This window comes from Subsaximicrobium wynnwilliamsii, assembly GCF_007997225.1.
Classification (GTDB): domain Bacteria; phylum Bacteroidota; class Bacteroidia; order Flavobacteriales; family Flavobacteriaceae; genus Psychroserpens; species Psychroserpens wynnwilliamsii.
Genome location: NZ_VORM01000003.1, coordinates 115,343 through 343,454 on the forward strand (window position 1 = coordinate 115,343; position 228,112 = coordinate 343,454).

The 228,112-nt window shown below is 39.8% G+C and carries 191 protein-coding genes, 2 tRNA genes and 1 other RNA gene (1 of these 194 only partly in view); 96 read left to right on the forward strand and 98 right to left on the reverse strand.

What is annotated here, in order from left to right; translation table 11 throughout:
* Positions 1 to 368, reverse strand: partial view of a porin family protein gene (locus tag ESY88_RS03405; protein ID WP_147084614.1) — the 5' portion only. It extends 265 nt beyond the left edge of the window; the window shows 368 of its 633 coding nt (coding positions 1-368); it begins with the start codon at positions 366 to 368; its stop codon lies off the left edge, out of view.
* Positions 369 to 622: 254 nt separating this feature from the next.
* On the reverse strand, positions 623 to 1,141 hold the full coding sequence (locus tag ESY88_RS03410; RefSeq protein ID WP_189702508.1) for an outer membrane beta-barrel protein: 519 nt from the start codon (positions 1,139 to 1,141) through the stop codon (positions 623 to 625).
* Positions 1,142 to 2,162: 1,021 nt separating this feature from the next.
* Here ESY88_RS03410 and xerA point away from each other — a divergent pair.
* Both xerA and ESY88_RS03420 read left to right on the forward strand, forming a co-directional pair.
* Positions 2,163 to 3,071, forward strand: coding sequence for a site-specific tyrosine recombinase/integron integrase (gene xerA / locus ESY88_RS03415; protein ID WP_147084616.1), 909 nt, complete (start codon positions 2,163 to 2,165; stop codon positions 3,069 to 3,071).
* A 98-nt stretch (positions 3,072 to 3,169) separates the two neighbouring features.
* Positions 3,170 to 4,315 (forward strand): sensor histidine kinase, encoded by a 1,146-nt coding sequence (locus ESY88_RS03420; protein ID WP_147084617.1) that lies wholly within the window; start codon positions 3,170 to 3,172, stop codon positions 4,313 to 4,315.
* 32 nt (positions 4,316 to 4,347) lie between these two features.
* Here the strand turns inward: ESY88_RS03420 and rny are convergent, their stop codons facing one another.
* The 4 genes from rny to ESY88_RS03440 all read right to left on the reverse strand — a co-directional run bounded on the left by rny (position 4,348) and on the right by ESY88_RS03440 (position 6,852).
* Positions 4,348 to 5,925, reverse strand: coding sequence for a ribonuclease Y (gene rny / locus ESY88_RS03425; RefSeq protein ID WP_147084618.1), 1,578 nt, complete (start codon positions 5,923 to 5,925; stop codon positions 4,348 to 4,350).
* A 139-nt stretch (positions 5,926 to 6,064) separates the two neighbouring features.
* Positions 6,065 to 6,194: non-coding RNA, 6S RNA (gene ssrS / locus ESY88_RS03430), on the reverse strand.
* 54 nt (positions 6,195 to 6,248) lie between these two features.
* The gene (locus ESY88_RS03435; RefSeq protein WP_147084619.1) at positions 6,249 to 6,542 is read right to left on the reverse strand and encodes a cell division protein ZapA; all 294 of its coding nucleotides are present in this window, start codon (positions 6,540 to 6,542) and stop codon (positions 6,249 to 6,251) included.
* Between the two features lie 19 nt (positions 6,543 to 6,561).
* The gene (locus ESY88_RS03440) at positions 6,562 to 6,852 is read right to left on the reverse strand and encodes a hypothetical protein (protein ID WP_147084620.1); all 291 of its coding nucleotides are present in this window, start codon (positions 6,850 to 6,852) and stop codon (positions 6,562 to 6,564) included.
* Positions 6,853 to 7,032: 180 nt separating this feature from the next.
* Between ESY88_RS03440 and ESY88_RS03445 the strand changes: the two genes are divergently transcribed.
* Positions 7,033 to 8,718, forward strand: coding sequence for a M23 family metallopeptidase (locus ESY88_RS03445; RefSeq protein WP_147084621.1), 1,686 nt, complete (start codon positions 7,033 to 7,035; stop codon positions 8,716 to 8,718).
* Between the two features lie 53 nt (positions 8,719 to 8,771).
* A complete protein-coding gene (locus tag ESY88_RS03450; protein WP_147084793.1) occupies positions 8,772 to 11,207 on the forward strand; it encodes a TonB-dependent receptor in 2,436 nt (811 codons plus the stop codon).
* A 483-nt stretch (positions 11,208 to 11,690) separates the two neighbouring features.
* On the opposite strand, the gene ESY88_RS03455 is transcribed toward ESY88_RS03450, so the two are convergent.
* Positions 11,691 to 12,845 carry a cysteine desulfurase family protein gene (locus ESY88_RS03455; protein ID WP_147084622.1) on the reverse strand — a complete coding sequence of 385 codons (1,155 nt, stop codon included), beginning with the start codon at positions 12,843 to 12,845 and terminating at the stop codon, positions 11,691 to 11,693.
* Positions 12,846 to 12,982: 137 nt separating this feature from the next.
* Between ESY88_RS03455 and ESY88_RS03460 the strand changes: the two genes are divergently transcribed.
* On the forward strand, positions 12,983 to 13,909 hold the full coding sequence (locus ESY88_RS03460; protein ID WP_147084623.1) for a hypothetical protein: 927 nt from the start codon (positions 12,983 to 12,985) through the stop codon (positions 13,907 to 13,909).
* A 21-nt stretch (positions 13,910 to 13,930) separates the two neighbouring features.
* On the opposite strand, the gene ESY88_RS03465 is transcribed toward ESY88_RS03460, so the two are convergent.
* Positions 13,931 to 14,476, reverse strand: a complete 546-nt coding sequence (locus tag ESY88_RS03465; protein WP_147084624.1) for a DNA mismatch repair protein MutS — start codon at positions 14,474 to 14,476, stop codon at positions 13,931 to 13,933.
* Positions 14,477 to 14,478: 2 nt separating this feature from the next.
* Positions 14,479 to 14,673 carry a hypothetical protein gene (locus ESY88_RS03470; protein WP_147084625.1) on the reverse strand — a complete coding sequence of 65 codons (195 nt, stop codon included), beginning with the start codon at positions 14,671 to 14,673 and terminating at the stop codon, positions 14,479 to 14,481.
* Positions 14,674 to 14,783: 110 nt separating this feature from the next.
* Here ESY88_RS03470 and ESY88_RS03475 point away from each other — a divergent pair, with 110 nt between their 5' ends.
* Genes ESY88_RS03475 through ESY88_RS03485 form a run of 3 tightly spaced genes read left to right on the forward strand, consistent with a single transcriptional unit; the run spans position 14,784 to position 17,241 of the window.
* Entirely contained in the window at positions 14,784 to 16,562 is a 1,779-nt protein-coding gene (locus tag ESY88_RS03475; RefSeq protein ID WP_147084626.1) for a T9SS type A sorting domain-containing protein, read from the forward strand.
* A gap of 51 nt (positions 16,563 to 16,613) precedes the next feature.
* Positions 16,614 to 16,892, forward strand: a complete 279-nt coding sequence (locus ESY88_RS03480) for a DUF2752 domain-containing protein (RefSeq protein WP_147084627.1) — start codon at positions 16,614 to 16,616, stop codon at positions 16,890 to 16,892.
* Between the two features lie 13 nt (positions 16,893 to 16,905).
* Positions 16,906 to 17,241: a CCC motif membrane protein gene (locus ESY88_RS03485; RefSeq protein ID WP_147084628.1), complete on the forward strand. Its 336-nt coding sequence runs from the start codon at positions 16,906 to 16,908 to the stop codon at positions 17,239 to 17,241.
* A gap of 73 nt (positions 17,242 to 17,314) precedes the next feature.
* On the opposite strand, the gene rocD is transcribed toward ESY88_RS03485, so the two are convergent.
* On the reverse strand, positions 17,315 to 18,595 hold the full coding sequence (rocD, locus tag ESY88_RS03490) for an ornithine--oxo-acid transaminase (protein ID WP_147084629.1): 1,281 nt from the start codon (positions 18,593 to 18,595) through the stop codon (positions 17,315 to 17,317).
* A 301-nt stretch (positions 18,596 to 18,896) separates the two neighbouring features.
* On the opposite strand from rocD, the gene rlmD reads away from it, so the two are divergent.
* The 3 genes from rlmD to ESY88_RS03505 are packed head-to-tail and all read left to right on the forward strand — an operon-like array spanning position 18,897 to position 21,600.
* Entirely contained in the window at positions 18,897 to 20,309 is a 1,413-nt protein-coding gene (gene rlmD, locus ESY88_RS03495; protein WP_147084630.1) for a 23S rRNA (uracil(1939)-C(5))-methyltransferase RlmD, read from the forward strand.
* An 18-nt stretch (positions 20,310 to 20,327) separates the two neighbouring features.
* On the forward strand, positions 20,328 to 20,882 hold the full coding sequence (locus ESY88_RS03500) for a DUF6452 family protein (protein ID WP_147084631.1): 555 nt from the start codon (positions 20,328 to 20,330) through the stop codon (positions 20,880 to 20,882).
* Positions 20,854 to 21,600 (forward strand): DUF6048 family protein, encoded by a 747-nt coding sequence (locus ESY88_RS03505; RefSeq protein ID WP_223270705.1) that lies wholly within the window; start codon positions 20,854 to 20,856, stop codon positions 21,598 to 21,600. Before ESY88_RS03500 ends, ESY88_RS03505 begins: the two co-directional genes overlap by 29 nt.
* Position 21,601: 1 nt before the next feature.
* Here ESY88_RS03505 and ESY88_RS03510 read toward each other — a convergent pair whose 3' ends face one another.
* Complete coding sequence (locus tag ESY88_RS03510; protein WP_223270706.1) at positions 21,602 to 22,342, reverse strand: class I SAM-dependent methyltransferase; 741 nt, start codon at positions 22,340 to 22,342, stop codon at positions 21,602 to 21,604.
* A gap of 323 nt (positions 22,343 to 22,665) precedes the next feature.
* Entirely contained in the window at positions 22,666 to 23,058 is a 393-nt protein-coding gene (ytxJ, locus tag ESY88_RS03515) for a bacillithiol system redox-active protein YtxJ (protein ID WP_147084633.1), read from the reverse strand.
* A gap of 502 nt (positions 23,059 to 23,560) precedes the next feature.
* On the opposite strand from ytxJ, the gene clpB reads away from it, so the two are divergent.
* The 4 genes from clpB to ESY88_RS03535 all read left to right on the forward strand — a co-directional run bounded on the left by clpB (position 23,561) and on the right by ESY88_RS03535 (position 28,454).
* Positions 23,561 to 26,170: an ATP-dependent chaperone ClpB gene (clpB, locus tag ESY88_RS03520; protein WP_147084634.1), complete on the forward strand. Its 2,610-nt coding sequence runs from the start codon at positions 23,561 to 23,563 to the stop codon at positions 26,168 to 26,170.
* A gap of 216 nt (positions 26,171 to 26,386) precedes the next feature.
* A complete protein-coding gene (locus tag ESY88_RS03525; RefSeq protein ID WP_147084635.1) occupies positions 26,387 to 26,821 on the forward strand; it encodes a hypothetical protein in 435 nt (144 codons plus the stop codon).
* Between the two features lie 293 nt (positions 26,822 to 27,114).
* A complete protein-coding gene (gene deoC, locus ESY88_RS03530) occupies positions 27,115 to 27,777 on the forward strand; it encodes a deoxyribose-phosphate aldolase (RefSeq protein ID WP_147084636.1) in 663 nt (220 codons plus the stop codon).
* Between the two features lie 170 nt (positions 27,778 to 27,947).
* Positions 27,948 to 28,454, forward strand: a complete 507-nt coding sequence (locus tag ESY88_RS03535) for a SixA phosphatase family protein (protein ID WP_147084637.1) — start codon at positions 27,948 to 27,950, stop codon at positions 28,452 to 28,454.
* On the opposite strand, the gene ESY88_RS03540 is transcribed toward ESY88_RS03535, so the two are convergent.
* Positions 28,441 to 29,226 (reverse strand): DUF6503 family protein, encoded by a 786-nt coding sequence (locus ESY88_RS03540; protein WP_223270707.1) that lies wholly within the window; start codon positions 29,224 to 29,226, stop codon positions 28,441 to 28,443. The two genes, ESY88_RS03535 and ESY88_RS03540, sit on opposite strands and share 14 nt — an antisense overlap.
* Before the next feature lie 105 nt (positions 29,227 to 29,331).
* On the opposite strand from ESY88_RS03540, the gene smpB reads away from it, so the two are divergent.
* Both smpB and ESY88_RS03550 read left to right on the forward strand, forming a co-directional pair.
* Entirely contained in the window at positions 29,332 to 29,790 is a 459-nt protein-coding gene (gene smpB / locus ESY88_RS03545; RefSeq protein ID WP_147084638.1) for an SsrA-binding protein SmpB, read from the forward strand.
* A 414-nt stretch (positions 29,791 to 30,204) separates the two neighbouring features.
* Positions 30,205 to 32,667, forward strand: a complete 2,463-nt coding sequence (locus tag ESY88_RS03550; RefSeq protein WP_147084639.1) for a DUF5686 and carboxypeptidase regulatory-like domain-containing protein — start codon at positions 30,205 to 30,207, stop codon at positions 32,665 to 32,667.
* Positions 32,668 to 32,927: 260 nt separating this feature from the next.
* On the opposite strand, the gene ESY88_RS21650 is transcribed toward ESY88_RS03550, so the two are convergent.
* The 4 genes from ESY88_RS21650 to ESY88_RS03565 form a co-directional block, all read right to left on the reverse strand.
* Positions 32,928 to 33,056: a hypothetical protein gene (locus ESY88_RS21650; RefSeq protein WP_262713025.1), complete on the reverse strand. Its 129-nt coding sequence runs from the start codon at positions 33,054 to 33,056 to the stop codon at positions 32,928 to 32,930.
* A 182-nt stretch (positions 33,057 to 33,238) separates the two neighbouring features.
* Positions 33,239 to 33,880: a protein-L-isoaspartate(D-aspartate) O-methyltransferase gene (locus tag ESY88_RS03555; protein WP_147084640.1), complete on the reverse strand. Its 642-nt coding sequence runs from the start codon at positions 33,878 to 33,880 to the stop codon at positions 33,239 to 33,241.
* Between the two features lie 113 nt (positions 33,881 to 33,993).
* Positions 33,994 to 34,665, reverse strand: a complete 672-nt coding sequence (locus ESY88_RS03560) for a hypothetical protein (protein ID WP_147084641.1) — start codon at positions 34,663 to 34,665, stop codon at positions 33,994 to 33,996.
* Between the two features lie 9 nt (positions 34,666 to 34,674).
* Positions 34,675 to 35,913 carry a hypothetical protein gene (locus ESY88_RS03565; protein WP_147084642.1) on the reverse strand — a complete coding sequence of 413 codons (1,239 nt, stop codon included), beginning with the start codon at positions 35,911 to 35,913 and terminating at the stop codon, positions 34,675 to 34,677.
* Positions 35,914 to 36,143: 230 nt separating this feature from the next.
* Between ESY88_RS03565 and ESY88_RS03570 the strand changes: the two genes are divergently transcribed.
* The 9 genes from ESY88_RS03570 to ESY88_RS03610 all read left to right on the forward strand — a co-directional run bounded on the left by ESY88_RS03570 (position 36,144) and on the right by ESY88_RS03610 (position 45,452).
* Positions 36,144 to 37,103 carry a Gfo/Idh/MocA family protein gene (locus ESY88_RS03570; protein ID WP_147084643.1) on the forward strand — a complete coding sequence of 320 codons (960 nt, stop codon included), beginning with the start codon at positions 36,144 to 36,146 and terminating at the stop codon, positions 37,101 to 37,103.
* Positions 37,104 to 37,191: 88 nt separating this feature from the next.
* A complete protein-coding gene (locus ESY88_RS03575) occupies positions 37,192 to 38,082 on the forward strand; it encodes a 3-hydroxybutyryl-CoA dehydrogenase (RefSeq protein ID WP_147084644.1) in 891 nt (296 codons plus the stop codon).
* Between the two features lie 469 nt (positions 38,083 to 38,551).
* Complete coding sequence (locus ESY88_RS03580) at positions 38,552 to 39,790, forward strand: DUF1015 domain-containing protein (protein WP_147084645.1); 1,239 nt, start codon at positions 38,552 to 38,554, stop codon at positions 39,788 to 39,790.
* Between the two features lie 13 nt (positions 39,791 to 39,803).
* Positions 39,804 to 40,217: a hypothetical protein gene (locus ESY88_RS03585; RefSeq protein WP_147084646.1), complete on the forward strand. Its 414-nt coding sequence runs from the start codon at positions 39,804 to 39,806 to the stop codon at positions 40,215 to 40,217.
* A gap of 162 nt (positions 40,218 to 40,379) precedes the next feature.
* Positions 40,380 to 41,042 (forward strand): YggS family pyridoxal phosphate-dependent enzyme, encoded by a 663-nt coding sequence (locus ESY88_RS03590; protein WP_147084647.1) that lies wholly within the window; start codon positions 40,380 to 40,382, stop codon positions 41,040 to 41,042.
* Positions 41,043 to 41,412: 370 nt separating this feature from the next.
* A complete protein-coding gene (locus ESY88_RS03595; protein ID WP_147084648.1) occupies positions 41,413 to 42,786 on the forward strand; it encodes an exonuclease domain-containing protein in 1,374 nt (457 codons plus the stop codon).
* Between the two features lie 73 nt (positions 42,787 to 42,859).
* Positions 42,860 to 43,741 carry an ion transporter gene (locus ESY88_RS03600; RefSeq protein WP_147084649.1) on the forward strand — a complete coding sequence of 294 codons (882 nt, stop codon included), beginning with the start codon at positions 42,860 to 42,862 and terminating at the stop codon, positions 43,739 to 43,741.
* Positions 43,734 to 44,639: a tRNA (adenosine(37)-N6)-dimethylallyltransferase MiaA gene (gene miaA / locus ESY88_RS03605; protein ID WP_147084650.1), complete on the forward strand. Its 906-nt coding sequence runs from the start codon at positions 43,734 to 43,736 to the stop codon at positions 44,637 to 44,639. Before ESY88_RS03600 ends, miaA begins: the two co-directional genes overlap by 8 nt.
* 621 nt (positions 44,640 to 45,260) lie before the next feature.
* Positions 45,261 to 45,452: a cold-shock protein gene (locus ESY88_RS03610; protein WP_147084651.1), complete on the forward strand. Its 192-nt coding sequence runs from the start codon at positions 45,261 to 45,263 to the stop codon at positions 45,450 to 45,452.
* Between the two features lie 580 nt (positions 45,453 to 46,032).
* Here ESY88_RS03610 and yajC read toward each other — a convergent pair.
* The 4 genes from yajC to ESY88_RS03630 all read right to left on the reverse strand — a co-directional run bounded on the left by yajC (position 46,033) and on the right by ESY88_RS03630 (position 49,118).
* Positions 46,033 to 46,320 (reverse strand): preprotein translocase subunit YajC, encoded by a 288-nt coding sequence (gene yajC / locus ESY88_RS03615; protein WP_147084652.1) that lies wholly within the window; start codon positions 46,318 to 46,320, stop codon positions 46,033 to 46,035.
* Between the two features lie 4 nt (positions 46,321 to 46,324).
* A complete protein-coding gene (locus ESY88_RS03620; protein WP_147084653.1) occupies positions 46,325 to 46,822 on the reverse strand; it encodes a DUF1573 domain-containing protein in 498 nt (165 codons plus the stop codon).
* 123 nt (positions 46,823 to 46,945) lie between these two features.
* A complete protein-coding gene (gene nusB / locus ESY88_RS03625; protein ID WP_223270708.1) occupies positions 46,946 to 47,890 on the reverse strand; it encodes a transcription antitermination factor NusB in 945 nt (314 codons plus the stop codon).
* A 124-nt stretch (positions 47,891 to 48,014) separates the two neighbouring features.
* A complete protein-coding gene (locus tag ESY88_RS03630; RefSeq protein ID WP_147084654.1) occupies positions 48,015 to 49,118 on the reverse strand; it encodes a Glu/Leu/Phe/Val family dehydrogenase in 1,104 nt (367 codons plus the stop codon).
* Between the two features lie 129 nt (positions 49,119 to 49,247).
* On the opposite strand from ESY88_RS03630, the gene ESY88_RS03635 reads away from it, so the two are divergent.
* On the forward strand, positions 49,248 to 51,005 hold the full coding sequence (locus ESY88_RS03635) for an ABC transporter ATP-binding protein (RefSeq protein ID WP_147084655.1): 1,758 nt from the start codon (positions 49,248 to 49,250) through the stop codon (positions 51,003 to 51,005).
* Positions 51,006 to 51,073: 68 nt separating this feature from the next.
* On the forward strand, positions 51,074 to 51,475 hold the full coding sequence (locus ESY88_RS03640; RefSeq protein ID WP_147084656.1) for a PUR family DNA/RNA-binding protein: 402 nt from the start codon (positions 51,074 to 51,076) through the stop codon (positions 51,473 to 51,475).
* Positions 51,476 to 51,544: 69 nt separating this feature from the next.
* On the opposite strand, the gene ESY88_RS03645 is transcribed toward ESY88_RS03640, so the two are convergent.
* The 15 genes from ESY88_RS03645 to ESY88_RS03715 all read right to left on the reverse strand — a co-directional run bounded on the left by ESY88_RS03645 (position 51,545) and on the right by ESY88_RS03715 (position 71,824).
* Positions 51,545 to 52,273 carry a response regulator transcription factor gene (locus ESY88_RS03645; protein ID WP_147084657.1) on the reverse strand — a complete coding sequence of 243 codons (729 nt, stop codon included), beginning with the start codon at positions 52,271 to 52,273 and terminating at the stop codon, positions 51,545 to 51,547.
* 3 nt (positions 52,274 to 52,276) lie between these two features.
* On the reverse strand, positions 52,277 to 53,815 hold the full coding sequence (locus tag ESY88_RS03650) for a sensor histidine kinase (protein WP_147084658.1): 1,539 nt from the start codon (positions 53,813 to 53,815) through the stop codon (positions 52,277 to 52,279).
* Between the two features lie 107 nt (positions 53,816 to 53,922).
* A complete protein-coding gene (coaE, locus tag ESY88_RS03655; RefSeq protein WP_147084659.1) occupies positions 53,923 to 54,513 on the reverse strand; it encodes a dephospho-CoA kinase in 591 nt (196 codons plus the stop codon).
* Positions 54,510 to 55,478 carry a CdaR family protein gene (locus ESY88_RS03660; protein WP_147084660.1) on the reverse strand — a complete coding sequence of 323 codons (969 nt, stop codon included), beginning with the start codon at positions 55,476 to 55,478 and terminating at the stop codon, positions 54,510 to 54,512. The genes coaE and ESY88_RS03660 overlap by 4 nt, the downstream gene beginning before the upstream one ends.
* Positions 55,468 to 56,481 (reverse strand): glycosyltransferase, encoded by a 1,014-nt coding sequence (locus ESY88_RS03665; RefSeq protein ID WP_147084661.1) that lies wholly within the window; start codon positions 56,479 to 56,481, stop codon positions 55,468 to 55,470. The genes ESY88_RS03660 and ESY88_RS03665 overlap by 11 nt, the downstream gene beginning before the upstream one ends.
* 407 nt (positions 56,482 to 56,888) lie before the next feature.
* Positions 56,889 to 60,065 carry a T9SS type B sorting domain-containing protein gene (locus ESY88_RS03670; protein ID WP_147084662.1) on the reverse strand — a complete coding sequence of 1,059 codons (3,177 nt, stop codon included), beginning with the start codon at positions 60,063 to 60,065 and terminating at the stop codon, positions 56,889 to 56,891.
* 792 nt (positions 60,066 to 60,857) lie between these two features.
* Positions 60,858 to 63,836: a T9SS type A sorting domain-containing protein gene (locus ESY88_RS03675; protein ID WP_147084663.1), complete on the reverse strand. Its 2,979-nt coding sequence runs from the start codon at positions 63,834 to 63,836 to the stop codon at positions 60,858 to 60,860.
* Between the two features lie 318 nt (positions 63,837 to 64,154).
* On the reverse strand, positions 64,155 to 64,985 hold the full coding sequence (locus ESY88_RS03680) for an enoyl-ACP reductase FabI (protein WP_147084664.1): 831 nt from the start codon (positions 64,983 to 64,985) through the stop codon (positions 64,155 to 64,157).
* A gap of 313 nt (positions 64,986 to 65,298) precedes the next feature.
* Positions 65,299 to 66,951 carry a DNA repair protein RecN gene (gene recN / locus ESY88_RS03685; protein ID WP_147084665.1) on the reverse strand — a complete coding sequence of 551 codons (1,653 nt, stop codon included), beginning with the start codon at positions 66,949 to 66,951 and terminating at the stop codon, positions 65,299 to 65,301.
* 86 nt (positions 66,952 to 67,037) lie between these two features.
* Positions 67,038 to 67,925 carry a type IX secretion system protein PorD gene (gene porD / locus ESY88_RS03690; RefSeq protein ID WP_147084666.1) on the reverse strand — a complete coding sequence of 296 codons (888 nt, stop codon included), beginning with the start codon at positions 67,923 to 67,925 and terminating at the stop codon, positions 67,038 to 67,040.
* A complete protein-coding gene (gene coaBC, locus ESY88_RS03695; protein WP_147084667.1) occupies positions 67,918 to 69,129 on the reverse strand; it encodes a bifunctional phosphopantothenoylcysteine decarboxylase/phosphopantothenate--cysteine ligase CoaBC in 1,212 nt (403 codons plus the stop codon). The genes porD and coaBC overlap by 8 nt, the downstream gene beginning before the upstream one ends.
* Before the next feature lie 7 nt (positions 69,130 to 69,136).
* Positions 69,137 to 69,466, reverse strand: a complete 330-nt coding sequence (locus ESY88_RS03700; protein WP_147084797.1) for a DNA-directed RNA polymerase subunit omega — start codon at positions 69,464 to 69,466, stop codon at positions 69,137 to 69,139.
* A gap of 22 nt (positions 69,467 to 69,488) precedes the next feature.
* Positions 69,489 to 70,304: an outer membrane protein assembly factor BamD gene (locus tag ESY88_RS03705; RefSeq protein WP_147084668.1), complete on the reverse strand. Its 816-nt coding sequence runs from the start codon at positions 70,302 to 70,304 to the stop codon at positions 69,489 to 69,491.
* A gap of 108 nt (positions 70,305 to 70,412) precedes the next feature.
* A complete protein-coding gene (gene dapA, locus ESY88_RS03710) occupies positions 70,413 to 71,306 on the reverse strand; it encodes a 4-hydroxy-tetrahydrodipicolinate synthase (protein ID WP_147084669.1) in 894 nt (297 codons plus the stop codon).
* Positions 71,306 to 71,824 carry a DUF6913 domain-containing protein gene (locus tag ESY88_RS03715; RefSeq protein ID WP_147084670.1) on the reverse strand — a complete coding sequence of 173 codons (519 nt, stop codon included), beginning with the start codon at positions 71,822 to 71,824 and terminating at the stop codon, positions 71,306 to 71,308. Before ESY88_RS03715 ends, dapA begins: the two co-directional genes overlap by 1 nt.
* A 69-nt stretch (positions 71,825 to 71,893) precedes the next feature.
* On the opposite strand from ESY88_RS03715, the gene ESY88_RS03720 reads away from it, so the two are divergent.
* The gene (locus ESY88_RS03720) at positions 71,894 to 72,649 is read left to right on the forward strand and encodes a 5'-nucleotidase C-terminal domain-containing protein (protein WP_147084671.1); all 756 of its coding nucleotides are present in this window, start codon (positions 71,894 to 71,896) and stop codon (positions 72,647 to 72,649) included.
* A gap of 43 nt (positions 72,650 to 72,692) precedes the next feature.
* Positions 72,693 to 73,604 (forward strand): bifunctional metallophosphatase/5'-nucleotidase, encoded by a 912-nt coding sequence (locus ESY88_RS03725; RefSeq protein WP_147084672.1) that lies wholly within the window; start codon positions 72,693 to 72,695, stop codon positions 73,602 to 73,604.
* Between the two features lie 123 nt (positions 73,605 to 73,727).
* Here ESY88_RS03725 and ESY88_RS03730 read toward each other — a convergent pair whose 3' ends face one another.
* The 4 genes from ESY88_RS03730 to ESY88_RS03745 all read right to left on the reverse strand — a co-directional run bounded on the left by ESY88_RS03730 (position 73,728) and on the right by ESY88_RS03745 (position 78,455).
* Positions 73,728 to 74,468 (reverse strand): hypothetical protein, encoded by a 741-nt coding sequence (locus ESY88_RS03730; protein WP_147084673.1) that lies wholly within the window; start codon positions 74,466 to 74,468, stop codon positions 73,728 to 73,730.
* Positions 74,469 to 74,553: 85 nt separating this feature from the next.
* Entirely contained in the window at positions 74,554 to 76,551 is a 1,998-nt protein-coding gene (gene ligA / locus ESY88_RS03735; protein ID WP_147084674.1) for an NAD-dependent DNA ligase LigA, read from the reverse strand.
* A 26-nt stretch (positions 76,552 to 76,577) separates the two neighbouring features.
* Positions 76,578 to 77,477 (reverse strand): peptide chain release factor N(5)-glutamine methyltransferase, encoded by a 900-nt coding sequence (gene prmC, locus ESY88_RS03740; RefSeq protein WP_147084675.1) that lies wholly within the window; start codon positions 77,475 to 77,477, stop codon positions 76,578 to 76,580.
* A gap of 486 nt (positions 77,478 to 77,963) precedes the next feature.
* Entirely contained in the window at positions 77,964 to 78,455 is a 492-nt protein-coding gene (locus ESY88_RS03745; RefSeq protein WP_147084676.1) for a GNAT family N-acetyltransferase, read from the reverse strand.
* A gap of 23 nt (positions 78,456 to 78,478) precedes the next feature.
* Here ESY88_RS03745 and ribD point away from each other — a divergent pair, with 23 nt between their 5' ends.
* From ribD to ESY88_RS03765, 4 genes are read left to right on the forward strand one after another with little or no spacing between them, the layout of a single operon-like run.
* On the forward strand, positions 78,479 to 79,531 hold the full coding sequence (gene ribD, locus ESY88_RS03750) for a bifunctional diaminohydroxyphosphoribosylaminopyrimidine deaminase/5-amino-6-(5-phosphoribosylamino)uracil reductase RibD (protein WP_147084677.1): 1,053 nt from the start codon (positions 78,479 to 78,481) through the stop codon (positions 79,529 to 79,531).
* Positions 79,518 to 80,135, forward strand: a complete 618-nt coding sequence (locus tag ESY88_RS03755; RefSeq protein WP_147084678.1) for an HAD family hydrolase — start codon at positions 79,518 to 79,520, stop codon at positions 80,133 to 80,135. The genes ribD and ESY88_RS03755 overlap by 14 nt, the downstream gene beginning before the upstream one ends.
* Complete coding sequence (locus ESY88_RS03760; RefSeq protein ID WP_147084679.1) at positions 80,135 to 81,037, forward strand: EamA family transporter; 903 nt, start codon at positions 80,135 to 80,137, stop codon at positions 81,035 to 81,037. The genes ESY88_RS03755 and ESY88_RS03760 overlap by 1 nt, the downstream gene beginning before the upstream one ends.
* Positions 81,038 to 81,658: an IMPACT family protein gene (locus tag ESY88_RS03765; RefSeq protein ID WP_147084680.1), complete on the forward strand. Its 621-nt coding sequence runs from the start codon at positions 81,038 to 81,040 to the stop codon at positions 81,656 to 81,658. It abuts the gene before it with no gap.
* On the opposite strand, the gene ESY88_RS03770 is transcribed toward ESY88_RS03765, so the two are convergent.
* On the reverse strand, positions 81,655 to 82,065 hold the full coding sequence (locus tag ESY88_RS03770) for an acyl-CoA thioesterase (protein WP_147084681.1): 411 nt from the start codon (positions 82,063 to 82,065) through the stop codon (positions 81,655 to 81,657). The genes ESY88_RS03765 and ESY88_RS03770 overlap by 4 nt on opposite strands.
* A gap of 192 nt (positions 82,066 to 82,257) precedes the next feature.
* On the opposite strand from ESY88_RS03770, the gene dnaA reads away from it, so the two are divergent.
* From dnaA to ESY88_RS03795, 5 genes are all read left to right on the forward strand, one after another.
* Positions 82,258 to 83,685, forward strand: a complete 1,428-nt coding sequence (dnaA, locus tag ESY88_RS03775; RefSeq protein WP_147084682.1) for a chromosomal replication initiator protein DnaA — start codon at positions 82,258 to 82,260, stop codon at positions 83,683 to 83,685.
* An 11-nt stretch (positions 83,686 to 83,696) separates the two neighbouring features.
* Entirely contained in the window at positions 83,697 to 84,155 is a 459-nt protein-coding gene (locus ESY88_RS03780; RefSeq protein ID WP_223270709.1) for a low molecular weight protein-tyrosine-phosphatase, read from the forward strand.
* A gap of 78 nt (positions 84,156 to 84,233) precedes the next feature.
* The gene (locus ESY88_RS03785; protein ID WP_147084683.1) at positions 84,234 to 85,625 is read left to right on the forward strand and encodes a PQQ-dependent sugar dehydrogenase; all 1,392 of its coding nucleotides are present in this window, start codon (positions 84,234 to 84,236) and stop codon (positions 85,623 to 85,625) included.
* Positions 85,626 to 85,631: 6 nt separating this feature from the next.
* A complete protein-coding gene (locus ESY88_RS03790; RefSeq protein WP_189702510.1) occupies positions 85,632 to 86,351 on the forward strand; it encodes an SAM-dependent methyltransferase in 720 nt (239 codons plus the stop codon).
* Positions 86,352 to 86,355: 4 nt separating this feature from the next.
* Positions 86,356 to 88,551 carry a hypothetical protein gene (locus ESY88_RS03795; protein WP_147084684.1) on the forward strand — a complete coding sequence of 732 codons (2,196 nt, stop codon included), beginning with the start codon at positions 86,356 to 86,358 and terminating at the stop codon, positions 88,549 to 88,551.
* Between the two features lies 1 nt (position 88,552).
* Here the strand turns inward: ESY88_RS03795 and ESY88_RS03800 are convergent, their stop codons facing one another.
* Positions 88,553 to 89,512 (reverse strand): phosphoribosylaminoimidazolesuccinocarboxamide synthase, encoded by a 960-nt coding sequence (locus tag ESY88_RS03800; protein WP_147084685.1) that lies wholly within the window; start codon positions 89,510 to 89,512, stop codon positions 88,553 to 88,555.
* A gap of 393 nt (positions 89,513 to 89,905) precedes the next feature.
* Complete coding sequence (locus tag ESY88_RS03805; protein ID WP_147084686.1) at positions 89,906 to 90,859, reverse strand: PhoH family protein; 954 nt, start codon at positions 90,857 to 90,859, stop codon at positions 89,906 to 89,908.
* A 211-nt stretch (positions 90,860 to 91,070) separates the two neighbouring features.
* Between ESY88_RS03805 and ESY88_RS03810 the strand changes: the two genes are divergently transcribed.
* The 7 genes from ESY88_RS03810 (at position 91,071) to ESY88_RS03840 (ending at position 97,753) form a co-directional block, all read left to right on the forward strand.
* Positions 91,071 to 91,928: an SAM hydrolase/SAM-dependent halogenase family protein gene (locus tag ESY88_RS03810; RefSeq protein WP_147084687.1), complete on the forward strand. Its 858-nt coding sequence runs from the start codon at positions 91,071 to 91,073 to the stop codon at positions 91,926 to 91,928.
* A 212-nt stretch (positions 91,929 to 92,140) separates the two neighbouring features.
* A complete protein-coding gene (locus ESY88_RS03815) occupies positions 92,141 to 92,437 on the forward strand; it encodes a putative quinol monooxygenase (protein ID WP_147084688.1) in 297 nt (98 codons plus the stop codon).
* A 207-nt stretch (positions 92,438 to 92,644) separates the two neighbouring features.
* Positions 92,645 to 93,373 carry a gliding motility-associated ABC transporter permease subunit GldF gene (gene gldF, locus ESY88_RS03820; RefSeq protein ID WP_147084689.1) on the forward strand — a complete coding sequence of 243 codons (729 nt, stop codon included), beginning with the start codon at positions 92,645 to 92,647 and terminating at the stop codon, positions 93,371 to 93,373.
* A complete protein-coding gene (locus ESY88_RS03825) occupies positions 93,370 to 93,858 on the forward strand; it encodes a hypothetical protein (RefSeq protein WP_147084690.1) in 489 nt (162 codons plus the stop codon). Before gldF ends, ESY88_RS03825 begins: the two co-directional genes overlap by 4 nt.
* Positions 93,848 to 95,524 (forward strand): gliding motility-associated ABC transporter substrate-binding protein GldG, encoded by a 1,677-nt coding sequence (gene gldG / locus ESY88_RS03830; RefSeq protein WP_147084691.1) that lies wholly within the window; start codon positions 93,848 to 93,850, stop codon positions 95,522 to 95,524. Before ESY88_RS03825 ends, gldG begins: the two co-directional genes overlap by 11 nt.
* Before the next feature lie 138 nt (positions 95,525 to 95,662).
* Positions 95,663 to 96,781, forward strand: a complete 1,119-nt coding sequence (gene dnaN / locus ESY88_RS03835; RefSeq protein ID WP_147084692.1) for a DNA polymerase III subunit beta — start codon at positions 95,663 to 95,665, stop codon at positions 96,779 to 96,781.
* Between the two features lie 552 nt (positions 96,782 to 97,333).
* A complete protein-coding gene (locus ESY88_RS03840; RefSeq protein WP_147084693.1) occupies positions 97,334 to 97,753 on the forward strand; it encodes a DUF2141 domain-containing protein in 420 nt (139 codons plus the stop codon).
* Between the two features lie 99 nt (positions 97,754 to 97,852).
* On the opposite strand, the gene ESY88_RS03845 is transcribed toward ESY88_RS03840, so the two are convergent.
* Positions 97,853 to 98,332, reverse strand: a complete 480-nt coding sequence (locus ESY88_RS03845) for a Dps family protein (protein WP_147084694.1) — start codon at positions 98,330 to 98,332, stop codon at positions 97,853 to 97,855.
* 105 nt (positions 98,333 to 98,437) lie between these two features.
* On the opposite strand from ESY88_RS03845, the gene ESY88_RS03850 reads away from it, so the two are divergent.
* Positions 98,438 to 99,376, forward strand: coding sequence for a LysR substrate-binding domain-containing protein (locus ESY88_RS03850; protein ID WP_147084695.1), 939 nt, complete (start codon positions 98,438 to 98,440; stop codon positions 99,374 to 99,376).
* Positions 99,377 to 99,457: 81 nt separating this feature from the next.
* On the opposite strand, the gene ESY88_RS03855 is transcribed toward ESY88_RS03850, so the two are convergent.
* From ESY88_RS03855 to ESY88_RS03865, 3 genes are all read right to left on the reverse strand, one after another.
* The gene (locus ESY88_RS03855) at positions 99,458 to 99,655 is read right to left on the reverse strand and encodes a hypothetical protein (protein ID WP_147084696.1); all 198 of its coding nucleotides are present in this window, start codon (positions 99,653 to 99,655) and stop codon (positions 99,458 to 99,460) included.
* A gap of 131 nt (positions 99,656 to 99,786) precedes the next feature.
* A complete protein-coding gene (locus tag ESY88_RS03860) occupies positions 99,787 to 100,584 on the reverse strand; it encodes a TIGR00266 family protein (protein WP_147084697.1) in 798 nt (265 codons plus the stop codon).
* Between the two features lie 250 nt (positions 100,585 to 100,834).
* Complete coding sequence (locus tag ESY88_RS03865) at positions 100,835 to 101,290, reverse strand: DUF4442 domain-containing protein (RefSeq protein ID WP_147084698.1); 456 nt, start codon at positions 101,288 to 101,290, stop codon at positions 100,835 to 100,837.
* Between the two features lie 143 nt (positions 101,291 to 101,433).
* Here ESY88_RS03865 and ESY88_RS03870 point away from each other — a divergent pair, with 143 nt between their 5' ends.
* The 4 genes from ESY88_RS03870 (at position 101,434) to ESY88_RS03885 (ending at position 105,292) form a co-directional block, all read left to right on the forward strand.
* Complete coding sequence (locus tag ESY88_RS03870) at positions 101,434 to 101,880, forward strand: DUF4870 domain-containing protein (protein ID WP_147084699.1); 447 nt, start codon at positions 101,434 to 101,436, stop codon at positions 101,878 to 101,880.
* Positions 101,881 to 101,982: 102 nt separating this feature from the next.
* Positions 101,983 to 102,315 (forward strand): PadR family transcriptional regulator, encoded by a 333-nt coding sequence (locus ESY88_RS03875; RefSeq protein WP_147084700.1) that lies wholly within the window; start codon positions 101,983 to 101,985, stop codon positions 102,313 to 102,315.
* 11 nt (positions 102,316 to 102,326) lie between these two features.
* Positions 102,327 to 104,174: a PspC domain-containing protein gene (locus tag ESY88_RS03880; protein ID WP_147084701.1), complete on the forward strand. Its 1,848-nt coding sequence runs from the start codon at positions 102,327 to 102,329 to the stop codon at positions 104,172 to 104,174.
* A 284-nt stretch (positions 104,175 to 104,458) separates the two neighbouring features.
* On the forward strand, positions 104,459 to 105,292 hold the full coding sequence (locus ESY88_RS03885) for a GIN domain-containing protein (RefSeq protein WP_147084702.1): 834 nt from the start codon (positions 104,459 to 104,461) through the stop codon (positions 105,290 to 105,292).
* A gap of 135 nt (positions 105,293 to 105,427) precedes the next feature.
* Here ESY88_RS03885 and trxB read toward each other — a convergent pair whose 3' ends face one another.
* Positions 105,428 to 106,405, reverse strand: coding sequence for a thioredoxin-disulfide reductase (trxB, locus tag ESY88_RS03890; protein ID WP_147084703.1), 978 nt, complete (start codon positions 106,403 to 106,405; stop codon positions 105,428 to 105,430).
* A 29-nt stretch (positions 106,406 to 106,434) separates the two neighbouring features.
* A complete protein-coding gene (locus tag ESY88_RS21655; protein ID WP_262713200.1) occupies positions 106,435 to 106,566 on the reverse strand; it encodes a hypothetical protein in 132 nt (43 codons plus the stop codon).
* Positions 106,567 to 106,671: 105 nt separating this feature from the next.
* Between ESY88_RS21655 and ESY88_RS03895 the strand changes: the two genes are divergently transcribed.
* Positions 106,672 to 107,082 carry an arsenate reductase family protein gene (locus tag ESY88_RS03895; RefSeq protein WP_147084704.1) on the forward strand — a complete coding sequence of 137 codons (411 nt, stop codon included), beginning with the start codon at positions 106,672 to 106,674 and terminating at the stop codon, positions 107,080 to 107,082.
* Between the two features lie 215 nt (positions 107,083 to 107,297).
* Here the strand turns inward: ESY88_RS03895 and ESY88_RS20850 are convergent, their stop codons facing one another.
* From ESY88_RS20850 to ESY88_RS03910, 4 genes are all read right to left on the reverse strand, one after another.
* Positions 107,298 to 107,438 carry a hypothetical protein gene (locus ESY88_RS20850; protein WP_189702511.1) on the reverse strand — a complete coding sequence of 47 codons (141 nt, stop codon included), beginning with the start codon at positions 107,436 to 107,438 and terminating at the stop codon, positions 107,298 to 107,300.
* Positions 107,439 to 107,480: 42 nt separating this feature from the next.
* Positions 107,481 to 107,639, reverse strand: coding sequence for a DUF1328 family protein (locus tag ESY88_RS03900; RefSeq protein ID WP_147084705.1), 159 nt, complete (start codon positions 107,637 to 107,639; stop codon positions 107,481 to 107,483).
* 121 nt (positions 107,640 to 107,760) lie between these two features.
* Entirely contained in the window at positions 107,761 to 108,468 is a 708-nt protein-coding gene (locus ESY88_RS03905) for an SOS response-associated peptidase family protein (protein WP_147084706.1), read from the reverse strand.
* A gap of 145 nt (positions 108,469 to 108,613) precedes the next feature.
* Positions 108,614 to 109,072 carry a ferritin-like domain-containing protein gene (locus ESY88_RS03910; protein ID WP_147084707.1) on the reverse strand — a complete coding sequence of 153 codons (459 nt, stop codon included), beginning with the start codon at positions 109,070 to 109,072 and terminating at the stop codon, positions 108,614 to 108,616.
* Between the two features lie 1,137 nt (positions 109,073 to 110,209).
* On the opposite strand from ESY88_RS03910, the gene ESY88_RS03915 reads away from it, so the two are divergent.
* From ESY88_RS03915 to ESY88_RS03925, 3 genes are read left to right on the forward strand one after another with little or no spacing between them, the layout of a single operon-like run.
* The gene (locus ESY88_RS03915) at positions 110,210 to 110,800 is read left to right on the forward strand and encodes a DUF2652 domain-containing protein (RefSeq protein ID WP_147084708.1); all 591 of its coding nucleotides are present in this window, start codon (positions 110,210 to 110,212) and stop codon (positions 110,798 to 110,800) included.
* Positions 110,801 to 110,810: 10 nt separating this feature from the next.
* Entirely contained in the window at positions 110,811 to 111,851 is a 1,041-nt protein-coding gene (locus tag ESY88_RS03920; RefSeq protein WP_147084709.1) for a helix-turn-helix domain-containing protein, read from the forward strand.
* Positions 111,852 to 111,891: 40 nt separating this feature from the next.
* On the forward strand, positions 111,892 to 112,935 hold the full coding sequence (locus ESY88_RS03925; protein ID WP_147084710.1) for a helix-turn-helix domain-containing protein: 1,044 nt from the start codon (positions 111,892 to 111,894) through the stop codon (positions 112,933 to 112,935).
* 69 nt (positions 112,936 to 113,004) lie between these two features.
* Here ESY88_RS03925 and ESY88_RS03930 read toward each other — a convergent pair whose 3' ends face one another.
* From ESY88_RS03930 to ESY88_RS03940, 3 genes are read right to left on the reverse strand one after another with little or no spacing between them, the layout of a single operon-like run.
* Positions 113,005 to 113,223 carry a hypothetical protein gene (locus ESY88_RS03930; protein WP_317128656.1) on the reverse strand — a complete coding sequence of 73 codons (219 nt, stop codon included), beginning with the start codon at positions 113,221 to 113,223 and terminating at the stop codon, positions 113,005 to 113,007.
* Positions 113,213 to 113,572 carry a phage holin family protein gene (locus ESY88_RS03935; protein ID WP_147084711.1) on the reverse strand — a complete coding sequence of 120 codons (360 nt, stop codon included), beginning with the start codon at positions 113,570 to 113,572 and terminating at the stop codon, positions 113,213 to 113,215. The genes ESY88_RS03930 and ESY88_RS03935 overlap by 11 nt, the downstream gene beginning before the upstream one ends.
* Positions 113,573 to 113,575: 3 nt before the next feature.
* Entirely contained in the window at positions 113,576 to 113,926 is a 351-nt protein-coding gene (locus tag ESY88_RS03940; RefSeq protein ID WP_147084801.1) for a YtxH domain-containing protein, read from the reverse strand.
* A 208-nt stretch (positions 113,927 to 114,134) separates the two neighbouring features.
* Here ESY88_RS03940 and ESY88_RS03945 point away from each other — a divergent pair, with 208 nt between their 5' ends.
* The 4 genes from ESY88_RS03945 to ESY88_RS03955 all read left to right on the forward strand — a co-directional run bounded on the left by ESY88_RS03945 (position 114,135) and on the right by ESY88_RS03955 (position 117,458).
* Entirely contained in the window at positions 114,135 to 115,499 is a 1,365-nt protein-coding gene (locus tag ESY88_RS03945; RefSeq protein ID WP_147084712.1) for an NAD-dependent succinate-semialdehyde dehydrogenase, read from the forward strand.
* Between the two features lie 10 nt (positions 115,500 to 115,509).
* The gene (locus tag ESY88_RS20855; RefSeq protein ID WP_189702512.1) at positions 115,510 to 115,662 is read left to right on the forward strand and encodes a hypothetical protein; all 153 of its coding nucleotides are present in this window, start codon (positions 115,510 to 115,512) and stop codon (positions 115,660 to 115,662) included.
* 91 nt (positions 115,663 to 115,753) lie between these two features.
* Entirely contained in the window at positions 115,754 to 116,227 is a 474-nt protein-coding gene (locus ESY88_RS03950; protein WP_147084713.1) for a hypothetical protein, read from the forward strand.
* A gap of 556 nt (positions 116,228 to 116,783) precedes the next feature.
* On the forward strand, positions 116,784 to 117,458 hold the full coding sequence (locus ESY88_RS03955) for a fibronectin type III domain-containing protein (protein WP_147084714.1): 675 nt from the start codon (positions 116,784 to 116,786) through the stop codon (positions 117,456 to 117,458).
* 683 nt (positions 117,459 to 118,141) lie between these two features.
* Here ESY88_RS03955 and ESY88_RS03960 read toward each other — a convergent pair.
* The 5 genes from ESY88_RS03960 to ESY88_RS03980 form a co-directional block, all read right to left on the reverse strand.
* Entirely contained in the window at positions 118,142 to 118,978 is an 837-nt protein-coding gene (locus tag ESY88_RS03960) for an endonuclease/exonuclease/phosphatase family protein (protein ID WP_223270710.1), read from the reverse strand.
* A gap of 81 nt (positions 118,979 to 119,059) precedes the next feature.
* The gene (locus ESY88_RS03965; protein ID WP_147084716.1) at positions 119,060 to 119,794 is read right to left on the reverse strand and encodes a glycerophosphodiester phosphodiesterase; all 735 of its coding nucleotides are present in this window, start codon (positions 119,792 to 119,794) and stop codon (positions 119,060 to 119,062) included.
* A 459-nt stretch (positions 119,795 to 120,253) separates the two neighbouring features.
* Positions 120,254 to 120,982 carry an MIP/aquaporin family protein gene (locus ESY88_RS03970; protein ID WP_147084717.1) on the reverse strand — a complete coding sequence of 243 codons (729 nt, stop codon included), beginning with the start codon at positions 120,980 to 120,982 and terminating at the stop codon, positions 120,254 to 120,256.
* Positions 120,983 to 121,013: 31 nt separating this feature from the next.
* Positions 121,014 to 122,507, reverse strand: coding sequence for a glycerol kinase GlpK (gene glpK, locus ESY88_RS03975; protein WP_147084718.1), 1,494 nt, complete (start codon positions 122,505 to 122,507; stop codon positions 121,014 to 121,016).
* 79 nt (positions 122,508 to 122,586) lie between these two features.
* Complete coding sequence (locus ESY88_RS03980; RefSeq protein WP_147084802.1) at positions 122,587 to 124,164, reverse strand: glycerol-3-phosphate dehydrogenase/oxidase; 1,578 nt, start codon at positions 124,162 to 124,164, stop codon at positions 122,587 to 122,589.
* Positions 124,165 to 124,297: 133 nt separating this feature from the next.
* Here ESY88_RS03980 and ESY88_RS03985 point away from each other — a divergent pair, with 133 nt between their 5' ends.
* Positions 124,298 to 125,053 (forward strand): DeoR/GlpR family DNA-binding transcription regulator, encoded by a 756-nt coding sequence (locus tag ESY88_RS03985; RefSeq protein ID WP_147084719.1) that lies wholly within the window; start codon positions 124,298 to 124,300, stop codon positions 125,051 to 125,053.
* Positions 125,054 to 125,245: 192 nt separating this feature from the next.
* Here the strand turns inward: ESY88_RS03985 and ESY88_RS03990 are convergent, their stop codons facing one another.
* The 3 genes from ESY88_RS03990 to ESY88_RS04000 form a co-directional block, all read right to left on the reverse strand.
* The gene (locus tag ESY88_RS03990) at positions 125,246 to 125,677 is read right to left on the reverse strand and encodes an FKBP-type peptidyl-prolyl cis-trans isomerase (protein ID WP_147084720.1); all 432 of its coding nucleotides are present in this window, start codon (positions 125,675 to 125,677) and stop codon (positions 125,246 to 125,248) included.
* Positions 125,678 to 125,876: 199 nt separating this feature from the next.
* Positions 125,877 to 126,743 carry a hypothetical protein gene (locus tag ESY88_RS03995; RefSeq protein WP_147084721.1) on the reverse strand — a complete coding sequence of 289 codons (867 nt, stop codon included), beginning with the start codon at positions 126,741 to 126,743 and terminating at the stop codon, positions 125,877 to 125,879.
* Positions 126,744 to 126,859: 116 nt separating this feature from the next.
* Entirely contained in the window at positions 126,860 to 127,774 is a 915-nt protein-coding gene (locus ESY88_RS04000; RefSeq protein ID WP_147084722.1) for a hypothetical protein, read from the reverse strand.
* A gap of 302 nt (positions 127,775 to 128,076) precedes the next feature.
* On the opposite strand from ESY88_RS04000, the gene ESY88_RS04005 reads away from it, so the two are divergent.
* Both ESY88_RS04005 and ESY88_RS04010 read left to right on the forward strand, forming a co-directional pair.
* The gene (locus tag ESY88_RS04005; protein WP_147084723.1) at positions 128,077 to 129,690 is read left to right on the forward strand and encodes a T9SS type A sorting domain-containing protein; all 1,614 of its coding nucleotides are present in this window, start codon (positions 128,077 to 128,079) and stop codon (positions 129,688 to 129,690) included.
* A 433-nt stretch (positions 129,691 to 130,123) separates the two neighbouring features.
* Positions 130,124 to 130,639 carry a DUF3124 domain-containing protein gene (locus ESY88_RS04010; protein ID WP_147084724.1) on the forward strand — a complete coding sequence of 172 codons (516 nt, stop codon included), beginning with the start codon at positions 130,124 to 130,126 and terminating at the stop codon, positions 130,637 to 130,639.
* A gap of 594 nt (positions 130,640 to 131,233) precedes the next feature.
* Here the strand turns inward: ESY88_RS04010 and ESY88_RS04015 are convergent.
* The 13 genes from ESY88_RS04015 to ESY88_RS04075 form a co-directional block, all read right to left on the reverse strand.
* Positions 131,234 to 132,658, reverse strand: a complete 1,425-nt coding sequence (locus ESY88_RS04015) for a hypothetical protein (protein WP_147084725.1) — start codon at positions 132,656 to 132,658, stop codon at positions 131,234 to 131,236.
* A gap of 689 nt (positions 132,659 to 133,347) precedes the next feature.
* Positions 133,348 to 133,746 carry a response regulator gene (locus ESY88_RS04020; protein WP_147084726.1) on the reverse strand — a complete coding sequence of 133 codons (399 nt, stop codon included), beginning with the start codon at positions 133,744 to 133,746 and terminating at the stop codon, positions 133,348 to 133,350.
* Between the two features lie 12 nt (positions 133,747 to 133,758).
* Positions 133,759 to 138,666: a PAS domain S-box protein gene (locus ESY88_RS04025; RefSeq protein ID WP_189702513.1), complete on the reverse strand. Its 4,908-nt coding sequence runs from the start codon at positions 138,664 to 138,666 to the stop codon at positions 133,759 to 133,761.
* A gap of 19 nt (positions 138,667 to 138,685) precedes the next feature.
* Positions 138,686 to 139,126, reverse strand: a complete 441-nt coding sequence (locus ESY88_RS04030) for a response regulator (protein WP_147084728.1) — start codon at positions 139,124 to 139,126, stop codon at positions 138,686 to 138,688.
* Entirely contained in the window at positions 139,120 to 140,232 is a 1,113-nt protein-coding gene (locus tag ESY88_RS04035) for a sensor histidine kinase (RefSeq protein WP_147084729.1), read from the reverse strand. The genes ESY88_RS04030 and ESY88_RS04035 overlap by 7 nt, the downstream gene beginning before the upstream one ends.
* 742 nt (positions 140,233 to 140,974) lie before the next feature.
* Positions 140,975 to 141,361, reverse strand: a complete 387-nt coding sequence (locus ESY88_RS04040; protein ID WP_147084730.1) for a response regulator — start codon at positions 141,359 to 141,361, stop codon at positions 140,975 to 140,977.
* 21 nt (positions 141,362 to 141,382) lie between these two features.
* A complete protein-coding gene (locus tag ESY88_RS04045) occupies positions 141,383 to 145,996 on the reverse strand; it encodes a chemotaxis protein CheB (protein WP_147084731.1) in 4,614 nt (1,537 codons plus the stop codon).
* Positions 145,997 to 146,011: 15 nt separating this feature from the next.
* On the reverse strand, positions 146,012 to 147,010 hold the full coding sequence (locus ESY88_RS04050; RefSeq protein WP_147084732.1) for a chemotaxis protein CheB: 999 nt from the start codon (positions 147,008 to 147,010) through the stop codon (positions 146,012 to 146,014).
* A 1,070-nt stretch (positions 147,011 to 148,080) separates the two neighbouring features.
* Complete coding sequence (locus ESY88_RS04055) at positions 148,081 to 148,482, reverse strand: response regulator (protein WP_147084733.1); 402 nt, start codon at positions 148,480 to 148,482, stop codon at positions 148,081 to 148,083.
* Positions 148,483 to 148,569: 87 nt separating this feature from the next.
* A complete protein-coding gene (locus ESY88_RS04060) occupies positions 148,570 to 152,175 on the reverse strand; it encodes a BamA/TamA family outer membrane protein (RefSeq protein ID WP_189702514.1) in 3,606 nt (1,201 codons plus the stop codon).
* A 561-nt stretch (positions 152,176 to 152,736) separates the two neighbouring features.
* A tRNA-Pro gene (locus ESY88_RS04065) sits at positions 152,737 to 152,814 on the reverse strand.
* Positions 152,815 to 152,833: 19 nt separating this feature from the next.
* Positions 152,834 to 152,918: transfer RNA gene (locus ESY88_RS04070), tRNA-Ser, on the reverse strand.
* Between the two features lie 95 nt (positions 152,919 to 153,013).
* A complete protein-coding gene (locus ESY88_RS04075) occupies positions 153,014 to 155,059 on the reverse strand; it encodes an HD family phosphohydrolase (protein ID WP_147084734.1) in 2,046 nt (681 codons plus the stop codon).
* Positions 155,060 to 155,224: 165 nt separating this feature from the next.
* Here ESY88_RS04075 and ESY88_RS04080 point away from each other — a divergent pair, with 165 nt between their 5' ends.
* Both ESY88_RS04080 and ESY88_RS04085 read left to right on the forward strand, forming a co-directional pair.
* On the forward strand, positions 155,225 to 156,403 hold the full coding sequence (locus ESY88_RS04080) for an acetyl-CoA C-acyltransferase (RefSeq protein WP_147084735.1): 1,179 nt from the start codon (positions 155,225 to 155,227) through the stop codon (positions 156,401 to 156,403).
* Between the two features lie 6 nt (positions 156,404 to 156,409).
* Complete coding sequence (locus ESY88_RS04085; RefSeq protein ID WP_147084736.1) at positions 156,410 to 157,159, forward strand: C40 family peptidase; 750 nt, start codon at positions 156,410 to 156,412, stop codon at positions 157,157 to 157,159.
* A gap of 277 nt (positions 157,160 to 157,436) precedes the next feature.
* Here the strand turns inward: ESY88_RS04085 and ESY88_RS04090 are convergent, their stop codons facing one another.
* Positions 157,437 to 158,714 (reverse strand): tetratricopeptide repeat protein, encoded by a 1,278-nt coding sequence (locus ESY88_RS04090; RefSeq protein ID WP_147084737.1) that lies wholly within the window; start codon positions 158,712 to 158,714, stop codon positions 157,437 to 157,439.
* 37 nt (positions 158,715 to 158,751) lie between these two features.
* Complete coding sequence (gene gyrA / locus ESY88_RS04095) at positions 158,752 to 161,316, reverse strand: DNA gyrase subunit A (RefSeq protein WP_147084738.1); 2,565 nt, start codon at positions 161,314 to 161,316, stop codon at positions 158,752 to 158,754.
* Between the two features lie 254 nt (positions 161,317 to 161,570).
* Here gyrA and ESY88_RS04100 point away from each other — a divergent pair, with 254 nt between their 5' ends.
* Positions 161,571 to 164,126, forward strand: a complete 2,556-nt coding sequence (locus ESY88_RS04100; protein ID WP_147084739.1) for an ATP-dependent Clp protease ATP-binding subunit — start codon at positions 161,571 to 161,573, stop codon at positions 164,124 to 164,126.
* Between the two features lie 78 nt (positions 164,127 to 164,204).
* A complete protein-coding gene (locus ESY88_RS04105) occupies positions 164,205 to 164,576 on the forward strand; it encodes a hypothetical protein (RefSeq protein ID WP_147084740.1) in 372 nt (123 codons plus the stop codon).
* A 776-nt stretch (positions 164,577 to 165,352) separates the two neighbouring features.
* Here ESY88_RS04105 and ESY88_RS04110 read toward each other — a convergent pair.
* Entirely contained in the window at positions 165,353 to 170,023 is a 4,671-nt protein-coding gene (locus tag ESY88_RS04110; protein ID WP_147084741.1) for an HYR-like domain-containing protein, read from the reverse strand.
* Between the two features lie 378 nt (positions 170,024 to 170,401).
* The gene (gene hutH / locus ESY88_RS04115) at positions 170,402 to 171,913 is read right to left on the reverse strand and encodes a histidine ammonia-lyase (protein ID WP_147084742.1); all 1,512 of its coding nucleotides are present in this window, start codon (positions 171,911 to 171,913) and stop codon (positions 170,402 to 170,404) included.
* A 123-nt stretch (positions 171,914 to 172,036) separates the two neighbouring features.
* On the opposite strand from hutH, the gene ESY88_RS04120 reads away from it, so the two are divergent.
* Positions 172,037 to 173,416 carry a TlpA family protein disulfide reductase gene (locus ESY88_RS04120; protein WP_147084743.1) on the forward strand — a complete coding sequence of 460 codons (1,380 nt, stop codon included), beginning with the start codon at positions 172,037 to 172,039 and terminating at the stop codon, positions 173,414 to 173,416.
* Positions 173,417 to 173,559: 143 nt separating this feature from the next.
* Here the strand turns inward: ESY88_RS04120 and ESY88_RS04125 are convergent, their stop codons facing one another.
* Positions 173,560 to 175,131, reverse strand: coding sequence for an NAD(P)H-hydrate dehydratase (locus ESY88_RS04125; protein ID WP_147084744.1), 1,572 nt, complete (start codon positions 175,129 to 175,131; stop codon positions 173,560 to 173,562).
* 305 nt (positions 175,132 to 175,436) lie between these two features.
* Between ESY88_RS04125 and thrA the strand changes: the two genes are divergently transcribed.
* The 4 genes from thrA (at position 175,437) to thrC (ending at position 180,901) form a co-directional block, all read left to right on the forward strand.
* Positions 175,437 to 177,881 (forward strand): bifunctional aspartate kinase/homoserine dehydrogenase I, encoded by a 2,445-nt coding sequence (gene thrA, locus ESY88_RS04130; protein ID WP_147084803.1) that lies wholly within the window; start codon positions 175,437 to 175,439, stop codon positions 177,879 to 177,881.
* A 155-nt stretch (positions 177,882 to 178,036) separates the two neighbouring features.
* A complete protein-coding gene (locus ESY88_RS04135) occupies positions 178,037 to 178,966 on the forward strand; it encodes a homoserine kinase (protein ID WP_189702515.1) in 930 nt (309 codons plus the stop codon).
* Positions 178,959 to 179,537: a four helix bundle protein gene (locus tag ESY88_RS21315; RefSeq protein ID WP_223270711.1), complete on the forward strand. Its 579-nt coding sequence runs from the start codon at positions 178,959 to 178,961 to the stop codon at positions 179,535 to 179,537. The genes ESY88_RS04135 and ESY88_RS21315 overlap by 8 nt, the downstream gene beginning before the upstream one ends.
* A gap of 56 nt (positions 179,538 to 179,593) precedes the next feature.
* On the forward strand, positions 179,594 to 180,901 hold the full coding sequence (gene thrC, locus ESY88_RS04145) for a threonine synthase (RefSeq protein ID WP_147084745.1): 1,308 nt from the start codon (positions 179,594 to 179,596) through the stop codon (positions 180,899 to 180,901).
* Between the two features lie 1,498 nt (positions 180,902 to 182,399).
* On the opposite strand, the gene ESY88_RS04150 is transcribed toward thrC, so the two are convergent.
* Positions 182,400 to 183,041: an SDR family oxidoreductase gene (locus ESY88_RS04150; RefSeq protein WP_147084746.1), complete on the reverse strand. Its 642-nt coding sequence runs from the start codon at positions 183,039 to 183,041 to the stop codon at positions 182,400 to 182,402.
* A 255-nt stretch (positions 183,042 to 183,296) separates the two neighbouring features.
* Here ESY88_RS04150 and ESY88_RS04155 point away from each other — a divergent pair, with 255 nt between their 5' ends.
* From ESY88_RS04155 to ESY88_RS04180, 6 genes are all read left to right on the forward strand, one after another.
* Positions 183,297 to 183,638 (forward strand): DUF6249 domain-containing protein, encoded by a 342-nt coding sequence (locus tag ESY88_RS04155; RefSeq protein ID WP_147084747.1) that lies wholly within the window; start codon positions 183,297 to 183,299, stop codon positions 183,636 to 183,638.
* 250 nt (positions 183,639 to 183,888) lie between these two features.
* Positions 183,889 to 185,688, forward strand: coding sequence for a DUF885 domain-containing protein (locus tag ESY88_RS04160; protein ID WP_147084806.1), 1,800 nt, complete (start codon positions 183,889 to 183,891; stop codon positions 185,686 to 185,688).
* 349 nt (positions 185,689 to 186,037) lie between these two features.
* The gene (locus ESY88_RS04165) at positions 186,038 to 187,021 is read left to right on the forward strand and encodes a peptidase associated/transthyretin-like domain-containing protein (RefSeq protein ID WP_147084748.1); all 984 of its coding nucleotides are present in this window, start codon (positions 186,038 to 186,040) and stop codon (positions 187,019 to 187,021) included.
* Complete coding sequence (locus tag ESY88_RS04170) at positions 187,014 to 187,367, forward strand: DoxX family protein (protein ID WP_147084749.1); 354 nt, start codon at positions 187,014 to 187,016, stop codon at positions 187,365 to 187,367. Before ESY88_RS04165 ends, ESY88_RS04170 begins: the two co-directional genes overlap by 8 nt.
* A 319-nt stretch (positions 187,368 to 187,686) precedes the next feature.
* Positions 187,687 to 188,553: a pepsin/retropepsin-like aspartic protease family protein gene (locus tag ESY88_RS04175; protein WP_147084750.1), complete on the forward strand. Its 867-nt coding sequence runs from the start codon at positions 187,687 to 187,689 to the stop codon at positions 188,551 to 188,553.
* A 348-nt stretch (positions 188,554 to 188,901) separates the two neighbouring features.
* On the forward strand, positions 188,902 to 189,534 hold the full coding sequence (locus ESY88_RS04180; protein ID WP_147084751.1) for a transglutaminase-like domain-containing protein: 633 nt from the start codon (positions 188,902 to 188,904) through the stop codon (positions 189,532 to 189,534).
* A gap of 352 nt (positions 189,535 to 189,886) precedes the next feature.
* On the opposite strand, the gene ESY88_RS04185 is transcribed toward ESY88_RS04180, so the two are convergent.
* From ESY88_RS04185 to ESY88_RS04240, 12 genes are all read right to left on the reverse strand, one after another.
* Positions 189,887 to 191,710: an AMP-dependent synthetase/ligase gene (locus ESY88_RS04185; protein WP_147084752.1), complete on the reverse strand. Its 1,824-nt coding sequence runs from the start codon at positions 191,708 to 191,710 to the stop codon at positions 189,887 to 189,889.
* Between the two features lie 100 nt (positions 191,711 to 191,810).
* Positions 191,811 to 192,275: a MaoC family dehydratase gene (locus ESY88_RS04190; protein ID WP_147084753.1), complete on the reverse strand. Its 465-nt coding sequence runs from the start codon at positions 192,273 to 192,275 to the stop codon at positions 191,811 to 191,813.
* Between the two features lie 12 nt (positions 192,276 to 192,287).
* Positions 192,288 to 193,025 (reverse strand): SDR family NAD(P)-dependent oxidoreductase, encoded by a 738-nt coding sequence (locus tag ESY88_RS04195; protein WP_147084754.1) that lies wholly within the window; start codon positions 193,023 to 193,025, stop codon positions 192,288 to 192,290.
* Positions 193,026 to 193,057: 32 nt separating this feature from the next.
* On the reverse strand, positions 193,058 to 194,035 hold the full coding sequence (locus ESY88_RS04200) for an NADPH:quinone oxidoreductase family protein (RefSeq protein WP_147084755.1): 978 nt from the start codon (positions 194,033 to 194,035) through the stop codon (positions 193,058 to 193,060).
* Positions 194,036 to 194,266: 231 nt separating this feature from the next.
* Positions 194,267 to 195,271 (reverse strand): NADP-dependent oxidoreductase, encoded by a 1,005-nt coding sequence (locus ESY88_RS04205; RefSeq protein ID WP_147084756.1) that lies wholly within the window; start codon positions 195,269 to 195,271, stop codon positions 194,267 to 194,269.
* Between the two features lie 27 nt (positions 195,272 to 195,298).
* Entirely contained in the window at positions 195,299 to 196,054 is a 756-nt protein-coding gene (locus tag ESY88_RS04210) for an SDR family NAD(P)-dependent oxidoreductase (RefSeq protein ID WP_147084757.1), read from the reverse strand.
* Between the two features lie 19 nt (positions 196,055 to 196,073).
* Positions 196,074 to 196,472: a hypothetical protein gene (locus ESY88_RS04215; RefSeq protein WP_147084758.1), complete on the reverse strand. Its 399-nt coding sequence runs from the start codon at positions 196,470 to 196,472 to the stop codon at positions 196,074 to 196,076.
* 2 nt (positions 196,473 to 196,474) lie between these two features.
* Positions 196,475 to 197,554 (reverse strand): phosphotransferase family protein, encoded by a 1,080-nt coding sequence (locus tag ESY88_RS04220; RefSeq protein WP_147084759.1) that lies wholly within the window; start codon positions 197,552 to 197,554, stop codon positions 196,475 to 196,477.
* Positions 197,547 to 198,773, reverse strand: a complete 1,227-nt coding sequence (locus ESY88_RS04225) for an acyl-CoA dehydrogenase family protein (protein WP_147084760.1) — start codon at positions 198,771 to 198,773, stop codon at positions 197,547 to 197,549. The genes ESY88_RS04220 and ESY88_RS04225 overlap by 8 nt, the downstream gene beginning before the upstream one ends.
* Positions 198,774 to 199,017: 244 nt before the next feature.
* Positions 199,018 to 199,794: a glucose 1-dehydrogenase gene (locus ESY88_RS04230; RefSeq protein WP_147084761.1), complete on the reverse strand. Its 777-nt coding sequence runs from the start codon at positions 199,792 to 199,794 to the stop codon at positions 199,018 to 199,020.
* A gap of 168 nt (positions 199,795 to 199,962) precedes the next feature.
* Complete coding sequence (locus ESY88_RS04235; RefSeq protein ID WP_147084762.1) at positions 199,963 to 201,774, reverse strand: acyl-CoA dehydrogenase; 1,812 nt, start codon at positions 201,772 to 201,774, stop codon at positions 199,963 to 199,965.
* Between the two features lie 261 nt (positions 201,775 to 202,035).
* Complete coding sequence (locus tag ESY88_RS04240) at positions 202,036 to 202,548, reverse strand: Crp/Fnr family transcriptional regulator (protein WP_147084763.1); 513 nt, start codon at positions 202,546 to 202,548, stop codon at positions 202,036 to 202,038.
* Between the two features lie 754 nt (positions 202,549 to 203,302).
* Between ESY88_RS04240 and ESY88_RS04245 the strand changes: the two genes are divergently transcribed.
* The 4 genes from ESY88_RS04245 to ESY88_RS04260 are packed head-to-tail and all read left to right on the forward strand — an operon-like array spanning position 203,303 to position 208,728.
* A complete protein-coding gene (locus tag ESY88_RS04245; RefSeq protein WP_147084764.1) occupies positions 203,303 to 204,616 on the forward strand; it encodes an aspartate aminotransferase family protein in 1,314 nt (437 codons plus the stop codon).
* Positions 204,617 to 204,619: 3 nt separating this feature from the next.
* The gene (locus ESY88_RS04250) at positions 204,620 to 205,555 is read left to right on the forward strand and encodes a carbon-nitrogen hydrolase family protein (RefSeq protein ID WP_147084765.1); all 936 of its coding nucleotides are present in this window, start codon (positions 204,620 to 204,622) and stop codon (positions 205,553 to 205,555) included.
* A gap of 11 nt (positions 205,556 to 205,566) precedes the next feature.
* Positions 205,567 to 205,974, forward strand: coding sequence for a VOC family protein (locus tag ESY88_RS04255; RefSeq protein ID WP_147084766.1), 408 nt, complete (start codon positions 205,567 to 205,569; stop codon positions 205,972 to 205,974).
* A gap of 6 nt (positions 205,975 to 205,980) precedes the next feature.
* Complete coding sequence (locus tag ESY88_RS04260; RefSeq protein WP_147084767.1) at positions 205,981 to 208,728, forward strand: aminotransferase class I/II-fold pyridoxal phosphate-dependent enzyme; 2,748 nt, start codon at positions 205,981 to 205,983, stop codon at positions 208,726 to 208,728.
* Here ESY88_RS04260 and ESY88_RS21320 read toward each other — a convergent pair.
* Positions 208,717 to 209,034, reverse strand: a complete 318-nt coding sequence (locus ESY88_RS21320; protein WP_223270715.1) for a hypothetical protein — start codon at positions 209,032 to 209,034, stop codon at positions 208,717 to 208,719. The genes ESY88_RS04260 and ESY88_RS21320 overlap by 12 nt on opposite strands.
* Here ESY88_RS21320 and ESY88_RS04265 point away from each other — a divergent pair.
* The 11 genes from ESY88_RS04265 to ESY88_RS04310 all read left to right on the forward strand — a co-directional run bounded on the left by ESY88_RS04265 (position 209,033) and on the right by ESY88_RS04310 (position 222,597).
* Complete coding sequence (locus ESY88_RS04265; RefSeq protein WP_262713033.1) at positions 209,033 to 210,457, forward strand: biotin carboxylase; 1,425 nt, start codon at positions 209,033 to 209,035, stop codon at positions 210,455 to 210,457. The genes ESY88_RS21320 and ESY88_RS04265 overlap by 2 nt on opposite strands.
* Positions 210,458 to 210,868: 411 nt before the next feature.
* Positions 210,869 to 212,128 carry a C45 family autoproteolytic acyltransferase/hydolase gene (locus ESY88_RS04270; RefSeq protein WP_147084769.1) on the forward strand — a complete coding sequence of 420 codons (1,260 nt, stop codon included), beginning with the start codon at positions 210,869 to 210,871 and terminating at the stop codon, positions 212,126 to 212,128.
* 68 nt (positions 212,129 to 212,196) lie between these two features.
* Complete coding sequence (locus tag ESY88_RS04275; RefSeq protein WP_147084770.1) at positions 212,197 to 213,555, forward strand: NAD-dependent succinate-semialdehyde dehydrogenase; 1,359 nt, start codon at positions 212,197 to 212,199, stop codon at positions 213,553 to 213,555.
* 307 nt (positions 213,556 to 213,862) lie between these two features.
* Positions 213,863 to 214,033: a hypothetical protein gene (locus ESY88_RS20860; protein WP_189702516.1), complete on the forward strand. Its 171-nt coding sequence runs from the start codon at positions 213,863 to 213,865 to the stop codon at positions 214,031 to 214,033.
* A 523-nt stretch (positions 214,034 to 214,556) separates the two neighbouring features.
* A complete protein-coding gene (locus tag ESY88_RS04280) occupies positions 214,557 to 215,555 on the forward strand; it encodes a DNA cytosine methyltransferase (RefSeq protein WP_147084771.1) in 999 nt (332 codons plus the stop codon).
* Entirely contained in the window at positions 215,548 to 216,609 is a 1,062-nt protein-coding gene (locus tag ESY88_RS04285) for a DNA adenine methylase (protein ID WP_147084772.1), read from the forward strand. Before ESY88_RS04280 ends, ESY88_RS04285 begins: the two co-directional genes overlap by 8 nt.
* On the forward strand, positions 216,554 to 217,048 hold the full coding sequence (locus tag ESY88_RS04290) for a hypothetical protein (RefSeq protein ID WP_147084773.1): 495 nt from the start codon (positions 216,554 to 216,556) through the stop codon (positions 217,046 to 217,048). The genes ESY88_RS04285 and ESY88_RS04290 overlap by 56 nt, the downstream gene beginning before the upstream one ends.
* A gap of 444 nt (positions 217,049 to 217,492) precedes the next feature.
* Positions 217,493 to 218,938, forward strand: coding sequence for a RimK family protein (locus tag ESY88_RS04295; protein ID WP_147084774.1), 1,446 nt, complete (start codon positions 217,493 to 217,495; stop codon positions 218,936 to 218,938).
* Positions 218,938 to 220,164, forward strand: a complete 1,227-nt coding sequence (locus ESY88_RS04300; RefSeq protein ID WP_147084775.1) for a carboxylate-amine ligase — start codon at positions 218,938 to 218,940, stop codon at positions 220,162 to 220,164. The genes ESY88_RS04295 and ESY88_RS04300 overlap by 1 nt, the downstream gene beginning before the upstream one ends.
* Positions 220,161 to 220,859 carry an N-formylglutamate amidohydrolase gene (locus ESY88_RS04305; RefSeq protein ID WP_147084776.1) on the forward strand — a complete coding sequence of 233 codons (699 nt, stop codon included), beginning with the start codon at positions 220,161 to 220,163 and terminating at the stop codon, positions 220,857 to 220,859. Before ESY88_RS04300 ends, ESY88_RS04305 begins: the two co-directional genes overlap by 4 nt.
* 100 nt (positions 220,860 to 220,959) lie before the next feature.
* Positions 220,960 to 222,597 (forward strand): right-handed parallel beta-helix repeat-containing protein, encoded by a 1,638-nt coding sequence (locus ESY88_RS04310; RefSeq protein WP_147084777.1) that lies wholly within the window; start codon positions 220,960 to 220,962, stop codon positions 222,595 to 222,597.
* Positions 222,598 to 222,708: 111 nt separating this feature from the next.
* Here ESY88_RS04310 and ESY88_RS04315 read toward each other — a convergent pair whose 3' ends face one another.
* On the reverse strand, positions 222,709 to 223,404 hold the full coding sequence (locus ESY88_RS04315; RefSeq protein WP_147084778.1) for a cell division ATP-binding protein FtsE: 696 nt from the start codon (positions 223,402 to 223,404) through the stop codon (positions 222,709 to 222,711).
* A 451-nt stretch (positions 223,405 to 223,855) separates the two neighbouring features.
* Positions 223,856 to 224,686, reverse strand: coding sequence for an alpha/beta fold hydrolase (locus ESY88_RS04320; RefSeq protein ID WP_147084779.1), 831 nt, complete (start codon positions 224,684 to 224,686; stop codon positions 223,856 to 223,858).
* A 101-nt stretch (positions 224,687 to 224,787) separates the two neighbouring features.
* Here ESY88_RS04320 and ESY88_RS04325 point away from each other — a divergent pair, with 101 nt between their 5' ends.
* The 4 genes from ESY88_RS04325 to ESY88_RS04340 all read left to right on the forward strand — a co-directional run bounded on the left by ESY88_RS04325 (position 224,788) and on the right by ESY88_RS04340 (position 227,900).
* Positions 224,788 to 225,264 carry a hypothetical protein gene (locus ESY88_RS04325; RefSeq protein ID WP_147084780.1) on the forward strand — a complete coding sequence of 159 codons (477 nt, stop codon included), beginning with the start codon at positions 224,788 to 224,790 and terminating at the stop codon, positions 225,262 to 225,264.
* Between the two features lie 34 nt (positions 225,265 to 225,298).
* The gene (locus ESY88_RS04330) at positions 225,299 to 226,381 is read left to right on the forward strand and encodes an AhpC/TSA family protein (protein ID WP_147084781.1); all 1,083 of its coding nucleotides are present in this window, start codon (positions 225,299 to 225,301) and stop codon (positions 226,379 to 226,381) included.
* Between the two features lie 323 nt (positions 226,382 to 226,704).
* The gene (locus ESY88_RS04335) at positions 226,705 to 227,382 is read left to right on the forward strand and encodes an SIR2 family NAD-dependent protein deacylase (protein WP_147084782.1); all 678 of its coding nucleotides are present in this window, start codon (positions 226,705 to 226,707) and stop codon (positions 227,380 to 227,382) included.
* A 272-nt stretch (positions 227,383 to 227,654) separates the two neighbouring features.
* Positions 227,655 to 227,900, forward strand: coding sequence for a hypothetical protein (locus ESY88_RS04340; RefSeq protein WP_147084783.1), 246 nt, complete (start codon positions 227,655 to 227,657; stop codon positions 227,898 to 227,900).
* Positions 227,901 to 228,112: the final 212 nt, after the last annotated feature.

Genomic DNA, 228,112 nt, shown 5'->3' on the forward strand with positions numbered 1-228,112 from the left:
CCTATTTGCGGCCCAGCTTCAATAGCGAACTGTTCTGCAACATAGAATTTAGCCATTAAAGGTAGGTTGATATACTCTAATTTTAAGGTTTGCTCAACATCAATTGCCACCCCAATGGTATAGTCGGTCCCGTTTACTTTGAAGCCTTGGGAAGAATACACCAACTCAGGCTGAAAAGAGAACTGCTGGGAGATCACAATCTCTGCAACAGCCCCAATATGAAAGCTAGTTCTGCCATCAACATCTTTGAGGTCTCCACCAAGAGACGCAAAATTCACACCAGCCTTCGCCCCGAATTTTATTTCTTGTGCATTACTAATAGCCAATCCGAACACTAGCATCGAAGTTAATAACATTAATTTTTTCATATTAAAAGTTTATGAGTTTGGATAAGCTAACAACGTGATTTATTCTTTAATACTCTAATTTAATATTCATCAATTGACAAATACCTTAGAATCTTGAACCCTATAAATGATACGCAGCACTTTATGAAACCTTCAGTTGAGACTTAATATTAGCGACGTTTACAGATAGATAGTGATTTATTAAAAGTCGCTATGTTTTAAAATAGAAAGGAACGCTAAAAAAGCGTCCCTTCATAAATATGCTAAACTAGCTCTTACAAACCAAATTCAATACCGAGAGAAACAATATCAAATGAACCACCATCCAGACTAACACCTCTATATGCAGCAACGATGTCTAAAGATTGGGTTATACCATATTGAACTTTTGGTGCATAATAAAAGCCACCATCACTGCCACTTGGCGAGACAGCTATGGCATAGCCCAAATCGAGGCCAATGGTGAAATCTTCAGATGCGTTAAAACGTCCGGCGGCTCCAATTGGAATATAACCGAAATCTTCAGTCTCAATATCAAAGGATCCGAAATCACCTAGATCCAAATTGAGATCCTCATCTTTACCAAAAGAGTGAGAGTAGCCAACAGTCACACCCGCATCAAATTGCTCTGACACTTCCCAAAGATAATTGACGTCAACAATTACGCTGAACGAATATAAATCGCTAAAATCTCCAATAGGAAGCCCGGCGCTAATACCCGCATTAAAATTTTGTGCATTGACGTTCGCCAATCCAAAAACTGCTACAACAGCAACTAAGATTAATTTTTTCATAATAAAGAGTTTTAAAATGTTCATTACAAAAGAAGCCATTTTTTTCGAGAGTAGGAAATTTTAGGATAAAGTTATTAACATTTTTTTGAACATTTATATCATAACAAGTTTAATATCATACCTCTAAATTTTAGAGTTATCAACAATTAACATATCGGCATCGCTGGTTAAACTGATTTTATTCTCAATCAAATCACGGTACTATCAGCGCTTTTGAAGTTTGGTCCTTGCTGTGAATTCATTTGCGCCTGCACCTATTCAATACCTCGTTATGACTAGAACTAGTGCCTGCGGAGTTGAGCCTATTAAGATCTGGTATTTTATACAATCGCTCAATCAGCAGTTTCTCTTTTTCCATACAGAATTCAATTTTTTTTGCAGAATTAAGATAGATCGTGTCACTACTTCACAAGTCCTCATCTGGGAATAAACTTTTTAAACCGCCCGGTAAATAACTGGTAAGCATACATATAAACACGTGCTGATTTGAAATAGGTAAAGCTGAAAGGTGTTTATACAGAAGCCTGATGCTTTCTAAATAGTGCCATATTCAGCATAGGAAACCTGGGTTTTGCGAGGGCGTTGAGTACCTTACAATTTAGGAATGGTTTAAATCTTACCTGCCATATGGAATAATAAGAAACCTTTGACTTTTTTTGAATGCTCATAAAATAATTTACTTAAGAAGTTCTTGAAGCATCACCGGGACGTATTACATCAATAAGCTCGGGGCAAGCCCACAAGGTATAAATTGAAGGCTGTTCTTTGTATTACGAGACACGCCTAGCGGAATAAATCCCTCTGCAGGGATTCAATATCGAATCATTTAGACGCGTGCAGATTTTCTCCATATTCTCAAAGTAAGTCACTTTCTTTAAGCAGCCTTTTTCGGATTCAAACCCTAAGAATCGAGCGGTTTTTACTAAAACCGACATTTAAAAGCTAAATTTGACGAGATAAGTTGAAACATCTGATCCAATCGATGGCAATCTGCTTTTCTATTTCCAATAAAAACTAAAGCATGCTCTGGTCCCAAGCCCTCAATGATTATAAATACTATCTCAAAATAGAGCGAGGCCTCTCAAGCAACTCCATAAAGAATTATGAATACGACGTTCTAAAACTCATCAAATTTCTGGATGAAAATCAAATTTCAATCTCACCAACCGAAATTGATTACCAAAAAATTCAGCAATTTATTTACGAAGCGTCCAAAAAGCTTAATGCACGTTCCCAAGCCAGACTCATCTCTGGTTTGCGCAGTTTTTTTAGTTACTTGGTGTTTGAAGACTACCGTGACACCAATCCATTAGATCATATTGAGTCCCCAGAAATCGGCAGAAAACTTCCAGACACCTTGAGTATTGGCGATATTGACCGACTAATCGCAGCTATAGATCTCGCTAAAACTTATAACAATGTGGCCATTGGCGAACGCAACCGCACAATTTTGGAGACCTTATATAGCTGCGGACTTCGAGTGAGCGAGTTGATAGCATTGAAAATTTCAGATCTGTTTTTTGACGAAGGCTTCATCAAAGTTACCGGCAAGGGCGATAAAGAGCGGTTTGTTCCCATAAACCCAAATACGCAAAAGTACATAGCCATTTGGACACAGCTAAGACGCCATATGAATGTGGACCCAAGATTTAATGACACCCTTTTTCTAAATAATCGTGGAAAACAGCTTACCCGAGCGATGATTTTTACAATCATCAAGGATTTGGCCAAAGCCATAAATCTCAATAAAACCATCTCACCGCACACTTTTCGCCACTCCTTTGCAACACATCTTTTAGAGAATGGTGCCGATTTAAGAGCCATTCAAATGATGTTAGGTCACGAAAGCATTACCACTACAGAAATTTATGTGCATGTAGATAGATCCCATTTAAAAAAGACCTTAATGCAGTTTCATCCTAGGAAATAGTTCATTTTATCGAATATATTTGCTTTTTATCGATTTTTGTTTATATTTGTAAAATTAGACCCCTAAATCTACTAATCTATTACCTAATTTATATGTTTATGAATCAGGCCGAAATTGAGGAATCTGATAAGGAATATTCAGACTTATTGCATAATAAACTCATTTACAAATACGCCCTGGAGAATTCCAGTATTGGTGTTTGGGACTTCGATATTTCCAAAAACCACATTCACCATAGCAAAGAATCAAAGTCCATTTATGGATATAGCATATCAGAATTTGATTACTCGCAATCTGATTGGAGACTGCGCATTCATCCCGATGACTTAGAAGAGCTTTCAAAATTAGTCGATGCCCATCTCAAAGGCGAAACGACAGAATATTCCAGTGAACACCGTATTAGATGTAAAGATGGCTCTTACAAGTGGATCCTGGACCGCGGAAAAATAATAGCTTTTGACATCAATGGCAACCCCACGCGCTTTATTGGCACCACCCTGGACATTACCAAGAAGAAGGCCGAAGAGGAAGAGAGTGTCCAAAACTTAATGATCATTTCAAACCAGAATAAAAAACTCAACAACTTTGCACACATCGTTACCCATAATTTAAAGGAATATGCTGGCAATTTTGAAAGTTTATTGACTTTTTATGATGAAGCTCAAACCAACGCAGAAAAATCAGACCTGGTTGAGCACCTTAAAACCGTATCAAAGTCACTTTCAAATACCATTAAAAATCTCAATGAGATTGTACAGAGACAATCCAAAACCAACATCGATTGTGAACTTTTGAACGTGAATGCGTATATTGATAAAATCTCCAAGTTGTTGGACTTAGAGATTGCGAGTAAAAATGCCACAATCAACAACAATGTAAGTGATCAACTGTTCTTGTATAGCAATCCTGCCTATTTGGAAAGCATCATTTTCAATTTAGCGTCGAACGCTCTAAAATATGCACATCCAGATCGAGCACCCATTATTGATATTGATTCTAAAATATCTCAAAGTGAAGTGTTGATTACCATTAAAGACAATGGCCTGGGAATTGATCTCGAAAAACATGGTGAGTCTTTGTTTGGTTTATACCAAACGTTTCATGGCAATGAAAACTCTGAAGGTATTGGTCTTTACATTACCAAAAACCAGATTGAGACCTTAGGAGGTATGATTGATGTGGAAAGCCAAGTTGGCATTGGCACCACATTTAAGATTTCCATAAAAGAAAAAAAACAGCGCTAGGCTGTTTTTTTTATGTCAAATTTACTTTCCAACTATTTCGCAATATTCACAGCTCTGGTTTCTCTAATTACCGTCACTTTTACTTGCCCTGGATAGGTCATATCCGTTTGGATTTTTTGTGAAATCTCAAATGAAAGATTAGACGCATCTTCGTCTGACACCTTATCACTCTCCACCATAACACGCAATTCACGACCAGCCTGGATGGCATAAGCCTTGTTGACCCCATTAAACCCAAAGGCGACTTCTTCCAAATCTTTAAGACGCTGAATATAACTATCCAATACCTGACGTCTTGCGCCTGGACGTGCTCCAGAAATGGCATCACACACTTGTACTATTGGTGCCAATAAGGTGGTCATTTCAATTTCATCGTGGTGTGCACCTATGGCATTGCAAACCTCTGGTTTCTCGCCGTGTTTTTCTGCCCATTGCATCCCAAGAATGGCATGGGGTGTTTCCATATCTGCTTCAGATGATGGTACTTTACCAATATCATGCAGCAAACCAGCTCGTTTGGCTAATTTTGGGTTCAATCCCAATTCCGCAGCCATTACGCCACAGAGTTTCGCCACCTCGCGGGAGTGTTGCAATAAGTTTTGACCGTATGAAGAGCGGTATTTCATGCGCCCCACCAACTTGATCAACTCTGGATGCAAACCATGAATGCCCAAGTCTATAACTGTACGCTTTCCATTTTCTATGATCTCCTGCTCAATTTGTTTCTCGGTTTTTTGAACAATTTCCTCAATACGTGCTGGATGGATTCGCCCATCGGTCACCAATTTATGAAGTGACAAACGTGCCACTTCCCGTCTCACAGAATCAAAGCAGGACAAAATAATGGCCTCTGGCGTATCGTCAACAATGATCTCCACACCCGTGGCAGCTTCAATCGCTCTAATATTACGACCTTCACGACCAATGATGCGACCTTTAACGTCATCAGACTCAATATTGAACACAGAAACACAATTGTCAATAGCTTCCTCTGTGCCTATGCGCTGTATGGTATTTATGATTATTTTTTTGGCATCTTGCTCGGCAGTCAATTTCGCTTCTTCCATGGCGTTTTGCACATAAGCCATGGCATCGCTCTTAGCTTCGCCTTTTAAGGACTCTATGAGTTGCGATTTCGCATCTTCCGCAGAAAGACTGGAGATAACTTCCAACTGTTTGATTTGGCTTTTTTGAGCCTTATCCAATTCGTCGTTCTTTTTATCTAAGTATTCTAATTTGAAATCGTAATCCTTGATTTTATCCTCTAAGCTTTGGTTGGACTTTTTATATTTTGCCAATTCGCTTGAGACTTGGCTTTCTTTGTCTTTCGTTCGCTTTTCTGCATCGGCCATTTTTTTATCTCTGCCCAGGATCACTTTTTCATGTTCAGACTTAAGCTCTATAAATTTCTCTTTGGCTTGAAGAATCTTTTCTTTCTTGATGGATTCACCTTCACTGTTGGCATCCTTCAGAATCGATTTCGCATCAGCTTCGGCGTTTTTAATGAGTTTCGAGGCATTGCTTTTTTCTAAAGTCTTAGCTGTAATAAACCCGAGTATGACGCCTATAATGACGCCTCCTACGATAAATAAAATTATATTGGTATCCATGAGTGTTTAGTTAGTTAATTTTCAAAATATGTAGCACTTGACTTTAAGCAATCAAAGCACTGTTAAAAAATTTCAGGCAGGACCATAAAACCTAATGTATTGGCCAAAAAAAAGCCTACATCAGTTTAGAATTTTGCATAAACCCCTTAAAAACAAGTTTAGGGCTAACAAGCTGATCAAAAATCTGCTCGAGATACTGAAGCAAGTTCAGCACTAGCAGCTCGATTTTACAACTTAAACTCACCCTTCTTAAAGAATTAACGTTGAGTTTATCAAATATAAATAACTAATGTAGGCAGTAACCTATTGTATTTTAAAGAACGTTAAGCACTTATATGTGCTTGCAAGAGTTGATTCAATGCTTCCAGCTTTGTTTCAACTTCATGGCTAACATCGGCTGTATCTATTGTTTTCTGCTCCACTTGAGAGGCAAACTGCAAGGCGCACATCGCCAATACATCTTGTTTATCTCTAACGGAATAATTTTGTTCAAATTGCCCTATCATGGTCTCAATTTTCTTTGCTGCACTGCGCAACCCTTCTTCCTGGCCCGGTGCAATGGTCAAGGGATATACCCTGTTTGCTATGGATAGCTTTATTTTAAGCTGTTCTGCCATGTTGTTTGCTTTGCACTAATTATTCAGACAATTGAGCGATACAATAATCAATATCACGAATCAATGTGTTTATCTTGAGCTTTGTTTCTCTGTTATTCTCATCACTGCCCAGTAAAGAGTTTGCTATTTTTAGAGTTTCATGCTTTTCCGTCCAAACTTCGATTTGCTCTTGCAACTCGAGATTCTTTTGTTTTTCAATCACTAACTCCTGCGTTAAACTGGCATTGGCCTGTTTTAAAACGTCCTGTCTCTGTAAAACCTCACCAATTTTATGCTCTAACGAATCAACAATAGCTTCAATTTTACTCATTTACAAATTTCAATACTGTTGAAACAAAGTTAACATACCAATTTAAAAATCGCAATTGTTTTCGCATAAATTTTAAATAATTTAGTTATACTCTTAATATCATTAGCTTAGAATACTTTTATTGCAATAGCATTTTGTGGATACTATTCTTATTGATATTTTAGCAGTCTACTTAAATTTATGAAATACCTAATATTCCCTATACTCTGCTTACAATTCGTCTTAGCCCATGCGCAATATCCGCAAGATTATTTTAGAAGTCCGTTGGATATTGATCTGGTGCTCGCTGGCACGTTTGGTGAATTGCGATCCAATCATTTCCATTCAGGCATGGACATCAAAACACAACAGCGCACCGGGCTTAATGTTTACGCCGTCGCGGAAGGCTATGTGAGTCGAATTGACGTTTCAAACTATGGCTACGGAAAAGCGCTCTACATCACCCACCCAAATGGCTATGTTAGCGTGTATGCACACCTTGAAAAATATGCACCAGAAATTGAAAAATACGTGAAAGCCTGCCAATACGCGAAGGAAAGCTATGAGGTGGAAGAATTTCCCGCAGCTTCAGAATTACCAGTTTCAGCTGGCGATCTTGTTGCTCTTAGCGGCAATACAGGTAGTTCTGGCGGCCCGCATCTTCATTTTGAAATTCGCGATAACGCCGAGCGACCTATAAACCCCATGCTATTTGGCTTTGAGGTACCAGATAAGAAACTTCCTTACATCTCTAGTGTTTACGCTTATCCCAAAGACAGAAACTCCCATGTTAATGAATCCAAGAAAAGGGTCGAGCTGCGGTTGATCCCAAAAAGTGATGGCGACTACACCGTAGCGCCCATTGAAGCTTTTGGGGAAATTGGTTTTGGAATTGAAAGCAACGATGAGTTGGATGGCGCCAATAATAAAAATGGCTTGGGCAGTATTGAAACGTTTTTTAATGGCAACAAGAATTTTCAAATTGATTTCAAACGCTTCAGTTTTGCTGAGACCAAACACCTCAATCGCTACATTGATTATGAACTTTATAAGGACAAATCTGCCCGCGTTCAGAAATTATTTATTCAACCTGGCAATACGCTAAGCATGTTCAAAGATGTTGAGAACGATGGCTATGTAAAGATTGAAGACAGCACAGATTCCGTTTACAAAATTAGAATTCTCGATTTCAAGGGTAATGACACCTGGCTTTCCATACCCATTGTGGCCAAACCAGCCAAGGAAATTCTCGAGGCCTATGAGCTCAATCCCAACACCTATATCAATGCCAGCACGGCCAATGAGCTTGAACAAGAAAATGTATCGGTCAACTTTCGTCCCAATACCTTCTATGAGGATTTCAACATTGATTTTAGTGTGCGCAGCGATACGTTGAGACTGCATAAAGACGTGGTTCCGCTTATGAATTATTACAGCATACAATATGATATTAGCAATTATGCCGACGACGACAAACAGCAACTTTTTATCGCACAACTTTACGGGTATTACCAAAGGCCAAGTTACATCAGCACGAAGCGTATAGGTGATAAATTATCTGCAAGCACTAAAACCTTGGGTACTTTTGCCCTGGCACGCGATACGGTAAACCCATCAATTAGACCCGTGAATTTTAAGGATAAGCAGTGGCTGAGCAAGTCAAGCTCGCTCGTCTTAAAAATTTCAGATGATTTATCTGGGATTAGTAATTACCGCGCCACCATAAATGGCAAATGGATTTTGATGGAATATGAGTATAAGAGAAATACGCTTACCTATGATTTTAGCGACAATATCAATACAGATACTGAAAATAATTTCAAACTCATTGTAACCGATAATGTAGGAAATAGCGCTACTTTTGAAGCAACCTTCTATAGAAAATAAAACGATAACTCTTGAAATTACAGCTTACTTTTTGCCTGGCCTTTTTTGCCTGCATGTTCTACGGAAACTCCCAAACCGCAACCATCAAAGGGGTCATCTTGAACGATGACAACCAACCTATTCCCAGCGTGAGCATTAGCTCTGGCAACCTAGGCACCACTTCTAATGACAATGGCTTTTTTGAACTCAAAGTCCCTGCCGATGAAGACGTTGTGGTTACATTTACCCATATCTCACATAGAAACGTCGTGGCTACCTTCAATTTGAAAAACGGTCAGGCCTTAGAATTCAATCCGGTGATGAAGGTTGAAGTGGAGCAAATTGCTGCAGTGGTCATCAATACCAACACCAGGCAGTCGGTTGATGGCGTGCTGTCCATTTCTCCCGAAATTTTAAGAACCATAAAAGGTGCGCAACCGGGTATCGAGAACATCTTAAAAACGCTTCCTGGATTTAATATTTCCAACGAATTGAGCACCCAATATTCAGTACGCGGTGGCAATTTTGATGAAAACTTAGTGTATGTCAATGAAATTGAAGTGTATCGTCCCTTCTTGATTCGCTCTGGCCAACAGGAAGGCCTCAGCTTTGTAAATACAGATATGGTGCAAAACGTCGATTTTTCAGCAGGCGGGTTTCAGGCCAAATATGGCGATAGGCTCTCTTCGGTCTTGGATATAACCTATCGCAATCCCATCAATTTTGGGATCAGGGCAGATGCGAGCCTTCTGGGTGGAAGTGTCACTGCGGAAGCGGTAAGTAAAGATTCCAAATTTTCGGGGATCGTAGGTTTGCGCTACCGTGACAATAGTCTTTTCATCAATTCTTTAGAAACCGAAAGCGACGTCGTACCGGTTTTTGCCGATGTGCAGACCTTTTTGACCTACAAGTTCAGTGATAAGTTTCATTTAAATTTCCTCGGAAACATCTCACTCAACCAATATGATTTCACACCACAGAATCGCCAAACCAATTTTGGCACCTTAGATGAACCTGTGGCGCTGCAGGTGTTTTATGAAGGTCAGGAAAAAGACAAATACCTAACCACTTTTGGCGCTTTTAAAGCCAACTATTTTGCTTCGGAAGACTTAAACCTCAAATTGATCGCGTCTGCCTATCACACCACTGAACAGGAATATTTTGATATTCTGGCACAGTACAGACTTGGTGAGGTCAATACGAATATTGGCGATGAAAACCTTGGCGAAGTGGAATTCACGGAAGGCATAGGCTCCCAATTCACACACGCCAGAAACGATTTGGATGCCGTGATCGTGAACATTGAGCATAAAGGCGATTACAAATTGAAGGATGAAAGCACCTTGGAATGGTCCCTAAAATACACCCATGAAGATTTGCGTGACCGCTTGGTGGAATGGGAAGTGATAGATAGTGCAGGTTTTTCAGTCAGGCCTCCCATTTTCAACATCCCAAACAATCAACCTTACCAACCTTTTGAAGGTCCCTTGACCGCTTTTCAAAATATACGTGCCACCAATTACGTAAAAATCGATAGACTTCAGGCTTATGCACAGTGGAGCAAACGCACCATGCTGGGCAGCAATGAAGTGTTTTACAATGCAGGACTTCGTGCCCACAGTTGGAACGTCAATAGCGAAATCCCGAACGAGGAAGGGGTCTCCAGTTCCAATCAACTAGTTGTTAGCCCAAGAGCGCAGTTTGCCATTAAACCAGATTGGGAGAAGGATATGATGTTTAGAATTGCTGGTGGGGTGTATTACCAACCACCATTATACAGAGAATTACGAGATTCCTCGGGCATTGTGCAACCCGATGTAAAAGCACAAAAATCCATTCACTTGGTAGTGGGCAATGAATACAGTTTTAAAATGTGGGATCGCCCCTTCAAATTGGTCACTGAAGCCTACTATAAACATTTAAGCGATGTGAATCCCTATACTTTGGAGAATGTTCGGATTCGCTATCGTGCAAAAAATAATGCCAAGGCCTATGCCTACGGCCTTGATTTGCGACTAAACGGTGAATTTGTGCCGGGTACTGAAAGTTGGTTCAGCTTTGGTTATTTAAAGACTGAAGAAAATATTGAAAACAGAGGCTACATTGCCAGACCAACAGACCAACGTTTGAAGTTCGGGATTTTATTTCAGGATTATGTGCCTAATATTCCCGACTTAAAAATGTACCTGAATCTCATTTACAACACAGGGGTTCCCGGAGGTTCACCCAGTTATGCCGACCCTTATGTTTACCAAAGCCGACTGCGCGATTACAGACGTGCCGATCTTGGGCTCTCTTATGTGTTGGTAAACCAAAACAAGACTTATTCCGCCCAATGGAAACAAGTATTTAAAGAGCTTACGCTAGGTGTTGAAATCTACAACATGTTCAATGCACAAAACACCATCTCAAACACTTGGGTAAGGGACGTGTACAGCAAGCGCCAATTCGCCATTCCAAATTTTTTGACGCCTCGCGTATTTAATGTGCGGTTGAGTACCAGATTTTAGGAAGTATCAGGAAATAGCCCATCTCATTTAGACCTTTCAGGTTCTCAAAACCTGAAAGGTCTTTTGCGAATTGATATAGCAAGCCAAATATCCGTAAAAACAACTAAGACTAAAATTTAAGAAGATTTAAAAAAGAAGGGTCGAAAGCCGCGGGATTGCTCCCTAGAAATGCAAAGCCTTTGAGTGCAATGCAGCCATTAAAACAAATCTGAAAATGAGAACTGCATCAGCAATCCATAACCTAAAAGCTCATCCCTAGCACCTACTCCCTAATCCCTAATCCCTAATTCCTACTCCCTTATCCCACAAATTCTAAAAAAAAGGAACAACAGCTAAAATCTGAGAACTGCATCAGCAATCCATAACCTAAAAGCTCATCCCAAGCACCTACTCCCTACTTCCTACTCCCTACTCCCTAATCCCTAATTCCTAATTCCTACTCCCCTATCCCACAAATTCTAAAAAAAAGGAACAGCAGCTCTTCTAAGCCATGCCATTCCCAGAAAACTCCTTCAGCACCTCAACCACATAGTCAATATCTTCCTTGGTATTAAAACTGCTGAATGAAAATCTAAGTGACGGTCGCTTCAAGTAGTCGTCCTCCAGAATCGCAGTAAGCACATGTGAGTTTTGGGAACTTCCGCTTTGGCAGGCACTTCCTCGTGAACAGGCAATCCCCTTGAGGTCCAATTGAAAGGACAATAAGGATGCTTTATCTGCTGTAAAAGGCAAACAGACATTCAACAAGGTATAAGTACTGCCTTCTGGATTCGCGCAATCCCCATTGAATTGAATGTCAGGAAATGCGTCTTGCAGCTGGTCTATAAAATAGGTTTTCAGACTCAATGTGTACTCTTGCTCGGCTTCCAAATGTTTATAAGCCAAGCTCAAAGCATCGGCCATACCCACAATGTTATGGATGCTTTCAGTCCCAGCTCTCAAGCCACGCTCCTGCTCGCCTCCATAAATTGAAGCCCGAAGACCGCTATTTTTCCGAAGAAAAGCAAAGCCAACACCTTTTGGTCCATGAAACTTGTGGGCACTCGCTGCCATAAAATCTATGGGTATTTCCTGTAAATCCATTTGATAATGCCCAACCGATTGCACGGTATCACTATGAAAAAGCGCCTGATGCGCTTTGCAGAGATTGGCAACCCTTTCAATATTAAGTAGGTTGCCTATTTCATTATTGATATGCATGAGCGACACCAAGGTCTTTTTTGGCGATTGCAGCAACTGCTCCAAATGGTCCATATCGATATGTCCGTTTTTTAGAACATTCACATAGTTCACACTTATGGGAAATTCCTTTTGCAACTCATCCAAAGTATGTAAAACCGCATGGTGCTCAATCTTGGAGCTAATGATTTCGGTCACGCCCAAATCTTTGACAGCACTGCGCAATACCAGGTTATCGGCTTCGGTGCCACCGGAAGTGAAAATAATTTCAGCAGCCGACACGTTAAAAAAAGAAGCTATCGTCTTTCTCGAGGTTTCAAGAAGGGATTTGGCATGTCGCCCAAAACCATGTGTTGAAGAAGGATTACCGTAATAATCTTTCATCACATTGGCCATACGTTCAATAACCTCATCACGCATTTGGGTAGTGGCTGCACTATCAAAATAAACCGATTTCATAAGCTTAAAATTAGAGTCACAAAGATGCAACAATCCATCGGCTTTTGAAACCCGTTGAGGTAATGCTCAAAATTATTTGTTAATGGCAATGCGCCAAAGTCGCAAATTCCTTTATTTTTGTCTAAAACGCACCTGTTATGCCAAAAGTTTATGTCTTGTTTCTCCTGTGCCTTGTCCTAGCTTCTTGCGATGATGGCGATATCATTGAGGCAGAATTGGATTTTGATCAAGAATTGAAACGCTGCGGCGATGACGAAAGTGAGACTTACGTGCTTTACGACACCAAGTTAGATCCCAACGAGTCCTTGACCTTGAAGTTTCCGGTGGCAGGCAATCGCGTTATTTTCAATCCCACAAGCTATGGCGCCATAAAAGAAATTGAAATTAATGGGGTCAATACAAGCTTCAGTTATAGAATCTATGACGGCGATCCCAACAACCTTATTTGCCAAGTGGTCCCAGAACCTGGAACCACTATTATTAACGACTATAAGGCTGCCGCTGGCGCAAAGGCCAGTTTTATTTCAACTTTTGTTGATGATGATATGGACGGAATTCCTTCCGAATTAGAAGGAAGGGGTGCACAAGCAGCAGATGGCTCCTATCCAGATGCCATTGATACCGATGGTGATGGTTTGCCAGATTATCAAGATGCCGATGACGACAATGACAATGTGTTGACCATCAATGAGGGCGTACAGATCACTGAAGACGGTCAATTTGGAGAGGTATTGGATACCGATGGCGATGGCACACCAAATTATCTCGATAACAACGACGATGGAGACCTAGTTCTAACAAAGGATGAGGATGAAAATGGTAATTTAACCTTGAGTGACGACTTTGATCCAGAGAGTGAAATGATTAATGTGCCACGCTTTTTAGACGACAGCGCTACAGAATCATTTCCTCAAGACAACCTAAGATTCACACAATACAGGAGGTCGGTGACCGTAAGAGTTGTGATTTTAACACCCAACATTGAGATCTTACAACTTTCGACCTTGATTATGGGCGACTATGAATTGAATCCACCGTTAATGCTTCCGCTAGAGGAAGAATAGGATTAAATGCAAACGCTCTATTTATGCATTTTGAAAGATGTACACTTCCGTAGCACCCAAACCATACTTTTGGTAATCGGCAGCATAGAACTTGACGTTTTCATAACGTCCAAATAAGTAATCCAACTCCATTTTAAGAACTCCCTCACCCACGCCATGGATGAACACCAGCTTTTGGATGCGCTTTTTAATGGCGAACTCCAATTTATGCCTGGCCGTATCCAGTTGCAAGTTGAGCATTTCATGATTGCTCATGTTTTTGTGGGAGGTGGTCAATTGATGAATATGGAGATCTACCTCCATCGCGGGTAAATTACGCTCTTTAGGCTTTACGCCTACCGATTTCTTTTTGTGCGATTGTTCCTTTTCCTGAAGCACAGTATCCATATCGGAATGCTTGAACAAGTCTGAGTCTAGGGTTTTATCCTTGATGAGTTCCTTTTTTGTGAAATTCATCTCAAAACCATCTTCAGTTTCAATACTTATCTCATCAGCATGTATGTTGACAATTCGGCCAGAGATATTATCGTCTAATACCGAAACAAGATCACCTATTTTAAACTCCATTGCTATTGACTTTCGTTATCATTTTCGCGTTCGCTCTTACTGCTTATGTTGCGGGATATTCTATAAACACCTACCATTAAAAGAACAATCCCACCAATTAAAATATACTCATTTTGGTTTACTTGTGCTTTGGCATATATGGCGACCATCGCACCAATCAAAATCATTACATAACTTAGTGTTTTCGAGATATTCATAAATTCATCCTTAAAAATTAACAGTTTGTCGAAATTATGGAATTTAGAGCGAAGGAAAAAAAATATTAAATACAATAAATTTTATTTTTAAGGGCGACAACCACCATAATATGAAACAACAGTATCTAATTATCGTTTTAATTTTAAGTAGCTTACTTGGTTTTTCACAATTGAACCTTCGTAATGAAGCGTTTATGTTCGTCTCCAACGAAGTGGTCTTCGTCAATAACGCCGTTAATTTGAGTGAGGAAAACTCCAAGATATACCTTCGGAATGAAGGCCAACTCCTCCAAGGTAATGGCACTACCGGTAATTCTGGAATTGGGGCACTCAGTGTCTACCAAAACGGAAATACCAACCAATTTGCCTATAACTATTGGGCTTCACCAGTTGGGAACCCTTCCGCAGCGAATGGGAATGAACCAGCACGGGTTGACCTCATCGACGATGCTACAGGCTTGACCTCCAGTGCTGATGCATTGTTTAGCTCAAATCATAATGGCATATCGTCGCCCTTGACCATCTCAAGACGTTGGCTCTATACCTTTATTGCTTCCGATGAATATGCAGAGTGGAATTCCATCAATGAAAGCAGCCCCATCCCAACAGGATTAGGCTTTACCATGAAAGGCATAGGCACAGACCCCACGGGAAGTCAGCTGTACGATTTTAGAGGAAAACCAAATAACGGAACGATTACTGCTGAAATTGCCGCCAATCAATACACGCTCATTGGCAATCCTTATCCTTCCGCTTTAGATGCTCTAAAATTGATACACGATCCACAAAATGTCAATATAAATGCACCAACAACCACGGGCGTGCTCTATTATTGGGACCAGCGCCCAACTACCCATTTTACGAGTGATTATGTTGGTGGTTATGCGACTTATACAATTTCTGATGCTGGATTGGAATCCTTTGTGCATGCAACGTTTTCTGCTTATGATAGCTCCGGAAATGCTTCCCCACTGCCTGAAGCGGGGTTGAAAATAGCGCAGCGCTACATCCCAATTGGGCAAGGTTTTATGGTTGAAGGCAGTGCAGCAACGTCTTCTGAAGCATTGGTTTATCTAAAAAACGAGCATCGTGTTTTTGAAAAGGAGTCTGCCGGTTACAGTACTTTTTTTAGGGCTACGGAAGCGAATTCCAATGATTTCACGGAAGAAAACACAGCATACAATGCATGGGGATTAAACATCGTGCCCGAAGATTACAAGCGCTTTAGACTGAATGTTATTTTCAATTCTGAATTTACAAGACAACTGCTTCAAAATTTTCATCACAGCGCCACGGAAGCTTTTGATTATGGATTGGAAGCAAAACTTGGAAGCACTGCCGATACCGAAGTTTCTTGGCTTTTAAATGAAGTGCCTTATGTGATTCAAGCGCATGCTTTTGATACCCAACTCAAAATTCCTTTGGCAATTAAAGTGGCTTCAAACCAGCCCGTTGATTTTAGCCTCTTCGATGTGCAGCGTTTTGACGATGCCCAGCCCATCTATCTTCACGACAAGCTAACCAATATCTATGCGGACCTGACCCAGCAAAATTACAGCATCAACCTTGAAGCTGGTAACTACCCGTCGCGTTTTGAAATCACATTCCAACAGGCTTCGCTGGCTATTGAAACTGTGGCAGCGTCGCAGTTTGAAGTATTCCAAAACCGCAATAGCCAAGAACTTGTGATTTTAAATCCGCAGCAAAAAGGAATCCAACAACTAAGCCTCTATGATGTGAACGGAAAATTAATTTTGCATCAAGCTAATTTAGATACCAAAAAGCGCTACACCCTGTCCACCGAGAATTTAAGTGCTGCAGTTTATGTGTTTAGCATTGGATTGGAAAGCAAGCAAAACATTTCTAAAAAAGTCATCATCAAAAATTGATTACGGGTTTTACACATTTGTTACATTTGTAATTCCCTAAAACTAAAATCAATGTCCCCAGAAGACTACATGCTGCCTTGTCTCAACAAACAAATCTTAGGTTTTGAGTGCACCGGTTGTGGGATGCAACGCGCACTGGCCTTGATTTACAATGGCGAATTTATCGCTGCCTTGCAAATGTATCCTGCCATTTATACCTTGATTTTCTTTTTTGCATTTATCATTGTCAATGCCTTTGCACATTTTAAATACGCTAATAAAATTATTGTTATTTTAGCGCTAACCAATGTGGTTGTCATTATTGGCAGCTACCTCATAAAAATCATTTAATCAACTTTTAATTATGGAACAACAAAAACTCAGCCCTGTACTTGTTTATGTCTTGGCAATCTTAGGTTTGCTTTGCTGCTGCTTAGGCGGCATCGGATTTATCTTTGCAGGTATTGCCTTGATCATTGCAATGAACAAACTCAAGGAAGCACAGGCAGACCCAGAACTTTATGACCCTGCAAGCGTCAAACAAATGAACACCGCTAAATTAGTGGCAATGATCATCTTGATCATTAACGTGGTTTATTTGCTATATACCGCTTACAGAATCTACACCATAGGTTGGGATGAAATCATGCTGCAGTGGGAAGACATGATGGAGCAGATACAGCAACAGCAAAATCAATAGTATTCTTTTTATCCATAAAAAAACCTCAATGCAAATCGCATTGAGGTTTTTTGTTTTTATAAATATCTAGAACTTATTTTTCAAAGTCTTTGAGCGTTTTCGTAATGATGCTCACGCAATCCAAGAGCTCATCTTTAGTCATTACCAAAGGTGGTGCAAAACGTATGATATTACCGTGGGTTGGTTTTGCCAAGAGTCCGTTATCGCGCAAGGCTATACAGATGTTCCAGGCGGTATCGCTATCTTCATCATCATTGATCACGATGGCATTCAAGAGGCCTTTACCTCTTACCAAATTCACGATGTTACTGGTTTCGATGTATTTGTTGATTTCACTTCGAAAGAGTTCTCCCAATTGAAATGCGTTTTCTGCCAGATCCTCATCACGTACTACTTCCAAAGCTGCCATTGCCACTGCTGCAGCAATAGGGTTACCTCCAAACGTACTGCCATGATTCCCAGGTCTAATCACATTCATAACCGCATCATTGGCCAATACTGCCGATACTGGATAAGCCCCTCCAGAAAGCGCCTTACCTAAAATCAAGATGTCTGGTTTCACGTCTGGCGTGCCAGAACAATTTTTATCGGCACAATCGCAGTTGCCACAGGTTGCCAATAAACGTCCGGTTCTAGCGATACCGGTTTGCACTTCATCGGCAATAAACAAAACATTATGTTTCTCACACAAGGCTTTCGCTTCAATTAAATAATTATCACTAGGCACATAAACGCCTGCTTCGCCTTGAATGGGTTCCACCAAGAATCCCGCAATGTTTTTATTGCCTTCCAATGCTTGTTTTAGTGCTTCAAGATTATCGTATTCAATTTTTATAAATCCTTCCGTGTAAGGCCCAAAGTGCTTTCTGGCCACAGTATCATTACTAAATGAGATGATGGTTGTTGTTCTTCCGTGGAAATTGTTTTCACAAACGATGATTTCTGCTTCATTTTCATGAATGCCTTTCACTTCATAAGCCCATTTTCTACAGATTTTCAAGGCCGTCTCTACCGCTTCAGCACCGGTATTCATTGGGAGCAACTTGTCGAAATGAAAGTATTCCGCAGCATATTTTTCGTATTTGCCCAAAATATCATTGTGAAATGCTCTGGAGGTCAAACTCAAGGTTTTTGCCTGCTCATGCATTGCGTTTACTATTTTTGGATGGCAATGCCCTTGATTTACGGCGGAATAAGCCGATAGGAAATCATAATACTGTTTGCCTTCAACGTCCCAAACGTGAACGCCCTCGCCCCTATTCAAGACGACTGGTAGCGGATGGTAATTGTGCGCTCCATATTTGTTTTCTAGATCGATCGCCTGTTGCGATGTGATTTGGTCTGTTACGGCCATAATAAAAATGTGTTTTTGAATGAATAAAAAATTGTCCATTCCTACTGTACCTTTATTCTTTCGAAATCCCGATAGACATCGGGACGAAAAAGCAGCGTGGGAGAGAAATCATCCTTAAGGAGTTGCAATTTAATCAAAAAATGAGAAAAAATTTTAGATTTAATAATATTTTAAGCTAATACGCCCATTATAAGCCAAAAATTTGGTTATTACCAGATCCATTGCAATGCGTAATTTAAAACTACTAATAAATCATGCCTGAATTCGTGGCGAAACAACAAAAACATTCTATTTTTGCCACATGGCAAGAAAGAAAACCGCAAAACAGATTTTTGAAAACGTAAGCGTTGTAGATGCAGGCGCAAAAGGCAAGACCATTGGAAAGGCACCCGATGGCCGCGTGATATTCATGGGCAATACAGTGCCCGGTGATGTCGTGGATGTGCAAACCTTTAAAAAACGAAAATCCTATTTTGAAGGCAAGGCCATCAAGTTCCATACCCTATCCAACAAACGCACCGAGCCCAAGTGTGAACATTTTGGCGTTTGTGGCGGTTGCAAGTGGCAGGATATGGACTACAAGTACCAATTGGAATACAAACAAAAAGAAGTGACCAACAACCTCATGCGCATTGGGCATTTGGAGCTACCAGAAGTCACGCCAATCTTAGGATCTGCCGAGCAGTATTTCTATCGCAATAAAATGGAATTCTCCTTTAGCGATAGCCGCTGGTTGACACAGGAAGAAATCCAATCTAACAGGGACCTAGGTGACCGCAATGCTTTGGGCTTCCATATTCCGGGCATGTGGGACAAGATCTTGGATATCAACAAATGTTGGTTGCAGGAAGATCCTTCAAACGACATTCGCAATGCAGTCAAGGATTTTGCAGTGTCCAATGAATTGGAGTTTTTCAACACGAGACAGCAAACGGGTTTGTTGCGAACCTTAATGATTCGTACCTCCTCAACGGGAGACTTGATGGTAGTGGTCCAGTTTTTTAAGGAAGACCAAGAAAAACGTGAGTCGCTATTGGATTTTATGTCAGATAGTTTTCCGCAGATCACTTCCCTGCAATACATCGTCAACGAAAAGGCGAACGATACCATTTATGATCAAGACGTGATTTGCTATAAAGGCAAAGACCATATCTTCGAGGAGATGGAAGGTTTGAAATTCAAGATCAATGCCAAATCCTTTTACCAAACCAATTCTGCGCAAGCATACGAACTTTATAAAATCACACGCGATTTTGCCAATCTAAAAGGCGACGAACTCGTTTATGATCTCTATACCGGCACAGGCACCATCGCCCAATTTGTGGCCAAGCAGGCTAAAAAAGTGGTGGGTGTTGAAGCGGTGCCAGACGCCATTACCGCTGCTAAAGAAAATGCACAATTAAACGGCATAGAAAACGTTGACTTCTATGTGGGCGACATGAAAAACGTGTTCAACGACGCATTTATCGCAGCACACGGGAAGCCAGACGTCATTATTACAGATCCACCACGCGACGGGATGCACAAAGATGTGGTACAACAAATCTTGAACATTGCACCAAATAAACTGGTTTACGTGAGTTGTAACAGTGCCACCCAAGCTCGAGATCTGGAAATGATGAAAGCACATTATAAGATTACCAAAACACAGGCGGTAGATATGTTTCCGCAAACCCACCATGTGGAAAACGTGGTACTCTTAGAAAAAATATAAGCAACCAATACCATAAATTTGAAAGCCTACAAACCCTTAAGTCTTTTTGCTATTGCTGTATTCGCAATCCTAGTTTGGAGCTGTGAGCGTGATGATATTTGCTCAGAGAATACCGTGACCACCCCACGTTTGGTCATCGATTTTTACAACATCGCCAATCCTGATGAAGAAAAAGCGGTAAGTAGTTTACGCGTCATTGGTTTAGACGATGAAGGTCTAGCAATAGATACCCTAAATTTGGAAGAAGGGCCAAATCCAAGTCGCATCAAATTGCCTTTGCGATTTCAAGAAGCTGGCACCCTAACCGTTACGCGTTACCTATTGGAAAAAGACGCCAATTTAGCATCAGACGATAACCCAAACACCAGTTCAAACGCCGATCTGATCGAAATACGTTATACACCAGAATTTATATATGTCTCCAGAGCATGCGGCTATAAGAGCATTTTTCAGTTTGGGTTCAACGGAAGCGTATTAGAACAAACCGATGAGGACAATTGGATCATAAGCACCGAACAATTAATACAAACCGTCGATAATGAAGATGAAGTACACTATATCCTTTACCATTAGCCTTGTGGTCTTGATGCTGCTTCCAAAGATTTCGGCATCGCAAGACAACAATGAAAGTACACAAGACACACTAGTTTACAAACAAAAGTACGGCTTGCGATTGGGTGTTGATATTGGCAAGGTCATTAGGTCTTTTGCCGATAGTGACTATACCGGTTTTGAGATCAATGCCGACTATCGTTTTTCAAAGCGCATTTATTTGGCGGGCGAATTGGGTACCGAAGAAAAAACCATCGCCAATGAGTATTTAAATGTAACGGCCTCAGGAACCTACTTTAAGGCAGGTTTTGATTATAATACCTATACCAATTGGCTGGACATGCAGAATATGATCTTTACCGGTTTTCGGGTTGGCGCGAGCAGCTTCAGCCAGACCCTTAATGAGTTTACGGTTTATGATACCAATCAAGCCTTTTTCAACCAAACCTACACCGCTAGACCCGGCGATGAGTTCAACGGACTCTCAGCTATTTGGGCTGAATTGGTAATTGGTCTCAAAGCGGAACTGTTTGCCAATCTCTTTATGGGCGTCAACATGCAAATCAAGGGTCGCATTTCCCAAGACGAGCCAGTGGGTTTTGAAAATCTCTTTATACCCGGCTTCAATAGAACTTATGACAGTGGTGGTATTGGCGTTGGTTTCGGTTATACGCTGTCCTACCTCATCCCCATCTTCAAAAAGGATAAATTGATTGTGGTGGAAAAGCCAAAAAATTGAATTACCTCTTTTTCACAAACACCATACAATGCTGCCAAGGCAGGTTGTCCATATTTTCCTCTAAAACAAAACCAGCGGCTTCAAATTCCTTGACGGCTTGTGCTTCGCTCATTTTGTGTACTTTTTTGATGGGAACAGCGCTGTCTTCAGCCCGATACTCGATCAAATAGATTTTACCATCTGCCCGAAGCGCCTTTTCAATAGAGGCCATCATTTCCTTTGGATCGTTGAATTCGTGATACACATCGACCATGAGCAACTTATCCACCGAGTTTTCTGGTAGATTCACACTTTTTTCATTGCCCATTATCAAACTCACGTTTTTTACATCATCCCTGTAGATCCGGGCCTCCATGGCTTTTAGCATCTGCTCTTGTATATCCACCGCGTAAACCAATCCGTTTTTTGCCAAGGGGGCCATTTTAAAAACATGAAAGCCCGATCCCGCTCCAATATCGGCAATGGTATCGCCAGTTTTGATGTTCATGTTATTGATTAGTTTAGAGGTATTCTCCTCTGTTTCGCGCGCTGTGCGCTCTAACCAATCAATACCTTGAAATCCCATCACATGGGCAATTTCACGCCCCATGTACCATTTGCCAATTCCGTTTGGGTTGCCATTTTTAAAAACATAGGCTTCGGAAGGCTTTGCGTCTTGGGCACAGCTTAGCTGCAGCACAATGAGCGGTAGCAGAACAATAATGAAATTTTTGAAATTTTTGACTCGCTGAAGCATTTTCATTTTATGTTTTCTTTTGATTACCCGTATCACGCTGTAGCATGCGTTTTTCTTTGAACGTTTTGAGGTTTGTTGTCTCTTTTTCTGCTCTTATTTCCAATTGCTCAAAGCTCTTAGGATCTAAACGGTTTAAAACTCGGGCTTCAATTCTCAGGATAACGTTATCTTTTAAATTGACTCACATGCAATTCGCACACCTAGCATTTCCAGTGAAAAGGCATCCATAACTTCAAAAAATGTCCCGTGATTTCTGTTCTTATCCTAGGGCTTAATTTATTCCATGGTGGAACGCAACGGGTTTAGGCCGCAGGTACTTACGATAAGGCTTATTCAAATTTCTCGAGAACCAAATCATTGATGGCGCTATGGCTGGCGTGGGCCACTGTTGTACCATTTTTTATGACTAACATTTGTGGCGATTCGTGCATGACCTGAAATTTTTCTGCAATGGCATTCGACACGTCCCGATAGCTGAGCAAATCCAAATAGTACAAATCCAGATTGGCATCCATATCATACCCCGAGACGAATTGTTTCATGGCCATACGACTGATCCCGCACGTTGTAGAGTGCTTAAAGATAACCTGTGTTTTGGTTTTTGATTGTGCTTCAATCGTTTCCAATTGCTGTTTATCGGTTAACGCCAACCAAGGCAATTCTTTTACTTCTTTAGATCCTGAAGACTCCGAAGAGCCAAAAATTGAATTTAAAAATCCCATAATTTTTTTTGTTTTTTTGTTGTTTATTGTGTGTCCCCTAAATCCCCAAATGGAGCTTTGTATTCTCGTTATCATTCAGAAGTCTCTCAACTTTAAACCTTAGACCAAGAATCCAAAACGCAAGCGGGAGACTTTTGCCCGATTATTTTATAATAGGTTGTAAAATAAAAAATCAAAATGACAAAAGCTACCCTAAGCAAATGTTTCAAGGTAATTCTAAGCTTAGATTCAGAAACCCGATAACTTCTGTCGTATATTTATAGAAACCTTTCAAGCTGACGAAACGTCACGTTATTACTGGATTTAACCGACAAATTGTCTTGTGCTTTATTGCTTTTCAGATTGGTAAGATAATTGAATTAAACCACTTGTAAAACTACAAATAATAGGCTTCATGTGTGCTTTCAAAACTCAAGTTAACATTTACCAATGCACAAATGAGCTTACATATAAAGTAATTGTCTAACAACATTTAAAAGATACCTGTTTTGCAGGCACTACTATGAACTTCAATGAGTATACCATAAAATCCCAAGAGGCGATCCAACAAGCTCAGCAGTTGGCGCAAAGTCTGGGTCATCAGCAAATCGAAAATGAGCACCTATTCAAATCACTTTTTGATGTCGATGAAAATGTGTTGCCCTTTATCCTGAAAAAATTGAACGTCAACATCAATATGCTTCAGCTTGCAGTTGACAAACAATTGGAAAGCTATCCGAAGGTTTCAGGTGGCGACATCATGTTGTCCCGAGAACTAAATAAAACACTGAATGAAGCGTCTATCATTGCCAAAAAAATGAATGACGACTATGTTTCTGTAGAACATTTAATTCTGGCCATCTTCAAATCAAACAGTAAGATTGCGCAGATGCTCAAGGATCAAGGCGTTTCAGAAAAAGGCCTAAAGGCAGCAATCGAAGAATTACGCAAAGGCGATCGCGTGACTTCCCAAAGTCAGGAAGACACCTACAACTCTTTAAATAAATATGCCAAAAACCTCAACCAACTGGCCAAGGATGGTAAATTGGATCCCGTGATTGGTCGTGACGAGGAGATTAGACGTATCCTCCAAATTTTGACGCGTCGTACCAAGAACAACCCCATTTTAGTGGGAGAGCCTGGTACCGGTAAAACCGCTATTGCAGAAGGCTTGGCTCATCGCATTGTTGATGGTGACATCCCAGAGAATTTGATTGACAAACAAATTTATGCGCTTGATATGGGTGCATTGATTGCTGGCGCAAAATTCAAAGGCGAATTTGAGGAACGGCTCAAAGCAGTTATTAAGGAGGTAACCAACAGTGACGGCGATATTGTGCTTTTCATTGACGAGATCCATACTTTAGTTGGCGCAGGTGGCGGTCAAGGCGCCATGGATGCAGCCAATATCTTGAAACCTGCTTTGGCTCGTGGTGAACTGCGCGCCATTGGTGCCACCACATTGGATGAGTATCAAAAATACTTCGAAAAGGACAAGGCTTTAGAGCGTCGTTTCCAAAAAGTGATGGTCAATGAACCAGATACCGAAAGTGCGATTTCCATTCTTCGTGGCATCAAAGAAAAGTATGAAACCCATCACAAGGTCCGTATCAAGGATGAGGCGATTATTGGAGCGGTAGAATTGTCTCAACGCTACATTACCAACCGGTTCCTTCCTGATAAGGCCATTGATTTAATGGATGAGGCAGCTTCAAAATTACGCATGGAAATCAACTCCAAGCCAGAGGAACTGGATGTATTGGATCGCAAGGTCATGCAATTGGAAATTGAGATAGAGGCCATCAAACGGGAAAATGATGAGTCTAAATTAAGATCCCTTCGCGCAGATTTAGCCAATCTTAAGGAAGATCGCAATGAGATCTATGCCAAATGGAAAAGTGAGAAAGAAGTGGTTGACAACATCCAAACCGCTAAAGCCAATATCGAGGAATTCAAACTAGAAGCCGAACGTGCTGAACGCGAGGGCGATTACGGTAAAGTTGCTGAGATTCGCTACGGTAAAATCAAGGAAGCCCAAGAAGAACTTGAAAAACTACAAAAAGAATTGCAGGAAAATCAGAGTGAAAGCGCTTTGATCAAAGAGGAAGTCACTTATGACGATATTGCAGAGGTAGTGGCAAAATGGACTGGGATTCCTGTAACTAAAATGCTGCAGAGCGAACGGGACAAACTCCTAAAATTGGAAGACGAACTTCACAAACGCGTCGTGGGTCAAGAAGAGGCAATCACTGCAGTTAGTGATGCCGTGAGACGCTCAAGGGCAGGTTTACAGAATCCGCAAAAACCGGTTGGTACTTTTCTCTTCTTAGGGACTACTGGGGTTGGCAAAACCGAGTTGGCCAAAGCCTTGGCCGAATATCTTTTTGACGATGAAAATGCCATGACCAGAATCGACATGAGTGAATACCAAGAACGTCACAGTGTGAGCCGTTTGGTAGGTGCGCCTCCAGGGTATGTAGGTTATGACGAGGGTGGACAATTGACTGAAGCCGTAAGACGCAAACCCTATTCAGTGGTTTTATTGGATGAAATTGAAAAGGCACATCCAGACACTTTCAATATTCTATTGCAAGTCTTGGATGAGGGTCGATTGACAGATAATAAAGGGCGTGTGGCCGATTTTAAAAACACCATTATCATCATGACCTCTAACATGGGTGCGAATATCATTCAAGAACGTTTTGAAGCTACAAAAGATGTGGAATCGGCTATGGCAGCTGCTAAAGTAGATGTGATTGCCTTGCTCAAACAAACAGTAAGACCTGAGTTTTTAAATCGAATTGACGACACCATCATGTTTACCCCTTTAACCAAGGAAAACATTTCTAAAATTGTGGGTCTACAATTGAAGAGTGTTAAAAAAATGATAGCTAAGCAAGGGATTGTTTTTGATGCGACTCCAGAAGCGGTATCTTATTTGTCCAAAAAAGGCTATAATCCGGAATATGGCGCAAGACCTGTAAAACGCGTTATTCAAAAAGAAGTACTCAATGAACTGAGCAAGGAAATACTTTCAGGCAAAGTCACTACCGATAGTATTATTCTATTGGATGCCTTTGATGAGAAGCTGGTTTTTAGAAATCAAGATCACGAAGTTTCCGAAGAGGTTTAATTACAAAATTAAAGTTAGTTTAAAATTTTAAGCGTTCTATTGGTCATTTTCAGAAAGCCTATAGAGCGCTTTTTTGTGTTGTATGTATTAATGATTATATCTATAATTTTTTATATTCCTAAATTATTAGAAAAAAAAATTGTGATATTGATTGAAATACAAGTACATTAATCGATATTTTTATAGCATATTTATCAACCAAATCTACATTATATTATGGGCATTATCAATTACTTCGATCTCGAAGACTCAGAATTATTCGTGTTTGATGAATTTATCAGCAATCAAATAAAGGAAGGCGTAGTCATTGAACCCAAGCACAATGAACTCCTCAATGAATATATACAAAAATTATTCAGCGGAAAAAACATGGTCTATGTATCAAATCGGGCCAAATCCTATTCTGTAAATCCAATGATTTACACTGAAGCTCAAAAAATACCAAATTTAGTAGCAATTGCCATGATTCCCGATACAGCATTGATGCGAAAGAATGCAGAGTTCGAAAAAGAATTTTATGATAAACCCTACGCCATTTTTGAGAATTTGAATGATGCCATTAGATGGGTTCATCAAATTGTAAGCAAGGAAAATGCTAAAGACGATGTAGCGCGTGAAAAAAACCTAAAACAAGGGTCAGAATCTAAATGAGCGTTTGTTGTTAGAAAACCCATAATAAATAAAACCAAGGCAATCAAAACATCTTAAATTCGAAGCGTTACAGCCATACTTTTTAGTGTGTATTAGCTTTAAACGCTACTAAAATTGAAGTGATTTTTCGGCAAAGACAACAAAACTTTAAGACTTACGTTTATGACATATGTTTTAAATTACTAACTTTGCGCAGCTATTGATCCCCAAATTTACATTTAGAAATAATAGGCTTTTATAGGTTTTCTATAGACCTATAATTTGACGTTATAAACTATTTATCTATTTATTACATGAATATCAACTCTTACATAGACCATACGATGCTTAAGGCGTCCACCACCGAGCGCGACATCATCGACCTTTGCAACGAAGCCAAAAAACATCGCTTTTATTCTGTTTGCATCAATGGGTGTTATGTCTCATTGGCCAAACAATTACTTAGAAATTCCAATGTCAAGATATGTACGGTTGTTGGCTTTCCTTTAGGTGCATCAACTACTGAAACAAAAATTTTTGAAGCCAAACAAGCCATAGAGCAAGGAGCCGATGAAATTGACATGGTCATGAACATTGGCTTTTTCAAAAGCCAAAATTACGTGGAAGTCTATAAGGATATGACCGAAATAAAGACTGCAATAGGAATCATACCCTTGAAAGTCATTATAGAAATTGATGAGCTTTCCAAAAATGGTGTGGTTAAGGCTTCGGAAATTTGCATGGACGCCAATGTGGATTTCATCAAAACCTCAACCGGCTTTACTAAAAATGGTGCCACATTGACTGCAGCAAAAATTATAAGAAAAACAGTCAAGAATCACTGTAAAATCAAAGCTTCTGGTGGCATAGCCGATTATGAAACCGCAAAAAAATACATTGATATTGGCGTGGAGCGCATTGGCACCTCTAAAGGTGTTGATATCGCAGAAAGCGAACTTTCTGGTGTGAATCATTAAATAGCCAATAGTTAAGCGACACCTATACCCAAGGCCTATTTTTTCTTTTGAATCTTCATTGGTGTGGATTAATTAGCAACTTTTAATTAAAAAGGATGCTCACATTTTAGTTAAAAACTTACTTTTACGGCTATAAGTGAAGCATCACTTAGGTATTAAACGCAATAGCAATGAAACTTTTTTTTATCCTGACGTTCACCTTCCTTTTTGGGATGAATTCACAAGCACAAAATGAGGCAACCCATGTGACGACCTATTACCTTATTCGTCATGCTGAGAAAGACCGAAGTGATGGAGGCAATAAAAATCCAAATCTCAATAACGACGGTCAGAAACGCGCCCAATTGTGGCGATATTATTTCAAAAACATAAAGTTGGATGCCGTCTATGCAACCAATTACAACCGCACCAAGCAAACCGCTAAGCCTATTGCGGAATCAAAAGAATTGGAGATTCAAATTTATGATGCCAATGATTTGTTTTCCGAAGCCTTCAAAGAAGCCACAAAAGGAAAATCGGTTTTGGTAGTTGGTCACAGCAATACCACCCCTGCCTTTGCCAACGCTATTTTGGGCAAACAAAGCCATGATGATCTCAATGATGGCGACAATAGCAAGTTGTTCGTGATTACGATTTCTGGAGGGGAAGTCTTTCAGGAATTGCTTACAATAGAGTAAACCTTACGTTCTCGGTTTCGATTTTTGAGAGCAGTTCTAATTCGCCATTATTAAACAATTTTGGCATATCGCTTAAACTCATGGTATTTGACTTTGGCTTGTAATTGTTGTAATCCACAAAGCGAACGCCTTCTACAAATCGCTCATTATAAGCCTCACGAAATCGATATCCCAAACCGTCTTCTTCTTCATAAGAATAAGCCAAATAATCAATTTTGAAGGTTTCGGTATTGATCCAATATAGATACTCATCGTCAAAATCCTCGCCTCCACCCGATTCATTGAAAGTCACTTTTACGGTATGGTATAATGCATCCTTAATGGTCACATCTTGCAAAAGCTCCTTATTTACAGAGGCAGCATCCAAGTCATAAGGTAAAACAGCAAAATAATGCACAGAATTTACCGATGCAGCGTATGCAGTCGCCATGGAATCTATAAGCATGACTTTTTCGGCATTTACAAAACGCACAAAACCCTCATTAGTGAGCAGGTCCCTAACTTCTCCCTGATCTGCTTGAAATTCGCGTTCTAGGGCAAATCTTCCGTTCTGTCTAACTGCTTTGAAATGGGTGTCCCGAAAATCGAATTCGAGCTTGGCATTTTTCAGTTTATTGCTGCCTGAGATCTCAATCGTCTTTTGAATTAGATCTTCTGCGGAAAGCATTTCGGTGTCATCTGCCTTAGCTTTAGGATTAATTGTGTTTTCTGAAGTATTATTTTTACAATTCAGAACCAGTAATGTTAATAACAAGAGAGGCGCATATTTCATTTGAGTGCTTTTTTTAGTTTGGATCAGAATCATTTCCGAAGCAATTCCGATTAAAATTTAACTGCAAATTTACAAAAACCCTTAAAAACAATTAACTTTGTTGCTATGCAGAATCAAATCAACATCAAAAACAAAAAAGCCAAGTTTGAGTATGAATTGCTCGATAAATATACTGCAGGCATTGTTTTGACAGGGACTGAAATCAAATCCATACGCGATGGCAAGGCTTCCATTGCTGAAGGATTCTGCGAATTCAACGCCCGTGGCGAACTCTTCATCATCAATATGACCATTCAGGAATATGTGTATGGCAACTACTACAACCACGCACCCAAGGCAGAGCGCAAACTACTGCTCAATCGTAAAGAGCTCAAAAAACTTGAAAAAGAAATCAGCACTAAGGGTTTAACCATAGTCCCCTTACGCCTATTTTTGAATGATAGAGGTTTGGCCAAACTCATTATTTCCTTGGCAAAAGGTAAAAAACTATACGATAAGCGTAACACGATCAAAGACCGCGAGAACAAACGCAATTTAGACCGCATTCAAAAAATATACAAATAACCATCTCCTTTTTTACACAGCTAATCCATTGGCTAATCCATTAGTCAACAGCGCTTCATTGATATTTTTCCACATAACAAATTTCAAATAATTTTGAAAATTAACGTCCTTTATAAATAGGGCGTATTACCATTTTTAGCATTGTGCGTCGATTCGAAGCAATTTGCAAACGGACAATGGCAGATGCTTTTTTTGGTATGATTCTGAATGTTTCAAGTCTCAAAAACCTTGATGTTGCCACATATGGATTTTACGCTCATAAATGCTACTCTTAAAAGTATTTAACAATCTTTGTAGGAATATTTATGATAGTTTAACATTAACAATTTCATTTTATAGCTAAGTTTGATTTTTCTTAGACAAGCTTTTAAAAAAAACGGACGTCTATTAAAATACAACCACCAATCCAACGCTATGAAACAAAAATTACTCCTCACACTTGGCCTACTTTCATTTGCCTTTTCCCAAGCTCAAATTCAAGGAAACATTACCGATCAAAATGACGAGGCCTTGCCTTTCGTCAATGTTTTTATAGAAAACACCTATAAAGGCACCACCAGTAATGAAGATGGTTTTTACGAACTCAACATCAAAACACCAGACACCTATACAGTCGTGTTTCAGTTTTTAGGTTACAAAACCGTTAAAAAAACAGTAGAGATTTCAAAGTTTCCGTTTCAATTGGACGCTCAATTAGGCGAAGAACAAATCTCTTTAAATGAGGTGGTCATAAATTCTGAAAATAATCCTGCCGATGCCATCATGCGACAAGCCATTGCCAAAAGACAGGAAAACCTCGAAAAGATACAAAGCTACAAGGCCGACTTTTATTCCCGCGGCTTGATAAGGATCAAAGATGCTCCAGAGAAAATATTGGGACAGGAAGTGGGCGATCTTGGTGGTGGTTTGGATTCGACCCGAAGTGGTGTGATTTATTTGTCTGAAACCATTTCAAAACTCGAGTTCATGCGTCCAGACAGGCTCAAGGAAAAAATATTGGCTTCAAAAGTTAGTGGTAATTCCAGCGGTTTCAGTTTCAACAATGCCATTGATGTCGATTTTGACCTTTACGAAAGTACCATTGAATTGGGCAATCAAATCGTCTCGCCCATTGCCAATAATGCTTTTGGCTATTATCGATTTAAGTTGGAAGGTGTTTTTTATGACGACCGTGGCAACCTAATCAACAAGATCAAAATAACCCCCAGGCGAGAAAACGACCCGGTTTTTGAAGGCTTCCTCTATATTGTGGAGGATCAATGGAGCATTTATGCTGCCGAATTAGATATCACTGGCACTCAAGCCCGACTCACAGCGGTGGATAAAATCACGATTACCCAAAATTATTCCTATTCCGAAGCCGATAAGATTTGGGCGAAGATTTCACAGAATATCGATTTTAAGTACGGCTTGTTCGGCATCACCGGCGACGGTCGCTTCACGGCGGTGTATAGTAATTACGAATTCAATTTAGGCCTTAGCAAAAAAGACTTCAGTAGAGAAATTGTGTCCTTTGCCGATAAGGCGAATAAAAAGGATTCCACCTACTGGAAATCTGTGCGGCCAGTACCTTTAACCAGTGAGGAAATGACCGATTACATCAAGAAAGACAGCATCCAAATTGTCAAGGACTCTAAGGTATATAAGGATTCTGTAGACTTGGTTAAAAATAAATTCAAGTTTGGCGACTTGCTTTCTGGCTACAGCTACAACAACACTTACAAGGAATGGAGCGCAGGCATAACCTCTCCCATCCAAACCATCACTTTTAACACAGTTCAAGGCTGGAACGCCAATGTAGGGGGGTTCTACCGTAAGAGTTACGACGATTTCAATAGGTTTTTCAGTATCAACGGAAGCCTCAATTATGGCTTTAGTGATGAACGTTTGCGAGGAAGCGTTTCTGCCACCTACAAATTCAACAATATTTCCAGACCCTTTTTAACCGTTTCTGGAGGTGTGACCACAGCTCAATTCAATGCCTCTGAGCCCATATCTCAACTGCTCAATACTTCATTTTCCCTCTTTGCTGAAAAGAATTACCTCAAGATTTATGAGAAATCCTTTGCCCAGGTGGCCTATTCCAATGAGTTCTTCAACGGCATCAGGATCAATTCCATTTTGGCTTATGAGCGTCGTCAGGCCTTATTCAATACCACAGACCAAGTTTGGTATCCACAGGATGACCGGGAATACACCAGTAATAATCCACAGGACGAATCCGCTTTTGGTATTGCACCCTTCGCCACGCATAACCTCATGAAATTTGGTTTGGATGCCCGCATTAATTTTGCCCAGAATTATTTGAGTTATCCCGACGGCAAGTTCAACTTGCCAAACGAAAAATATCCAACCCTAAGCGTGGGCTATGAAAAAGGCTTTGGCTCAAGCAACGACAATTATAATTATGATCAGGTCAAATTACGCGTCAACCAAGGTTTTGATGTGAAAGATAAAGGTCGGTTTCAATACAATTTAAAAGCAGGCAAGTTCTTTAATGCCGATGACATTGCCTTTGTAGATTACCAACATTTTAATGGCAACCAAACCCAAATCGGTGCAGGTTCTTATATCAACGTTTTCAACAATTTACCGTATTACGCAGCCAGCACCAACGATTCGTATTTGGAAATGCACGCCGAGCATGATTTCAACGGATTCATTTTGGGCAAAATCCCATTACTTCAAAAACTGAATTTCAATCTTGTTTTGGGTGCTCATGCCTTGGCAACGCCAGACAATAAGCCTTATCAGGAATACACCATTGGATTGGATAATATTGGATGGGGGAAATTCCGGTTCCTGCGATTGGATTATTTGCGCTCTTATCAAAGTGGCTTCCAAAGCGACGCCATTATTTTTGGGTTGAAATTTTAAGGTTGTTTTGTTGTTGGTTGTGGAGCTGTTGGTCTTGGAGTTGTTGGTCGTGGAGTTGTTGGTCTGCCAGTAGTCCGCACGACTCCAAGGGTTAAGGGCATCAAAAAAATCGCGAGTTGAAAACGCAATTTGTGATGTTCAAAAGCAGGGCTGTTTTGAATGAGAAACACTCTATATTGTTGGATTTAGCAATTTTATATGCGCATCGTTGTACCTAGTGGCTTTATGCTTTGGTAAAATATTCAAGCAAAAAGGCTTTACTATTCCTGAACTTTTTCAATTGGTGGTTTACCCAATAAACCGGCTTTAAAATGAGCCCAATCAGACAAAATGTAAAACACAATGAGGCAAGCTATTATTCCCATTATTAATTTATATTTTTTTTTCATCTCAATTATTTGAAGAGTTATATTTTTCTGGTTTAATATTTTTTCTTTTCAATTTTAAAATCTTAGCTGTCATTGAATTTCTCGTTTTCATTGATCAACTTTTAGTTTCAAATTTTTAATTACCAATTAAAAACTACCAACTGAAGACTGAACACTGCCGACTGCGGACTGGGGACTAAAAACTAATTCCTATCCTCCAACAAGGGCACAAATCGAAATTCGCCAAACTCATGTTGTTCAAAATCGGTAGCTGCTTTTCTAATGATTAGAGTCATGGTCTGTACGCTTTCACCCACAGGAATAACCAAGCGACCACCAATTTTAAGTTGCCCCAATAAGGCCTTAGGGACAAAAGGAGCACCTGCGGTTACGATGATGCCATCAAAAGGTGCTTCGTTCTCGAGACCAATATAGCCATCACCAAACACAAATTTCTTGGCGCGATAGCCTAATTTAGGCAAGAATTTGCTCGTCTTTTTATACAACTCGTGTTGACGCTCAACAGAGTAAACCTCGGCGCCCAATTCGCACAACACAGCAGTTTGATAGCCACTGCCTGTGCCAATTTCAAGAATTTTGTCACTGCGTTTTATTTTCAAAAGTTCGGTTTGAAATGCCACCGTATATGGTTGTGAGATGGTTTGGTCTGCAGCGATGGGAAAGGCTTTGTCTTGATAGGCGTGATCCAGAAATCCGGAGTCCATAAATAAATGTCTAGGAATCTTGCCAATGGCTGTTAAAACCTTGTCGTCCTTTATGCCTTTATCCTTGACAATTGCGACCAACTTTTGGCGCATTCCTTGGTGTTTAAACGTATCTTTCAATGCTAATTTTTCTTTATGAGGCTAAGTTAATTCAATCCGAAGGAAGAACAAAGTATATGTCGTAAATATGAATTTTATGTTGGTCTTAGCTGTTGATTTACATCTGCCAGCATCTACCATATCTGCGTCGTCCCTGTGCCAAAAATAGAACGCTGATGGCGCGGATCAAACTGATTTGCGTGGATCACTGAGTTTTTAGCTGCGAGCATCTGCAAGATCTGCGTCATCTGTGTTCCAAAAACAGAACGCTGATGACGCGGATCAAACTGATTTACGCTGATTCCTGAATTTATATCTGCGAACATCTGCCAGATCTGCGTCATCTGTGTTCCAAAAACAGAGCGCTGATGACGCGGATCAAACTGATTTGCGCGGATCCCTGAATTTATATCTGTGAACATCTGCCAGATCTGCGTCATCTGTGTTCCAAAAACAGAACGCTGATGACGCGGATCAAACTGATTTGCGCGGATCCCTGAATTTTTAGCTGTGAACATCTGCAAGATCTGCGTCGTCTGTGTTCCAAAAATAGAACGCTGATAACGCGGATCAAACTGATTTACGCTGATTCCTGAATTTTTAGCTGCGAACATCTGCAAAATCTGCGTCATCTGTGTTCCAAAAACAGAACGCTGATGACGCGGATCAAACTGATTTGCGCAGATCCCTGAATTTTTAGCTGTGAGCATCTGCAAGATCTGCGTCATCTGTGTTCCAACCATAGAACGCTGATAACGCGGATTAAACTGATTTACGCTGATTCCTGAATTTATATCTGTGAACATCTGCCAGATCTACGTTATCTGTGTTCCAAAAATAGAACGCTGATGACGCGGATCAAACTGATTTGCGCGGATCCCTGAATTTTTAGCTGTGAACATCTGCCAGATCTGCGTCATCTGTGTTCCAAAAATAGAACGCTGATAACGCGGATCAAACTGATTTACGCTGATTCCTGAATTTATATCTGTGAACATCTGCAAGATCTGCGTCATCTGTGTTCCAAAAATAGAACGCTGATGACGCGAATCAAACTGATTTGCGCGGATCCCTGAGTTTTTATCTGCGAACATCTGCCAGATCTGCGTCATCTGTGTTCCAAAAACAGAACGCTGATAACGCGGATTAAACTGATTTGCGTGGATCCCTGAATTTTTAGCTGTGAACATCTGCCAGATCTGTGTCATCTGTGTTCCAAAAATAGAACGCTGATAACGCGGATCAAACTGATTTACGCTGATTCCTGAATTTATATCTGCGAACATCTGCCAGATCTGCATCATCAATGTTCCAACCATAGAACGCTGATAACGCAGATGAGACTGATTTACGCTGATTCCTGAATTTTTAGCTGTGAACATCTGCCAGATCTGCGTCATCTGTGTTCCAAAAACAGAACGCTGATAACGCGGATCAAACTGATTTGCGCAGATCCCTGAATTTTTATCTGCGAACATCTGCCAGATCTGCGTTATCTGTGTTCCAAAAATAGAACGCTGATAACGCGGATCAAACTGATTTACGCGGATCCCTGAATTTATATCTGTGAACATCTGAAAGATCTGCGTCGTCTGTGTTCCAAAAACAGAGCGCTGATGACGCGGATCAAACTGATTTGCGCGGATCCCTGAATTTATATCTGTGAACATCTGAAAGATCCGTGTCATCTGTGTTCCAAAAACAGAACGCTGATAACGCGGATTAAATTGATTTACGCTGATTCCTGAATTTATATCTGCGAACATCTGCAAGATCTGCGTCGTCTGTGTTCCAAAAATAGAACGCTGATGATGCGTATCAAACTGATTTATGCTGATTCCTGAATTTATATCTGTGAACATCTGCCAGATCTGCGTCATCTGTGTTCCAAAAACAGAACGCTGATGACGCGGATTAAATTGATTTGCGTGGATCCCTGAATTTTTATCTGCGAACATCTGCCAGATCTGCGTCATCTGTGTTCCAAAAATAGAACGCTGATAACGCTGATTAAACTGATTTACGCAGATCCCTGAATTTTTATCTGCGAACATCTGCAAGATCTGTGTCATCTGTGTTCCAAAAATAGAACGCTGATGACGCGGATCAAACTGATTTGCGCAGATGTACAATAATGGCTTGACTCAAAGCGAAACGGAAAGCTTGTTTTAATATCAAGAGTCAAAGTACAGCTGTTAATATCCTATTAAGGTCGCTAAAATTTTACAGCAGTTATTCGTAACTTTCCTTATTGAAACCTTATTTTTGTTAAAAAAGGAACACAATGCTAAAAGCAGGCGTACTTGGTGCTGGTCATCTTGGAAAAATACATTTGAGATTGCTCAAACAATCCGAAAATTATGAATTAGTGGGTTTTCACGATGCTGATGCTGAAAATGGCAAGGCTGTGGAAGCTGAGTTGGGTTACAAATATTACAGTTCCATGGAAGACCTCATTGAGGCGGTGGACATGGTGGATATTGTCACACCTACCCTTTCCCATTATGAATGTGCCAAAAAAGCCATTGCCAAAGGCAAACATATATTTATTGAAAAGCCCATTACCAATACGGTTGAAGAGGCCGAACATATTAGGGAGTTATTGGCTGAGCATGATATTCGCGGACAAGTGGGCCACGTGGAGCGCTTTAATCCGGCGTTTATAGCGGTTAAGGATCAAATCAATAATCCCATGTTCATCGAAACACATCGTTTGGCGGAATTCAATCCAAGAGGTACCGATGTTCCAGTGGTTTTGGATTTGATGATTCATGATATCGATATAATTTTAAGCGTAGTGAAATCGAAAGTTAAAAACGTGTCGGCAAGTGGTGTTTCGGTAATTAGCGATACACCCGATATTGCCAATGCGCGTATCGAGTTTGAAAATGGCTGCGTGGCCAATTTAACAGCGAGTCGTATTTCATTGAAAAATATGCGTAAGTCACGGTTTTTTCAAAAGGATGCGTACATCTCGGTAGATTTTCTAGAGAAGAAATGTGAAGTGGTCAAGATGAAGGATGCGCCAACAACACCAGGCGATTTTGATATGATTCTTCAAAATGCGGAAGGCGTCAAAAAACAAATCTATTTTGATAATCCTGAAGTGTCTAAGAATAACGCCATTTTAGATGAGCTCGATAGCTTCGCACATGCTATAAACACCAATACAACTCCAATTGTCACTTTACATGATGGTACCGAAGCATTGCGCGTGGCGACGATGGTTATTAACCAGTTTTAATTCGCGCGAAGGCCGTAAACTCATCATAACATTGTAATTATAAACTAACAGGTTCCCATTTTTACGGGACTAAAAATTAAATTTTTTTATGAAGAACATAGCAGTGATAGGCGCAGGAACCATGGGCAACGGGATTGCTCATACCTTTGCCCAATCGGGATTCAAAGTCACATTAATTGATATTCGCGAAGCTTCTTTAGAACGAGGCTTGGATACCATTTCCAAAAATTTGGACCGTATGGTAGCCAAGGAAAAAATATCGGAAGCTGATAAAACAACAACTTTAGAGCATATTTCTACAACCACCTCTATGGAATCGGGCGTTAAAAACGCCGATCTTGTGGTAGAAGCTGCCACAGAAAATGTGGATCTAAAACTGAAGATTTTCAAACAGTTGGACGATATTTGCAAACCAGAAGCGATTTTGGCGAGCAACACCTCCTCCATTTCCATTACCCAAATCGCGGCGGTAACTTCAAGACCACAGCAAGTGATTGGGATGCACTTCATGAACCCTGTGCCCATCATGAAATTGGTGGAAATCATTCGCGGGTATAGTACCAGCGATGACGTAACTAAAAGCATTATGGAACTTTCCAAAACTCTTGGTAAAGTCCCTACGGAAGTCAACGATTACCCAGGTTTTGTGGCCAATAGAATCTTGATGCCCATGATTAATGAATCCATCGAAACCCTCTACAATAATGTTGCGGGTGTGGAAGAAATCGATACCGTGATGAAACTGGGGATGGCCCACCCCATGGGTCCTCTGCAATTGGCAGATTTTATAGGTCTTGATGTTTGTCTTTCGATTTTGAACGTCATGTACGATGGTTTCAAAAATCCGAAATATGCACCTTGCCCCTTATTGGTTAACATGGTAGCAGCCGGGAAATTGGGCGTCAAATCTGGCGAGGGTTTTTACGATTATGCTGAAAGCAGAAAAGCCGAGCATGTCGCGAAACAGTTTGTGAAGTAGTCTGTTTCCGTTTTACAATTGAATTTGCTGAAGTTTAAAAGGCCGATTATTTGAGATGTATGCTTTTCTGTTTTGTGCTTTTCGTTTCTATTTTCAGCTGTAGTTGGAATGACAACCTTTGATTGGAAACGCGAGGCCTTCCGAAGAAAAAAAATACAGTGTATACCGTGGCGACTATTTCCGCAGAAAAAATGATAAACTCACACTGTTCAAGGCACAATTAAACTTGTGGCCATTCAGTTTGATTTCCCCATAGCAAAAGCGACTGCGATAGTGTTTAGGCAACCACAAAACGCTTTTTCAAAAAGGGAAGGCCAAAGACAAGTATTGGTAGTGGAAATAATTTGTGTTGCGCAATTCGCTTTTAGGAAGATTGGGTGACGGTAATTTAGGGATTGGTTCAGCTTGGTGCAACACTAGGGCTGGCTTTTAGACCAAAGGGATTTTATAACAATAAAACAGAGATTGATTGGCAACAATAATTCCATTTAGAGCAGTGCGACCAACCCGAGATAAAGTGAGTCTTGTGGCGGCGCGCTCTTATCAAAGCTATACCTTGGAGCAACTTGAGGCGCGATTGCGTGACAATCCGTTTTCGTTTCTGCATATCGTCAATCCCGGTTATAAGTACGATAAGGTCATTTCTGGGCAGGAGCGCTACAATTTGGTACGCAATCGCTATTTGGAATTTAAGGAAGACCATATTTTTGTCCAGGATGCGCAACCCAATTATTACATTTACAAAATCGTGGATCGTGACCGCCAGGAATTTAATGGCATTGTTGCTGCCGCCAGCGCTCTGGATTATGAGAAAGACACCATTAAAAAACATGAAGACACCATTGAGCCACGTGAAGTCGTTTTTAAGGATTACCTAAAAACAGTGGGTTTTAACGCAGAGCCAGTGCTGCTTACCTATCCCGATAATACTATTATTGCTGAAGTGATTGAAGCCACCCAGACCGAACGTGCCGAATTTGAATTCACTACCACCTATCGCGACACCCATTACCTTTGGAAGGTTTCAGATGCTGCAACCGTAGCCAAAATTCGAGAAGAATTTAAGGCGATGCCAACCATTTACATTGCCGATGGCCACCACCGTTCATCATCGTCCTTTTTACTGTATAAAGATGAAAAAGAACGCAATCCCAATCATAAAGGCGATGAAAGCTATAATTTTTTCATGGCGTATCTCATTCCCGAATCTGATTTGAAAATCCATGAATTCAATAGAATTGTAAAAGACCTTAACGGACTCACAAAAGAAGAATTCTTAATTGAGCTCGATACTATTTATCGCATCGAAAATAGAGGCAATATGCCTTACAAACCCACTCAAAAGCATCATTTTAGCATGTATTTGGATGGCGAGTTTTACTCCTTATACTTAAGAAAAACAGGTTACACCATTGAAACCTCCCTAGATGCCCTGGACGCCCAGATTTTATACAAGACCATTTTACAACCTATTCTTGGCATCGAAGATTTACGCGATGATGCACGTATTGCTTACGTTAATGGTAAGAAGGATGTCATCAACGTCAAAAGCAGTATCGACTCTGGATCCTACGCGGTTGGTTTTGGCATGGTGCCTGTAGACATAGAAGAAATAAAACAAATAGCCAATGAAGGACTCAAAATGCCACCAAAGAGTACATTTATAGAACCTAAATTGCGAAGTGGTGTTACGATTTATGAATTTTGAAAAGGTAAACACTATGAAATTATCATTGTATGTACTACTCATTGTTTTAGTAACCTCTTGTAAAGCAGAAAAAATAGATGATAGCACTTCAACCGCTATGAATTACCGTACTTATAGTATAGAAACTTTAAAACAGGTTAGCTATACAACACGTTTAATTGAAGGAGAATTCAATCAAACATTTAATGAGCTTCGTTTTCGACAGCATCATCCAGATGTTTTGGGAGAAATGTCTTATCTAAAAGATGGCCGATGGGACACACTAATACCTTACAGAAAAAAGGAGCCAGGAATCTTGATTTGGAAAAACGTTGCAATTGGTACAATCGCTGGAAATTTAAATATTGCAACAACGTCTTATGAAGATGCATATTCAGCGATCATGATATTTGATGAAAACGGCAAAGATATGCTTGCGGAAGGTTGACCGTTAAGAGCTTCGCTGATAAATTATCTGATTTATGAAATCAATACCTACGACCATTCGCAAGAAACCGATTTCAGAGATGAATCGTGGAAAGGCACAAACCCTAAATCTTATAAAAGATACCATTACAAACCATATAACATAAAAAACAAGCCTTAAACCATGTCAATAACAAACAATCTAGAAACCATAAACTCCAAACTACCCGAAGAAGTTAAGTTAGTAGCAGTCTCCAAAACAAAACCAGTGAGTGAACTTATGGAAGCCTATGACGCCGGGCAGCGCATTATGGGCGAGAATAAAGTTCAGGAAATGGTTGAGAAATACGAGAAGATGCCCAAAGACATCCAATGGCATATGATTGGGCACGTGCAGCGCAATAAGGTCAAATACATGGCAGAATTCGTGGATTTAATTCATGGGGTGGATAGTTTAAAATTGCTGAAGGAAATCAACAAACAAGCTAAAAAGCATGAACGGGTCATTGACTGCCTGTTTCAGCTGAAAATCGCAGAGGAAGACAGCAAATTCGGGATGTCGGCGAAAGATGCCAAAAGCCTAATCAGTTCGGAAGCATTTTTGGAATTAAAGAACATTCGCATTACGGGCCTTATGGGCATGGCTACGTTTACTGATGACACAGACCAGGTTCGGTCTGAATTTAAACGTTTGAAAACCATTTTTGAGGACTTAAAACCTATTGCATCAAACAATTGTGATCTTAAGATAGTCTCTATGGGGATGAGTGGCGATTATGCTATAGCTATTGAAGAAGGCAGTAACATGGTTCGCATTGGAAGTCGTATCTTTGGCGCGCGGGATTAGACGGAGACGGAGACGGAGACGGAGACGGAGACGGAGACGGAGACGGAGACGAAGATGAAGATGGAGACGAAGATGAAGATGGAGACGAAGATGAAGACGAAGATGAAGCTGAAGATGAAGACGAAGACGAAGACGAAGATGAAATGATAAAAATATATTTAATTATTTTCAAAACGGAAACTCTGGAAGTTCATCAAAAAATTCCCGTTTGAGGTCATATAGTCCATGCTTTTTAATTTTGACGTCAGGGTCTGAAGTTCAAAATTGAGAGACTTTTGAATACACAGGAATAAAATGTCGCCTTTAGAAATTTAGGGGAGGATTTAGGACAACAAACAACTCAACAACAAACAACTTAACAACACACACCATTTACGCAATACTAGACATAGAAACCACCGGCGGAAAGTACAATGAAGAGGGTATCACAGAGATTGCCATCCATAAATTCGACGGCCATAACACCATAGACCAATTTATTAGTCTGGTCAACCCAGAACGCGACATACAGCCCTTTGTGGTCAAATTAACCGGGATCAACAGCAACATGCTCAAAAATGCACCCAAGTTCTATGAGGTTGCCAAGCGTATCGTTGAAATCACAGAAGATTGCATCATCGTGGCACATAATGCCGAGTTTGACTATCGCATCCTAAGAACAGAATTCAAGCGCTTAGGCTTTCCGTATAAAAGAAAAACCCTTTGCACGGTTGAGCTTTCACAACAGCTCATGCCCGAGCAAGAGTCTTATAGTTTAGGCAAACTCACGCGCGCCTTGGGGATTCCCGTGAGCGATAGGCATCGGGCCAATGGAGACGCTATGGCAACGGTTAAATTATTCAAGCTTTTATTGAATAAGGATTCCGATAAGCACATCATCACAGATAGTGTAAAGGTGCATGTGGCGACCAAAATGAATGACAACCACATCCAAATTATCGAAGACTTACCTGCCATTACAGGCGTTTACTACCTGCATGATGAAGAAGCTCAAATCATCTACATCGGTAAAAGCAAAAACATCAAGCACCGGGTCAATCAACACTTAACCAATACCAGCAGTAAATCGAAAAAGCTTCAATTATTGGTAAAGTCGGTAAGCTATGAGGCCACCGGAAGCGAACTGGTAGCACTCTTAAAAGAAAGTGAAGAGATCAAACGCATCAAACCCAAATTCAATCGTGCCTTAAAGCGAAAGCGTTTTACACATGGGCTTTATAGTTTCACAGATGAGGATGGCTATCTTAATTTGAGATATGAGAAAATCCTTCCGCAGAAAACCTACATCACTACTTTTGCCAATTGGCAAAGTGCGAAAAGTTTTATGGATAAAATGTTGGAGAAATACACGCTTTGCCAAAAACTTACTGGGCTGAGCAGCACAAAAAGCAATTGCTTTAACTATACCATCAAAAATTGCAATGGTGCCTGTCTTCAAGAAGAATCGGCAATAGATTACAATAAGCGCGTGCAGGAATTTATTGACCACAACAGCTATAGCGATCGCAATATGGCGATTGTAGATCAAGGTCGCGCCATAGACGAGCGCAGTGTTATCTATATTAAAGATGGCGTTTTTAAAGGTTTGGGCTTTACTGAACTCAATTACCAAATCAACAATTCGAGTGTTTTGGAAAACATCATTTCGCCAATGGAAAACAATCGCGACACCCAACACATCATACAAAGCTATCTGCGAAAGCACAGCCGTGTTAAAATCATTAGCATCCCCACTTTAAATTGATTTTAAAAAGTAGCTCTACAGCAAATTAGCGTTAAGTTAAGGAAACTCTAAACTTTTCAGTATTTTTGATATCATGAATAAAAATAAGCCAAACAAGACCTGGAGGAGCAAACTCCACGAAGTTATTTATGAGGCCGATACACCTGCTGGGAAAACATTTGATGTTATTCTGCTGGTGGCCATTTTGGCTAGTTTGGCTTTTGTAATGTTAGAAAGCGTGTCGCACATCGATGCGAAGTACCACGAGTTTTTGTTTGTTGCCGAATGGGTGATTACCATTCTTTTCTCCATAGAGTATATCGCCAGAATCATTACCGTTAAGCAACCTTTGCGTTATATTTTCAGTTTTTATGGCATCATTGACCTCTTGTCTACAATTCCCATGTATTTGTCCTTTTTCATCGCTGGCTCACATGCGTTGATTGCCTTAAGATCCTTGCGGTTGTTACGTGTTTTTAGGGTACTCAAATTGGCGCGTTACTTGGGAGCTTCAAACATGTTATCCATGTCTCTAAAAGCGAGTCGTGCAAAAATATTTGTATTCCTTTTTGCGGTACTTATATTATCGATAATTTTTGGTACGCTCATGTATCTCATTGAAGGTGCCGATAGCGGTTTTACAAGCATTCCAGTAAGTGTCTATTGGTGCATTGTAACCTTGACCACGGTTGGGTTTGGCGATATAGCACCTGTAACACCAATAGGCCAGTTTATTGCAGCTATTATCATGATTATGGGTTACGGGATCATTGCCGTGCCTACGGGCATTGTTTCCGCGGAATATTCTGCCCAAAATAAAAAGGACGGCAAAGCTGAAGAACAAGCCGACCACAAGTCAAAACCTGCTGAGATTCAAATGAATTCCCAATCTTGTTTCAACTGTAATGCGACGGAACACAAAGACAAAGCGGAATATTGCTATAAATGTGGCCATAGACTCCATCCCAATGAGTAACTATTTGATTTCCATAGTGGGACCCACCGCTATTGGTAAAACCCGTTTGAGTATCGCGCTTGCCAGGCATTTTGATACTGAAATAATCTCTGCCGATTCCAGACAGTTTTTCAAGGAGATGCAAATTGGGACCGCCGCGCCAACTGCCGACGAATTAGAAGCCGCACCACATCATTTTATTCACCATAAATCCATAACGGACAGCTACAATGTTGGCGCTTTTGAAAAAGAAGCCATGGCATCGCTGGAACAGCTTTTCAAAAACCATGATACAGTCATCATGGTTGGTGGCTCTGGATTATATGTGGATGCAGTGACGAAGGGCTTGGACGAGTTCCCCAAGGTAGATCCAGAAATACGGAACAGTTTAAATGCCAAACTCAAGGCTGAAGGTCTAGAAGCCCTACAGCTTCAGCTAAAAAATGCAGACCCTAAAAGTTACGCTACCATGGCGGTTGATAACCCTCAGCGGGTAATTCGCGCCTTGGAGGTCTGTATTTCCAGTGGAACCCCTTATTCAGATTTCTTGACTTCTGAAAACAAGCAGAGATCTTTTAAAACCATAAGTATCGGACTCACTGCGGAACGCGTCAAAATTTACGAGCGCATTGAAGCACGTGTGGACCTTATGATGGCTGCAGGGCTTTTAGACGAGGTTGAGACACTCCTACCCCAGAAACATCTCAACGCTCTTCAAACGGTTGGCTACAAAGAGCTGTTCAATTATCTGGAAGGCGAATGGGATTTGGAATTTGCAATTTCAGAAATCAAAAAAAATTCAAGACGCTTTGCCAAACGTCAGTTGACTTGGTTTAAGCGCGACGCCTCCACGCTGTGGTTTGATTATGAAACACCACAACATCAAATAATAGATGCGATTGAATCTGAAATATTTTAGGCGTATGTCCTAATGACTCCTGCTTTAGAAACGCGACGCTTGCGCCTTTCCATTCCAGTAAATAAAGCAGCTTAACAGCACTGCTTATCGGGTTGATTTAAATCAATTGGAGAAAACAAGGACTACTAAAAATGCAGCCTTTATAGATATATCAAGGTAAACCTAGGCTTCTAACTGTATGCTTTATCTATTTTACTAGGGTATTTTAAAAAAAGGCACGAGTGAGCCCAAAGTGAATGGCGTAAAATTCTCAAGATATGCGCTACCCACTGCGCTCCTTTTTTCGCTTTTCAATTCTTTGAATAATGGCGAATTCCCCCAAGCTATCATGTCAGTCCTATTTTTTGTGTAATCCAAGACATCTAGACTATTTGATAGTCAAAATGCATTTATAAATATGAAAACCGAGGTATTTTCAATGTCAAGCAATAGGATCATACAAAATATAAAGGGAAATTATAAGCGCAATGGTTTTCTTTAATTGGCATTCACAGTACACTTGAAGCCTTTATGATACAATCGCTTTAATTTCAGAAAATTAATTATTAAAATAATTTGCAAAAAAGCTTGCAGATAGCTAATTAATCCTATCTTTGTGCCTTAAATAATTTAATATATATTATGAATAAAGGTACCGTAAAATTCTTCAACGATTCAAAAGGATTTGGATTTATTACTGAAGAAGGAAACAACAAAGAACATTTCGTACACATTTCTGGACTTATCGATGAGGTTCGTGAAGGAGATGAAGTAGAATTTGAATTAACTGAAGGAAAAAAAGGATTGAACGCAATTAACGTAAAAGTTATATAATTTCGATATTTTTTTGAAAAACTCAAAAGCCTTTCCAAACGGAAAGGCTTTTTTTATGTCCAATCCCCACTTCCAATTTAGGCTTGAGCGGCAAAAGATCACTGCTTAGTCCATTTAATGGTTTTTGCGCTTCAATACTTAACCATACTTAGACCCATTCAATGCAAGCTTAAGTTCTTCATCAAACTCTCCTAATTGTATATTCTAAACAAACCATAGTTTATGCTATGTAGACTTCAGGGCAAGCTAAGGACTATGTCCACAATTGGGAAGCATAAAATCATGAGATCATTCGTTTCAAAATAATCTTAAAAATAAATTCAGGTAAACTTGTTGATGGCCAAGGTGGCAAAAGCCATGGCGTACCAATCCATTCTAAGATAGCTCTGAGCTTAAAGCATTCCATTTTGGAACAAGGCCTTATGATATCTCGAGCAGACACTTAATATTCCTTCTAGTGCAGCGCTAAACCAAACTTTGAATCATTGACATTTGATCAAATGACTGTTGCGGATAAGCCTAAAACAAAAAACTCCGAAAACATGATGTCTTCGGAGTTTTAATATGAATGCGTTACGTATTATTTCACGGTAGCAGGCGTATTTAATTTTTGGCTCATCTCCATGGAAATGGCAGAACGTTCAAATTTGATTTTACCAGCGAGTGTTTCAATCACACAGCTGCTATCTTTTTCATTTAAATCCACTACCTTCCCATGAACACCGCTTTTGGTAATGACCTTATCACCCCTTTTTAGCGCTGCAGCAAATTTTTTCTCATTTTTAGCGCGTTTCATCTGTGGTGCGATCATAAAAAAATACACAACAGCGAACATGCCTACGAAAGGTAAAATATCTCCTATTCCCATAAAATTATCTAACTTGCTTTATTGCGGCTGAACCTGCTTTGCTTACTGGAGCATTTGGATCTTTTTCAACAAACGCTTTGATTTTTACAGTTTCAGCACCTTTTTCGGTATTGGTGGTCAAGGTGATGGTTTTAGAAACCTGATTGGTACCCTTACCATCGAATTTCACTGTAAACTCAGCAGATTCTCCAGGAGCCAATGGGTCTCTACTCCAATCTGAAGGCACTGTACACCCACAAGTACTTTTGATGTTGCTTACAACCAAGGGGGCATTGCCAGAGTTTGTGTATTTGAATACGGTTTGAACAGGCGTTCCATTGGCAATCGTGCCAAAGTCATGTTCCGTTTCATCAAAATTAATTGTAGGAAAGTCACCTGCAGTTGCATCTCTTTCTGCAGCTGCTGCAACATTCTCTGAATTGATTTTTTGGGTTGCGTCTTCCTTACAAGATGTAAAAGCCACTAAACATAGTGCACTTAATCCTAAAATTGCTTTCTTCATTTCTTTTGTATTTTGTTATTTAAATTTGAGAGGCTAAAAGTACTAATAATTTCAGTTAATTAAAATGTTTTAGTCTATTTCAAAGAAAACATTAACAGTCTCGTGTCCTTTAAAAAACCCGTTTTAAAGCAGGCCACGCCCAATTTTGTTAAGTTTATCCTCAGCTTTATATTCCTTTACGATTTTATCCAATATGCCATTGATAAAATTACTACTCTTAGGCGTACTATATTCTTTAGCAATCTCCAAGTATTCGTTGATGGTAACCTTTACGGGAATGGACGGGAATTTATTGAATTCACAAATGGCCATTTGCATCAACACCCTGTCAATTAATGTAATACGATCTGCATCCCAATTCTTGGTTTTGTTGAAAATCGCTTCCATAAATAATGCTTGGTTCAAAATGGTTTTTTTCAACAATTCCACGCCAAAATCCCTGTCTTCTAAGTCCTTGAACAACTCTGGAGTAAATAATTTTCCGGTAGATTTTGGTTTTACCTTCTTCAAAAGTTTTAAAATGGTGGTATTGACCACAGGCAGATCATCCAACCAGGTCAACCGCTTATCTTCAAAGAAATCGTAGAGTTTATCGTTTGGTGCAATGATTTCAGTAAAAATATCAATCACAAAAAGTTTGTCTTCATGAAACGTAGATGTTTTTGTAGACATGTACTCTTTGTAAAGATCGCTTTCCAAAAGGGCCTTAAAAAGTATATCCACATATTCAAAATCCAAATACCAAAGATTGACTTTTTGGTTATCCAATACGTCGTCTAAAGCTTCGTTGTTTTTGAGTAACTGCAAGACTTCATTGTTGACAAATTTCAAATTGGGGTTTTTCTCGTCTTTGGTCGCCAAGTGTTTTTTTTGGGACTTTTCGAGATGATCTTCTGCTTTTTTCTGCAACTCCAACAAAAGGGATAGCTGGGCAATGTAAAGGTCATACATGCTATTCAAACTTTGAAGCAAGAATTTTTCATTGACCCTAATATCATCGCTTTCGCTCCCTTGGGAAGCGTAAAGGGCTTGCATTACTTTAATACGAATGTGGCGTCTATTTAACATGCTTACAAAGAACTTATAAAATGATAAAGCGAAATGCACAACTTGGTTTTCAGGCTGCTTATTTCGCTTTGCAAAAGTAATACTATTTTATAAAAACCAAATCAATAAAGCTTGGCTTTGTCATTTATTTTGACTGTTCGCGTTTTCGCTTCTCAATGCGCTCTTTCGCGATGTTCATTGCAGCAACTTGCGTTGTCACATTATTGGATTCTGCTCGGTTGAAAATATCCAAGGTTGTGTTGTAGATATTTTCGGTCTTACGCATGATTTCCTGCTTATCGTAATTCTCAAGTTCTGCATACACATTGATGATGCCTCCTGCATTGATTAAAAAATCTGGTGCGTAAAGAATGTTCTTTTTCTTCAACATATTACCATGTCTCACTTCATCTTCCAATTGATTATTGGCTGCTCCCGCGATGATGGAGGCTTGGAGTTTATTAATGGTACTGTCATTGATGGTAGCACCAAGTGCACAAGGCGAGTAAATGTCCATTTTTTCTGAATAGAGATCATTTCCGCCATAAATGGTCACATCGTATTTGGAGCGCACTTCTTCCAATCGTTCTTGATTGATGTCTGAAATGGTGACTTTGGCACCTTCATTCAATAGGTTTTCTATCAAGGCTTCGCCCACATGGCCAATGCCTTGAACGTATACAGATTTATCCTCAAGCACATCGCTGCCATACTTGAATTTAGCAGCTGCCTTCATGCCCATAAAAACGCCATAGGCTGTGATTGGTGAAGGATTTCCTGCACCACCCTTACTTTCCGAAATACCGGTAACATAAGGCGTCACTTCCCTAACAATGTCCATATCCTCGGTGTTCATCCCTACGTCTTCAGCAGTGATGTATTTACCGCTAAGCGAATGCACGAACTCCCCAAACCGTCTCATCAGCTCGGGCGTTTTTTGGGTTTTGGCGTCACCAATGATCACTGCTTTACCACCACCAAGGTTTAATCCTGTAATGGCCGATTTAAATGTCATGCCGCGCGACAAGCGCAAGACGTCATTGAGGGCTTCCCACTCATTGCTGTAATTCCACATTCGTGTACCCCCTAAAGCAGGTCCCAAAACTGTATTGTGAATACCAATTATTGCTTTTAAACCAGTATCTTTGTCGTTGCAAAAAACAATTTGCTCATGATTATCAAAGGACATTTGTCCAAAAACAGGATCCATTTTAGTGAGCTCCTTAGTACTTATTACTTCTGATGTCATTTCTATTTGAATTAAAGATCTACTTGTGATTTTTTTAAAATCAGCCCACAAAAGTAACGGAATATTAAGGCATTTACAAAAAATTACAGGTCAATATGATAATCTCATAAAAGAACCGCTGAATTAAACATGAAGGAATTAAAACACATCAACAAATACTTTTATAAATATAGGTTTCAACTATTGTTAGGTATATTGATTACTATTGTGGCAAAGGTCTTTGCGCTGTTCACGCCAAGGCTGATTGGCAATGCTGTCACTACGATTTCACACGCCATTAAAGGAACCATCACCACAGAAACTTTTAGGCACGATTTAGGTCAAAGTATACTGTACCTCATTGGGGCAGCCGTTGTAGCAGGAATTCTAACCTTTTTTATGCGCCAAACCATTATCAATGTATCTCGATATATTGAGTTTGACCTAAAGAACGAAGTTTACCAACAGTATCAAAACCTCTCGCTAAACTTTTATAAATCCAATAAAACTGGTGATTTGATAAATCGCATTAGTGAAGATGTGGGTAAAGTGCGAAACTACACAGGGCCTGCTATAATGTACACCATCAACATGATCACCTTATTTGGCGTTGCGTTTATTTATATGTTCAACACTGCTCCTAGCTTGACATTGTATACTATTCTTCCTTTACCAGTTTTATCCTTTATAGTTTATAAATTGAGTGCAGTGATCAACAAACGCAGTAGAATTGTACAGGAGTACCTTTCGACCCTGTCGGCCTATACTCAAGAATCCTTTAGTGGCATTTCTGTGATCAAATCCTATGGGATTGAGACCCAAAATTACGCTGAGTTCAACACGCTCTCTACTGAAAGTAAAGAGAAGCAAATTGACTTGGCGAAAGTACAGGCGCTATTTTTCCCTTCTATGATCCTACTCATTGGGGTTAGTAATATATTGGTGGCCTATGTTGGTGGTGTTCAATACATGAACGGACAAATAGCGGAATTGGGGACCATTGCTGAGTTTTTGATCTATGTCAATATGCTTACTTGGCCAGTCGCCACTGTGGGTTGGGTCACCAATTTGGTGCAACAGGCCGAAGCCTCGCAAAAACGCATCAATGAGTTTTTAAAGGAAGTGCCTGAAATTAAAAATCACACCAACACACAAACCCCCATTAAAGGAAGGATCGCTTTTGAAAACGTGACCTTTATCTATTCCGATACTAACATACAAGCCTTGACCGATGTGAATTTTACTTTGGAAAAAGGCGAAACGCTTGCCATCTTGGGAAAAACTGGATCTGGTAAATCAACCATACTGGATTTGATTGGACGCTTGTATGACGTACAGAAAGGCAGTATTAAAATAGATGACCGCATCATTGACCAAATCAACCTCAAAAATTTAAGGGATAACATTGGCTATGTGCCACAAGATGCGTTTTTGTTTTCTGATACTATTAAGAATAACATCATGTTTGGCAAGGAAGACGCCACGGAAGACGAAGTGATTGAAGCTGCCAAAAATGCCAGTGTGCACAAAAACATAATGAAATTCAATAAGGCTTACAACACCAAATTGGGTGAACGTGGCATCACGCTTTCTGGAGGCCAAAAACAAAGAATCTCTATCGCCAGGGCACTTATCAAAGCTCCAGAAATCATGTTATTTGACGATTGCCTCTCTGCAGTGGATACTGAAACGGAGGAAAAAATCTTGAACAACCTGCGAACTGTTTCCGACGGAAAAACCACAATTATTGTAAGCCATAGGGTTTCTTCAGCTAAAAATGCAGATAAAATCATAGTTTTGAGCGAAGGTAAGATCATCCAAACAGGAACACATGAGAGTCTTATTGACAAAGACGGGTATTACAGAGACCTTTACCTCAAACAACTCAGCACAAAAGAAATGGAGTAAATTGTTGCTTACTATAATTATTTTTAGGATTTTTGAGGTCATAACCTATTAATATTTAAAACGCAGTTATGAGTGATTACGAAAGGATGGATAAAGAGGAAATTTTCTCTAAAGTATTAAGAGCAGGCAGAAGAACCTATTTCTTTGATGTAAGATCTACAAAAGCTGGAGATTACTATTTGACAATTACTGAAAGTAAGAAATTCACCAACGATGATGGTTCCTTTCATTATAAGAAGCATAAAATCTACTTGTACAAGGAAGATTTTACGGAATTTAATGAGATATTGAAGGAAATGACCGATTATATCATCGATGAGAAAGGTGGTGAAGTCATAAGCGAGCGTCACCAAAAGGACTTCAAAAAGGAGGAATACAATGATACAAACACTCCGGATGAAGCAGATGATGCTTCGGAAAACAAGGCTTCAGCAGATAAATTCACGAATATCAGTTTTGACGATATCTAATCAAAACACGATTGCATAAAAAAACCGTTACATGTATCATGTAACGGTTTTTTTTATGCAAACTATGGCCTATTCATCAGAGTCACTGGCCTCTTGATTGTGTATAACCAATCTAAACCCTTCGCCATGAATATTGAGAATCTCTACCTCCTCATCTAACTTGAGATACTTCCTCAGTTTAGCGATGTAAACATCCATACTTCTAGACGTGAAATAATTGTCATCTCTCCAGATTTTGGTAAGCGCCAGTTCACGTGGCATTAAATCGTTTTCATGAAGTGCCAGCATACGCAGCAATTCATTTTCCTTGGGTGACAACTTAATTGGATCCTTGCCATCAAACTTAAGAAAGCGCAGTTTAGAATTGAGATCAAATCTACCGATCTTGAACTCAAATTGCTTACTATCAGCAATGGAGTCGGTGGCTTTTCTTTGTATAATGGCCTTGATTTTCATCAATAGCACTTCACTGTCAAAGGGCTTATTGAGATAATCGTCTGCTCCTACTTTGTAGCCTTTGAGCACATCTTCCTTCATCGCTTTTGCAGTCAAGAAAATAATAGGCACATCGGCATTTTTTTCACGAATCTCTTTAGCTAAAGTAAAGCCATCCTTATATGGCATCATGACGTCCAGGATACAGAGGTCAAAATCATCCTTCTTGAACTTTTCAAAGCCTTCCATACCGTTTTTGGCATGGACTACATCGTAGTCATTCATATTCAAATAGTCTTTTAAGACCGTTCCAAAGTTGGGATCATCTTCTACTAAGAGTATTTTTTTATTTTGTTCTTCCATAATTTAAGATATTAACGGCAGTTTGATTGTAAAGGTACTACCTTTTCCTTTTTCACTTTCTACTGATATATGACCTTGATGGTCGTCTATTATTCGTTTTACATAAGCCAGACCTAAGCCGTGACCTTTAACATTATGCACATTGCCGGTGTGTTCGCGATAAAATTTCTCAAACACGCGCTTCTGCACTTGTTTGCTCATCCCGTTCCCTTGGTCAATGATTTTCAACAATATGCTGTTACCCACATTTTCTGTATACACATCAATTTTGGGCGGCTCCTCACTATACTTAATGGCATTGTCAAGCACATTCACGATCACATTTGTGAAATGGGTCTCATTTGCCAACACGGTGCTACGTTCGGCTTCCAAATGTGAATGTACAAAACCCTGTCTATCTTCAACAATCAACTCTACATGCATGATGGCATCTTCAATAAGACTATGTAAGTCTTCCCTGTCCTTATTGATGTTGAGTTCATTTTTCTCTAATTTTGAGATTCGCAGTACATTTTCGACTTGGGCATGCATGCGTTTATTTTCGTCTTTGATCATTTTCAAATAACGCATCACTTTTTCTTGATCACCAATGATCTTCGGGTTTTTTATTGAATCCAAAGCTAAATTGATAGTCGCAATGGGCGTTTTGAACTCGTGGGTCATGTTATTGATGAAGTCGGTCTTGATTTGTGAGATCTGTCGCTGTCTTATCAATTGGTAAATGGCACTGGAATAGGCCAGAATAATGATGGATGTAAAGATGATCGACAAAACAATCATACCCAGGATCGAAGATAATAAATAACCTTTTCGCTCAGGAAAATCAACATATAGGTTATAATCACTTTGATTGTTATTATCCAAAAAAACTGGAACACCGATGGTCGATTCAGGCTTTAGATTAAAATCTTCAGATTGTATTTTAGTTGATAAATCCCTATCGTATATCGCAAACTGAAATGGCGTGTTTATGCCGCTGTTTGTCAACTGATTGCTCAATAATTTTGAAACCGCATCGGTTGTGATTCTTTTGTAAATAGGAATGTTCTTGTAGCGTTCGCGGTAGACCGATTTGTAAACAGCTTTACCTATATCGTCCAAGGTATTATAACCACTGTATTTTTTAATGGGCTTGATATCAATAGTACCATCGATATCGGTTTTTTGAAACACCTGGGTTTCACTAATATTGCTAAACCTGCTAACATTAATACTGTCTGCACCTATGTCAAAGAACAAAGAAGGCACTTTAAAGCTTTCCTCAGAAATGGCGTTTTTAAACACTGTATATTGATCGGTACTCTCATCATAGGTATTAAAGACCAACCGTTGTTTTATCTCTGTGGAATCTGGATTGATCCCATCATCAATAATTTGCTGATAGAGCTTATCATAGCTCAGTAATTCTTGATTTTCAATGGCTTTGGAAACTAAACTCAAAGATCGTTTTACATTTAAAGTAAACTGTTTCTCTTCGTTTTCGAGGGTGTTGTTGATGAAGTAAGCTTGAACAAAAATGATACCTATTAGGGATAAACTCATTAGTATTACCAACAAAATGAATAGCCTTTTCCTCATTAGCCAAATTTAACATTTTAACATTTAGCAAAGAGTTCCTTTAACCTTACATTAACAAAAGCCCAAAATTGCTATATTTTTAAGGATTCCAAGATGGAATTATGTGTCTCAAGCACTTGCTTTTCAGTAGCTTCAAGCAGGTTGTTCTCAATAACAAAATGGGAACGTTTGATCTTATCAGAATCGGGCATTTGATTGGCCATAATGGCTTCTATTCTAGCCCTAGAACTACCATCACGTTTCAACAATCGCTTCATGCGTGCTTCTTTAGTGGCAACCACCGTGATGATCCTGTCATATTCCGCTTGTTTTTGATGCTCAAAAATAATGGCTGCTTCCTTGATGACGTAATCTGAATTTTGCTTTTTCAGCCACTCCTTAAAATGTTTTGCCACTTGGGGGTGAACAATCTTGTTCATTTTTTGGAGCAGTGATTGGTCTGTAAAAATTTTGTTCGCCAGATAATCTCTATTCAGCAAACCATCCAAATAGGCTTTTGAACCAAAAATCGCAACAAGCTCTTTTTTTATGACTTTTGAACTGTTCATGAGTTTTTTAGCCTCATCGTCTGCAATGTACACGGGCACACCAAGCGTCTTGAAAAAGTTGGCAACTGTGGTCTTTCCGCTGCCTATGCCTCCTGTGAGTCCAACAACAATCATTCCGTGATGATGTATTCTACCTTATCCTGTTTCATCTTGGCGGTTTTAATAAATTTATTGTTTACGGTTAGAGTGGGCGAAAAGAAAGTTTGGTTTTTTGAGGTCGCTTTTTCAAAATCACAATCAATCTTGAAATCTGATGCTGTAATGGCCTTGTAATTGCTCAAGCTCACGTAATAAAATACTTTAATGGTTTTAGGAAAGTAATTGATTTGCTTATCCTCCGGCAAATTGGAGATATCCACAGGCACTTCCAAAGTACCTTCCGTAAATTTTTCAACTTTTAAGGAAACCTTGACATTTTCCGCCGAAAACTTCAATTGCCCGTCTGCATTAGGCAGTTTTAATTCAACTGTTTGTTGGATATTGGAGTTGACATTACTGAGTTTTAAGTCCTGTGTGACAATGCTATCAATGGCACTAACACCTTTGACTGTCCCTATTATTTTTATGGAATCTGGTTTTACCCTTAAAGAATCCATACTGTTATAGCCTAAAGCATAACTAATGGAAGAACGCAAGCGCACAGGGACTTTTTTAACGGTCAAGGTATCAAAGTTAAACCTAACGGTATCTGGATTTACGGAGAGCACCTCAATTGAAGCGCCCATGCGTTCTTCTATTTGCTTTTGAGCCTTGTTTGCCAACCACACGTATGAGGCGTTAGCAATATAGGTGTCTTTCTCCAAATCCACGTTCATGGACTGGTTGGAAAAATAATAGGACAATAACCGAAACCCAAAAGCAGAGACTCGTACCTTGATTTCAGGCACACTGTCCATGGCAATTATTTTATGGTCTGGTAGATTGGTGTAATTCAATTTTATTGTAGCGGTCTCGGTATAGGTATGCGAAAATTTCGTGAATACCCAAATCGAAAACGACAGCAGTAAAAAAAGGCCAAACACATGTAGCCTTCTATTTTTTATGGATTTTGAAAGCTTCTTTTTTAGGCTAGTGAACATTGTCAAAAAATAAATTAGGGAATCGACTTTGGGGGGCTTGCTTCATTACTTTTATGGCGAACGAGGATTTTAAAAATCCAAGGCCATACCCAAAAAACTGGATAAAGATAGCCAATATGGATTGAAATGCGACACTTAGACTTTTAGAATTTATAAGCGCCAAAATAAACGCGGTCATAACATAGACAACATAGACCATGATTGGTAACCAATAGCCAAAGAGCATTAAAATGACTGCCGCTAAAAACCCTAAGCTGAAGGCACTCGGCAACCAATAACTCCACTTCGCTGTTTTAGGATGCCAAGTATTGAGAATAGGTCTAACCAAACCAAATTTATAAACCTGCTTATAAAACTTGCTCCAAGACAACCTTCTTTTGTGGTATACAAATGCCTTCGGAAACAATGCAGTTTCATAACCCAGTGTATTAAGCCGAATTGACAAATCGGGATCCTCGCCGGGATGAATGCTTCCAAACCCACCGGAAGCCAAGAATGCCGCTTTAGAAAGCCCCATATTGAAGCTTCGTGGTTGAAAATTTTTTAAGGCTGCATTACCACCGCGAATCCCACCTGTGGTCACCAAGGACGTCATGGTGAAATTAATGGCTTTTTGAAGATTTGTAAACGAGTGGTGCGCTGCATCTGGACCGCCATAGCAATCTACAAACCTATGGTTGAGACTTTGTGTGACCTTGATCAAATAATCACTTGGCAGAATGCAATCGGAGTCTAAGATGATAAAGTAATTGCCTTTGGCCTTCCGCATCCCGAAATTTCTAGAATCTCCTGGGCCAGAATTGGGTTTTTGATAGTAGGAAATATTCAAGCTGGTCTCAAAATTTGAGATGACTGTTTTGCAATCCATCGTTGAGCCATCCTCAACAATGACAATCTCAAAGGCAGCATCCCCTTGAAGATTCACAAAACTTCGTAATAGTTCCTCAACTTCTTCTGCTCTATTGTAAACAGGAATGATAAATGAAAAATCCAATGAGACCATAGCTTAAAATTGTAGCTAAACTAAATAAAAAAGGCTGGTTTATGATAGTTTTTATATATTTTTCTCATTTAAATGTGTTGGTCAAATAAAAGTGCATCTTAATATCCAGAAGTGCTGTATTCTATGCCGGCCCTACGGAATTGGTCTATGTGGGGTTAGTTTTACCACCCATTCCTCAGGCCTTTGGGCTTATTGGCCCTGCGGAGCGAACTATTGGTAAGTAAAATATCACAATTAAATCAATGTCCTATTTTTATCTTATACGCTTTTTAATCGAAAAATAATGCTTTAGCTCATGCAGCATAAACTGAAATAGGACTCTTTCTGGCCAGTTAACATAATTACAATACAACAGAAGTCTCGCAACAGGAAAAGTACCTTCAATTTAAAACCATCCTAACCTTACCCTAACGCTTCAAAGTAAAATGTGACTTAAAGGTTCTATTTTGTTTATAATGCAACACGAACCAGTAATCATTTGCTGGCAATGACTGCGAATTGTAAGTACCGTCCCAACGATCGTTGGTTAGGAGTGTTTTGAGTAGTTTACCGTAACGATCAAAAATTTCAATCCTGATCTGTTGTTGTGTTTTGATGCCCCAAGTATCATTATATGTATCTCCATTAGGCGTGAAAAATCGCGGATACTGCCATAATGTTAAGGTTGTTGAAGTTTCATAGCATCCATTCACATCTTTAACAATAACACTCACGGCCCCACCATCAAGCACAGTATATACAGGACTTTGCTGAAACGGCAGCCCCTCAAAACTGTACAAGTAGCTACCGCTTCCGCCAGAAGCCTCAACAGCTATGGTTTGGTTAGCTTCAAAATCATCGGAAACGATATAATCGGCAGTTAAGGGCTGCAATGCCGTAACTAAAAATTGAAACTGTTGCTCACAGCCTAAACTTACTGGCGTAGCAATAACCTCATAACCTCCCGGAGTAGAAACAGTCAATGAAGATAGGGTATTTGCTATGGGAATGTTGTTCTCAAACCAAGCAAACGTAAAGTTGAAGCCTCCTAAACCAGTGTCCAACAGGATTGAAGACAAGCTATTACCGTCTTCATCTTCACAAATAGAAACGTTTTCAATGGTTAAGGTCGGTAATGCTATTGTCACATCTAAGGTAAACGGCAAAGCACATTGGCCGTCACTTGGTGTAAACACATAAGTGCCATCGGTTTGATTGTCAATACTAATTGGTGACCAACTTCCTAAAATCGCATTATTGGAGCTAGTAGGCAAATTAGGAACCGTTGCATCTTGGCAGTAGGTATTTTCAATAGAAAATACTGGTATCACATTAGGAGAAACCATGACATCCAAAGTAAACGGCAAAGCACATTGACCACTGTTTGGAGTGAACAGATAACTACCACTCGCTTGATTGTCTATACTACTGGGCGACCAGCTTCCCAAAATCGAGTTATTAGAACTTGTTGGTAAGCTTGGCACCGATTCATCTCTACAAAACGTATCTTGAATAGTAAAAGATGGAGTCACATTTGGCGAGATGGTAACCTCCAAGGTAAACGCTAAAGCACATTGGCCATCACTTGGCGTAAAAACATAAGTGCCACTCCCTTGGTTGGTTATAACATTTGGCGACCAACTTCCTGATATGGCGTTATCGGAACTAGTTGGCAAATTGGGAACTTCTGCATTTTGGCAAAGCACAGTTGGCAATGAAAATTTAGGGGTTACGGTAGGCGAAACGGTCACATCCAATGTAAATGCAGATGCACATTGGCCGGTACTTGGTGTAAAAACATAGCTGCCATCCGTTTGATTATCTATAACAGTTGGTAACCAGCTGCCAGCAATACCATTATTGGAAACCGATGGTAAATTAGGTACGGGTTCATCTTGGCAAAATGTGTCTTGAAGCGCAAAAGATGGCGTAACAGTGGGCGAAACCATCACATCCAGAGTAAATGCTATGGCACACTGGCCAGTAGTTGGTGTAAACATATAACTGGCACTCATTTGATTATCAATACCACTTGGCGACCAAGTTCCCGAAATGGCATTGGCTGAGATCAATGGCAGATTTGGCACGGTGTCCCCTTGGCAAAATGTATCCTGAAGGTTAAAAATTGGAGAAGCGTTTGGAGAAATAGTAACATCTAAAGTAAACGGCGAAGCACACTGTGCAGCATTTGGTGTAAAGACATAACTACCATCGGTTTGATTATTGATGACGCTTGGCGACCAACTACCAGAAATGCCATTATCTGAAACCGCCGGCAAACTGGCTACAGTGCCATCTTCGCAAAAGGTATCTTGGAGTGTAAAGATTGGAGTGATGTCACCATCACTTACCAAGGTAATTGTTTGTAAATCTTCATTATTGCTTTCATTACTTTCAGCTACACTAGAGACGTTTGCAATGGTATTATCAACAACTATTTTTAAGGTAAATGTATTGGGAACAGTTAGAGGTATTGACAAGGTGGACTGTAAATCTAAGCTGCCTCCAATGGCAATAGGAGTTGCAGTAGTGACCGTTTGCAAAAGCGTATTATCGGCATAGAACGATATGGGCACATTGGCTGGTAAACTAGCATTACTGTTGGTATTGGCAATCGTATAATCAACCACTAAGTCACGATTGTCACAAAGCTCCTGCCCTGTAACTTGTGTGAGTAGAGCGGTGGCGTCTGGAAGCTCTGAGCGAATGGATGTAACAATCGATGATATAAAACGAATATAAAATGAATTCATCTTAATATTAGCCTGTGTATCGTCAACATTGATATATGATGAAATATCAAAAGTGTCAATATCTTGGTTCCAATTGGTAGTGCTTCCTGTAAAACTATTGCTGCCATTAAAAGGATTGTCTGGAGGATTTAGTGCATTACTAAGTGTATTGCCATTAAATAAAATGGATTCATCCAAAAAAATATTTGGACTACCATTATAACCAACATAGCTCATGCTCGCCCCTTGCGGATCTATAATATTCAAATTATTAATGAGTATATCAACTGAGACTGTTGTATTTAGACCGACAAATTTTAGACCATGATAAATATTTGTTTGCGTACTGGGTAGCGAGAAATCTTCATAAACTACAATAATCGTCCAACCTGAAAAGTAAATCGCATTTGAGCAATATAGATCTATTATAGAATTTAGATTAAGATTTGATACAGTGTAATTAATATTTCCCTCTTGTTGCACAAAAGACGTAATATTCTTAAAAGATGAGAAATATGGCACTGCCTCAAATGGTGAATTGATATCTGAAATGAATGTCAAATCTGGAGTAATAATATTACCATTTAATTGAAGATTTACAGGTAGACTACCATCTCCAATCCCTGCCCAATATAAATAGGCTCCCTCAATGGTTTGATCTACGTTTAAATTTAATCCCGCAGATGATTGTGTAATCATTTGGCAAGGTGGAGGAGGTAATTGATAATTGTCAAATTCATTTTGAGTATTTCCAATTATAGTATAACCATATTTACCATTAAATTGTTGATATAATGTTAAAGGCACATCATTTTGTGCATGTATAATATTACCACAAGAAAATAATATGCAAAATGCAACTAAATATTTCATAATAGATTTTGTGGTTGACTCTTTAAAGATAACCAAATCAAAAATAAGAAATTACAAATAATGCCAATACAATCTTATATTTTTGAGTTATTACTATGATATTAATTAAATTAGTAGTGTAAAATTTTTATGTCGAAAACTTAGTGTCTCTTTAACTATGTGATTAGTTTGTCTCTCTCTCGAACAAAACAATCGCTCATTCAATCATGCTGTAACTGGAACACCTTTGGAACACCTAAAATGTTTTTGGTTTTCAATCAGGTAAAGTCAAACCATTAGACACAGGTTCGGGTTTCGGTTTTACCAATGCGCGTTGGTTTTCTTTGGGACTTCTAAGTAAAACCTTACGGCCTGTCTATGGTTTATGCTTTCAATTGCCAAATAAGTCTGTAAAATTTGGATGTAAAGACACGATACCATCACGATTGATTGCGGCAGTACAAAAACCAAAAACAACTAGCCTACTTGCCGAGAAAGAATTGATTCTAACTAACTGATAGTCAAAAAACTTGTTCTTCCAATTTTAGTGATTTTTACAAATCGCTAGAACAGCAAAAAACCATAAGTGTCTTTCAAAAATCATAAAATCAATTTGAGATGTCGGTAAACCGGCTGGCGTAACTCTTTTACCTGCCACTATTCGAGTTAAAACAGAATACATTGGACTTAGGATCCATGCTTCCTCCAAACCTTTCAGTAAAAAAAGCATCGTGACAACTTACTTAGATTGATGATAACAAAAAAGCCCCGCATAACGCGAGGCTTTTCAGCAAAATTATAAGAATTATAAACTTAGTCCTTGATCAATTTAATGGTTTTGGACGTATTACCAATGGTCACGGTTGCAAAATAAGCACCACTTTCTAAAGTATTGGTGTTGACATCTACTTCCATACTTCTTGGAGACACATTCATGACCTCTTGACCCAACATATTAAAGATCACAACATTCTCAATTGGCGATTGTGCCTTGAGGTGCAATTGGTCTTTAACGGGGTTAGGGAAATAGGTAAATGCTCTATTGTCTTGACCATCAACACTCAATGCATCATCAACCTCGATTGCTGCTCCTGCAGCATCTAAGGATGCACAAAGGCTATTTGTAGACACAAGATCCAATACATCGGCAGCTGTAGTCGTTCCAAAGTCAATCACGCTCAAGTCCAAATAATTAGGACTAGTATCATCTGAAGTTTCAGCTACGAGGGTATGTATCGTATAATTACCAACTGCTGTTACATCAAAACTTGGTGCTGCACCTGCCTGCTCAATAACCAAATCCGTTCCCGAAGTTAGTACAAAGGTCACATCGAAATCTGTTGGAACCACGATATCAGCATTTGGTGTTGCACTTATTGTTGCTGTACCACCTGATAAGGATACGGGCGTTGCATCTGCTGTTAATGTACCTGCGTCTGCTGTGCATGGAGACCAAATTTTCAAATCAAAAGTTTTACCTGCTGTAGAACCAGCGAAAAATTGGTATATTCTCGTGTAATAGATTTCACCTACTGTCAGTCCTGTTGCTTGAATTTCTTCTTGAGGTCCAGAACCAAAAGTACTATCTGCGCAATCTATAGCTGTTAATGCTCCACAAGTACCAGAGTACAATTGAGCCACACCATCCCATGCAATTTCATAAGTAATATTAACTTCACTTGTTAATGCCTCAAAAGAGTACCATACATCGTCATTGGCTGTACCTACAAAACCGCTACAGGCTTCAGCTGCTAAGCCAGAATCTGTTGCGCCGTCAATAGTACCTGGAATAGCAGTTGCAGAAGCTGCATCTGCAATTTCTGTTTCTTGCATTACAGATTGAGCTCCAGCACAATCATCATTTGCCAAAGGCTCAATAATAAGCTCAATATTCACATTGGTCGTTCCATCCCAAGCGCCATTGAATGCGCCATAGGTAAAATCTGCATTATTTAAACGCCATCTTGCCGCAACATAATTTGCACCAATAGGTGTACCTGAAGTCTCATAAGAATACTCATCATCATTCCCATTATCACCTAAATAAGTAGCCTCTTGCCATACAGAAGCATCCCAAGTTGCAGGATCTGTATTCTCGTCGTTTATTGCAATCCAGCACTCAATACCAGCAGCTTGTCCAGCAGGATTGGTAAGTCCATCTTCATAGCCTTTCGCGTATACGGTAATTGGAGTTCCAACCTCTACTGTTAATGATTGCGAGCTACCATTACTAGGATCTGATCCTGTTTCTTCTACATATTGTACATTATAAAAATCCAGTTCAGAACCATCGTTCACTGAAATTGGCGCTCCTGCTACGTCTAAAGCTGCACATATGTCGTTGTCACCCACTATATCTAATACCTCTCCTGCTGTGGTCGTTCCAAAGGCAACCACACTCAAATCTAAAAAGTTAGAATCTGCACTGAAGGCGGGATCTGTCAAAGCTACTAGAGTATGTATCGTATAGAGACCTAATGTAGATACATCAAAACTTGGTGTTGCAGCTACTTCTTCAATCACTAAATCTGTTCCTAAAGTCAATACATAAGTCACATCGTAATCTGATGGAACTGTTGGCGCTGTATCTTCTGTAGCGCTAATAGTCGCGGTAGCTCCTGATAAAATTACTGATGCTGCATCTGCAGTTAATGTGCCTGCATCTGCTTGGCATGGCGTACCAATACAAATATCGAAAGTATTGTATTGAATAGAAGAAAACCATCCATATACTCTAACATAGTAAACAGTACCAACAGTTAAACCTTCTAAATTTAACGTATTTGGATCACTGTCATCAAAAAGAACTAAGGCGTCACAACCTCCGGTAGAATCATAGACTCCCATTCCCATATCTGTACTCGTTGAAGTACCACCACCTTGATTAACAACATTGGTTAAAGTGATTCTATGCTCCTCTGCAGTAGCTTCGAAAGAATACCATACATCGGTATTAGGGGTTCCAGTTATGTTGTCTTCTTGTGAAGATGCAGTAGCGCCAGCGTTTGTTCCAGCTGTGAAAGATCCACACTCAAAATCCGTATTGACGGAAAGCTCAATCGCATCGGCGCATTCATCATTTGCAGGAGGACAAATACCAGAAAAGGTAAGGGTCCCACTAGTTTTGAAACAAGCAGTTGGTTCGTCATCATTGGCAACTGTAATAACAACATCAGTTTCATCAGCATAATCACCAAATGTGTAAGATCCCGCTGCTAAGCCTGTTTGAAGAGCTGTACCCTGATCATCGGAAATACTTACCGATGTAGCTGTACCAATATCAGAAATATCAACTGTAATGGAAAAAGTTCCATCTGAAGTAGGACAACCATTGTCTACAGTAAATGTTGCATCAGGAATTGAACATAGCGCTTCAGGGACAATAATCTCAAAAGAAGTCTCTAATTCTAATTCAGGATCTTCCCAACTGGAAGCAGCGTCACCATCTGTTCCATCATCAGGAGTGACTCCTCCATTATCTCCTATAACCGCGCCATAAGCAGTGACTGAGATTAAAGTTCCGTCCCAACTATCGGCATATCTGTCGTAGCAATTCACATAGTAGGTACCTGCCGGCAGCTCAATATCTTGATTTATCAAACCTTGCCCGTTTCCATAAGTACCGTCACCTTGTCCAAAAATTTGAGTTCCTGCACCATTTACCTCGGTAGTAATGCTAACCCATTTTTCAGTTGCATAATTACCTCCAGATGTAGTAATATTAATTGTGCTCTGTGCGAACAAACACAAGGAAAATAATTGCGCAAAGATTAAAAAAGTAATTTTTCTCATTTTATGTTAGTTTTTAGTTAATAGAACGTTAAGATATGAAGTTTGAGTAAGCCAAAAGACTCCTTTTTAGCCTAATCGACGAAAGGAATTTTTATTCGTTAAAATACATCTTCAGACTTTTTAACACTATATAGGTGTCAGAACAAATATTTTGAGTCATAACCCCGCTATATTCGCAATAAAAGTTTCATTCTAATGGATTTTAAAACCTACAGTTTGCTCATTGCCCAAAGGATCGGTAAACTACACTTTTAATTTTTTGCACAAAAAAAAGCCGATGCTAACATCGACTTTAAAAATTGTTGTCTAAATATATCTTTAATCTTCTTTGTCTACATTGTCTACAAAAGTCTCCATGACGGCATCACTCACACCCATATTGCTAAATCCTCCATCATTATAAAGGTTTTGCAAGGTCACACGCTTCGTCAAATCACTAAATAGGGTAATCGTATAATTAGCACAATCTAAAGCTGTAGCATTACCTAAAGGCGACATTTTTTCGGCATAGGCAATGAAGCCGTCAAAACCTTTCACGCCTTGTCCGGCAGTGGTTGGTGTTGGCGATTGTGAAATGGTATTCACACGTACGTTTTTATCTTTTCCGAAGAAATAACCAAAACTACGGGCGATGCTCTCCAAATACGCTTTATTATCGGCCATATCGTTATAATCTGGAAACACGCGCTGTGCTGCCATATAGGTCAAGGCTACAATACTTCCCCATTCATTCATGGCATCGGCTTTGTAGAGCGTTTGCATGGTTTTGTGAAAGGACATGGCAGAGACATCGGTGCCTTTTTGAGTCCAATCATAATTTTGATCGGTGTAGTGCTTTCCTTTTCTCACATTGATGGACATCCCGATGGAATGCAGCACAAAATCTAATTTACCACCTAGAATCTCAGTGGATTTAGCCACCAGGTTTTCCAGATCTTCGATTGAAGTGGCATCGGCAGGCACAATTTGCGAACCAGTTTTTTCAGCCAGTTCCTTGATTTGTCCCATACGCATCGCAATTGGTGCGTTGGTCAAGACAAAAGTTCCACCTTCTTCGTGAACACGTTCTGCCGTTATCCATGCGATGGAATTGGCATCTAAGGCCCCAAAAATAATTCCGCGTTTTCCTTTAAGTAAATTGTATGACATGTTGTAAAGTTGTAAAGTTGATTGTTGCTGGGTTGTTTGTCCTCTAAATAAATTAGATAACCCGATTTTAATTATATAATCGTGTTCTGTGTTCAAAGTTAAAGACTTTGTACTTATTGTTCGCCTTAATTTCTAAATCTTTGTTGGTTTTGTCATTTTCAATCAATACATAGATTTTGACCATTGATGAAACCGTGTTTTTGATGCTGTTATTTCGCAGCGTTTTCTAAAGTTCTTGGGAAAGAGGCAGATAATCAAGTACACATTCGCCATTGATATTGATAACGACTTGGGCAATGGCGAACGCATTCGATCAATTCAGCAATTCCTTGGCATGTGCCATCGCAGACGATGAAATATCCTTGCCACCCAACATTTGTGCAATTTCCACAATGCGCTCCTCGGCGGTCAATTGTTTCATTTGGGTTTGGGTCACGTTATTGACATCTTCCTTATACACTTTATAATGCGTGTCCCCTTTTGCAGCGATTTGCGGTAAATGCGTGATGGAAAAGACTTGCATTTTCTTGCTCATTTGCTGCATGATTGCGCCCATTTTATTCGAAATCTCTCCAGAAACACCGGTATCGATCTCATCAAACATGAGTGTTGGCAAGTGGGTGTATTTGGCCAATACAGATTTTATGGCCAACATGATTCGTGACAACTCACCACCTGAAGCTGCCTTTTTAAGTTCATTGAACTGCCCGCCTTTATTGGCTGAAAATAAAAACGCCAAAGCATCAGTGCCATTGGCTAAAAAGCCTTTACGGGTTTGAAGCTCAACCTGAAACTTGGCATTGGGCATGCCCAAATTGCCTAAGATGCTCTCCAATTGCGAGACCAGTTTCGGGATGACCGCCAGGCGCTTATCGTGCAATTCTTTTGCGATTTGGTTGAGCTGCTTCTCGACGCTTGCAATTTGCTTTTCCTTTGCTAAAATAGCCTCATCCAGATTTTCTGTAATCTCAACTTTGGATTTCAAGTCTTCTCTAATCGCAATTAATTCTTCAACACTGGCCACACTGTGCTTTTGTGAGAGGTTATTCAATACCTGTAATTTGGCATTGACTAGTTCCAATCGGTTGGGATCGGCCTCCAATTGATCTTGGAGCGATTCCATTTCAGAAAAAATATCAGCCAGCTCAATCAAACTGCTAGACACGCGCTCATACATCACTTTGTATTGAGAAGCCATAGTGGCGAGTTTGGCAAATTGGTTTTTGACTTCGGTCAAATTTAGGGTAATTCCTACCTCCTCATTACTCATCAATTCATGAGATGCTGCTAGTTTCTCCTTAATTTCCTCAACGTTATTGAGGGTTTCATATTCTTCCTCCAAAGATTCCAGTTCGCCTGCCACCAAGTTGGCATCGGTCAATTCCTTCAGTAAAAAAAGATTGTAATCCAATTCTTTAATCGCTTCTGCTTTTTGCGCCTGAAGTGCTTTGAGTTCCTTATCTAACGCCTTGAAACTTTGAAGTTCCTGTTGATAACCATTTAATAGCTTAAGATTGTCGGCCAAGGCATCTATGACCTGAAATTGAAAATCATCATTGGTCAATTGCAAGGTTTGATGTTGTGAATGGATATCCAGCAAATGCTCGCCAAGAACTTGGAGACTGTCCAAATTAACGGGTGTATCGTTGATAAAAGCTCTGGATTTTCCTGAAGGCAGAATCTCTCTTCTAATAATGGTGACCGCCTCATAATCCAAATCCTCAGATTTGAACAACACCTTGAGATTGTATTTGGCAATGTCAAAAGTGGCTTCAATCACGCATTTTTTTGAATTGTCCTTGATGCTGCTCAAATCGGCACGTTTGCCCAAGATAAGCGATAGGCCGCCAAGCAAAATGGATTTACCTGCGCCTGTTTCACCAGTGATGATAGACAGACCATTATTGAAATTGACCTGAAGGTCATCAATAAGCGCATAATTTTTTATAGACAATTGTGTAAGCACGTCTTGTGTGAAATTAGAAGTTCAATAGTTTAAAATGACTGTTCAGAAAGATAACTGAAAATGTGGTGGAAGCTTTATTTTATTGGCTAAAAATTGATGTTTCGCCATTGTGAGGATCGCGTAGGGGAAATTTTAGTGAGGATTTCAATCAATTCCGCAACATTCACGGTTGGGCCATCACTAAAAATCTGTTCTATTTCATCTGCCTTAGCATCGAAGAACACACGCAGCAGAAAGGAATTTGGCCTGCGCCTGTTCATGACTTGCAACTCCAGGACACTATCTGCAATGGCATTTTTACCTGTTTTAGCATCTGTGCTCATCACATCCAAACCATTTCTATGATAATTGTACATGGCCGTTCTAAACTCCTTGAAGGTTGGTGACAATATATTGTCAATTAAAACAAATCTGCTTTGTTGCCCATCTTCCAACTTCCAGCCTTTGGTGTTGAGCTGTTGTGTGTAATTGACTATAGTTTGTGCTTGTTTCAAATATTCATCGCCTCCATTTACCTCAAAGGTCTCTGCATCTATCCCCAAAATCATATAGACATGAAACGCGATGACTGATACCAGATTGGATTCAAATTGATTAGGGTTGAACACTAAATTCTGAAATTCCAAATACTGGAAATTGAAGTCCCTATCGTTAAAGTTATACGTGGGCGTACTATAACTGGAATCAAATACCGGTCTTGAAGCTTGCACCTGTATTGTGCCTTGGAAAGCATCCGAATTGTAATCATTTATGGTAATGATCATGCTACAGTTGATGCGCTCTTGAACTTTATAGGAATTTTTGGTCCACTCTGTATTATTGACAAACTCGGTCAACTGTCTCTCTAAGGTCTTAAACACTTGCACATTTTCATTACCTGTCTGTTGCGCATTTACCACCACCTCGCACCTAAGCTCCTGAGCCCATGCACTGAAACTGGTTACGACCGCTAAAAATAATATCAATTTACGCATGCGTTTGTTTTAAAATGAATTGCATTAGGTCTTGCGCCACGGCTGCTTTGGACTTTAAAGCGTGGCTTAGCTCTTGACCCGAGTTGGTTATAAAAGTAACTTTATTTGTTGAACCACCAAAACCTGCGCCGGTATCATTTAAGGAATTCAACACGATCATATTTAGATTTTTGGAAGCCAACTTGGATTTGGCATTTGCCAATTCGTTCATGGTCTCTAAGGCAAAACCCACCAAATACTGATGCTTTTTAATGGCGCCCAAAGATTTTAGAATGTCTTGTGTTCTTTCTAACTCTAAAGACAAGCTTGAATCGTCCTTTTTTAGTTTCTGTGAAGCCACCTTTTTAGGTCTATAGTCGGCAACGGCTGCGGAAAGGATTGCGATATCCACATCATTGAAATAGCGATGAGCCGCATCATACATCTCTTGTGCACTAACCACATTTATCAACTTAATCGCACTGTTATTTACAGACTCGTGGGTTGGTCCTGAAATCAATATAACTTCTGCTCCCAATGCCGCTGAAGCCTTTGCAATTTCGAAACCCATTTTTCCGCTGGAATGGTTACCAATAAAACGCACGGGATCAATGGCTTCATGGGTTGGTCCAGCTGTAAGGAGGACTTTTTTTCCGCGCAAAGGGAGCTGATCCAAAATATGCTGTTCAATGAATGCGACAATAGCTTCAGGCTCTGCCATGCGCCCTTCGCCGTGAAGTCCGCTAGCGAGTTCTCCACTGGTGGCTGGGATCATCACATTGCCGAAGTCATTTAAGATCTCAAATGATTTTAAGGTAGATGGATGTTTGTGCATGTCCAAATCCATAGCTGGCGCAAAATAAACCGGACATTTTGCTGAAAGGTAGGTGGCCATCATGAGGTTGTCACAAGTACCATTCGCCATTTTGGACAAACTGTTTGCAGTTGCAGGGGCAATGATTAAGAGGTCTGCCCAAAGCCCTAGCTCCACGTGGTTATTCCACATGGCATTATCATCTTCCTCGTTGGTAAAAGAGGAATAGACAGGGTTTTTGGATAAGGTGGAAAGCGTTAAAGGGGTAATGAAGTCTTTAGAAGCAGGCGTCATAACGATCTTTACGTTAGCGCCTGCCTTGATAAATAAACGAGTCAAACTCGCAGTCTTGTAAGCAGCGATACCAGCAGTGATGCCAAGCAAGATGTTTTTGCCACTTAATATAGACATGGTATGATTATTCCTGAACGTCGTCGTCCGTGTTTCTGTAATAGATTTTATCGTCTAACCATTCTTGAACTGCCAAAGCGTGTGGCTTAGGCAATTTTTCGTAAAACTTGGATACTTCAATTTGCTCCTTGTTCTCAAAAATTTCCTCAAGACTATCGTTATAGGTTGCGAACTCTTCCAATTTGTCAACCAATTCACGTCTAATATCGGTGTTGATCTGTTCGGCCCTTTTAGAAATCACAGCAATGGCCTCATAGATATTATCGGTTGGGGCATCAAGAATATTTCTATTGTAAGTTACTGTACTTACGGGTGCATTGGTCTTTTTTAAATCAATCATTATATATAGGTGTTAACTTTTAACTTTGTGTATTAAATTTTTGCAAGGCACTGGTCATCTCCATTTCCATTCTGGTCGCCTCTACCATTAATTGGGATTCTGGATAAAAACGCTTAAAGGACTTAAAGAAAGCCATTGCGGTTTCCAAACGCTCTTGTTGTCTGTATTTCACACTATTGATCCCCAACATGTAGGCAGAATCCAAGCGGTAAAACATGGCCTGCTCTCTAAAGGATGTCCCAGGGTACTCAATAAGAAAATTATCGAAAGCCGTAATTGCGGCTTCGTAATCTGAAGACTCAAAATAAGCAATCTTATTATACTGTTTTGCGATTTCGAAGGCCTTTTTCTCTAATTTATAATCCAGTTCCTGGATGAGCTCATTGGCTTGCGGCAGGTATTGGGAGTTTGGATATTTATTGACAAACAACTGTAATTTCTCCAAAGCCTGAATGGTCTCATTTTGTTCCTTACTGTAAACCGGAGAAAGGTGATAGAAGCTTTTCGCTCCAAGAAATGACGCTTCTTCCGCCTTTTCACTTTGTGGGTAGCTTTTTTCGAAATTTTCAAACTGATAAGAAGAAATATAATAATCCCTAGTTTCATAGAAAGCATTGGCATGCATGTACATCAATTTTTCAGCTTGGGGCTTTCCTCTATATTTAGGCACAATTTGCTCAAATAAACGATTGGCCTTAATGTATTTACCAGCATCGTAAAGATCTGTTCCCATTTGGAACTTGGTAGCAATATCCTCAGATTTGAGCGCTTTTTGATATTCGCTACAAGAGGAGATCACAGAGACAAAGGCCAGGAGATAAAATAATTTCTTCATAAATAAAAAACAGGTTGCAAAAGTACGCATTATTAACGTAGTATAAAAACAAAATTTATTCACGAAAATAGCGGTTGATTTTAGCTTAAGTCGCTATTTAAGGTATATTTAACTTTTAAACTGCTCCTCAATTTTCTCAAGCGCCAATTTGATTTTTTCCTTTAAACCATCAGTAGCTTCCACCAATGGCAATCTTACCGTAGGCTTAGACAGTTCTAAAGCCTCTAGGACGGCTTTCACCCCCGACGGATTGTTTTCAGCAAAAATAAGTGCCGTTATTTCCATAAGTGCAAAGTGGATATTGTAAGCCTCTTTGACTTTGCCCTCCAGACCAAGTTGAATCATTTTTGAAAACTGTTTTGGCAAGGCTTGGCCAATCACAGAGATCACACCTGCGCCTCCTGCCAGAACTATGCCTAAAACCAAGTCGTCATCACCAGAAATGATTGAAAAATCTTCGGGCTTGTCGCGTAATAACAATAAGTATTGCCCCACATTATTCCCTGCCTCCTTGACTGCTACGATATTTTTGAAATCCCTCGCCAATCGCAAAGTGGTATCTGGCAGCATATTAGACGCGGTGCGTCCAGGCACATTGTAGAGGATGATATCTACAGGACACGCCTTTGAAATGGCTTTGAAATGTTGATAAATACCCTCTTGGGTTGGTTTACTATAATAAGGTGATACAGATAGAATGGCGTCTATGCCAGTCAAATCAGTAGTATTGATCTCTTCGATGACCGCCGCTGTATTGTTGCCACCAATTCCCAAGACCAAAGGCACACGCTTGTTGCTGGCCTTGACTATGGTTTCTATAATCTCGGTTTTCTCTTGTTTGGTAATGGTAACACTCTCACCGGTTGTGCCGCTAATGACAATGTAATTGGTGCCATTTTCTATATTAAAATTGACCAAATTCGCCAAAGCCTTGTGATCAACAGTCTGGTCTTGGTTGAATGGTGTGATTATGGCAATACCTGTTCCATGAAACTTACTCATTATAATTTATTTAAAACGGTTAAATATTTAATTAGTTCTTGTTTAAAAATCGGGAATTGGCTGGTCTCCACACCAATGATCAAATCATAAAGCCGTGGATCACTCGACGAGATTCCTACCTTAAAATGAGCTTTAGAACTTGTAGCGATCACATCAAGCTCCACATGCTTTGAGTTGTAAAAACAAATCAAAACATCATAGGCTGTATTTACAAAATGCTGTAAATCTGGATGTTTGATTTTACCATTCCAACCAATATGTTTTGCATTGAAATACGCTCCCCAAAGCTCGTTGGATGTTTTAGGATCTTTCGCAAAAGACACGATTTTTGTGTTTGCCTCTTGGAGTCCTAGCTCCTTAAAAAAACGATTAAAGACCTCAACATCTGTAAATTCATCGACGTTTAGCACTACTCCAACACTTTTTACTATGGCGTGTTTGTCACGATTTGAGGCAGCATTTAATAACCTGTTGATATATTTTTGATTTGATTTTTCTTTAAATGCCTTTAAAATCATTTATCTTTAGCGTTTGTACAAATGTAATAAAATCTGCTGTTAAGATTCCATTACAAATCCACAATAATAATGAATTATAGACCTCTGTTTTTTGTGCTTTTCATACTTGCGTTTTCCGCCTGTAAGACCAAAAATCATCTCCATAAAATCGAAGGGAAGCAAATTAATGTTTCAGACTCCATTGCCGCCGACCAGCGTATAGAAGCCTTCATAAAACCCTATCGCGAGCGGGTTGAAAAAGATTTGGACAGTGTTCTTGCCTATTCGGTCGCGACGCTTTCTAAATCTGATGGTGAATATAACACCGCTATTGGCAATATGATGGCCGATGCGGTTTACGAAGAAGTAAACCCTGTGTTTCAAAAACGCACAGGCAAGTCCATTGATTTTGTTTTATTGAATCATGGTGGCATACGTGCCATTATTTCAAAGGGAGAGATCACAACAAGAACCGCTTTTGAAGTCATGCCTTTTGAAAATAGCATCTTTGTGGCTGAACTCAAAGGCGACCAAATAAAAGAACTCATCGATTATCTGGTCATCGAAAAACGGGCTCACCCTATTTCACAACTAAAAATCGTATTGAATGCAGACGGAAGCCTAAAAGAAACAAGTTCAAAAGAAAAACCATTGAATTATACCAAGAGCTACTTCGTGGCCACAAACGATTACTTATTGAGCGGTGGTGATCGCATGAACTTTTTCAAGGTCAATGACAGCGTTTATGATCTCAACTATAAGGTAAGAAATGTGCTTTTGGATTACTTCAAGAAAACTGACACGCTTAGACCTCGCATTGACGATCGTTTTATAAAGATTAAATAATAATCCCCATTCCGTTTTTCGCGCTTAAAAAATCCAAAACATCATGAAAAGAAGAGATTTCATACACCAAACCTCAGCCGCCTCTGCACTTATTGGATTGGGCGGTTTTGGATTATCATCGTTTTCTTCAGCCACAAAAAAGATTACCATTTTGCACACCAACGACGTGCACAGCCATATTGATCCCTTTGGACCTGAAGATGGCCGAAACCCCAATCAAGGCGGTGTCGCCAGGAGGGCAAGTTTAATTGAAAGCATTAGAGCTGAAAATCCCAACACCCTTTTAATGGATGCTGGAGATATTTTTCAAGGCACACCCTACTTTAATTATTATGGTGGCGAGTTGGAATTCAAACTCATGAGCATGCTCAAGTATGATGTGGCCACAATTGGAAACCACGATTTTGATAATGGCATTGACGGACTTTACGCGCAACTACCGCATGCGAAATTTGATTTTGTGTCTTCAAATTACGATTTTTCAAATACCATCATGGATTCGCATGTGAAACCCTATCGCATTATTGAAAAAGACGGAATTAAAGTTGGCGTTTTTGGATTGGGAATTGAGCTCTACGGCTTGGTGGACGAGAACATGTATAAAGAAACAAAGTACTTGGATCCTATTGAAACCACTCAAGAGATGACCAGGATCCTTAAGCAACAGGAACATTGTGACCTTGTGATCTGTCTCTCACATTTGGGTTATAAATATAGCAGGCTTCCTGAAAAAATAAGCGATCTAAGCTTGGCTGAAAAAACTAAGGATATTGACTTGATTATTGGTGGCCACACCCACACCTTTCTTAAAAAACCTACGATAATCAAAAATGCTGAAGGCAAAAACACTTTAGTGAATCAAGTGGGTTGTTATGGCATCAACTTAGGGAAGATTGATTTCTATTTTGACGCCAATAAGAATAAATCTGCGGAAGGCACTTCGATTATTGTTTGATTCAAATGCTTCTGTTAGTGCAGATGCTTAAAAATATCATCCTTAATTGTATTGCTTCTTTTGCATCGCGAACCTGAAACTAGCACTGCACAATTTCCGCGAAAGCGAAATAATTTCCGGCAGCTACAAGGTATGTATCTTATCGTATTTGTAAATGCCTGCAGGTTCATGTTTTAAAAGCGACTGCAAATAAAAGAAGATAAAAGCCATTACCAGGAACAGGGAACAAAGCACATTGAGGATCCTAAACTCTGCCACATAGAAATACGCCAATTGGATCACTTCTGAAAAGACTATAAAAATGGAACCAATCAATAAGTTGATTGATTTTTTATCATCATGATACATGTAGTTGATCAATGCTAGGCACATTAAAAACATGATTACAGCATTATATGCAAACTCCAGCAAGTACTGGGACGTTTCTAACTCCCTTTTGGTGGTGTCTGAAACAAAATAGACACAAAAAACACCAAGAATTATCAAAATCAGCACTTGTAAAGGAAACTTTTTAATCGCTTTTACAAAATTTAGACTGGCGATCATTCTCAATACCAAGAAAGTGTAAGCTATAATATAAATGATATTGCCGATAAAATAAAATGGAAGCTCGTAAGCAGAATCTATGTAAACGCTGTAGCTCCAAGTGATCAAATTAAATATATCACCTATGGTAAACAGCATGAGGAACCAATAAAAAAAAAGGTGTTTTTTCTCAACTTTTCTAATGTACAGTATGGCCAATGACATCATAGCCACAGTCCTTACCAATGTGGCCTCATATTCGAGTTGGAAATACTGAAGGCCTACAAATACAATACTCAATGTAATAAGAAGACTAACTAGGAATTTGTTTAAACTCATGTGATTTTATTAATAGCGAACCAAATGTATGCTATTAAACACATATTATCAACTTTTTATCGAGTAAATTGCTGACTTTGTAGGATTATTCCTTAATTTTTGAAAGAAAGTCAATTTCAGAAATAATGGGAACGCCCAAGGATTCTGCCTTGGTTCGCTTACTAGGGCCCATGTTGTTGCCCGCTACCAGAAAATTGGTTTTTGAAGATATGGAACCAGAGACTTTACCGCCATTATCTTCGATGAGTTTTTTGAGCTCAGTTCTTGAGACCTGTTCAAATACGCCCGAAATCACAAAGGTTTCGCCTTGCAATTTATCCGTTTGATTAGCTAATTTCTCTGCGGAAATCTCCAAACTTACCCCATGAACCTTCAATTTCTCTATAATCGCCCTATTTTCTTCGGAAGCAAAAAAGTCTACCACACTTTGGGCGATACGCTCCCCAATTTCATCTACGGAAATTAATTCCTCAACCGAAGCATTTGCCAAAACAGCAATACTCTTGAAGTGTTTGGCCAGTTTTTTTGCTACCGTTTCACCAACGAATCGAATTCCAATCGCAAACAAAACACGTTCAAACGGAATGGTTTTAGACTGTTCAACTCCTGCAATTAAATTATCGGCACTTTTTTCGGCCATGCGTTCTAAGGGTAAAATCTCTGCCTTGGTTAAGGTATATAAATCGGCATAATGGGAAATCAATCCTGCTTCTACCAATAAAGCCACGGTCTCGCCACCCAAACCTTCAATATCCATGGCCTTTCTGGAAATGAAATGCTGGATCCTCCCAATGATCTGTGGCCTGCAACCATTGTAATTGGGACAATAATGTTTCGCGTCGCCTTCCTGCCGTTCCAGAGCTGTGCCGCATTCAGGGCAATGCTCAAGGTAAACGGTTGGCTTAGAATCTACTGGGCGTTTAGACAAGTCCACAGCGATGATTTTGGGAATGATCTCCCCTCCTTTTTCCACATAAACCTCATCACCTTCTCTAATATCCAGTTTTTCAATTTGATCTGCATTGTGCAAGGAAGCGCGTTTTACGGTTGTGCCTGCCAGCTCAACAGGCTCTAAATTTGCTACCGGCGTAATGGCTCCAGTACGCCCAACTTGATAGCTAATCTCATGTAAGCGTGTAGACACCTGCTCGGCCTTGAACTTATAAGCCATGGCCCAGCGTGGCGATTTTGAGGTGTAGCCCAATTCTTCCTGTTGTTGTAAATCATTGACCTTGATCACCACACCATCGGTCTCATAGGGCAGGTCATGGCGGTGTACGTCCCAATAGTCCACAAATTTCAACACCTCATCCACTGAAGTTGCCAAGGTCGCAGCCTCTGGCACCTTAAAGCCCATTGCGCGTGCATTTTTAAGACTTTCAAATTGCGTGTCGAAACCTAAATTGGTTCCAGTGATGTTGTAGAGCAAACAGTCCAATGGGCGACGGGCGACTTCGGCACTGTCTTGAAGCTTTAAACTTCCTGAAGCAGTGTTTCGCGGATTTCGGTAAGGCTCCTCACCAGCTTCCACCCGCGCTTCGTTCATTTTGATAAACCCTTCGTAGGGCAAAACAATCTCACCGCGAATATCAAATTTTTCTGGATAATTTCCTTTCAATTGCAAAGGCACCGATTTTATGGTCCTTATGTTGGCCGTAACATTATCACCTTGGCTCCCGTCGCCTCTAGTCACTGCTTTGGAAAGCATCCCATTTTCATAGGTAATGCTTATGGACGCCCCATCATATTTGAGCTCGCAAACAAATTCCACCTTGCCATCAATGGTCTTCTCGATACGTTTTTCCCAGTCCAATAAATCGTCCTTGGAATAAGAATTGTCTAAGGAATACATGCGATGCTCATGCACAACAGTTTCAAAATTTTTGGTCACTTCACCTCCAACCCGCAAACTTGGGGAATTTGGATCGTCATATTCAGGGTGCTTCGCTTCAAGGTCTTGCAGTTGCTTCAATTTCATATCAAAATCGAAATCGGCAATACTGGGTTGGTCCAACACATAATAGTTATAATTGTGTAGGCGAAGTTCAGTTCTTAAGGCTTCTAATTGCTCCTTTACGTCCATAGCTTTGAAAATAGTTTCTATTTGGGTTAATCGTTTTTGACCGCTTTTATCATTCTGGGTTTTCCAAAAATATCGCTCTTTAATTCAATGTCCTCAAAATGGAAGGATTTTAACAATTGAACCATCTCATCGCCTAAATATTCATTGATTTCAAAATACAAGCTTCCACCAGGTTTCAGTTTTGCCTGTGCCAATTCACAAATCGCTCTATAAAACAAAAGCGGATTTCCATCTTCAACAAAAAGGGCTTCATGTGGCTCATGATCAAGCACGTTGGCTTGCATCAGTTCTTTCTCAAGTTGGCGCACGTAGGGCGGATTAGACACTATTATATCAAATTTCAAATTCAAAAATTCCAACCCCTGCCTGCCGGCGGGCAGATTCCGATGGTCTGGTTCAAGAATGTCCATGTTTCCAAACTCTATTTTGACCTCGTTCACTTTGGCGTTTTCGACGGCCATTTTTAGTGCTTCCTCAGAAACATCCACTGCATATACACTTGATGCGCTAAGTTGCTTTGCCAGAGCAATCGCAATACAGCCACTTCCCGTGCCAATATCTAAAATAGTTAAGGCTTCGGCATTGTCTTGGTTTGCATTATAATCCTCAATGATCCAAGCGACCAGCTCCTCCGTTTCAGGACGTGGAATGAGCGTATGTCGATTCACTTTGAATGGCAATCCGTAAAACTCGGTTTCCCCAATGATATGTTGAATGGGTTTTTGAAGTTTCAACGCAGCCAAAGCTTCAAAAAGCGGTTGCTCTTCCGTTTTAGTGACCACAAATCCGGGATTCATAAGCATGGTGATGCGCTTCAGTTTCAGATAGTGTTCAATAAGCAGATTGAAAAATGAATCCACCTCTTCTTTTCCGTAGTGCAAATCGAGTTCTTTATGGTAGATATTTAAGATGTCTTTTAAAATCAAGTGTGTTGTGTTAAGCCTTTAAATCCCCAAAGGAATTTTCCTCACTTTTAAATGAGCTCGCGGCTGTTTGTTGTTAGTTGTTGATTGTTTGATGTTAGTTGTTTCTTAAATAAGAAACTAAACCACTATGGACTAAAGTACCATAGATTTTTTGAAACAGACTGAAAGTCTGTTGAATTCGTGAAATGAACAGTAACTCATTGAGTGCGCTTTAAGGGTAAAATAACAGATTTCGTGAAAACATGCCTACCGGACAGGCAGGTTCATCTAATTCGTGTAATTCGTGGCTAAACTATTTTTAGAAGGTATAGCGAGATGCACTAAAGTACATAGTTTCAACTTTTTTTAAGACCAATAAATAGCTGACCGCAACATCAAATCGATAATTTGTTAAGTGGAAAACACCACAAAGGCATTTAAAATTAGCAATCAGAAATCTTCAATCTTCAATCGTAAATCGTAAATCGTAAATCAAAAATCAAAAATTCACAATTCCTTCTCCATCCAAACCCCGCAGGAATAATGCCCCGTATTGCCCAAAGGTTCAGTTCGTTGCTTAAAGCCCGCCTGTTCATAAACATGAATGGCTGCCTTTAACTGCACTGCGCTTTCAAGGTAACATTGGGCGTAACCAAAAGCTGCTGCAGCTTCCATACATTGTATGATTAGTTGTTTCCCAAATCCTCTGCCTCGCACTTCTGGTGAAAAATACATTTTTTGTAGTTCACACACATTGCCCTCATAATTCTTGAGTTTTTTGATGCCAGCACCGCCTAGAACTTGGTCGCCTTTTACAACCACATAATACACTTCTTTCTCGCCTTGGTAGGATTCAAACATTTTTGGAGTTTCGGCATCCTCATAGGCCGTGCCTTTCAAGGGGATTTCAAACTCTGGAAAACAGCCTTTGATGACTTGCTCTAATTGCGCATTGTCGGCTTCTCTTATTTCTCTAATAACAATCGATTCTTGACTCACTTTTTAATCTTATTTTTGTGCCCGTGAAGATACATGAAAAATACATAAACCGCTGCATTCAAATTGGCGAAAACGGACTCGGCACCACCGCGCCAAACCCAATGGTAGGTAGTGTTATTGTGCATGAGCATTGTATTATTGGAGAAGGTTTCACCAGCCCTTTTGGCGGTAACCATGCCGAAGTCAATGCGATACATAGTGTCAAAGACAAAGCGCTGCTCAAAAATGCAACGCTTTACGTAACCTTGGAGCCTTGCTCGCATTTCGGCAAAACGCCTCCCTGTAGTGATTTGATCATTAAGCACAAGATCCCAAAAGTGGTTATTGGTTGTTTGGATGAGAATCCGCAAGTGGCTGGAAAAGGCATCGCAAATTTGGAAGCTGCTGGATGCCGTGTTACGGTTGGTATATTGGAAGCCGAATGCAAACAACATCACAAACGCTTTTTTACCTTTCACAATAAAAAAAGGCCTTATGTTATTTTGAAATGGGCCGAAACCCAAGACGGATTCATAGCGCCCAAGCATAAAGAAAAGCAAGAACCCGTTTGGATCACTAACCCCTATTCACGCCAATTGGTTCACAAATGGCGCGCCCAAGAACAGGCCATTTTGGTAGGCACCAACACGGTTTGGGAAGACAACCCTAGCTTGACCGTTAGGGATTGGACTGGCAGAAATCCGCTTCGGTTTGTACTGGACCAAAAATTGAAACTTCCTCAAACTGCCAATATTTATAATCGTGATGCGGAAACTTTAATCATTACTTCAGAAGCTTCGAAAAACAAAACATTGAATCCAGATTGGAATTTGAAATACATCAATTGGAATTTGAAGCATAGCATCGCCAAACAAATCTGCAGCATTCTATTCAAGAATAATATAAATTCCGTCATCATAGAAGGTGGCGCACAAACGCTTCAAAACTTCATAAACGAAAATCTTTGGGATGAAGCCCGCGTTTTTACTGGTACCAACAGGTTTGGAACCGGCGTGGCTGCACCGCAATTTTCTGCAGAATTGATTTCTGAAACTCAACTACTTAACGATACCTTAATAATTTATGCCAACAATTAAAACCATCATCTTCGACTTTGGAGCAGTATTTATCGACCTCAACAAAGAAGTCGCCCATCAAAACGCCTTAGCTTTATTTGAGCTTGACGAGTTGCATGATGAGCTCGTTTCCATGAACACACTCTACGAACAGGGCTTAATGTCTACGGAAGAATTTTTAGACTTTTACACCGCGAACTTTCCGAAGCTAAGCAAACCCCAACTCATAGACACCTGGAATTCCATGTTGGGTCATTTTCCCGAAAAACGCCTGAATTTCATTAAAAGTTTGGCTTCCGAAGCAAATTACAAACTCATCCTATTAAGCAATACCAACGACTTGCATATCAATTGGATTATTGACAATGTCCCATTTTTTGAGGATTTCAAGAAGCAATTTGATGCCTTTTACCTCTCGCACGAGATTCAACTTAGAAAACCGAATGCCGATATTTACGAATTCGTGCTCAAGCAAAATAAGTTGACTCCAGAAGAATGTCTTTTTATAGACGACACCAAGGCAAATACCGATGCCGCTGCTAATTTGGGGATCCACATTTGGAATATCGACGAAACACAAGAAGACGTTACCGATCTCTTCCGCATTAAAAAAGACCTGTTTTAATGTATTTACTGCTCAGCATTGCTGCCTCCACGTTCATTTTTATCATTTTTAAACTGTTGGGCAAGTACAACATCAACACCTTGCACGCCATCGTGGTCAATTATTTTGTGGCTTGCTTGCTAGGAATTGTGCTTTATGACGGCAAAATTGTGCTTGCAGAAATTGTCGCCTCCTATTGGTTTTATGGCGCATTAGTGTTGGGTTTTTTGTTCATCTCCATATTCAATGTCATGGCATTGACGGCACAACGCAACGGACTTTCAGTAGCATCGGTCGCTTCAAAGATGAGTGTCATCCTCCCAGTTGTTTTTGGTATTTATGTCTATGATGAAGGCGTGGGATTTCAAAAGCTGCTCGGTATTTTCATCGCGCTCATTGCCGTCTATTTGACCTCCTTACGCGCAAAATCTTCGGTAAGTTTGACTAAAGGCATTTGGTTGCCCATCATTCTGTTTTTTGGCTCTGGCACTATCGACACCATGGTTAAATATTTAGAGACCACCTACGTGCCAGATAATGGCATCCCCATATTTTCTGCGACTATTTTTCTGTTTGCGTTCATCATTGGTATTGGATTGTTGGCGTTCAATCGTTTTATAAAACCAAGACTGATGCCTACTTCGGAAATCACTTCCGGAGAAAAAAAACAAAAATCAGATTGGCGCGTGCTGCTGGGCGGAAGCGCTTTAGGGATTGTCAACTACATGTCCATTTATTACCTTTTGAAGGCACTCGACCATGAAACTCTGGAAAGCTCCACATTATTTACCGTGAACAATGTCGCCATCGTTATGATTTCCACACTGCTGGGCTTATTGGTTTTTAAGGAAAAGATTTCAAAGATAAATTGGTTGGGCATTTCGCTGGCCATAGTCTCGATAGTATTGGTAACTTTGGCGTAGATGATTGAAAAGGACTCTTACAAAACCATTACAAAAGCTTCTGAAGGCGTGTTGTTTAAAGACAGGAACAGCAAATTTTTTGGTTACGCTTTTCCTGTTACTTCAGAAGAAGAGGTCAAGCAACATCTAGAAACGCTTAAAAAACAACACCACCAAGCCGGCCATTTTTGTTATGCCTACCAAATAGGAAAGACAGCACAAGAGCTGAGCTACCGAGCCAATGATGATGGCGAACCCAACAACAGCGCTGGAATGCCAATTTATGGGCAAATACAATCCTTTGAAGTTACAGACATTCTTATTGTGGTGCTGCGTTATTTTGGTGGCACAAAATTAGGCGTAAGCGGTTTGATAAACGCCTATAAGACCACTGCTGAAATGGGCCTTAACGCATCAAAAATTGTTAAGCGCACCATAAATGTTCGCTATGCCGTACGTTTCGATTACAAAAATATGGGCAAGGTCATGCGCATCGCGAAAGAAAAAAATCTCAACATCGTTGCCCAAACTTTAGAACTGAGCTGCGAAATTATTATTTCGGTTAGACTAAAAAAATCTCAAGAAATTTTTGAAATTTTCGATGCCATTTTCGAGGTGGAAATTAAAAATTTGAACGATTAAAACGGCAGTTGGTCTAATATATATTTAGGACATCTCGTAGGCCTATTCTTTACCATATCCATAAACACCAATTCTGAAGTTCCTGTGGTTAAAATTTCATCGGCTTCATTTGAAATTTCATAGGTAAATTCTATGCGCGCACTTGGCTTTTTTACCACCTCGGTTTTTACTTTAATAAGGTCGTCATAACGCGCTGGCTTTTTGAATTTTACAGTTAATGAAATCACAGGAAGCATGATACCATCGGCCTCCATCTGCTTGTAGGAGAACCCAAATTTACGCAACCATTCGGTACGTCCCATCTCAAAATATTGCGCATAATTGCCGTGATAGACCACTCCCATTTGATCGGTTTCACCGTAACGCACCCTAAATTGTATTTCGTCGTGTTTTCTTAATTTTGACATGATATTTGACATATTTTTTGTATTTTCAAGCGTTTTTAAACATGAGGATAAATTTCCGGAAATTCAATGGTTTTTGATTTTTTTATTAAGAAAATTGTTCACATATTTGTCTCGCAGAAGTGATTCAAGAGAAACTCAGATTTCTCTTTTTTTTGCCACTACTAATCAACATAAAAAAATTTAATTCATATAATGGAGCTAACTGCGGAAACGGTTTGGAAAAATTGTCTGTCATTTATTAAAGATAATATACAACCTCAAGCATACAAAACCTGGTTTGAACCAATCGTCGCAGTGAAACTCACAGATAATGCGCTTAGCATTCAAGTACCGAGTAAGTTTTTCTATGAATGGCTTGAGGAGCACTATGTGAAAATCTTAAAGGTTTCACTTACCAAAGAACTAGGCGAAACTGCAAAGTTGGTGTATGTAATCAAAATGGAAAACACCTACGGCAACAAACAGCCATTTACTGAAAAAATACCAAGTTCCAACCGCAGCGCTATGAAGTCACAGGATGTTGATGTGCCTTTGAACAATAAAAATCCAGAGCTTAGAAATCCGTTTGTGATTCCTGGCATTCGCAACGTAAAGATCGAATCCCAATTAAATCCCAATTACAGTTTTGAGAACTTTTTAGAAGGCGACTCCAATCGCTTGGCCAGAAATGCCGGTTTGGCGGTTGCCAACAAACCTGGAGGCACATCCTTTAATCCGTTGTTGATTTTTGGCGGCGTTGGTTTGGGCAAAACACATTTGGCACACGCTATTGGTGTGGACATCAAAGACAAATACCCAGAAAAAACCGTGCTCTATATTTCCGCGGAAAAATTCACGCAACAGTATATTGATTCCGTAAAGAAAAACAACAGAAACGATTTTATACATTTCTATCAAATCATCGATGTCTTGATTATTGATGATGTGCAATTTCTATCAGGGAAGTCTGGTACGCAAGATGTGTTTTTCCATATCTTCAACCACTTGCACCAAAACGGAAAGCAGGTCATTTTAACCAGTGACAAGGCACCTGTGGATATGCAGGATATTGAACAACGTTTGCTGTCCCGTTTCAAATGGGGGCTTTCGGCAGAATTGCAAAGCCCAGATTTCGAAACCCGCGTCTCCATCTTAAAAAACAAACTCTATCGCGATGGTGTGGAAATGCCAGATGATATCATAGAATATGTGGCTAAACATATCAAGACCAATGTTCGTGAACTCGAAGGTGCCATCATTTCATTGATTGCCCAATCTTCCTTCAATAAAAAGGAAATCACGATTAGTTTGGCCAAAGAGATTGTTGAGAAGTTTGTGAAAAACACCAAACGCGAAGTCTCGATTGATTACATACAAAAGGTGGTGTCTGATTATTTCCAAATGGACGTAAGCACCCTGCAATCAAAAACCAGGAAGCGCCATATCGTACAAGCCAGACAATTGGCGATGTTCTTTGCCAAGAAATACACCAAAGCCTCCTTGGCGAGCATTGGCTCACAAATCGGCAAACGCGATCACGCAACCGTACTGCACGCTTGTAAAACCGTTGACAACCTCTCCTCTACCGATAAACAATTTAGAAAGTACGTTGAGGACCTTTCCAAAAAACTTTCCATTTAAATCACAAACGCATGACCTCAATTTTGATGGTTTGTTTAGGCAATATTTGTAGATCTCCTTTAGCCCATGGCTTATTAGAATCCAAATTGTCACAAGAGGATTTTTATGTGGATTCTGCAGGCACTGCCAATTACCATGTAGGCGATGCTCCAGATGCTCGTAGCATAAAAGTTGCCAAACAACATGGCATTGATATCTCACAACAACTTGGGCGCCAATTTCAAGTTTCCGACTTTGACAGCTTTGACCATATCTTTGTGATGGACGATTCCAATTATGAGAACCTTATAAAACTGGCTCGAAATGAAGAAGATCGCGTCAAAGTCAAATCGATCTTGAGTATAGACCATAGCATCACAGCCAACGCAGTGCCTGACCCTTACTATGGCGATTTCTCTGATTTTGAACATGCCTATGACCTGCTAAATAAAGTCACTGATATCTTGGCCGAACAATTACAGAAACAATAAGCACGTTTTATAGCCCCGACCGTATTGTCATTTTTTCGTATTTTTAGGTTTCTCATAAATCTAAAATCCAAATGTATCATGAAGACCATAGCCTCGATTCTTTTCTGCTTCACGTTTGGTTTCAGTTTTTCACAGAGTATCGTTTTAGAGACATTTACCACAAACCTTTCGAATCCCGTAAACATTAAACACGCAGGTGATGATCGGCTTTTTGTTGTAGAACGCTCTGGTCGTATCCAGATCTTGAATTCTGAAGGCATCATTAACAGTTCGGCTTTTTTGGATATTGATGATCGCGTGAGTAATTCGGGCGGTGAGCGCGGCCTTTTGGCCATGGCCTTTCATCCAGATTATGCGAGCAACGGATTTTTTTACGTGAATTATATTGACAACTCCCAGAACACAGTCATATCACGATTTACCAGAAGCACATTTGATACTGCCGCCACTTCTTCCGAAGTTATTTTATTACAGATTACCCAGCCGTTTAGCAACCATAATGGAGGCGATCTGCATTTTGGCAATGACGGTTATTTGTACATCTCATTAGGAGATGGTGGCGGAAGCGGGGATCCTGGAAATCGGGCTCAAGATTTAAACCTACTTCTGGGCAAAATGCTTCGTATTGATGTCGATAATACAGAAAACGGTAACAATTATGCCATTCCCCCAAATAATCCATTTGAAGGAAATGACGATGCCTTAGATGAAATTTGGGCCTACGGCCTACGAAACCCTTTTAAATTTTCATTTGATAAAGATAATGGAGCGCTTTGGATTGCCGATGTAGGTCAAGGGCAAATTGAGGAAATAGACCGTGTGACCTCCACAACAGGTGGCGAAAATTATGGCTGGAAGTGTTTTGAAGGCACTTCGGTATACAGCACTGCCAATGATTGTACTGTGATCACACACACCGAACCAGTTGTTGAATATAGCCATACCAATGGCAGATGCTCCATCACAGGAGGTTATGTGTATCGTGGATTACAATATCCAGCACTGGAAGGGCTGTATTTCTTTGCAGATTTCTGCAGCAACGAAATTGGTTATGCCACCGAAACTGCTCAAGATAATTTTGACATTACATTTGTTGATACATTTCCTTTGGGAGGCGCCTCTGCTTTTGGCCAAGATCAAAATGGTGAGTTATATGTTGCAGGAGTTATTAGTGGCACTATTTTCAAAATCACAGCAACCAGTTTGAGCCTTGACAACAATGCCTTATCACAAATTCGCATGTTCCCCAATCCAGCGCAAGACCAATTACATTTCGATTTTAAGGAAGCCAATTCAACAATCCACAGCATAGAAATATATTCACTTAACGGAACGTTAGTGCTAAGCTCCAAATCATTCGAAAACAGACTGAAAACCATTTCCACAAAAACAGTAAGCAGTGGCCTGTACCTAGTTGAAATCACTAACATCAATGGTGCCAAGACCATTCGCAAACTAATGATCCAATAAACCTTTATGATAAACGAAACCTACGGAAAACTATATTTGATCCCAACACGCTTGGGTGACAATCCACCTTTAGAGGTATTGCCACTTTCAATCAAGAAAATCATTGAATTGGTGGACGATTATATCGTTGAAAATGAAAAAACGGCGAGACGTTTTATAAAACGCATCAGTTCTCACAAACAACAATCGGCCTTAAAGCTCAAAGTGCTCAACAAATACACAGAGCCCAGTGAACTCAATCAGTTCTTAGAGGCCTGTAAAGCGGGAAAACCCATGGGACTTTTATCTGAAGCTGGCTGTCCTGGCATTGCAGATCCCGGTGCCGAAATCGTGAATTTGGCACATCAACACCATATCAAAGTGGTGCCTTTGGTTGGGCCTTCCTCTATTGTTTTGGCATTGATGGCTTCAGGAATGAACGGACAAAGTTTTGCGTTTAATGGCTATATTCCTATTGATAAAAACGAGCGAAAAGCTGCGCTTAAACGTTTGGAGCGACTTTCCTTTGAACAGAATCAAACCCAATTATTTATTGAAACCCCTTATCGCAACGATCAGATCATGGAAGATATTTGCAAAAACCTGCATGATGCCACACGGGTTTGCGTGGCCTGTGATATTACCCTGCCCACAGAATACATCGTGACCCAAACCGTCAAGGAATGGAAAAACACCAAAGTAGTTTTACACAAACGACCTGCCATTTTTGTAATCCACAAAGATTGAAATCATGAAATTGAGAACATACGTATTAGTAGTATATGCTCTATTTTCAGCAAGTTTTATAAGTTCTCAAACTACAGATAGCGTTGCGAACAAGATTGCAGACGCTTTTAATGAATTATCTAATTTTCGAACATTCGATAACATCTACCTTCAAACTAATAAAGACATCTACGAAACCGAAGAAGACCTTTGGTTCAAAGCCTATATTTTGGATGCACATTATTTCACACCCTCGGTTCGTGACCACGTGTTGGTTGTTCAACTCATCAATGAAGACACACAGCGCACAATCTGGAAAGAAAAGTATGAGATTCTCGATGGTTTTGTGAATGGTCATGTTTACATTCCTAGCACTATTGAATTTGGCAATTATACACTCATGGCATTCACAAGCCATTCTTTTTATAAAGATTCCAATTCATTTTTTTCCTTTAGAACCATTAGCATTGTTGACAAAATAGACAAAAGTGTGAAATCTGGAACAGATGATCCAGAAAAATCGGTCTTACATGAATTCACACTTTTTCCTGAAGGCGGGGATTTAATTTCAGGCATTGAACATAATTTAGCCTTCAAAGCAACAGATAAAGCGGGCATACCGTTAGAAGTATCTGGTAAACTATTCGAAAACAACCAAGCCATATTGGATTTTGAAACCAAGCATGCAGGCATGGGTAGTTTCAGCTTCAGGTTCAACAAAAGCAATGTGTATAAAATAAAATTAGACCAAGACTCAACTGAAAGCTATGACATTCCCAAAATAAAACTAAAGGGCAAATCCTTACAGCTCGTGAGCCAAGACGAACATGAAGCCATTTTCAAAATAGCAAAGAATAATTACAGTGAAGTTGATACCGTTTATTTAAGATTGCAGTCCAGAGGTACGGTATATTCAGTTGCCGCCATGGCATTAAAAAATCAAGGATTTGTAAAAATACCTTTGAAAGACATCCCTCAAGGCATTGCAGAAGTCACATTACTCAATCAAAATTTTCAACCTATTGCTGAGCGTTTAATTTACGTCAAGCCTAATCAAAAACTGTACATTGAAACTACGCTCGACGCTAGTGAATACAAAACTAGGGAAAAAATAAAGTTAAGCATTAAGGTACATGACCAATATAATGCACCTGTGATTGCCACATTAGGACTGAGCGTAGTAGATCAACTATATAAAAATAAGCATGATCCTAAAACAATCATGAGTCATTACTATTTAAGCTCACAATTAAAAGGAGCTATTTATGACCCCAATTATTATTTCAATCCAGAAAATGAAGATCGCCAACACGCGTTAAACCTTTTATTGCTCACACAAGGTTGGCGGCGCTATGTTTGGTCTGAGAATGAATTGCACAGCCTCAGTAAATCAGATTACAAAATTATCCCAGACCCACTAGAAGGAATCGTTTACGCTAAGCAAAAATCGCGAAACAAAACGCCTACCCATCCTTTTGTTATTGTTTATTCGGGGGTTGAACAAAGTGACACCTATTTTCTAGAAACCAATTTTGCAAATCGTTTTGAATTGAACCACGAGCAGCTAAAATTAGGCAAGCGCGGTTTTATCTTTTTGAAGCCCGTTGGTGACAGTGAAAGTGAATATCGTATAAATATTCACGATATATCTTTTGACAGTATTAATCATTACAGAAAATCACAAGCAGCATACTATCCCATAATTAAAGAAACAAAAACCAATAACGACGCCAATACGGCTTTTTTTGAATATGACAGTACTCAAAAATTGGATGAAGTTATTTTACGAAAACGAAAAGAGCGGGCTTATCGTGATAAATATCTAGGGCGGTTGGATAGCTTGGCGACAGTCGTAATTCCAGATTGTGTCTGTGAGTATAATATTGTCAACTGCATAAACCATTGCCCACAGAAACAAGAGACCTATTCTGAAGAAGAATTGCTTAAGATGTTTAATCTAACCATGATAAAAGGGTTTTATGGAAAGCGTGAATTTTATTCACCAACTTATGAAGCACAAACTCCTGAAGACGATTTTCCAGATTACCGAAACACCTTAATTTGGAAACCAGATATTATAACCGATACCCTTGGAGAAGCTGAAATTGAATTCTTTTGTTCAGATATTTTTGGAAACTTTAATGTTACAATCGAAGGTGTTGGCCAAAATGGCTTATTGGGCAGCGAAACACTTGATTTCATTGTTCGTAAAAAATACTGACTCAGGATTTCAAATACTTCAAAACATTCATCTCTATCCTATTTTGAATATCGGCAACATCCCCTTTTACAAAAGCCTGCCCCATGATTTTTTCATAGAGTTCAATATAACGTTCGCTAACGCTTTCAATGTAGGCATCACTCATTTCTGGTGGCGTTTGCCCCGCTTTACCTTGAAAACCATTCTCAATGAGCCATTGTCTCACAAATTCCTTGGAGAGTTGCTTTTGAGCTTCATTGGCGTTTTGGCGTTTTTGATAGCCATCTTTGTAAAAATAGCGCGAGGAATCTGGGGTGTGAATCTCATCGATCAACACGATTTTACCGCTTTTTGTTTTTCCGAATTCGTACTTGGTATCCACCAAAATAAGATCACGCATGGCCGCAATCTCGCTTCCTCTTTGGAAGAGTTTTCTGGTATACTCTTCTAAAACAGAATAATCTTTTTCAGAAACGATTCCGCGTTTGAGAATAGCCTCACGGGAAATATCCTCATCATGATCACCCATTTCGGCTTTGGTCGCAGGGGTGATGATGGGGTCTGGGAACTTGTCATTTTCCTTCATCCCATTTGGCATTTTAACACCACACAGTTCCCGTTTGCCAGCCTTGTATTCTCGGGCGGCATGACCAGACAAATACCCTCGAATTACCATTTCCACTTTAAACGGCGCACACAAATGGCCCACAGCCACATTGGGATCTGGTGTTGCAGTCAACCAATTAGGGACTAGATCTTCTGTGGCCTTCATCATGCTGGTCGCAATCTGGTTTAAAATCTGCCCTTTATACGGAATCCCCCTGGGCATGACGACATCAAATGCCGATAAGCGATCTGTTGCGACCATGACCAATTGTTCGTCATTGATATTATAAACTTCCCTAACCTTGCCCTTATAAAGACTTTTCTGCTTTGGAAATTCAAAATTGGTATCGATTATGGTTTTGTTTGCTACAGACACGTGATTCTATTTATTAATTTAATTGCCTTTGAAATGGCATAAATATTTTTTTAAAATATAGGATATGCATTAAGGGTCGGTCGCGACCGACCCGTACGCAAGAAAATCATAAATGATTGCCGTAGGGGTCGGTCGCGACCGACCCGTACGCAAGAAAATCATTCCCTATTTTCTATGCTTTTATAGGCTTCGGTCGAGACCGACCCGTACGCAAGAAAATCATAAATGATTGCCGTAGGCTTCGATCGCGACCGACCCGTACGCAAGAAAATCATTCCCTGTTTTCTATGCTTTTATAGGCTTCGGTCGCGACCGACCCGTACGCAAGAAAATCATTCCCGATTTTCTATGCTTTTATAGGCTTCGGTCGCGACCGACCCGTACGCAAGAAAATCATTCCCGATTTTCTATGCTTTTATAGGCTTCGATCACTTTCTTGACCAATTTATGCCGAATCACATCCTTATCATCCAGATAGATCATGCCAATGCCTTCCACATTTTTCAAAACCAACAAGGCTTCCTTTAATCCCGAAATTGTTCGGCGAGGCAAATCAACCTGCCCAGGATCTCCAGTCAATAAAAATTTGGCGCTTTTGCCCATTCGGGTTAGAAACATTTTCATTTGGGCATGGGTGGTATTTTGACCCTCATCCAATATCACAAAGGCGTTATCCAGGGTTCGCCCACGCATAAAAGCCAATGGCGCGATTTGAATGGTTCCGTTTTCAATGAAAAGCGCTAATTTTTCCGCCGGGATCATATCACGCAAAGCATCATATAAAGGCTGCATGTAAGGATCCAGTTTTTCCTTGAGATCTCCTGGCAAAAACCCAAGATTCTCCCCTGCTTCAACCGCCGGTCTCGTTAAAATAATACGCTTTACTTCTTTGTTTTTCAAGGCTCTTACCGCCAAGGCAACACAGGTATAAGTCTTGCCTGTTCCTGCCGGACCAATGGCAAAAACCATGTCATTGTGGCGAACACTCTCCACAAGTTTTCGCTGGTTGACAGTTTGTGCCCTTATGAGTCGGCCACCCACTCCGTGCACAATCACTTCAGAGCTGGTGTCGCTGGTTTTATAATCCTCACTGCTATTGCTCGTCAAAACGCGTTCAATCACATTTTCGTCGATCTTATTGTATTTTCCAAAATGAGCCATGAGCATGCTCATTCTCAGGTCAAATTCCTCAAGCAAATCTTCATCGCCATAAGCTTTGATCTTATTACCTCTAGCAACAATCTTTAATTTGGGAAAGTAGGTTTTGAGCAGTTCGATATTGACATTCTGGGCACCAAAAAATTCCTTTGGTGTAATTTCTTCCAATTCTAGGATAAGTTCATTCAAAAGCCGTGGTATTTAATATATTAATCTGATTTGTTTTCTTAGTTTTGTGATGGGCAAAATAAGCGTCAGTTTTGACGTCAACACTACCAAAAATAAATGAAATTTTCCATTCAGAAGCAGTCCTTAAGGTTAAAATGCAATTAGTTTTTAACACTTTGGAATAGAAGCGGAATTACACTCAGGATAAACTTAAAATTTTCATATTCAATTCATGGCAATCATCACATTGACAACAGATTTTGGTGAAAAGGATCACTTTGCAGGTGCGACCAAAGGCGCAATTTACAGTGAACTGCCCGATGTGAAAATTGTTGATATCTCACACAGTGTCTCTCCTTTCAATGTCCCCGAAGCGGCATATATCATTCAAAACGCCTACAGCAGTTTCCCGAAAGGCACCATTCATTTGATTGGAATTGATTCAGAATTGAATCCCGAAAACAAACACATTGCCATTTATTTGGATGAGCACTATTTTATCTGTGCCAACAATGGCATTATGAGTATGATCTGTGCCGAAATCGCACCCGAAAAAATTGTGGAAATCAATATACACGACCGTATTGCTACGAGTTTCCCCGTGCTGGATGTCTTTGTTCATGTTGCTTGCCATATTGCCCGCGGAGGTACCTTGGAAGTGATTGGTAAAGTAATAGACACCATAAAACCAATCACAAATTTGATTCCTTTTGTGAATGACGATAAAAACCAGATTATTGGTAGTGTGATCTACATCGACAACTACGGTAATGTGATTACCAACATCAAACGCAAATTCTTTGAATCTGTAAGGAGAACAAGAGATTTTGAAGTGTTTGCCCGCAGTTACAAGTTCAACATCATTTATGATAGATATTGTGATATTGTGAACTTTGAGACTCCCGAAGACAAACGTCAAGACCAAGGCAGACGCATGGCGGTGTTTAATTCTTCGGGCTATTTGGAAATCGCAGTTTTCAGGGGCGACACGAAGAGCGTAGGGAGTGCGTCGAGCCTGTTGGGATTGAAGTTATTTGATACAATTACTGTGAATTTTGAGCCTTTACAAACACTATTGAGAAAAGAATGATTAGGGCCACATCAAGAATCCATAGATCTATTGCCAGCCAACACATAAGATTCGCAGACACTAGAAATCAACAGGTATTATGCCACTTAATTTACTGAAGCTTTGCGGGTTAAACTGACTATGAGTCCTTAAAAATAAGCTGTTTTTAATTGAATATCCTTCAGCTAAAAAGGTAAAAAATTATTAGATCCTAAACATTTAAAACACCATCCATGCTAATTAGAATTGTAAAAATGAGTTTTGAGCCTTCCAAAATCCAAGAATTTCTCATGAATTTTGATGCGAATAAAAGACAAATTAGAGCATTTGAGGGCTGTGAGTTTTTAGAATTGTATCGGGATAAAAACAATAAGGATCTATTTTTCACTTACAGCTATTGGCAAACCGAAGCTGACCTTGAACATTATAGACATTCGGAGCTTTTTAAAAAGGTATGGTCAAAAACAAAACCGCTTTTTAACGCAAAACCAGAAGCTTGGAGCGTTAATCGTTTGCACAGTTTAAATTGAATGTGACGTGTTGGCTGTTGGGTGTTGTCTGTTGTGTGTTGTGTGTTGTCGGTTGTCGGTTGTCGGTTGTGATTTAAGATCAAAATTTGGAATCTGGAATCTGGAATCTGGAATTTGGAATTCATGTGAATTCTGAAAAAAACAAACCAATTCGTGGCTACTGAATATTTAATTTTAACTTTGAATCCATAAATTGAACCCTAAGCCATGTTTGCCATACTCAAGAAAGAAATAAATTCCTTTTTCGCCTCTCCCATTGGCTACTTGGTAATTGCGGTGTTTCTATTGCTCAACGGGCTCTTCTTGTGGCTGTTTAAAGGCGAATTCAATATTCTTGACAATGGTTTTGCCGATCTATCGAGCTTCTTTTTACTCGCACCATGGATCCTTATTTTTCTTGTGCCGGCAGTGACCATGCGCAGTTTTGCAGATGAAAAAAAACAGGGCACTTTAGAACTGTTGCTTACCAAACCAATTAGTCTTTTTAAAATTGTGTTAGGCAAATACTTTGCTGCGCTATTGCTCATCATTATCGCCATTATCCCAACATTGCTTTACGTTTTCACGATTTCAAAACTGGGCATGCCAGAAGGCAACCTGGATTTGGGCAGCATACTAGGCTCCTACTTTGGACTTTTGTTTCTAATAGCAGCCTACACGGCCATTGGGATTTTTTCATCAAGTGTGACCGATAATCAAATCGTGGCATTTATCGTTGCTGTTTTTATTTGCTTCTTCCTTTATTTTGGCTTTGAAGGCTTAACCAATTACAACCTCTTTGGCGACAGCTTATATATTGAGCGATTGGGAATGGCAAGTCATTTCAACAGCATGAGTCGTGGTGTGTTGGACACTAGGGACATTGTTTATTTTTTGAGTGTTACCACGCTTTTTATCGTATTTACCAAAGTCATGCTTAAACGCGCTAGCAAATGATCATTACCGTTGCTTTAGTGATTATGATGTGCCTCGTTTTTGTGTTGGTCTTTCTTTTTGTAAAAACCATTGACAATCGTAAATGGCTCACTATTTTAGTGAGTTTGGTCATTACACCTTTTGCTTATTTTTACGGCGCGTACCCAATGATCAATATTTTTACGAATTACCATCACCAAAAGTATTATTCCGCGGAAGCTTGGAAAGAAAAACCTAACTTACGCTATGAACTTTCTGATGACATGATCGCGTCAAAAAGGCTTTTGGGAAGCAGTAAAGCAGAGATCAAACAACAATTGGGACCCTATGAATGGCTATCTTGGAATAACGACAACAAAGCCAAAAACAACAACAAATGGAATTATAGCCTAGGGATAGAACCTGGAGCATTCAATACCCAAAAGGAATGTGTTGAAATCACATTTGAAAACCAAAAGCTAATCCGCATACAAGCATTTAAAGAAGACATCAAGTTTGACAACTAGAACTAAAAACACCCTCCTAACCATAGGAATTACGTTGATTGCCATCATCGCGGTCAACTTAATTTCCAATACCGTTTACAAGCGCTTTGATTTAACCACAGATAAACGCTACACACTCTCGCAAGCCGCACTAACAACAGTTGACGAGGTCAATTCGCCATTGATTATAGATGTCTTTTTAGAAGGCGACTTCCCTTCGGAATTTAGACGTCTTCGCGATGAGACCAGACAAATCATAGAGGAATTCGCATTATACAACAGCAATGTGAAATTCAGTTTCATCAATCCGTTGAAAGAGGAAAGCTCCCGAGACCAAAACCTTCAGCAATTATCACAACGCGGCTTGCAACCCTTTCAAGTAAACATAAAAGAAAGCGGAAAAACCTCGCAAGAGCTCATCATTCCGTGGGCTTTGGCAAGTTATAACGAGCAAACGGTAGTTGTTCCCTTAATCAAAAACAAAATTGGTGCGACCGATCAAGATTTGGTAAATGCCTCCATCCAGAACCTAGAATTTGTCTTTGCAGATGCTTTTAAGAAATTAACAACGCCCAAAAAGAAAAAAATAGCCGTTCTAAGAGGTAATGGGCAGCTTAAAGATATTTACGTCGCCGATTTTCTAAAAACCTTAGGGGAACACTATTTCTTAGCACCATTTACCTTGGACAGTATCGCTGCAAGCCCACAAAACACTTTGAAAGCGCTTGAAGATTTTGATCTGTTGATTTCAGCCAAACCTAACGACCCATTTTCCGAAGCAGAAAAATATGCGCTGGACCAATACACCATGAACGGCGGAAAGAGCTTATGGCTCACTGAAAGCGTGGTTATGGATAAAGACAGCCTGCTCAACAATGGCGGCCGGTCGGTGGCCATCATGAAAGACCTCAATCTCAACGACTTCTTTTTCAAATACGGCGTTCGCGTCAACCCCGTAATTGTGAACGATCTGTACTCTGCCCCTATAACCTTGGCGGTTGGAGAGGGCAACAATACCCAGTTTCAACCAGTGCAATGGCCCTATTCACCTTTGGCTGCGAGCAATCCCAATCATCCCATAACCACGAATCTGGATCCTGTTAAATTCGATTTTGCCAGCCAGATAGACACTTTAAAGAATGAGGTCACAAAAACCATTTTATTACGCAGTTCCCAACTCACGAAATTAGACGGTGTGCCTACTGAAATTAATCTGGATATGGTAAAACAAGAGCCCGATCCTTCAAGGTACACCAAGCCAAATCAAAGTCTGGCGGTGTTATTGGAAGGCCGGTTCACTTCGGTTTACAAAAACAGGGTCAAACCCTTTGAAATTTCTGAAGATAAAACCGAAAGCGAGCCTACTAAAATGATTGTAATTGCCGATGGCGATGTGATCAAAAACGACGTGGTACGCAACAAACCACAAGAACTCGGTTTTGATTTTTTAACCAAGCGCAAGTTTGGAAACAAGGAGTTTTTAATGAATGCCGTGAATTACCTGCTCAATGATGACGGACTTATAAACATTCGCACCAAAGAAGTAAAGTTGGCTTTCTTAGATGCCAATAAAGTCGCAGACGAAAAAACGAAATGGCAATTGATCAATATTGTGCTACCGCTTGTGATTCTTGCTGCTTTCGGGTTAATCTTTAATTTTTTGAGGAAGCGCAGATATTCAAATTGATAAAAATAAACGTTTAAAATCTGTGGTTTTTTTCCTTCGGGTTGTTAATAAGTTTGTTTCATAAAACAATCACTTTAAGATATATTTGTAGCGCTTCATGTCTTAGCATGGCGAAGTATTAAAATCAATTAGACTCAGATGAAATTTATAGTATCAAGTACGTATTTACTCAAGCAATTACAGGTATTGGGCGGTGTAATCAACAACTCGAACACCTTACCTATCTTAGATAACTTTCTTTTTGAAATACAAGGTTCTCAACTAACGGTTTCGGCCAGTGATTTGGAAACCACCATGTCTGCCACATTAAACGTGGAGAGTGATGAAGATGGTAGTATTGCTTTGCCCGCACGCCTGTTATTGGATACTTTAAAAACATTTCCTGAGCAGCCATTGACCTTTGTGGTTGAAGACAACCACACGGTTGAAATTAGCTCCAACCACGGTAAATATGCCTTGGCCTATGCCGATGGTAATGAATTTCCGAAATCGGTAGAGCTCGAAGACCCAAGTACTACGACCATTGCTGGTGAAATTTTGGCGACTGCAATTTCAAAAACCATTTTCGCAGCTGGAAATGATGATTTAAGACCTGTGATGAGCGGTGTGTTCTTTCAATTTTCTACGGAAGGATTGACCTTTGTAGCAACCGATGCCCACAAATTGGTAAAATATACACGCGAAGATGTTAAAGCAGATCAAGTCGCAGAGTTCATCATGCCAAAAAAACCTTTGAATCTTTTGAAAGGCATCTTGGCAGCAAGTGATGAAGCAGTGACTATTGAATATAATGACTCCAATGCCAAGTTCACGTTTGAGAATTCAGTTTTGGTTTGTCGTTTGATCGATGGGAAATATCCAAACTACGAAGCTGTGATCCCAAAAGAGAATCCTAATAAATTGACCATTGATAGAACGCAGTTTTTGAACTCAGTACGTCGTGTTAGTATTTTCTCCAATAAAACCACACATCAAATTCGACTTAAAATCGCTGGAGCTGAACTTAATATTTCGGCCGAAGATATCGATTACTCCAACAAAGCCGAAGAGCGTTTGACCTGCGATTACCAAGGTGATGATATGCAAATTGGCTTCAACTCCCGTTTCCTTACAGAGATGCTCAACAACCTTACAGCAGACGATGTGCAATTGGAAATGAGCATGCCTAACCGAGCTGGAATCCTTACCCCAGTTGATGGACTGGATGAAGGAGAACATGTAACCATGTTGGTCATGCCAGTGATGCTGAACGCCTAATTACAAAATGTAATAATGACTGTCTAATGCATTCACATTGAGTGGGCTAAAAGAATTACTTCAACTATAACTTTAATCTAAAACAAAGGCTTTATTTAGCAAATATAGAGCGAGAGGCTCCTGCCAAATGTATTAATCGGAGTCTTTTATCTCATAGAATTAGTGGTTATTAGAACCGATACTATTTAGTAGCGTTACCTTTAATTGCAAGTGATGTGTATTGAAAATGCATTTGATTTCTATGTTTTAAATTAATAGGATTGTGGAATAGCATTCCATTTCAGAATCAATAACTTCGGGGCAAGCCCACAAGGTATGAATTGAAAGATGTTCGCTATATTCCGAGGAAAGCCTCGGGGAATAAACCCTCTGAAGGGATTCAAAAAATGCAGCGACTTAATGGAATCGAATTGGAATACCTTCCCTGGAAAAAACAATACCTAATTACAATTCATCCATAGATTCCAACAGTTCAGAAAATCGTTTTATGAAAAATTGTTAAATGTTGAGATATTTGATCCAACATTAATAACAACCTTAAAACACAAAATCATGAAAACTGTACTCCTTTCCATTGCCTTCGCCATTGTCTCATCTCTTGGATTTACTCAAGAAAAAACAGGACACACGATTATCGTGACCATAGAAAATGTCAAGAATGATTCTGGCAAGATACTATTAGGCCTTCACGACAAAACCACCTTTATGAAGGCTGACGCCGTTGCAAAAGGCATTAGCGCCATCAAAAACGGAACCTGTACCATAACCCTTGAAAACATTCAGCCTGGAGAATACGCTATATTGGCGCTTCATGATGAAAATGAAAACGAGCGCATGGATTTTGAAGACAGCGGGATGCCAGCTGAGTCTTACGGCACGTCTAACAACCCTCGAAGTTTTGGTCCTCCAATCTACGATGATGCAAAGTTTAAGTTGGGGGAAGAAGACCTAGAGATCTCAATACGTTTGTAGAACGCATTTGAACCGAGAAAGCACAATGCAATAAGCGCCTACTGAAACAAAAAAGAGCCTTCAGAAATTCAAACTGAAGGCTTTTCATCTCTAAAAGTTTTAAACCCCTTCGCCTAACCAAGCTTTCATCATCCAAACTGTTTTCTCCTGTTCGCTGATAAAATCACTCATCAAGGCGTTTGAACCTTCGTCGTTCGCCTCGCCGGAAGCATTGAGTATTTGTCTTTCAATTTTCAATAACTCAGAGAGTGAATCCACAATGAGTCTCACTGCCTTTTCATCTTCCGAAATATTCTTGCCCACAGGCACCTTAGCAGCTTTCGTATAATCTTCAAAAGTGTGCAGCGGCGTAGCGCCAAGGGTTAGAATTCGCTCTGCAATTATATCTACTTTTAAGTTGGCATCGGTATAAAGCTCCTCAAACTTTACATGCAGATCAAAAAATCGTTTTCCACGTATATTCCAGTGAATACCGCGCAGATTCTGATAATAAATTTGAAAATTAGCCAATAGATGATTCAAATCCTTAGCTATCGATTCTGTTTTTTGGATATCGAGACCTATACTGTTCTTAGCCATAATACTATTGTTTTTAAGATGTATTCAAATTTAGTCTAAACTTTGCAGCTTTAGGTATAGTTTTTTTAAATACTTTCTTTAATTTTATAGCTAAAATAAATACTCATGACCATTACACAATTACGGTACGTTTTGGCAATTGCCGAATATAAAAATTTTACAAATGCCGCTGAAAAGTGCCACGTCACGCAGCCCACACTGAGCACACAAATCCAAAAACTCGAAGATGAGTTGGATATTCTCATTTTTGACCGAAGCAAAAAACCGATAGAATTAACCGACGTTGGCCGAAAAATAGTGCAACAAGCCAAAAATATCGTGAATGAGTCTGATCGCATCAAGGATATAGTAGATCAACAAAAGGGATTTATTGGAGGGGAATTCAAATTGGGGATTATCCCTACAATCATGCCAACGCTCTTGCCCATGTTTTTGAAAACCTTCATAAAGAAATTTCCTAAGGTAATACTCAAAATCGAGGAAATGACCACAGACGATATTATAACCAAAATCAACGACGGGCATTTGGATGCAGCCATTGTTGCAACACCTTTAAAAATAGAAAACATAAAGGAACGGGTACTTTACTATGAGCCTTTTGTGGGATACGTGCCAGACGATCATGCGCTTTCAAGTTTGAAAAAACTCACTGTGTCTGATCTTAACTTAGACGACATCCTTTTACTGGAAGATGGCCATTGTTTTAGGGATGGAGTACTAAATCTTTGCAATAGCATCAAGGATGGAACCATCGATAAATTTCAACTAGAGAGCGGCAGCATTGAAACATTGATCAAATTATCCAATGAAGGCCTGGGCATGACACTTTTACCATATCTCCATACCATTGATTTGAACGAAAACATGCAATCGAAATTGCGTTATTTCAGTCCACCTCCGCCAGCGCGAGAAGTGAGCTTGATCTATCACAAAAGTGAATTGAAAATGCAAATTATTGAATCATTGCATAAAGTCATCTCTAGCATCATTAGAGGCGCAATCGCTTTTCAAAATGTGCAAATTATTAGTCCGCTGCCTAAGTAAACCCCATTTTCAGATTTCGGTTTTATGAAAAAAACCTTATTGAAATGAATAAAAAAAAGCGACTCGAAAGTCGCTTTTTTTTTAAGGTTTTAGATAAATTAAACATTGATTTAACTCAGGGTTCTGTAGAATTAAAGATTTAATAAAAATCTTTAGCTCCTCAACTTCGTAGGGTAGTAAACGCTGAAGTGCTTTTTTTAATTCTTTACAGAACAATGTTGCATCAAAACTTACTTTGTCAAGCACAGTCTTAGTGTACTCGAACATTGCTCTTGCCATAATTTTTAGTTTTAAAGTTAGATGAAAGTAAAATTTGGAAATAGGCAATTTTTTTTGATTAACATTTAAATGTACTAAAAAAAAAGGGATTTTGTAACTTCAAAAATCAATATTTAACAGATTAAATACTTTTAAAATCGATTATCGCCATCGAGCAGATTGCCGATTCCGCCCAAAACACTGCCCTCTCCCTTGCTTTTACCACCCTGTGGCATGGATGCCAAGATACGGCCTGCCAATCTACTAAAAGGCAAGGATTGAATATAAACCGTACCTGGGCCACGAAGTTTAGCAAAGAATAAGCCTTCGCCTCCAAAAATACTGTTCTTGATGCCTCCAACAAATTCAATATCATAATCGATATCCTGGGTAAAACCAATAATACATCCCGTATCCACACGTAAAATTTCTCCAGCTTGCAGCACCCGTTTAGCCATGGTGCCGCCTGCATGTACGAAAGCCATACCGTCACCTTCCAATTTTTGCATGATAAAACCTTCGCCACCAAATAAGCCTCTGCCCAATTTCTTTGAAAATTCAATACCAACACTAACGCCTTTGGCTGCACATAGAAATGCATCTTTCTGGCAAATGAATTTTCCTCTAAACTCGGTTAAATCTATAGGAATGATTTTTCCGGGATAAGGTGATGCAAAAGAGACATTGCGCTTTCCTGTATTCGCATTGTAAAAGACGGTCATGAATAGACTTTCTCCAGTAAGAATGCGTTTACCTGCACCCAATATTTTCCCGAAGAAACCCGAATCTTTTTCAGAGCCATCGCCAAAAATGGTATCCATTTCAATGCCATCATCCATCATCATGAAGCTACCAGCTTCAGCAATGACGCCTTCTTGAGGATCGAGCTCTACCTCTACAAATTGCATTTCTTCTCCAAAGATCCTGTAATCGATTTCGTGTGCGTTCATTTGTTGTTGAGTTGTTTGTTATTGTTTATCTGTGATCTGTTGTCTGTTGTCTGTTGTCTGTTGTTAAATTCAGTTTAAAAGGAATATCTCCAAATGGTCGATAAAATATTTATGATTTATTCTAGAAGCAAAGATTAAAACACGCTTTGTTCACTAGAGGAGCCGTGTCAGTGACTGAGACTGCGATTGCGATTGCGACTGCGACTGCGACTGAGACTGCAACTGTGACCTTAATATTTTTTCAAAATTCCTAACTCCTAAGCTTAAGCGTCCACTCAAAACTAAAGTCAGATACCTCCAAACCTTCTTCATTAATACCTTTGGAACTGAGCCAAACGGTTTGACCTTCTTTGGTGTCTACTGCTTTAACAATCGCTTCATCAATAGCCTTACCTGCATTGCAGGTAAATGTGATTTTACCTGTGGCCTTTTTGGAAAACGATGCTCTATTATTGGCCACGAGCATGGAAATTTCATGATCGCTCTGTCTTATCTTGGTCATGACCAAGGCCCCTGTACTCAATTCTGCTGCCATCCCCTGCACTGCCCAAAACATGGAATTAAAGGGATTTTGGTTGATCCAGCGATGGGTCACAGCCACAACGCAGGTGGTTTCATTTAAAAATTTGGTGCGCACCCCACATAAATAGGCTGCAGGTAATTTGAGCATGAGGAAACGATTTAATTTTGTGGGTGATATGGTCATGGACTGTTGAAGTTTCAGCTAAAATATAGAAAATAATCGGAACTTCAATTTGTTAATTTTATGTTAAATTATAGTACTATGCGTAACATAATACCTTTTTAAGGACATATATTTGTATAAGAAGTTACTATATCCTTTGAACCATGCTAGAAAACAATCACAAGAACATCGCCACCTTCATCCACTTATCTACCTTTTCAAGATTCGTGTTTCCGTTAGGAAATTTTATCGCACCCATTTTATTGTGGGCACTCAATAAGGGCAAATCCGAATTTGTGGACGCCCATGGCAAACAGGCCATCAATTTTCAAATCAGCATTCTTCTGTACACCGTGATTATTGGCATGCTCACGATCCCATTTTTCATATTCAAGTTTATGAGTGGTATTGATTATATCGATTTCAACGGGTTTGAGAACTTTCATTTCAACATCCATGAACCTTCTCCTCTGCTCTATTTTACTGGTGGTCTAGGCATTCTGGCAGTTTTCGGGTTTCTATTGGAATTGGTATTCATTGTTATTGCTAGCTTAAAAGCCCGCGATGGCGAATTGTATCGATATCCGTTAACCATTACATTTCTGAAATAAGAACGTAAAACCTAAAATAGCACACTTTAAATTGAAGGCATTCATGGATACGAAAACCCTTCAGCATATTAAAAACACCGACATAACCTATAGAAGCATTATATGAAGATAGAGAACACAAAAGCGCAAATGCGAAAAGGCGTTTTGGAATATTGCATCTTATCCGTCTTAAGGGACGAGGATGCCTATGTTGCCGAAATTCTTGAAACACTCAAGGATGCAAAAATGCTTGTGGTGGAGGGTACCATTTACCCCTTGCTCACACGACTCAAAAATGCAGGTTTGCTCAATTACCGTTGGGAAGAATCCACGTCTGGGCCTCCGCGAAAATATTACGGACTCACAAATACCGGTAAATTATTTCTTAGCGAATTGAACAGCACTTGGACCGAGCTTCAAAATGCGGTCAATCTAGTAACCAGACACAATAAATAACACCAATAGAGATGAATAAAACAGTCAACATAAATTTAGCAGGCATTTTCTTTCACATCGATGAGGACGCCTACTTGAAATTACAGCGCTATTTGGAGGCCATCAAACGCTCGTTTACCAATTCTCAAGGACGCGATGAAATCATAGCCGATATAGAAGCACGTATTGCAGAGCTTTTTAATGAGCGTATGCAGAACGATAAACAGGTCATTGGCGTGAAAGAGGTGGATGAGATCGTCACAATTATGGGTGAGCCTGAAGATTATTTGATAGATGACGATATTTTTGAGGATGAACCCAGACAAGGCTATGCCAAAAGCAACACGAACACTAAACGCTTATTTAGAGATACAGATAATTCTTATATAGGTGGCGTTTGTTCTGGGCTTTCGCACTATTTGGGTCTAGACCCCATTTGGATCAGGTTTATATGGATCTTGCTCATACTAAGTGCGGGAACAGGCGTTTTGGTTTATATTTTGCTTTGGATTCTCGTCCCAGAAGCCAAAACCACTGCTGAAAAATTAATGATGCGTGGCGAGCCTGTAAACATTAGCAACATTGAAAAAAAAATAAAGGATGGGTTTGAAAACGTCTCGAACAGTGTAAAAAATGTCGATCTCAAAAAACATGGGGACAAACTGAAGGAAGGCTTCGAGCATGTGAGCGGTTCCATCAATGAAGGCGTCAAACGCGCCGATTTCTCCAAACAAGGACAGCGCTTCAAATCGACTTCCACTAGCTTTTTTGATGCTGTTGGAACCATTGTCATGTTCATTCTCAATGTATTCGCGAAATTTTTCGGGCTGTTGCTCATCATCTTTGGCGCCCTTTTACTTTTAGGCCTCATCATAAGTGTATTCTCTTTGGGCACCTCGTCTTACTTTCATCCTTGGTGGATGGATTATCCAGAAGTACTCAACACCACTGGAATGCCGATTTGGCTGGGAGGGTTTGCACTGTTCCTCTTTCTTGGAATCCCATTTTTCTTTATATCCTACTTGGGCCTCAAGATCTTGATCAACAACTTGAAATCGATAGGCAAGGTCGCGAAATTGACCTTATTGGGACTATGGGTGATTGCATTATTCTCGATAATTTTTATGAGCGCAAGACAAGCCTCCTATTTTTCTTCGGAAAACTCCACACTTACCAACGAACGCCTCAACTTGAACACGAACGATACGCTTCAAATTAAAATGGTGTCTACGCAATTGAACCGAATGAATAGCAACAGTTTTAGAAATAACAGCTTTGAAATCACTTATGATGAAAACGATCAGAAGGTGATCTACTCCAGGAATATTCATGTGAGTGTTAGGTCCACAAAAGACTCGGTAGCCACAATCAGAATTGAAAAGCAAGCCAGAGGCCGTAACTTTATGGAAGCTCGAAAAACGGCTGATTTTATCGATTATCATTATGAAATCAATAACAATCAATTGCTCTTGGATAATTTTATCGTGACCGATTATGACAACAAATTTTTAGATCAAAAAGTAGATATTACCATTTATTTGCCGGAAGCAACCCTCTTTAGAATGCACCAAAATACATCCAGTTTTTTGAACAGTCATGCATCTGGGGGTAACTTAATGTCGTTTTCAGATGTAGGTCATTTACTAAAAGTCACTGAAGATGGCAACACTTGTTTAGACTGTTTGGAAGAAGAGCGTTTTAAGGTCAAGGTGGACTTAAAGGATGGAGGCGCAAGTTTGAAAATAAATGAAAACGGAATTGAGGCCAACTCCAACACCAACAGTTTTAAAGCAGACAGTACCGGTATTAAAGCAAAAACAGACTCGGTTAGAGTGAATATTGACAGTAACGGCATTGAGATTAGCACAGATAGCGATTAAACTGAAGACACCGTTAAAAGCGGTTTGTTATTCGTTGTTTGGCAAAATAAAAGCAGCGGCAGGATCGCATTTAATCGAATTAAGTTCAAAGATCGTTTTTTGATGGAAATATCTATTTATATTGCCCATCAACAGGTTCGCAAGTAAGTCACATTATTTCTAATTCGAATAGCAAAATATAGGCTTTCGGTTTGTTTAAGGCCATTATGATGCCACCAATTCAAACGATAAATTAAGTTTGGGATGGTTTTTGTTTATATTTGCGAGCATTCTTAGAACAAAAAATGAGAAGATTTATTTTTATACTTGCAACCATATTAAGTTGCCCGGGCCTTGTAAGCGCCCAAGAACTTGAAAAAGTCAAAGGGAATAGAGAGTTGACCATCAAACAGACTTACGTTGATGAGTTTGAAAAGATAGTTGTTGGCCAAGATTTTGAGGTAGAACTGTTTTACAACAAAAAACCGTCGGTTGAGATTGAGACAGACGATAACCTGCACGAATATATCGAAATACAGGTTGTTGCTGGCGTTTTAAGCCTAAAAAGCGTGGGAGATATTAGACCGAAGCAACTCAATATCAAAATCAATTATGGCGAAACCTTCAAGGATATCGAAGTCAATGACGATGCCGAGATTAGATCACTTACCTCTTTAGAGCTTACCAATGCCAACTTGAAAACTACAGGCTCATCTAGGGCATATTTGAATATCAAGGCAGATCAATTTAATTTTACGGCATTGGATAAAGCCAAAGTCAAATTGAACATCACAGCCAACAATGCCTCGATCATCATGAGTGATAACGCTAGAATGGATGCATTGATCAACGCTCCAGAAACAAAAATCGACCTCTACCAAAGAGTGAATGCCAATGTGGAAGGCACAGCTACTAATTTAACGATTAGAACAGATAACGACTCCCAATTTGACGGTAAGAACTTTAGCGTTAAAAACTGTACAGTCAATGCAGAGGTCTCAAGTGAGGTTACCACAGAAGTCATGGAGCAAATTAATATTGAAGCGTCTGGCTCAAGCGAGATTTACCTTTACGGAAACCCTAAAATAACAATCAATCGTTTTACAGAATCTGCAAAACTTCAGAAGAAAGAAAAATAAATGCGATGTTTATTAAAAAATAAAACTCCGAAACTAAACCGTTTCGGAGTTTTTTATGCTTAAGATTTATTGGTGTAGGCTGATTTAAGATATTAAAACCTGTCTAAATTTGCATTGCCACTATTCAAGTTAAAATTAATACATTGGCGTAACAAATTCAAAATCGGCATCTTTAGCTGCTAGATAACGCTCAGCATCCAAAGCAGCCATACAACCAGTTCCCGCTGCGGTTACGGCTTGACGATACACATGATCTGCTGCATCACCAGAAACAAAAACACCTTCAACCTCGGTTTTCGCAGTGCCTGGTTTGTTGATGATATATCCCGTTTCATCCATCTTTAAATAGTCTTTAAAGATGTCGGTATTTGGTGTATGCCCAATCGCCACGAAAAACCCTGTTGCAGGTATAACGTGCTTCTCATTGGTTTGGTTATTGAACGCGCGAACGCCTGTCACCACTTGGCCATCCCCAAGAACTTCATCGGTTTCCGTATTGTAAAGTATTTCAATATTTTCGGTTTTCTTTACCCTTGCCGACATGATTTTTGAAGCTCTAAACTCATCTCTACGAACAAGCATGGTCACTTTTTTACACAGTTTTGAAAGGTAATGTGCTTCCTCACAAGCACTATCGCCTGCTCCAACAATCACAACTTCCTGATTTCTATAGAAAAAACCGTCGCAAACTGCGCAAGCAGAGACACCTCCACCCAACTTGAGGTATTTTTGTTCAGAGTCGATGCCCAAATATTTGGCCGATGCGCCGGTGGAGATAATCACAGTTTCGCAATGAATCTCTTTGGTATCGTTAACCCACACCTTATGGATGTCTCCAGAGAAATCTACCTTGGTGACCCAACCGTTGCGCACATCGGTTTCAAATCGCTCCGCTTGTTTTTGTAATTCAATCATCATTTCTGGCCCCGTGATTCCATCAGGATAACCTGGGAAATTTTCAACTTCGTTGGTGGTGGTAAGTTGACCGCCAGGCTGAACGCCTTGATACAACACGGGTTTCATATTGGCTCTCGCAGCATAAATAGCGGCAGTGTAACCTGCAGGACCAGAACCTATGATAAGGCATTTTACTTTTTCAATTTGATCTGACATAATATATGACTTAATAATTATTGATTCCTTTAATTAGTTTCGATTTCTAAACTTTGGTTATTGTTCAAAACGCCTAAACTAGCGACAAAAGTAGGGTTTTTTATATCAAAATTGAGGTCGAAGTTATCAACAGTAATAATAGTCACATTTAGTAAACACATAGGCAAAACTATTTTTTACTTTGAATCAGGTTAAATTTTGGTTCAATTGCGTTAAATCAATTTTACTTTTAAAATTACTTTTATATCTTACCATCAAAACAAACAATGGCAAGTATTTCAACTCATAAAAACATGATCAAAATCTATTACAGTTCAGAATCGTCTATAGGAAAACAAACCTACGGCTATGTCAACGCCTCTTTTAAAGAGCTTTTAGGCATAGATGTAACCAAGGATAAGGTGACCGGCACCCAATGGAAGGATATTGCAGAACATCTCGATATTCCCATTTCTGGTTTGATAGACAAGGAGCATCCCTTGTTTACTGAAAATTATGATAAGGATGCAAATTTAGATCAGGATGGCTGGATCAAAGTGTTGAACAATCATCCAGAAGTTCTAAACTATCCCATTGTGATTATGGGAAATAAGTATATGCAGATTAGAAATCCTTCAGATATAGCAAAACATTTAGATCCCAACAGTCAAGGTATTGATGAAAAAAAATATATCTGAAGATGTTTTAGACATGGATCTTTGCCAACCGATGGCCTACCAAAATATTTAGATACCATAGCCAGCCGCCCCTATAAAAGGATTTTACTTTTTAGAAATCATACCAAACATTCGAATTAATTTTGATTTGCCATTGGTATAGACTTAAAATCTTTGGCATAAAAAAAGAGCCTCATTTTTCAATGAGGCTCTTTTTTTAATAGGATACTGATTGATTAATCTACTGCATCTTCTACATCATCTGCAACATCTTCTACGGCATCGCCAACATCGTCTGCTTCCTTGGTATCTCTACAACTGGTAAATACAGTTGAAATTGTAAATAATATTAAAAATAATTTACCTAATTTTTTCATAATGAACGTTTTAAAGGTTAGTGTTAATGAAGTTATGATTGATTATTTAAATGCACCTTTGAGTAAAGATAGAACAAATAAAACAATAAAGATGAAAAATACAATTTTTGCTATTCCTGCTGCTGCTCCTGCAATTCCGCCGAAGCCTAAAACTGCTGCTATGATCGCAATAATTATAAATGTGATTGTCCAACGTAACATAAAAAATGGTTTTTAGTTTAAAAATGATAAGATTGATTTTCAATCTATTAATTGCAAGGTCGCTAAAATCTAAAAAATCACTTATCGCATTACAACTTATACTTAACTCAAAAGCGGTATTTTAACTGGTTCTCAAAATGTCATAATAATCTGCACTTTCAATAATAGTGTCATACACACCAGAATCCCTATAGAATTCTTCCTTGATTGGATATGATAAAAATTCAAGAGTCTCATGATTTTGAATCAATGGCATTTGATCTTGATACGATTTGCTCGTGTCCAACCACTTTGAAAAATCGCCGTTTTTAAATACCAAGGGTTTATTTTTACTAAGATTCGGTATATTTTCAAAGGCTCTGTTTGCCTTTGTAATTAGAATTGAGCAGGTAATGAACCCGTCTTCCAACATGTTGTAAACACCAGCAATACCAAATGGCCTATGATCTTTAAGATGTACATGGTAAGGAAAAAGTTTGCCTTCATGAAGCCGTGAAGTAAAAAAACCCGAAGTGATTACAATACATCGATTGGTTGTGAGCGCGTTGTAATAAAGCTCGTCAGACGCGTCAACCTTATCTAAATTAATATTAAGGGTGTTATCCACACTTTGGTAGGATTTCCAATCATCATCGAAGTCTTTTGGTAACAAGCCCCAAATGGCGTGATTGATTTGATCAGGGTCTTGTGCGGTAATAATGGATACCGTAACCTCCTTCAACCCATTTAAGATTGTTTTAGACTTGTATAGATTAGGGAAGTTGTGTTTTCTACTAAATTCTTCTTCTATGGTTTCTAATTCGGAACTATTAGTTAATTTATAAAACATGATTCGTTTTTTATAAAAGAAAGCAATATATCTGTTGATGCTTGACGCGATAGCTAATCCATTGGACGCATTTAAAAATTTAACACTGCAAAAAAAAAAGACGCAAATTGCGTCTTTCTTTAATCATGGTAAACTACCAATTTTTTTATTGGCTATCTCTTAAATCCTCAAGATTTTTGATATTGCTCAAGCCTGTTTCAATCGTCTGTTTCTGTGAGTTTAAGATCGATCGCGTACTCGAAGGCAAACTTGTTTCCTGCAAGACTTCGTTGTACTCCTCAACCGATGCTTTCTCACCTGTGATGGCTTCTTCCAGCATGGATTCTTCATTATCGCCTGAGAATAATGCTTTAACATTCATCCAAGCTCTATGCGCCGATCCGGTTAAGCTTCCGCCCTTATCCACTTCTTGACCAAAAGACTTGATCTCCGTTTTTAATTCATGTCCAAAATTGTAACGCTCTTGCGCCTTTTGGTTGAAATACGATTTCAATGCGGGATGCTCAATCTGTTCCGCTGCATTTTTAAAACCCTTTTCTGCATCGTATGTTTTCTCTAATAATTCGTTTAATTTCTTTCCGACTTCTTCTGTGTAAGTACTCATATAATAATTGATTTTTAGATTGGCAACAGTTTTTTTTGTGATGGCTGTTGGTTTCCATCAAATGGGATACCCCCATAAGTTCACAATAAAAATAGCCTAATAGTAAGAAAGGGTTTAGTCTAAACACGCCAAAATTTGACGCATTCCGAATCTTAAGTTATTATTAACTATTCCACACTGAAAGAAGGGTCGTAGCGATTTGCAAGTTTTAGGAAGTAGTGCTCTGTTTTAGTTGGATTTGGGCTTTGAGAAGGTTTCTTTTTCAAGGTCTCCATACACTTTAATAGGCTTCCTTTTTTATAAGATTGCACTAAAAAAAGATGCACATACTATTTATGGCATACATTTCTGGTATTGACCTAAGCTTCTGCCGGTGCAATGAAACCAGAAATAACATGCTAGAGTTGCATCGCTTTGTGCAGCATAGATAGGCGTGCACTAAAATTGGTAATTGAAACATCTTGTAATCTGATGGAATGACCAAACCTATAATGCATTTTAGATCTTTCCGATTTTGTTTTCTTTCTTTCCTTCCAATTAAACAAAATCATCCTTGAGTTTCTCCCTTATTATCGCCAAGTCAGAACCGCTCACATAAACTAAGTTGAACGGTTTCAAAGCTTCAGATGGATTTGATTGGATACTAGTATAAAGTGTATTGCTTTGTTTAGTGGAGATGGATTTCATCAAATATTTCTAACTCATATTAATCAAAAAAACCATTTCAGCCAAAAGTCAAAAAAACCTCAGCACGTATTTCATTGCTGAGGTCTAACCAACCAATCTTCTTATGATAAGAAGTAACTATCAAATAAATGATAATGTGATGTAAACTTATGATATAATACCTTACAACTAGTGCTGTATAAAATACTTGTTTGACTCAATTAGGAAGTTCTTGCTATATTTGCTAAAAACACCCATGGCAATAGCCTACAAGAAATAATTTATTGATTGTATAAAATTTAAGCAAAAAATACATAAATTAACACTGTGCTTTATCGAAAAACAATTAACTCATTTGAGTGTTGAAAATTCAAGCCACTGATAATCAAATAATTTAAATAGAATCAATCATCTTATATTTTTAAAAGTTAAAATTATAAGCATTACTTTTGTTCCACCAATGAATCATTTATGATAAATAGACCAACTTTGATCTGCATCCCAGATATTAGCGGGTTTACCAAATTTATGAGCGAGACCAATTCTGATCTCAGCCATAAAGTGGTTTCCTCTCTTTTGAATAAGATCATATACACCAACACCATCGATCTCAAGGTTTCTGAAATTGAGGGCGATGCGATTTTTTTTTATCTTCCCGGCGAGCTGCCCTCTTTTGAAATCCTGTTGAAGCAATGTCGGCATTTTCATGACGAATTTTATAAACAGCTCAAGAATCTCACTAACCAAAACTCCGGTAATGAGGATAGTGAAAACATCAATCACATGCTGGGCTTAAAAATCATTCTTCATTATGGTGAGCATGTAGAAGCTGTTCAAATAGGCAGTCGTATTAAACTCATGGGTGAAGATGTGATCATAGCGCATCGTTTAATGAAAAACGCCATCAAAGAGGACGAATACATTTTGTTTTCCAATGGCTTATTAGATCAGTATGAGAAGGCTCAGCTTGCTGACAATATGGACTTGAAACAATTAAAATCAGGTAAAAACAATTACAAACATCTAGGAGAGGTCAATTACAAGTATATAGTTCTAAACTAATTTTGCTGCCATGATCAATATCAGAATCAAAGAAAAAACGCTTAAGAATTCCATCTTAGCAATCCAAAAACAACTTGGAGGCGAGCTCAGCGAAAAATGGGGTGAATACGTGCTTGAAGTTGACAACGACATTGCTAAAGGTTGCATGCGTTTTTTCAATTTTAATTGGGGCGTAAGTTTGGTTGAGATTAATATTATTTTCTTTGAAGAAGTCACCATTGCCACTGATATTTCTTTAGTAAAACCCATACATTTTCTCTATTGCTTGAATGGCAGCACGAAGCACCGTTTCAAAAATGAAGAATCTTTTAAAGAGCTAGAGCAATACCATACCGCCATATTGGCCGGTTGTGACGCATCCATTGAACACGTCTCGCTATTCCCCAAAGGCCTTCATATTGAGTTGTGCAGTATCCAAATCAAACGGTTACGTTTCCTGAAAAAACGCAATAATAACGTGGATTATCTCAGCGACAAACTCAATGCGCTTTTTGTAAACAACAATAAAGAAGATAACTTTTCATACTATGGCAGTATTGATCTCAAAATGGCCGATCATGTTGAGCGATTACAAAATATAGATAGCGAAGGCATTATTAGAACCTTACAGATGGAAGGTGAAGTTCAGCAAATCTTGTCCCTATTTATTGAACAGCACAACAATTCAGAAAACAACATCAAGAATTTGGTCAACCTTTCTAAAAAAGAATTGCAGACCATTAGACGGCAGGTTGAGAAGATTGTTGAAGAACCAAGTAAAAATTACAGTTTAAGCTCAATCTCACGGATTTCGGGATTATCACAGGCCAAATTACAAGAAGGTTTTAAGTTTTTATACGGAAAAACCGTCACAGAATATATCAGACATGTACGATTGGAAGAAGCACGTGAACTTATAAGCACCTCAGACCTTAACATTAGTGAAATAGTGTATTCCATTGGATTTACCAGTAGGAGCTATTTTTCAAAAATTTTCAAGGAAAAATACGATGTGACCCCTAATGATTTTCGGAAGGAAGTACACACCCTAAACATTGAAAAAAACGAATAGCAATCATTGCCAATAACGATGATAAGAGCTCAATAGAGTCATGATAGAAATAGACATTGTACCAGAGGATAACAAAAACAGTTTAAAACAAATCTTGAAAAGCATTGGGGGTGAACTTAAGGAAGACTGGCATCAATCCTGTCTTACAGTTGACAACCACCTTGCTAAAGGAAAAATTACCTGTATGCCATTTGATTGGGGTGTTGAATTGATTGATTTTGAGATCAAATTTTTTGATGATGTGATGATTAGGACCAAGACAGATACTATAAACCCTTTGTGTTTTATGTATAATCTTCGCGGTCACTTCACACATCGTTTTGGCGTTAACAACGAAGAGAAGCAAGTGGAGCATTTTCATTCGCTTATTTTCACTAACAAGGCCGAAGGTGAAAATTTCTTGCATTTTCCTGCCAGTGAACCTCTGGATATCAACATGATCCAAATCAAACGGAAGGATTTTCTAAAAAAACGAACCTCCAATGTCTCCACGTTGAATAAACGGCTCCATGAGGTTTTTGTGGATACCGATCATGAGCTCCGATTTGCACATTATGGCAGCTTGAATCTTAAATTGGGTGATTTCATCAAAAAAATCAAAAAAACCAAAGGCCAGGGCATGGTAAAATCCCTAAAGATTGAGGCCTTGGTCTATGAGATCCTATCCTATCATATCCAGCAGCACAATACCTTTTCTAGAGGCGTACCCTTACCAACATCCTTATCCCAAAGCGAATTAAAGTTGATACGAAGTTTGGGCAATAAAATAATCAAGGAACCCTCTTTTGACTATTCTCTGGATCAACTATCCAGTGAGTCTGGATTATCACAGGCTAAACTGCAAGAAGGTTTTAAGTTTTTATATACGAGAACGGTTACTGAATATGTAAGACATATCCGTTTGCAGCGTGCCAGGGATTTATTGAACCAGGCCAATTTGAATATTTCTGAAGTGGTCTATTCCATTGGCTTTACCAGTAGAAGTTATTTTTCGAAAATATTCAAGGAAAAATACGCCATCACACCTAATGAGTATCGAAAAAAGGTTCTCAAAAACCTGGTACTTGAGAAGGTCGCCGTATAACTGGCGTTTGAGCAAAAAAAAAGAGCACTATTTTTGAATAGCGCTCTTTTTAGTTTTTGTGAATTTCAATTATCTGAACAACTTTTTCAGTAATACGAAAACGCCATATTTCCCAGCGAATTTTAAGCCTGTTTGAAGCCAATTGTAAGGAGATAATGCCTCAATGTAATCACTCTTAACAATTTTCAGTTCTTCAACCGCAATCTTACGCTCAAGATTTAAACGTTTAAGATCATGATCAACTTGTTTGAAATTGGTATATTGTGGTTTATTAGATTTAGTCATCATCGTCATCCCAGAATTTATCAGATAAATTTTTAAGTATTTTACCATCTATAACACTCCCTAAGGATACTACTATGATGGCTAATAGCAATAAGATACCGCCAACGATCAAATAACCCAGCGCCAAATTATCAAGCTCTTGTCCTATTGCAATTGCAGCAGAAACTGCCAAAAACAAAATGGTCAATAGGGCTAAAATCCCAACAATTGCGAGTTTAGCTACAATCGAAAGCACAGAGGCTACTCTCTTGAAAAGTTTGAGCTTAAAATATTGAAGGGAAGCATTGTAATACTTCTCGCCAATATCTGTCGCTTTATCTGTTGTTTCACTTATTGAATTAAACACAGACATATTTTATACAGTTTTTTGAAAATTCTTATCCTTCTGTAGATTTTTATTTTTTTCTTTCAACTGCGACAATTTGGATTCCAGAGTTGAGATAACGTCATCGGCCTTATGGCTAGCATCGGTTACTATAGATTCTACTTTTTCATCAAGTGTTGCTTTGCTCGAAGCCCAAGTATTAACAACATTATCTTTCAAATGTGTTGCTCTTTCAGTAATCTTGTCTTTAGCGTGAGCAGTTTCTTCAGCTATTTTGTTTCTTGTATTGACCCCTTTATCTGGAGCAAATAAAATGCCCAATGTAGCGCCAATTGCTGTTCCTGCTAATATTCCTAGTAATGCACTGCTTTCTTTTCCCATGTTTTTAATATTTATTATTAGTTGATTTGTAAAATTATGAGCACGTTTTGCGCTCAGTTCAAAGTTGCTATTTATTAACCTTAAAACTTGACTCATTAGATTCAAATATTGACTTAAACAAAAGGCAATACCGTTACTATTTTGTTTTTTTGCGTTAATTGGAGAGCTCTGCTAAATTTACATTGTTTATTCATAAAAATCAACGAATATGTCAAATAAAACCTCCACCCACAATCCCTTCACAGGGGAATCAATAAAAACCTACAACCTGCATACTGATGTTCAAGTAGAATCGATGCTTCAATTAGCGAACGATGTGTCGAAGACTTGGAGACAGAAACCCATTAAAGAGCGATCAAAGCTTTTGAATAAAGTTGCCAAAATCCTAAGCGATAATCTAGAAACCTATAGCGAACTCATGACTGCAGAAATGGGCAAACCAATTGCACAAAGTCGGTCTGAAATTGAAAAGTGCATCTTTTTATGTGATTTTTACAGAAAGAATGCGGATTCGTTTTTAGCAGATCAAATCATCGAGACCGATGCTAAGGAAAGTTTTATTAGTTACGACCCCTTAGGTACTATTTTAGCCGTTATGCCTTGGAACTATCCGTTTTGGCAGGTCATGCGATTTGCAATCCCAACCTTGACTGCCGGCAACACCGCTCTGCTTAAACACGCGAGCAATGTCACAGGTTGTGCTTTGATCATTGAAGAGCTTTTTGAAAAGGCTGGCTATCCCAAGGGTTGTTTTCAAACCTTATTGGTTAACCATGATCAAGTTGAACAAATTTTAAGTGATGATCGTGTCAAAGCGGTCTCTCTTACCGGCAGTGAAAAAGCAGGACGTAAAATTGCTGAAATCGCTGGCCGAAATCTAAAAAAAGCAGTCTTGGAGCTCGGCGGAAACAATGCCTGTGTCGTTTTAGGAGATGCCAATTTAGAAGCCTATCTGGACATCATGGTAAACGCAAGGATGCAAAACACGGGTCAAAGCTGTATCGCAGCAAAACGATTTATTGTGGAAGCATCCATTTACGATGAGTTTCTAGAAAAGTTTACCAAAAAGGTAAAAAGCCTTAAACATGGCGACCCAACCGATGATCAAACGGACTTTAGCGTTTTGGCAAGAGCGGATTTAGCCGATATATTGGAAGACCAAGTTGAACGCTCGCTCAAGAAAGGCGCAAAGGTACATTTTGGCAACGAACGAAAAAAAGCGTACTACCAACCTACCATTATTACCAATGTCACGCCAAACATGCCTATCTTTGATGAGGAAACCTTTGGTCCTGTCGCGGCCATCATAAAAGTTAAAGATAAAGCAGAGGCCTACGAAATGGTCGCCAATACCAGATTTGGATTGGGGACTATGATTTTCACTGAAGATTTTGAAGATGCCACTGCGCACGTTTCCGAAATTGAAGATGGCGCCTTTTTTATAAATGAATTGGTAAAATCAGATCCAAGGTTGCCATTTGGCGGCACCAAGGCCTCTGGCTACGGAAGAGAACTTTCTGAAGAAGGCATCATGGAATTCGTCAATAAAAAAACCGTTTATATTAACCATTAAAAATGAAACAATGAAATTTGTAAAAAAAGAAGAGGAAGAACGCGATGATTACATCCTACAAAAAGATGCCACCACCAAAGGGACGTCCATATTTGTAATCGTAATTTTGATTATTCTCGTCTTGGCTGTAGTTGCTTCAGGCGTCTATTTTTTTACCCAATAACAGATTTTCGAAATAAATGAAAATAGGAAACCGCTTTATTGCGGTTTTTTTTGTAAGTTTAAGATAACATTAACAATTTAACCCCCACGTTATGAAAATCATACAGCTATTTCCAATAGTTCTTCTGTTGATGTTCTCTTGCCAAGACAACACAAAAAACACAACTGAAGAGGATCCAGATACACAAGACAAAAAAGTCAATACACAACTCAAAGGTGCATGGGAACTCGTGGGCTATTACAATTATGTGAACAACAAAGTCACCGATTCATTCAAGCTCACTGAAGGTTATAAACAAGTGAAAATGTACACCGCCACAAAGGTCATGTGGAGCAAAAGCGTGCCCTTAGACTCCACAGAATGGTTTGGATATGGCAGTTATGAAATCGCTGGTAATGATCTTACCGAAATGTTGAACTACGGCTCTGAAATGATGACTAAAATCATTCAGGAGAAAAGGGAGTTTAGATATGAATTAAATCTCAGTCCAAACAAGTTCAGCCAAATCGAACTGGACGGTGACGGCAATCGTATTTACTCTGAAAATTATGTGCGCATTGAATGATCTCAACTTAGACTTTCCAAATAACCTGGTCTTTAGTTGTATTCCGTCAAAGACGCTTTGCTTTTTAGCTAATCGTATTTTCGCCAACTACCCGAATATGAAGATTTCTTGGCTCACCCCCCTAATCACCACTTCCGCCTTGAAATTGTAATTCTTCCGAAGCAATCTTGAAACAAGGCTGTGGCTATTTCTTTAATTTCTAATTATTCTATTGCAACCTTTGAGTTCCTTAATGAGCCTTAGCAAACCACTTGGCGAATCCCCAAAGTCAAATTAAACACTTCTTTTTTACTCCCTTACCCCTAGTTGTCTCTTTAAACGAACTATTGATCACGCCACGAACTTACATTTCAATGTCATATTTTGAGAGTCAATTTAAGCTTGACAAGAATTTCATCGCTATTGATTAAATTTTTTTGTCATAGTTTGGCAGACCACTTCATATTTTGTATCCTTGACCAAATTAAGCTACTGAATTTTAATTAAATACAATGTTGGGATCAAACCGAAAAGCCAACTGAATCTTTGGAGTAGGTATCACAATAAACAAGTATTCATGAAAACATATTTTATTAAAACGGTTGTATTATTAGGTGTCTTTTTTATTTCAAGCTGTGAGTCAGACGACTCACCTGAATTATTGGCTCCAACAGCAACAAGCGAAACAACGGCTAGTAATATAGAAGCAACCTATACGACAATAGAAATCAACGGGAATGTATCTTCAACCGGAGGAAGTGAAATTACTTCGCGTGGTGTTTGTTGGAGCACCAATCAAGATCCAACAATCAATGATAGCAAAACAACTGAAACCTCCAATACTTTTACAAGTACAATCGATGGTTTAGTTGCTAATACAACATATAATTTTAGGGTTTATGCAACTAATAGTGTGGGTACAAGCTATGGTACGGTGCAAGCTTTTAGCACTTCAAGTTTAGATGACACTATGTGGGATTTTTTAATTGTGTATGACCCAAATCAATCGACGAATGCTGATGTGACCTTTAACTCAGACGGAACAACGCTTTATGATGAGCCTAGCTCGCCTGGTACTTACGCCTCCAACGGCACTTGGTCCTTAAACGGAAATGTACTAACCTATGATATAGATACGGATCCAAATAACAACAGTTCATATTTATTTACAGGAACGCTTTCCAATAATACAATGACCGGAACACTAACACATTACACAGGCGTTCTAAATTGGAGTGCAACAAAATATTAAAATTGCCCAGAGTATAACATAAAATGAATTGCTAGCAAAAGCCTACTTACAAATCCCTAAGCATCGAGACTTACGGATTTTTAAGTAGGCTTACATGTGTTAAATTAGCAACTCAAAACGTGCAGCTTTGGTTTTACGAAACCGTTCAACCATCATAAGAAATTGATGTATATCTAAGACCTCAGCCAAAAGGCAACAACGCGGCTTTTGGCACATCCCAATAAGCAGCATCCCTCACTTGTTTGATATCTTCTGGTATAATCGCATCATTGTCAAAACCGAATCCAGCTTTGGTCAATATCCCTAAAAATTGCTGCTTAGTACTATTTGATGCCTCTTTATTTTTGAAGGCCCATTTAAAGCAGCATCAACAGTGGCCTACAGCAAGGCCCAATGAATTGCGTTAAAGAAGGCAATAAGTTCAAAACTTAGGAAGCCATAGGTTTTACAAAGGAAGCGATTGAAACCATTTTGTAGATCCGCCTTTGATCATGAGACTTAAAAGTTTCATCCGGCAATCCAAATTTTTTTGTCCCGCTCTAAAGGATGAAAAAATCACTATTAAACAACTAAATTTAGAATAAGTCACCCGCCACGGCGGGTCATAAAAAATACGTATTCGGAAATAAATTGAACGTTTTCAGGTAAATATGATTGATTATTTCCAATCGAAAACCATTTGATTATTTCTTTTCTAAAGTCACAAATACCGGAAAGTGATCTGAAGGATATTTGAAATCGATCGCATCTGAGAAGACCGCATATTTTACAACAGCTACATCTGAGTTTTTAGAAATAAAAATAAAATCAATACGTCGTGTTACCGGTTGATCGTATTTAAAGCCGTTGAAAGTACCATCGGGGCCAAACCTTAGTTCGGCAAGTGGCTTGGAGTCTGTTAGCAGCTTACTGGTTTCAGTATAAACGTCACTGCCTGGCTCGGTATTGAAATCACCCATTAAGATCACGGGATAATTTTTTGTATTTACAGATTCAATTTTCTGAAGCACCAATTTGATGCCTTCCAATTGAGCTTCTGCGCCTACATGATCTAAATGCGTATTGAAGACCCAAATTTTTTGTTTGCTTTCGCGGTAGGTAAATAGTCCGTAAGTGCAAATTCTTGGATAGGCCGCATCCCATCCCATTGATTTTTTCTCAGGTGTTTCTGAAAGCCAAAACGTGTTTTCGTTTTCGACCTTTACTTTATCTGTGTTGTAATAAATGCTGGTGTGCTCACCTTCGTTGCCGCCATCGCGCCCTGTGCCTATATAACTGTAATTGGTAAGCGCATTGTTTAAATCTTCAATTTGCGAGGGTCTTACTTCTTGCAGGCCTAAGATATCGGGTTCCAAAAATAGCACTTGTGAGCTTAAAAAGTCTTTACGGTTGGGCCAAGCGTTCTCGCCATCGGAAGCAATGTCGAGTCGAATGTTGTAGCTCATGATTTTCATATCCTGACTTTTACAACTCGTAATGGCACAGGTCAAGGCGATTATTAAAAGTATTGGTAATTTCATATCCATCTTCTTTTTGTTGCTCACCCCTAACATAAGCAATAATTAGTTAGTATGAAAAAACAGCGAGATCATTACTATTTTTCAATCCTCGTGGTTAGCGCGTTCATTGATTCTTTTAAAGACCAATTCTGGCTCGTTGGTGGTAATGTAATCAAAACCATGGTCTAATAACCAATCGATATCCTCTATTTTATTGACTGTCCAAGCGTTGAGAATGAGTTTGTAGTCTTTGGCTTCTTTGATCCATTGCGGATTTTTCTTCATCTTGAAAAACGCATAGTCCAGACCATCAATTTGATCTTTACTTAAATCTTTAGGTGCTTTTGATCCATCCAGATACAACACTTTCGATTCTGGCTGAAGCTTTTTGATGTGCTTTATGATGTCATAATCAAAACTGATGTAATACGATACGTAAGCTTCCGCATTCAAGGCTTTAACCAGCTGAAGGGTTTTATTGGTAATATCTTTGTTTCTACTTGCTATTTTGGAAGGCTTTATTTCGCAAACCAAACCGGTGGAATCATTGCCCTCCATCCCAGCAATTATAATATCCTTCAGCTTAGGTAGCATCTCCCCATTGGAAAGCTTGATTTTAGACAAGTCGGCATAAGTAGTTTCCTCAATAAGCATCTCATGATATTTGGGATCATGGGCAACGATGAGCACTTCATCTGAGGTCATGCGCACATCAAATTCGCTGCCAGCGCAGTTCATCTTGATTGCCTGTTTTAGAGAGGCAATGGAATTTTCAGGAAGCTTGTGAGCTTTCCATGCACCGCGGTGGGCCACAACTTTAGTGTTTGCAAAAACCATTGGTGTTCGATTATTAGGATCACACGAATAAAAAAATAGCAAGATGAATACTATAAATAGTAACCGTATAGTAAAGCATTTGAGAACATGAAATATACTCAATGAAGCATGAACCTGGTAACACATTGGCATTATTTGTATAAAATCAAAAACTTCCTAAAAAAATGGGCTCTTAACCTATTGACACTAACCGTCTAATTTAAGAACCATTATTACCCTATTAAAAGCGCAGCTCAAGTTTTAGAAACGCTTACTTGTATGACATACCTACGAGAACGGTCTATCGATGTGCGTCTCTATTTTGTTTCCCATATTAGATGCTTGAGGTGGCAAACTACGGGTATTAAAAATCAGAATCCATAAGCTCGGCCAAGCCCACAAGCTATGAATTGAAAGCTGTTCTTTGTATTTCGGGGTAAGTCTCAGGGAATAAAACCCTCTTGAGGGATTTGAATGACGTTATAAGGCCAGAAAAAGAAGTGCTGCCAGAACAGCGCCTAATATTGGCCCCACGATTGGAATCCATGCATAACTCCAGCCACTATTGATTTTACCTTTTATAGGCAGTAAGGCATGTACAATTCTAGGGCCTAAATCCCTAGCAGGATTTATGGCGTAACCCGTGGTGCCACCTAAGGATAGACCTATGCCCCAAACCACGAAGGCAACAGGAATGGCACCAATAGAACCAAGGCCTACCGTAGTGTTGGCACCATCATTAAGGCTTGCTTCAGAAAAATAAAAGACACAGAACACAAGCACAAAAGTGCCGAGGATCTCACTTAGTATATTTCTAAAATTATTAGGAATTGCGGGATCTGTGCAGAACACTGCTCTTTTGAGGCCAGCATCTTCAGTCGCGTCAAAATGATCCTTGTACATGGCATATACCAAGGCCGAACCAATCATCGCCCCGATCATTTGAGCCAAGATGTACATGGGCACATCGGCCCAAGGAAACAAGCCGCCAACAGCCAGCCCTATACTAACCGCGGGATTTAGATGTGCCCCACTATAGGGGCCAGCAACAACAACACCTACAAATACTGCCAAGCCCCATGCGGTGGTTATTTCTATCCAGCCACTTCCACTACCTTTTGTGCCTTTGAGAACACAATTGGCCACAATGCCACCTCCTAGGAGAATGAGTAGCCCAGTACCTATGATTTCTGCTATAAATGGAGTCATGATTTTGTGTTTTTTGTTAGTCCTACTTTTATTACAGGGTTGTCCAATACTGTAACGCCTCCACAGCTCGATACCAGCCTTTTACTCCATTTTCAACATCTTTTTTATCCTTTATGGGTTCAAAGCGCATATCTTCTTCCCACAATTCATGTATTTGCTCTTGGCTCTCCCAATAGCCAACCGCCAACCCAGCCAGATAGGCTGCGCCAAGTGCGGTGGTTTCAGTAATTTTCGGACGAATGGTTATGGAATCCAACACATCTGCTTGAAATTGCATGAGTGTATTGTTTACAGAAGCACCGCCATCTACTCGCAATTCCTTGATAGGAATACCAGCATCGGCTTTCATCGCTTTCAAGATATCCATGGTTTGATAGGCAATGGCTTCAATAGAAGCCCTAGCAATATGGGCATCGGTGGTGCCTCGAGTAATTCCGAAAATGGTGCCTTGGGCTTTTTGGTTCCAATAAGGTGCGCCCATGCCTGCAAATGCGGGAATAAAATAAACCCCCTCGGTACTTTCCACCGATTCTGCCAGCTTTTCAACATCAGATGAGCGCCTGATGATGCCCAAGCCGTCACGCAACCATTGCACTACAGCACCACCAATAAAAATACTGCCTTCCAAGGCATATTCTGTTTTGCCATTGATGCGCCAAGCGACGGTAGTCAATAAATTATTTTTAGATAGAATCGGTTTATCGCCAATATTCATAAGCATAAAGCAACCCGTGCCGTAAGTGCTTTTTACCATGCCTTTATCGGTACACATTTGGCCATATAACGCTGCCATTTGATCGCCTGCAATTCCGGCTATCGGAATTTTTGAGGCGAAAATGGTGGTTTTGGTGTGCCCGTAAACTTCACTGGAATCCTTGACTTCAGGCAGCATACTTTTTGGGATGTCAAAAAGCGTCAACAACTCATCGTCCCATTCCATCGTATTGATGTTGAAAAGCAAGGTTCTGCAAGCGTTGGTCGCATCGGTCACATGCAATTCACCCTTTGTGAAATTCCAAATCAGCCAGGTATCAATGGTGCCGAGCACCAATTCTCCTTTTTCAGCGCGTTCTCGTGCTCCTTCAACATTATCGAGTATCCATTTGACTTTAGTAGCAGAAAAATAGGAGTCTATGATTAGGCCGGTTTTCTTCTGAATCATTTCAGCTTTACCTTCATCTTTCAATTGCTCACAGTAATCTGCAGTACGCTTATCTTGCCAAACGATGGCATTGTATACGGGATCTCCAGTTTTTCTATCCCATACCACAACGGTTTCACGTTGGTTGGTAATGCCTATTCCAGCAATGTTCTTACCGTTCAAACCTTTTTTCGTGGTGGCTTCTGCGGCTACACCGGCTTGGGTGGCCCAAATTTCGGCAGGATCATGTTCCACCCATCCTGGTTTGGGGAAATACTGGGTAAACTCTTTTTGCGCTACTGAAAAGATGTTTCCTTTTTTATCGAAAATGATTGCGCGAGAGCTCGTAGTGCCTTGATCCAATGCTAAAATGTACTGTTCCATGATTTTTGGTTTTAGAGATGCCGCCACCAAGATACGGTGGCAATGATTAAAGGTTTAGTGTTTGAATGGATTTGTGGAATTATTTACAGACAAAATGATCTGCAATTTTCAGAAAGTCCTTGACCTGTTCTGCTTCCCATTGTTTATCGCGGCCTAATTCCTTAGCGATAAGTGCTGCCACTTCCGGCGCCATTGCTATGGCCGCGCCAGCATCAAGAAATAATACGCGTACCCGTCTTGCCAATACATCGTCAATGGTTCTTGCCATTTCATGGCGTACCGCCCATACCACTTCAGCCTTTGTAAACGGAACGCGTTCGTGCAAGCGTTCTTTCAATTCAGGATGTTCTTGTTGAAGTGCTTCAATCCCCATGATATCTGAGCCATACACATATAAATGATTGGATTCTGCAATAGGCTTACTGGAACCATGGATCAAAAGGTCTTTGGTCCTACATTCTTTTTGCGGCAATTTATTCATCTTAATGGCTCGATTCACGGTGTCTTCTGCCATTTTGCGATAGGTAGTCCATTTACCGCCTGTAATGGTTATCAATTCTGAATCGGAAACGATGATTTTATGACTTCTGGAAATTTCCTTGGTTTTTTCAGAGTCATCCTTTGGTGCCGCCAATGGTCTCAAACCAGCATACATACTCAACACATCATCCCGAGACACGTCCTTATTAAGATAGCGATTTGCGGTGGTTAGGATGAAATTGATTTCGGCTTCCAGAGCCCTGGGCTCTAAACTGTGGCTGTCTAAAACCGTATCGGTAGTTCCAACGACCACCCGATTGTGCCATGGCACTAAAAAAAGCACCCGTCCATCGTCGGTTTTAGGGATCATGATCGCATCATTGCCAGCCAGAAATGATTTGTCAAGCACCAAATGAATGCCTTGACTAGGTTTAATTTGGTCTTTTGCTGAAGGATTATCCATTTGCAACACCTCATCGGTAAAAACACCAGTAGCGTTTATGACGACTTTCGATTTCAACTGATAGGTTTCGTTCGTCTCTTGATCCACAGCTACAACACCATTGACAATGCCGGCATCATTTTTCAAAAGTTGCTTTACCTCAAAATGATTTAAAAGCGTGGCACCTTGCTCAATGGCAGTCTGAGCGATATTAACTGCCAATCTCGAGTCATCAAACTGCCCGTCTTGATAGACCACACCGCCCCTAAGATGTGCTGTCTCAATGGTGGGAAGTCGCGCCATGGTTTCCTTTTTGCCAATTCTCGTGGACTTACCAAAACTGAGGTTTCCAGATAAGAAGTCATAGACCTTAAGACCTACCGTATAGAAAAAATGATCCCACCAGCTATAGTTTGGGATGATGAACGACTGGTTACTGACCAAATGCGCCGCATTCTTCATCATTAAGCCACGCTCATGAAGTGCCTCACGAACCAAGTCAATATTCCCTTGGGCCAGATAACGCACCCCGCCGTGTACCAGTTTGGTGCTTCTGCTTGAAGTGCCTTTCGCAAAATCCACCTGTTCCAACAAAAGGGTTTTATAGCCTCTCGTGGCGCAATCCAATGCAATCCCGAGACCAGTCGCACCTCCACCAACGATGATGGCATCCCAAGTTTCATTGGTTTTCATCTGGGCAATTAAAGTTTCTCTTTTGAACCTATCCATTTTCATTTTTATCATTTGCTTTCAAAAATAGACATTTTAACTTAAACACGAAACAAAACGAAACTAAAAGTAAAATTAATCTCATATATTTAGCGAATACTGTTTCACTTTCTTGCTTTTTGCTATCTTTGCTAACATCATGAAAAGACATAAAGACATATTAGAAAAGCTCGAAAAAGAGAAGCATCTTGAAGTAAGTGACTTGTGTGAGCATTTGGGAGTTTCTGCAGTAACGATACGAAAAGATCTCAAATTTCTGGAAACAAAAGGCTTGCTTCACAGGACGCACGGTGGGGCCTCATTGGATAATCCGTATATCAATGAAAGGACGGTAATCGACAAGGCTAAAGTATGTGTAGAGCAAAAAACCAGCATCGCAAAAATGGCGGCGAGTCGTATTTTGGAAAATGACTCCATCTTGATCGCCTCTGGAACCACGGTGCAAATATTCTCAAAACACATCACTGCCAAAACGAAACTAACCGTAATCACTTCTTCCATTTACGTTGCGTTGAACTTGATAGACAACACCGATATTGAAATCATACAGCTGGGCGGGTATCTAAGACACAGTTCTGCCTCGGTTATTGGGAAATATGCTGAGCTGATTCTCAAAGACATTTCCTGTAGTACATTATTTTTGGGGGTGGATGGCATTGACCTTGATTACGGACTCTCAACAACCAACATCGAAGAGGCGGCATTGAATAAAAAAATGATGAAATCTGCCCAAAAGGTAATTGTCTTGGCCGATTCGTCAAAATTCGGAAAAAAGAGTTTTGCAAGAATCGCCGACCTTTCTGAAGTTCATGAAATCATCACCGATCGTGGCATTTCCAGTTTGATCAAGAAGAAATTAGAAGAAAAGGAAATCAAGGTCACAATCATTGATTGAGCGCAATGCATTTGAAACAGAATCTGTTCTCAAGCCTTGTGACTAATTGCTAGGTTTTGATCATGCCACTCTAGAAGCGGAAACACCCCTTGCCTCAAACCGCTAGGCAACAGAACAAATCAGCTTTGACTTAATCCCATAAAAAAACCTGTGAATTTAAATCCACAGGTTTTTCAATAAAGTATGATTTGTTTATTTGATCTCGACCAATTCCAAATCAAATACCAATTCTTGTCCTGCAAGGGGATGGTTACCATCAACGATGATGTGATCTTCATTGACCTCTGCAATTCTAAATTGGTGCTCATTACCTTGAGCATCTTTAGAAACCAAGCCTAAGCCGACTTCTGGTTTTACTTCTTCCGGTAATTGTTGTTTTTCAACTTTGTGGAATAATTCTTTATTAACCTCGCCATAAGCTTCAGTCATTGGGATTTCCACTGTTTTTTTGTCGTTCACTTTCATATCGATGACCGCATTTTCAAAACCAGGGATCAACATGCCTTCGCCCAATGTGAACTCTAATGGCTCACGATCTTGGGAACTGTCAAAGACTTGTCCGTTTTCTTTTATTTTTCCTGTGTAATGTACTTTTACGGTATCTTTCTCTTTTACTTGACTCATAAATTCTTTATTTTCATTAATTTATGATACAAAACTATCATTTATAAGACGGTTCAAAGAATGGAACGGGATGTTTCCGTTGGATTTAAGAAAAACTTAACGACTTTGGGCGGCAATGGGGCATTGAAAAAAACAAAACCTGCATTTGTGCTCTTTTGAGAGCTACTAATGCAGGTTTGAGATAATAAAAATTAAGTACTTACAATTTAACTATGCCAATGTGAAATAAGTCAGCTGTCAAAGTAGTTCCACCATTATCAACACTATACCTTATTTCTATTTCGTCATTAGCGGCAAATTGATATTGAAATACTCCTGCTTTTCCAAAGTATTCATTTCCTGATCCAGGCGTCGACGAAAACCCGCTAGCGAGTGTACCTATTTCTACTGAATTATTAAAAACAGCCAATTTATATTTCCTCGTACCACCTCTTAAGTTTTGCACAGACCAACTTACATTTATTAGATAGCTTCCAGATTGGAGCACCCTAATTTTCCCGTCAGATACCACAGTAAAATAATCGGAATCCCTTTCTTGGACTTGGCTAGCTGTACCTCCTAAAGGCACATTTACAAAAGTACCATTACCTATTAAATTTGGTCCGCCTGATTTGTAAAGCGTCAATATTTTAGAAGACTCTTTTTCACAAAGACTTTGCCATTTATTAAATGGAGCGCCCTTGTACTGAAAAAGACAGCTTTCAGTGGTATTATACACCAAGGACCCTACCGTTTGGGGAAGCATATCCATTTGAGCAGTAATAACGCTCGGTGGTATAACTGGTGCAGTGGTACTGGCTGCTCGGCTCCAAATTGGCGATGCAGGTGTACCTGTGTTCATTTCAACAGCACTAGTATTTGTATTATAGATTACAAGACCAGTGGCGGGGGAAGCAATAGTGCCTCTCTGCGCTGTAGTCAGTCTAGGAAGCAATAATCCAGAATTCGTGCTTTCCAAATGTAAAATACTGGATGCATCTGGAGTTGGTATACCTATACCTATTTGAGCCGAAGAGGTTGTTATAAATATTAAAAAAATTCCGATTAGGGATAATAATGACTTCATAATAATTTAGTTTCATTTATGATTTAGGTAATAACGCTAATCAATGTTAAAAAATCAAAGCTGACAGGCTTGTCCAAAGACAGCAAATACAGATTTGGGGCAACTCTAATATTTATTTATAGCTTAATTATACCGATATGCATCTCATCGCCAGTTAAATCAGTAGTTCCACCTGACTGACCTGTTTGATTAGTATTATCAATATAATATTGAACATTTATAATGGCATTAGCAGCAAACTCATATTGAAACGCTCCCGAAACTCCAAATTCATCAGTTACTGTTGAAGCACCAGGGATTACTGCAAAACCTCTGTTCATATACCCTCGTCTTGTAGAGCCTTCAAAAACAGCAAGAATGTATTTTCTTGTACCACTTTTAAGGTTTGCTATCCCCCAACTTGCATTGATTAAATAATTACCTGCTTTGAGCACTTTGATTCGTCCTTTAACAAGGGGGTCTACCTCATAATAATCTTCATCAATTTCTTGAACATCCCCCGTTCCTAGGGGAAAATTGTGAAAATCACTATCACCATCTATAATTCCAGGAGAAGCGCTGTAAAGCGTCACAATTTTTGAAGACTCCGCCTCACAAAGGCTTTGCCACGTATTGAAAGGTGCTCCTTTATATTGAAAGAGACAACTTTCTGTTGTATTATAGATCAAAGACCCAGGAGTTGATGGAAGTGCGATCATTTGAGTAGTTGTATAACTAGGCGCGAGCACGGGGCCAGTTGTTGTGCTAGTTGTTAAGAGGCTCCAATTTGGTGCAGCAGACGTACCAATATTAATCTCAACTGCACTAGTAGTTGTATTGTAGATAGTAAGACCATTGGCAGGACCTGGTCCTATTGTAAAGATATCATCCCGCTCGGCAGTGGTCAATCTAGGAAGAAGCAATCCGGAATTGGTGCTTTCAAGATGCAGTATAGTGGATGCATCTGGCGTTTCTATCCCAATCCCCACTTGGGCAAAGGCGGCTGTTGTGCTTAATAAAATAACACTGAATAAGGCTAATATTGACTTCATAAATTTTGATTTTTTTATACAGCACGAAATAAGGTAAAAAATTGTTTAAAATCAAATTTGAACAAAGCTAATTATAGAAAATGCGCAGTTGGCTAAGGTGCAATAGGATTTTGACAGCGAGATACACTAGGCTCTTTATTTGAAATCAAGAACTCATAGAAAATTTTGCAAGTCATAACTTAGACTAAGAAATTAAAACACTTTAGTTAGATATGCGATTCCGCAAAATTAGCTTCCTATTAATTTGAATAATTAGAATTTATAGTGTTTTTTTGTGTGACTACTTTCAAAACCCTTTTTAAATGAAAAAACTTTATAGTTTCCTTTTGTTCACTGCGCTTTGCTTCACAGCCAACGCCCAGTTATCAAAAACAATGACGGTCAGCGGAGGCACATCAGTTTCCATCGCAACAGGCACTACAGTCACTGCGGATAACGTGAACCTTAAATCCACCTCTGATAAATTCTCCAGCTTGATGTTAGATGGGGATTTGTTAAAGGACGATGCGGTTACACCTACGGTTGTTAATTACGATCGCTATGTCAATGTTGTTGGTTCTGCGAGTAATAACGGTGGCAACGATTTGATTTCTTTGCCGGTAAAGACTGCTGATGCTACCTTTGGGGATTTATTGACTTACAGTGCAGATGGCGGCACGACTCCCAATTCAAGCATCATTGTAAATAATCCAGATCCTTCATTTGATACAGTTTATGCCTTTGGTCCTTACAGTAATTCCGCAGGAGCCTACATCAATTATGATGAAATAATAGATGGCACTGTGTTACTTGAAAGAGGAATGGGATACAGAGCTGCGACCAATAACGGAGAAACGATAAGATTTACAGGAACGGTATCTAAGGCTGATGAAACTGTTGCAATTACCACTACTTTTACTGGTGCCGATTATAATTACTGGAACACCGTAGGCAATCCCTATCCTACATACATCAATGCTCAAGTTTTTTACTCAGAGAATAAGGATCAATTAGATGTTGATGCACAGGCCATATACGCCTACAATAGTGGCACTGGCTCAGTTTCAGGTTTCGGAACCTTTGGCAATTTCACCATTATAAATGACCTTACCAATGAAACCGTAAACATAGCGCCAGGCCAAGGTTTCTTAGTTGCTGTCGATCGCGATGCTATTGGCAATGAAATCGTTTTCACACAAGCTATGAGAGTGTTTTCTGGAACAGATGATTTTATCTTAGGCCGAAGTGACAACCAAAGCCAAAAATTACGCTTAAAGGCGGAACAAGGATCTACAAATTTTGCTACAGAGATCTATTTTAACGACAATGCCACTTTGGGCCTAGATCCCGGTTATGATGCAGGAACCTTTAATGGCATCTCATCCAACTTTATGATTTACTCTCATTTGGTGGAAGGTAACACTGGCCGAAATATGGCGATTCAAAGCCTTGCGTCTACAGATATGAATGACGTTATTATCCCATTGGGTTTAAAAACCGCACAGGGTCAACAGGTCACAATCAGTATTGAAAACTCCACATTGCCTGCGGAGACGCAAGTGTATTTAGAAGACAACCAAAGCAATACGTTTACATTATTAAACAGCGGAGATTATACCTTTACAGCCAACACCGCAATTTCTGGGACTGGACGCTTTTTCTTAAGAATGGGAACAGCTACCCTATCTACTCCCGTAACAGAAGCGAATGCCTTAAAATTATTCACAACCGAACAAACGCTTTTTATCAAAGGGCAGCTTTTGGCAGAAACACAAGTGTCTGTTTATGATATTCAAGGACGTTTGGTCTTGACCTCCATTTTAGCGCAAGGCTCAGACTCAAACAACATCGATGCTTCTGGCTTAAATACCGGTATTTACATAGTTAAGTTAAATAACGAAAAGCAAGAACTGACTAAAAAAGTGATCATTAAATAAGTTATTGCTCATCCTGAATTTATTAAGCCGTCTCTTATCTAAATGGGACGGTTTTTTTTATTTTTACTTGTTTTGAGCTGTGCTGGAAGTTCCATCTAATATTAGACGCTGTATTGATTATTTATTACTATAAAATATGCTCAATCAGTCCTACTATTTTTTATTCTGATTTATCTTTAAGGTGCATCAGCTTTGCAGAGCTTCGATAGAGGATTCTGCATCCCGTTTTAAAGCGTTCAAGTTTCAAAAGCATCAATTCCGCAATTGGATGTTTGAGCACAAAGCCTTCCGTTTGATATTAGGCATAGACACTTGCTTGGCGCGGTTCGATCTTCAGATTAAAACTATTGAAGCCAGCCGCTTCCAAAATGATGCATAAATCTTTGCTATATGTGTTTGCAGCGTTCATTCAACTTTTGATACAAGCATTACCATGAAACACCCAATCCTATATCTTGGTCTTTTTTTCTTGCTTTTCTTGGCATGTGAAAAAACAAACCCCGACGAGAAACGAGCGGTAATCTCTGATGAGCATCATTTGCCACAACGCACTGTGGAGACAGACAGCGCATTTATAACCAAAAAAGTGTACGTGCCTGTGTATTCAAACATCTACCAACGCACTAGAAATGACAGAACCTCTTTGACCTCTACCCTGAGCATTCATAACACCAGCGAGACCGACACCTTGTATATTAGTCGCATTGATTATTTCAATACCGAAGGTAAACTGGTACGTAAATACATAGAGGAAACCATTTTTCTCAGTACGTTTGAGACCTTGGAATATGTAGTTGACGAGGGCGATGAAACGGGTGGATCTGGTGCCAATTTTGTAATTGAATGGTATGGCGACAAAAAGCTGAATCCGCTCTTTCAGGCGGTAATGATAGGTGGTTTGGGAAATAAATCGTTTTCATTCACCACGGAAGGCGTTTATTTTGAATGACCATTGAAGGCAATGCGTCTCAAACAGCACTGAAAATTTAGTGCTGTGATTTTAGGCTTTCCGAATCAGGTCTCTCTAATTTCAACTCTTCAAGCCTTAGTTCTAAAAACATCTACGAATACCCTAATAATCAATCGGAAACAAGCCGTTGGTCATAAAGAGCTATCCCGCAGATTTCGCAGATTGACGCAGATGAAATCATCCGTTTTTTATGCTGAATTGATCCTGACGCCAATTAGCCCATTTTTGGTATTGGGTAATTTTCCGCCGAAGCATTGCATTTTAGACAGGAACTTAAAATCGCAGTACTCTTCAATAACAGCCAGCCGTAAATTAGCTAACCAAACAATCACTGAAAAATTAAAGCCCTAAAAAGGGCTTTGAAGAATCTTTGGGTTTCTATCGTTATGGGCTTGTGTAAGGGTTGGCAGTACTGGCAATAGCTTTTAAGTTTGCTGCGTCTAAATTCAATTCCACTTAAATGCACTTGATGTTGTTTCGTGCCAAGGATAGTTCCACATTCAAAACATTATCGATTTGATATGCCAAATCCATTTCAGTTCGATAGAGTTCCATCATAACCGCTACATTACTTTAGTCGGTTACTCTAAATTGTAACTCGCTTACTGTAATTTCATTATCTGTAGAACCATTACTTCTGGCAATATAAACCTCGATAGCGTCATCGGTTTCTAGATCTACTTCCGTGTTTAAAATAATTTGAAACGACTGATTGTTTGCCGTAGAAGCCATAGAAGCTACAGGACCAGTAAGTGTCATTTCGTTATTTTTACGAATTCCTATGGAATATTGAGAATTGTTTTCATTAGCCTTTGCACTTATTACAACCGAAATTTTCGCTGTTATAGGCTCTTTATCAGTGTACGTTATTTTACCAGTGTTATTTCCTGTAAATCGCTTTTGACTAACAACCTCCGTAGCCCCTTCAATTTTAGTGAAAAAATTCTGTGTAGGCAATAATGTAGGAGCTGTATTCCCATTAAAGTAAATAAAACTATAGGCCCTTGAATCGGGTATGTTGGTGTTTTGTTTCATGCTCCATCCTGGAGAATATGAGTCTATACCAGACAAAGGTGTTGTCACATCTCTGAACATATTTGTAGTCATTCGCCCTCTATCCACTGCAGCACCCGCATTTACCTTTATACCTGTTTGTCCTGCATAAATAAAGTAATTGTTTGCCATATCAATATCATTAGCGGTGAGTCCTGCTAAAAATTCTACACCAGCACCGCTGCTAATACCCACAATAAAATTATAAGAAGACGTGAATTTACCCACGTTGCCAGTGACTTTTACACCATCTGTGACGTTCCAATAGTTTTGGATAATGGTAATCGCATTGAATCCTGAAATCTGCCCAACACTACCCCCAATTACAGAACAACCAGAAAAAATATTACAAAAGTTTGCTGCAGTACCCGAAAAATCATAGGCTGAACCAGCAGTAGGAATTACGGTGAAATTCTGCATAAATATATTGGTGGCTGTACTTCTAAGAACACCCCCACTAGCCGATGACATGACACCATCCTTTTGTGGATCGGTACCCCTAAGGCCCGCGCCATTCATTATGATGTGATTGGAACCAATATCAACCATACCAGAAAAAACATACATTTTGGTGGCGTCTAATGTGATAGCGCCAGCAGCAGGAGTTGGTAGGTCGTCAACGGAGTAAACAGTCACAAGGTTAGATCTGTTAGCGTTAGCACTTTTTTGGGATAAAAAAGAGTTCCAAACCCCATCGATGTAAATATCTAAGGTTTTGTTGGTGGTATTATAAACCTGTAATCCTTCTGCGGGCTCTAAGATGCCATCCCTTTCTGTATCGGTCATCCTAGGAATAAGCAGTCCAGCTGAAGTGGATTGCATATCCAGAATAGATGAATCATCTGGAGTTTCAGTTCCTATACCTACTTGTGATATTGCGATGCTGCTTGTTAGCAAACACATCAATAAGAAAATGCCTGTTGTTTTAAAATAGTTATGTGTCATGAGTTAGTGTATTTGATTTATGTTTTAAACTGTTTTATAAGTCGTCTTAACATTTATTTTGCTGGGATAGGTTCATTCTTGTCCTGCTACCTAAAGGAAATTGCCAGCACTTAGGGTGTCGGTTTTTTTTCTAAATCGAGAGCTTTAGAAGTAAAACCTAGGCCAACTGATAAAACGATGAGATCAAGATGTTTCATGATATTAATGCTTTGAGATCATTCCATTGAGTGCCATTAGGATTCTAATAGGCGTTGTCGCAAGGAGTCTGTTTTGAATTACTTGGCAAATATAAGCTTATTAACCAATTAAATATGCATTTGAACGATTATATTTGCTTTGTAAGGTTTATTTTACTTACGAACGAAAACAGGCTTTTTTTGGGGACTGCAAGTCCGACTCGGTATTAAAGCAACATAATGCCTAAGGCCTTGAATAGATTTATAGACATCCAATGTCCATCTTCTTGAGATTGAGCAATTATGTTCAGCCTATAGGAGTGACATGAGTTTATCACTTAGCGCTAAGCACAGCTCTTTTGAATAAGCATAACTATTTGTTGAAACGATTTGCATTGGCAGCACTATTGATGCAGATTCATACTGCCTGCCATATCGGGTGTTCTTGGAGTGTGTTAACTTTAATGTCGTGATGATGTGCATGGAAAGAAGATCGTGGCAATTCGTTTTCCATTAGCCAAATAGTTCAACAAGCTTAGCTTTGTTGAGCGGCTTTTCTATAAAATCCAAAACAAGCGGATTTGCTTTTGCGAGGTTGATGTCGTTTAGGTCCACAGAGGAGGAGAGGATATAAATGTTGTATTGCGCTTTTATGGAGGCATCGAAACGATCAAACGCCGCTAGAAACTCCCATCCAGATAGTGTAGGCATGTTGATATCGAGAAAAAGTATTGTTTTCTCATCTGAAGGATGTTGGTTTGGTGCAGATCCTATAAAGCCCAATCCATCTTCGGGAATGCTGAAGTCTTTAACCTGCGCGCCTTCAAATGATTTTTTAAGCACCATTTTTGTGAGGTAATTGTTTAGTGGGTCATCGTCAACAAGGAGGAAGCGTTTTGTTGTTTGTGTCATTTTTTTTCAGAATTAAATTTCGAACTCTATTGTAAATTCTGTCCCTTGGTTGGGTTCGCTTGCAACAGTTATTTTTCCACCGAGTGATTCTACTTGTTTTTTTACCATGAAGAGCCCCATGCCTTTGCCTTCAACATGTGAATGGAAGCGATTGTATAGTCCGAAAATTTTATCGGCTTTGGTTTTCAGGTCAATGCCTAAGCCGTTGTCCTTAAATGTAAGGATTATTTTTCCATTTTCCTTTTTACTTTTTATTTCGATGCGTGGTTGCTCGTTTGGTTTGCTGTATTTAATGCTGTTGCTTATCAGGTTATAGAAGATACTGTATATGTAAACCTTGAGTGAGTAGATTTCGTCCACTGCTGAAAAGTCGCGATTGATAATTACGCGATGTTTGTAAATGAGATTGCCAATACTAAGCATGATATCGTTTACAAGTTTTGAAAAGATGATGACTTCTTTTTTCTCGTGTACTTCGCGTTCAACCTGTAAGATGATGTTGATATCCTTAATGATGGTATCGAGTCCTTTTACAGATGCTGAAAGTCCTTGCAGAAGTTCTTTTTGCTCCTGTGAGCTAATGCTGTCATCCTGTAAAATATCTGCGAAACCTATAATGTTGGCCGTTGGGGCACGAAGGTTGTGTGATACCATATAAGAAAACTGCTCCAGATCACTATTGCGCTGAACAATATCAGAAATCATTTTAACGCGTTCGCGCTCTGCTTTCTTTTCTTTCGTCAAATCTCTTAAGATACCGTATAAGTAAAGCGGATTGCCCTGATCGTCAAACTCAAACTTCCATTCGGATGATGCGTATCCTTTGGCACCATTTTTTCTTATAAATCTAAACTGAATCAATGAATCTTCGTACAAAGAGTAAGCCTCGTCCATACTGCTAACAACCTTGGGCCTGTCATCGGGGTGGACAAATGACAGGAAGGCTTCACGAGAGGGCGGTACTCCTGAGTTTATCCCTAAAATCCTATAAAATTCATCAGACCAACTTTGTTCATCGGTTACCATATCTACTTCATAACTACCCACATGGGCAATATACTGCGCTACATTCAATTTCGCTTCGCTCCTTATGACTTTATCTGCTGCTTTTTTACTTGCCGTGATATCTTGGCACGTACCAGTTGCAATCTTAGGAGAGCCCTTTTCGTCTCTGGAAACAGACCAAATTTCTTCTACCCATTTTTCGATGCCTTGCACCGTAATAATCCGATGTTCTATTGTACTAGACCCGCTTTTGTGGAGTGAATCAGCAAAGGCTGCATCTACTTTCTCCCTGTCTTCAGGATGAATAAAATTGAGGAAAGCTGAATGGGACGCTTCAAACTTTTCAGGATTAGATCCAAAGATCCGATGCGTTTCATTGGACCAATTTACTTGAAAGGTCTGCAAGTTTGTTTCCCAACTACCTACTTTAGCTACTGACTGTGCTGTAACCAGACGTATGCGTTCTATCTCTAATTCAGAAGCAAGTTTACGGTGCTTCTGCTCACTTTCCATAAGCATCTTATCAGCCATCAGTTTCTCTGTAATATCTGAGACCATCCATAAGGAGCCCTTGTAAATATTGGCATCGTCAAAAATAGGATTGGAGGATATTTGGGTCCAGATAAGCCTGCCATCTTTTGTTAAAAATGATGCTTTATAGGTTTCACTAATGCCTCGTTTTCTTCTTTTAAGAGCAACGTTGGCGGTCTGTAAATCAGCTTCGTCTTTAAAAAAGAAATTTGTTTTGCCCAGCATTTCATCACGTGGATAGCCAATAATCTCACACATTTTCTGATTCACAAAAGTGGTTTCACTGTTTTCATCCAACATCCATATGCCCTCCTGCGCGGTTTCTACAATCTGACGGTACCTGAACTCACTATCTCTAACTTTTATCCCGGCATTTTTACGTTCCGTAATGTCCTGAAAACTACCATGTATCTTAATACATTTCCCGTCTAAAAAATCTGCTTGGCCAATTGTACGTACCCATTTCTCGTTTCCTTTAAAAGTAATGATCTGTAACTCTTCATCCCATGGCGTGCCATGTTTTATACAGTCCTTTACTTTTTGCTCAATGGTAACTCTATGAATACCTTCCTTAAAATAACTGATGCCTTCACCTAAGAGCGGCACATAATCTTTATCTACTTCACGTATTTCCTTAGTAATGTCTGACCAATAAACAGTTTCCGTTACAACATCAATTTCCCAGCTGCCAACTGCCGCAAGCCTATTCGATTTTTCTAAAAGGTCTTCTAAATGTTTCTTCTCGGTAATATCTGAAACCATTCCCAATGACCCTTTAAAATTCCCCAGATCATCAAAAATAGGATTGGCTGATACCTTTGTGAGCACGTGTTTGCCATGTTTAGAAATAAAGTTGAATTCTAGATTTTCTGATATTCCCCTTTTTCTTCGCTCCAAAGCAAGCACAGCTTTTTCCTTTCCATCGGCATCCATATAAAAGGAATGCTCTTTGCCTATCAATTCCTCCTCAGTGTATTCAAGGATCTCACACATCTTTTTATTCACAAACGTTGTCCTGCTGTGTTCATCAATCAGCCAAATGCCTTCCTGTGCGGTTTCAACAATCTGCCGGTACTGTTTCTCGCTTTTTTCTGTTTCTTTACGGGATAGTATTTGTTCAGTGATGTCATTGATAAAAAAGAAAACGCCTTCTATGTCTCCCTTGCCATTTTTATAGGCCTGGTAGACGAAGTCGATATAGAAATCTGTCATTACACCGTTTCCTTCTGTATCTACCTTGACCAACATCTCATTGCCAGTATACGATTCGCCGGTCTGGTACACATGATCTAGCATACTCACAAATCCTTGTTCAATCACTTCTGGTAGCACTTCTGCCACTGTTTTTCCAACAATATCTTTTTTGCCGGTCAAGTGTAAATAAAGTGGATTGGCCATTTCAAAAACATGATTGGGGCCTTTCAACATGCCAATAGCCGATGGGGCTTTAGAAAACATTTCAAAGAATTGATCTCTTTCAGTTTCCACTGCTTTTTCCAAACTTTTTCTCTCGGTTACATCGAAATTTGTTCCTATCATTCGTAAAGGTTTCCCATTGTCATCCTTTTCTACGATAGCATCTCCTTTAATATAACGAATAGATTTATCTGGCCAGACAATTCTGAATTCAGAATCAAATTTAGCATCGCCGCTTAATGCGATTTGAACCTTTTCATTTTCTTCGACAATATCATCAGGATGAATCATGGCTTCCCATGCTTCATTTGCACTACAAAATTCATCTTCTGCCACTCCAAAAATTTGGTACATGATTTTATCCCAAATAAAATGATTGTTTACTACGTCCCATTCCCAAATTCCCATTTTTACCGAAGTGGTCGCCAAGGCCATCCTTTCGTTTAATTTAGCTATAGCTTGTTCAGCTTCTTTCTCCTTTGTTATATCTGTTTGAATAGAAAAAAAGCCGTCAAGTTTACCGGTAGATTCAAACTCCGGCTGGCATTGTATACGGGTCCAGTATTTATTGCCTGTTTTTGTATAATTAATGATCTCACAGTTAAAAGCCTGCCTGTTGAGAATTTTATTGTGCATATAATCAACAACTACCGGATCAGTTTCCGGTCCTTGTAAAAAAGAACCCGGTTTTTCCCCAATAATTTCGTTAAGCTCAAATTCTGTCATCCGGGTAAAAGCATCGTTTACCCACTGAATTTCACCTTTTGCATCGGTAATTACTACGGCATTGCTGGTTTTTCTGGCAACAAGTGATAGCTTGGTTATTTCTTCCTCTGCACGTTTTCTTTCACTTAAATCCCGAACTATCATTGAAGTTCTTTCTTCGCCATTAGCATTTTTATAAACTACAGAAGTAAACTCACCTGGAAACGTCTCCCCGTTTTTACGAATTGTTGTAACCTCAGCTTTTACCGCACCTGTACGCTGGCGTTCTTCAAGAGCGGCAGCCAACCTAGGGTCTTTGGTATCCACTAAACCAAATCTGCCTGCTTCGCAAATTTCTTTCTCACTCATGCCAAACATAGTACAAGCAGCAGGATTTGCCGCGAGTATTTTTCCATCAGTTACGGTAAGAAGTATGGCATCCAAACTGTTCTCAAAAAGGGAATGATATTTCTCCTCGCTGTCGTATATAATTTGTTCTGCCTTTTTTCTGTCGGTTATATCATAGACTATCTTAGCGGCACCAATAACTTTTCCGTTGTGGTCTTTAATCGGAGAGATCGTGAGCGAAACATCCACTCTTACTCCATTTTTTGTAAGCCTTACGGTTTCAAAATGCTGTACAGATTCTCCTCTTTTTAGGCTTTCCATAAATTCCGCTTCTACTGGCAAACAGTCCGGCGGAATGATTATAGCAATGTTTTTGCCAATGGTTTCTGCTGCTGAATACCCCAAAAGCTCTTCAGCGCCAGTGTTCCAACTGGTAATTATGCCATCCAATGTTTTGCTTATGATGCCATCATTGGAAGCATTAACGATAGCAGCGAGATGTGCCTGGTCATAAATCATGCGCTCACGCTCTTGTTCCATGCTAAATTTCTCCATGGCATTCAATACGGCCTGTGGCAGGCGATGCAAGCGGTCTTTAAGGATATAATCATCAGCCCCGGCTTTCATTATTTCTACAGCATGTTCGTCAGAAACAGTTGCAGTAACCAGTATGATAGGAATCTTTAGTCCTTGTCGCTTGATCATCTTTATGGCTTCTAATGAATCAAAGGAAGGAAGCGTGTGGTCGGAAATGATGATGTCTGGAGCAAATGCTTTGAGTGCCTGTTCAAAGGCTGTTTTATTGGCAACTACCAAGGTCTCAAATTGAATGTTTCCTTTTTTCAATTCTCTCTCTACCAATTCAGCATCGGTAGGTGTGTCTTCGAGGTGGAGTATTTTTAATTTTGTTTTCAATTTGGGGGGTTTTAGTTGTTTAAACCTGAGCTTGATTCTTGAGCAGCCAATAAAAACCAAGGTCTGTAACTACTTTCGAAAATTCATCGAACTCAACCGGCTTTACAATGTAGCTGTTGGCGCCAAGCGAATAGGCGCGCTTGATATCTGGATGTTCATTGGAAGACGTGAGTACCACTACAGGAATAGCTTTTGTGAGTTCGTTTGCCTTTATCTGGGTAAGCACTTCTAACCCGTCCACTTTAGGCATCTTTAAATCGAGAAGTATGACCTTTGGTTTTTTGCTGATATCTCTACCTTCAAATTGGCCTGTTCCAAAAAGGAACTCAAGTGCTTCGACTCCGTTTTTGAGATGGATGAGCGTATTTTTTATATTGCCTTTGCGGAATGCACGTATTGTTAGCTCTGCATCGTTCATGTTATCTTCTATAAGCAGAATCTCGGCTGTGTTATTTACCATGATTTAGTTAAATTAAACGATTGAGATACAACTGGTTTTTCATCAATAGCAGGTAAGCTGAAATAAAAGGTTGCACCTTGACCTTCTTTAGCTTCAGCCCAAACGTTTCCATTGTGCTTATGGATAATGCGCTGCACGATTGCAAGCCCTACACCTGTACCCGGAAATTCCTCATCGGAATGCAGCCGCTGAAACACCCCGAATAATTTATTGACGTAGTGCATATCAAAGCCTACGCCATTGTCGCTTATAGCATAGACCTGCATGCCGTTTTTGTACTTAGACGTTATGTCTATCTCAGGCTTTTCTTTTTTAGAGGAATATTTAATGGCGTTTGAAAGCAGGTTGCTAATTACCTGCTGCAGTAAATTACGGTCTGCAACTGCGGGAAGCAGGTTGCTATATTTTATTTCGGCATGATGTGCAGTATTTTGGCTGATTTCTGAGAGAACAGTTTCAAACAACTTGTTCATATCAACCTTAGCGTTAGTAATTCCTTTTCGGCCCAATCTGGAAAATGTAAGCAGGTCATCTATCAACACACCCATTTTGTTTGCGTTGTTTCTTACCTCTACTAAAAACCTTTTCCCTTCTGCATCAAGCACGTTGCTGTAATCTTCATCAAGCATTTTTGCGTAACCATTGATGGCACGCAGCGGTGCGCGTAAATCGTGCGAAACGGAGTATGAAAATGATTCTAAATCTTCGGTGCGTTCTTTGACCCGCTTTTCCAATTCGTCTACTTCTTTGTTGGAGTCGCTCAATTCAACGGCTCTTTTTTTCTTTTCCTTATTTTGAAAAACAAGGGCTTTGTTCGCAATACCAAGCTCTGCTGCGCGTTTTCCTTTTTCTTCGTTTTGAAAAGCGAGTTCTTTGTTGGCATTGACTAGCTCTGCCGCGCGTTTCTCTTTTTCTTCGCTTTGAAAAACGAGTTCTTTGTTCGCAATGACGAGCTCTGCCGCACGTTTCTCTTTTTCTTCGTTTTGAAAAGCGAGTTCTTTGTTTGCAATGACTAGCTCTGCCGCGCGTTTCTCTTTTTCTTCGTTTTGAAAAGCGAGTTCTTTGTTGGCATTGATAAGCTTTAAGGATTTTCCTCCTTTTTCCATGTCGTTCTTTTATAAGGTTAAGTAATACACGCGTCAAATATAATATTTAGAGTTTCAAAAGGACTAAAGAATTGAATTTTCTAATAGGTCTGTGATTGATTGGAAGTTCTACTTGCTTGATTCTGTTTATTGAGAACTGTACATGTTATCCAAGAGATTAAAGAAGTGCGATTTAATCTATGCCATGGCCATATTTGTTTGATGTTTATTTTGAATTAGCTGTGCCAGTGCTTTTTATGGCGCTGCCAAAGGTAACATTATAATTAAATGCCGCAATTAATTTAACATTTGGGCTTAAAAAAATGGGGTCAAGAAATACTAAAAAACTGGGTGGGCTTGAGTTTTCAATAGCTATAGAACATGGTCTCGCTGCTCATTTACAAATTGATTTTTTCTGAATGTCCTGCTATCGATGACTCAGGAATCCGCTACGCTTGTGACAGCTGAACTTTCGGTTCCACGCAGAATGGCCTTTTAGCACTATGCTTTCCACGAAGCGCCATACGCTAACTAAGCACAAAATTGTGAGTGAGCGCATTGCACCATGCATGGTATTTGAGTCCTGTCATGCGCGTACACTTCGCTATCCATGCAACTGAGTACAGCTGAGTAAGCACGCCAACATCCATGAACTAATTGCCGATGATTGCTGTGACTTATCACGTTTACAGAAATGTATGCGGTGTCTTTCAAGGTGGCTTTTCACGGTGTTGGCCTTAGTGATAATGACCTAGAGAACGATTTACAGGTCTTTAATGACTTCAATAATTTGCGCAGGAAGTTTAGTCACATCGGTTGGCTTTTTGAGACAAGTGGATGCGCCGAGTTTGTGAAATTCAGTGATGCTTTCTTGGCTAAAAGAAGTGGAATACATAATAACAGGAATATGTTTTAGTTTCGCATCGCTCTTCAATAGCTTTAAACATTCACGACCGTCAATACGTGGCATATTTATGTCAAGAAAAATATAATGTGGCATGTGCTCTCCTGTTCTCAATAGCTCAAGCGCTTCTTGACCTCCATTTGCCTCTATAAATTTTACGGCACTGGGCATTTTCGTCAATGCATCTTTAAAGAAGAATCGGTCATCTTCATCATCGTCTATAATCATAAAATAGTTGTGGTCCATGGTCGTTGGTTTGGTTGGTTATTACGATTGTTTAACAGGAAGTATGACATGAAAGGTTGCCCCTTTATGTTCTTTTGCAGCTGCAAAGGTTAGGCCTTGGTGGTTTTCAGTGATTTTCTTTATGAGTGCGAGACCAATGCCTGTGCCTATAAAAGTGTCTCTGTTGTGCAGACGCTGGAATATAGTGAATATTTTTTCTGAATACTTTTGGTCAAAGCCGATGCCGTTGTCTTTGAAACGAATTTCAACATAAGTCACGGACGGATTTAAGGTAGGATGTTTTTTGACTTGTTTATCTGAAAGTGTCCGCGATGTGATATTGATCACTGGTGGCACTTCTTCCCTGGAAAATTTAAGTGCGTTGCTGATGAGGTTGTAAAAAAGCTGGTTCATCTGCAAGGGGATTGCTTCAATGCTAGGCAGTTCATCAAAATTTATTAGGGCCTTCTTTTCTTCAACGAGTAACTCAAAATCCTTTAAGACATTTTTTAGTGTTGCATTCAAATTGGTTTGCACAACTGATTTTTCGTGCCCTAGCAAGCGTGAATAATTGAGCAATTCGCGGATAAGCGTTGACATGCGCGCAGAAGCGCCTTCAATTTTGTCGAGATAGAATTTCACTTCTTTGCTCAACTCGGCCTTGTGATCGTCTTGCAAGCGCATTGAAAAGGTTAAAATTTTGCGCAACGGCTCTTGCAAATCGTGACTGGCCACATGGGCAAACTGGTCTAACTGCGTGTTGGTCTTCTTTAATTCTTCGTTTGATTTTTTGAGTGCCGCGGTTCGTTGTTTGACCTTTACCTCCAATGCTTCAGTAAAGCTTTTATGTTCGGTAATATCTATACTTATGCCCGACAGTGTATGCGCTTTTCCAAATTCATCATAATGATACTGCCCTGTGGATCTCATCCAAACCACGGCGCCATCATTTGCCCTGGTAATTCGATAATCAACTTCATAAATGTCGTGATTCTCCTTGGACGCTTCTATTTTTTGGAAAGCCATTTTTTTATCCTTTGGCACAATCACGCTATGCCAGTCTTGGTACGTTAGATCTTCACGATGCTCATCATATCCCCATAATTTTTTATGAATGTTTGACCATTTCAATTTTGAGGAATCAACATCTAAAGACCAAATACCAACCGCGGCAGAATCTGTCGCTAATTTTAAAAGTCTTGCCAGCATCAATTGCTCGTTTTCACTTTCTTCAATTTGCTTTTTCGCCAGCACTTGTTCGGTTACATCGGTGGCAAGTATCGTTATGCCTGTGATGCTATTGTCAACTTCAGTATAGGGTTGATATACAAAATTGTAATATCGGGTTTCTTCTTTGCCGTTGCGAATATGGGTAACTTCTGTTTCGTGTCCATAATAGGGCACACCTGTAGTATACACCTGATCCAATAATTCTGGAAATCCCTGGTCCTTTATTTCAGGCATCACTTCAAAGAACGGCTTTCCAAAGACATCATCCCCTTTTCCCCAGGTCTCTAACAGTGGTGCATTGGCAAAACTTATGACCATATCCGTTCCTTTCAAAATCCCAATGGCCATAATGGATTGTTCAAGGATATTACTGAAACGCTTTTCGCTTGCTTCAATTAGTTTGCGCGCCATGACCTGCTCGGTCACATCGTGCGCGTACACCAGAATCCCTTCTATTTCATCTTTGTCATTTCTAAGTGCCTGATAAATGAAATTCATGTAAAACTGTTGGAATTCTCCAGTGCCTTTATCCAACTTGAGGGACAATTCTTTTCCATTATATGTTTCGCCTGTCTTGTAGACTGTGTCAAGCAATTCAATAAAGCCTTGCCCTGCCGTTTCCGGGAGTGCATCAAGCACCGATCTATCTTTGAGATTACGGTTACCAACAAACTCCATATAAGCCTCGTTGGCAAATTCAAATACATGCTCAGGTCCTTTGAGAATGGCAAGCACGGCAGGTGCTTGTGTAAAGAAATCGTGTAACAACTTGCGCTCTTTTTCTGTACGCTTTTTATTGTCATCAATAATTTTTTGGGCTGCCACCTGCTCTGTAACATCTTCAATGGCAAGCAATATCAATTGCTCATCTGTATTTTCGTTATTAACTTGCCGTGCATTAAGTGACAAAGTACGCGCTCCCAGTTTAGGAAGTTTGAGAACGATTTCAAAGTCATCGATCCGGTTTCTTTGGGAAAGCACTTTTACGAGTAAGGAGCGAAGTTTAACATCGTCAAACTGACGATGCTGTATCTCATAAAACCATTTTTTTTCTATTTCCTTTTCATCCACCTTAAATTTTTCGTAAAAGGCTGCATTGGCGGTTTTAATGAGAAGATTTTTATCAAGAACAATGAGCGGGTGGCGCATGGTGCTAACAATGCTGTCTGAATACAGACGGGCTGCACTGAGTTGTTCCTGGTTTTCAAACAATTCCCGATTGATGATGATCAGTTCTTCATTGGTGGATTGCAGCTCCTCTTTGGAAGTTTCCAGTTCTTCATTCAAACTTTGCATCTCCTCATTACTGCTCTGCAATTCTTCGTTGGCGCTTTGCAGTTCTTCGTTAGCTGCTTCCATATCTTGGGTGATGGCCCGCATGTCTTCACGGTTATGCTCCAATTCTTTTTCTAATTGCTTGTTTCGCTTTAATGCTTCGGCTGCTTTTGTTTTTCCTGATGAGGCTGATTTTTCGTCCTTCACATTGGCAACTATCGTTTTCTCAAAGCGAATCAGGTAATGCCGCTCAACCGTATCGTTCATCGGAATGATCTCCATCACCACCAAAGTTTGTTTCCCTTGCCCCTCCCGATCGCTATTAGAATTAGTCACGGGGGCGTTTATTTTTAGAGGAATATGTTCTGTAGTAACAGCTATTTTGTCCTTTGAGGCTTTGTGAATGGCGTTTCGCAATTCAAAGCTCAAACCATCGCGCGCCATACTCAATAGATGATGAGTGGGTTGGCCCTGCGGTGTCTCAAGAAAAGGGGAAATATCTCCGTGAATGTGCACGATGTCCAGTTGTTCATTTACCACAACACTTGCAGGAGCTTTGGCAATCATGATGGCCTCTGCACTTTTTTTGAAATCGGTTTGGGTGGCTTCCTGCTTGGTTTGGTTTTTGATTTTTCTGGTTGATACTTCTTCTTTCAGTTCGGTGGCCCCACGCCTAAAGCGACCGGCAACTCGCTTGCGTGAATAGATTTTCTCTTTCTTTACCACTTGAGCAAACAAATCGGAAGACGCCCCTACAGATTCGGATTTACCGAGGAGCAGAAATCCGTTTTCTTTAAGTGCGTAATGAAACGTCGCGAATGCTTTCTGCTGTAAAAAAGAATCCATGTAGATAAGCACATTACGGCAACAGATTAAATCTATTTTTGCAAATGGCGGGTCTTTTAAAAAATTGTGAGGAGCAATCACGCACATATCACGAATGCTTTTGCTCACTTCGTAACCGCCATTGTTTTTTGTAAAATAGGTTTCGAGCTGCGATGCAGAAAGCCCTTCCACATCGGCGGTCGTGTAAATTCCTGCGCGTGCTTTCTTAATTGCTTTTTCAGAAATATCTGAAGCGAAGATCTGAATTTTTGTTCGGTCCCGGTAGCTATCGGAATTTGCTCCCAAAAATTCCTGCAGGCAAATGGCAATTGAATATACTTCTTCGCCTGTGGAGCAACCGGCAATCCACATACGAATAGGTGCGTCAGGATTTTTATGTTTCAGGATGGAAGGAAAAACGGTTTCAGTTAAAGCCTGAAACGTTTTCGGGTCGCGGAAAAAAGAAGTGACCGGAATGAGCATATCTTGAAAAAGTGCATCCTGTTCGTCTTTGTCGCTACGTAAAAACTTTAGGTAGTCTGCCATGTTTTTCTCTTTTGCAATGGCAAGCCGCCTTGCGATGCGCCTGCGTAAGGTTGGATCCTTATAGTGGGTAAAATCAACGCCGCTACTCTGGCGAAGTTGCGAAATGATTTGTTCGAATACCGCTTCTTCGTCTTTGGTAGGTGGTTTTTCTTTTGTGAAAACTCGACTTGTTTTGTAGGCGCTGTTTATTTGCAAAAGCTGTTCAGGGATTTTTTCGGGCGCTAAAATAAAATCCACCACTCCTGCATTGATGGCACTTTCTGGCATACCATCATAGGCTGCCGATTCCATGTCCTGCGCAATGCTGATGCCGCCATGTTCCTTGATGGCTTTCAAACCTTCTGTCCCATCTTTACCCGTGCCAGATAATATCACACCTATTGCAAACTCTTTATGCACTTCGGCCAGCGAAGTGAAGAAAATATCAATGGAAAGGTTTAGAATTTTTTTATCGCGTGGCGCGAGTTGCAACACCCCATCGGTTGATGTTAAAATTTTGTTGGAAGGAATGATGTAGATGTGCTCGGGTGCCAGATGCATATCTTCGGTAATTTCATGCACGGGAATTTTTGTGACCCGTTGTAAAATCTCCGGCAACATACTTTCATGCGAGGGATCCAGGTGCTGTACCAACACATAGGCCATTCCTGAACTCTCGGGTATGGCTGAGAGCAGTTTTTTGAATGCATCAAGCCCTCCTGCGCTTGCACCAATACCTACAATGGGAAAGTTCTGCTTGGTGGCAGGCGGTTGAACCTTATTGTTTTTTGCTGTTGCCATATATCTAAACGATTCTTAAATTATTTTTTGCGAGGCATATAACACCGCTTTCATTTGGTCAACATGCAGCTGAATATTCTCAAACTTTTCACGATAGCTTGTAGCCATTTTCGAATATCCTCTTTTACTGTTATCCGTTTCCATTTTCTTCAAAAGCGTGCCACGCTCCTCCATAATGCGCAAGGCGACCCACAAAGTGGACTCCAATACTTCACCCTGTTTTACCACCAAATCCTTTTCTGAATAGGAGTGCCCGATGTGGCAGCGGTAACGGTTTGTGATTCCTTTTTCCGACTCTATTCCCCACAAGCCTCCACCGCAGTCGGGGCAGGCGTAAATGCTTTTCTCGCCAATTTGTTTTACATTTTCGTAATCCACAACTACCCGCTCCGCAATTTGAGATTCAATTAAAATATCCTGTGGGGCAGGGATTTCTTCGGGTAAGGTTTGCGTCACTTGAAAAATCAGTTCTCCCATTTGGCCGAGCGAAACGCAGTGATCCACTTCCATGTTATTGAGGACGGAAAGCGGCATGTCGGGATATTCTGCTTCGTTGGGATCTTGCACGATGCAGGTGCCTCCACTTCTTTTAATGGCTATCATGCCTGTGGTGCCATCATCAAGGGAACCGGTCAATACAACACCAATCACCCGTGTGCTAAAAGCGGCAGCAGCCGAACGGAACAACACATCAATGGAAGGCCGCCAGCGGTTTTCTTCAGGGCCGTGACCAAGAATCATTTTATTTTTTTTAACGAGCAGATGCGCATTGGGTGCAGCAATGTAAACATGACCCTTTTTTACCGCTGCACCTTCTTTCGCTAGTGCACATGGCAAAGTGGTAAACGGTTGAAGGCGGTGCACCAGAAAATCGCTTATGCTTGCTCTTGATAAGTGCATCACGATGAAAACAGCTGCATCCATTTCTGCTTTCAACTGCGAAACAAATTCAATGAGTGCATTCAATCCGCCTGCCGAAGTGCCTACTACGATAATAAATTTTGGCGTGCTCATTTTTTTATATGTTTTAATAATTGATAATGTTTGTTCGCCTCTACATTTCTCATCGCTGAAAGTACAAGTTGGGGAAGTTGCATTGCATGCTTGGGCTTATTGAAAACATAGGATGGTTCAAGTTCAAAAGAGCAATCACTTTTCTTTTGATTTTTATAAATGGAGCAACTAAATGACTTGTCTGTTTTTTAGTTTCTATACTGCTTTTAATTTCTCTAATCAATCCATGCCAAAGAGCCCTACTGAATGCCAATAAATTAAAATGGGCAATCAGGATTATTTTTTGTAAGCGTTTGATTGCGTATTTACCGTTGCCTATTTTGAGGCACTCATACCATGAACTTATTTCCTTACGAGTTTTGCTGGACTAAAACCGGTCTTATGCATCATCTCCACTAACATTAAAATGTTTTGAATCCTCAACACTAAACTTTTGTAGGGGAAAGATACGAAAGGAGGATGGAAAATAATTGGCCGAAATTATTTTTTAGGTTTTATTTTCTAATTGCCTCATCACTTTCTGCGAAGTGCAATGGATAAACCAAACTACTATGCTCTAAAGTAGCATGGGTTTTTGAATCAGAACGGCCGCCTGTTGAAATCGCGAAATTTATAGTAAGCTCTTTACGGGGTAATGATCAATGAGAGATTGAGTTGGCAAAAACGTGCCGGCAGGCAGTCTCGTGATTCCGCTGCTTCGGGCGCGGCAAGATTTTTAACCCACAGAAGGATTCGGGGAAAGCTCGAGGCACGAAAGTATGTGCCTTTAAATCATAAGCTCGGGGCAAACCCAGAAGGTATCTATTGAAAGATGTTCATTGTATTTCGAGGCAAGCCTCGGTAAATAAAACCCGCTGGAGGGACTTAATTGGAAACCTATAATCCACCACATTGCAAAATCCACGAGGTATTGATCCAGATAGGTATCGGGGCCAAAATTAAAAACAGCAAAAGGCGCCCTTTAGCTTCACTTGCATAAAGGGGCCACCAATACGGTCTTAGCTGCGGGAGGCATCAGTCGTTTCTCGAAACATGAAGAACGTTGATGATTGTGCGCTAAGGAAACGGGTTTAGGGTTTTCTTGCGACTATATTCATTGCTTTCAATAATTCTTCTGGCAATTCATAAAGATTAGATAATTTTGTAAGAAAATAGTCGGCTCCAAGTTCCACAGTTAATTCTTTATCGACTTTATATTCAGAGGTGCTGTAAATAACCACCGGAATTTTTGCTAAGGAACTATCTTTTTTCAATTCTATCAAACATTCCCGTCCATCCATTTTCGGCATATTTAAATCCAGAAAAATAAAATCGGGCAACTGTTCGGCTTTTCGCAATTGCTGAAGTGCATCATCACCATTTTCGGCTTCTACGCATTTGTAAGATGGATTGTATTTACGTACGGCGCTGCGGAAAAAAAAACGGTCGTCTTCATCATCATCCACAATCATTAAAGTTTTTTCAGTTCTCATTTTATAGTATCATTTAAAGTGTTTGAAGGTACAACAACAGAATAAAAATCAATTGTTTCCCCATTATTATTTCGTTTTCGTTTATGCTTAAAAAGCAAAGCCTAATGTAAAAATCACACGGTCACTTTCGTCACTCATATAGTAGCCCACGTTCGCAGTGAGGGCTTTAAATCCGTTTATAAAAACAGAGCCGCCATAGCTGTTGTGCCACTGTTGTGAGTTGTCGTTATCTACCCAAACACGACCGTAGTCAAAACCAGCGGAAAGCCCCAATCGTATAGGAATAAAGTTAGTTCTAAATTGATGGACGCCCACGCGCAAATCTGTACTTTGGTAAAACGCGGTTTTACCGTTAAAACGCTCATTTCTAAAACCTCTTAAGTCCTGATTTCCGCCTAATGTCGCAGCGTGATAGAACTCATAGGCATCACCAAAATTCATATGAGCACCTATTTTTGTGGCCAATACAGCCATTCCACTAGGATGGAGCGGATAGTCAATGGATAGTGTTGGCTTAAGGTAGGTAAACTCATTGTTGTACTCGTCAATATTGGTTTTGTACCCGGCGGTTACATCAAACTGGAATCCTCTTCTTATAAAGGCCATTTCCCCGCTTTTATTTTTATACTGAAAGCTGGCGTCTGCCCCTGCATAATATTGCTTATTGAAAACAGAATCTTCTGGATCAAAAACACCAGTGCTTCCTGTTATCCCATTTGATGAGGATCTTACATCCAGCGATTCTAGAACTGGACCAAGACTGACTTGCACTCTGTCTTTTCTGTATTTTAAGGAAGGAGCAACATGCCATTGTCTAATGCGTACACGGTTAAAATCAAGGTCTACCGCATCCTCATCATAAAATGTCTCGTTGCCAGTGCCAAAATAATTCAAGGCATAATTAGGACTGGTGTAGCGCAGATCTAAGCCAAAATTCCAATTATAAAAAATATGCGCAAACTCTCCTGAATATTTCAATTCAAAACCGTTGGTCGCGGCATAATATTTTGCGCTAAGGGTCTGCTCTGTAGAAAACGGATTATTGGCAAGACCGTATGTGGTATAAGTGCCACTCAAGCCAGCATTGAAACCGGCATCGGGGTCAAAGCCTATTGAGGGCAAGGTTGTAAATGCGTTCAATTTTCTGGAAGCATCATTATAGGTGTTGATGTCATAGCTATCAACCAACCATTTTTGGGTTCTAGGGTTGGAAAAGGTGTTTATCTTGCTTTTATAGTCGTAAACTTTTACAGCACGCGTATTTTCAAAATCATATACATCGTTGTTCTCGCCTCCGAGAATCTTCAAAGGGATGTAGTTGTCACCATCGCCAACTATTTTAAAGGTATCCTCATCATCAAGACCATAAATCCAGATATCTTCAGTTAAATCCTTATGGTACGTTCTTTCAAATGATAGACTGTCTATGGTTGTAAGTTTTATAGTGGTCTCACCATTAGGCCCACGAGTAATCAAGAAATCATCTTTTTCCTCGGTACCCAAAATGATTTGATGGCTCATTAGATAGTCGTAATAGCGTTTTGCGATGGATGACAGATTATCGCGACGCGCCTTTAACGCTTTTTTAATAGCAATGATACTTTCATCCTGCGCAGCTTCCGGCAAGGTTTCAAATGCCGCCTCAATAGTTGCATCGCTTAAGTTTTTCTGAATAAACTGCACTTGCTTTTCCCAGTCTTCCCATTTGATTTCCTTGAGAAATGCCTGATCCAATGGATACGCATAACGACTCATCCATTTCACATTATCAACATCCTCATCATAAGGTTCCATAGAACGGAAATCAATCAAACCTATTTTTAAAATACCCAATAGGAGTCCGTCATACTTTGGGAAGGCCTGATCGCGGTCACGACGAATGGTTTTGTATAAGGTCGTCCCATCTTCCTGCTCAAAAGCAGAAAAACGCCATTGATCGTAATGCCGGTCATAATCGCCAATGACAAAATCCATTAACCGCACTTTCAAAAAGTTGGGTTCATCAACTTGATTTTTCTTTGATTTTCTAATTTCTGCCAGTAAATCCTTGGTGCTGATGATGTCATCGGGATTTCCAAAACGCTCAAAAGATTTATTCTCGTCGCCTGCATGTGCTTCAAACATGTAGAGTTTGTTGCCATAATCTTCGTTATAAATCCCCAATCGCTTTTGTTTGGGCAAGTAGTAGATTTTTGGCTCGGCATTATAAATATCCAGACTGTCAAAAATAGGATTTAATGCAAAAGGCGCATAGGGATGCGCAGTGGTGTAAAAATCCTGCACAATATCTTCTGCAATGGTGTTTTGCATAAACTCTTGGACATAATGGTCTTTTATTTTAGCTTGTATAAAACGGGTGGCACTCTTACGCAATTCGCGGGCAGTATATTCGTGCTCCTCGTCATCTATAAGACGAATAGAGCGGGATTGATTCCCTCCGCCTTCAGAAATAGCGTGAACATTACCCGGAAGTTCGGCCAGGTTCAAAACTGATGCTTCAATCTCCTTACTATATATGCTTCGGTAGTGATCGCCCCATAAAAAACGGTGCAAACCACTTTTATCAGTTTCTTCCGCAGTATAAATTGAGGCTTTATAAGTCTCCCCAAAGGGGCTCATATCGGGATAGGAAACTTCATCCAGCGTAGTTTGTTGGCGCCTGATCTCCTTTTCAAAAAGTTTTTGCGCTGAGCTTTCGTTTGTGGCAAAAAATTCAACTTTAGAACTGCGGTCGTTGTAAACAGTCAATCGAGCAAACCCATGGGTTTTTGCAGTAAACTGACCTTCTTTTGCTTTGCGCACATTGTCCAGCTTATTACTAGCAGCACCACTGATAATCTGCTGTACGCCATCATCGGTGATGTACTGCAGATTTCTATCACTGGCAGAGACAAAAATCACATCAGGAAACATACCGGCCAAGGTTTCCAGAGTTCCGGCCATTTTTTGGCGCTGTGTGCTGTAATAATCTTCTACGCTCAAACCTCCTATATTTTCAAAAAAGTTTTGACGTGAATCGCTTAAGATGGAGTGATGAATGGCCACGATGACCGTTTTGTTTTGCTCGTCTTTTAAATCGTCCTTAAACTTGGCGAAAAAATCGTCACGTGTTTTAATATCACATTTATTGTTGAGGTATAAGTGATTGTCCCAATCTTCTAAGAACCACTGTGAATCTATCATGAGCAGCTCCACGTTTTCCATGTCCAAATTTTCTATCTCTCGCGGGCAGCCGTCATTGGGCCAGAATTCAACCTTGCTATTATCTTGAATGAAAGACTCCATCTCATCAATATGCTCATGCCCGTTTTGAGTCCATTCATTTTTGCCAGGCATAAAGATGATGTTACCATTAAAGTTGGCCAGAGGTTGCATCAAGCTTTTTTGCAGTAACTCTTCGGTTTGTTTACGGTCTTTCTTTTGTGGAGGGTAGCCGTTTTTCGTGATATTGCCAAGAGCAACAAAGGTCGCTTTTTCGTCTTGCTGAGACATTTCGGTAATGGCCTTTAAAACCTGTTGCGTAGGGTTGTTGGTCTCAAGTTCAGTATTACCGGTAAAGTAAAACGTTTGTTCGACATCTTTGTTTTGGGAAAATGCCGATTGGTGAGTAGCAATTGCCAAAATTGATAGAATGGTGTAGAAGCGTATGTTTTTCAAATAGTAAAGAGGTTTTGAATCGTTAATATAATTCATGTGGGACATAGTTTGACGTTGACGCTTGAGCTTAAAAAATGAATACTGCTAAAAAGCTTCAAAATTACGACAATTACGGTAAGAAAATGAACAGCATTTAATTCAACTTTTAACTCATATAAAAAGGCGTCGATTCATTCCATAAAAAAAACACTGAAAATCTTACGATTAACAGTGTTTTATTGTGACTTATTACTAGGTTGGTCGGGGTGGCAGGATTACTCTTAGTGATCCTGTAGTGGGGTTGTTGCTCATTGAAAGCCTAAAGCCGCGAAAAACGGTTTTTACGCACTTTTTTTATTTGCTGGTTTTTGCTCAACTGCGTTAGCAACACCGCAAATAAAAAAAGCCCAAAAAATCAAGGATTTTTTAGGCTTTTAATGGTCGGGGTGGCAGGATTACTCTTAGTGATCCTATAGTGGGGTTGTTGCTCATTGGAAGCCTAAAACCGCGAAAAACGGTTTTTACGCACTTTTTTTATTTGCTGGTTTTTGCTCAACTGCGTTAGCAACACCGCAAATAAAAAAAGCCCAAAAAATCAAGGATTTTTTAGGCTTTTAATGGTCGGGGTGGCAGGATTCGAACCTGCGACCTCCGCGTCCCAAACGCGGCGCGATAACCGGGCTACGCTACACCCCGAATGGTTATCAATATGCTGCGGAGAGTGTGGGATTCGAACCCACGCGACAGTTACCCGTCGACAGTTTAGCAAACTGCTCCATTAACCACTCTGGCAACTCTCCAAAACCAAATAAAAAACGTGTTTTTATTGGACTGCAAATGTAGCCTTTCAAAAACAACATCACAACTATTTTTAAACATTTTTACGAAGCATCTGTTACTCAGGATATTCAATTCTCAAATGGAATATATTTGCCAATTTAGATTTCAAAACCTTCTTTATAATTTGTATTTCCTTGAACGTTATGTTAGCATTTAAGAACTGCCCATCTTCCATTTGTTTAGCGATAATGGTCTCAACAAATTTGTCTATTTTGGAGGAAGTAGGATCTTTCAAACTTTTTGAAGCTGCCTCCACACTATCGCACATCATTAAAATTGCGGTCTCTTTGCTAAAAGGCTGAGGCCCCGGATACCTAAAGTCATCTTCGGTAGTATCCTCATCCATCCCTTTTTCCTTCATGTAGAAATAATAAACCAAACTGGTACCATGGTGGGTTCTAATAAAATCGATTACACGGTCTGGCAAATTATTTTTCTTGGCGGTTTCAATGCCATTGATCACGTGGTCAATAATGATTTTTGCACTTTCCCGGGGAGCCAGTTCATCATGAGGGTTTAAACCTGTGGCCTGGTTTTCAGTGAAAAAAGTTGGATTCTTCATCTTACCAATATCATGGTATAATGCCCCTACCCTGATGAGCATGGCATTAGCCCCAATTTCGTTGGCAGAAGCCTCTGCCAAATTCGCAACATTCAAGGAATGGTGAAAAGTTCCAGGAGCCTTGTTTGACAATTCTTTCAACAGCTTGGTGTTGGTGTCTGAAAGTTCCAGTAAAGACACATCTGAGACCAGACCGAAGAGTTTTTCATATATATAGATCAAAGGTTGCACAAATAATGTTGCCAAGCCACAGATCACGAATAAACCAAAAGTGGTAAAATCAATATTGTCTAAGCTCCCTTCATGAATGACATAAAACGCAAAATAGGAAATGATATAAATGAGCGTTATCTGCCCCACTGAAATAAAGAGATTTGCACGTTTATACAACTCTGATACCGTTAAAATCGTGACAATGCCTGCAATGATTTGAAGGAAAATGTATTCATTGCTTTTTGGAACAATAAAACCCAAGAGTAAAATGGTGAGCACATGGGCAAATAAGCCTAGCCTTGCATCAAAAAAGGCCTTCAAGACCAATGGCAGAATACATAATGGTATTACGTAAACATATTGGGCATTATAATTTACGATCAACGTGGTCAACAAAATCATCAATAAAATATTGAAGAAAATAAAAGTGACCTTGGTATTGTCCATGAACACCTCGATTCTATATTTTCTCAAAAATAACAGCAACATCAATAACACCAGAGCCACCAAAAGCGCATAAGCAAAAATCACCAAGTTATAGTCTGAGGCAGACCAGACCTGTGACTCATATTCGGCTTCCAAGGATTTAAGGACATCGTACTTATTGCCTTCAACTATCTCGCCTTTAGAGATGAGTAAGGTTCCCTTCTCAACACTGCCCCTTACCAATGAAATGGCGTCTAATTTTTCCTTTATAGAACTTTGGGTTAGCGATTTGTTTATGGCCAGATTGGGTTTCACAATATCAAAAAACATGGAGACAAAAGCAGTCTTGAAACGCAAATCATTCTTGCTTCGCAGCTCGGTTCCAATGAATTTCTTAAAACCATCAAACGCTGTTAGTTTGGAAAATTCGGTACGTGTTTTTTGAGTTTGATCTTCAAGAATAATGACCTCCTTATAGGCCACATAATCATAATTTTCATCTAAGAGACCAACCGCATATATCTTATCCAACGCAGCTATCCCTACATTTTTTAATTCAGGATTGGCTTTTAAGACACTATCTGTGAATGCGGTCTTAAATTTATCGTCATAAGCTTTATAAACCTGCGGTTTCACAGCGAGATCGATTTCAAAATAAACCGGACTGTTTTCTGAAACCTCCAACTGTTCTTTTTCTAATTCCTCAGCAGATTTCTTAATGGCAAAATCAAAAGGTGCGTAGAGATTCTCTGATTGCCAAGGTTTTCCTTTATCAAAGTCATATTTAAATTTACCGCTCTTTGGAAACAGGTATACGATCAAGATCGTGGTACTAATAAATAGCAGGATCTTGTATAAGAAGGCATGGTTTTTATACCATTTATTCACTAAATCTTTCATCAATTATAGGTAAGCAACATGAATTTAATTTTCTAGGTAAAAATCGTTGATCTCATCCAAAAGTAAGGAAATAATGTGCAACATCGATTTGATGTTATGATTATCATGCCAAAAATTAAGCAAAAAATGACTAGTTTTGTAGGAGTTTAATAAAATACATAAAGCATGAGTAGAGAAGTTGTAATCGTATCGGCTGCACGTACGCCAATTGGAAGTTTTTTAGGAAGTTTATCAACAGTTCCTGCACCTAGATTGGGCGCAATTGCCATAAAGGGCGCTTTAGATAAAATTAAATTAGACCCAACACTTGTTAATGAAGTGATCATGGGCAACGTTGTGCAGGCAGGCGAAGGCCAGGCTCCCGCAAGACAAGCTGCCATTTACGCTGGTCTACCAGAAACGGTACCCTGTACAACCATCAATAAAGTGTGTGCTTCGGGCATGAAAGCCTTAATGCAAGCCGCGCAATCCATTGCACTTGGAGATACCGATATTGTTGTTGCTGGAGGTATGGAAAACATGAGTTTAATACCTCACTATTATTATGCGAGAACCTCCAATAAGTTTGGACCTGCCACTATGGAAGACGGGATGCAAAAAGATGGCTTGGTTGATGCCTATGATAACAATGCCATGGGCGTTTGCGCAGATGCTTGTGCTACAGAATATAAATTCTCAAGAGAAGACCAAGACAATTATGCCATACAATCCTACAAGCGCTCTGCGGAAGCTTGGGCGAATGGGAAATTTGATGATGAAGTAGTACCAGTAGAAGTACCTCAACGTCGCGGTGATGCCATCATTGTTTCCAAAGATGAAGAATTCACCAATGTGAAATTAGAAAAAATACCATCATTGAGACCCGCTTTCACGAAAGATGGGACTGTAACCGCCGCGAATGCCTCTACCATAAATGATGGCGCCGGCGCCATGGTTTTGATGAGTCGTGAAAAGGCTGACGAATTAGGGCTAAAACCATTGGCCACCATAAGAAGTTATGCCGACGCAGCACAGGAACCAAAATGGTTTACCACTTCACCTTCCAAAGCGCTACCCAAAGCCCTGGACAAGGCAAATCTCAAACTTGAAGATGTTGATTTCTTTGAATTCAATGAAGCCTTTTCGGTTGTGGGCTTGGCAAATATGAAAATCCTTGGGCTTGATGACAGTAACGTCAATGTTAATGGCGGTGCAGTTTCCTTAGGGCATCCCCTAGGCTGCTCTGGTGTTAGGATTATGATTACCTTATTAAGTGTGCTTCAGCAAAATAATGCTAAAATAGGGGCTGCCGCTATTTGCAATGGTGGTGGAGGTGCTTCGGCAATGGTCATAGAACGAAACTAAAATTCGATGCTTTACGCTATTTGCAACCTTAGCATTGTTCCCTTAAGGGCAGAACCTTCAGACAAAAGTGAATTGGTATCACAAATTTTGTATGGGGAAGTGTTTAAGGTCATCGAGCAACGCAAATATTGGAGCAAAATTCAATTGGCCTACGATACTTACGAAGGCTGGGTTGACAATAAGCAATACATTGAAATTTCAGAAACCGATTTTGCAAGCATTTGTTCTCAAGATCCAATCATGAGCAGCGATTTATTAGAGGTTGTCCAAGACCAGCAACACCAATTAACAACCATTCCTTTGGGATCCTCTTTAAACGGACTTGAATTGATGAAACATCATTATGATGGAAAGTTAACACGGGCAACCAATAAAAAAGACCATTTGGTTTCCACAGCGTTTCTATATTTGAATGCCCCTTATTTATGGGGAGGCAAAACGCCATTTGGCATAGATTGCTCAGGTTTTACACAAATGGTTTACAAACTCAACGGCTATCATTTGCTAAGAGATGCCTCGCAGCAATCTAAACAGGGTCAGCCCTTAAGTTTTATTGAGGAGAGTGAAGCCGGTGATTTGGCTTTTTTTGATAACAATGATGGCGAAATCATACATGTGGGCATCATCATGGAAGACAATTACATCATCCATGCCCACGGAAAAGTAAGAATTGACCGATTGGATCATTCCGGAATTTACAATGCTGAAAGAAATGTGCACACCCATAAGCTACGGGTGATAAAAAAGATTATTTAAAAGTTTAGATGCTTCCGAAGCAAGCGCTTTCAATCACAACTAGTAAATCGCGCGATGTATTTATTAATTTGCTAGTTTGCAGTGACCAGTATACTACCCGGGGAATGGCTCACTTAAAAGCAACCCTTTAATTTAGTCAAAACTCCTAATCACATACATATCACAGAAGTTGCTTTATGTGTTTTTCGCCAGAGAGGCAAAACAAATAGTGGCGATCAATAAAAGAAAGAGCGACTTACTTTAAGTAAATCGCTCTTTTGTTGTGGCCTAAGAAATTTTAATTTCCTGCTTCCATACTTTCAACTTGAGCCTTCATCGTCTTGAACTTATCGGTATCTGATGTGATACTATAAATATTCATAAGGGTTTTGGCAGCTTCAATGTTATTTGGCTTAAGCTTAAGTGCAGTCTCCAAATATGGGATGGCACTCTTATACAGTTGAACACGTTGGTCACGCAATTCATCATAACGCTTATTATCTTTAGCCGAAGTACCCAAGGAATTCATCTCTTCAACTAGTTCAGCTTCTCCAGAAAGCATCAATACAGACAAATTGGTATAGGCATCTGAATAGGACGGCTCCAACTCAATAGCTCTTTCATAATACTTTTGAGCAGCTTCCTTTTCACCAGCCTCAGCTGCAATCACACCAAGATTATACTGTAGTTCCGCATTGTTGGGATCTTTGGTTGTGGCCTCTTCCATCAATTCTTTAAAGCGTTTTTTATTGCCCATTTTTAATTGAACATTTGCCTCAGAAATCAACAAGCCTAAATCATCTGGATTTGCTGCTCTGGCATCTTCCATGGCTCCGAGCGCTTTTACGTCATCGCCATTGCTCAAGTGAATTAATGCAATATTTTTAACGATCTCTGCTTTTTTAGATTCGGTCTTTTTATCCTTTGCCGCAATATGAGATCCCGATCTTACCGACATATCTCTCAAATTTTTGTTATCAAAAGCCTCTTCTTCGCCCGATTCCTTATTGGTGGCGTAGTACTCCATGGCAACACCTTGATAGCCAAGGTCCCTAAGCTCCTCATATAATTTTAGTGAGGTCTTATAATCTTGAGCTGTCACTGCTGTAGATGCCGCATAATAGAGATACAATGTATCTTTAGAAGACATTCTATAAGCTTGCTCAAAACCTGATGAAGATTTTATGTATTCTTCACTTTGTAGCGCTGTATTCGCTTTGGATAGAATACCGTTGATCATTTCAAGTTTCAAGTCATCAATCTCAGAAGAATATTTTTCCTTTCCTGATTGTTTTTCTATGACCTTTACTTTTTCAAAGTTTTCGATGGCCTTATCAATATCAGCATTGGAGCCAGTGCCGTTTGCAAAAAGTGCCTGACCTTTTAAAAAGTAATACTTCGCTTGTGTTTTCTCATCTGCACCAGCGATCATTGGCTCAGCAATCGCCAAAGCCGATTTCGCATCGGCATAGTTACCAGATCCTATTGCCTTATCTGCATCTCTTAACTCACTTTTTTGAGCAAAAGAGAATGTACCGAATAACAAGGCCATTACAATTATCAATTGATTTTTCATTACGTTTTAATTTTTAGTATTAGTAAATTGATTTTTTTTATTCTTCTTCGTTGCTAGAATCATCAACATCTGTGCCATCGTCTTGAGAGTCGGTAGTATCAATGGTGTCGTCTATCAAAATGTCATCTTCAATTTCCTCTTCATCCTTCATCACTTTGGCCACTGCTGCAATAGAGTCGTTACCCTTCAAATTAATAAGTTTGACACCTTGTGTTGCACGTCCCATAACCCGCAATTCGTTGACCGCCATTCTAATTGCAATCCCTGATTTGTTGATGATCATTAAATCATCTTCATCGGTCACACTTTTAATGGCCACCAAATGCCCGGTTTTTTCTGTAATTGAGATGGTTTTGACACCTTTGCCCCCACGGTTGGTTATCCTGTAAACCGCCTCACCATCTTCTGGGTCATCGATATAGCTTCGTTTTCCGTAGCCTTTTTCAGAAACCACCAAAACGGATTCCTCTTGAGACTCTTCAATGGCAATCATGCCAATGACTTCGTCCTTATCATTTGCCAACCTAATACCTCTTACGCCAGATGCATTACGTCCCATTGGTCTTGTTTTCGCTTCTTCAAATCGAATTGCTTTGCCAGACTTCAGTGCCAGCATCACTTGGCTGTTGCCAGTTGTTAATTTAGCTTCCAACAACTCGTCATCTTCCTTGATGGTAATGGCGTTGATTCCGTTGGTTCTTGGTCTAGAATATTGCTCCAAAGATGTTTTCTTAACCTGTCCCTTTTTGGTTGCCATTATGACATAGTGGCTGTTAATGTAGTCTTCATTTTTAAGATCTTGGGTGCATATAAATGCCTTGACCTTATCATCCTGCTCAATATTGACTAGATTTTGAATGGCTCTACCCTTTGATGTCTTACTTCCTTCTGGGATTTCATAAACACGCATCCAAAAGCATTTGCCTTTTTGGGTAAAGAACAACATGTATTGGTGATTGGTGCCTACAAATAGATACTCTAGAAAATCCTCACTACGGGTAGTGGATGCTTTTTGGCCAACTCCACCTCTATTTTGAGTTTTGTATTCTGCCAAAGACGTTCTTTTTATGTAACCAGCGTGTGAAATGGTAATGACCACTTGCTCATCTGGAATCATATCCTCAATACTTAAATCTCCTCCAGCATATTCTATGACCGAGCGGCGCTCATCACCATATTTCTCTTTGATGACCAAAAGTTCTTCCTTGATAATGTCATAACGACGCTCTTGTTTATCAAGAATATCTTTCAAATCCTCAATGGTTTTCATCAATTCTTCATATTCTGTACGCAGTTTATCCTGCTCCAGGCCGGTCAATTGACGTAATCGCATTTCTACGATGGCTTTTGCCTGAATTTCGCTCAATTCAAAACGGGCTATCAATTTTCCACGTGCTTCTTCAGCATTTGACGACGCTCGAATAAGGGCGATCACTTCATCTATATTGTCTGAAGCAATTATTAGTCCTTCAAGAATATGTGCTCTCTCTTCCGCTTTGCGCAATTCGTATTTGGTACGCCTCACTACGACCTCATGTCTATGCTCCACGAAATAGTGAATCATCTCCTTTAAGTTCAATAATTGTGGTCGCCCTTTTACCAAAGCGATATTATTGACACTAAATGAAGATTGCAATGCTGTATATTTATACAACATATTCAATACAATATTGGGTATAGCATCGCGCTTAAGTATATAGACAACGCGCATTCCATTTCTATCAGATTCATCCCTGATTAAAGAAATGCCTTCAATTTTCTTGTCATTGACCAAGTCGGCAGTCTTTTTGATCATATCTGCCTTGTTCACTTGGTAAGGAATTTCTGTCACAATGATGCATTCCTTCCCTTGCACCTCTTCTATGATCGCCTTGGCGCGCATGACAACTCGTCCACGCCCAGTTTTAAAAGCTTCACGTACGCCATCATATCCATAAATAATACCACCGGTAGGAAAATCTGGTGCCTTGATGTGTTGTATAAGCTCATCAATCTCGATATCGTTGTTTTCTATATAAGCAATTGTACCGTCTATAACTTCAGTTAAATTATGTGGTGGCATGTTTGTTGCCATACCCACAGCGATACCAGATGCTCCATTAACCAATAGCCCTGGGATACGGGTTGGCAAAACGGTTGGCTCGTGTAAGGTATCATCAAAATTAAGCTTTTGATCAACCGTTTCCTTATCGATATCGGCCAACATCTCTTCAGAAATCTTGTGCATTCTGGCCTCTGTATAACGCATCGCTGCAGGACTGTCACCATCAATAGAACCAAAGTTTCCTTGGCCATCCACCAACATATAGCGCAAACTCCATTCCTGGGCCATACGCACCATGGCATCATAAACGGAAGTGTCACCATGTGGATGGTACTTACCTAAAACTTCACCAACAATTCTTGCCGATTTTTTATGTGCAGTATTTGATCTCACTCCTAGTTCATGCATACCAAACAACACCCGTCTGTGCACTGGCTTTAAACCATCTCGCACATCAGGTAATGCACGTGACACAATGACTGACATTGAATAATCAATGTATGCCGACTTCATTTCATCTTCAATATTTATAGGAATCAGTTTCTCTTCTTGTTGCATAAATTATAAGTATTATTTTTTGTGGTTTTTCAAAACGTGCTAAGATAACCAATTTAAGCATGTTTCTAGGCGTTTTAAGCGCGTTTTTAGAAATTCTTATTAACATTGGCAGTGTATATTTTTAATAAGTAATATCTATGATTTTTTGATTTTCTGAAGTTTTTTAACTCTATTAGTGCTACCTACATAAATAAGGTATAGTTTTTGCCTTATTACAATAGATTTTATTATTTTTAATGCAGAAAGAAATTACTATGGATGACAATTTTTCCCCAAGAGTTAAGGATGTAATCGCATTTAGCAAAGAAGAAGCCCTTCGCCTAGGCCATGATTTTATAGGAACCGAACATCTCATGCTCGGCTTACTTAGAGATGGCAATGGGAAGGCAATTGATATATTGGCAGCACTCGAGATTGACCTCAACCACCTACGAAGGAAGGTCGAGATTTTGAGTCCCGCCAATTCAAATGTTGTGGTCTCTTCTAACGACAAAAAGAACTTACACCTAACAAGACAAGCAGAACGCGCTTTAAAAACCACGTTTTTAGAGGCGAAGCTGTTTCAAAGTTCCTCAATTAACACGGCTCACTTATTGCTTTGTATATTGAGAAACGAAAACGACCCCACCACGAAGCTTTTAAATAAACTGAAGGTGGATTATGATAACGTTAAAGAACAATTCAAGTTTATGATCACAAACGACAATGATTTTATAGATCTGCCAAAGGCTGAATCTTTTTCTGAGGATGATGGTCGCGATGGTGATGATGCCAAACAAAATCCGTTTGGTCAAACCTCAACGAAATCGACCAAGAAGTCTAAAACACCTGTTCTGGATAACTTCGGAAGGGATCTAACGGTCATGGCTGAAGACGGCAAGTTGGATCCTGTTGTAGGCCGTGAGAAGGAAATACAACGCGTTTCCCAAATATTAAGCCGAAGAAAGAAAAACAACCCTTTATTAATAGGGGAACCAGGTGTTGGTAAGTCGGCAATTGCTGAAGGTTTAGCACTTAGAATCGTACAGCGAAAGGTTTCAAGAATACTATTCAATAAACGCGTGGTCACATTAGATCTTGCTAGTTTGGTTGCTGGCACCAAATATCGCGGACAGTTTGAAGAGCGCATGAAAGCCGTCATGAACGAACTAGAAAAAAACGAAGACATTATTTTATTTATTGATGAGATTCATACCATTGTTGGTGCCGGTGGCGCCACAGGAAGTTTAGATGCGTCAAACATGTTCAAACCTGCTTTGGCCCGAGGCGAAATTCAATGTATTGGCGCCACTACTTTAGATGAGTACCGTCAATATATTGAAAAAGACGGTGCTTTGGAGCGTCGTTTCCAAAAGGTAATCGTTGAGCCAACCACAGTTGAAGAAACAATAGAGATCCTCAACAACATCAAAGGCAAATACGAAGAGCATCACCACGTTGACTACACTCAAGAAGCTATTGAAGCCTGTGTGAAATTAACCAATAGGTACATGACCGATCGCTTTTTACCAGATAAAGCCATTGATGCTTTGGATGAAGCAGGTTCTCGTGTGCACATTACCAATATTGAAGTGCCAAAACAAATCCTTGAACTTGAACAAAAGTTAGAAGATGTCAAGGAAACAAAGAATTCGGTAGTCAAAAAACAAAAATACGAGGAGGCCGCGAAGTTGAGAGACGATGAAAAACGACTAGAAAAAGAACTCGCCATTGCCCAAGAAAAATGGGAGGAAGATACCAAGCTACACAGAGAAGTCGTATCGGAAGATAATGTTGCAGATGTGGTCTCCATGATGACCGGCATTCCTGTAAACCGTATCGCTCAAACGGAAAGCAATAAGCTTGCGCAGCTGCCAGAATTGATCAAAGGCAAAGTCATTGGTCAAGATGAAGCAGTTTCTAAGGTAGTGAAAGCTATCCAACGTAATCGTGCTGGGCTTAAAGATCCAAATAAACCAATTGGCTCTTTTATCTTTTTAGGTCAAACAGGAGTTGGTAAAACTCAATTGGCCAAGGTTCTAGCTCGCGAGTTGTTTGACTCGGAAGATGCACTTGTTAGAATTGATATGAGTGAGTACATGGAGAAATTTGCGATCTCAAGATTGGTAGGTGCACCTCCAGGATATGTGGGTTATGAAGAAGGCGGTCAATTGACTGAGAAAGTTCGACGCAAACCTTATGCGGTAATCTTGTTGGATGAAATTGAAAAAGCCCATCCAGACGTTTTTAATATGCTATTGCAAGTTCTTGACGATGGTTATCTTACTGATAGTTTGGGTAGAAAGATTGATTTTAGGAATACCATAATCATAATGACCTCAAATATTGGGGCAAGAAAACTTAAGGATTTTGGTCAAGGCGTAGGTTTTGGAACCGCTGCAAAAATTGCTCAAGTAGGCGACAATACGAGAAGCGTTATAGAAAATGCTTTGAAGAAAGCTTTTGCACCAGAATTTTTAAACAGAATAGATGATGTCATGGTATTCAATGCTCTTGAAAAAGAAGATATCAATAAGATCATCGAGATTGAGTTATCCCAACTTATCGCAAGAATCAAGGATCTAGGCTATGAACTCAAACTCACTAACGAGGCTAAGGAATACATTGCCGATAAAGGATTTGACAAGGAGTACGGTGCCAGACCACTAAAACGTGCCATACAAAAGTATGTTGAGGATGCGCTTGCTGAAGAAATCATCAATTCCAAATTACATGATGGTGATACCATATTAATGGATACTGACCCTGATGCTGAAAACGAGAAATTGAAGGTAACAATTGTAGGCTCTGAAAAAGAGTCAAAATCCTAATACATCAACACTTTATTTAAAAGCCCCTATTTTGAGGGGCTTTTTTATTTTTATAAACTTCTATTTATTATCTTAATTATGAGATCCCTATTGAAATACAAATTTGGTCATGTTCAAATTCATGACAACTTTGTCATAGTCATAGTTAATGAAGGCGAGGTTGTGGACAAGCTCAAAAACACGGTATTGGTAGATATTGCGCAATCTTATTTTAAAGACAGGCCCTTTGTTTATATTACCCACCGTATTAATTCTTATGCAGTGGACCCGTCCGTCTATGAAGCTACATCGCGAATTAAAAACCTGATTGGGTTTTGTGTTGTATCGTCTAATTTTTTAGCAAAGAACAATGCTCAAGTAGAAAAATTATTCTTCAATAAGCCTTTCGAGGTCTTCGAAAATTTGCCCGAAGCCATCAACTGGTCAAATGCATTGATCGAAAAACATTAAACGTGCTCCAATCTTATAACTCATCTCAAACTCAACATATTCAGTTGAAGTACCACACCTTGATTTTGAATGATATCTTTTTTTTTGTCGGACTTATAACCATAAGTTTAAACGGAAATCAATATTCCCCAATCGAAATAGATGCCTTACAACATAGAAACTTACACAAAGTTCATAAGTTGAACACCAGCTAACCACCACGCACTTCTAGTATTTCAGCTAACATTGGTCTGGTAAAGAATCATGATCACTTAGTTTCCCTTGGTCTCAGGACAATTCCCTTTTAATCTTATGAAATTTTATGAAAAATTTAAGTTAGACAGTATATAAATCACCCTGATTTGAAATAAAGAAACCTCGGGTGCATCCATGCTTCAGCAGAATTGGATACCCTTCAAATTAAAGCCGGTATCGTAAAATAGTTCCGAAAATTTCTTTGACCTAGAATAGTGAAGGTCGGGAAAAATCAATAACCTCGGGGCAAGCCCACAAGGTATGAATTCAAAAATGTTCTTTGTATATCGAGGCAACCCACGGGGAATAAAACCCTCTGGAGGGATTTAAGTCAAAAGATAATCCTAATTCATAAAGCATGTCTTCTAAAAAACGTCTTCTTCATAATCCAATAAGGGTTCAAGACTTTTTAGTTGCCATTTGAAAGATCAAAGCATGCATCAAAATTTAAGCACTCGCTATAAGTAAGCATAAAAAAAGGCAGCTAAAAATTAGCTGCCTTTAAAATTACCCTTAGGGAGTTTCCCTAATTATTTAATTTACTACTTACCAGAGGAAACGATTTTCTTAATCATTTCTCCCCTATCGGTTTCCAACTTAACATAGAGCATCTGAGTAGCAACTCTAGAAAGATCTATAGTGGTATTACCTTTAGTTCCGGCGATGTAGTTATCAGTATTAACTTCTGAAACCACGACACCTCTAGTATCATAAACTTTGATCGCTATCTTGGTATCGTAATCAAACGAATACCCAATATTGATCTCATTTTCAAATGGAACAGGATATGCAGTAAATGCTACATCAGTTACTTCTAAACCATTACAACGTTCAGAAACTCGAGCTCTTCCGTCAAAGTACTCTGTAGTTTTACAGATATCTGCACTTTTCAAGCCTCCTGAATCGGATGGAGATTCTATGTATTCGAAATAAACCACACAATCATCCTCTGCTACATTTCCGCAGTCATCTACATTATGACCAGCTGCGTAAGTAAGCGTTCCTAGAACTACAATAGAACCATCTGGTAATGTATTGTAAAGATCACTTACTCTCACTATATAAGATGGCACTGCATCTTTAGTAGGAGAACAATTATCTTCCAATTGAACGTTAAGGAAGTCAACGATTGCAAAACTATCTGTACAATCTATTGAAGGATCAATCACAATGCGATCATCTTCACTAGAGTCAGGACATGCAATCACTGGTGCAGTGGTATCTGCAACAGTAATGATTTGATCATATTCTGTTGTAAGACCACAAACGTCAGTTGCTACCCAAGTACGAGTGATTGTCAAATTACAATCATCGCCTTCGCTAGAATCTGAACTCGCAACCATAGCATCACCGGAACAAACATCTGTTGCAGTAATGTCTGCTGGTGCAGGAACATCTTCAATACATTGAACAATGACATTATCAGGAATTTCATCAAATGCTGGACCTTGAGAGTCTGTGATGGTAATTGTTCCTACTGTAGAAGCAGTGTTACCACAGCCATCTGTTGCAGTGAATGTCACTTCAATAGTAACATCACAATTGGTTCCAACCGGACCGCCAACTTCATGAGACCATTCTACATCACCACAAGCATCGCTCGCTTCTGCGTATCCATGATTGGCTAAATAAGTATTGATTCCATCCACATTGCCTTCACCATCACATTCTAACATTAATGGTTCCGCTGCAACATCAATTGTTGGATCATCGTTATCCATTGTCCAAGTGTAAGTAACACTTACAGGCTCGGCATCATTTCCACACGCATCTTGCGCGGTGGCAGTATACGTTATGGATCTAAAGCAACCATCCATTACAATGTCACCTGTTGCAACATCTGCTGCAATCTCTGCAATACAGTTGTCGCTAACATCAAATGACGGCATGGTAAACGCACCCTCTTCAGGGTTGCAGCCAAGATCCATATCTTCAGCAGCTGTCATAATTACAGGCGCAACAAGATCTTCTGTCCAAGTATAAGTTACACTTACAGCTTCAGCAGCGTTTCCACAATCATCGGTGTAATTTGCAGTAAAGGTTTGAGAAAAACCACAACCTTCAACATCAGCAACTGGACCTTCAGTGGTCACTATTGCTTCACCTTCTGAACAGTTATCGCTTACCACAAAGTTTGGCGCTTCTATATCTTCAACAGATGGGTTACATCCCAAATCGTTATCATTATCACCAGAAGAATCAGAGCAACCATTTATTGCGACAATACCATCTAGATCATATCCATCTTGAGACGTTGAGCCCGCTGGTGTATTATCTAATAATTTCACTTGCGTGATGTAAGGCAAAGGTGCTGATGCATCACTAATATCGAAATCTCCAAAAGCATTGGTTACGTCTTGACCAATCTGGTAAAAGACACCATCCTCCATGGCAACCCATACTTCAGCTGACTCTGGATATTCACTGAAATCTACATCTCCAAAAGAAGTTTCCAAAACAGAAATATCATTTCCTGAATTGTTATAGACTCTTCCAGGGAAACCAATAACGATTTCACCGCCGTAACCAAGAGTTACAAAATTTAAGGTGTCATCATTTTGTGGTGCTCCAAGTCCTTTAGTAGGATCCATACGGTCTGGTGCAATTGCTCCACCACTTTTGGTGGTACCAGGATTATAAGATATTACAGAAGAACCATTGCAGTCTTCGCCATCTCCATCGCCATCTCCGTCTCCATCTCCGTCTCCATCACCATCACCATCACCATCAGTACCTAATGAAATAACGGGTACTTCGGTATCAACTGTCCAAGAATAAGTAACAGTCACTGGCTCTGCTATATTTCCGCAGGCATCAGTAACATCAGCAGTAAAAATCTGTGACCAGTTACAGCCATCGACCATAATTTCTCCTGGGGTTACTGTTGGCATATCCACTTCACAATTATCTGTAGCTTCAAACACTGGGAAATCGAATTCTCCTGGGTTACATTCAAGAACTACATCTTCCAAAGGAGTGATTACTGGCGCTTCATTATCTGAAGTCCAAGTGTAAGTCACACTTAATGGTTCTGCATTGTTTCCGCACTCATCTTGCGCTGTGGCAGTATAAGTTATGGATCTAAAGCAACCATCTTCAATTAGATTACCGGCTTCAACATTTGCTTCAAGTTCAGCAGTGCAGTTGTCGGTTACCGTAAATGATGGCATGCCAAACTCACCCTCTTCTGGGTTACAGCCAAGATCCATATCTTCAGCGTCTGTGGCAATCACAGGAAGCTCAAGATCTACTGTCCATGTATAAGTTACACTTACAGGATCTGCAACGTTTCCACAATCATCGGTATAATTTGCAGTAAAGGTTTGAGAGAAACCACAACCATCCTCATCAGCCATTGGGCCTTCGGTGGTTACCGTTGCTACTCCTTCCGAACAATTATCTGTTACGATAAACGTTGGATTCAAATCCTCAGTAGATGGGTTACAACCCAAATCATTATCAGGGTCACCAGAACCAGTTGGGCAGCCACTTAAAGCTACAATACCATCTAAATCATAACCATCCTCAGAAACTGAGCCGGCTGGGGTAGTATCGATAATCTTGACTTGCGTGATGTATGGCAAAGTTGCAGATGCATTACTGATATCATAGTTTCCAAAAATATTAGTAAAGTCTGTACCTATCAGGTAAAAAGTAACACCATCCATTGAAACATAGATGTCTGCACTCTCTGGATAAATATCAAAACTTACGTCTCCGAAAGAGGTTTCTAATACAGATATATCATTTCCTGGATTATTAGCCACTTGACCAGCAAAACCAATAACGATCTCACCGCCGTAACCAAGGGAAACGAAATTTAAGCTATTGTCATTTTGAGGTGCTCCGAGTGCTTTGGTAGGATCCATGCGGTTTCCTGCAATTGGATTACCACTTTTAGTTCCACCTGGAGAATAAGATATTACGAAAGAACCAGTGCAGTCTTCGCCATCTCCATCACCATTACCATCGCCATCACCATCGCCGTCTCCATCAGAAGCAAGTGTAATCACAGGCTTTTCGGTATCAATGGTCCAAGTGTAAGTGACAGATACTGGTTCAGCTTGGTTTCCACAAGCATCAACAGTAGTTCCGGTATAGGTTTGTGTCCAGCTGCATTCGTCTAGTTGTTCTGGTCCATCAGTATCAATATCAACTTCTACCAGACCACAATTGTCAGTTGCAAAAAAATCTGGGGTAGGAATCACTTCTGGATTACAACCTAAATCGCCGCCCTCACTTGCCTCAATCACAGGAGCTTCGGTATCTTCTGTCCACGTATAAGTTACAGATACTGGTTCAGCTTGATTTTCACATCCATCTACAGCGGTAGCTGTAAAAGTTTGTGACATGGAGCAGCCATCAGCCACGACATCTCCAACTTCAACAGATGGTTCTATTTGTCCGCAATTATCGGTTGCTGTAAATTCTGGAAAAGGAATAACTTCTGGATTACATCCCAAATCACCGCCATCTCCTGCTGCGATGAGAGGAGCCTCGGTATCTTGAGTCCAAGTATAAGTAACAGATACAGGTTCTGCTTCATTATCACAAAAATCCATTGCAGTTGCAGTAAAGGTTTGTGACCTAAAGCATCCATCTTCTTGGATAGGACCAAAGGTAACCATTACCTCAATCAAATCACTGCAATTATCGGTAGCAGTAAATATTGGAGAAGGCATGTCTGGATTACAGCCCAAATCACCGCCAGTTTCTTCTGTTGCGACTACAGGAGCTATATCATCGCCACCGAAATACTCTATAGGAAGGTCGAAGAGAAATCCGTCGTCACAAGTTACAGTATAGGTATGCGTAATTGTCCATTCACAATTATCGCCGGCTACACTCTCAGCATGGGTAACAAAAATTGTACCTACTGATGCAAATAAAATTGGTTGAAGTTGAATTTGAACTTCTTCTGCGGTTGGCGCATCGGGCGCATCGCTAATACAGCCGTTTATTGCCTCACCACATCGGCCTGTTTCGCCGCATCTTGAAGTTTCTTGCACTAAAGTGCGCAAGGCGTTTTTAGCTAGTTCGATTGGTTTTTCTTGTGCTAGCGTGGTGCCGTAACTAAACATAAAAAGCATTACAAAAGCGATCGCTTTCATGCTTTTTGAAAATCTAGTTAAAAGTCCAGTGCTACAACACCATACATCTTTGTTGGCGCGTCTAACCTTGACGTCACCAGCAGTTTTGGTAAAATTGCTCATAAACATAACATTTTGATTTAAATTAAATTATTTGATTTATAAATGACAATACACGTATTGCCGGCAAAAACAACAATGCAAAAATGCAGTTGTGAAAGCTTCAAATGAATTATCAAAACGAGATATAAGCCCATAGGCAAAACCCATAATGATAAATACTAATAAATAATTTTGCTAAAAATCAATTGTTTTGCTATTAAACAATTTTTAAGGTAAGTATGGAAAATCATCAAATTCTTGTTAAAAAACGTAGGTTCTAAAACCGAATCAATGTTCTTGCTATCTCAAATATATACTTTAAAATGGTGTCTGCCAAACATTTCAATAGATAAATCTTTGATTTTTCAGAAATCTACATCTTAACATTATTTTTGGTATTTAATCGAACAACAAATTGTTTTCAATGTGCATATTCTTTAAAAATCCTTCCGAAGCTTTAATCAAATTGTGTAGAATTTGATCCTCGCTCACAAATTTGACTTCAGTTCTATAGGTCTTTAAAAAGGATTCTATAAATGGAGAAGATTGAACGGGTTTTCTAAAAAACAAGGCTTGTGAGGCATTGAGTAATTCAATTCCCAAAATACGGTTGACGTTCACTATAAGTTGATGTGCCTGAGTAGCAGCATTTGCCCCCATGCTCACATGGTCCTCCTGCCCATTGCTGGAAACAATACTGTCTATACTAGCAGGAGTAGCCAGTTGTTTGTTGGCGCTCACAATGCTTGCGGCAGTATACTGCGGAATCATAAACCCAGAATTTAAGCCGGGATTATCCACCAAGAACATGGGCAGACCGCGAAGGCCTGAAACCAGCTGGTAGGTTCGGCGCTCGGAGATATTTCCCAATTCTGCCATGGCAATTTTGAGATAGTCCAATGCCAAAGCCAAGGGTTGACCGTGAAAGTTTCCGCCGGAAATAATTTCATCATCAGCAACAAAAATATTTGGGTTATCGGTTACTGAATTGATTTCAGTAATAAACACCTTCTTTACATAATCTAAGGTATCCTTTGTAGCGCCATGCACCTGTGGCATGCATCGAAAGGAATAAGGGTCTTGAACGTGCTGCTTTTTTTGTGAGATCAGTTCACTGCCATCTAAAAATTCCCTAATGCGCTCTGCCGTCTTTAATTGCCCCTTATGAGGCCTTACCAAATGTATCAAGGCCTTGAATGGCTCAATCCTACCATCAAAGGCCTCTAGAGACATACTACCAATCAAATCTGCCATGTATGACAACTTATAAGATGCGATGAGCAGGTGCACCCCATAGGCACTCATAAACTGGGTACCATTCAAAAGTGCCAAACCTTCTTTAGACTTTAATTCTATTGGAGACCAACTGAAGTGCGCTAAAGCTACGCTAGCATCAGTAACTTTCTGCTTAAAATATACCTCGCCTTTGCCCAAGAGCGGAAGCGCCAAATGTGCCAATGGTGCCAAATCACCTGAAGCTCCTAAAGAACCTTGGGTATAAATTACAGGTAAAACATCGTTATTATAAAAATCGATAAGTCGCTGCACGGTTTGAAGCTGCACACCACTATGGCCATAACTCAAGGATTGTATTTTGAGAAAAAGCATGAGCTTCACGATCGGCTCTGGCACTTTGTCCCCAATACCACAGGCATGTGACATGACGAGGTTCTCCTGAAGCTGCACCAACTTGTCCTTAGATATCTTTACATTATATAAGGAACCGAAGCCTGTGTTGATTCCGTATATTGCAGATTCCTCTTTCGCTACCTTATCATCCAAATAATTTCGGCAATTGAGAATTTTTTCTTCCGAAGCTTTGGAAAGCGAAATTTTTTTATCAAATAGTATGAGGTCTCTTATGGTCTCTATGTCTAAGGTTTCAGTGGATATGTAATGTGTTTCTTTCATAACTTATAATTTCAGCTCAAAATTGAACAATCCATATAGAGTAAGCAAAAAATGTTAATAATTAATAAAATGTCTGCTAAAATTCTATAATCCATTACATTTGGGGAACTAAATTTTTTAAAAATGAAAAAATTATTATTAGCGCTATGCGCCTTATCCATTGTGGCATGCCAGAAAGACACCAAAGTTGACTACGCACTGTTGACAGGATCAATCAAAAACACAAAGGCACAAAAAGCCAGTTTGAATGCAGGTGACTATAATGCAGAGATTAAGCTCGCTGCCGATGGCACATTTGCAGATACATTGAGAATCCCAGAAAGTGGATTCTACACATTGACAATTGGAAGAGAATTCACACCCATGTATTTGAGTAAAGGGGATAGTGTGAATGTAGTGATTGATGCCACTAAATTTGATGAATCCATAACCTACACCGGCAACGGCGCCAATGAAAATAACTACTTGGCAAAAAAATCGTTGAACGACCAAAGTGTAATGGAAAATTCTGTAGAGTTCTACTCATTAGAGGAAGAGGGATTTAAAAATAAGTTGGCTGAAATGAAAAAAGGACATGAAGCAACACTACAGGGCTTAAAAGATGTGGATACCGATTTTTTAGAGACTGAGAAACAGAATTTAGTTTATGACCAATATGCCTTACTGCAATCTTACAAGCAAAGCCACGCTTATTATACCAAAAAACAAAGATTTGAGGTTTCTGATGAGTTCTTTCCTGAAGCATTGAAAAACATGAGCTATAATGACCCAAAGGCTTATAGAAATTCAAAAAGCTACCAACAAATGGCGTTTAAAGCGACTATGGACAACATGTTCGAAACTATTGGCAATGACATTGCATCGGTAAGCGCTGAAGATCTCAAAGTCATTAAAGACATCGAAATACAAGCGTTAAAAAATGATGTCATTAGCTATTTGGGAGGCTTCCTCATAACCGCAGGAAATGAAAACATGAAAGGGATTTATGAGATGTTTATAGAGAACACTACCGATGAAAAAATCAAAACGAGTTTGACCGAAACTTTTGATTTAAATAAAATATTGGTCAAAGGCAATCCATCACCACAATTTGTGAATTATGAAAACCACAAAGGTGGCGAGACCTCATTAAGCGATTTAAAAGGAAAATATGTTTACGTTGATGTTTGGGCGACTTGGTGCGCACCATGCAAACGAGAAATCCCGTTCTTGAAAGAAGTTGAGAAAAAATTCCAAGGCCAAAATGTGGAGTTTGTGAGCACGTCCATTGACCAAGCCAAAGACCACGCTGCTTGGAATAAAATGGTAACAGATATGGAATTGGGAGGCATGCAATTATTCGCAGATAATAATTGGAACTCAAAATTTATTAAGGATTATGGCATCAAAGGCATCCCTAGGTTTATCTTGATAGATCCACAAGGTAATATCGTTAGTGCAGATGCTCCAAGACCATCAGACCCTAAACTTACCGAATTATTGGAATCGGAACTGAAAATGTAAGTAATGAATTTTGCTTTTTCTGGAATTTCATAGCTTCGGAAAAATAAGAAATTTGACACAGCAGCATCGGGTAATATATAAATCGAAGATGCTTTAAGCCTAAAATGCCACTCAAAACGGAGTGGCATTTTTAATTTAGGATCTTAGCGTTTTTGTTTAGGGCTTTCTTCTTGAGCGTGTTCTGCTTCCGTTTGTTGCGGTTCTGGTTGTTGGAAGAGATCGATATAGGCTTTACCTAAGCTCTCAATAATATGCGATGCAATCATACTTTGATACCCTAAATTCTCAATGGCAATATCTGCCGATTTTCCGTGGAGATAAATCCCGAATATCGCTGCTTTCAAAGGTTCGTAACCTTGAGAGATCAAACCGGTTATAACGCCTGTGAGCACATCGCCTGTTCCTGCCGTCGCCATGCCAGGGTTGCCCGTTGTGTTGACAAAATATTTATCCTTATAAACCGTGATGCTGTTAGCGCCCTTGACAACCACAATACAATCATATTTCTCAGAGAAGGCCTTGACCTTCTTAAGCTTATCGAAATCGCCTTTCCATTTGCCTATCAAGCGTTCCAGTTCCTTGGGATGTGGTGTCAACACGGTTTTTGCAGGTAATGCCTCCAGCAACTCCTTATGCTTTGAAAGGATATTCAAAGCATCGGCATCAATGACCAAGGCAATTGTATTGTGCTTCAAAAACTGTTTTAGAGCATTGGTGGTTTCAGCATCAGTACCCATGCCCATACCAATCCCAATGACGCTGGGTTCAATGTCAAAAGTGATGTTGGTGATTTTAGTTTCGGTGGCATCGGTAAGCACCATGGCCTCTGGAAATGCCGTCTGTACAATTTGATAACCACATTCTGGAACAAAAGCCGTGACCATTCCTGCCCCTATAGACAGTGCGGCACGACTGGATAAGACCACAGCACCAATTTTGCCGTGGCTACCTCCTATAATCAAGCTATGGCCATAAGTGCCTTTATGTGAGTATTTTTCACGAGGTTTATAAATGCTAAGTACCTCGTTTTTGCCAATTAGTTCTGCTGCGGTTTCTGTATTGGAAAGGTATTCGATGTCGATCCCAATATCGAGCACTTCCCACTGCCCAATGTATTTTGCAGTTTCGGGCAAAAAAAACACCAATTTAGGCGCCTGGAAACTCAAAGTGTAATTAGCCCAAACCAGGTCATTTTCATCTTTGGGCACTTTATCGACATTCAAACCTGAGGGGATATCTATGGCCAAGGTAAAGGCCTCACTTTTTCTAAAGTGCTGGAATAATTGTTTTACCCAAGCATCTACCGATCGGTTGAGACCAATCCCAAAGATGGCATCTATGATGATATCATCTTTATGGATTTCAGGATGGTCAGAATCCTTGTCTAGCATATGCGGCCATTTTTTTGTAGACTCCTTTATGCGATCGTAATTATTCAAAAAGTCCTTGCTGCGCGTGCTGCTATAATTTACAACATAAGTATTGACGTTATATCCATGAGCAATTAAATGTCTCGCCACTACCAACCCATCACCTCCATTGTTACCAATGCCACAAAAAACATGAACAGGCACTTGGGCGCCCTGCATTCTCACATTCAGCCAATTGAAAATCTGAATCCCCGCACGCTCCATCAATTCTGTGGAAGTGATATTTTGTTTTTTCGCGGTAAGTTTATCGCCCTCGTAAATTTGTTGCTTTGAAAAGATTTTCATTTCTACTATTTAAATTGGTTATGAAATCATCAATATTGTACGTTCAAGAAGTTGTAATAAAAACTAAATCAGCTTTAAACTGAAAATAACGCAAAATAGCTCGCTTAAGTTTTTTTATAATAGTAAAAATAATACATTTGGGAGGTTTGTCATGACAAATAGAACTAACAATTCCGAAGAAATTTCAAAAAATGGTCTCCAAAATCGGCGGCTTTTTTTATGGGATTGCCAATTGTGGTTTACAGGCGCAATTTCCAAATCAAATCGGAAAACTCGTATTATTCAACCGTAAAATCAATCAATACATGAACGTTTTAAAATTTGGAGGAACATCGGTAGGGTCTGCAGAGAACATCAACAAAGTCATTTCGGTTTTAGATAAATATGCCAAAGAAGATCGCTTGATCTGTGTGGTTTCAGCAGTTGGTGGCATTACCGATCGCTTGCTAAAAGCTGGAAACTTTGCCCAAGCAAAAAACGAAAACTACATTTCAGAGTTTGATGCCATAAAGCAAATCCACAGCTCTATTTTATTGGAATTGATTCCCTCTAAAAACGAGGTCATTCTAAAACAATTGGAGGCCAAACTACAACTGCTAAGAAGCTTGTTGGATGGTATCTTCCTCATTAATGAGTTATCGCCAAAAACCTCTGATAAATTAGTGAGTTTTGGAGAACTCCTCTCCTCCTACATCATTACCGAAACCATGAAAAGCCGGGGTATGGAAGCACTTCGCAAAAACAGTCAGGAGTTGATTGTTACCAATTCCAACTTTACCAAGGCCGACGTGGTTTATGAACAAACCAATACCAACATAAAAACGTATTTTGAACAAGCTACACAACGCATTACCATCATGCCCGGTTTTATTTCAAAATCGCTCACTGGAGAAATTACAACTTTAGGCAGAGGTGGCTCAGATTTTACTGCAGCCATCGCTGCTGCGGCACTCAAGGTTAACCGATTGGAAATTTGGACCGATGTAAGTGGCATGTTCACCGCCAATCCTAAATTGGTCAAACAAGCCTATCCCATTGAAAGCCTGTCTTACCAAGAAGCGATGGAATTATCCCATTTTGGTGCTAAAGTACTGTATCCGCCAACCGTGCAACCGGTTTTGAAACTCAACATTCCCATTCATATTAAAAACACACAGCATCCTGAAGCTGCCGGCACCACCATTTCCAATGATGCCGGCAAGTCCACAAGTCCGGTTAAAGGGATTTCCAACATCAATAATGTGGCCTTACTTACCCTGCAAGGAAATGGGATGGTTGGCATTCCCGGATTTTCAAAACGCTTGTTTGAAACCTTGGCGCAAGAAAGAATCAATGTGATTTTTATAACCCAAGCCTCTTCAGAACACTCCATTTGCTTCGGAATCGATGATAAGGATGGCGTTTTGGCTAAAGCGGCGATCGATTTTACCTTTGAGAATGAAATCTCCCTGAATAAAATTGATCCAATAATTATGGAATCACAGCTTTCCATCATAGCTTTGGTGGGCGACCGCATGAAGAGCCATCAAGGGATAAGCGGAAAAATGTTCAGTACCCTCGGAAAAAATAATATTAACATTAGAGCGATTGCGCAAGGTGCTTCTGAAAGGAACATCTCTGCGGTCATTGCCGAAAAAGACGTCAAAAAAGCTTTGAACACACTACACGAACGATTTTTTGAAACCGAAACCAAACAGCTCAACGTCTTTATCACTGGCGTTGGGAATGTAGGTCAAAAATTGGTGGCACAAATTGCACAGCAAAAATCTTATTTAAAGGAACATTTAAAAACCAGAATGAAGGTGGTTGGCCTCTCCAATTCCAGAACCATGGTTTTTGATGAAACTGGCCTCGATCTTAAAAATTGGAAAGACCAATTGGCCAATGGTGAGACAGCCTCATTGGAAGGCTTTCTGGACCGTGCCAAAGACTTTAACCTTCGCAACAGTATTTTTGTGGATGTGACTGCCAATGATGCCATTCCTAAACTGTACCCAGCCTACCTAAAGCAAAACATTGCAGTGGTGGCCTGTAATAAAATCGCCTGTTCCAGTGATTTTGAAAATTACAGGGAGCTCAAGGATTTATCGCGCAAATACAACGCCCCTTACTTATTTGAAACCAATGTTGGTGCCGGTTTACCGGTAATTGACACCTTAAATAATCTCATTGCTTCGGGTGATAGGATCACTTCCATCCAAGCGGTTTTATCGGGAAGTCTCAATTTTGTGTTCAACCATTTTGACGATAGCACCAAATTTCATGATGTTGTGAAACAAGCGCAAAAGGAAGGCTATACAGAACCAGATCCAAGAATCGATTTGAGCGGTGTGGATGTAGCGCGTAAAATTCTCATTTTAGCTAGGGAAAGCGGTACAAAAATGAATCTTGAGGATATTGAAAACGATGCTTTTTTGACGAAGAACAACTTGGAAAGTGACTCGGTAGACGCATTTTATGAGACCCTGATCGAAGACGAAGCGCATTTTCAAAAGCTCTATGCTTCTGCGAAGGCGAATGACTCGCAACTCAAATACGTGGCAGAGTTCAATGAAGGCAAGGCCAAAGTGGGTTTGAAGGAAATTCCGCGAGGCCATCCCTTTTACAATTTGGAAGGCAAAGACAATATTGTCATGTTTTACAGCTTGCGCTACCCTGAACAACCCATGATTATCAAAGGTGCAGGCGCTGGGGCCGACGTGACGGCTTCCGGACTCTTTGCCGATATTATTAGGGCTGGGAATAGGTGATTTTCAGTGTTCAGTCGCGGTTTTCTGTCGCAGTTCTTAAAATAATCGCAGTCGGTGTTTTCAGCTTAGCTCAGATAAAAAAACCAATTGTAATGGCCCTATTCAAAACTAGCTCTGAAAATCACAGCATTTCAAATTCAAATTCAACTTAGGCCGTGCAACACAACAATATAAAAATTTTCTCCCCAGCAACGGTCGCCAATGTGTCCTGCGGATTTGATGTGCTCGGATTCTGTTTGGAATCGATTGGTGATGAGATGGTCATTAGAAAAACGGATGAAAAAGGCATTCGCATCACAAAAATCGAAGGTTTTGATTTGCCATTTGAAGCCGAAAAAAATGTCGCTGGCGTTTCTGCTTTGGCTTTGATGGAAGCTGCAAAACCCAATTGCGGCTTCGAAATCGAGATCTACAAAAACATAAAACCAGGAAGTGGCGTTGGCAGTAGCTCGGCAAGTGCCGTAGGCAGTGTTTTTGGTATCAACGAACTCTTGGGAAGACCTTTTGACAAAACACAACTAACCAATTTCGCGATGAAAGGCGAGGCTTTGGCCAGCCAATGTGAACATGCCGATAATATCGCACCTGCCATTTTTGGTGGCTTTACCCTGGTCAAATCTGTGACACCCTTAGAGGTTTTGCAATTGCCAACACCTGCCAATTTGTTTGCGGTCATCATCCACCCACAAATTGAAATCAAGACCTCAGAGGCCCGTTCTATTTTACCCAAACAAATTGATTTGCAAAAAGCAATTACCCAATGGTCCAACGTGGGGAGTTTGGTGCACGCCTTACACACCAGTGACTATGGCCTGTTGAGCCGCTCACTTAGCGATGTGGTGGTAGAACCTTATAGAAAACAACTCATCCCACACTTCGATGACCTACGAGAATCTGCGCTCAAAAATGGCGCTTTAGGCTGTGGCATTTCTGGTTCTGGCCCTTCAGTTTTCAGTTTATGCCACGGAAGGGAGACTGCTAAAAACGTAGCCAGAGCAATCAAGACGCTGTTTTCTAAAACCGATATTCCTTTTGAGATGTACTTGTCACGAATCAATACGGAAGGGATTAAAGTGATTGGGTAGAGGGAGAAGGACGGAAGACGGAAGACGGGAGACGATTGAAGGGAGACGGGAGACAGGAGACGGGAGACGGGAGACGATTGAAGGGAGACGGGAGACAGGAGACGGGAGACGGGAGACGGAAGACGGAAGACAGGAGACGAAAGACGGGAGACTGGAAACTGGAGACTGGAGACTGGAGACTGGAGACTGGAAATTAATGACAAAAACACAAACCATGGAACAGTTTAAATTTGAAAAACTAATTATTTGGCAAAAAGCAATGGATCTGGGAGAAGACATTGATAAAATGGCCGATGCCTTTCCATTAAAAGAAAAATTCAATTTGACTTCTCAAATTAGACGGGCTTCAGATTCCATCGCCCTTAACATTTCAGAAGGCTCCATAGGTCAGTCCAACCCAGAGCAATTTAAATTTATGGGCTATTCCATTAGAAGTTTGGCTGAGGTTGTCACTTGTCTTTTCAAAGCTAAACGCAGACTTTATATAACCGATGAACAATTTCAACCCTATTATTTGCAAGCGCATACACTAATGAATATGATGATTGCCTTCAGAAATAACCTTAAATAAATTCCGACTATGAATACCGCCAGTACTTCGGTCTTCTGTCTTCGGTATCTTTTACCATGAACTATTACAGCTTAAACAAAAAAGCCCCACACACGTCATTCAAAAATGCAGTCGTAAAAGGCTTGGCACCCGATAGAGGCTTGTATTTTCCTGAGCACATCCCTGCGCTTCCAGCCTCGTTTTTCGAGACTATAGATGATAAATCCTATTCTGAAATCGCTTTTGAAGCCATCAAGCAATTTGTGACGCCCGATATTCCTGAGCCAATTTTGAAAACCATTATTGAAGAGACCCTATCTTTTGAGTTTCCCATTGTGCGTTTGAACGAACATATTTCGACTTTAGAATTGTTTCATGGCCCCACCATGGCGTTCAAGGATGTTGGCGCCCGCTTTATGGCGCGCTGTCTAGGCTATTTCAATCGAAACAATACGGAAGAGGTTACGGTTTTGGTGGCAACCTCTGGTGATACTGGCGGTGCTGTGGCCAACGGATTTTTAGGTGTGAAGGGAGTGCATGTCGTGATTTTGTATCCTTCTGGGAAAGTGAGCAATATTCAAGAAAAACAACTAACCACACTTGGCCAAAACATTACAGCTTTGGAAGTGGATGGTGTTTTTGACGATTGTCAGGATATGGTAAAACAAGCCTTTCTAGATCCCGAATTGACCGATAAAATGCAGCTCACTTCTGCCAACTCCATCAATGTGGCGCGTTGGCTTCCGCAGTTGTTCTATTTCATGTTCGCCTATAAACAATTGCACAAAAAACATGAAGACCTGGTGTTTTCAATCCCTAGCGGAAACTTCGGAAACATCTGCGCAGGCATGATGGCGCAACAGCTAGGACTGCCCATAAAACATTTTATCGCCTCCAATAATGCCAACAACGTGGTTACCGAGTATTTGACCACGCAGCTTTACAATCCGAAACCTTCCGTGGCCACAGTAAGCAATGCGATGGACGTTGGAAACCCGAGTAATTTCATCCGAATCCAGGAAATTTATAAGAATGATTTTGAGGAGTTGAAACGCAATTTGTCCAGCTATAGTTATTCTGACGACGCCACGAAAGCTGCACTTTTGGAAATTTACAAGCAATTTAATTACATTGCCGACCCTCACGGCGCCGTGGGCTATTTGGGCTGTAAGGATTATTTAAAAGACCATCCCGATGCGCATTGTGTGTTTTTGGAAACCGCACATCCCACAAAATTCTTGGATACGGTGGAAGCGGTCATCGATAAAAAAGTGGATTTGCCAGCCCAAATCAAAGCAGTGATTGACAAGAAAAAAATCGCGACCAAAATTTCAAGTTATGAAGATTTGAAAAGATTTTTGTTAGCGGAACAAAAGCAGGACTAAACCACCATTAAAAAACAGCGAAAATCAGCCCAATCAGCGTCATCTGCGTTCTAAAACAAGAACACGACTCTAAAATATCGAATACCGAATGTTGAATATCGAATCTTGAAGTTTTGATGCTAACTTCGATTTGAAGACAGAACTTACCCAGAATTTAGAGAACAGCGAAAATCAGCTCAATCAGTGTCATCTGCGTTCCAACACTGAACTAAAGCAGGACTATATCAGATTTAAAAAACAGCGAAAATCAGCTCAATCTGTGTCATCTGCGTTCCAACACTGAACTAAAGCAGGACTAAACCAGATTTAAAAAACAGCGAAAATCAGCTCAATCTGTGTCATCTGCGTTCCAACACTGAACTAAAGCAGGACTAAACCAGATTTAAAAAACAGCGAAAATCAGCCCAATCAGCGTCATCTGCGTTCTAAAACAAGAACACGACTCTAAAATAGCGAATACCGAACGCTGAATATCGAATCTTGAAGTTTTGATGCTAACTTCGATTTGAAGACAGAACTTACCCAGAATTTAGAGAACAGCGAAAATCAGCTCAATCAGTGTCATCTGCGTTCCAACACTGAACTAAAGCAGGACTAAACCAGATTTAAAAACAGCGAAAATCAGCCCAATCAGTGTCATCTGCGTTCCAGAACAAGAACACGACTCTAAAATATCGAATACCGAACGCTGAATATCGAATCTTTAAGTTTTGATGCTTGCTTCGATTTGACTACTGAACTAAAACAGAACTGACCAAGAATTTAAAAAACAGCGAAAATCAGCTCAATCAGTGTCATCTGCGTTCCAATACAAGAACACGTCTCTAAAATATCGAATAGCGAACGCTGAATATCGAATCTTGAAGTTTTGATGCTTGCTTCGATTTGACTACTGAACTAAAACAGAACTGACCAAGAATTTAAAAAACAGCGAAAATCAGCTCAATCAGTGTCATCTGCGTTCTAAAACAAGAACATTTCTCTAAAATATCGAATAGCGAATGTTGAATATCGAATCTTGAAGTTTTGATGCTAGCTTCGATTTGAAGATAGAACTTACCCAGAATTTAGAGAACAGCGAAAATCAGCTCAATCTGTGTCATCTGCGTTCCAACACAAGAACACGTCCCTAAAATATCGAATAGCGAACGCTGAATATAGAATTTTGAAGTTTTAATGCTAACTTCGATTTGAAGACAGAACTTACCCGGAATTTAGAGAACAGCGAAAATCAGCCCAATCAGTGTCATCTGCGTTCCAACACAAGAACACGTCCCTAAAATATCGAATAGCGAATGTTGAATATCGAATCTTGAAGTTTTGATGCTTGCTTCGATTTGGACATAAAGCGCTAAAAAGGGTTTTATAAAACAGCAATTTCCGAAGAAAAAAAATGCGCAATCGAAAATTTACCCTTGAGATAACTCATTCCGATTGCGCACGCTTTAATTTTATAACCGGCTCGTATTTGATCAACCAGTCGTTGGCATTTCAAAATTTAAGACTTCACTTCAGAAAGCGTATCCATTGCTTTCCCAATTAAAGTATCGCCTTCTAAGATTTCAAAAGTCGCTTTATTGGCGGTGTCGTCATTTAACGATCGCACCAAAGTCTGCGCCACGTCTGCCCTACTTATTTCGCCGCGTTTGTTTAGCTTTTCTTTAAGTTGAATATGATCTGTTGCTTTGTTGTTGGTCAAGCTTCCAGGTCTTACAATGGCATAATTCAAACCGCTTTGTTTTAAGTACTCATCGGCATTGTGTTTGGCCTTTAAATAATCTTGCAATTCTTCAGCTTTTTCGGGTGCATCTGCTCCCATAGAACTCAGCATCACAAATTTCTTGACGTTCGCCTGCTTAGAGGCATCGACCAATCGTTTGGCACCTTCTTGGTCTACTTCAATAACTTTCTTTCCGCCAGAACCTGCCGCAAAAACTACCTTATCGATGTCTATGACAGCATGAGCCAAATCCTTTTCAAGATCGGCCAATACGGTTGCTACGCCTTCATTTTCAAATTGTTTGACTTGATCCTCAGTTCTTACCATAGCCACAGGCTTAAAATACTGTGACTGTTTCAAAAGATTTACTATTTGTTTTCCCGTGGTGCCATGTGCACCTGCAATTAATACATTTTCCATCCTAATAATATAAGCTTAATTGGCGCTTTCACAAGCTTAGCGCCCAGTTTAACTTAAGTTTATAATACGATAGTAACGTCAAATATTCTATTATGTTAATCAGTTTAAATTCGTACATCGTAATATCCTCCATCTAAAACCACGAACCGGAAATTTTTCTAAAATAGCTGTAACCTAAACTCAAAAGCTGTCGTCATAAGCTATGAACCTAAAAAGTAATTCATCAAAAAACGAACATTTTAAACACACACAATTATGGAAGGAATTTTAATACCAATCAGCTTATTCTTATCGGTTTTCGGGATCTTTTATTTATATCTGTCAACTAGAAACAAAGAACGTTTGGCACTTATCGAAAAAGGTGTCGATGCCTCAGTTTTCATGAGAGGCCGGCAACGCACTGCTCCAATCTGGAAAGTGATCATCCTCAACCTCGCCCTTTTACTTATGGGTATTGGTGTTGGTGTTTTTCTGGCCACCATTTTAGATCATTATACCATTTTAGATGACGCAGCCTATCCTGCCAGTATCTTTTTAACTGCGGGCGTTGGGTTATTCGTTGGTTTCAAGCTTACGAAGAATCTGGATAAAGATTAAACAGTCCCAAGTTTCAAAAAAAAAGGCATCTGAAAAAAGTCACATCGCACTTTGCCCTTAACCTGATAAAAGATTTGAAAAATAGCATCCTTTTTATCTGTTAATACACTGAGTGCTGAGACTTCATACTTCATGAAGGTTTGATCTTTTTTTGCTCCTAAAGCCACCACTTCATCAATGGTGGCTTTTTTTGTTCAGGAAATATGAGATTGTGTATCTTTAGCCATCTAACCACATGACCCCAATACCAATGAAACACATTTTTATAGCCTGCTTAGTGCTATTGAGTCTTAGCGCTTGTAAAAACGACAAGACCGAAACTGCCGAAGAACCCCAAAAAACAAACATCCAAGAAAACATGGAATTCAGTAATGCTCTGGATCAATACTACGAAGACGGATTGCAGCTCGACCCATTGAGTGCCACTGCTGCAGGGGACCATCGTTTTAATGATCAAATGCCAAACTATTTGGCAGAGGATTACAAAGCCAAACTCCAAAGCTATTACAGTGGCTACAAATCGAAGATCAATGCCTTTGACGATGCCGATTTATCTGAAAGTCAGCAAATGAGCAAGGCCATTCTCAATTGGGAATGCGACATCAATCTAGAAGGACTTGCTTTTGATCAAGACCTAACGCCCATCAATCAAATGTGGACCTTACAATTGGGGATCGGCCAGTTGGCCAGTGGCGCAGGGGCTCAGCCTTTCAAAACCGTTGAAGATTATCAGAATTGGTTAAAACGATTGGATGGCTATTTGGCATGGATGGCTTCCGCCGAAGACAAAATGAAGCAAGGCATCCTTAGCAATCAGGTGCTGCCAAAATCCTTGATTTTAAAAGTGCTGCCGCAGTTGGAGGCCTTAACAACCAACAATTTAAACGCCCATTTGTTTTATGCACCGGTGCTTAATTTTCCGAAGGATTTTTCCGAAGCCGATAAAAAACAATTGACCAAAGCCTATCAAGACAAAGTCAAAACCGAGATCATTCCTGCTTATACCAAGCTCCATGATTTTATGGCCGGTGAGTATCTAGAGGCGGGTAGAATTAGCAGTGGATTGGCCGATACGCCCGATGGTAACGCATATTACAAGCACCAGATCAAGCGTTATACCACCACCAATATGACCGCCGATGAGATTCATGAACTTGGACTCCAAGAGGTGGCGCGTATCCTAACCGAAATGGAAAAAGTGAAGCAACAAGTGGGCTTTGAAGGCGATATCATGTCGTTTTTTGATGCCGTTCGCAACACTCCTGAATTGATGCCCTATAAAACCCCTGCAGAAATTATTGACCATTTCAACAAGATCCATCAAATCATGCAACCGCATTTGGAAAAAATGTTTGATCTGAAACCAAATACGCCTTTTGAGGTGCGCCAAACGGAAGCCTTTAGGGAAGCTTCAGCCAGTGCCGAGTACAATCCTGGTTCTTTGGATGGCACGCGTCCAGGCATTTTTTACGTGCCCATCCCTGATGCGAGCACATACAATGTGTTTTCATCTGAATCGCTGTTTTTGCATGAGGCCATCCCAGGACACCATTATCAAATCGCACTGCAGCAGGAAAATAAGGACTTGCCAAAATTCCGAAAAACATTGTGGTACAGTGCTTATGGCGAAGGCTGGGCCTTGTATAGTGAATCCTTGGGCAAGGAATTGGGACTTTACACCGATCCCTACCAGTATTTTGGGATGCTGAGCGCAGAGATGCATCGCGCCATTCGCTTGGTGGTTGATACGGGCATTCATGCCAAAGGCTGGTCTCGCGAGAGGGCCATTAAATATTCCATGCAAAATGAAGCCGAAAGCATTGCTGGCATCACTTCGGAAATTGAGCGCTATATGGCCAATGGCGGACAAGCATTATCATACAAAATAGGTCAACTGAAAATTTTGGAACTTCGTGCCAAAGCTGAAAAAACATTAGGCAAGAACTTCAATATCGCCAAATTTCACAACCAGGTGCTCATGAATGGCTGTGTGCCGCTTGCCCTTTTAGAAGACAATATCAATGCTTGGATTGACAGTGAGCGGGAATGAGTTTATGATAAGGGTAAGAACATAGAGGGTAGGCATTAGGGATTTGGGATTTGGGATTAGGATGAATGTACGCATGATAAAAACTTGAAAGTAAAAATTTTCTAAAAAACAAAAGATGGTTTAAAACCTATATGCTGAATTCTTGTATAACGCAATTGTTAAATCATACGCCCTTATTTGACTTACATCCTTTTATGCATTTCCGCCCGTCTACTGTACTTTCAAACCTGCAAATGATAGCAGATCAAAATCAATAAGAGTCACAGTATCCAATACAAACCCTCGACCCGTTAATTTTAATTCGCACTAATTCGTTTAATTCGTTTTAATTCGTGAAATTCGTAGCACTATGAGAATTATTAGCCCCCTACTCTTTCTTCTATTAACCAGCCTTACCTACGCACAAACCAAAGTGCTGGACCGTGAGACCAAATATCCTGTGTCTTACGCCACGATTTCGTTTGGTGACGGCCAAGGGATTTTTGCCGATGATGAAGGCAGCTTTTACTTTACCAAGAAACTCTATCCCGATGTGGATTCGCTTTATATTTCAGCACTGGGTTTTAAGGAGCTCAACATTGCCACCAAAGATTTACCCAAAACCCTTTTTCTGGATGCCGAAATTGATAATCTGGATGAGGTGGTGGTTCATGCCAAAATAGATCGCAAGTTCAAAGAAGAGAGCTTCAAGCCCTATTTAGACGATGATTATTACCACTGTTGGCTGCCCACAATTGAAAGTGAGATTGCCGTCTATTTTCCCAATCCAGACGAAAAGCTCAAAAAAATAACCGAAGTCATCTTCCCCATCACCCTAGAGTCCCGCGATTGGTCCAAACGGAACAAATCCAACGCCGATAAGCGCCCCTTTTCCACCCTATTTAAAGTCAAATTCTACAGAAATAACGCTGGCGTACCAGGCGAAGTGCTCACTTATGACAATATCGTTTTTCGGGCCACCGAGAAAAATGGCGACTCTTATGAACTCAATGTGGACGAAAACGACCTCTATTTCCCCAAAGATGGCTTTTATGTGAGCCTTCAGGTCTTGGGTTATACAGATGAAAAAGGTAAATTATTGCCCAATAAAAAATATAAAGAAATCAAAGCTAAAAACGGAAGAGGCACCGTGAAAATCCCCACCAATTTTAGACCCTTGCTCCCATTTACCGACGAGATGGATGCCCATCGCACTTACATCAAGCGCGTGTTCATTAGCGGGAACAACTGGGTACAATTTAAACAGGGCAATGGGATCGAGTCCAGTTTGCTGAAGTCCAATCTCAACAACTATGGGGTTGGGATTAACTATAACGCGTATAAAGATGAATAACCCTTGGCACCTTTACTTGATGGCAGCCATTTACGTGCTGGCAGGTCTCATCCATTTTATTAAACCGAAAATCTACCTGCGCATCATGCCGCGCTATCTGCCCAGCCACAAACTTTTGGTGGCACTCAGTGGCATCGCCGAAATCGTCGTGGGCATTGGGCTTTGCTTTGAGGAGACTCGCACAATTGCAATCTATGCCATTATTTCAATGCTGGCGGTGTTTTTATTGGTCCACTTTTACATGCTTTCCAGTGAAAAAGCGGGTGCAGGCATCCCAAAATGGCTCTTGCTGCTTCGCATTCCCTTGCAGTTTGGATTGATGTATTGGGCTTGGGTTTATTTGTGAAAAATCACAATTATCGTTTGAGTACCTAGATGAGCACTCGAATTAGGATTTACCGAAACTAATCCAGAACTTTCAAGAACAGTAGCATCGAAAAAAATCTGCTTGTTTACTAATGATTTTGATAGATTGAAATGGACTTCGGTTTGGCTGTGAGTTTCAAGTGAAGCATATTAGTTGCGCTCGTTTAATCATATAAAATTGCGATTACAGGGATTTATGTGGAGGGATTTAATGTTTTGTGCGCGATACGGGAAAACCTCAGGCAACCATTGAAGCATGTTTTACGTCTTTATAATAACCAACTAACCGTAAATCGAGTATGAAAAATTTAAAACCAGTAGTATTTGCCTTAATACTGTTGCTCTCATTTAGCTGCTCCGTAACTAAAAATCAAAAAAAAGGAACAGTACTGCCTGAAAGATTCAATTATGAAACAGAATTCACTACCGCCAAAACAGTAATGATCATTCCGTCAAAAATAAATGGCGTTTCTAAAAATTTTTATTTTGACACAGGTGCACAGTATTCAATGATTCAAAGAGATTCATTAATAGGTAAAACAGAGTATGCGACAGGTGCCTCTAAACGCGTGATGAAAGTGGGCACTGAATTTATTGCCTCATTCAAAATTGGAACTATAGATTTTAGAAATACGATAGCCATGAATGGCGATATGGAAGGTCTAAAGGAACAAATCCCCAATTTCGGAGGAATAATTGGACAACCGATAATCAACAAAGCCAATTGGCTTATTGATTATCCAAATAAAAAACTTCAGATTTCAAACGAAACTTTGGTTGATGAAACCTTTGAAACAATCAAAATCAAAAGAGAAGATGGCTCACCTTATACTTATATCTCAATAAATGGGATTGAATATAAGGTTGTTATTGATTTTGGTTCATCATCCGAATTTAATCTGCCTAAAGAATCTAAACTTGCAAAACAGCTTCTACAACTCTATGATTTCGATGATAATGAAAGAGAGAGATATACTCTTGGCGGACTTCAAACGATTCAAGAAAAAGTGGGAATCGTACCTTTGATAAAATTGGGAAACATAGCATTTGAAAACGTTAGTACCACCATAAATGTTTCAAGCCAACCAAGAATCGGAATCGGGTTTTTTAAAGATTGTGAAATCTATATCGACAACATTGGCAATAGTTATAAAATCAAGAAATAATGCGTAAAGCAAGGTTCACAACAACTTATATGCTAATTTACAGGTTGTTGAATAATAAAGGACAGGTTGTATTTGCGAGTCCGACAAATTTTTAAATTGTGTTCTGTGTAATTCCTGAAAGCAAGTGACTTTTTTAAACCTTAGGTATCATTCACAGATCCTTTGAAGCTCGTTTGAAGCTCATTTGAAGCTTCAACTAAAATAACTTAAGGCAAAAAATCTAGAAGTTTAAATGATTTTTTTGCCTTTTAAACACCAAATAAAAAGTGTTTGAACGGTAAAGGGACTCAAAAATGCTCAACCTATATCAAGACGCAAAGCTCAAAATTGAATTTATAAAATGATAACATGGATTATTTATCTTCAACATATTATTTTGATTTCGAAACTGAAGAAATACAACAACTCGTTTCTGAATTCAAAAGTGACCTCATTTCTGATAAAGAAAAAACGAAACTATTGTATCTTAAAGTCCGTGATTCTTGGAGATACGACCCTTATCATTTGAGTTTTTCCAAAGAGAATTATAAAGCAAGTACAATTGCAGGAAAGCCAAAAGGCCATTGTGTGGAAAAATCCATTATACTAATCGCCTGTCTTCGTGCTTTGGGAATTCCTGCCAGACTTCATTTAGGGAAAGTTAAAAATCATATTGGTGTTGAAAGATTAACCGAGAAATTTGGAACTAATGAACTCACACCGCACGGCATGGTCAATGTTTATTTAAATCACAAATGGCTTAAATTATCACCAGCATTCAACAAAACAATGTGTGAGATTTATAATGTTTCACCTTCAGAATTTGATGGGGAAAACAACTCTTATTTGCAGGAATTTAATAACGACGGAAAAATTTTCATGGAATATCTTGAAGATTATGGTCATTTTGAAGATGTTCCGCTTGAGTTTATGATAACTAATGTAAAAGAGCATTATCCACATATTTTTAATAAAGACAATAAATCGGAATTCAAACTATAAAAACTGTTTTCAAAAACGTGTAAAATAGAGGCAAGTCGTAGTAAAACCAGTAAGTTCGGGCGTTTTTTCTAGGTTGGAAAATTTTTAAGTTTTGGTTTATTAAGAAAAATGCTGCCAAGTAAATTTTAAATTTGGCTTTTGCTCAATCGGGTAAGAACCACTATTTTTAAGCCCTCCTAGTCTAATAACAAACAGTTTCGCATACTAGCAAAGAATGCCTCTCCAAATCAATAACGTACGCAACAAATCTAAAAGTTCAACTCATTTTTTTGCATGCTGAACAGCTACAAAAAAAATTTGAATGCTGAAAAAACTGAAAAATGCTCAACCTAGTTCAGTGTCATACAAGAACTCATTCTTTCGCATAAATAGCAGCAATTTCGGCACTGTATTTTTCTCTTATGACCCTTCTTTTGAGTTTTAATGTAGGTGTTAGTTCTGCCAATGCACCATCTTCATGAATTGGTAGCCATGGCGTGGCTATGAGCTTAAATTTCTTGATCTGTTCAATGTGGCCAAATTCTGGGTTGTAGCTATCAATGACTTTTTGATATTTCTTGATGACCTTTTCATGCTGAATCATTTCCGCTAAACTGGTCCATTCCATTTTTTTATGGAGGCACCAATTTTTCAGTGCTTCTTCTGAAGGCAAGATCAAAGCGGAAATAAACTTTTGCTTATCACCGATGACCATCATCTGTTCAACCAGAAAATCTTCCTTGATCCGTGTTTCAATGGGTGCAGGAGCTACATATTTTCCGCCGGAGGTTTTCAACAATTCTTTTTTACGATCTGTAATCTTAAGAAACTCCCTTCCGTCGACCCCTTTAATCAGCTTTCCTATATCACCTGTACAAAACCATTTTTTTCCATCAATTGTCTGGAATACCTGCTCATTTATTTCTGGTTTTTTATAATATCCTAACATCACGTTGGGGCCGTGAGCGAGAATTTCCCCCTCGTCTTCCTTATACTCTCCAGACGTCTTATCAATATATAGCTCAACACCATCAATGGCATACCCAACGGTTCCAATCATGGCAGCATTAGGTTCCAAGGAATTTGCAGTTAAGGTCGGCGAAGTCTCCGTTAAACCGTAGGCTTCGCGAATAGGGATACCTGCCGCACAAAAAACACGTAATATTTTAACGGGACAAGGGGCGGCACCGGTAACGATTTGCTTTATGTTACCTCCTAAGGCTGCCCTCCACTTGCTAAAAATCAAGGTATCGGCCAATTTCCATTTTAGCTTTTCGACAAAAGACAACTGCTGGTCTAGCTCGTAATCATCCGTTAGGTCCAAAGCCCAGAAAAACAGTTTCCGCTTAGTGCCTTCCAAGGCCAAACCCTTATTGTAAATAGCTTCATAAATCTTTTCCAATAAACGCGGCACCGTTGTAAAAGCAACCGGACCAACGGCTGCCAAATCCCCATCGGGACCACTTAGATTGTCGGTTCCACATAAAAACACCGAAACGCCCTTATAGCAATAACAAAAGGATACGGCCCTTTCATAAATATGGCAAAGCGGAAGAAAGCTCAGTACTTTTTCATTGGGTCCAGCAACTAATAGTTTTGCGGTTGCTGTAACCACATGCATGACATTGGCATGGCTCAGCATCACTCCTTTGGGTCTTCCTGTAGTTCCGGAGGTATAGATAATGGTTACCAAATCATCCCCTTTTATATTGGATTTGATGCTTTCTAAGCTTGAAATACCATTCGTGTCAAAAATAGCCTCCCAATAGGGGTTACCGTTCAAGCCATCAAAGGTGTAAATGTGTTTTAGGGTAGCTACTTCTTTTTGGCTTTTAGATAGTTTATCGTATAAATCCAGTCCTCCGCAAAAGACCGCTTTTACCTCAGCCTCATTTAAAATGTATTCATATTCTAAAACGCTGATAGTGGGATATAAGGGAATACTAATCATTCCGGCTAGTTGCACAGCATAGTCCATTACAACCCATTCCGGCCGATTTTTATAGGCAACAATGGCGACCTTATCACCCGGTACAAGTCCTAGTTTCAATAATCCTGCTGCCGCTTGTTCCGCAGTGTCCTTTAATTTTTGGGTGCTATAGGATTCCCAATTCCCATCTTTATTCCTTCCGCTAATGGAAGCTTCTAAGGGATTATTTTTCAATTGATAGTCGAGTAAATCAAAGAGTCTGGTCATTGGTTTGGTTGGTTTGGTTGGTTTGGTTTGGTTTGATAACCCTGAATATACGAAATAAAGAGTTCTAATTCAGAAGGATTGCTTAAACGTTGATTAGGGACTATTCAAACATAATACTCATAAATTCAGCCACGCAGGCCGGTTTCTCAGCCCCTTCAATTTCTACTGTACAGTCACAGGTAACTTTGACACCGTTTTCGTTATAGGGCTCAATAGCTGTAATTTTCCCATTGAGTCGTAACTTGCTATCCACCAAAACGGCATTTGGAAATCGAACTTTATTCAAGCCATAGTTTACACCCATTTTTACCGACTTTATCTGAAGCAGGTCGCCCAGCATTTTAGACAACAGGGATACCGACATAAAGCCGTGTGCCACTGGCTTTTTATATGGAGACTGTTGGGTCGCTTTTTCCACATCGACATGTATCCATTGAAAATCCAAGGTTGCTTTGGCAAAATCATTTATCATTTCCTGTGTTACGGTAATCCATTCCCCAGGTGGAAGCGTTTTGCCCTCGAATGTTCTAAATGCCTTTAAGTCGTCAAATACCATTTTAGTCATGTTTTCTATTGTTTATCGTGAAGTTCCTCCATCAATGGTCAAACAAATTCCAGAGACAAAACGTGCCTCATCAGATGCCAGATATAAATAACCATAGGCGATATCGATGGGTTGTGCAACGGTTTTTAAAGGAATACTTCCCTTAATCGCCTCTAACTGTGCTTCTGGGATTTTATCGACCATATCGGTCATGGTGAAGCCGGGAGCTATGGCATTGGCGGTGATCCCATATTTACCCAGTTCCATGGTCCATGTTTTGGACATGGCAATGACACCCGCTTTGGTTGCCGCATAATTGGTTTGACCAAAATTGCCACGCAATCCTACATTGGAGGCCGCACTAACTATTCTTCCATAGTTGTTTGCCTTCATATAAGGTGCTACCGCTTGGGTACAGATAAACACTCCTTTGAGGTTGACCTCGATAACAGCGTCAAATTCAGCTTCACTCATTTTTTCCAAGGTACGGTCACGAGTGATTCCTGCGTTATTGATTAGAATATCAATTTTGCCGTATTTGGAATTCACCTGTTCAAAAAGTTTTTCTACGGAAATTTTATCGGTAACCGACACCTTATGGAATTCTGCCTTTCCGCCGGATTCACTAATTTCATTGGCTACTTCTTCGCCTTTGGGAAGTACATCCATAATTATCACAGTTGCGCCTTCCTTCGCAAACAGTTCGGAAATTGCTTTTCCGATTCCCTGTGAACCTCCTGTAATGATTGCTATTTTATCTTTTAATCTCATGTCTTTTGTCTTTTAATAGTACCGATTGTTATTTATGAAATTTGCACAACCATTTTCCCTTTCACCTTTCGATTCATCATTTCCTCCAAAGCCTCTTTTGTCTCTTCCAAGGGGACTATTTTATGAATGTGGGGTTTTAATTTGCCTTCCGCATGCCATTGCATTAGGGTCATGGTATTGGCCATATTGTCCTTGGGATATTTCATTGCGAAACCACCCCAGAAAACGCCAACGATTGAAGCGCCTTTCAATAGAGGAAGGTTTAATGGAATTTTAGGTATATCTCCCGCTGCGAAGCCTACCACTAAAAATCGACCGTTCCATGCGATCCCTCTAAATGCCTGCTCGGAAAAATCGCCCCCTACTGGGTCATAAATTACATCTACACCTTTTCCATTCGTCAATTCTTTTAAAGTGGATTTTAAATCTTGTTCGGTATAATTGATGAGTTCGTCCGCACCATACGCTTTACAGAGTTCGAGCTTTTCTTGAGTGGACGCTGCCGCAATGACTTTGGCTCCCATTAATTTTCCCAGTTCAACAGCGGCGAGGCCAACCCCTCCCGAGGCACCCATTACCAACAAGGTTTCTCCTTCCTCTAACTTTGCCCTATCTTTTAAGGCATAATAAGACGTACCATAGGCCATCATAAAAGAGGCCGCTACTGGGAAGTCCATTTGAGGTGGCTTCGGAAAACAAGCGTTTCTAGGTACAATCACTTCTTCTGCCAAACCTCCATGAGCCACAAAACCAAAAACTTCATCACCAACTTTTAAGTGTTTCACATCTTCTCCAATTTCTTTGACGACACCTGCGATATCGCTTCCCGGAGTGAATGGCAGCTCCGGTTTAAATTGATACAATCCTTGAATGATCAACGTATCCGGAAAATTCAATCCGCAAGCTTTCACTTCGACTACTACTTCCTTTGGACCTGCATGCAAGGACCCTATATCCTCCAACTTCAAATTGGAGGGTGGACCGTATGTTTTACATCGTATTGCTTTCATTTATTCATTTGATTTTAATTCTATTTTAGTTAGACTCCGCTGGAGTCGGATGCTGTTGGACGATATTCTCGTTTGCTATAAATGTTTGATGCCGCTGGCATCTGTAATTATCATACACTTCAAATTTTAAGATTTCATTATTTTTTTTCTGGAACAAATTTGTCATACGTCCTATGTCATTCCATCTTAAGTCCATTTTTCACTTCTAGCCTCTAGCCTCTAGAAAAAAAATCAATCCTCAACCACTTTCAACACCAGTTTGCCCAGTTTTTCGCCAGAGAATAATCGGTTATAGGTTTCTGGGAAGTTCTCAATGCCTTCATAAACATCTTCACGGGTTTTCAACTTTTCTTCTGCCATCCATTTGCCCATTTGTTGTCCGGCTTCTCCATATCTGTCGGCCCAATCAAACACGACCATCCCTTGCATAGTTGCCCTATTGACCAATAAAGAAAGGTAATTAGATGGTCCTCTCATATTTTCCTTGTTATTATACTGGGAAATCGCCCCGCAAATAACCACTCTTGCGTGCATTCGTAATCTGCCTAAAGCGGCATCCAAAATCTCGCCTCCAACATTATCAAAATAAACATCCAATCCTTTTGGGCATTCTTGCTTTAATCGCTGCTTTACATCTTCGTTTTTATAATCGATGCAAGCATCAAAGCCCAACTCATCAACCACATATTTGCACTTATCAGCCCCGCCTGCTATGCCAATTACTTTACATCCCTTTATCTTGGCTATTTGTCCTACAATACTGCCCACGGCACCAGCTGCTCCAGAAACCACGACGATATCTCCTTCTTTGATTTTGCCGACTTCCAAAATTCCGAAATAAGCGGTCATTCCTGGCATTCCCAAGGTTCCAATATAGGTGGGAAGCGGCGCTAACTTCGGGTCTACTTTATAATAGCCTTTTCCATCGGTCGCCACATATTGTTGAACGCCTCCATGACCTGAAATGAAATCTCCTTCCTTAAACGTTGGGTGATTTTTCACTTTGATGACTTCGCCCACCGAACCTGCACGCATCACAGCACCAATTTCTACTGGCGCTATATACGATTTTCCTTCATTCATCCAGCCTCGCATGGCTGGGTCAAGAGAGATATAATGATTCTTTATTAAAACTTGCCCTTCCTCTAATTCTGGAATAGGGTTCGTTTCTAAACTCCACGTAGACGCGTTTGCAGCGCCTACTGGTCTTTTTTTAAATATCTGTTGTTTGTTCATTTTATTCTATTTAATTAATTTTTGCATTTATAATGAAGTTCCTCCATCTAGAGTTATTGTTTGCCCAGTGATGAATTTTGAATTTTCAGAAGCCAACCAGCAGATAGCTTCTGCAATTTCCTCTGCCTCCCCGAATCTGCCCATAGGTATAAAGCGTTTTAACTTATCACCCATATCGGGACTTACGGACAGTAATTGTTCCAACAATGCCGAATGGGTGAACCCAGGGCACACTGCATTGATGCGAATATTTTTTCGACCGTATTCCAAGGCGGCTGATTTCGTCATTCCCACGACTGCAAATTTACTTGCTGAATAGGAAAGGTTATTTCCCGAAGCTTTTAATCCTGCTAATGAAGCCACATTCACAATGTTGCCATATCCTTGTTTCCGCATCTGTCCTAGCGCAAGTTTCATGCAATAGAATACGCCGGTTTGGTTGACCGCAATAACATTATGCCAGTCGTCAAGGGAATGTTCTGCTGTTTTTGCTTGTTGTTTTCCTCCTATTCCGGCGTTGTTTACCATGACATCAAGACTTCCATGGTTTTTGATTACAGTTTTAATTAATTCTTCGACCTCTTCGAACTGTGTCACATCGGTTTCCATTGCCGAGGCTTTTCCTCCGTCATTTCGGATGTCGTTTGCCACTTTTTCCGCATGTTCCAAATTGATATCAGAGACCACTACAATGGCTTTATGCTTTCCAAATAATTTTGCCGCGGCTTTTCCTATGCCACTGCCAGCTCCAGTAATGACCACTACTTTATCTTTTAAATTCATTTTTCTGTTTTTGGTTGATTTAAATGTTTTTATTCGGTGTACAATGAATTAATCGCGAATCCGCTAATGCTTGTTCCCTCAAATGGGAAGGATATCCTTCGGCCATTATCATGCTCATGAAATCAGAAACGGAATTGTACTTTACAATAAGCACATCATCCCATAAGGTATGCGCTTCAGGACCTATCAACATATGCTTGGGCGAACCGTAAAACACTATTTCCGCATTCGCTTTAAGAAAAAACGGCGTCGCTTGTCGCATATATTCTTTGTAGGATTCTTTTCCTGTCATTCCCGTTTCAGAAACAAGCACTTTATATTTTACTATATTGAGCATGACCACAGGTTTTCCCGATGCGCTATTTACAAAGTCGGATACTTGATCGGGATTCATGTTCAAATAGTATTGCTCATCCATAGTTAGTACAAATTATCTATTTGATTTTTCTGAATGGCCTGCCATGCGGTATTGCAGCATAAAGCGGACGCCTTGTTCAAATTCGCAAACTTGGGGTCGCTGGTATGGCCATGTTTGTAGCGATAATAAATCTGTTGGGCAATTACTGCAATCTTAAAGAGTCCGTAAGCATAGTAGAAGGTCAGATTATCGATATTTCTACCACTTTTTAAAGCATAGAGCTGTACGATTTCTGTTCGTGAGGGATTGCCTTTCATAACCGTTGAGGAGGGAAGTCCCTGTTTCATAAACTCGGGGTCATTGGCTGTTGTCCAATACCCCAATGAAGTTCCCAAATCCATCATAGGGTCTCCAAGCGTGCACATTTCCCAATCTAAAATAGCTGAAATGGTCTTCCAACTATCATCTTTAAAAACCACATTATCATATTTAAAATCGTTGTGAATAAGGGTATGGTCATATTTTTTGGGTTGATTTTCACTCATCCAGGTCATTACCTTTTGCGCTGACGGGACCTCATCGGTTGCGGCCGCCAGATATTGCTTGCCCCAATTACTCACTTGACGTTCCACGTAGCCTTCAGGTTTTCCAAACTCTGAAAGTCCTGCGGCCTTATAATCGATGTTGTGAAACTCAACAAAAGCATCGATCCAGGTATCGGAAATGGTTTTAAATTCGTCGGGGGAAACCTGTTTCTCATGCGCAGATTTAGCCGTTAAAATCTCTCCATTGACCTTCTCCATAATATAAAACGGAGCGCCTATAATTTTGGGGTCCTCATTAAAGACAAAGACTTTAGGACTCTTATCATAAACAGGATTTAAATGTTGCAACACCTTAAATTCACGTCCCATATCATGACCGCGTTTTGGCGCTGAAAAAGGTGGCCTCCGCAGGACAAATTCCTTATTTTCTATTTGAAGCAGGTAGGTTAGGTTGGAGTACCCATTGGTAAATTGTTTGACCGATAATTCCGTATTCTCATGTGTTATTAGGGAATGTTCCAGCAAAAACGCTTTGAGCTTGGCCTCATTGAGCTCCTCCCCTTCCCGAACCGATTTTAAGTTTTTTTCGTTAGACATCCGAACTCTTTACATACTTGTTGATTGTACTTTTTCCCAGTTGGCTCATATGCACTTCATCCGGACCATCGGCCAAGCGTAGCGATCGTGCCGCGGCAAAGAAATGTGCCAAAGGGGTATCGCTTCCAACGCCTTTTCCACCTAAAATCTGAATGGCCCTATCAATAACCCTCAAAGCCATTTGAGGCGTAACGATTTTTATCATGGCAATTAAATCTTTTGCCTCTTTGTTGCCTAGTTTATCCATTTTATCGGCAGCCGATAAGACCAACAAACGGGTCTGTTCTATTTCGCAGGCAGAAAGGGCGATATCTTGTCGTACACTGCTATAAGTGTCCAAAGTTCTACCGAAGGGCTTTCTTTGCACTGTACGTTCCGACATTATTTCCAATGAACGTTGCGCCATTCCGATTAAGCGCATGCAATGATGAATGCGGCCTGGACCTAAACGACCTTGTGCGATTTCAAAACCTCTTCCTTCGCCCAACAGTAAATTAGTTTTTGGTACACGCACATTTTCCAAAGTGATTTCGGCATGACCTTCCGGAGAATCGGTATAGCCAAATACGCTCAATGCTCTTTCAATCTTAAGGCCAGGCGTATCCATGGGCACCAAAATCATACTTTGCTGTACATGACGTGGTGCATCAAAATCGGTTTTACCCATCACGATGGCAATTTTACAATTGGGGTCCATCGCTCCAGAAGACCACCATTTTCGACCGTTGATGACATAGTCATTTCCATCGGCGATAATAGAGGTTTCGATATTGGTAGCATCGGAAGAAGCAACTTCGGGCTCTGTCATTAAAAAGGCCGAACGAATGTCTCCATTCATTAAAGGTTTCAACCATTTTTCTTGTTGTTCTGGAGTTCCATATTTTGCAAGCACCTCCATATTTCCCGTATCAGGAGCGCTACAATTGAAGATTTCAGAGCACCAAATGATACGCCCCATAATTTCTGCCAAAGGGGCATATTCCAAATTCGAAAACCCTGGACTCAAATCTCCGTATGAAGCGGGAAGGAAAACATTCCAAAGTCCGGCATCTTTAGCCTTTTGTTTTAAGGCTTCCAATCCAGGCCAGCGTTTCCATGCGTTATCTGGATTTTTATGGAATAACTCCACCTCCTTTTCAATAGGAAGGACATTAGTTTCCATGAAATCCTTCAATTTTTGTTGAAGTGCTATTGATTTTTCGCTGTAGTCAAAATTCATAATTCTCTTTTATTGTTGTCCGATTAAACTGTTATAGACAGTGATTTTGTTAGCAGCACCAAACTTTTAGGTAAATTTTGAAATATAAAAACTTGCTTCAAATCTAATATACATTTTAAGTTTTTAAGTTAAAAATGAAAATCGGATGGACTTAATCATCAAATGTTTACGAATCAAGTCTTATGTCTTATGTCTTGCAGCGCAGCGGTCTTAAGTCTTTGTCGGACACTATTGACTTTTTTTATTAACCTGAAATTAGATATCCTCCATCCGCAGTATAGACACCGCCTGTCATATAGGAGCCCGCATCAGACGCCAACAACATGACGATTCCTGCCATTTCATCGGGTTCCGCAACTCTTTTTAAAGGAACGATACTCGTATATTGTTCGACCAGTTTTTCATCCGACCACAGACTTTCGCTGAATTTTGTCTTAATCAACCCCGGGCAGACCACGTTGGAACGGATGCCGTATCGACCCCACTCCTTGGCCTGGTTCTTTGTAAGCATAATCACCGCAGATTTCGTCATACTGTAAAGTCCCAATCGAAATCCAGGATGAATGCCTTCTACTGATGCAATATTGATAATGCTTCCGCTGCCGTTTGCCTTCATATGTGGTTGTGCCAAATTGGAAAGTATCCAAGGCGCCTTAACGTTCACATTCATGATTTTATCAAACACATCTTCATCTGCCGATTCCAACGGGCCGTAGAACGGATTTATGGCAGCGTTATTGACCAGGATGTCTATTCGCCCGTAGGCTTCCATCGTTTTGGCTATGAGTTGCTCCCTTTGAGTGGCGTCCCCAATATGGCATTCAATTCCTATGGCTTCCATACCTGCTTCTTTCAACTCCTTCGCTACCGCATCTACAGCGGCTTGTTTTCTACTACTAATAACTACTTTGGCTCCGTTTTCAGCAAGACCTTTAGCTATGGAGAGGCCGATTCCCTTACTTGAACCGGTAACAATTGCCACTTTTCCCGTTAGGTTAAATTTTGATTTTATACTACTCATATTTTTTTTACTATTTACTTTTTATTAAGCTTTTGGCTTTTTAATCTATTCTTACCTACTACAATAATTATAACTTTCGTTTCCTAAGTTCTGGCCTCCGCCCAAAATAACATCAGAATCTCATGACTCATAGCTCAAGGCTCACAGCTCAAGACTCATAGCTCTAATCTAAGCAAACACCTGCTTCTCCGTATTAAGCGTTAACGACTGTTTGTCCATCAATACTTCAGCGAGCCCGGTTGTTTTTGGAAGTTCATATTTAAAATAAAATTGCATGGCGTGGATTTTGTTTTCGTAGAATTCAGCATTAAAACTAGCGTCACCAGAGATCATTGCTTTTTGTGCTTCGCGACCAATATCCAACCATTGCCATGCAACGACAATCGTGCTGAAAAATTCCATAAAGGGCGTAGCGTCTGCCAAGAACCTTTGGTAATCGCCCTCTTTCGCATAACCCATAAGAGATTTTAGCACTTTTTGAGTCAATTCCAATTTGCTCCCCAATTTTTCTGCCAATGGTCTCAAGGTTTCGTATGCCATACTTTCTTCGATGGAATTCATGATTTCTTCAGAAAGTAATTGCAGTGCTTTCCCGTTTTCCATAGTGACTTTCCTGCCCAATAAATCCTGGGATTGTATGCCTGTAGTCCCTTCATAAATAGCCGAAATTCGGATATCTCTTAAATACTGCTGTAAAATATAATCGGAACAGAAGCCATAACCACCTAAAACCTGCACGCCATTATTAATAGAAGTGATGCCCATTTCTGAAGGGTAAGTCTTAACGACCGGCGTTAAAATTTCTAACAACAACTTGTATTTCTCCCTGCTTTCTGCATCTGGAAGCGATTGCGAAAGATCCTGATAACGGGAAGTCAAAAATACAAGACTTAAAGCCCCCTCAGTAATCACTTTTTGCAAGAGCAGCATTCTACGAACATCGGGGTGATTGATGATCATTGTCTGTTCTTGGGAGGCATCTTTTTTTCCTGTTTTTTGAAGCTCTCTACCTTGTGGTCTTTCTTTGGCGTAGTTTAAAGAGGCATGATATGCCCCTGTAGCAATTGCCGCAGCACCCCGTCCAACGGCAATTCGAGCGCCGTTCATCATGAGGAACATATATTTTAGGCCTTTATTGGGTTCTCCAACCAACCAACCGCTGCAGTCTTCCTTATCCCCAAAAAATAGATGTGTGGTACAATAACCTTTCTGACCCATTTTTTGAAAATCACCAACCGTGGTGACGTTGTTATCTTCCAAATTACCATGGTCATCAAGTCGGTTTTTCGGCACCACGAATAGTGAAATTCCCTTTGTTCCTGCAGGTGCTCCTTTGATACGCGCCAAAACCAGATGTACGATATTTTCGGCTCCTTTATAATCTCCACCAGAGATGAATATTTTTTGTCCGCTTATTTTATAGGAATCTCCATTAGGAAAGGCAGTAGTCACAATATCCGAAAGCGAGCTACCTGCCTGAGGCTCCGTAAGGCACATGGTACCACCCCATTCTCCGGCCATCATTTTTGGCACATAGGTATCCTTCAAAGATTGATTCCCAAAATGCTCGATCAATTCTGCTGCACCTACAGTTAGGCCAATATAACCTGGTAAATGGTTATTGGCCGCTTCCTGAATAAAGGCAGAGGCGTTTACGACCATCGAAGGCATTTGCATTCCACCAGCTTCATAGGAAAATGAACCAGATAGAAACCCCATTTCGCCACCTGCTTTCATGTATTTAGTTACTTGTGGATGTACTATGATTTCTCCATCCTTAAAGTGGGCGGGGTTTTCATCCATCTCTTTATAATAAGGATACATTTCTTTATCTGAAAAATCTTTTACGGAGTCGAGCATCATATTAATAGACTCCTCATCGTATTCCGAGAAGCGTTCTTGTTGCAGTACGCCCTTTAGATCGTGTACGTTGAACAACAAAAATTTAAGGGTCTCCATTTCAATATAGGTATTGGCCATAACAAGTTATTTTAAAGATTATTGAGGTTCAAGTTAGGATTTATTCCTAGGAATCTCATTAAACCAGTTTAATAAAATTGAAATGGCAATCCCTGATGCCCTCATTGCAGGTCACTGCAGAAAGCTATTTACTTGTGCGCAGGCCTTCAGTTTAGGATACTAAGCATAAAAAAACTATCCCTTTCCCAAACGTTTCCGAAGTTTTGAAAGACCTACCGGAGTTAGTCCCAAATAGGAAGCAATCAAATATTGAGGCACGCGCTAAAAAAGGTCTGGACGTTTTTCCAACAATCGTAAATAACGTTCGTCATTGGTACGATTATTAAGACGCTCCACTCTCGTGAAAATTTTCATAAATGCCTCTTGCATGGATAAGCGACCAAAACGCTCCAACTGGTGGGACCCTTCGAAGGACTTCTCGGCATCAGATTTTTTTATAGCGTAAACAACGGTGGCCTCAGAAGCCTTAAGGTAATAATTGGAAGGCGTGCCCTTTACATAGGCCGGTAAATCGGTAAAAAAGAGATCGTCGGTATAAAATTCCAATACTTTTTGCTCCCCTTCTTCCAATTTATAATAGTAAATACAGCCTGTGGCCACATAATAAAAATGATGAACCAATTGCCCTGGTGTTACCAAGGTATCGCCTTTTTTTAGATCCATTCGTTGGTAGTATTGCATTTGTTCACGTACCACCTCATCGTCTACCTGAGTATAAGATAAAATCTTTTGCTTTAGATTCTCAAGATCTGTTGCTTGCACTATTGTTTTCAAAGGGTAACTTTATATAGGAAAAAATCCAGGATTAATATTAGACGTTCGGCCATTCCCGTTTGCTGTTTTTGAATCCGATTGGCATAGGGGCAGCTTATCATCTCGAAAGAAAGTGGTATTGACGCTTCCATCGCTGCTTCAGATGCTTCGAACTTTTAGATGCATTCACGTCCATGGAAAACACTACTTTATTTAAATGCTAAATTAAACAAACACAAGTTCGTCAATAAAATTTAGAAACCTCATACGCTCGTTAGGTTTAATGAATTGTTATCAACATCATCATTTTAGACTTTATTTAATATGTTGATAAATGAAGTGCTCAAACACGCATGACAAGCGCAAAGTAAACCAAATAAAAGCAGGTTTCAACGAGAACTTATAAAAACAAGCAATCCAAAAGCCAACCAAAGTATAGGCCGATAACCATTAAAGCTTGATAAACTTTTTGTGGAGCGTGAGAGACCATTCATAGACTTTGGGATATGCTTGATGGAGCTTGACACCTAATTCAATTGGTTGGACAGAACGTTCTAGTCGTTTGAATAGACTAATGACCAAACCTTTAAAACACCTCTTATAATTTCCCAAATTCCAGCGCCAACAAAGACCAATCAAGCAGAACTTGATATGGCTTTTGATTAACTGATTCTCTAAAAAATATTAACAAAATATGTTAAATCAGATAATTAAATTTAAAAAAAATAGCGAAAAACGATGGTTTATCCTATATTATAAGCACAGATAAAAAAATATGATAAAAAAATTGACTGAATCGCAAGATCTTTTTGAACGAAGAAAAAAGATTGTTGCCAACGGTGTTGGTGTGTTTAATACCGCTACAGTTAAAGACGCCAAGGGTGCTATTATTATTGATGCAGATGGTCACGAACTTATCGATTTTGCAGGAGGGATAGGCGTTGTCAACGCCGGGCACTGTCCTGAACCTGTTGTAGCGGCAATACGTGAGCAAGCAGGAAAATACCTTCACACAAGCTTTAATGTGGTCACCTATGAACCCTATATAGCCCTATGTGAAGAACTCGCAGAAATTCTGCCACATGGCGAGAAAACAAAGGTTATGCTGGTTAGTACCGGTGCTGAAGCAGTAGAGAATGCCATCAAAATTGCCCGACAGGCCACTAATAGACCGGCAATTCTTTGCTATACTGATGCTTATCATGGTCGCTCCATGATGGCCATGACACTCACGAGCAAAGTGAGTTATAAGTATGATTGCGGCCCTTTCGCCCCCGAAGTATACAGACTCCCTTTTCCGAATTTTTACAGGTATCATGGCACAAGAACCATGGAAGAGTTTGTGGAGGACGAACTTAAAAGGCTTCATGAAAGTGCACTTAATCTTGTTGACGTCAAAAACGTTGCTGCAGTCATTATTGAACCAATCCAGGGTGAAGGTGGTTTTAATCCAGTACCTCAAAAATATCTGGAAGGGCTCAGAGCATTTTGTGATACGCATGGCATCATGCTTATTATGGATGAAGTCCAAAGTGGTTTCTGTAGAACAGGACATTGGGCGAGTTGGCAACATTATGACGTACAACCAGATATTAGCACCTATGCGAAATCTTTGGGATCTGGCCTGCCCATTGCTGCTGTTGTTGGTAGAGCTGAAGTTATGGATGCCGCAGCCATAGGCTCTATTGGAGGCACCTATATTGGGAGTCCCATTTGTTGCGTCGCTGCATCTGCAACGATTAAATTCATGAAAGAAATCAATTTGAATGACAAAGCCGTTAAAATTGGTCATGTCATCATGAATAGGTTACAGGGTTTAATGAAGCAACATGCCGAAATTGGTGATGTACGAGGTATTGGTGCCATGATAGGCATCGAATTTGTAAAAAAGGATGACCGGAAACAGCCCAATTCTGAAATATGTTCCCACATAGTGAAAGGCTGTGCAGATAATGGATTGATTGTGCTAAGTGCAGGAACCTATAAAAATATAATTAGGATTCTTTCGCCTTTGGTAATAACAGAAGTAGAATTAGAAAAAGGCTTATCCATTTTGGAGGCTGAAATTAGTAAAGCAATACAAAAATAATATATGAGACCATTCGCAATTGCAGGAATACAAATGAAAGTATCGGCTGTCGCTTCCAACGTGGAGATGATGAAGCTTAAAATAAACATTACAATGAGTCTATATCCTTGGGTAGAGATGGTAGTTTTTAGTGAATTATGCGCCTATGGCCCACTAACTCACACGGCAGAAGCTATTCCAGGAAATTTTGAACGGGAAATGCAGGCCATGGCCAAAAAACACGGCATCTGGCTTTTACCGGGATCTGTTTTTGAGAAAAGTGAAGGACATATTTACAACACAGCCACGGTCATAAATCCGGAAGGAGAAATTGTTACCAGATATAGAAAGATGTTTCCATTTTTCCCATATGAAGTTGGTGTAACTCCTGGATCTGGTTTTTGCGTTTTTGACGTACCGGGAGTGGCCAGATTTGGTATTTCCATCTGCTATGATATGTGGTTTCCTGAAACCGTGCGTACGTTAGCGGTCATGGGAGCTGAAGTGATTCTGCATCCCACCATGACTGGTACTATTGACAGGGATATCGAATTATCCATTGTACGAGCAATGGCAGCGGTCAACCAATGCTACTTTTTTGATGTCAACGGATTGGAATCTGGAGGTAACGGAAGATCACTGGTTTGTGGTCCCGATGGCCGTGTCATCTATCAGGCCGAGGGGAACGAAGAAATTTTTCCGCTAGAATTGAATATAGAACGGGTAAAACGAAGCCGGGAACTGGGCGTACTCAGACTGGGACAACCCTTAAAAAGTTTTAGAGACCATATTGGCCAGTTCGGGATCTATCAACAGGGTGCGCAATTGACCTATCTAAATTCACTAGGGCCACTTATTAAGCCAACCAAGCTTGACACCTTGGCCAAACTCAAAATGCAGGAACACGACTATGAACCACCAATCAATCCAACCGGTTATAAAGGATTTGGAGAGGTATAAAACTAAAATATATGGGAGGAGTATCATCCACGAAAAAAAAAGAAGACAAATCGGTTAAGGATTTTATCAGCTGGTTTGAAATACCCGCTGTAAATTTTCAACAAGCAGTAGATTTTTACAATCATATTTTTAAGATGGAGATGGATAAGAATTTTGAAGGCAATTATGCCATGGCTTTTTTTCCCGTCAACAAGGGAATTGGAGGTGCCATAGTTGCTGGACCGGGTTCTACTCCCAGTGACTCGGGAATCTTGATATATCTTAACGCCGGGAAAGATTTAAACCAAGTACTCAAACGTGTTGAACCGGCAGGCGGCCGGATTATTATGTCTAAAACGCTCATCAATAAAGAGTCGGGTTATTTTGCCATTTTCATCGATTCTGAAGGCAATAAACTTGCTTTACACTCAAATTCATAAAAATTTATGCCAGAAAAAAAACAGCTTCGTTCATACCATTATAATGTTGCACAGCTTCGATTGGAGTCGTGGAATACCTTAAAAAGTCAGTCCATTAAACTCGAGTATTGCAACCGAGGAGCTTCAGAAGCAAAAGATCTAAAGCATAGCCTACGCAAACTATTGACGGAGCTAGAGGGGGTGGAAAGTTATTTTGCATTTCCCGGAAGAGCCTGTTTGCAAGGACTTAACGACATGCTGGAAAGACAGGAACACACTGCCTTAGCGCATAAAATCGCTGACATTACCAAAAATCTGGTAAGCGATAAATACAGAAGTAATCCTGATTTTATTGAAGATGAAGAGCTTGGTGTTGACGCTTCAGAAAAAGGCGAGTTTCAGGACGGTGTGAAAAAAAATTATTTCGAAGTTTTATTTGTTGAAGATATTTCCGTCCAAGAGGAAAACAAATTAAGAAATGATCTTAGGGGCATTCGCGGTGCCAATGAGCAATTCAATTACGGGATTGTGGTACAACGGTCTTTTGAGGATGCATTGATTGCCTTGCACTTTAATTATAATATACAGGCTGTAGTGGTACGGTATGCACCGCCCTATCATTCCAAAAAAATAACGCCTACATTAAAACCTTTCATCCAAAACGTTTTGAAGCTTGATCTGGCTTCCAAACCATCATCCGAATTGGGTCCTATATTAAGTAATCTTGTTAAGAAATTCAGACCTGAACTTGACACCTATTACGTCACAGATACAGCACTGGGGAACCTTAAAGACAGTACCCTTAAAAGTTTCAAAAGAATTTTTTACAGAACTGAAGATCTTCAGGAATTGCACCTTACCATATTAAGGGGAATTAGCGAACGCTACGAAACACCTTTCTTTTCTGCCTTAAAGGAATATAGTAAAAAACCTACCGGCATCTTTCATGCCATGCCAATTTCAAGGGGGAATTCAATTTTCAAATCCAGATGGATCAATGATTTCGGCAGTTTCTACGGTAGAAATATGTTTTTGGCAGAAACCTCTTCCACAACCGGTGGCTTGGATTCCTTACTTCAGCCTACAGGATCATTGAAAAAGGCGCAGGAGATGGCAAGCGATGCTTATGGATCTCAAAACACCTTTTTTGTAACCAACGGCACTTCAACGGCCAACAAGATTGTAGTGCAGGCGCTTGTAAAACCTGGCGAGGTGATCCTTATTGACCGGGATTGCCATAAATCACATCATTATGGATTGGTTTTGACAGGAGCGTATCCCGTTTATTTGGACTCGTACCCTATTGAAGAATATTCAATGTATGGGGCAGTTCCTTTAGAACAAATCAAAGAAAAGCTGCTTCGTTTAAAGGAGGCAGGACGATTAGACCTCGTGAAAATGTTGCTGCTTACCAACTGTACTTTCGACGGACTGGTTTATAACGTCGAAAAAGTAATGCAGGAAATCCTCGCCATAAAACCCGACATGATCTTTTTGTGGGATGAAGCCTGGTTTGCCTTTGCGGGATTTACCTATACTTACAAACAAAGAACAGGCATGTTTGTCGCTCAAAAATTGTGTGAGAAATACAGAAGCAGCGCCTACAGGGAAGAATACGATGCCCACATCAAGAATCTCAAGAAAGATGAAATTCCAAGCCTTCCAAATCCTGATAAAGTTCGAATCAGGGTGTATTCAACCCAAAGCACCCATAAAACCTTGAGCAGCTTCCGCCAGGGCTCCATGATCCATATTTGGGATGAAGACTTCCGAAGAAAAAGCGAAAATACGTTTATGGAAGCTTATATGACGCATACCTCCACATCCCCAAACTACCAAATGCTGGCTTCTTTGGATGCTGGCAGAAGACAGGTACAGTTTGAAGGCTATGAGCTTGTGGAGAAAAGTATAGAAATGGCGATGGTGCTGCGTGCAAAAATAAATGATCATCCGCGACTCAATAAATATTTTGATGTATTGACGGTAAGTGATTTTATCCCTAAGGAACTGCGAAAATCAGGACTTTCTGAATATTATACGCCTAAAGAGGGCTGGAACAGGATGGAAACCGCTTGGGAGCAAGATGAATTTGTGCTGGACCCCACCAAAATAACCCTTCATGTAGGTCGTACCGGAGTGGATGGAGATACCTTCAAAAATAAATACCTCATGGATAAATTTAATATCCAGATCAATAAAACCTCCAGGAACACGGTCTTATTTATGACCAATATTGGTACTACCAGAGGCAGTGTGACCTATCTAACCAATGCCTTACTAAAAATTGCAGATGAACTGGATGAGGAATTACTTTCCCTGAGCGCTAAGGAAAACAAGATTCGTCAAGATAAGATTTATTCGTTGACCAAAGATTTCCCGCCATTACCAGATTTTAGTTATTTCCACCATTCATTTCAGGCGGTGCCAGGCGTGCCGGGAGGAGATATTAGGGATGCGTTTTTCTTAGCCTATAATGAAGAAAATTACGAATATATGCCATTGGCAGAATGCTTGCCTTCCATGGAAAACGATAGAACCTTAGTCGCATCTTCGTTTATTATTCCTTATCCACCAGGCTTTCCGGTGCTTGTTCCCGGCCAGGTGGTAAGCAAGGAAATCATCAAGTTTTTAACCGCCTTGGATGTTTCAGAAATCCATGGGTATCGCGCCGATCTAGGATTGCGAATTTTTAAGGATAGCGTATTGAACAGACAAAAAACCGTTACTTCCATGGGTTCCATGGGAAATAACACTAAAAAGAAATTAATTAAATAAAATCAACATTATGGACTCTAAAAAACCAAATACTCCCAAATCTAAAGGGACAACAGATAAAAAATCGAAATCTCCATTGAAAACTGGAACCGATAGAACAAAAGTTCCCATTAGAGGAACTGCTGATAAAGAAAAAAAACAAACTGCTTCAAATTCGAAAACAGCTAAGGCAAAGCCAAAACCTGCTGCTAAAAAATCTAAAGCAACAGCAAAACCTGCTAAATCCTCCAATAAAACCACAGGCAACAAAAAAGCTGTAACTTCTTCTACCCCTGGCATCAAGGCTTTAAAGGGCGTTTCAGACATTCGTAGATCTTTTCATAAAAATGAGGAGCCCTTGTATTTTATTAGCGCTACCAATTTCAATCTTTTAGGCGCCGATGAGTGGATTAAAGGTTTCAAATTCATCACCTATATTGAATGCTTTGACGGATTACATCCCAACGTGTTTTCTCCAAAACAAGAAATTCCGCATGATGATTTTGATGGCATTGAAGACATCAATAACTATTTGCTTCAACACCCCGAAGTGCAGGATTATCTTAAAACACGATCAGTAGATGGCAGGCCCGGTAAGGCGATGTTTTTAATGTTTAATGAAGAAACCGAAAGACTGGCTGAAAAATTGGGTCTGGAGATCATGTTCCCCAGTGCCGAAATGCGAACCTTCCTGGATAATAAGGTAAACACAAACAGAATTGCCGAAAGAGCTGGTGTGCCGTGTGTACCCTACGTGCTTTCGAAAGTAAATAATTATAAACACCTCACTAAAGTTTCTAAAAAACTTGGTACCCAATTGGTCATACAAACGCCTTTTGGTGATTCAGGACATACTACTTTTTTCATTTCCAATGAGAAAGAATACAAGAAATACGCTGAAGAAATTGAAGCTGAAGACGAGGTGAAAATCATGAAACGTATTCGCTGCATAGGATCTGCAATTGAAGCCTGTGTAACCCGTCACGGCACCATTGTAGCGCCACTGATGACTGAATTGGTAGGTTTCAAAGAATTAACCCCTTATGAAGGTGGTTGGTGTGGGAATGAAATCTATCCAAATGCTTTTACCCCAGAATTAAGGCAGAAAGCCATTGATAATACACAGCTTTTCGGAAATCAATTGAGGGAAGAAGGCTACAAAGGCTATTTTGAGCTTGATTTTCTAATAGATCAGGACAATGGCGAAATTTATCTCGGCGAATTGAATCCTCGGGTAACAGGAGCTAGTTCTATTACAAACCATGCGGTGTTTGCCCTTGCCGATGCACCTTTATTTGTGTTCCATATTCTCGAATGGATGGATATTGAATACGAATTGGACATTGAAGCTATCAACAAACGTTGGTCCGATCAAGATAACCTGGATGGATGGAGCCAGTTGATTGTGAAGCATACCGAAGACACGATAGAATACGTCACCGATGCACCAAAATCAGGTATTTGGAGAATGTATGATACAGGGCACATCCAGTATGACCGAATGGATACACACCGTAGAGCCGTAGAAAATGAAAATGAAGCTTTCTTTATGAGGATATCCAAAAAAGGAGATTACCTCTATGAAGGCGCAGATATGGGCATTCTAGTAACCAGAGGGCGTATGATGACCGATGATTTTGAACTGAACAACAGAGCCAAACACTGGATCAAGGCCATCCGATCACAATATAAATCTGAAATGGTTGAGGATAAGAAGAAGCCAAAACTTTCCGGAACTTTAACTAAATAAAAAGTTAATTAAACAACACGCCCTGATTATTCAGGGTATTTTGCGCGATCTGTTATATGGTATAGCGGACGCAAAAATAGATCTTTATATAACCGCTTTTAATCATAAGAAATCAATAACCCCAGGGCAAACCCACCAGCTATGAATTACTAGATGTTCTTTGTATTTCGCGACAAGCTCTGGGAATAAAACCCTCTGTAGGGATTAAAAACCGCGCAAGGCAATCCGAATTTTTGTTTGCCCCATCAGCCGCGGCTGAAGCAAAAATTCTCTATAAATAAATAGTTTTAGAATAAGCCACCCGCCACTGCGGGACGGGGGAAAAGCTTATGCGGTAATAAATTGAACACTATCAAATAATTAAGATTGATTACTCACATTCAAGAATAGATTTTAAAAAACACTGAAAATATGCAACTACACTTTACTGCAGTTTCTGAACCGGGTGTACCGGGGAAGAAATGGCAAAAATTATACAATACGCATTGGGAAGCTTATAGAACCTGGCTAATTTCAAAAGGAAATGCTTATGAGCCTGATTTGAAAACCTCGCAAGAAGCGCTCAAAAAATACATGCCCGAAATGTGGCCGACTTACGAGCGACTGTGCAAACTTGCAAAAGCTGATGATGTGGCGGCCAGATTCTTAACCGGTTTTCAACCACCGGCTTACATTAGCGCCTGCTCCAACGCGGTTCTATCTGGAGACGAAATCCAGCTGGTGCGCAACTATGACTATCACCCGAGTTTAATGGAGGGCACGCAGTTAATGAGTGCCTGGAATGGCAAAAAAGTAATCGCGACCAGTGATTGTTTAATTGGGGCTGTAGACGGAATGAATGAAGATGGGCTTGCAATTTCACTCACTTTTGGAGGAAGAAAAGAAGTAGGCGTTGGTTTCGGGATTCCTTTTATTCTGCGATACGTTTTGGAATTTTGTAGCAATGTAGAAGAAGCCGTCGCAGCCTTGGTGAGGATTCCTTCACACATGTCTTACAATGTTACCGTGGTTGACAAAACAGGCCTTTTCAAAACAGTTCAACTTGCACCCGACAAGGAACCTGTTGTAACCGATGCCGCTTTCACAACCAATTATCAGGGAACTGTAGATTGGCCTGAGAATGCAGCGTTCAATAAAACCCTGGAACGCTCTGCATTTCTTGAAAACATGTTGGCCAAAAAAGGATTGACCGCGTCGGCAATTGCAGATGCTTTTCTTCAGAAGCCACTTTACAACACCAAGTTTAAGCAAGGTTTCGGAACCTTATTTACTGCGGTATACCAACCTGCACGTGGAGTGGTAGAAATGCGTTGGCCTAGTGAAAAAGTCACTCAAACCTTTGAAGGCTTTCAGGAGCAATATAAATTAATTCAATTCGATGAGCCTGCCTTGGCTTCAATGCAAGATACCGCTTGGGCGAGCGCTCCCTCTGAAACACCTGAAATGACACCACAAGAAGCCCTTGCACCAAGTACTTCAAAAGCAGACTGGCAGAAAACCGTCAATGAAACCCTTGTGAATGCCATGGCACATTCCCCAAACGCAAAAGAGCGAGAGAAACCACAGTTAATCCGTGAAGATATAGTTCACAGAGGAGATATTTCTTGGGAAATATTGGCCGATTATTGGGCTAACGTGGGTAAAAGTTATTGGGAAAAGTGGCAAAATTAAAACCTCAATTTTCTTAAAATTCGAAACCATCATCAGCATTGGTTTTCAAACCCATAAATTAATTGACTATGCAATTCCAAAGTGTTAATCCGTATAACAACGAGCCGGTTGGCAAATTCACCGCTCTCACAAAGGATGAGCTGGATGAGAAACTAAACAAAAGCCAAAACGCATTTGAGTCTTGGAAAAAAGTGCCTATTGCAGAGCGCTGTCAACTCATTAGAAATGCTGCTCAAGTCTTGCGGGATCATGTAGATCAGTATGCCAAAATGATTACTTTGGAAATGGGGAAACCCATTTCCGAATCTAGGGCTGAAGTCAACAAATGTGCTTGGGTTTGCGATTATTACGCAGATAACGCTGAAACCTTTTTAGCTCATGAATCCATCGCTACCGATGCTTCACAAAGTTTTGTGAGGCATGACCCCATAGGAGCAGTTTTAGCCATCATGCCTTGGAATTTTCCATTTTGGCAGGTGTTCAGGTATGCCGCCCCAACATTAATTGCGGGCAATACAGGATTGTTAAAACATGCACCAAATGTGTTTGGCAGTGCTCAATTAATTGAAGAGGTGTTTACAAAAGCTGGCGTTCCTGACGGCGTTTTTCAAAACCTGATTGTCCATCACGACCAAACTGAGAAAATCATCGCGCATGATGCCGTTCAAGCGGTTACCTTAACAGGAAGTGAAAAAGCAGGTGCTGCTGTTGCCGAAATTGCGGGAAAATATATCAAAAAAACGGTTTTGGAACTGGGTGGGAACAACGCTTTTATCGTTTGGGAAGATGCCGATATTGACAAGGCTGTGAAAATAGCCGTTACTGCACGTATGCTCAACTGCGGTCAAAGTTGTATCGCTGCCAAAAGGTTTATCTTAATGGAAGCCATTTATGATGAGTTCGTCACAAAATTCACAAAGGCAGTAAGTGAATTAAAATCAGGAAACCCTTTAGAGAACACTACACAAGTTGGGCCTTTGGCTCGCAGGGATTTAGCAGATCAACTGAACAGACAAGTCAAGGAATCCATAAATCAAGGTGCTAAATTGTTGCTTGGTGGCCATCAAAAAGACTGTTATCATGAACCTACGATTCTTGGGAACGTCACGGCAGGAATGCCAGCTTTTGATGAAGAAACCTTTGGGCCATTGGCAGCGATGATCAAAGCAAGAGATATTGCAGATGCCTTCGCTCTTTCAGAAGCATCCAAATATGGACTTGGTGTAACCGTATGTACAAAAAACGTAGAAAAAGCCCTTAAATATGCAGATGAAGTAAGTGATGCCGCCTATTTTATCAACGAATTGGTGAAATCAGATCCAAGGTTGCCTTTTGGAGGCAGCAAAAAATCGGGATACGGCAGAGAATTGGCAAAAGATGGCATCATGGAATTCGTGAATCGGAAAACGGTTTATGTCAAACTGTAATTTTTATCCGTCTGTTTTTCTAAGACATCCTTTTTTTTTTTTTGATAAAGCGCTAATCATGAGCAGCTTCTTATAATTTGAAATCTTGGCTTTTTATTGGTTCGGCAATCCAAACACTTTCAAAGATTTTTAGCCCCGATTTGTAAATTCCGCAATTCTCAAATCAACCTTGCTTTTCCAAAAAACACCAACCTAGAAATTAAAAAATTTGGCGCGTCTCGCTTCCAAAAAATCAGTGTATTTTTAAACCATAGGCTTTTTTCACAAAATACCTGTGATAAAGCACAGAAATGCTAATCGCGACCTTATGCAATTATTGAATGAATTTCTGGAATTTGAACTATTGAGCATTGGCAGCTATAGTTTGAAGATAAGCACCTTGGTTTTGGTGCTAGTTATCATCTTGTTTACCAAAATGATTTTATGGGTCATCAAGAAATCCATTTTCCGTAGAAAAAATCCAGATCGATTTAGGTAATCAAGTAACACTTAAAAAAACACGTGAATCTTGTTATTCAAATATTTTTTAAAATCTGTATTTAAAATACAATCCACTTTCTAAAATAGCCCCTGGTAATGCACTATTATAAGTTGAAATTAACTTAAAACCATATTCAAAATTTTCATCTTGTGATATGAATGCTCTTGCACCTAAATCCATTCCGAAACGGCTGCCATCATCTAAAGCTAGTTTATCATCGCAATAATTAAATACATTTTTTTCATTTGTTAAATTTTTAATTAAGTTTCTGTTTATTTTCGTTTACGTGTTTTTTCAATTACTGCTAATATAGGACTTTTCCTATTGTGAAATTTTCACAATCCTTGAAAGCATTCATTCAAAAAATGAGTCCTACGGAAGGATTTTTAACTAACTCCAAGTCGAATGTCGAGCTATCAAAACCTAAAGATCAAAATAATGTTACATTTGTAATAACTCCATTCTGAAAACCTTGAATGGGCTCAACTTTAAAGCCAGGAACTGCTCCAATAGTATTTAAATGACACAAAAACCGAAATATATAGATCTGTTTTCTGGCGCTGGCGGCTTTTCCCTTGGTTTTGACTCCCAAGGTTTTGAGCAGGTCTTTTCCGTGGATATCGAACCCAATTTCTGCAAAACCTACACCCACAACTTCCCTGAGCATCTGCTCATAGAAAAGGACATTTGTGAATTATCGGATGCTGAAATAGACGCGCTTAAAGAATTTGACAACATCGATGTGATCATTGGCGGCCCACCTTGTCAGGGCTTCAGTATTGCTGGGAATATTGGCAGAAAGTTTGTTGACGATCCCAGAAATAGATTGTTCACAGAATTTGTTAGGGTCGTGAAAGTTGTAAAACCCAAATTCTTCGTGATGGAGAATGTGGCCCGATTATACACGCACAACCAAGGAGAGACAAGACAGGAAATCATTAGGGATTTTGAAAAATTGGGCTATCATGTCGCCTGTGAGATTTTGAACTCGGCCGATTATGGGGTGCCCCAAGTGAGAAAAAGAGCCATTTTCATTGGCAGGCTGCACGAGCAATCCATTGAATTCCCAGCAAAAGAGGTGGCCAATTATGTTTCCGTGAAGCAAGCCCTATCCCATTATCCTAAATTGGAATCTGGCGAAACATCCTCAGTGCCCAATCACATCGCCATGTCGCATTCAGACCAAATGCTCAATAAAATGAGTTACGTTACCGATGGCGGGGATCGCAATGAAATTCCCGTAAAAATCAGACCAAAATCTGGCGACGTACGAAAGTACATCAAGTATGCCAGCGATAAGCCTTCCGTTTGTGTTACTGGCGACATGCGAAAAATATTTCACTACGACCAAAACAGAGCCTTGACCGTTCGTGAACTTGCCAAACTGCAATCCTTTCCAGATGATTTTGTGTTTAAAGGCACCCGCATCTCACAACAACAGCAGGTTGGTAATTCCGTACCCCCAAAAATGGCGGAAGCCATCGCAAAAGTCATCCTCAAAATGCGGGGCAATGTCTAACTACCCAAAAGTAAATTATATTGGCAATAAAGAGAAAATCGCAAGCTGGATCTGTGATCAATTCCCTAAGGATGCCAAAACGCTTTTTGATGCCTTTTCTGGCGGCTGCTCATTAAGTTACGAAGCAAAATCCAGAGGCTTGGAAGTGTGCACCAACGATGTTTTAAAAGTAAACTATCACATTGCCAATGCATTGATTAAGAACAATGCCACCCGTTTAACCCAATCTGATATTGACATTTTATTTTCGGGCGAACCCTTTGAAGGGTTTATGTTTGCTAATTATTCGGAAGTCTATTTTTTTTCCGAAGAATGCAAAACATTGGATTTATACAGAAAGAACATTGAAAAACTGGATTCCGAAGCAAAGAAATCATTGGCGTTTGCTTTGATACGCCGAGCGATGATTCGCAAAATGCCCTACTCCCGCTTTAATTTGAGCTGGGAGCAAATCGTTCAATTAAGGGATGAGGACTACAGCTATAAAAAATACAAACGACGCAGAGCCTACCACAATAAATCGTTCAAATTCCATGTTCTAAACAACTTAGAGGCATACAACGCTGCCATTTTCAGCAACAACAAAACGCATAATGCTCACAACGATGATGTTTTCAATGTGTTAGACAGGATCAAAGCAGATATTATTTATCTGGACCCACCTTACACGGGTAGCATGAATAACTATTTTGGTTTTTACGGCTTGATGGATGACTTCATCGCTTCGGAAAAAACCAAGCCTTTTGAGCATCATTTTATGGATAAGAAAAGTGCTATTAGCTTGTTCGACACGCTGTTTTCAAAATTATCAAACTTTAAATATTGGTACTTAAGTTATAATAATTCGTCCTACCCCTCCAAGGAAGAGCTTTTGAATTTGCTGCATAAGTACGCTGATAATATAAAGGTCATTGAACGAAAACACGTTTACAAAATTACCGGAAAGGAAAAGAAGGAAAAAAATAAAGAGTTTTTATTCATCGTTGAAAACAAGCATCATGATAAAAATCAAAGTAAGCGAACAGGACAAGCTATTTGCGAAACAGCAAATTGAAGCTTTCCAAAAAATTGACGCTGGCAGTTGGCGTTATGCCAACGTTGAGGCTTGGAGAGGCATCGTTTGTGAACTACTGGCAAGCCAATGGTTTGAACAGCATTTTAAAATCGATAAACCGGCCAAAGGCTTGGATAATTCGGGTATTGTGGATGATTGTGACATGATCATCAATGCAAAGAAAATCGAGATCAAATCGGCAACAAAAAACTTCTTTAGATACTTAATGCCAAAAATACACGATGTGCGAAACCATCCCAAAGACATTTACATTGGTGTTAAATACAACGAAACGGTAGAACCCAACGAAATACAGATTTTAGGCCATATCAAACGCGCTCAAATTCTGGAATTTCCCATAAAAAAAAATAAAGGCGCACCCTATTACGAGGTGCCCTTGTCGCAATTGGCACCCATAGATCAACACACTTTTGACTGATGAAACAGCAAAAATCATTAGAAATAATCCCTACACCAAAACCCATTTGGATTCTGAAGCAAAAGTCTTCCAAATTAAATTACTTGACTAAGCTGAGGCGTTTTAAAACTGATTGAAAGTCTGTTTGATTCTTGACAGGAATCCTAGTTAATTTGGGTTTCATATTTTCAAAGAACAAACAGATTTTGTAAAACTCTCGGCAGTTTCAAGATTCCGACGCATCCGGAGTGGCACAAATTTTCGCCTTTAGTGATTCGGGGAAAGCAAGCTGCATTAAAGCACATGCTTGAACTTCATTTGAGGCCAATCAAATCATTCATTTACATTGAGTTACTAATGTGTTTTCCAAAGTATAAGTTGTGAACTTTATTTTCACTACTTTGTGAATGTGAATGGAAATTGCTCTAATTTTGTTTAACATTCTTAACCCCTTCAGCGCATTTAATGAAAAAATTCATTGTAGTCAACAAGTTGGAAAATTGGAATTTTTCAACCCACAATATCAAGGTAATCACCTCTCAAGATTATTTAACAAATCCCGAATTCTCTACGCTAAAAAAAGCACGTGTTTTTAATTTATGCAAAGATTATTCCTACCAGTCCAAAGGCTATTATGTGTCCTTATTGGCAGAGGCACGCGGCCATTTACCCATCCCAAACATTCGCAACATTGTAGATCTCAAGGCGCTCAAGTTGGTACGTATCGTGTCTGACGAGTTTGATGATGTCATCCAACAAAGTCTTAAAAACATCAAATCCCAAGAATTCATCTTGAGCATTTATTTTGGGCAGAATGTGGCGCAAAAATACAGAGAATTGAGCGCTTTGTTTTACAAGCATTTTCAAGTGCCCTTTTTACGCGTTAAATTTGTACATACCACCAAGTGGAATGTGCAACATATCAAAGCCATTTCTGAAGCTGAAATCCCAAAAGAACATGTGGAGAGCATTCAGATTTTTGCCGATGAATACTTCTCAAAAAAGCGTTATGACACACCAAAAATCACCGCGACCGACTTTGATTTGGCCATATTGGTAAACCCAAATGATCCCGCGCCACCCAGCAATCCCAAAGCGCTAAAACGCTTGATGGATATTGCCGAAAAAATGAACATCTATACCGAAATCTTAGAACCTAAGGACCTCTCACGCCTCTCTTCGTTTGATGCGCTTTTTGTGAGACAGAGCACCGAAGTCAATAATGAGGCCTATACCTTTGTTCGAAAAGCACAACAGGAAGGTCTTGCCATCATTGATTATCCAGATGCCATCTTAAAATGCTGCAATAAGGTGTATATGGCAGAGGCTTTAGAAAACATCAAGGTCAAAACCCCAAAAACACTTATCGTACATAAAGAAAATAAAAGCAGCGCACTTGAAAAGGTTGGTTTGCCTTGTGTATTGAAATCGCCTGATTCCACATTTTCATTTGGTGTTAAAAAAGCAAAGACCGCAGCCGAGTTCGATACCTTGGTTTCTGAAATGCTCAAGGAATCTGATCTCATCATCGCCCAAGAATTTTGCCCATCAGATTATGACTGGCGCATTGGTATTTTAGACAATGAACCGTTTTTCGCTTGCAAATATTACATGGCCAAAGACCATTGGCAAATCTATAACTGGGGTTCTGAGAAAAAAGACGACCAATTGGGAAATGCCGACTGCCTGCCTATTGAAGACGTCCCGAAAAAGGTCATGAAAATGGCACTCAAATCTGCTAAACTCATGGGATTGGGACTTTACGGAATTGACATCAAGGTCATTGACGATGAGCCAATGGTTATAGAAATCAACGATAATCCCAATATTGACGCAGGTGTGGAAGATGCCTTCTACGGTGATGAGATATACATCAAGATTTTAAACGCCTTCAAAAAACGATTAGACTAATGCCAAAATCCTATCACTTATTTGAGGTTTATGGGATTGAGCTGGAATACATGCTCGTTTCCAAAACAGACTTAAAGGTACAGCCCATTGTTGACCAATTGCTGAGTTTAAAAAATGGAGAACTCACCGCTGAACTGGAAAATGGAAGTGTTGCTTGGAGCAACGAACTCGTTGCCCACGTCGTGGAAATCAAGACCAATGGCCCTACTGCCGATCTTAAAAACCTCGCCAAAGCCTTCCATAAAAATATTGTGGAAATCAATGCTTTATTGGCACCGCTTGATGCTAAATTACTGCCAACGGCTGCACATCCTTTTATGGATCCGCTAACTGAGACCAGGCTTTGGAAACATAGTTATAGTGAGATATACGCGCTTTACAATCGCATTTTTAACTGTAAGGGTCATGGCTGGAGCAATGTACAAAGCACACATATCAATTTACCTTTTTATGATGACGCTGAATTTGAAAAACTGCATGCGGCCATTAGACTCGTATTGCCTTTGATCCCTAGCCTCTGCGCCAGTTCACCAATTCTCGACGGAAAACTTACCGGTTTCAAAGACACACGCTTGGAATATTACAAAACCAACCAGCAGGAAATTCCCGAGATGACGGGCTTGGTCATTCCTGAAGCAGTTTTCAATAAGAAAGAATATTCTGAACGCATTTTTGAGCCTATCAAAAACGCCATAAGACCAAGAGATACGGAAAACATCCTGGATCATCATTTTTTGAATTCAAGAGGCGCCATTGCTCGTTTTGACAGGAACGCCATCGAGATTCGGTTGGTGGATATCCAAGAATGCCCAAAAGCCGATGTTGCCATTTGCAGTTTGATCATCGCCACTTTACAGGCCTTGGTCAATGGCGACTTTTGTGATTTAGAGACCCAAAAAGCTTGGCATGAGAAAGATCTTTATGAGATTTTAGAGCTTGGTATCAAACATGGCGAAAATGCAAACATCACGAATATGGATTTTCTAGCCTTGTTCGGAATTTCGGAAGCCATGACCGCCAATAGGCTTTGGGATCATATTTTTGCTTATGTAGCGCACTATATGGACAATTCTTTTCTGTCAACCATTATTCAAATTTTAGAACATGGCACTTTGGCCAGCCGAATTGAGAAAGCGCTGGCACAAGATGCTTCAGAAGCCAAAATCGCTCTGGTTTATGAGCAATTGGCCACCTGTTTACATGAAAACAAATTGTATCTCCCATGAAACTAGCGCTAACCTGTGAACATGGTGGTAATCAAGTGCCAAAACAACATGAGTATTTGTTCAATGCAAATCCCGAGGTTCTAAACACACATCGCGCTTATGATTTAGGTGCTCTGGACCTATTTAAAAGACTGAAACCATTGGCACATTTCTCGAAATCCTCACAGACCAGTCGCTTGATGATTGAGCTCAACCGTTCGCTGCTGCACCCCCAATTATTTTCGGAGTTTAGCAAAAATCTTTCAGTTTCTGAAAAATTACAACTTGTGGAAGATATCTATCGTCCGTATCGCAATTCCGTAGAAAAATGGATTGGGGTTCAAATTGAGGCGGGCGAGGATGTGGTTCATATTTCTATACATTCCTTTACCCCGAAACTTAATCATGAAGAGCGGTCTTGTGACATTGGCTGGCTTTACGACCCAAAAAGAACTGCGGAAAAAACCCTTTGCGTGCAATTAAAAGCCCTTCTTCTTGAAGCAGATCCGCAATTAAATGTGCGCTTTAATTATCCCTATTTAGGCACGGCCGATGGCTTTACAACCTACCTTCGTAAAACGTTTCCTAAGCACTATATTGGCATCGAATTGGAAGTCAACCAAAAATTCTTTATCAAGAATGTCATGGATGCCAAAATCAAAGCTGCACTGTTCTCTGCGATTTCGAAAATTAGCAGGATACCAATACACAATTAATACAACACAAATAATACAACACAAGTTCTGCATGGCACAAAATTAATTGTGCTAGGCAGGGATTTGACCGCTTGGCACTACTTTTGTTTACGCCTTTGATATGAAAGCCACTATTCTCAATATTTTCTTTTTACTTAGTGTTTTTTTTGGTCTCGCTCAGTCGGAGTTCCATGTGTTTCCTATGCAGCATAAAACAACCCCAGGATCCACCCATGGGGACGGCTCCCTTGAGAATCCATGGGATTTGCAAACGGCCCTCAACCAAAAACCAGATAAAGTAAGCTCTGGCGATACCATTTGGATGCATGAAGGCATTTATAACGGGCGTTACATGAGTAGGCTCAAAGGCGAAACGCCCAATCAATACATCACAGTTTCTGCCTATAAAGAAGATAAGGTCGTTCTCAACGGAAATGTCCCGTCCAAACAAGATGGTGTTTTGATTGTAAAAGGCGATCGTGTCTTATTCAAAAATTTTGAAATCACTTTTTTGGGCGATTTTTCTAGGGACGAAAGTGAGGCCGATTTTCAAGTTTGCGCAGCCATTATGCATTTAAGTGGCGTGAACTGCATGTTCTACAACCTCAACATTCATGATAATCCAGGCTTGGGAATAGGCTCTTGGCGACACACGGCCGGAAGCACGATTGAAGCTTGCAGGATTTATAACAACGGATTCTTATCCAAAGATGGAAAAGGTCGTGGCGAAGGCATCTATGTCCAAAATATGAGCGACGAGATTCGATTGATCAAGGATAATATCATTTTCAATAATTATTACAAAGGCGTTGAAGTTTGGTCTGCCGGAAAACACACCAGCTTTGAGTATGTGAAAAATATAACCCTAGACCATAACATCATTTTTAATAGTGGCACACCCTCAGGAAAACATGTGGATAATGTGATTGTGGCTTCAAACGATAGAAACGGTATCAACATTGCAAAAAACATAAGGCTTAGCAACAATGTGCTTTGGCACAATACCGGAGATGCAAATGGCAGCATATTGGGCGATGCACCAGCGTTGACCTTGGGATTCCATAAAAATGCGCCCATCGAAAATGTCACGGTTCACCAAAACATCATCGTAGGAGGCTATAACGGTTTGCGATTGCTTTACGCCAAATCACTGAATTTCACCAATAATGAGATTTATACAGGCAACGTGCAGATTGATCCAAGCATGCAATCGTATTACACCAACTGGAACTTTAATTCAAACCGTATTTACACCAAACTGAAAAAGCCATTTCGGGTCACGAGAACAAAAGATTACAATCTAGATATGTGGCGTGAAACTTTCAATTTAGACGCCAAGTCTGAGGTGCTTCCATTAACGCAGTTTGAATTGGATAAGATGCTTCATCTATCACAGCAATCCCAGAACAAGAAGCTTTTTAGCGTGGCTCTTTTTAATGCGGAAGGCGAAGCTACCACGGTCAACTTTTCAGATTATCAATTAAAAAAAGGGACGCACTACCAAATTTATGATGTTGAAAACCCTGAAACCATTTTGAAATCTGGAATGCTTTCCGAAGCAAAAGAAGTTCAGTTTCCAATGCAAAGCGCTGCTTTTCAGAAACCCTTGCACAACACAAGCGCCAAAAAAAACCTATCCAATTTTGGAGTATTTCGCATCGTCTTTGAAACCGAAGCTGAAATTGAAGCTGACATTGAAGCTGACATTAAAAGAAAGAGAACTGATTTCGAGCGATTTTTGGAATGGTTGGGGTTTTAGGATGCGATGAAAAATTGAACGATTCACCCTGCATACACAGTGCAATACTTACTACCCATAAAACCAAGGCGCTTTCCGGCTACCATAGTTTCCATTCTTCAGATGAAGTTTTTATTTTACCATCGAATCACGACGTTGCACCACTTCAAACACCTTATTGTCATCACATTTTAAAGTTTTGCTAGGATATTTCAGTAAGAGTGCATAATCGTGTGTGGCCATGAGGATGGTGTTTCCGTTTTTGTTGATATCACGTAAAACTTCCATGACCTCAATACTGGTTTGTGGGTCGAGGTTTCCGGTGGGCTCATCGGCCAAAATAAGCTCAGGATCGTTGAGTAACGCGCGTGCTATGGCAATGCGTTGCTGCTCTCCCCCAGATAGCTCATGAGGAAATTTAAAACCCTTGGTTTTCATGGCCACCTTGTCTAACACCTTCTCAATACGTTCCTTGATTTTGTCTTTTTCCTTCCAACCGGTTGCTTTGAGAACAAATTCGAGGTTCCCATTGATGGTTCGGTCTGGCAGCAATTTAAAATCCTGAAAAACAATGCCCAATTTCCGCCTTAAAAACGGAATATCCTTTTCCTTTAAATTCCGCAAATCATAATCCACCACATGGCCCTCTCCTTCAGTGAGTTCTAAATCACCATAAAGCGTTTTCATGAAGCTACTTTTTCCGCTACCCGTCTTCCCGATCAAATAAACGAAATCGCCTTTGTGCATCTCAAAATTCACATCAGACAAGACCATGCTATCGCCTTGGTAAATTGCGACGTCCTTTAATTTTAAAATTGGTTCAGACATAAGGTTTTCAGCTTTTAAAGTATCCTGTAAATGTATTGCTATAAAATTTAAATGCAAAAAATTATGTTGTTTTTAGAAGTTGGCAATGCAGTTTGAAGTGGGTAGATTGTAGCGGGTAGTTTTTAGTGGGTAGTGAGAAGCACGGAGCTTTAGATTAATCGTCGGGATTTTTAATTTCAGCTCTAAATCTTAAACCCCAAAACCAATTTTCGCATTTTGATATGCGTTTACCAATGAGATTGAGATTACGACTGAGACCGAGACTGAGACCGAGACTGCGACTGAGACTAAAACCGAGACTGCGACTACATAGTTCAAGTGCAACTAATCCCTAATCCCCAATGCCTAATACCTAATACCTACTGCCTAAATTCCATTCCCCAATCACCCCTAAGCAAAAAAAGCCCAAGACATCGTCCTGAGCTAATTTAGATTGAAATATTTCAAGATACTACTTCTTCAAGAAATCGATCAAAATTTTATTCAATTCGTCCTTGTGTGTAATATTTAAACCGTGGGGTGCACCTTTAATGATTTCAAATTGATTGTTCTTGATCCCTTTTGCGGCTTGTTTGGCAGACGTTTGCATTGGTACCGTTTCATCTGCATCGCCATGCACGATCAACGTTGGCTTATCCACATTTTTAAGTTCTGTTCTAAAGTCGGTGTCCATCCATGCTTTTGCGGTTTCGATGGTTGCCCTAGGGGAAGCATGTGAGGCGATACTAAAATCGTAATCCAGTATCCCTTGACTCACACGGTCTCTATTTTTCTCATAATTGTAAAACCCTTTCCCAAAATTCTTCAAAAATCCGAGTCGGTCCTGTTCCAGAGCGTCCTTGATGTCTTCAAAGGCTTCTTCTGGCACGCCGTCTGGATTATCGTCTTTCTTCTTGACCAATGGGATGATGCTGCTTATCAATGCCGCTTTTGCAATGCGATCACTTCCATAGTCGGTAAAATAACGCACTACTTCTCCGCCACCCATAGAAAATCCAACAAGAACGGCATCTTTAAGATCCAGCTGTTTGATGAGTTCGTTTAAATCACCTGTTAGAGATGAATAATCGTAACCATCCCAAGGCGCTGAGGAGATTCCAAAACCACGACGGTCGTAAGAAATACATCGATATCCTGCTTCCACGATTTTCCAGACCTGCTGTTCCCATGACTTTCGGCTCAATGGCCAACCGTGAATTAGGATGACAGGTTGCCCGCTTCCGTAGTCTTCATAAAAAATATCAACGGCTTTGTCTTTTGTTTTGTTTGTTATAAATGGCATAATAGTTTAATTTTAGATTCATTATCAAGATACCCGTATATTAAAGCAGTGCTTGACGTATTCAAGTTAAGTTTTTGTCCATTTAAAATTCAAATTACAATATGAAAGCAGTCTCTGTGGTAAGCATTCGAAAAGAGCTAAAGCATAAATCCGATGCCGAATTGGCAGAACTCTGTTTGCGCCTCTCCCGTTTCAAGAAAGAAAACAAAGAGCTGCTCACTTATCTACTGTTTGAGGCAGACGATGAGCAGGCCTATATAGAAACCGTAAAAAACGAAATTGACGAGCAGTTTGAGGCCATCAATACCAACAGCTTTTTCTACATTAAAAAAAGTGTACGAAAAATTCTGCGGAATACTAAAAAATACATTAGATATTCGCTCAATAAGGAGACCGAAGTGGAACTGCTGCTTTATTTCTGCAAAAAACTGAAGGCCATGTCACCATCCATCAAACGCAACACCACTTTATTGAATCTATTTGATCGTAATATGGAGGCCATTACAAAAAAAATCCTCAAACTGCACGAAGACCTTCAGCATGATTACGGACTTTTAGTTGAGGAATTGGAGCGTTAAAACACCTTTGGAGACAAGCAAAGACACAAACATTATGAAAAAAATTATATGGTCTTTTTTAACAGCATTAATAGTAGTTTCCTGTGATGAAAACAGAGAGATAGTAGCATATGAAATTAATGGTACTTTAAAAAACATCCCAGACAGTAGTGTTGTTTACATTTCAGAAAACAATAAGTACATGGATTCAACACGTGTTCTAAATGAAAAATTTCAATTTTCAGGAAACCTCGAAAAGCCTACTTATGTGCGTTTAATTATTAAAAATTCTAGCGATTACAAATCATTTTGGTTAGAAAATAATATCATTCATTTCGAAGCAGAAAAAGGAGAATTCAAAGAAGCTAAAATAACAGGTTCCCAAACTCAGCAACAAAGGGACATATTGTTTGGACGATTAAAAGTTGTGCAGATGGAAATGGAAAATATTGAAGATTCATTTGTTGATTCAATGACAGAGCGTGAGATAGATTCCTTAAAAAACCAATACGAGTTTCTAGAAAGCAAAGAAATTAGCATTAATCAAGAGTATGTAAAGGAATTCCCGAATTCTTTAGTGAGTTCTTATGTGCTAAGTGTTTACGCTACATCTTGGGGTAAGGAAAAAACTAGAGCGCTTTATGAACAATTTTCAACAGAAAATAAAGAGTCAAACTACGGACAACAAATCGCCAAATATATTGAGTTACATAAACGACTTGAAATTGGGGAACAATTCGCAGACTTTGACATGGATGACCAAAATAGTGGCGTAAAAAAACTATCTGATCTTAAAGGAAATATCATTCTTCTCGAATTTTGGGCGTCCTGGTGTGCTCCTTGTCGCTTAGAAAATCCAAATCTCGTAAAAACCTACGACACCTATAAGTCAAAAGGCTTTGAAATATTTGCAGTTTCACTGGACATAGACAAAAACAGTTGGCTTGAAGCAATTGAAAAAGACAAGTTAAATTGGACGCAAGTAAGTGATTTAAAAGGACAGGACAATAAAGCAGCTCTTATTTACGGCATTAGCGCAATTCCAGATAACTTTCTAATTTCAGAAAACGGAGTAATAATCGGTCGTAATTTGCGAGGAGAAGAGCTGAATCGAAAATTAAGTGAATTGTTGGAATAATGTAAAGTCTAAGTATAAGCCTTCGCTGGGTCTGTGCCTATAATGCTGCTTGCTCATACACATTACTATTTTTCATCTAAAAACAACTTCGGAAGGCAGTGCGTTTCCGTCTTTGTTTCAGAAATAAAAACTACTGCGGAAGACAAAATCAATAACCTCAGGCAAGCCCACAAGCTATGAATTGAAAGATGATCTTTGTATTTCTTGACAAGCCTCGGGGAATAAAACCCTCTGGAGGGATTTTAAATCTGAAGTCTAATATAGTTATCAGCACATGGATTCGGTATAATTCACAAAACGATGGAAACCTTAATATTTTAAACATGAAACATCTTGTAGTATTGACTGGCGCCGGAATGAGTGCCGAAAGTGGTCTCAAAACCTTTAGAGACGACGACGGACTCTGGGAAGGGCACGACGTTATGGAAGTGGCCACTCCAGAAGGATTTGCCAAAAACCCTGAACTTGTTTTAGATTTTTACAACCAACGGCGGAAACAATTATTGGAGGTATTGCCCAATCCCGCCCACTACGAACTCGCGAAGCTCGAAGATGACTTTAAAGTAAGCATCATTACCCAGAATGTTGACGATCTTCATGAGCGCGCTGGCAGCAGTCATGTAACCCATTTGCATGGGGAGTTACTCAAAGCCAGAAGTTCGCGAGATGAAAACGACGTTAAAATATGGAAAAAAAATATTGCCATTGGCGATTTATGTGCCAAGGGGTCTCAAATGCGCCCGCATGTGGTTTGGTTTGGCGAGGCAGTACCCATGATAGATGTTGCGATTGATATTTGTATGGAAGCCGATATGTTGCTCATCATTGGCACCTCCATGCAAGTCTATCCAGCGGCAAGCCTTATGCATTATGTCCCAGCCAAAACACCCACTTATTTTATTGATCCAAAGCCTGCAATAGACAGCAACGGGCCACTCACGGTCATAAAAGCCAATGCTACCATCGGTATTAAACGTTTTTTAAAGCTGATTGGAAAATAATCCGAAAGCCAAAGCCTTGATTTCAAACTTTGGATTTTTGAACAGATGCTGCTGTAAAATATAATGATATCGTTTCCATAGGACTTTTGATCAACCATCAGCTATTTTTTCAAATAATATTTGGCTCCTTTGGAGCTTATCGGTTAGTATATGCCAAGTAGCCTATCACAGAATTAAGCAAAACGTAAATAAATTTAACAACAGCAATTAGTTTCTAAAATGGCTAATAAGGCTATTTGCTATATACATTATTATTAGCCTCCGTTTTTATTATGAAATTTACAAAATACAAAAGAACACAAATCGCTGAAATGCGACCTGCAACCAAAGAAGAAATTGAACTTGGAAGATTGATCGTTACAAAAACGCACAGTCGAAAAGCAATTTCTGTTAGTGAAGCTGATTTACAAAACGGTTCTCCAAAAAGTGGCGACATGATTGCTAGAAACCCTAAAAACCACGATGACCAATGGTTAGTTGCTAAACAGTATTTCGAGGATAACTTTGAGTCGCTTTAAATGGTGCCTAACATAAATTAAACCAAGTTTATGAGGTATTAGAATTGCCAACATAAAAGCACCTATTGAAAAAACGACTTTTGGAAGATTTTTCGGGAAATTGTCTCATGCTTATTCATCACGATTGACATGAAATCAAGAACACAAAACCTTGAATCCAAACTGGCGATTTCATTCCGCAGAAAAAGTAGGGCTTTATTCGAACAGCACGT

Excerpts from the sequence above, each read along its gene's own strand:
- ESY88_RS03410 (WP_189702508.1), bottom strand. The coding sequence starts at position 1,141 with ATGAAAAAATTAATCTTAGTTGCTGTTGTAGCAGTTTTTGGATTGGCG.
- xerA (WP_147084616.1), top strand. The coding sequence starts at position 2,163 with ATGCTCTGGTCCCAAGCCCTCAATGATTATAAATACTATCTCAAAATA.
- ESY88_RS03420 (WP_147084617.1), top strand. The coding sequence starts at position 3,170 with ATGAATCAGGCCGAAATTGAGGAATCTGATAAGGAATATTCAGACTTA.
- rny (WP_147084618.1), bottom strand. The coding sequence starts at position 5,925 with ATGGATACCAATATAATTTTATTTATCGTAGGAGGCGTCATTATAGGC.
- ESY88_RS03435 (WP_147084619.1), bottom strand. The coding sequence starts at position 6,542 with ATGGCAGAACAGCTTAAAATAAAGCTATCCATAGCAAACAGGGTATAT.
- ESY88_RS03440 (WP_147084620.1), bottom strand. The coding sequence starts at position 6,852 with ATGAGTAAAATTGAAGCTATTGTTGATTCGTTAGAGCATAAAATTGGT.
- ESY88_RS03445 (WP_147084621.1), top strand. The coding sequence starts at position 7,033 with ATGAAATACCTAATATTCCCTATACTCTGCTTACAATTCGTCTTAGCC.
- ESY88_RS03450 (WP_147084793.1), top strand. The coding sequence starts at position 8,772 with ATGTTCTACGGAAACTCCCAAACCGCAACCATCAAAGGGGTCATCTTG.
- ESY88_RS03455 (WP_147084622.1), bottom strand. The coding sequence starts at position 12,845 with ATGAAATCGGTTTATTTTGATAGTGCAGCCACTACCCAAATGCGTGAT.
- ESY88_RS03460 (WP_147084623.1), top strand. The coding sequence starts at position 12,983 with ATGCCAAAAGTTTATGTCTTGTTTCTCCTGTGCCTTGTCCTAGCTTCT.
- ESY88_RS03465 (WP_147084624.1), bottom strand. The coding sequence starts at position 14,476 with ATGGAGTTTAAAATAGGTGATCTTGTTTCGGTATTAGACGATAATATC.
- ESY88_RS03470 (WP_147084625.1), bottom strand. The coding sequence starts at position 14,673 with ATGAATATCTCGAAAACACTAAGTTATGTAATGATTTTGATTGGTGCG.
- ESY88_RS03475 (WP_147084626.1), top strand. The coding sequence starts at position 14,784 with ATGAAACAACAGTATCTAATTATCGTTTTAATTTTAAGTAGCTTACTT.
- ESY88_RS03480 (WP_147084627.1), top strand. The coding sequence starts at position 16,614 with ATGTCCCCAGAAGACTACATGCTGCCTTGTCTCAACAAACAAATCTTA.
- ESY88_RS03485 (WP_147084628.1), top strand. The coding sequence starts at position 16,906 with ATGGAACAACAAAAACTCAGCCCTGTACTTGTTTATGTCTTGGCAATC.
- rocD (WP_147084629.1), bottom strand. The coding sequence starts at position 18,595 with ATGGCCGTAACAGACCAAATCACATCGCAACAGGCGATCGATCTAGAA.
- rlmD (WP_147084630.1), top strand. The coding sequence starts at position 18,897 with ATGGCAAGAAAGAAAACCGCAAAACAGATTTTTGAAAACGTAAGCGTT.
- ESY88_RS03505 (WP_223270705.1), top strand. The coding sequence starts at position 20,854 with ATGAAGTACACTATATCCTTTACCATTAGCCTTGTGGTCTTGATGCTG.
- ESY88_RS03510 (WP_223270706.1), bottom strand. The coding sequence starts at position 22,342 with ATGAAAATGCTTCAGCGAGTCAAAAATTTCAAAAATTTCATTATTGTT.
- ytxJ (WP_147084633.1), bottom strand. The coding sequence starts at position 23,058 with ATGGGATTTTTAAATTCAATTTTTGGCTCTTCGGAGTCTTCAGGATCT.
- clpB (WP_147084634.1), top strand. The coding sequence starts at position 23,561 with ATGAACTTCAATGAGTATACCATAAAATCCCAAGAGGCGATCCAACAA.
- ESY88_RS03525 (WP_147084635.1), top strand. The coding sequence starts at position 26,387 with ATGGGCATTATCAATTACTTCGATCTCGAAGACTCAGAATTATTCGTG.
- deoC (WP_147084636.1), top strand. The coding sequence starts at position 27,115 with ATGAATATCAACTCTTACATAGACCATACGATGCTTAAGGCGTCCACC.
- ESY88_RS03535 (WP_147084637.1), top strand. The coding sequence starts at position 27,948 with ATGAAACTTTTTTTTATCCTGACGTTCACCTTCCTTTTTGGGATGAAT.
- ESY88_RS03540 (WP_223270707.1), bottom strand. The coding sequence starts at position 29,226 with ATGAAATATGCGCCTCTCTTGTTATTAACATTACTGGTTCTGAATTGT.
- smpB (WP_147084638.1), top strand. The coding sequence starts at position 29,332 with ATGCAGAATCAAATCAACATCAAAAACAAAAAAGCCAAGTTTGAGTAT.
- ESY88_RS03550 (WP_147084639.1), top strand. The coding sequence starts at position 30,205 with ATGAAACAAAAATTACTCCTCACACTTGGCCTACTTTCATTTGCCTTT.
- ESY88_RS21650 (WP_262713025.1), bottom strand. The coding sequence starts at position 33,056 with ATGAAAAAAAAATATAAATTAATAATGGGAATAATAGCTTGCCTCATT.
- ESY88_RS03560 (WP_147084641.1), bottom strand. The coding sequence starts at position 34,665 with ATGTTCACAGATATAAATTCAGGAATCAGCGTAAATCAGTTTAATCCG.
- ESY88_RS03565 (WP_147084642.1), bottom strand. The coding sequence starts at position 35,913 with ATGTTCGCAGATAAAAATTCAGGGATCTGCGTAAATCAGTTTAATCAG.
- ESY88_RS03570 (WP_147084643.1), top strand. The coding sequence starts at position 36,144 with ATGCTAAAAGCAGGCGTACTTGGTGCTGGTCATCTTGGAAAAATACAT.
- ESY88_RS03575 (WP_147084644.1), top strand. The coding sequence starts at position 37,192 with ATGAAGAACATAGCAGTGATAGGCGCAGGAACCATGGGCAACGGGATT.
- ESY88_RS03585 (WP_147084646.1), top strand. The coding sequence starts at position 39,804 with ATGAAATTATCATTGTATGTACTACTCATTGTTTTAGTAACCTCTTGT.
- ESY88_RS03590 (WP_147084647.1), top strand. The coding sequence starts at position 40,380 with ATGTCAATAACAAACAATCTAGAAACCATAAACTCCAAACTACCCGAA.
- ESY88_RS03600 (WP_147084649.1), top strand. The coding sequence starts at position 42,860 with ATGAATAAAAATAAGCCAAACAAGACCTGGAGGAGCAAACTCCACGAA.
- miaA (WP_147084650.1), top strand. The coding sequence starts at position 43,734 with ATGAGTAACTATTTGATTTCCATAGTGGGACCCACCGCTATTGGTAAA.
- ESY88_RS03610 (WP_147084651.1), top strand. The coding sequence starts at position 45,261 with ATGAATAAAGGTACCGTAAAATTCTTCAACGATTCAAAAGGATTTGGA.
- yajC (WP_147084652.1), bottom strand. The coding sequence starts at position 46,320 with ATGGGAATAGGAGATATTTTACCTTTCGTAGGCATGTTCGCTGTTGTG.
- ESY88_RS03620 (WP_147084653.1), bottom strand. The coding sequence starts at position 46,822 with ATGAAGAAAGCAATTTTAGGATTAAGTGCACTATGTTTAGTGGCTTTT.
- nusB (WP_223270708.1), bottom strand. The coding sequence starts at position 47,890 with ATGTTAAATAGACGCCACATTCGTATTAAAGTAATGCAAGCCCTTTAC.
- ESY88_RS03630 (WP_147084654.1), bottom strand. The coding sequence starts at position 49,118 with ATGACATCAGAAGTAATAAGTACTAAGGAGCTCACTAAAATGGATCCT.
- ESY88_RS03635 (WP_147084655.1), top strand. The coding sequence starts at position 49,248 with ATGAAGGAATTAAAACACATCAACAAATACTTTTATAAATATAGGTTT.
- ESY88_RS03640 (WP_147084656.1), top strand. The coding sequence starts at position 51,074 with ATGAGTGATTACGAAAGGATGGATAAAGAGGAAATTTTCTCTAAAGTA.
- ESY88_RS03645 (WP_147084657.1), bottom strand. The coding sequence starts at position 52,273 with ATGGAAGAACAAAATAAAAAAATACTCTTAGTAGAAGATGATCCCAAC.
- ESY88_RS03650 (WP_147084658.1), bottom strand. The coding sequence starts at position 53,815 with ATGAGTTTATCCCTAATAGGTATCATTTTTGTTCAAGCTTACTTCATC.
- coaE (WP_147084659.1), bottom strand. The coding sequence starts at position 54,513 with ATGATTGTTGTTGGACTCACAGGAGGCATAGGCAGCGGAAAGACCACA.
- ESY88_RS03660 (WP_147084660.1), bottom strand. The coding sequence starts at position 55,478 with ATGTTCACTAGCCTAAAAAAGAAGCTTTCAAAATCCATAAAAAATAGA.
- ESY88_RS03665 (WP_147084661.1), bottom strand. The coding sequence starts at position 56,481 with ATGGTCTCATTGGATTTTTCATTTATCATTCCTGTTTACAATAGAGCA.
- ESY88_RS03670 (WP_147084662.1), bottom strand. The coding sequence starts at position 60,065 with ATGAAATATTTAGTTGCATTTTGCATATTATTTTCTTGTGGTAATATT.
- ESY88_RS03675 (WP_147084663.1), bottom strand. The coding sequence starts at position 63,836 with ATGAGAAAAATTACTTTTTTAATCTTTGCGCAATTATTTTCCTTGTGT.
- ESY88_RS03680 (WP_147084664.1), bottom strand. The coding sequence starts at position 64,985 with ATGTCATACAATTTACTTAAAGGAAAACGCGGAATTATTTTTGGGGCC.
- porD (WP_147084666.1), bottom strand. The coding sequence starts at position 67,925 with ATGCGTAAATTGATATTATTTTTAGCGGTCGTAACCAGTTTCAGTGCA.
- coaBC (WP_147084667.1), bottom strand. The coding sequence starts at position 69,129 with ATGTCTATATTAAGTGGCAAAAACATCTTGCTTGGCATCACTGCTGGT.
- ESY88_RS03705 (WP_147084668.1), bottom strand. The coding sequence starts at position 70,304 with ATGAAGAAATTATTTTATCTCCTGGCCTTTGTCTCTGTGATCTCCTCT.
- dapA (WP_147084669.1), bottom strand. The coding sequence starts at position 71,306 with ATGAGTAAGTTTCATGGAACAGGTATTGCCATAATCACACCATTCAAC.
- ESY88_RS03715 (WP_147084670.1), bottom strand. The coding sequence starts at position 71,824 with ATGATTTTAAAGGCATTTAAAGAAAAATCAAATCAAAAATATATCAAC.
- ESY88_RS03720 (WP_147084671.1), top strand. The coding sequence starts at position 71,894 with ATGAATTATAGACCTCTGTTTTTTGTGCTTTTCATACTTGCGTTTTCC.
- ESY88_RS03725 (WP_147084672.1), top strand. The coding sequence starts at position 72,693 with ATGAAAAGAAGAGATTTCATACACCAAACCTCAGCCGCCTCTGCACTT.
- ESY88_RS03730 (WP_147084673.1), bottom strand. The coding sequence starts at position 74,468 with ATGAGTTTAAACAAATTCCTAGTTAGTCTTCTTATTACATTGAGTATT.
- ligA (WP_147084674.1), bottom strand. The coding sequence starts at position 76,551 with ATGGACGTAAAGGAGCAATTAGAAGCCTTAAGAACTGAACTTCGCCTA.
- ESY88_RS03755 (WP_147084678.1), top strand. The coding sequence starts at position 79,518 with ATGCCAACAATTAAAACCATCATCTTCGACTTTGGAGCAGTATTTATC.
- ESY88_RS03760 (WP_147084679.1), top strand. The coding sequence starts at position 80,135 with ATGTATTTACTGCTCAGCATTGCTGCCTCCACGTTCATTTTTATCATT.
- ESY88_RS03765 (WP_147084680.1), top strand. The coding sequence starts at position 81,038 with ATGATTGAAAAGGACTCTTACAAAACCATTACAAAAGCTTCTGAAGGC.
- ESY88_RS03770 (WP_147084681.1), bottom strand. The coding sequence starts at position 82,065 with ATGTCAAAATTAAGAAAACACGACGAAATACAATTTAGGGTGCGTTAC.
- dnaA (WP_147084682.1), top strand. The coding sequence starts at position 82,258 with ATGGAGCTAACTGCGGAAACGGTTTGGAAAAATTGTCTGTCATTTATT.
- ESY88_RS03780 (WP_223270709.1), top strand. The coding sequence starts at position 83,697 with ATGACCTCAATTTTGATGGTTTGTTTAGGCAATATTTGTAGATCTCCT.
- ESY88_RS03785 (WP_147084683.1), top strand. The coding sequence starts at position 84,234 with ATGAAGACCATAGCCTCGATTCTTTTCTGCTTCACGTTTGGTTTCAGT.
- ESY88_RS03790 (WP_189702510.1), top strand. The coding sequence starts at position 85,632 with ATGATAAACGAAACCTACGGAAAACTATATTTGATCCCAACACGCTTG.
- ESY88_RS03795 (WP_147084684.1), top strand. The coding sequence starts at position 86,356 with ATGAAATTGAGAACATACGTATTAGTAGTATATGCTCTATTTTCAGCA.
- ESY88_RS03810 (WP_147084687.1), top strand. The coding sequence starts at position 91,071 with ATGGCAATCATCACATTGACAACAGATTTTGGTGAAAAGGATCACTTT.
- ESY88_RS03815 (WP_147084688.1), top strand. The coding sequence starts at position 92,141 with ATGCTAATTAGAATTGTAAAAATGAGTTTTGAGCCTTCCAAAATCCAA.
- gldF (WP_147084689.1), top strand. The coding sequence starts at position 92,645 with ATGTTTGCCATACTCAAGAAAGAAATAAATTCCTTTTTCGCCTCTCCC.
- ESY88_RS03825 (WP_147084690.1), top strand. The coding sequence starts at position 93,370 with ATGATCATTACCGTTGCTTTAGTGATTATGATGTGCCTCGTTTTTGTG.
- dnaN (WP_147084692.1), top strand. The coding sequence starts at position 95,663 with ATGAAATTTATAGTATCAAGTACGTATTTACTCAAGCAATTACAGGTA.
- ESY88_RS03840 (WP_147084693.1), top strand. The coding sequence starts at position 97,334 with ATGAAAACTGTACTCCTTTCCATTGCCTTCGCCATTGTCTCATCTCTT.
- ESY88_RS03845 (WP_147084694.1), bottom strand. The coding sequence starts at position 98,332 with ATGGCTAAGAACAGTATAGGTCTCGATATCCAAAAAACAGAATCGATA.
- ESY88_RS03850 (WP_147084695.1), top strand. The coding sequence starts at position 98,438 with ATGACCATTACACAATTACGGTACGTTTTGGCAATTGCCGAATATAAA.
- ESY88_RS03855 (WP_147084696.1), bottom strand. The coding sequence starts at position 99,655 with ATGGCAAGAGCAATGTTCGAGTACACTAAGACTGTGCTTGACAAAGTA.
- ESY88_RS03860 (WP_147084697.1), bottom strand. The coding sequence starts at position 100,584 with ATGAACGCACACGAAATCGATTACAGGATCTTTGGAGAAGAAATGCAA.
- ESY88_RS03865 (WP_147084698.1), bottom strand. The coding sequence starts at position 101,290 with ATGACCATATCACCCACAAAATTAAATCGTTTCCTCATGCTCAAATTA.
- ESY88_RS03870 (WP_147084699.1), top strand. The coding sequence starts at position 101,434 with ATGCTAGAAAACAATCACAAGAACATCGCCACCTTCATCCACTTATCT.
- ESY88_RS03875 (WP_147084700.1), top strand. The coding sequence starts at position 101,983 with ATGAAGATAGAGAACACAAAAGCGCAAATGCGAAAAGGCGTTTTGGAA.
- ESY88_RS03880 (WP_147084701.1), top strand. The coding sequence starts at position 102,327 with ATGAATAAAACAGTCAACATAAATTTAGCAGGCATTTTCTTTCACATC.
- ESY88_RS03885 (WP_147084702.1), top strand. The coding sequence starts at position 104,459 with ATGAGAAGATTTATTTTTATACTTGCAACCATATTAAGTTGCCCGGGC.
- trxB (WP_147084703.1), bottom strand. The coding sequence starts at position 106,405 with ATGTCAGATCAAATTGAAAAAGTAAAATGCCTTATCATAGGTTCTGGT.
- ESY88_RS21655 (WP_262713200.1), bottom strand. The coding sequence starts at position 106,566 with ATGTGTTTACTAAATGTGACTATTATTACTGTTGATAACTTCGACCTC.
- ESY88_RS03895 (WP_147084704.1), top strand. The coding sequence starts at position 106,672 with ATGGCAAGTATTTCAACTCATAAAAACATGATCAAAATCTATTACAGT.
- ESY88_RS20850 (WP_189702511.1), bottom strand. The coding sequence starts at position 107,438 with ATGAAAAAATTAGGTAAATTATTTTTAATATTATTTACAATTTCAACT.
- ESY88_RS03900 (WP_147084705.1), bottom strand. The coding sequence starts at position 107,639 with ATGTTACGTTGGACAATCACATTTATAATTATTGCGATCATAGCAGCA.
- ESY88_RS03905 (WP_147084706.1), bottom strand. The coding sequence starts at position 108,468 with ATGTTTTATAAATTAACTAATAGTTCCGAATTAGAAACCATAGAAGAA.
- ESY88_RS03910 (WP_147084707.1), bottom strand. The coding sequence starts at position 109,072 with ATGAGTACTTACACAGAAGAAGTCGGAAAGAAATTAAACGAATTATTA.
- ESY88_RS03915 (WP_147084708.1), top strand. The coding sequence starts at position 110,210 with ATGATAAATAGACCAACTTTGATCTGCATCCCAGATATTAGCGGGTTT.
- ESY88_RS03920 (WP_147084709.1), top strand. The coding sequence starts at position 110,811 with ATGATCAATATCAGAATCAAAGAAAAAACGCTTAAGAATTCCATCTTA.
- ESY88_RS03925 (WP_147084710.1), top strand. The coding sequence starts at position 111,892 with ATGATAGAAATAGACATTGTACCAGAGGATAACAAAAACAGTTTAAAA.
- ESY88_RS03930 (WP_317128656.1), bottom strand. The coding sequence starts at position 113,223 with ATGATGACTAAATCTAATAAACCACAATATACCAATTTCAAACAAGTT.
- ESY88_RS03935 (WP_147084711.1), bottom strand. The coding sequence starts at position 113,572 with ATGTCTGTGTTTAATTCAATAAGTGAAACAACAGATAAAGCGACAGAT.
- ESY88_RS03940 (WP_147084801.1), bottom strand. The coding sequence starts at position 113,926 with ATGGGAAAAGAAAGCAGTGCATTACTAGGAATATTAGCAGGAACAGCA.
- ESY88_RS03945 (WP_147084712.1), top strand. The coding sequence starts at position 114,135 with ATGTCAAATAAAACCTCCACCCACAATCCCTTCACAGGGGAATCAATA.
- ESY88_RS20855 (WP_189702512.1), top strand. The coding sequence starts at position 115,510 with ATGAAATTTGTAAAAAAAGAAGAGGAAGAACGCGATGATTACATCCTA.
- ESY88_RS03950 (WP_147084713.1), top strand. The coding sequence starts at position 115,754 with ATGAAAATCATACAGCTATTTCCAATAGTTCTTCTGTTGATGTTCTCT.
- ESY88_RS03955 (WP_147084714.1), top strand. The coding sequence starts at position 116,784 with ATGAAAACATATTTTATTAAAACGGTTGTATTATTAGGTGTCTTTTTT.
- ESY88_RS03960 (WP_223270710.1), bottom strand. The coding sequence starts at position 118,978 with ATGAAATTACCAATACTTTTAATAATCGCCTTGACCTGTGCCATTACG.
- ESY88_RS03965 (WP_147084716.1), bottom strand. The coding sequence starts at position 119,794 with ATGGTTTTTGCAAACACTAAAGTTGTGGCCCACCGCGGTGCATGGAAA.
- ESY88_RS03970 (WP_147084717.1), bottom strand. The coding sequence starts at position 120,982 with ATGACTCCATTTATAGCAGAAATCATAGGTACTGGGCTACTCATTCTC.
- glpK (WP_147084718.1), bottom strand. The coding sequence starts at position 122,507 with ATGGAACAGTACATTTTAGCATTGGATCAAGGCACTACGAGCTCTCGC.
- ESY88_RS03980 (WP_147084802.1), bottom strand. The coding sequence starts at position 124,164 with ATGAAAATGGATAGGTTCAAAAGAGAAACTTTAATTGCCCAGATGAAA.
- ESY88_RS03985 (WP_147084719.1), top strand. The coding sequence starts at position 124,298 with ATGAAAAGACATAAAGACATATTAGAAAAGCTCGAAAAAGAGAAGCAT.
- ESY88_RS03990 (WP_147084720.1), bottom strand. The coding sequence starts at position 125,677 with ATGAGTCAAGTAAAAGAGAAAGATACCGTAAAAGTACATTACACAGGA.
- ESY88_RS03995 (WP_147084721.1), bottom strand. The coding sequence starts at position 126,743 with ATGAAGTCATTATTATCCCTAATCGGAATTTTTTTAATATTTATAACA.
- ESY88_RS04000 (WP_147084722.1), bottom strand. The coding sequence starts at position 127,774 with ATGAAGTCAATATTAGCCTTATTCAGTGTTATTTTATTAAGCACAACA.
- ESY88_RS04005 (WP_147084723.1), top strand. The coding sequence starts at position 128,077 with ATGAAAAAACTTTATAGTTTCCTTTTGTTCACTGCGCTTTGCTTCACA.
- ESY88_RS04010 (WP_147084724.1), top strand. The coding sequence starts at position 130,124 with ATGAAACACCCAATCCTATATCTTGGTCTTTTTTTCTTGCTTTTCTTG.
- ESY88_RS04015 (WP_147084725.1), bottom strand. The coding sequence starts at position 132,658 with ATGACACATAACTATTTTAAAACAACAGGCATTTTCTTATTGATGTGT.
- ESY88_RS04020 (WP_147084726.1), bottom strand. The coding sequence starts at position 133,746 with ATGACACAAACAACAAAACGCTTCCTCCTTGTTGACGATGACCCACTA.
- ESY88_RS04030 (WP_147084728.1), bottom strand. The coding sequence starts at position 139,126 with ATGGTAAATAACACAGCCGAGATTCTGCTTATAGAAGATAACATGAAC.
- ESY88_RS04035 (WP_147084729.1), bottom strand. The coding sequence starts at position 140,232 with ATGGAAAAAGGAGGAAAATCCTTAAAGCTTATCAATGCCAACAAAGAA.
- ESY88_RS04040 (WP_147084730.1), bottom strand. The coding sequence starts at position 141,361 with ATGGACCACAACTATTTTATGATTATAGACGATGATGAAGATGACCGA.
- ESY88_RS04045 (WP_147084731.1), bottom strand. The coding sequence starts at position 145,996 with ATGGCAACAGCAAAAAACAATAAGGTTCAACCGCCTGCCACCAAGCAG.
- ESY88_RS04050 (WP_147084732.1), bottom strand. The coding sequence starts at position 147,010 with ATGAGCACGCCAAAATTTATTATCGTAGTAGGCACTTCGGCAGGCGGA.
- ESY88_RS04055 (WP_147084733.1), bottom strand. The coding sequence starts at position 148,482 with ATGAGAACTGAAAAAACTTTAATGATTGTGGATGATGATGAAGACGAC.
- ESY88_RS04060 (WP_189702514.1), bottom strand. The coding sequence starts at position 152,175 with ATGAATTATATTAACGATTCAAAACCTCTTTACTATTTGAAAAACATA.
- ESY88_RS04075 (WP_147084734.1), bottom strand. The coding sequence starts at position 155,059 with ATGAAAGATTTAGTGAATAAATGGTATAAAAACCATGCCTTCTTATAC.
- ESY88_RS04080 (WP_147084735.1), top strand. The coding sequence starts at position 155,225 with ATGAGTAGAGAAGTTGTAATCGTATCGGCTGCACGTACGCCAATTGGA.
- ESY88_RS04085 (WP_147084736.1), top strand. The coding sequence starts at position 156,410 with ATGCTTTACGCTATTTGCAACCTTAGCATTGTTCCCTTAAGGGCAGAA.
- ESY88_RS04090 (WP_147084737.1), bottom strand. The coding sequence starts at position 158,714 with ATGAAAAATCAATTGATAATTGTAATGGCCTTGTTATTCGGTACATTC.
- gyrA (WP_147084738.1), bottom strand. The coding sequence starts at position 161,316 with ATGCAACAAGAAGAGAAACTGATTCCTATAAATATTGAAGATGAAATG.
- ESY88_RS04100 (WP_147084739.1), top strand. The coding sequence starts at position 161,571 with ATGGATGACAATTTTTCCCCAAGAGTTAAGGATGTAATCGCATTTAGC.
- ESY88_RS04105 (WP_147084740.1), top strand. The coding sequence starts at position 164,205 with ATGAGATCCCTATTGAAATACAAATTTGGTCATGTTCAAATTCATGAC.
- ESY88_RS04110 (WP_147084741.1), bottom strand. The coding sequence starts at position 170,023 with ATGAGCAATTTTACCAAAACTGCTGGTGACGTCAAGGTTAGACGCGCC.
- hutH (WP_147084742.1), bottom strand. The coding sequence starts at position 171,913 with ATGAAAGAAACACATTACATATCCACTGAAACCTTAGACATAGAGACC.
- ESY88_RS04120 (WP_147084743.1), top strand. The coding sequence starts at position 172,037 with ATGAAAAAATTATTATTAGCGCTATGCGCCTTATCCATTGTGGCATGC.
- ESY88_RS04125 (WP_147084744.1), bottom strand. The coding sequence starts at position 175,131 with ATGAAAATCTTTTCAAAGCAACAAATTTACGAGGGCGATAAACTTACC.
- thrA (WP_147084803.1), top strand. The coding sequence starts at position 175,437 with ATGAACGTTTTAAAATTTGGAGGAACATCGGTAGGGTCTGCAGAGAAC.
- thrC (WP_147084745.1), top strand. The coding sequence starts at position 179,594 with ATGAACTATTACAGCTTAAACAAAAAAGCCCCACACACGTCATTCAAA.
- ESY88_RS04150 (WP_147084746.1), bottom strand. The coding sequence starts at position 183,041 with ATGGAAAATGTATTAATTGCAGGTGCACATGGCACCACGGGAAAACAA.
- ESY88_RS04155 (WP_147084747.1), top strand. The coding sequence starts at position 183,297 with ATGGAAGGAATTTTAATACCAATCAGCTTATTCTTATCGGTTTTCGGG.
- ESY88_RS04160 (WP_147084806.1), top strand. The coding sequence starts at position 183,889 with ATGAAACACATTTTTATAGCCTGCTTAGTGCTATTGAGTCTTAGCGCT.
- ESY88_RS04165 (WP_147084748.1), top strand. The coding sequence starts at position 186,038 with ATGAGAATTATTAGCCCCCTACTCTTTCTTCTATTAACCAGCCTTACC.
- ESY88_RS04170 (WP_147084749.1), top strand. The coding sequence starts at position 187,014 with ATGAATAACCCTTGGCACCTTTACTTGATGGCAGCCATTTACGTGCTG.
- ESY88_RS04175 (WP_147084750.1), top strand. The coding sequence starts at position 187,687 with ATGAAAAATTTAAAACCAGTAGTATTTGCCTTAATACTGTTGCTCTCA.
- ESY88_RS04180 (WP_147084751.1), top strand. The coding sequence starts at position 188,902 with ATGGATTATTTATCTTCAACATATTATTTTGATTTCGAAACTGAAGAA.
- ESY88_RS04185 (WP_147084752.1), bottom strand. The coding sequence starts at position 191,710 with ATGACCAGACTCTTTGATTTACTCGACTATCAATTGAAAAATAATCCC.
- ESY88_RS04190 (WP_147084753.1), bottom strand. The coding sequence starts at position 192,275 with ATGACTAAAATGGTATTTGACGACTTAAAGGCATTTAGAACATTCGAG.
- ESY88_RS04195 (WP_147084754.1), bottom strand. The coding sequence starts at position 193,025 with ATGAGATTAAAAGATAAAATAGCAATCATTACAGGAGGTTCACAGGGA.
- ESY88_RS04200 (WP_147084755.1), bottom strand. The coding sequence starts at position 194,035 with ATGAAAGCAATACGATGTAAAACATACGGTCCACCCTCCAATTTGAAG.
- ESY88_RS04205 (WP_147084756.1), bottom strand. The coding sequence starts at position 195,271 with ATGAACAAACAACAGATATTTAAAAAAAGACCAGTAGGCGCTGCAAAC.
- ESY88_RS04210 (WP_147084757.1), bottom strand. The coding sequence starts at position 196,054 with ATGAATTTAAAAGATAAAGTAGTGGTCATTACTGGAGCTGGCAGTGGC.
- ESY88_RS04215 (WP_147084758.1), bottom strand. The coding sequence starts at position 196,472 with ATGGATGAGCAATACTATTTGAACATGAATCCCGATCAAGTATCCGAC.
- ESY88_RS04220 (WP_147084759.1), bottom strand. The coding sequence starts at position 197,554 with ATGTCTAACGAAAAAAACTTAAAATCGGTTCGGGAAGGGGAGGAGCTC.
- ESY88_RS04225 (WP_147084760.1), bottom strand. The coding sequence starts at position 198,773 with ATGAATTTTGACTACAGCGAAAAATCAATAGCACTTCAACAAAAATTG.
- ESY88_RS04230 (WP_147084761.1), bottom strand. The coding sequence starts at position 199,794 with ATGAGTAGTATAAAATCAAAATTTAACCTAACGGGAAAAGTGGCAATT.
- ESY88_RS04235 (WP_147084762.1), bottom strand. The coding sequence starts at position 201,774 with ATGGCCAATACCTATATTGAAATGGAGACCCTTAAATTTTTGTTGTTC.
- ESY88_RS04245 (WP_147084764.1), top strand. The coding sequence starts at position 203,303 with ATGATAAAAAAATTGACTGAATCGCAAGATCTTTTTGAACGAAGAAAA.
- ESY88_RS04250 (WP_147084765.1), top strand. The coding sequence starts at position 204,620 with ATGAGACCATTCGCAATTGCAGGAATACAAATGAAAGTATCGGCTGTC.
- ESY88_RS04255 (WP_147084766.1), top strand. The coding sequence starts at position 205,567 with ATGGGAGGAGTATCATCCACGAAAAAAAAAGAAGACAAATCGGTTAAG.
- ESY88_RS04260 (WP_147084767.1), top strand. The coding sequence starts at position 205,981 with ATGCCAGAAAAAAAACAGCTTCGTTCATACCATTATAATGTTGCACAG.
- ESY88_RS21320 (WP_223270715.1), bottom strand. The coding sequence starts at position 209,034 with ATGTCTGAAACGCCCTTTAAAGCCTTGATGCCAGGGGTAGAAGAAGTT.
- ESY88_RS04270 (WP_147084769.1), top strand. The coding sequence starts at position 210,869 with ATGCAACTACACTTTACTGCAGTTTCTGAACCGGGTGTACCGGGGAAG.
- ESY88_RS04275 (WP_147084770.1), top strand. The coding sequence starts at position 212,197 with ATGCAATTCCAAAGTGTTAATCCGTATAACAACGAGCCGGTTGGCAAA.
- ESY88_RS20860 (WP_189702516.1), top strand. The coding sequence starts at position 213,863 with ATGCAATTATTGAATGAATTTCTGGAATTTGAACTATTGAGCATTGGC.
- ESY88_RS04280 (WP_147084771.1), top strand. The coding sequence starts at position 214,557 with ATGACACAAAAACCGAAATATATAGATCTGTTTTCTGGCGCTGGCGGC.
- ESY88_RS04285 (WP_147084772.1), top strand. The coding sequence starts at position 215,548 with ATGTCTAACTACCCAAAAGTAAATTATATTGGCAATAAAGAGAAAATC.
- ESY88_RS04290 (WP_147084773.1), top strand. The coding sequence starts at position 216,554 with ATGATAAAAATCAAAGTAAGCGAACAGGACAAGCTATTTGCGAAACAG.
- ESY88_RS04295 (WP_147084774.1), top strand. The coding sequence starts at position 217,493 with ATGAAAAAATTCATTGTAGTCAACAAGTTGGAAAATTGGAATTTTTCA.
- ESY88_RS04300 (WP_147084775.1), top strand. The coding sequence starts at position 218,938 with ATGCCAAAATCCTATCACTTATTTGAGGTTTATGGGATTGAGCTGGAA.
- ESY88_RS04305 (WP_147084776.1), top strand. The coding sequence starts at position 220,161 with ATGAAACTAGCGCTAACCTGTGAACATGGTGGTAATCAAGTGCCAAAA.
- ESY88_RS04310 (WP_147084777.1), top strand. The coding sequence starts at position 220,960 with ATGAAAGCCACTATTCTCAATATTTTCTTTTTACTTAGTGTTTTTTTT.
- ESY88_RS04315 (WP_147084778.1), bottom strand. The coding sequence starts at position 223,404 with ATGTCTGAACCAATTTTAAAATTAAAGGACGTCGCAATTTACCAAGGC.
- ESY88_RS04320 (WP_147084779.1), bottom strand. The coding sequence starts at position 224,686 with ATGCCATTTATAACAAACAAAACAAAAGACAAAGCCGTTGATATTTTT.
- ESY88_RS04325 (WP_147084780.1), top strand. The coding sequence starts at position 224,788 with ATGAAAGCAGTCTCTGTGGTAAGCATTCGAAAAGAGCTAAAGCATAAA.
- ESY88_RS04330 (WP_147084781.1), top strand. The coding sequence starts at position 225,299 with ATGAAAAAAATTATATGGTCTTTTTTAACAGCATTAATAGTAGTTTCC.
- ESY88_RS04335 (WP_147084782.1), top strand. The coding sequence starts at position 226,705 with ATGAAACATCTTGTAGTATTGACTGGCGCCGGAATGAGTGCCGAAAGT.
- ESY88_RS04340 (WP_147084783.1), top strand. The coding sequence starts at position 227,655 with ATGAAATTTACAAAATACAAAAGAACACAAATCGCTGAAATGCGACCT.